This window comes from Shewanella psychromarinicola (genome assembly GCF_003855155.1).
GTDB lineage: Bacteria > Pseudomonadota > Gammaproteobacteria > Enterobacterales > Shewanellaceae > Shewanella > Shewanella psychromarinicola.
Genome location: NZ_CP034073.1, coordinates 3,402,617 through 3,633,302 on the forward strand (window position 1 = coordinate 3,402,617; position 230,686 = coordinate 3,633,302).

The window sequence follows — 230,686 nt, forward strand, 5'->3', positions numbered from 1 at the left end:
ATCGTCGCTTAACGGGTCGAACGTATCACCAATATATTAATCCTGGTCAAGCGATTGATGAGGAAGCTATTCAAGTTCACGGTATTAGCAATGATCGTGTTGCTAACGAACCGCGGTTTCACCAAATAGCGAAAGATTTCATCGATTTTATCGATGGCGCTGAAATTGTGGCTCATAACGCCAGCTTCGACGTGAGCTTTATGGATCATGAGTTTTCGAAACTCAATCCTATCGGGCCGAAAACCAAAGATATTTGCAGTATTTTAGACAGTTTGGCGATTGCGAAACGTTTACATCCAGGCCAAAAAAACAATCTAGATGCACTGTGTCGACGTTATGGTATCGATAACGGTCGCCGTACGTACCACGGCGCGTTACTCGATGCAGAAATTCTTGCTGATGTTTACTTAATCATGACGGGTGGACAAATTAAGTTTAATTTGTCTAATGAAAAAGCAGGCTATGAAGCTGGCGGAATAAAAAAAATCGATCCAGTTGCGTTTAATCTTAAAGTCGTCGGTGCGTCTGCCGATGAAATACTATTACATGAACAACGACTTGATCTCATTGCGAAGTCAGGTAAATGTCTCTGGAGAGGGTAAACCAACCTTATATGATTGCCACTCGCACCGGTTATCTTGCAATTGCTTGTTTATTTTCGCTTGGTCTCATCATGGCTTGGCAACCTTATGCCCAAGCTTCAATGGTCATAGCATCCCAAGCTGCAGAACTTAAAAATCGTTTTCGAATCGATCATATGGTTGATAATCTAACCTTGGTGATTCAACGCACCTATGGTTCTGCTCCTGTGGTGGTGATTTTACCTGATGGCAGTAAATGGTATTCAAATCGTCATCCCCAGACCGTAAAATGGGTGGATGGTCTTGCTGCCGATATGATTTATATCGAAAAGCCGATGCCAGGGCCTTGGCAGTTACTCGGTAATGTGGTCCAAGGCTCGACCATCAAAAAAATCTCTAAGTTGGACATTGAGGTACAACCCTTGCCACAACCCCTATATCAAGGGGAAAGGCTGAAAGTGACCGCTAGACTCTTGGGTGATAAGTTAACCATGAGAATGCCGGGTTTAGATTACATGGTTGAGTGGACGGCTCGTTTTACCAGTGAGCGCCTTGCTAGCGATAATAATTTTGCAACAGGAACCATTATTGTTGGCGCGTATCAAGACAATGGTGAAAAGTTAGATGAAGTGCCAGACGATGGTATATTTACCGGTAACCCTAATTTACAACAACCCACCGGCCATTATGTGCTCAATGTCACTGCACGAAATGATGTGTTTGAACGCGAATATGTGATGCCTTTTGAGCTTTCGCCACAACCGATAAACGTTAAAATGGAGCCCAATAGCGACCCATTAAAAGACATATGGCAAATACAATTATCGGTTGATGAATCTGTTGTTTTGTTAGCACAAACTCATTTTGAGTTTGAATTAGTGGGGCCTGCCGGGTTAAAACTGCCGATCACATTGCAAACCGTGACCAGTCCAGATCAAATTTTATATCTACCTAAAGTGACCAAGTTTGGTAGTTATCGGGTTAAAGGTTATGTGGTGTCGACAACAGTCGATGGCCGTGAAATCGTCCTTAATTTACCAGAAATGTTTTTCAATTTAATCGAACCGGCTGCGCCTGCGCCAACAGCCCAAGCGCTGGCTGAAAAAGCGGCCATTCAGACTGCCATTGAAGAACAAGTGGCCAAGGATAATGCCATGTTTTGGATTATTACCATTAACGGGGTACTCTTTTTAGTCGGCGTTGTTGGTTTGGTGGTGTGGCGTAAAAAGCAGACATTGGCAAAGGCGATGGCAGCGGCAGAACAAAGGTTAAACAAAAATCGAGTCGATGAAGATAAGCCCAAAGACAGTATTCTTCAAAGCGTCGACTTAGATGATATTGATTTGAGTATCCCAGACGATAAAACCTAAGCCGCCAACTCGAGTATTGTTTTACCAAATATTAGCGGCTGACAATGGACAATATGTTTTGTGTCTATCTAGCACTCCGTGAAAGGTTAGGACGCTTTATTAGAGATAGTCGGTCTATCACAAGTATCGAAGACAAATGTGTAGTCCCATAAGCTCCGTCAAAATAAGACTAAAATCTCTACATCACGATAGACGTTTTTGCTTTAACACCAACAGCAGCAGTAGCTCAGTTGGGCCCACAATGTGATTTATATTGTTTGGCCCTAATTCCATGAGTGAATTCCATTAGTGAATTCCATTCGTGGTTTTTTCGCTTCATTATTAATGGGCCGCGGTCTGTCACTAAGGGCTCTGCGGGGTCATTCATTTAAAAATCAGTGGCAGATTGGTAATGCTTCAAAAAAGTGTTACTAACGTATGAGGATGCCACGACTTAACCAAACGTAAACTTGATTTTTTTAGCACGCCTCTGGTGTCAATTAGAATGCGAAACTAACATTGAGCTCCAATGAGCGGCCTGCACCGGCTATTGGTTCAAAGCCGTTACTGCTGTCTGCTTTGTATTGTGCAACACTGACACCGCCCAGCGGCAATTGATAATAGTCATCGAGTAGGTTGTTCACTGCGATGGTCATTGTCACATCTTGCCATTGAATACTGCTGCTTAAGTTAAGCCGTGAGTAACAGTCTGTTGAGTTTTCTAAACGCTGACTATCAACGCGATCTTTGCTTGCAACCCATTGCCAGCTAACACTATTTTGCCAATCCCCCCGTTCTTGCTGTAAAGCCAACTCAGTTTGCAAAGGCTTTATTTGATATAAGGGCTCGTTACTGTCATTTCTTTCCCCGCGAGTCGCACTGACATTAGCGACCATTAGCCACTTACCACTGCTGTTTTCTGCTAGTTGATATTCAGCATCCATACGTGCGCCAAACAGGGTGGCGTCAACATTGGCAAATTGTAAAATATTACGCCGAGTATTGGCCATTGTGGTTTTGTTAAAATGACCTACCACATCGGCATCGATATAGTCTTTAATGGTGCTATACCAGGCGGTTGCACTAAAAGCTAAATCGTCTTGTACCAGCTTGTATGCTGCACTTAAGGTATGTGCCGTTTCGGCGCTAAGATCAGGATTACCAATATAGCCATTTGCATCACCGTACCAACCAATCATAGTCGTGGCCATGGTGCTTTGACCCCAGCTATAGCGTTCATATAAATTAGGCGCGCGGCTCTTTCTCGCTAAGCCTAATTCAATGACTTCGGTATCACTCAATTGATAACGCGCAAGCAGGGTAGCGTCGATAATATTGTCATTGCGCTTACGATAAAGGTCATTGAACTCGTTAGCTGCGGTAGCATTCACATTTGTCATGCCCATCATGCTCATGGTGTTGTAGGGTTGTACTTCACCTGTGCTTGTTGACACATATTCATAGCGTACACCAGCCGACAGCCACCAACGACGATTTAAGGTTTGCTGCCATTCACCATAAAGAGCTGCGCGTTGACGCTTGCCGTCATTAATATTGATATAATCATTGGGCCCCATCATGGTAGAACCATTAATAGCAGGCCAAGTATCATCAAGTTGATAAACATAATATTCTTGCCCAATCAGCAAGGTACTGTCTGAACTTATGGGTAATAGCCAATGCAGTTGGTAGCTGTAATCTTTACCTGTGGTTTCCATTGGCATCATGCCGATTTTTTCGTCAGTAAAAAATCCCATTTCATGTTCAACACTGTGCCAATTGACTTGGGACGTGAACAGACCTTCGTTATCGAGTTGCAATTGATAGCGGGCTAAAGCGCCATAACTGTCATTGTTAGTCATGTCCATATATTGGTTGGCAAAACCTTGATAAGGAATATGCTGATGTGTGAGTTTAATGGCAATTTGTTGGCTATCGTCTTGCCAAGCTGCGGTTAAGGCATGATTTTGTGATTGGTATAGCGTGTCTAATACTTTATCGCCATGACCATCGGTATAGCTGTTTGCATCTTCAAATGAGCCTTGATAACTAACACTGAGTTCTTTGCTTGCTAGGGTCGCATTGACACCAGCTAAAAAGGCGTCGCTAGCGCTGCGATAACCTGCAGCCACATTACCGCTGTGCCATGTGACCGTATCGCTATTCGCAAAAATGGGATTTAAGCTACTGATTTTTATCACACCGGCAATATTATCGCCGCCAGCACTGACAGGAGATACCCCCGCGACCACCTGCGCAGAACTGATTTGATTTGCAGACACATAGGAGAGCGGCGGATTCATGTGATTGGCACATGATGCGGTAATGTCGCTGCCATCAATAAGTATCTTAATGCGATCGCCCATCATGCCATTTAAAATAGGTAAGGCTGATACGCCACCGGCTTGTGAAAAATCGACGCCTTGTTTTTTGAGTAGATTTTCTGCTGAGCCTAACAGGTCTTTATGTGCAGTTTGTTGTCCGTGTACCGTGACGTGTTCAATGCGAGAGCTATCTTGTGCAGTGTACTGCTTAGCTATCACTTGTGGCGTAATGGCAACACTGATCGCCAATGCGATTGATGAGTAAAGCCAAGGAGTATTGCTTAATACATTAAGTGTTTGCTCAGTCGATTTTGTCAAAACGATCACCTTTTTCGGTCAAGGATATGTACCATTGATGAATGCTATTAATGGTACATATGAGATTTGAAAAAATTATAACCTGCTAATAAACTTAATAAATGCGGCATATTGTCGCACCTTTGTTTAAACTTGCGTCATAGGATGAGTTAATATTTTAATGACACATGAGTCAGGCTATCCACTACGCCGATAAGTGATGATATTGGTACTATTTACACATTAAGGTCTTGTTATTTTGATACAAGCTTGCTTATACTGGCGGACATCTTGTCGGAGTGCCATTATGGCTGAGACCGTTTATTCGGGATCCGTTGAACCTGATCAGGCTAGAACCTGCGAAGGAAACAAGCGTAATAATCATGATTATTGAGGAAGATAAATAAAGTATTAACAACAGAATAAGTGATGCTTAATCCCGGGTCTATTTATCGGTTTTGATATCCTGTTAGGTTATTATTTTACTATTTTTTACATATGATTATTAACGTGAACAATAGCGTTTGTATTGTTCACTGCTGCTATCAACACCTCTCCAGACAAGCAACTCTACTCTTAATAATGAGGTTGCTAATGTCAAATCCAAACCGTCGTCAAACTCGAGCTAACGCTCAACAATTTATAGATACCCTTAAACCGTTACAACACCCTAATTCTGAAAAAGTCTATTTACCCGGCAGCCGCGCGGACATTAATGTTGCTATGCGCCAAGTTAATCAATCTGATACCGTGATGGGTGGCAGCGATGCCGAGCCCATCAAGCAAGCTAATCCGCCTATTATGGTGTACGACTGTGCCGGTGCTTATTCTGATCCCCGAGCCAATATCAACGTCTGCCAAGGTTTGGCTAAAATTCGCCAAGCTTGGATTGATGAACGTGCTGACACCGAACAATTATCCGCAGCAAGTTCTGGTTTTACGCAGCAAAGACTCGCCGACGATGGTGTAGACCATTTACGTTTTGATGCTCTTGTTGCCCCGAAACGCGCTAAAACAGGCAAATGTGTGACCCAAATGCACTATGCTCGCCAAGGCATTATCACCCCAGAAATGGAGTATATTGCCATTCGTGAAAACATGGCTCGCAGTGAGGTTACAGACAGTGTACTGACTCAAAAAGCACCTGGGGAAGCTTTTGGCGCGCATATCGGCCAGTTAATTACCCCTGAATTTGTTCGCGATGAAGTGGCTCGAGGTCGAGCGATTATTCCGCTTAATATTAATCACCCAGAAACTGAACCTATGATTATTGGGCGTAACTTTTTGGTTAAAGTGAATGCCAATATTGGCAATTCAGCAGTGACATCTTCAATTGAAGAAGAAGTTGAAAAACTGGTGTGGTCCACTCGTTGGGGCGCAGATACGGTAATGGACTTATCGACAGGGCGCTATATTCATGAAACGCGTGAATGGCTTATTCGTAATTCTCCAGTGCCTATTGGCACAGTCCCCATTTATCAAGCATTAGAAAAGGTTAATGGGGTTGCTGAAGATCTTAATTGGTCAGTGTTTAGAGATACCTTAATTGAACAAGCTGAGCAGGGAGTGGATTATTTTACTATCCACGCCGGCGTGTTATTGCGTTATGTGCCGATGACGGCTAAACGCTTAACCGGTATTGTGTCGCGTGGCGGTTCTATTATGGCTAAGTGGTGTTTAAGCCACCATAAAGAAAGTTTCTTATATGAACATTTTCGCGATATTTGCCAAATTTGTGCTCAATATGATGTGTCGTTGTCATTAGGCGATGGCATGCGCCCCGGCTCTATTGCCGATGCCAATGATGAAGCCCAATTTGCAGAATTAGCAACCCTAGGTGAGTTAGTTAAAATTGCATGGCAATATGACGTGCAAACGATTATTGAAGGCCCTGGTCATGTGCCGATGCAGCTGATTAAAGTCAATATGGAAAAACAATTAGCCCATTGTGACGAAGCGCCATTTTATACCTTAGGCCCACAAACCACCGATATTGCTCCTGGTTATGATCATTTCACCTCGGGGATTGGTGCTGCCATGATGGCCTGGTACGGCGTGGCAATGTTGTGTTATGTCACCCCCAAAGAGCACCTGGGTTTACCTAATAAAGATGATGTAAAGCAAGGACTCATCGCGTATAAAATTGCTGCCCATGCGGCAGATGTGGCTAAGGGACATCCTGGGGCTCAAGTGCGAGATAACGCCTTATCAAAAGCACGTTTTGAATTTCGCTGGGAAGACCAATATAACTTAGGTCTTGATCCTGATACCGCACGGGCTTATCACGATGAATCATTACCGCAAGAGTCAGCTAAAGTGGCCCATTTTTGTTCGATGTGTGGACCCAAATTTTGCTCAATGAAAATCACCCATGAAGTGCGCGAATATGCCGCTAATCTTGAGCAAGCACAAGCGCTTAAGATTGAAGTTGCTTCAGCTAGCGCTTATCAAAGCCACCCTCTAGATCAACATTCAGATCAAACTCAAACCTTGAGCCAAACTGAGGCGATGGCGCAAAAGTCGGCGGAATTTAAAGCCGCTGGATCGGCGATTTATCATGAGGTTAAACCGGTTGTAAAAGCCGATATCGACTTAACGGCTGAGGTTGAATAATCACTATGAATTCAACGACGCTTGTCAGTGAATACATAACGCCAACACCACCTATTGTTTGGACTATAGCCGGTTCAGACAGTGGTGGTGGGGCTGGTATTCAAGCTGATTTATTAACCATGCAGGATTTATCGTGTCACGGGTGTAGCGTGATAACCACCTTAACCGCGCAAAACTCCGTTAGTGTAAGCCTGGTTGAGCCTGTTTCTGAACCTATGCTATTGGCACAATTTGCGAGTTTACTGGCTGACTTACCGCCAGTTGCGATTAAAATCGGACTGTTGGCATCCCAAGCTCAGGTAGACCTATTGGCGGAGTGTTTGACTCAAATGCGAATGACGCGAAAGATTAGGCCGTTTGTGATACTTGATCCTGTGATGGTCGCCAGCAGTGGTGCTAGCTTTAATCCTATGGATCTCGATTTTAGTCCTCTTATTGGCTTAATTGACTTATTAACCCCTAATCAACATGAATTACGCCGCTTATGTCGTCATTCCGTTTTGGCACAACATCGAACTGATGAGATAGATGTTGAACCGCCTGTTGAGTCATCTAATAGATCATCTATTGAAATAAACACCGTTAGCACTTTGCAACAGCAGATGATCAACAACGCTAAGTGGTTATCAGATAGCTTTAACTGCCATGTACTCGCCAAAGGAGGTGATGCCCTGTGGCAGCACCAATTTGCGATAGATATTTATGTGAGTAAAGCCGTAAAGGGCGCCAGTATTGCCCACGATAATGCATCATTTACATTAACCAGTCCGCGGATAACCTTGAGCAATAATCATGGCAGTGGTTGTACATTATCATCTGCTATTGCATGCTTTATCGCCCATGATTTGGTGGTGCATGACGCTATCGTATTGGCAAAAGCTTATGTCAGTAAAGGCTTAGCATTAGGCTTCTGTCCTGGGCAAGGTGCTGGTGTGTTAGCCCGAACGGGTTGGCCCGATGATCTAGAGGTTATGCCGTTAATCAACTTAATCACATCAGGCAATCTAGCTCAAGCTTTTACGGTTAAGCGCGCGGCGCATAATGGCTTTACAGGCTTGCTTCAACCGTTAGGTATTTATCCCGTTGTTGATGATCTTAATATCCTAAAACAACTGCTAGTAGTAGGTTGCAAGACAATCCAATATCGCACTAAGCTCGATCCAGATGCAGACTGTCAGCCGCGATTACCACTGGAAAACAATATCATCACTGCGATTAAACTGGGTCGCGAGTTTCATGCTCAGTTATTTATCAATGACCATTGGCAATTAGCGCTTAAACACGGTGCTTTTGGGGTTCACTTAGGTCAAGAAGACATGGCAAGTGCAGATTTAAGCGCGATTGCCGATGGTGGACTTGCATTAGGCTTATCCAGTCACAGTTATTTTGAAGCCTTGTTAGCCCACCAGTATTCACCATCCTATATTGCCCTCGGGCATATTTTTGCCACCACCACTAAAAAAATGCCATCAGCCCCCCAAGGGGTCAATAAGCTGACTCGTTATGTCAGCTTATTTTCGCGTCATTATCCAACCGTAGCGATTGGCGGAATCAATCTCAGTAACCTTGCGTTAATTGCTAAGACAGGGGTGGGTGATGCTGCGGTTGTCAGGGCTGTGACCACTGCTGTAGATCCCGCCAAGGCTTATCTAGCCTTGCATCACAAATGGCTACAGCTTACACGGTCGTTACCGCAAGTGAATTTATCTGCGGAGGGCGTATGAACACTTTATCTGATAGGCACTATATCCAGTACTCGCGCACCATGTTACTGAGCAATATAGGGGAAGCGGGTCAACTTGCCATTATGAATAGCGCGGTGGTGATTGTCGGCGTTGGTGGATTAGGCCATGTAGTGGCGCATTACCTCGCGGCAGCAGGTGTTCAGCACATGCTGTTAATTGACCACGATGTTGTTGAGTTATCAAACTTACCAAGGCAACTGTTGTTCACGGCCGCAGATATTGGCCAAGCAAAAGTCAAGGTTGCAAAAAAGGTGCTAAGTGCTGCTTACCCTGAGATCAACATCGATGTGCTAGCGGGAAAAGTCACGGCCCAGCATTTTAATAAGCTTGCCAAGCAACAGATGAGTAAAACCGTGGTGTTTGACTGCACTGATAATGTCAGTGCTAGGCAGCTTATTAACCAAATGTGTGTTGAGCATCAATTGACACTGGTTAGTGGGGCGATCAGTGGTTATCAAGGACAAGTGTTTTGTATTGATTTTTCATGTTCAGGCTCAGATTCAGACCCATATTCAGACCCAGGCTCAAATTCACCATGCGGTTGCTATCGTTGTTTATATCCACTTGATATGGACATGGCGCAAAATTGTACCCAAGCAGGCGTGCTTGGGCCTGCTGTGGGTATTATTGCCAGTATGCAAGCGCTGGTGGGCATACAACATATCAGTAATACCTTTACCCAATACGGTATTTTACATCATTTTAATGCTAAGGATTTACGCTGGCAGCATGCCAATATGACTCGAGACCCAGACTGTGAAATGTGTCATCAGCAGGCATTAACTCAGCATGCGGAGCAGCCTAATGACACATATTGATAGCCACTCTCAGATAACGTTGCAACTCAATGGGGTCGAACAAATCGTTCGGGCTAATTTGAATGTAGCCGAATTATTGATTTTATGTGATTTACCCACTCAGTCTGTTGCCATCGTCGTCAATGATAGTGTTGTACCACGAAGCCGTTGGATGCATATATTGTGTCAAGCGAACGACAATATTACGGTCTTTTCTGCCGTTGCTGGAGGTTAATAATGTTGACGATAGCCGATCATCAATTCTCGTCGCGTTTATTTACCGGAACGGGAAAGTTTGCAGATCACAACACTATGTTACAAGCGATAGCCAGTTCGGGGTCGCAGTTAGTGACTTTGGCCATGAAGCGTATCGATTTAACACGCGGCCATGATAATTTACTCGGGCCATTGCAAAGTCTGGGGGTAAAATTACTGCCCAATACTGCTGGGGCGCGTAATGCAAAAGAAGCTATTTTTGCCGCTGAGCTGGCTTATGAAATGCTCGGTACTAAATGGATTAAACTCGAAATTCATCCCGATCCTAAATATCTACTGCCCGATCCCATTGAAACACTGATAGCGGCCCAATACTTGTGTGAGCAAGGCTATATTGTTATGCCTTATGTGCATGCCGACCCTGTGTTATGTCGGCGACTAGAAGAAGTCGGTTGCGCCGCAGTCATGCCTCTTGGCAGTCCCATTGGCAGCAACCAAGGCTTAGCGACGGAAACCTTTTTACGCATCATCATCGAACAAGCCACTATACCAGTGATAATCGATGCTGGAATTGGCGCGCCATCACAAGCTTGCAGGGCCATGGAAATGGGCGCCGCTGCAGTATTGGTTAATACCGCGATTGCCAGTAGTGCTTATCCTCAGAAAATGGCCAAATGCTTTGCTGATGCGGTTGCTACCGGAAGACAAGCATATCTTGCCGGATTAGGCGCAGTAAACCATCACGCTGATGCGACAAGCCCATTAACGGCTTTTTTGACTGATTCATCAATAAAGGTACCAATCCCGACAGCTCATATTATGAGAGATTCAACATGACGTATTCTACGGTCTTTTCGCAATTGGCTCCCGATGCGTTATCGATGAAGCTGTATTCGACTACCGCCAAAGAGGTCGAGTTAGCGTTACGTAACCCTAGCGGCAATATAGACAGTCTTTTAGCGTTATTATCGCCGGCGGCAATGGCATATATTGAACCAATGGCGCAGCAAGCTGCCCAGCTTACACGGCAACGATTTGGTGCCAATATTGGTCTTTTTTTGCCTTTGTATTTGTCTAACCTGTGCGCTAATGAATGTGATTATTGTGGTTTTAGTATGAGCAATAAGGTCAAGCGTAAAACGCTTACTCAGGAAGAGTTAGCCGCAGAAATTGCGATTATTAAACAACGAGGCTTTGATTCGATATTATTGGTGTCTGGCGAGCATGAAACCAAAGTTGGAATGGGATATTTTGAGTCGATGTTACCGATAGTTAACTCGGCTTTTAATTACGTGGCGATGGAAGTTCAGCCGCTGGATACTCATCAGTATCAACGTCTAGGACAGTTAGGGGTCGATGCCGTTATGGTGTACCAAGAAACTTACCGGCCACACACTTACGCTAAACACCATACTCGCGGTAAAAAACAAGATTTCATTTACCGTTTAGATACCCCAGACCGAGTGGCAAAAGCGGGGATTGATAAAATTGGCTTAGGGGTGTTACTAGGACTCGATGATTGGCGATTAGATGCATTACTCATGGGCTTTCATCTAGATTACTTAGAGAAAACCTATTGGCGCAACCGATACAGTATCTCGTTACCTCGTTTACGCCCCTGTACTGGCGGTATTACGCCGAAAGTTGAATTAACCGATGCAGGCTTAGTACAAATGATTTGTGCATTTAGATTGTTTAATCCGCAGCTTGAAATCAGTTTGTCGACTCGCGAGCTACCGTCGTTGAGGGATAATTTACTCCCTTTAGGCATTACCCACATGAGTGCAGGAAGCTCAACTCAACCAGGTGGTTACATGACACCAGACAGTCAGCTTGACCAATTTGAGATCAGTGATAGTCGCTCTGTTGAACAAGTTGTTACTCAAATGAAACTACGGGGGATTAATCCCGTATGGAAAGATTGGGAGATGGGTTGGGTTAAAGGCTAAAATATAGGTTAGTTGTGTTTGAAAACTATACATATTAGTCGATTTAGCCCATACTAAATCGACTTTTTAGGATCAGGAGCGGTTATTATGCAAGTTCAATCAGCGTATGCATCAGGTGTACAAGGATTGCAAAGTGCTCAACAAGGTTTAGCCCAAGCGACAACATCTGTTGCAATGCCAGATCAACAAAAACCGGCGGTGCCTAGCTCATCGACACAAGAGACTGTGACATTAAGCTCTCGTGCTGTTGGACAAACAGATACCACAGCGGCCTTAGTGTCTGCGACTGAATCATCCAATCAAGCTCAAGCATCCTCGAAAGTGATTGAAGTGGCATCTGAGACAGTTGGTAGCTTGATTGATATCCAAGTGTAATCATGAGTGCGTTAATGGTTTCCGCTAACACAGGGTCAGTTATCAATGCTGCCCAAATAAACCATCGCAATTCATTATCCGCACCAGAGGCTCAAACGACTGGCTCTCAAGCAACTAGCTCTCAAGTAAGTAGCACTAAAATAAGTAGTTCTAAAATAAGTAGCACTCAAACAAATAACGCTCAAATCAATAACGCTCAAGTCAATACTACCCAAGCGATAACAACTAAATCCATAGACACCCAATCTGCAGCCGTTCAGTCTAATTGGGTTAACAATAGTTTGGTTAACAATAGTTCGCTTAAATCCAGCTCTAACTCAATTCAAGCAGCGGCTACATCGACATTTAACGCGTCAAAAGACCTCAAGGTTAATTTACCCAGTACGGATACTCAGCCGGGTTTTTCGTCTAGCATCTCAGACAAAAATGACATTCAGTCTAAAAAAAACGTCGGTGCTGATCCACTCCACAGTTACCATTTTAAAAGTGGCCCACTCAATCTGGCTGGTGTATTGAATCGTTCACAAACTCAAGTGCCGGCTCCGGGCGTTGTTGCACCAACATCAGTTGGTACAGGGATATCAACCAGCACGAGTAAAAGTGATACGGCTAATACACAACAACCAGCGGTTAATCATATTAATAAGCCATCGGTCAGTTCAGCTACACCCATAAATGACACTGCGGGAACTGCATTGTTAGATGATTCCAAAGCAACTGCAGAGCCTCAAGCATCAAACACCCAAGATGAGGCCGCAGCAAAACAAGTTGAGCAAAAGGTAGCAACAAAACAACAGCAAATAGAGCGAGCTGAAACAATACAGATCGACCAACTCACGCAGCGAGATACCGAGGTTAAAACGCACGAAAAAGCCCACGCAGCAATAGGTGGCAGTTTAGCCCAAAGTCCAAGTTATCAATATGAAAAAGGCCCAGATGGGCGTCGCTATGTTGTCGATGGTGAAGTCAATATTGATGTGTCGACCGTAGATGGCGATTCCCAAGCAACGTTAAGTAAAATGCAGAAAGTGTATGCAGCAGCAATGGCCCCTGTGCAACCGTCAATGGCGGACATTCATGTTGCGGCGCAAGCATTAAAAAACATCAATGATGCAAACCAAGAGTTAATTCAACAAAGCCAACAAAACACTGGGTCTACACAAAAAAGTCAAAATACCTCTGAGTCCGGTAACCTTTTTACGGCCTCAGATAATCAGTCAGGATCCACTTCAATAACTCATTCCCACAATCCTATCACGCCTAATAGCCGTACTTTAACGATAAATGACACCCTTGGTGCCGATGAGACTAATATGAATTTATTATCCTCCAGGCGGCCATTATCAGCAGAGCAGGGCCATCTTACTGTTGCAAATGAAACGGTTGTAAAGGGTACCCATAAGGCTGAAATAAACTCAGCTCGTCAAATCGAAATTTACGTGTAATACCCACCTTTATCTATGCCTCATCAGGTATTAAGTTAACATTCGCTAAGCCTAGAAAAGCTACCATGCTGAGTGGTTAGATTATGTTGCGTATTGTGAGTCTATTGCAAGTCAATGCAACATAAGTAGCTGAACAAGTGGCTGTTTGATAACCGTTTATTATCCCGACCGAGGTTAACTAGATTAAAGTGACATTTAGACTTACTTAATGGGAAGAAAACATCTTCTGCTGATAATTAATCATTAAATGGTAAATTATGTTGTTTTAAAATTAAGTTTTCTAATAATTTACAGGCCGGCCCTTGCTGATCGCGATTCGGTATTACTAAGTTAAGCATTATTTTTCGCTGATAACTGCCGCGCAAATGTAATCGGATGAGTTGTTTATTAGCAATTTCTTGTTCGACTAAAAAACTGGGTATCCAGCAAAAACCTATATTACGTGCCAAAATTATTTTTGCTTCATGAAAGTTAGATACGGTCCAACGCTGTTCTGCTTTTAACCAACCAATATCATTGGTGGCATTTATTCCTGTATCTTTAATCACAATTTGCAAGTGCTGGGCTAATTGCTTGTCATCTTCAATTAACGCGAGTTGTGACAGTGGATGCTCGGGATGACACACAAGTTCAAAACTTAATTCACATAACGGTTCAGCAATATGGCCTTTAGGGGGGGTGGCACAGATAGCAATATCGACCTGATTATTTTTTACTAATTCATGAGTGCCTGAAATCACCGAATCAATAATCGTTACACGAGTGCCGCGACTTTCAGGTAAAAATGCTGTTAATGATCCAACAAGATCGTCCATCGGATAAACAATCTCTCTGGCAATGGTTAGGTTAGGTTCCCAACCTTGGCCTAAATTGCTGGCTAATTGTTCAAGCTCTTCAACCGATTGAGTTAAATGACGGGAACGACGCAGTAATACTTCACCTTGTTCAGTTAAATAGGCTTTGCGGCCTTTTACTTCGAGTAGGTTAATGCCTAATTGGTGCTGTAACTTGGACACGGCATGGTTGAGTGACGATTGGCTTTTATTGAGTTTCTCTGCTGCCTGCGCATAGCCTCCAAAATCAACGACTGCTTGGACGATCCGCCATTGCTCTAGCGTTGATTTTGCTCGGCTCATTAAGTGTTCTCTTTACAGGTGACAGAAATTGAAGGAAAAAACCATAACATCTTTTTATGTAAACAAGACAAATGGGGCACATTTGTCTTCAATATATACAGGTCTTATTTAGTGTAATTTAGTATCACTCGCAGATGCTTTAGGCTTAACTAATTTAGGTAGATGTTTCTTAGTACTAGCAATATCATTTAAATATGGGCCTTTATGTAATGTGTCAGGCCAATCTAGTAACATCATTGCCAACACATTTCTGTGTTCGCCGCTGGATAAGTCCGCTTTACCATGAGGTGATAGGATCATCATAGTGTTTGGATCGTAGGCTGCAATGACATGTTTTTTCACTTTATCGACAACAGGATTTGAACCATTGCCAGTGATCAAGAAACTAATACCCACTTCAGTAATAATATCTTCTGTAGTGTCCGTTAAAATACGATCGATATTCTTTTCGAAGTAATCTAAAATCCACTGATGTTCTTTTGGATCAACTGGGTATTGATAATACCCGCTGGCTGAAAAAATAAAGTGAGTCATGCCATAAATTTTATTTTTGTATTGGCCTTTTTCAAGCTGATCATCTTTGCTGTTTGGGTATGTGTTAATAAAGGCCTTTTTGTAAGCCTCATAATAGTCGCCAACACCAATTTGTTTCGCCCAGTACACATAGTTTATTAATTGTGCAGCCCAAGCTTGGATCATCTGTTTATCGGTTAACGCGGGTGCTAAGTTGGCATTTTTTAGGGTTTTTATCATTAAATCATGACAAGGTCCGGTAAAGCCAAACTCATCGACACGGCTGGCATAACGTAATAAGACATTGCTATACAACATAAAGTTAGGGTAGGGGGCGATGGCTTTTTTACGTGCTTGGCCACGTGGGCCGTTACCTAATTTATCCACTGCAATTTTTGATTCACTTTTAATAAAACCTGGTTTATCCAGATTACAGGAATAATAGGCTTGGCGTTCAGCAATGGTGAGTAGGTCGATTAATGACCCGTTGGCATATTTGGTTTCACCCGTCATACGGAATTGACGAATGGCATAATGTCCTTGGACTCGTGGGGGTAACGAATAAAGATTGGTCTCTAAATTGGCTTTAATCCCATGATAAACTTGTTCAGACGTTAAATTATGAGCTACTTTTTCAACGGGCTTTGTTGCGAAAACCACACTACTAAACAACGTAGCTGACAATAGTAAGTACCAGAGTGCTTTACTCTTGTGTAGTACCAGCATGTTTAAATCTCCTGATGAGTGAATGTGGGTCAATCGGTGGGCCAATAAGCTGCTCAAGTTTATCGTTTAAGGTTAAATCTGTTTCGTTGACAACTAATAAATTAAATATATCCCTGGTCGATATTGTAGGGGGGGTCTGGGCAATGACTAATTGAGCCAATGCAGTTTGCCATAGAGGAAGATAATGATTAATGCCTTCATTAGCAATAGCTTGATAACTATATATTGCATCAGTAGCATTAGGCCATGGCTGGCCAAAACTTTGTTCAAATTTGTCTGATAGTTGCTGATTATAAGCTAACCAAATATCTTGATCAGTCCGCTTCAAATCACCTTCATACTGATAAAATGCCAGCGCGACTTTTGCTCTAAATACCCACAGTTGTTTCTGGTAATTTGCGGCGAGTTCGCTACGTTCAGACTGTAAGGGCAAGCTAAGTTGCTGCTTAATGTAGTGAACTAACCATTGCGTTGCAATAGCATGGGCATCGCTGTTTTGGCCTCGATGGTTGAGAAAATAAAACTGGCCACCTTGAGCTAAGGATACTATTGCTTGGCTCAAGGCGTTAATTAATTCGTGTTGTTGTGTTGTGCGAGTTAATTGTTGTGGAAAACTGAGCACATATTGACCAAATTGATGACCAACCACAGTTTGTTTTATCAGTTGACCATCTACGTTGACACCAGGTTGTAACTTACCTGGTGGGTAGGTAAAAATCTCACCCAATAATCTTTGTTGATGCCAAACTCGAATAATTTGCGTGTCACTCAAGGCCCTATGTTGACTATCATCAGTGGAGGGATCTTTGTCTATAGTCGATTTTTCTACAATGATTAGCTCAAACTTGAGATCTAAAGGCTTAAGGCTTTGCAATATTTGCTGTAAAAATGCATTCGCAGTTACCGTATCCATGTTCGATGATTTACTGGCACGGCCTAAAGCTTGGGCAATATTCCATGGCGCGATATTTAGATTGGTTGTTTGCTCGGCTAAAAATTGCGCTAATAATAGAGGGGTTAAACCATGAGATGACAGCTGTGCCTGTGCTGTATTGCCATATTCTTGAAGCATTGCATGCTGCTGTTGCAGTTGATGGATCAATGCCAGTGCAGGGGCTTGTTGGTCTTTAGTTCGAACTTGATAGGCGAGCCAGGCTTGTTTTCTGCAGAGTTCATTAGGTTGTTTAATTAAATACTTGGCAATACTAATATCGATATTGGTAGTACTTTCATGCTTAATTGCTTCATCAGTATTGGCTGCATTGGTTAATACACAATCTTGCTGATTAAATTGCAATGTAAATTGCCGCGATGACAATGCTTGATTAATGCTGGCCTGGGCGCTGTGCAGTTTTGACTTTTTGATTAAAGTCCATTGCGACCGTTTTATCGCAACTAAACGTTGTGCAAACTGATTATAAGGTGGTGCAAGGTGTTGTAACTGATCGATTAGGGATTGGGTTTTCGGGGCTGTAGCTAAAGCATAAAATTCATCGGCAAGGTGGAGTTGGCACCATAATAAGCCTTGTCTACTGAGGTTATCATTGGCAAAAGGGCGGTAGTATTGAATTCTGTCGTTGATATTATTTAACGCAATTGTGCGTTTTTCAAATTCAACAGCTTGTTGTTCAAACGACTGAAAAGTGACAAGGCTATCTTGTCCTAAGTCAGGTTGATATTGTAAGCACTGTTCAATGAACAGTGCTAATGGACCCGCCACCGCGTTTGAGGTGGCTAATAGATTAAAAAATAGGGTTGCTACAAAAATGCTTTTTAGCATAAGCCACACGTTCCTCAACTGACATTGCTGAGCTTTTCATCGCTTCAACATGCTTAAGTCGAGGTAACATGCCTCTACCATTGGCAATTTGAATGGTTAAACCTGGGCGAGCATTTAATTCAAGTAATAATGGGCCTTTGTTTTTATCTAACACCATGTCAGTACCTAAATACCCTAACTCACACATTTCATAGGCACTCGATGCCGTATGAAGTAAAGTTTCCCAATGAGGAACTGTGATGTCCGACAGAGGGAAGTGAGTATCAGGATGTTTATCAACGGGTAAGTCAAATTGCACTGCATGTAAACTGTTTCCGGTGGCGATATCTAAACCCACACCCACAGCGCCTTGGTGTAAGTTTGCCTTGCCATCAGATGCTGAAGTCGATAAACGTAACATTCCCATGACAGGAAAGCCTTTAAACACAATTAAGCGGATGTCAGGGACACCTTCATAGCTTAGGCCTTCAAACACCGGATCAAATTCAATTAACCCTTCTACAATCGCGACATCTGGCTTACCACCCAGTGAAAATAATCCACTTAAAATATTTGATACATGACGATAAATTTCGCTATGCGTCACTTCATGACCATTGGACTTGTAATAACAGCCATTGCTCACTCTGGTGATCACCATAATGCCTTTACCGCCAGAACCTTTTGCCGGTTTTATCACAAAACCGCTACGGTCTAGGACCATAGCTGGAATTTCTTGGATTTTATGTTGTTGGTGAACAACCCCAATTAAATCGGGAACCGCAATGCCATTAGCCAGCGCAAGTTGTTTAGTAATCAGTTTGTCATCAACGCGCTTATAAAACTTGCGCTGATTGTAACGACCAATATAGCTAATATTGCGCCTGTTCATGTTGAGTACACCGCTACGGCTCAATTCCCAGGGCCAGGCGTACTCCATTATTGCTCTCCAACTAATGGTTTAAAGCGTTTTAGCTCAGTTAAACGGTAACCAGTGTACTGGCCCATCACTAATACCAAGGCTAAGATCACTAAATGAATACCCAAGAAGTTAAATACCCAATATTGGACTATTTGATTGTCCATGGCTAGGTATGCCAATGTTGCTACAAACAAGCTGCCGCCACCTGAGACAAAGACTTTCTTAGGGCCTTCTTCTTCCCAGAGAATCGACATACGCTCAATGGTCCACGCTAGGATGATCATTGGGAAGAAGGTTACAGTGAGTCCTTCATTTAAGCCTAATTTGAATGAGATTAAGGTAAATAACCCAATAATGAAAATCACCACAATAATCACCGCCGATATTCGGGAGATCAGTAGTAAGTTGAGGGTCGACAGATAGGAACGGATCATTAATCCACAGGCTATAATCAGTAAGAAACCAATTAAGCCTGTTAATAAGGTGGTTTGAATAAAGGCCATGGCAATCAATACCGGCATAAAAGTACCCGATGTTTTGATGCCGACAATGACGCGCAAGAAAACCACCACTAATACCCCAATAGGAATTAATAGAATGCCTTTAAAGGTGCTTTGTTCTTCAAGCGGTAACTGATACAAGGAAAAGTCCCACGCATCGTCATTCATCATCATGTCAATAGAGGTTGCCAATGCGGAGCGAGTATCCTTTAACATTGAGAAATTCACTAATGAATTAGTCCCCCCCATAACATCAAGCACTGAGTGTCCGGAATATTCCCATAACACTAGCGTATTATCACGGCCTTTCTTGTTGTTTGGAACGTCAAAAAGTATCCATTCACCATCATTATAAATCTGAACGTATGATGTGAGCTGCTGACGACGTCGTTGATCTTCGAGTTGCAAACCATTAATGATCCGTGCCGGCACGCCTTTTGAGTGCAACATATGCACAAACAAATTTGTTGAGGTGTTGGCTGATAACAACAACGCCATATTTTGGCTTTGATCATTATCATTAATTAAATTCATTAACTGCTGTGCAAAAGACAAGTTTGTTGCACTGCGGATCCATACTTCTTCAATTATTTGGTCTGCTGCTGATTTTTCTGTTGCAGGCCATAAATAAGGTTCAGGCGTAAGGGGTTCTTCATCTGTTTCAATATTGAGTTTGCCTGTTGGGACTAGCGTGACTCGATAATACAGTGCTTGTGGGCCTGAAGCTTCGCGAATTGACCAAACGGCACGGCGATTATCGGTGTCAGCGGAAATATTTAAGCCATAACCTGATGACGAAGCATTCTCGACCAATATGTCAAAGGCAGGATCGTTAGGTAATGAAAAATTAACTTCGGCGGGTTGGTTTGTACCATTAAAACTGACCTTGGCATCTATGGCCCAACTTTGCACTTGTTCACCCGGTAAAAAAGGCACATTGTGCTCAATACCACGGTAAATACTGGCACTTATCCCTGCGATAAACAGCAGTACAACGAATATGTAAAACGGTTTACGAGAATGCATTACGGATCCTACTTAATTAACGTGGTAATTTGGTTTTTAGCTTTGCCATGAATGTACATTTGGCCCACATCAACAATGGCAATGTCTTTCATAAACTTGCGACCTAGTAATAAAGGATAATCTAGGTGGCTTCGATCTGTTAGGTTTAATTCTGTTTCAGCGGAATATTTACCTATTTTTAAATGGGCATGGATAACGGGACGACGATCATTACCGGTATCAACATCTTGTTTAATACGAATGAAGTGTTCAACTTCTGATTCAAACGTATTGCCAGGTTGATCAAACCCATTAGTCATTACGTCAAAACGAACCCATTGTTCGCCTTCTCGTTCAAATAATACAATATTGCGCGCATCTAAAGATGATGACTCTGCACCGGTATCGATACGGGTCGCAAACTTGACTTTCAATTCATCAATAAAGACACTTTCGACTTCACCGAGTAGAAATTTTTCACCCATAATGCTTTCTGGGCATTGTTTAACCTCGGCCATCTTTGGCATTGGTGGTTGAACCATAATCGTTTCCGATTTTTGTCTCATCGCAGTACTTACCTGAGTCTTCAGTTTTCTGATTTCGGTGGAAAGCGCGCTAATGTCGTTTGTCTGTTGGCTATTATTTGAATTAATTGCATCAATAATAACGGTTTGCGAAACTTGCAGACCGTTATTAAAATCAACATTGGTTAGCGGAGGTGTTATCGGTTTTTGAGTGACGCTGCAACCTGCGATGAGGGCCGCTACAACGGATAGAGCAATTACCTGCTTTAACATGTCAATTCCTGTTGAATAGTATTATTTATACCAAATCGTGGTTAGGTTGGTTTTTCGTCGCAATAATGATCGCCCTTTTAGGCGCAGGATAACCTTCTACGGTTAAACTCACATCATTTGGATCGAGATAATCAACTAGAGATTCATTTTTCATCCACTGGGTGCTGCGTTGTTCTGCTAATGAGGTGATATCAATGTCAACACAACGAATATCGGTAAACTCGCATTTTTCTAACCATAACATTAAGGCGGCAACTGAAGGCAAAAACCAAACGTTGTTCATTTTTCCATATCTATCTTGTGGAACCAGTACCGCATTTTCATCGCCATCGATCACCAGAGTTTCAAGTACAAGTTCACCACCGACTCGCAGTTGGTCACGTAATTGTAGTAAATGATCAATGGGTGAGCGACGGTGATAGAGCACGCCCATTGAAAATACAGTATCAAAGGCATCTAAAGCCGGTAACTCTTCAATGCCAAGAGGCAGTAAATGCACTGGGTGCTGATTACCTGCGATTCGTTTTAGGGCTTCAAATTGGCATAAAAATAATGGTGAAGGATCTATCCCTACTACGCGAGAGGCTCCCGCACCATACATCCGCCACATGTGGTAACCACTTCCACAGCCCACATCTAAAACGGTACGATTATTTAAAGGCGAAATAAACGCTTTAACTCGATCCCATTTCCAATCACTGCGCCATTCAGTATCAATTTGGATACCATGTACTGAAAAAGGCCCTTTGCGCCACGGCTGAAAAACGGCTAATAAATTAGTCAGTTTCTCTACTTGACCAGGGCTTAATTGTTCTCCACTGCCAATGGTTACGCTGCTAGTAAAATCAACTTGATCAGGTTGTGGGTAATGTAATTTATTGAGAACCTTTTCCCATTTAGGCAAATTGCCGTGTTTATGATCTCGTTGCCATTGCCCCAAAATTGCCGGTAATGTTTCCAGCCAATGTTGCAGGTTTGAATCGGCAATATCTTTGTAAAAAGAGCTAAAATTGATCATTTAATCGCTACCATAGATGCAAAGTTAAAACATTGAAACCAGACTGAAAAGTGCGAAAAACCATTTTCAGTAAAACGCTGTTCATGTACATTCAAGCTATCTGGGCGCATCACGTTTTCTAACGCACTGCGTTTTTGACTTATTTCGAGTTCACTATACCCATTTGCACGCTTAAAATCTAAATGCTGTTGATCCAGTAATTGATGTATATGATTATCTTCAAAAAACAACTTCTCTGAAATGACTAATATACCACCAGGCAACATTCCGTCATAAATGCGTTTTATCAAGGCATCACGATCGTGAGTAGGCAAAAATTGTAGGGTAAAGTTTAGCACTACCATCGATGCTTTATTAATGTCTACATCTCTTATATCAGCGCACAGCAGGTTAACTTGAATATCACTCACATAAGCCGCGAGATTTTCGGTACAACGTTCAATCATTGATTGGCTGTTGTCTACCGCATAAATCTGGCATCCTCGTCCTTCAATCTGGCGACGAATACTTAATGTTGCCGAGCCTAACGAACTGCCAAGATCGTATATATTGCTTTGAGGTGTGACAAATCGATTAGCAAAATCACCTATGGTATTGATGATTTGTGCATAGCCAGGAACAGAGCGGCGGATCATGTCATTAAAGACACCTGCAACACGTTGATCAAATTGAAAATCTGCTATTTGGTTTGTTGCATTAGCGTATATCGTATCTTGTTGAGAGTTCATGAGTTGCAATGTGAAAAAATTAAGTTTGTATTTTAGCTAATCATGGTGAACCACAGCAAGTATCTAACGGGCAATTTATGAGTTTTTTTTCAAATAGATCACGATGATGTCAATAAGATAGGCTTAAACTGCTTATTTTTGCTGGCATTATGTACAATATGTTCAAAAATTAATTTCTATTCATAAAATTAGCACGACACAAGCTGGAAAAATGATATTATTTAGCCTTGTTACAAAGTAATAACAATAGATGTCTGCTAAACCATTCTCAACCATCTTTGGCTAACATCATCAATATTGATCTTTTACCACATTCTGCTGTTCTATCAGTCAATTACTATGAACCCGTTTATTCGGTGAATACAGTATAAAAAGTGAAAGTATTAGGGAAAAAACTTGAAATTTATACCTTGGATATTAGCATTAGTATTTGCGTGTTTTTCAATACCTGCGCAAGCATTACACTCAGATAAAATCGATAAGCCCGTTGAAAATAAACCCTTGATCATTGTTATGGGGGAAGATACGTATCCGTTTGAATATTTAGATGAGAGGGGGACTCCTGCCGGTATTTTAGTTGATTTATGGCGCGAGTGGTCAATCATCACTGACACTAAAGTGCAATTTGTGTCTCGGCACTGGCAGCAGTCAATGAATCAACTCGAACAGAAAAAAGCAGATGTTCATATTGGTATGTCTCAAAACCAAGCACGGTTAAAAAAGTTTGATTTTGCTAAATCATTTACCTCATTAAATACCTATTTATACATTCATAAGTCGATAAATAGTAAAAAGAAAATTAGCGATTTAATTCCCTATCAAGTCGGTATTGTGACGGGCTCATCCCATGAAGCAACATTATCAGCGTTAGAACCTAAGCTTAGTTTTAAGCGTTATCAAAATCGTGAACAATTGTTACAAGCGGCGGTTAACGGAGAGTTGTTTGTTTTCGCCGGTATTGAAGGATACCAACGCAACTTAGCACTAGAGCAAGATATCGCGGCAAATTTTTACAGCTCATCACGTATCTTAATTAAAAAAATCAACCTTGCACCGGCAGTAGTGAAAGGGGATCAAGCGCTTGTTAACAAAATAAATAATGGTTTTGAATTAATACCCGCCGAGGTTATCCAGCAAATAGAGCGTCACTGGTTAGGTTATCATCGACAAACATCGGGTGTGATTATTGCGATGCAAAATGGTGTCGAACCCTACGTAGATATCGATGCTGATGGTTTTCCACATGGCATGCTGGTTGACTTATGGACATTATGGTCAGAAAAAACCGGTATCAAAATTGATTTTGTTGCAGGCGACATGAACAGCAGTATTGATGACGTCAAACGTGGCGTGGCAGACGTTCACATTGGGTACCCTGAAAGCCAATATATGCGAACGGGTCTCAAGCAAGCTTGGCATATTATTTCAGTCAAAAGTCGTTTTTTTAGTTCAAACCCGAAATTAACTCATATTGAAGATATTGCCATGCGCATCGGGGTGTTTCCTACAGCACCGTATATTAGTGATATAAAAAAAACGTTTCCTAAGGCACAGTTACGTTTTTATGACACCTTAGAAAGTATGGTGAAAGCGGGTCGCAATGACGAAATTAGCGGTTTTGTGTCGTCTGCCGCCATGACGTCACATTATTTGTTGGCTAATAAATTATGGGCAGAGTTTCGACAATATACTGATATCGAATTTTCGACAGATATGTATGCGTTAACACGTGTTGACGACAGTGGATTAGCGGATCGAATTCAAGCAGGATTTAGTTTAATTTCTGTCGAGGAACAAATTCAAATCGAACGTAAATGGTTAATTAATCCAGACGATCGTTATTTTGCAGGTTCTGCCAATAAAATAAAACTAACAACTCAACAAAAGCAATATATAAGTACCTTAGGTGCTATCAAAATGGGTTACCTAAAAAATTGGGCTCCTATGGAATTTCAAGGGAAAAATGGTGAATTTTTAGGGGTGAATGCAGACTTTAAAAATTTAATGGTTAAACAACTCAATTTAACCATTATCCCAGTGGCTTATGATGATTTTGGCAAAATGGTCAGTGACCTTGTTAAAGGAGAAATTCATTTAGTTGCCAGCATGGCTAAAACATCGGATCGGGCAAACACTCTTGCATTCTCATTAGCATATTGGCCGTCACCTTGGGCGATAATCACTTCATTAACTCAACCTCCCATTTTTAATGTCTCACAAATTGCGGGTAAACGACTGGCTGTTGTTGATGGCTACCATATTGTTGATCAGCTTCGTCAACAATACCCAGAAATAAAGTTAGTGGTTGTGTCAGATACCAAGCAGGGTACGGAAGCGGTGATTAATGGCAGCGCGGATATGTTTGTTGAACAAGTGGCGACATTGGCGACTACTTTAAAAGGTGGTCAATATCCGAGTTTAAAAATGTCGTTGTTAACCGAGTTTACTGAGCAGCATAGCCACATTGGTCTATTCCCCGGGCTCAAAAATTTAGTTCCTTTGATTGATAGAGCGATTGCGACTATAGATGAAACAGAACAACAAAACATGTATCAAAAATGGGTATCATTAGATCTCAATAGTGACACATTACGTTACCAGCGTTGGCTTAAATTATTGGTGATCGGTTTGTTAATTATCACTCTGATCGCCATCGTGATATTGATGTCAAATCGACGCTTAAATGTCGAAATCCAAAAGCGCTTTAAAGCTGAAGAAACGCTTAAGTATATGGCAGATCATGACAATGTTACCGCACTGCCTAATCGCAGTTTACTTGATGATAGATTAACGCAAGCAACACTGACTCATCATAGAGATAAATTAAAATTTGCATTGTTGTTTATTGATTTAGATGGCTTTAAAGCGATAAATGATCAGCACGGTCATCATATGGGTGATAAGTTACTACAACGCATAGCCGTGTTATTAACTCGACATGTAAGAGAATCAGACACTGTGGCTCGTTTTGGTGGTGATGAGTTTGTGGTGTTATTAAATCACATAGAAGCTAAAGAAAATGCCCGTCAAGTGGCTGATAACATCTTAATCGCATTAAAGAAGCCGTTATTAATCGATGATCTCAGTGTCACTATTTCGGCCAGTATCGGTGTGGCTATCTTCCCTGATGATGCCGATAGTGGGGCTTTATTATTGAAGAAATCAGATCAGCTAATGTATCAGGCTAAAAAAGTCGGCGGTCATCAATACAAAATGAATTAGTTTACCTTGATGGTTTTTCAGTCAATCGGTCGAGATTATTTGCTCTAGGTCTAGTTAATTCACCCAATCTGATTGATACTTCAATGCATAAGTTTGAGTCACGGTATATAATGCCGTTTTTGTGGTTTTCGATTTCCAAAATACCGCTTTGTGGATAAAGGATAGAGTTCAATGCGCAGTCATTATTGTGGAGACGTTAATAAGTCTCATCTAGGTCAAGAAGTAACTTTAGTCGGTTGGGTAAACCGTAGTCGAGATTTAGGCGGAGTCGTATTTTTAGACTTACGCGATAGAGAAGGGCTAGTGCAGGTTGTTTATGACCCAGATCTAAAAGATGTTTTTGATATAGCAAGCACGTTGCGCAGTGAATTTTGTGTTCAGGTCAAAGGGGTTGTTAGTGCCCGTCCAGAAAGCCAAGTCAATTCAAACATGAAGACTGGCGAAATTGAAATTTTGGGTAAGCAATTGACCATTATTAATGCTTCTGCTCCGTTGCCATTGAGCATGGATAATTACCAAAATAACAGCGAAGAACAACGTTTAAAATACCGTTATTTAGATTTACGTCGTCCAGAGATGGCCGAGCGTCTTATTTTTCGTGCAAAAGTGACCAGCTCAGTGCGTCGCTTTTTAGACAGCAATGGCTTTTTAGATATCGAAACGCCTATTTTGACTAAAGCCACCCCAGAAGGTGCGCGTGACTATTTAGTTCCTAGCCGGACTTATAAAGGTCAGTTTTTTGCTTTACCTCAATCACCACAGCTGTTCAAACAGCTGCTAATGATGTCTGGTTTTGATCGCTATTACCAAATTGTAAAATGTTTCCGTGATGAAGATTTACGGGCAGATCGCCAGCCTGAATTTACTCAAATCGATATTGAAACTTCGTTTATGTCTTCTGAACAAGTCATGGAAAAAACTGAGCAAATGATGCGCGGTTTATTCCAAGATTTATTGAATGTTGATTTAGGCGATTTTCCACGCATGTCATACGCAGAAGCAATGAAGCGTTACGGTTCTGATAAACCCGATTTGCGTAACCCGCTTGAGTTAGTTGATATTGCCGATTTAGTTAACAATGTCGAGTTTGCCGTTTTTAATGGCCCGGCAAACGATGTAGAAGGCCGCGTAGCAGCGTTACGTATTCCAACTGGCGCATCATTATCACGTAAGCAAATTGATGACTACACTAAGTATGCTGGTATTTATGGCGCTAAAGGCTTAGCGTGGATGAAGATAAATGACTTAGCAGCAGGTATCGAAGGTATTCAATCTCCAGTACTTAAGTTTTTAACCGAAGCTATCGTTAACGACATTATTAGCCGTACTGGCGCACAAACCGCTGATATCATTCTATTTGGTGCAGACAAAGCGACCGTCGTGGAAGAAGCCATGGGCGCGCTGCGCTTAAAAGCAGGTGAAGATTTCAAGCTACTTGAAGGTGAATGGCGCCCATTATGGGTGGTTGACTTCCCAATGTTTGAACAAATTAATGGTGGTTTCCACGCCGTTCACCATCCATTTACCGCCCCTCGTGGGATTAGTGCTGAACAATTGGCCGCCGATCCCGCGGTGGCAATTTCAGATGCCTACGACATGGTGTTAAATGGTTGTGAGTTAGGGGGTGGTTCAGTACGTATCCACAACGCAGAAATGCAAAGCACAGTATTTGGCATTTTAGGCATTGAAGCAGAAGAAGCGAATGAAAAATTCGGATTCTTACTTGAAGCATTACGTTATGGTACCCCACCTCATGCTGGTTTAGCCTTCGGATTAGATCGTATTATTATGTTAATGACAGGGGCAAGCTCAATTCGTGACGTGATGGCTTTCCCTAAAACCACCACAGCGGCGTGTCCGTTAACCAATGCGCCAGGATTTGCTAACCCAGTTCAACTCGCTGAGTTAGGCATTGCTGTGGTTGAAAAGGTTAAAACAGAAGAGTAAAACGCTAACGTTAGCCATTTGCTCGCTCTTAAATGGGCACTATATACCGAGGCTTTTGCCTCGGTATGTTTTTGACAAGTAGACTGTTTCACTTGAAAAATTCTATTAAATAGTAAGGAGATATAATGGCAGGACACAGTAAATGGGACAATATTAAACACCGTAAAGCGGCACAAGATGCTAAACGCGGTAAGTTATTCACCAAATTTATTCGCGAGCTCAATGTGGCGGCCCGCGAAGGCGGTTCTGATATTGATGCTAATCCCAGATTACGCGCTGCAGTCGATAAAGCCTTATCCAATAATATGACCCGAGATACCGTTGAACGCGCAATCAAACGTGGTGCCGGTGAAATGGATGGTCAGCAATTAGAAACCATTATTTATGAAGGCTATGGTCCCGGAGGGACTGCTGTGATGGTTGAAACAATGACGGATAATCGTAATCGTACTGTTTCTAGCGTGCGAAATGCGTTTAATAAGTCTGGTGGCAACTTAGGTACCGACGGTTCAGTGGCGTATCTGTTTACTAAATCTGGCATTATTTCTTATGACACTGATATTGATGAAGATAGCTTAATAGACAGTGCGTTAGAGGCGGGTGCTGAAGATGTTGTCACTCATGACGATGGTTCTATCGATGTGTTTACCACTCCAGATACCTTTGGCAAAGTCAAAGATGCACTTGATAGCGCGTCCTTTGACTCTGTTCATGCTGAAGTGACCATGGTTGCGTCATTAAAAGCTGAACTTGATGCTAACACTGCTGAAAAGTTTTTACGTTTAATCGATAACTTAGAAGATAATGATGATGTACAAGAGGTATATCATAATGCTGATATTTCAGATGACGTTATGCAAGTATTAGACAACGCATGAGGCATCAATGGCCATTATTTTAGGGGTTGATCCCGGCTCCCGTATTACAGGCTATGGTGTGATCCAATGCCAAGGCCGTCAACAGATTTACCTTGGCAGCGGCTGTATCCGAACATCTGCCGATGATTTACCCCAACGATTACAACAAATTTATGCGGGTCTATGCGAAATTATTACTCAATATCAGCCTGATGAGTTTGCCATTGAACGGGTTTTTATGGCAAAAAATGCCGACTCTGCCCTAAAACTGGGTCAAGCAAGAGGCGCGGCGATTGTCGCGGCAACATGTGCCGGACTGCCTGTTGCTGAATATAGCGCGACACAGATAAAAAGTGCAGTCGTAGGGACGGGTCGAGCCCAAAAAACACAAGTTCAACATATGATTAAGCAATTACTTAAACTACCTGCTTCACCACAAGCCGATGCGGCGGATGCGTTAGGGGTAGCAATATGCCATTTTCATACTTATCAAAGCCTTATCGCTATGGGTGGTAAAGCTAGCAGCAGAACATATGGAAGATACAAATGATAGGTCGTCTAAGTGGTATTTTAGTTGAAAAACACGCGCCTGAAGTGGTGCTCGATGTCAATGGTGTCGGTTATGAGTTGCAAGTGCCCATGACCAGCTTTTATGAGTTGCCAGCGTTAAATCATGCTGCGATGTTATTTACCCATTTTGTGGTGCGTGAAGATGCGCAGTTACTTTATGGCTTTATCACTAAACAAGAGCGGGCATTATTTCGTTTATTGATTAAAACCAACGGCGTTGGCCCTAAGTTAGCGTTAACCATTTTATCGGGTATGACAGCATCGGAGTTTGTTTCATGTGTCGAACGTGACGACATTGCCACCTTAGTCAAGTTACCTGGCGTGGGTAAGAAAACCGCTGAACGCTTAGTCATTGAAATGCGTGATAAGCTTAAAAGCTTGCTTGAAGCATCAGCGGGTTCTGAGCGCGAATTTATGTTGCAGAGTAATTATACACCGGCTCCGACAGCAGACAGTGCAGAGGAAGATGCCATTTCCGCGTTATTATCGTTAGGCTATAAACCTGCACAAGCCAGTAAATCAGTTTCTGCGGCTTTTAAACAAGGTATGAGTTCTGAAACGTTAATTAAAGCTGCATTAAAATCAATGTTATAAATATGATGATATGCATAAACAGGGTACGTAAAAATGATTGAAGCTGATCGTCTAATCCAGCCACAGGAACAAGGTCAAGATGAACTTATTGATCGTGCTATGCGCCCTAAAATGTTGGATGAGTATACAGGTCAAGATGATACTCGAGCCCAGCTTAAGATTTTTATTCAAGCAGCGATAAATCGTCGCGAAGCACTTGATCACATGCTAATTTTTGGTCCTCCAGGTTTAGGTAAAACAACCTTGGCGATGATTGTAGCCAATGAAATGGGAGTGAATATCAAATCCACTTCTGGCCCTGTACTTGAAAAAGCGGGGGATTTAGCGGCTTTACTGACTAACCTTGAAGAGGGGGATGTGCTGTTTATCGATGAAATTCATCGTCTAAGCCCTGTAGTCGAAGAGATCCTTTATCCGGCGATGGAAGACTACCAACTTGATATTATGATTGGTGAAGGTCCTGCTGCGCGTTCGATTAAATTAGATTTGCCGCCATTTACACTTATTGGCGCTACCACGCGTGCCGGTGCATTAACCTCACCATTGCGGGCTCGTTTTGGTATTCCATTACGGTTAGAATTTTACAATGTGAAAGATCTTACCACCATAGTGATCCGTTCAGCTAAGGTGATGGAACTTGAGATAGATGGTCAAGGCGCGATTGAAATAGCCAAGCGCTCACGCGGCACCCCGCGAATTGCCAACCGTTTATTACGCCGGGTTCGCGATTATGCTGAAGTCAAACATGATGGCAAAGTGACCCAAAAAGTGGCCGAATATGCCCTCGATTTACTCGATGTTGATGAGCAAGGTTTTGATTACTTAGATCGTAAACTCTTGCTTGCCATTATTGATAAATTTATGGGTGGCCCTGTAGGATTAGATAACCTCGCGGCGGCCATCGGTGAAGATAGAGAAACGATTGAAGACGTACTGGAGCCTTTTTTAATTCAGCAAGGCTTTATTCAGCGCACACCAAGAGGCCGTATTGCGAGTCAAAGAGCTTATGATCATTTTAGTCTTGTTAAGCCCGAATAAGCCCAATCTTATCCACTTGCTTTAGTGAACATACGCAATTAGACCAATATCGTTTTAGATAAAAAAACCAGCTTTCGCTGGTTTTAATCTTACTAGGTGAGCGATATATGATCAGGCCTAGCTATTTAACTTGTGGTGATAAGGATGGATCTAACCTAACGCTTCAGTCGCCGAACTCTTTTGAATTAACTCAATTTTGTATCCGTCAGGATCTTCAACAAAGGCAATTTCAGTTTTGCCGCCGGCAACCGGACCCGGTGCTCGAGTAATGTTACCGCCAGCGGCAGCAATCGTCTCGCAACGGGCATAAATATCGTCTTCGCCTATGGCTAAATGCCCAAAGCCATTACCCAAATTATATGTATCGACACCCCAATTATAAGTTAACTCTATAACGGCTTGGCCTGTTGTTTCCTCACCAAAACCAACAAAAGCGAGGGTGTATTTGTACTCTGGGTTTTCAGATTGGCGTAGTAGTTTCATTCCCATGACTTGGGTATAAAATTGAATGCTACGTTCAAGGTTGCCTACTCGGATCATCGTATGAAGTAATTGCGACATGATATGCTCTCTTATAAAATTTATCTGACTTTAACAAGCTCAGATGACAATGAAAAGTTTTGCAGTTCTGATTGATTAAAACTTAAAACGAACAAGGTGAGGTTGCATTGTTTTACTCGAGTGGATAGCCAGTTGTTTTCGAATAGACAATAATCATATTTTGCTTTGGCTCACATTTATGATGTTATCTTTTGGGCATTTGGCCTAAAAGCGTTATTATTTCGTTATACACATATGGAGGCAAGACAATGAATACAGAATTAAAAATGGCCTTAGGCACGACTGTCGTAATCGCAATTTGTTTTAGCGCGTTTTTTGTGTCGATGTTTTAAGCACCATCATAAAATAGATAGCCCCATTTGATCCACCGCTAAATAACTGTATTGCATGTTAATTGATGAGTTAACATTCAAAACATTGATATAAATACCCCAAAACACCCTAGGTGATTTGGGGTTATTCTTCTGGATAGACCTTGTCTTTAAAATCTGCGTTATATTCACTAAATACAGCTGCCACAACGTGGTTTTTGCGCTAAAAAAGTGTAACGCCCATGTAGAATAAACCAATGATGTACATCGACCTTAAACTCACTTGTCACCACTTTAAGCATATTCAGTTCAACTTGGTCGACATTTTTGCCAGGAGCAAACTTAGTGCGATTCGCTAACCTAAAAATATGCGTGTCGACCGCAATCGTGGGCCAACTTTAAGTGGTGTTAATTATTGCATATGTTTTATATGGAAAGAATACACTATTGGGTTGTTTTGTGCTTAACGGAAGTTAACAGCAGCAATATCAAAACTTCCGTTTATCGCTAAAACAGTTATTGATACTGTAATTTTAATTGCTGATTTTTGTTGTAAGCGCGAGTCTAACTCTCATCACTCTCATCACTCTCATCACTCTCATCACTCTCATTGCGACTTAAAAGCCTACCAAACTATTTCAAATTAACGATGTCACTACACTCTCGATTTCAGATGCTAATTGTCCGTTAAATTCACTAGCCGTTATCACAGCGAGCCACATCTATCAGCTGTACTTAATGAAATGAAAAATGCTCTATTGCTCTTGCTTACCTATATATATCAATAGATCAAACTACTTAAGTCCAAACTACCAACTCAATATTTTAACGTCCACTTTCGTCTCTATGTTAGCGTTGGGTGAGGTTATGTCGAATAACAAAAATCGACCGCTTTGAGGTCATCGTGACGCTTAGCATCATATATTGGAATGAAATGTTGTTAACTCTCAAAAAACTGACAAATATGCTCATTGCGAAAGTGACTAGTAGCAACACCAAAGCTTCTTCTATCCTATCTAAATAGCTCTTTCAAACGCAGATTTTTAGTATCTAAAACCATCCGTTTGTGGCGTAGAACAAACATTAAGTGAGAAAGCTTTCTATTGACGATAGTCGGTAGGCTTTTGTTTAGTTGGCGATGTTCTATGGTGGAGATTTGGGTATGTGCAGCTTGTTTGGCCTTATAGATGCTGACGGTTTGTTTGCTGTTGTGAATGAGTGATGTGTGAGTGTTGTTTTCTCGATAAAAAAAGTAGGGTAATGAAGCTCCCCCTACTTTTTTGGTAACAGTTAAGTCTTAATCTCGATATTTCATCTCTTGCAGCAATGAAGTACTCATGATGGTTCGAAACTCAGCACGGTTACCGCTTTCAGATTCCATCTTTTCCATACTTTTCTTTGCCCACGCCATATACGTGGTACGACGCTTTTCATTTTCAGCAACGGATGCCATGTTTTCGAATACACGAACCAGGTAAAGGTCAGGCTCATCCATTCTGGGGTGTACATTACTAATAACTTTAGCATCTATTAGCCAGCCTTGAGATTTGGCATAATCGCTGTTTTTACGCCATTCGCCCGCAAGCCACGTCGAATATTTAAGGCCAGCACCATCGGATATTTTTATACCTGTAACTTCCCAATACTCACCACCAATAAAAGGTGGTTCTTCTGCATATACATTTTGAATAGCGAATAAGCTTAATACACAAAACAATAATCCTTGGATTGAATTTGTTTTCATTTTTTGTATTTCCTAATTATTCGTGAACATGGGTGTTCACAGTGATATAAAAATAGTTCAATGTTTTTACTTTGTCTAATTTGGATTTGCTTAACATACAGGTGATCATATGACCGCAATAGCTTGGGGAAAACAGCAGAAAAATCGAGCTTAATCGGTGCAGGAACACGAGGTCATGTTGGTGCTACTTTTGGTTTAGAGGCGGGCAGATTAATTGGCATACCTATCGGTGCTTATATAAGTAGAAAATTATAGTGGCATAATAAAACTGGGCTGCAATATAAATTTAAACAGAACTCGATACGTCAGCTTTAGTATGTAAACAGTCTATTTTGAATCCGTTTTACATTCAGGCAAGAGTCTCCTCTTTGGCAGCTACTAACCTTAACTTTTTATTCGATAAATTCAAACTTTCAATATTTTTCTGGATATCTCGAAAGTTCATTTCAGTGTCAGGAAAATACTAAATAAGTAATAACAGAACCACTTACTCTTCGTGGCAAGAGTGAAGATAGATCAAGCTATGATAATGATTACCTACCATAGCTGACGATGAGATTATAAATGGGTTAAGTAAATCTTTAGTCTTCAGTCTTCTCTTTAAAGTCACACAAGTCTTCGATAATACAAGAACCGCAGCGAGGCTTTCGTGCTATGCACGTGTATCTACCATGCAAAATTAACCAGTGATGTAGATCATACATAAATTCAGTTTTGTTAGGGGTGTTCTTAATGATGGCTTGTTCGGTTTCTTCAACAGTCTTACCTTTAGCGTAGCCTGTGCGATTAGCTACTCGTTGAATATGTGTATCAACAGCAATAAAGTATCTACCTTCATTATCTTTTAGCCAGCCAAATGCCGTATTGAGAACGACGTTTGCTGTTTTTCGACCCACGCCAGGTAAAGCTTCTAGTGCGTCTCTGTTTTCTGGTACCGCACCATTATGCAAATCCAGCAGCATTTTACAGGCGTTAATCACATTAATAGCTTTGTTATTGTATAGGCCAATGGTTTTAATGTATTGCTTAAGCCCGTCAACCCCTAAGTCAAATATGGCTTGAGGCGTATTGGCAACAGGAAACAGCTTATTGGTCGCTTTATTGACACTGACATCGGTCGCTTGTGCTGATAATGTCACAGCAACTAATAACTCAAATGGACTTGAAAAGTTCAATTCAGTTTCAGGTTTAGGGTTATTGTCTCTTAATCGGTTGAGAATTTGGATACGTTTATCTTTATTCATATTAATCAGTCAATTCATCGTTAAGTTAACGGCCGTTTTAGAGTAACCGCGGAGTCTTGTTAGTTGACTTTAGTGATCCGAGCACGCGTCACGCCAACACTTTCAGCTTTAGGCTGCTGTGCTTTTACTCGGCTATCGATGACATTTTTAAGGGCAATTAATAATCCCATCGCTATAAATGCTCCCGGCGGCAACATCGCCAATAAAAATGGTGTGTCCACATGCCACACATGAATCGTTAACACACTCGCCCAATCACCTAATAATAAATCAGCACCACCAAATAGGGTCCCTTGACCGAGTAATTCTCGGCTGGCACCTAAAACAACCAGTACAGCAGTAAAACCTAACCCCATCATTAATCCATCAAAGGCCGAGTGGGCTACAGAGTTACGAGAGGCAAATGCTTCAGCGCGGCCGATGATGACGCAGTTGGTCACAATCAGTGGTAAAAAAATGCCTAACGACAAATATAGATTATAGGCATAAGCGTTGATCAGTAATTGTACGCAAGTGACAAGTGCGGCAATGATCATAACAAATACTGGGATACGAATTTCTTTAGGAACAATATCGCGTACCAAGGAAACTAAGACATTGGATCCAATTAGTACCAACAAAGTGGCAACCCCCAAACCTAATGCATTTGTGATTGTTGCTGTCACAGCAAGCAGCGGACATAAACCTAATAGTTGGACTAATCCGGGGTTATTCTTCCATAACCCTTGAGCCGCGATTGCACGATAATTACTCATGGTTGGCCTCACAGGCATAATGACTTTGGTAGAGCGCTTGGCGATGTTGTTCAACAAATGTCATCGCATTTGCAATGGCTTTAACATAAGCGCGCGGAGTAATGGTCGCACCGGTAAATTGATCAAATTGTCCGCCATCTTTTTTCACTTTCCAGTCGCTTGAATTTCCAGTAAAACGTTTGCCGCTGAAATGAGTGACCCAATCAGACTTTCGTAAATCAATTTTATCGCCTAAGCCAGGCGTTTCTTGATGGAAAAGGGTGCGAACACCCAATATTGTCCCGGTGTTATCAACGCCAATAATGAGTTTTATTGCTCCGTTATAACCATCTGGAGCAATGGCTTCAATCGCGATGGCAACAGGTTGTTCGCCTTTATAAGCAAGATAGGCCGGCAAATCGGCTTTAGTGCCTAATAGCTGCGGAGAATTAACCAAAATACATTGCTCACTGAGTACATTGTCGTGTAATTCGGTCGGAATAATTTGGTTAAGCGTTAGGGTTAATTGTTTTTGCTGTTGCAATAATATTGTGTCACTGGTTAAGGCATTCACCAACGCGACGAGGCCGGTGCAACATAAGGCAAATAGGCCGAGTAACAGGCCATTTTTAATCATCGGGTTAGTTGTTAAAATAGACATAATTAATTTCCTGCTCGATGACCATAGCTACGCGGGCGAACATAATAATCAATAAAAGGTGCGCACATGTTAGCTAACAATACGGCAAATGCGACGGCATCAGGGTAGCCACCAAAGGTGCGTATTAAGTAAATGAGTAAGCCTATCATGGCGCCAAATATCAGTCGACCGCGAGGACTCGCTGCTGCAGTGACTGGGTCGGTGGCAATAAAAAATGCCGCCAACATGGTACCACCGGAAAATAAATGCATCATTGGACTGACGAAGGTATCCGGACTGATTAAAAATCCGCCACTGGCGCAAATAAATAATGTCAGTAAAATAGAGACGCTGATGTGCCAGCGTATAACATGAAGCTTGAGCATGATTAGCCCACCTACAAGGTAAGCCAAATTCACCCAAAACCAGCCGGCACCGACACTGCCATTGAAGATGATTTTAGCCAAACTTTCTGTCGTGGTCATGCCCATTGAAAGATCGGTCTTAAGTGTGTCCAGTGGTGTTGCCATTGTGGTGCCGTCAATCGCAAGCCGAAAAAAATCTGCCGAATAGACGTTGTTTAATTGAAAAATACTGTTAATAGTATTGCTTAAATCTGCGCTATTGAGCGTGAGCGTTTGCGGAGCGACCCATGATGTCATTTGCACTGGGAATGAAATCAACAATAGAACGTAAGCGGCCATAGCCGGGTTAAAGACGTTATTACCCAGCCCGCCGTAAAGCTGCTTAACGATGACAATGGCAAATACTGTGCCTATTACAATGAGCCACCAAGGTGCTAAAGGCGGAATCGCAACCGCAAGTAAGCTTGCAGTAACCAATGCACTATTATCAGATAACGTGGCGGAAATATTTTTGTTTCGTAACTTCATTACGGCAGATTCAGCTAAATAAGCCACTGTAATGGCGAGTAATAACTGTACAAGAGTACCATAACCGAAATAATAGCTTTGTACTGCAATACCCGGTATTAGGCATAGCGCGACACGTTTCATCACTTTATTGGTGTGCAATGTTGTGCTGACATGTGGAGATGAGGCAATTTTAAATGCCATAGTTATTGTTCCTCTTGCTTAGCACTGTTAGCGAGCTTTTTCGCTTTTGCTTTGGCGACAGCGGCAGCAATTTTGGCTTTTTTGTTATCTACAGCTTGGGTGGTGGCTGAATGAGTTACTTCAGCTTCACTCGCAGTGTTGTGGTCATTATCGGTAATAGTCTGATTTTTGCTAACGACAGCATGTTCAGTCACCGCAGTGCTTTTTGTATCGGCAGTACTTGTTGTCGCTGAGCCATTGGCTAATGCCGCTTTTTTGGCTTTAGCACGTGCAACCGCCGCAGCAATTTTAACTTTTTTGTCATCTACAGCTTGGGTGGTGGCTGAATGAGTTACTTCAGCTTCACTCGCAGTGTTGTGGTCATTATCGGTAATAGTCTGATTTTTGCTAACGACAGCATGTTCAGTCACCGCAGTGCTTTTTGTATCGGCAGTACTTGTTGTCGCGGAGCCATTGGCTAATGCCGCTTTTTGGGCTTTAGCACGTGCAACCGCCGCGGCAATTTTAGCTTTTTTGTCATCTACAGCTTGGGTGGTGGCTGAATGAGTTACTTCAGCTTCACTCGCAGTGTTGTGGTTATTATCGGTAATAGTCTCCTTTTTGCTAACGACAGCATGTTCAGTCACCGCAGTGCTTTTTGTATCGGTAGTACTTGTTGTCGCGGAGCCATTGGCTAATGCAGCTTTTTTGGCTTTAGCACGTGCAACCGCCGCGGCAATTTTAGCTTTTTTGTCATCTAGTGGTTGGGCTGACTCATTGATAACTTCAGCTCCACTGGGTGTGTTGAGGGCGTTTGTTTGCGTTGACTCATTGGCTAATGCAGCTTTTTTAGCTTTAGCACGTTCAATGGCGGCGTTAATGACTGTTTTATTTACGTTGGTGGTATCGATTGCTACATTGCTCGAAGATGCAAGGCTTGTGGCAGCGGAACCTTGCGTTACTGAGTCTGTTGCTTGAGCTTTTTTCGCGGCGATACGTGCCATCGCGGCGGCAACAGCATCTTTATCACTCGATTTCATATTTGCTTGGCGCTTGGCGGCAGCTTGCTTTGATTTTTCTTCGCGCGCATTTTTTTCATCTTCAAGACGTTGTAAGCGAGCTTCAAAACGAAGTTTAGCTTTTTCAGCTTGAAGTTTTTCTTCAGCGGTATTTTTCAGCGCCGACTTAGCGATACGATAGTATCCAACTAAGGGGATATCACTTGGACAGACATAGCTACAACAACCACATTCAATGCAGTCTTTTAAATTAAAACTCGCTGCTTTATCGTATTCTTCAGCTTTTGCGTGCCAGAATAACTGTTGTGGTAACAATAATGCCGGGCAAACGACAGCGCACTCACCACATCGAATACAGGCTTTCTCATCTGAATCGGGTGCTATTTCTGTTTGGCTTGGTGTTAGCAAACAGTTGGTGCCTTTTAATATTGGCACATCAAGTTCGGCTATTGCATATCCCATCATTGGGCCGCCTACAATGATTTTTTGCGCGCGCTCTGGTTTGAAACTAACTTGACTGAGGGCATCGGCTACGGTTGTGCCTATTCTAAGCCAATAGTTTCCGGGTTTACCGATGTTTTCGCCCGTTAATGTTACCACGCGTTCAATAAGTGGTTTACCTAGTAATACCGCATCTTGTATTGCATAGGCGGTACCGACGTTATGCATAACAATACCGAGTTGGGCTGGAATCGCGCCACTTGGCACTTCTTTACCGGTAATAATTTGAATAAGTTGTTTTTCACCGCCAGAAGGGTACTTTGTTGGAATAACGGTGACGCGGATCATGTCGTTGGGCAATGAACTGCGATGAATAGCCGATTCCATAGCCTGCGCGGCTTCAGGTTTGTTGTCTTCAATGGCGATGATAATGCGCTGTGGATTAAGTAAATGATCGATAATACTTATACCAGTTAAGATTTCATCACTGTATTCACGCATTAATCGATCATCAGCACTGATATAGGGTTCACATTCCACACCATTAATGATGACTAAATCGATTTCGCTGGCGGGGTTGAGTTTGACATGGCTAGGAAACGCCGCGCCGCCCCTGCAATCCCTGCGTGTTTGATTTTGTCTAGAATAGCCGGTTTTGACAATTGTTCAATCTGACCTGGTACCAGTTCACACCAAGTATCTTGACCATCAGCTTCGATGATGCAACTCAACACAGGTAATAAAGAGGGATGGTTACTATGGTGTTCTTCTATTGCCACAACCGTCCCAGAGGTAGGCGCGTGAACCGGTAAATAGGTAAAACCAGCACCTTCAGTGATTGATTGTCCTCTTAATACCTTGTCACCAACACGAATGCTAAGTGCGGCCTGTTGACCGACAAGGGGAACCGGGACCACAAATCGCGATGATAGTGGTAAAGGTAAAATTGTGCGTTGATTGGATAATGATTTAAGTTCAGGTGGATGGATCCCGCCAGGAGAGCGCCACAAAGTACCTTTATCTAATTGCTCTAATAACGTTAGCACCGTTTTTCCTCTTGCTCAGGATCGATCACGTTTACTGGGATAGCGTGTAACTTCCAGTCCCAATTTTGTATTGTGGTTGCAACGGGGATCATATCTATACAATCAACAGGGCAAGGTTCAACACATAAGTCACAGCCAGTACAATCTTTGACAATAACGGTATGCATTAATTTACCGGCACCTAAAATAGCGTCAACTGGGCAGGCTTGGATACACTTAGTGCAACCAATGCATTCATCTTCGCGGATGTAAGCCACTTTTTTCACATTAGCTTGAGCCTCTTCGCCTAACGCTTCAGGTTCTACCCCCATGAGCTCAGCAATTTTTTCCATGGTAGCGGTACCGCCTGGAGGGCATTTATTGATTTTCTCACCATTGGCGATGGCTTCTGCATAGGGTCGACAACCAGGGAAACCACATTGACCACATTGAGTTTGCGGTAGCAAGGTTTCTACTTGATCAACAATAGGGTTGCCTTCGACTTTAAATTTTTTCGACGCAAAACCCAAAATGACACCAAACACCAATGCTAAGGCGGTTAGTATGGCGACGGCAATTAATATACTCGAAATCATTAAGTAACCAGCCCCGCAAACCCCATAAAGGCTAATGACATTAACCCGGCAGTGATCATGGCAATTGCACCACCTTTAAAAGGTAAAGGCACATCGGCGGCCGCTAATCGCTCACGCATGGCAGAAAATAAAATTAACACTAATGAGAAGCCAACCGCAGCACCAAAACCATATATAGCCGATTGAATAAAATTATGGTCTTCATTGACGTTAAGTAAAGCGACGCCTAATACGGCACAATTGGTGGTGATTAATGGTAAATAAATGCCCAGCGCGCGATGTAAGGAGGCACTGGTTTTTTGCACTACCATTTCAGTAAATTGCACCACGACGGCAATCACTAAAATAAAGCTCATGGTGCGTAAATAACTGAGATCAAATGGTTGTAACAGAAATTCATTAATTAAATAACTCAAAATAGACGCTAGGGTCAACACAAACGTGGTTGCCATCGACATCCCAATTGCTGACGCTAATTTGCTCGACACCCCCATAAAAGGGCATAGACCTAAGAATTTTACCAGAACAAAGTTGTTTACCAGCACTGTGCCGATTAACAGGAGAAGGTAATCTGTCATTGCTACAATTTTTTGACCAATAGTTGTTAGTATTATCTTAGGTTTGACGCCGATAAACAACGGATAAAAAATAAGGTTAAACATAAAATGTTTAACCTTAGAATAAAAGCGTGTTTTTTTACCCTTTATTAACCTTGTTGTTACTGTTTAAGCAACAACAATTCAGGTTTAGCAATATAATATCCTTGTAGTCCGTCCACTAAGAGTTTTTCTAGGGTGAGCTTTTCATCCTGCTTTTCAACACCCGTGGCTATGACGCGGATACTGATGCGTTTTGCGATATCAACGATCATCCTAATAAAAAACTTATTATTATTATCTTGTTCTATATTGTCACTGTAACTGCTGTCTAACTTGATAAAGTCAGGACGTACTTCACGGAAAAATTTAAATGAGGTAAAGCCTAAACCAAAGCGCTCGATAGCGATTTTTGCGCCTACTTTGTGTATCTCGGTAACAAATTGATGGCTAGACTCTAAATTGGTCTGCATTCCTGATTCATTAAGTTCAAACACTAATCGAGCAGCGGTGCCACGGTGTTTAGACAATATATCTTTTAACCAAACCGTAAAACTGCCTTGAAGCGCTGAGGACGCACTGATATTCACTCCCATATTACCTGAAATACTCGGGTTTTCACTCAAGATTTTAATGGTTTGTGTGACAATCATTTTATCTAATTCAATACTCATCCCATAACGTTCAGCCATCGCAATCACTGTGGTTGTTGGTAAATGTCTACCTTCGCCGTTATAAAAGCGAGCCAGTAACTCGCGGTAAACTTCAGTAGCATTGTTACAGGGTTGAATAGGTTGTTGATAAAATTTTACGCTTCGACGATTAATCAAGTCGCCGATAGTGATTTTCCAATGGTCTGTTCCGACTTGCTCATCACCCGATAGCTTCTCTAATTGATAGTAACGATTAGGCCCCAGAGTTTGTGCCACGCTGACGGCGGTATCAGCTAATGCCATCAATGCTAATGGCTCGTTTCCTTGCTGATAGGGCACCATACCCGCATGCGCTATAGAGTCACTTTTTGTGCTTTGGGCATATTCGTCAAGATAACGTTTAAGTTGCTCTAAAAATCGCTCACCCTCTTTTAGGGAAATACTGTCAATGAAAACAGCAAAATCACCACTAGAAACCCTAAAGCACTTATTCGCGCCAAGCTTTGATGCCGATTTACGAATGCAGCTTGCCAGTTTTGCTAAATAATCATCACCAGCAGCGCGGCCATGTAATTGGTTGACGCTTGCAAGTTCAGCCGCCTTAACCACAACCAGTACACCATATTGCTGTTTATCCGTTTTACTTATCGCTTCAATATGCTGGGTAAAGCGTTGGCGCGTTGAAAAGCCACTGACGGGATCTTGGTAAGCGGCTTTGGTTAACAATTCATTTTCTTTACTTACCCGATCTAGGCTGAGCTTTAATTGACCACGGCAAGTTTCTATTGCGTTACCTAATGGTTTCAGTACGCCCGGGAAGCGTGATTTTTCAATGGCGAGGAATGATAAGTCAGGGATATGAGCAATGTATTCAGCAGCATAGTTGATTCTACGACGATGTAACTGCACGAGTGCGGCAAATAACAGCATCAGAATGATATATGCCGCGATTAATAATGTCGCGGTTTGCCTTAAGTCATTAAAGCTGGGTGACAACACACTGGCAGTGTCTAATCTCACTTGTAAGCGACCATCGGCAAAGTTTTGAACGTGACCTAATTCAATATCAAAAACTTGGCTGGCAAAATCGTCTGAAGGGCGAAGTAAACTGCCATAGGTAAAATTATTATTACTGTCGGTATTATGGATATATTGAAAAAACTGAAAAGAAAAGTCTTTAGACATGCGTTGGTATAACGCTTCTCCGCTGCCATGCCAGTCATCAATGGTTTGTACATTTTGTTGATAACTTGCGCGCGCAACTTCACCTTGTTCCTGTACTTGGTTATTTTCGACCGTGTAAATTTGGAAGATTAATAATCCAAACACAAGGAAAAGAACCAGCTGAAAGGATTTCGATAAGCCCATAAAACATCCATTCCCATAAGTGTTTTTGGCTAAATTTGCTCAGTCCGGCACAAGCTTTGTGCTGAAGAGGTTCGAACAAGATGTTAACCAAAAATATAATGATCTAAATAGTTTATATTATAATCAATATTATCATAGCAGAAATGAGATTAGTTAATTATTAATCTAAGGTATTATTACATATAGAAAAATTAACTATATTTCACTAAAAAAGTAGTCTTAAATAAATGATGATAACTAAGATAAATGAAGCGATTGGAAGGTTATGATATTGAAAGTAAAGAGTAGATTAACAAACGCGAGGTTTTAACAGAAGAAATATTGCCGATAATAATGGCTCCCCAGACTGGACTCGAACCAGTGACATACGGATTAACAGTCCGCCGTTCTACCAACTGAACTACTGGGGAATTGATTATTACTAGTATCAACTTTTGTAATTACTAATATTTGAAATGGCTCCCCAAACTGGACTCGAACCAGTGACATACGGATTAACAGTCCGCCGTTCTACCAACTGAACTATTGGGGAAGCGTATTATTTCAAATTTGTTATCTCGATGGCTCCCCAAACTGGACTCGAACCAGTGACATACGGATTAACAGTCCGCCGTTCTACCAACTGAACTATTGGGGAATTATTTCGATAACAGTAAATATTGGCTCCCCAAACTGGACTCGAACCAGTGACATACGGATTAACAGTCCGCCGTTCTACCAACTGAACTATTGGGGAATTATATTTACATCTCAACTCATATGACTAAATGGCTCCCCAGACTGGACTCGAACCAGTGACATACGGATTAACAGTCCGCCGTTCTACCAACTGAACTACTGGGGAAGCGTTTTTAGCAATGTATTGCCGAGAACGGAGCGCATAGTAAAACGCTCTGGTAACTGAGTCAACTCGAGTTATAAAAAAAAACGCATTTATGTGCCTAATTGGTTACCAAACACACATCGTGAACGACTTTTGGGCATTTATGTCGATTTTTGAACAATGAAAAGAAAATTAATCACTTACTCTTAAAATTCATTCTTAAGGTGATAACGACGATATTCTGCTGGGGCGCTTATATTTGGTGTCTATGACTGGGTGTTTACGTTGACCTTTTTCAGATATGTTTTGCAAGACGAACGTGTTTATATCCGTTTTCGTTAATAAACTGATTTCGTTTTCGACACTTTTTTTGGAAAGTGCCAGTTAATCATATTGAGTCGACGAAGACCTTGGATGAATAGAGCCATAGAGCCTTGTCATGGCGTATGCTTTCTTATTGCAAGGAGTTTGATACCACAGGTCATATTATAAATATATCGTCGACAGACTTGATGAGGGCCTTTGTGATGTCATTGCGAAAGAGAGAGTCGGACGTGACTGCCAGGTGAGGCGGGGTTATTCGAGTATTGGTATTATCTCAAAAGCCATTGCATGGACGTTGCCAATGATGACAAGCGAGATGGGTCGGGTGATAGTTGTTGAATGAATATTTGAGCTGGCGAGATATGATCGCAATGTTGATCGACCTTCAATGCATTGTTAAGCTATCAGTTAACTAATGATTTAAAATAACAGCTGAACTATTGTCGCTATCTTTCGTATAAATGTGCAAATGTAATTAAATTTCATCACAACTTTCTTACGCTCTGATGAAATTCATTTGGGCGCTACCCCGCAGCAGTATTGAGCTTTCTTGACTTATCCACTAAATCTGTGGATAAACTTGTGGACTTCTACTGTAAATGAGCGGCAATCCCTTGTAGTACTTGAGTCGGACTTAAATTGGTACAATTAATTGGCGATAATTTAAGTTGTTTTTAATCAGTGACATAAAAAAAGCAACTTCTTTTTTTGCTCACTGTTCTGTCAGTTGCAAAATTGTAATCTCTTTGTCATATAGATTGTGTATTAAATTGAGCTTTAGCCTGATTTTTCGGCGTATTAGCGACCTTTCTACCTGATCTAATGATGTTGTTTATTACTTTCATTAAATGACGTTTATTCTGTCATATTGAGGGAGTATCTGACTGATAATGATCTTATATCGCAATAAGATCATCTCACAATATTTTAGCTGCGAGGCCAAGGTTTTTCAGTCAAGGGTTTATCAATGCCCATGCTTATCGATGTAAGTTACCGCTAATACCGTACGATTATGTATCGCCATTTCCCCGTGTTTAGGTATATGATCATCGGTTCAATAGAATAGGAAACCGTGTTGTGTCAGAGTCAGTATTTTCCCTAGAGTCCAAGTTCGAACCCGCGGGCGATCAACCTACAGCGATAAAAAAATTAGTGGATGGCCTAGCATCAGGTGTTGCGAGTCAAACGTTATTAGGCGTAACAGGATCAGGCAAAACTTACACCATAGCCAATGTCATCAAGCAAATGGGCAGGCCCACCATTATTATGGCGCCCAACAAAACCCTTGCGGCGCAACTTTATGGTGAAATGAAAGAGTTTTTCCCACATAACGCCGTTGAATACTTTGTGTCTTACTACGATTACTATCAACCAGAAGCTTATGTACCCGCTTCTAATACCTTTATTGAAAAAGATGCATCGGTTAATGCTCACATTGAGCAAATGCGTTTATCGGCCACTAAAGCGTTATTAGAGCGTAAAGACGTGGTACTTATTGCCTCTGTGTCCGCTATCTATGGTTTGGGTGATCCCGACTCCTACATGAAAATGCTATTGCATTTACGCCAGGGTGATTTTATCGGGCAACGTGACATTCTCATCCGACTCAGTGAATTACAATACAAACGCAATGACATTGAATTAAAACGCGGCACATATCGTGTTCGCGGTGAAGTAATAGACATTTTTCCAGCAGAATCTGAACGAGAAGCGATTCGAATTGAATTATTTGACGACGAAATAGAACGCTTAAGCGAATTTGATCCCTTGACCGGACAGATTAATAAGCGAATAGTTCGCACCACAATTTATCCAAAAACACATTACGTGACTCCGCGAGAAAAAATTATTGCGGCGACTGAAGAAATTAAACAAGAGTTACGGGAACGTCGTCAATATTTACTCGATAACAATAAACTGATTGAGGCTCAGCGGATCACTGAGCGCGTTCAATACGACATTGAAATGATGGTCGAGTTAGGTTATTGCTCAGGGATTGAAAACTACTCGCGTTATTTATCAGGCCGATCCACTGGCGAGGGCCCGCCAACCTTATTAGACTATTTGCCGGCAGACGGCTTACTTATCATCGATGAGTCACATGTGACGGTGCCGCAAATTGGGGCCATGTATAAAGGCGATAGAAGCCGAAAAATGAACTTAGTGGAGTATGGGTTTCGATTACCATCAGCATTAGATAATCGGCCGCTTATGTTTGAAGAATTTGAGCGGTTAATGCCGCAAACCATTTTTGTTTCGGCGACACCCAGCTTATATGAACTTGAAAAAAGTTCCGGCGAGATAGCTGAGCAGGTTGTAAGGCCAACAGGATTGCTCGATCCTGTGCTTGAAGTTCGCCCTGTGGGAATTCAAGTTGACGATCTCTTGTCTGAGATCCACAAACGCGTGGCGGTCAATGAACGTGTGTTGGTCACCACATTAACCAAACGGATGTCAGAAGATCTCAGCGAATATCTTGACGAACATGGAGTGAAGGTGCGTTATCTGCATTCTGATATTGATACCGTTGAGCGAGTTGAGATTATTCGTGATTTACGTCTAGGGCATTTTGACGTGCTGATCGGAATCAACTTATTACGTGAAGGTCTGGATCTGCCTGAAGTCTCATTAGTGTGCATTTTAGATGCAGATAAAGAAGGCTTTTTACGTTCAGAACGCTCACTTATACAGACCATAGGTCGCGCTGCCCGAAATGTTAACGGTAAAGTCATTTTATATGCGGATCGCATCACCAACTCCATGGCTAAAGCCATGGATGAAACTGATCGTCGCCGTGAAAAACAACACCAACACAACATTGACAATGGCATAGTACCGCGAGGGGTAGTGAAAAGTATCACAGATGTGATGGATGTGGGTGGTACTAACTTCAGCAAAGGTACCCGTAAAAATCACTCTAAATATGCCGAAGTGGCAGAAGAGCGAGCGAAATACACCAGCATTGCCGATTTGAGTCATCAAATTGATAAACTGGAAAAACAAATGCATGAACATGCTAAGAACTTAGAGTTTGAGCAAGCTGCGGCCGTGCGTGATGACGTCAAACATTTACGCGATCTCATCATTGTAAATAGTTAATACATTCAGCTGAAACCAAACGGCCACATTATCAATGTCAAGATGTCTAAATCTGGCCGAGGGAGTTAACCAGATGAGATTATGCTTCAGTTAATTGATTAACTTCGTTTCGGTTTGCATTAGTGGTGGCGCACGTAATACCGTGACTATTATTGAAAGCCAACATTTAGTGGGTACAAAAAGTCAGCAATTTGCTGATTTTTTTTGTTTTATTTATCTCATTTGGCGGAAAAAAATCGAGATCTGAGCGAAGCGTTAGTCGCGGGATAATTCAGAGAGCATTCATATTGTTAATATTTAGATCGCTATCTATGAGCCATATCTAACGGTTCATTTACTCACTGAACACCTGCCCAGATTGATTTTATTATTAATGAAATAGCATGAACAACAAAGCCTTATCAGAACAGCTGTGGGTATAAGCTTTACTCGTGGCATTTATGTTAAGTTCATTTATGTTAAGTTCATTTATGGCCATCACCTTGTGACGCCCGCATTAAGATAGGGATAGTCAATGTGGTGAGTAGAAAGGCGATAGCAAGAGGGTAAATATCAAAATAACAGGTCAAACAGTCAATAAAAAACGCGCCAATTGGCGCGTTTATGCAGTTTTATATTATCGAGATAATTAGAAACTGGCTGATCGAGGTGCGCGTGGGAATGGGATAACATCACGAATGTTATTAACGCCAGTCACATAGGAGACTAAACGCTCAAAACCTAAACCAAAACCTGAATGAGGTACGGTGCCGTAACGGCGAAGGTCACGGTACCACCAGTAATCTTCTTGGCTTAAGTCCATTTCAGCTAAACGTGCATCTAATACATCTAAACGCTCTTCACGTTGCGCGCCACCGATGATTTCACCGATACCTGGAGCAAGTACGTCCATCGCTGCAACGGTCTTACCGTCATCATTTAAGCGCATGTAGAAAGCTTTAATGTCTTTAGGGTAGTTTTTAACGACTACCGGTGCTTTAAAGTGCTCTTCTGCTAAATAACGTTCGTGTTCAGACTGTAAATCGATGCCCCATTCGACTGCGAAATCAAACTTTTTACCGCAGTTTTTCAAAATCTCTACCGCATCAGTGTAATCCACTTGCGCGAAATCGCTGCTGACGAATGCCTGCAAACGATCAATAACCGTTTTATCGACACGCTCGTTAAAGAAGGTTAAATCATCCATGCGTTCTTCAAGTACTGCTTTAAAAGCGAACTTAAGCATTTTTTCTGCTAATTCAGCAGCATCGTCTAAGGTTGCAAACGCCACTTCTGGCTCGACCATCCAAAACTCTGCAAGGTGGCGAGTGGTGTTTGAGTTTTCAGCACGGAACGTTGGGCCAAAAGTATACACTTTAGATAATGCACAGGCATACGTTTCGGCGTTCAACTGGCCCGATACGGTTAAGAATGCTTCTTTACCGAAGAAGTCTTTGTCGTAATCAACTTTACCGGCTTCAGTACGCGGCAAGTTTTCCATGTCTAATGTCGACACGCGGAACATCTCACCGGCACCTTCACAGTCAGAAGCCGTGATTAAAGGAGTTGATACCCAAATAAAGCCTTCTTGATGATAGAAACGATGGATAGCTTGGGATAAACAGTTACGTACACGGGCAACTGCACCAATAATGTTAGTGCGAGGACGTAAATGGGCAAGTTCACGTAAATGCTCAATAGAGTGGCGTTTAGCCGACATTGGGTAAGTATCTGGATCGTCAACAAAACCTGTGACCACGATTTCAGATACTTGTAGTTCAAATGCTTGACCGGCACCAGGAGAGGCAACCACTTCACCGGTCATGATAACCGAGCAGCCAGCAGTCAATTTCAATACATCGTCATTGTAATTGGCTAGGCTATTTGGCACGACACCTTGAATAGGGTCGAAACATGAACCGTCATACACGGCCAAGAAAGAGATCCCCGCTTTTGAATCACGACGAGTTCTGACCCAACCACGGACAGTGACTTGTGAACCAATGGCGTGTTCAGCTTTAAATACAGAAGCGACAGATGCAATGCTCATTGTTGCTTAATTCTCCAACATAACGAATATAAATATAAATTTGGCGTTTATCTTACCTTGCTGGTGACTTTTCTCAAGCTGAAAACGCTATTCTATGGTGAATATTGTGATACTTTTGACTAAGTCGGTTAAATATTTGGCGAATTAGCCTTTTATTATCTCGTCAACCAAGGAATAGGGCATGTCTCGTTTAGGTATTATACAAGTGGTGTTGACCATCTTTTCGTTATTAGGCTGGAGTTTAGCCATTTATGCATTGATTATTTTTGGCGAAGCCAGACCAGATCGCGCGGTAGGGTACTTTTTGAGTAAAGGGGTATCGGTGCGATTACATTGGGACCCCGAATTAACCATAAAATTGGAATATCTTATTTGGTGGTGTGCTGGGATCAGTTTTCTCAATCTACTGGTTAACTTTTATGCCAAAACCACGACGCGGATTGGTTTTTGGGTCAATATACCCTTGTTGTTGTTGGTATCACTGTCAGCGGGTTTGTATATTCGTTACTTAGTGTAAATCCACTTATGTATGCTGAGCTTATTAATAGCTCGAAGCTGAATTGATTTTGAAAATAAATCGGTTTTTGGTGCAAACCGTCCATGCACTGTTGTTAATTTACTTCTATATGACGGCACAATAAGTCAATTATTGCTGCTGTTACACCCCAAATAAACTTGTCTTCAAATGGCATAAAGTGCACTTGATAATATGCGCCATGGCGGTAATGAAACATTTTATGACGGTTACTCTGCTCAATAAAAAAACTCAAGGGTACTGAGAAACAATCATCAACTTCACCAGGGTCGATCACCAGTTCAAAGGGCTGTTTGACTAAGGCCACGACAGGGGTGATCTCAAAACCGGTAAAGGTTTTATGGGCAGGGAACAGACCTAAAATATCAACATTTTCTGGGGATAAACCAATTTCTTCGTGTGCTTCACGCAGTGCGGTATGAATAATATTAATATCACCAGGTTCAACTTTGCCGCCTGGGAAGCTAATTTGCCCAGGATGGTGACGTAAATGCATCGGACGTCGGGTTAACATAAGATGCAGTTGTTGCTCTATTTCAATCACAGGGATTAATACCGCTGCTTGGCGGCCAAGATACGATTGGGGCGCAGAAGTAATGGTAGAACGCAGGCGATGCAAGTTATAGCGCAGGGTGAATTCGTGTTTGTTCATTGATATTGGGTATTTCCAATTGTTGGCTCTACGTTAGCTGACATTCGGTATTCGCGTCACTCAATAACCAACAACGCACCGCATATGACCTCAAACAAGCCTATTGTAAGTCTCTATTGTTTCAGCAATTAGAGTAACCATGATCAATCTTAGCAGTGACAACGCCAAGCTAACAGACATTAATAAGATGATTTAACCCTGTTGAGTCCATTGTCGACTTATTGAAGCACATAATATTGGCATGGCTTGAGTTATTAGACGGCAACGTTATGGTGACTTTTCGATGTCAGCATCATAGCCATCAGTATCGAAATAATGACTCGATTAGCTGCGCTATTTTGAGGCATATCACCCATGAGACAGATTAATTAACTGCACTATTTTGTGTATATTGCACCATTAGTGCTCAATAAATAATGTTAAAACAACTGTATTAAATAAACGTTTTAATAGTGACTGTTTAGGATAAGCGATTGATTTAAAATAAAGAGCTCTATTATTTTATTGTCATTAATCTGTATTGTATTTGTTATAATTAACTGGCATGGTAACTGCTGGAATAAATGCAGTTAATTATCACGAGGAAGACAAATATGGGACTGGAGAAGTTGCTGTATTTGCAAGGTGTTGGGGCAGAATTTATCGATTTTTTCGGTAATCTTGTTCATATACCTACTAAGGACAGGCAGGGCATTTTAACCACAATGTTGTTGCCGTCATCTCTTCATCAACACGATCATCTTCACGGAGATAATGATTCTGGCCAGCAGCCATTTGACATGAAGGCTTTTACACAACAACAATTATCAGCGCAACCGATAGCCGCGAGAATCGAGCAACTTGATGTGCTACCTTGGTTGATGCCGCTGCATCAATTCCAATGGTGTGCTATCGATAAACCTCATATTGATATCTATCTGCCAGAGCATTATTCATTTGCCTTTGCAGTGACCGTCAGCGGTGAAAACGTTGACACTATTATTGTTAACGCTGACGTGAGTGATTGTGTTATCACTGGCGAGTATTATATTAACGGCCAGCGCTATTGCCAATATCGATTATTGCTTGATAAATCAAACCTGCATCTAGGCTACTACCAGGCTAGCTTAGCGTTTTTAAATGATCCTGCCCGTACAGAAACCTTACACGGACAATTGATGGTTGCGCCCGCAATGGCTTATCAAGGGCGTTTAGCGCAGAAATCAACAAGCAGTAAACAATCTTGGGGGTTGAACGCTCAACTGTATGCATTACGTAATGATGCTCAATGGGGTATCGGCGATTTTGGTAATTTAGCCGAACTTATTGATTACGCGGCTCAGGCCGGTGCTGATTTTATTCTGCTTAATCCATTACATGCTTTAGACATCAGCCAGCCAAATAACCCCAGTCCATACAGCCCAACAGATCGCCGTCGGTTAAATCCCTTGTACATTCAAATTGAAGCCGTTTATGAGTATAAAGCGTTGAATGGGGAGTTATCATCACAGAAATGGCAACAAAAAAAGCGCGCACTTAATCACGCTCATCTCATTAATTATGAGGAGGTTCAAAGTCTTAAATACGCTGCTTTTGAGAAGTTGTATCAAATATTTAACTATCAACACGTTAAGCTAGAAACCCCTAGGTTCAAAGCTTATCTGGCATTTTTGGCGCAGGATAGAGTGGCGTTGATGCAATTTGTTGATACAGAAATGAAGTTAGCATCAAAAAATTTCACACAAGATGCAGGCTTTTATTTGTATCTGCAGTTTATCGCCAATGAGCAATTACAAGCTTGTCAGTTAAATGCCAAACAGTGTGGCATGAGTATTGGATTGATCCGTGATTTGGCCGTAGGTGCGGTGAGTCAGGGCGCAGAAGTTAGCGCCAATGTGGATTTATTTTGTGATAACGCCAGCATTGGTGCGCCGCCAGATCCATTTGCCGAACAAGGTCAAAATTGGGGCTTAACGCCATTCGACCCGGTAAAATTAAAGCAGGATAATTTTTGTCATTTTATTCAATTGGTTCGCAGCAATATGCAAAATTGCGGGGCATTGAGAATTGATCATGTCATGGGGCTACTGCGTTTATGGTGGTGGCCGCTGGATGAAGAACTAGGTCAAGGGAGCTATGTCTATTACCCGCTTGAAACCTTATTAGCGATTGTTTGCCTGGAAAGTCAACGTGCTCGTTGCATCGTCATTGGTGAGGATTTAGGCATAGTGCCACCCGAAATTGTGTCACTTTTACACGATGCGGGCATTTTATCTAACGAATTATTCTATTTCTGTAAAGATCATCATGGCTTTAAGGCGCCAAAAGACCACAAGTATCAAAGCTTGATGATGCTGGCTAATCATGATGTGCCGACGCTTGCAGCGTGGTGGACGGGTGCCGATTTACGGCTACGGCGTGAGCTAGAGTTGATTGAAACTGATGATAAGTTACAACAAATAATTGTCCAGCGTCAGCTTGAGAAGCAGCAGTTAGTCGATTTACTTATCCGCGAACAGGCGTTTGAGTTACCTACTTTGACAGTGTCAGTGGATCAATTGGACTTTGATAGTATTATGTTGGCTTGGATCCATGTGGCTGCGAAGGGCAATGCTCAATTATTCAGCGTCCAGTTGAGCGACTTAGTCGCCGATAAGCATGGGGTGAATATTCCAGGGACATGGAAAGAGTTTCCTAATTGGCAACGGCGATTACCATTATCAATTAAGCAAATGTCTCAAAGCCCTAAAGTACAGCAACGTCTCGATGCCATAAAGTTTGCTCGGCAAACTCGCAGTAACTATAGCGCTGCAGACACCTCTTCATCCGATAAACACGCCCAATAATGGATCATTGACTATGACTGTAGCGACCCCGTATTTTCATTCAGGAAGCGAAATTGCCTTATTAAATGGTGAATACACAGATGTGTTTTCATTGCTTGGAATGCACAGTATTAATGACGGTAAAGCACTGGTTGTTCGTTGCTTACTGCCAGGTGCGCTGAGTGTTGATGTATTGAGTGCTAAAGACCACCGTAAAGTGGCCAGCCTTGAGCATGTCAATGAACAAGGGTTATTTGCCGGTAAAATTGCTCGTAGAGTTAAGCCGTTTCAGTATTTATTGCGAGTCAAATATCCATTGTGTGAGCAGTTAATCATTGACCCATATCAATTTGATAGTGTATTGGATCCAGATGATGTGTACCTTTTTGGTGAAGGAAGCCAGCTGCAAACCTATCACTTTCAAGGGGCTAATTGGCGCCAGCATCATGGTGTCACGGGTGTCCATTTTTGTGTTTGGGCACCTAATGCGAAGCAAGTGGCGCTGATCGGTGATTTTAATTTATGGGACAAGAAACGCCATGTATTACGCCACCATCCAGGCAGTGGCTTGTGGGATATTTTTATTGCTGATGTTGAACCTGAACAACATTATAAATACGCAATTTGCGACATGCACGGCAATGAGATCATTAAATCCGATCCTTATGCGGTTGCGATGCAACCCTCACCACATAATGCGTCAAAAATTCCAAAACCAGAACACTATGACTGGCAAGATAGTGACTGGTTAACCGACCGAGCAAGCAGTCAGTCTCATGCACAACCGATGTCAATTTATGAAGTGCAATTAGCTTCATGGCGGCGAACGGGCGATGACGGCCAAGATTATACTGACTATACACAGTTAATTGCAGAGCTGGTGCCGTATGTTAAAGAAATGGGTTTTACTCATTTACAATTGATGCCCATCAGTGAGTATCCGTTTGACGGTTCTTGGGGGTATCAACCAGTGGGATTATTTGCCCCTACATACCGCTTTGGTGACGCGAATGGTCTTAAAGCGTTTATTGATGAGTGCCATCAACAAGGTATTGCCGTGTTGCTGGATTGGGTGCCAGCGCATTTTCCTCGCGACCCTCATGGACTTGTTAGGTTTGACGGCAGTTGCTTATATGAACATGAAGATCCACGCAAAGGTGAGCATCCCGACTGGGACACGTTAATTTATAATTATGGCCGCGCGGAAGTGCGCAGCTTTTTATACAGTAATGCCTATTACTGGCTAGACGAATTTCATTTTGATGGTTTGCGCCTTGATGCCGTGTCATCAATGCTATACCTCGATTACAGTCGCACTGCCGACCAATGGGTCCCCAATGAATTTGGCGGCCGCGAAAACCTGCACGCCATCAGTTTTTTACAAGAGTTAAATGCGCGCATGTACCAATCCTTTCCCGGGATTAATATGATTGCTGAGGAGTCCACGGCGTGGCCAGGCGTGACTCAAGCGACCAGTAATAACGGCTTAGGTTTTGGTTTTAAGTGGAATATGGGCTGGATGAACGACACGCTGCGTTACATCAGCAGCGATCCCCTTTTTCGACGCTATCACCATGGAGAACTGACATTTAGCTTAGTGTACGCTTTTACCGAGCAATTTATTTTGTCCCTTAGTCATGATGAAGTGGTACACGGTAAGGGATCGTTATTGCATAAAATCCCCGGTGATGATTGGCAGAAATTTGCCACCTTACGCGCTTATTACGGCTTTATGTGGTCGCATCCTGGCAAAAAACTGTTGTTCATGGGTAATGAGTTTGCACAACGCAGCGAGTGGAATCATGACCAGAGCCTCGACTGGCATTTATTAACCTATGCACCGCATCAAGGTGTGCAAGATTGGGTGCGCGATCTCAATCAATGTTATCAGCAATACCCTGCGTTATATCAACGCGATCACAATAGTGACGGTTTCCAATGGCTCGACGGTAATAATGCTGACAATAACATTTTAGTGTTTTGTCGTTTTGGCATCAATAAACAGCAGCCAGTGGTGATTGTGGTTAATATGTCGCCACAGGTTTATCACGACTTCAGGATTGGAGTTCCGACCGATCGAGATTATGTGGAGATCATCAACAGTGACCATCGTCATTATGGCGGCAGTCATGTGGTTAATGATGAGGCTTGTGAAACACAAGCTACGCCGTGGCAAGGCATGCCACAAAGTATCGTGATAACAGTGCCACCGTTAGGGTGCTGTTTCTGGGCCCCTGCGCTAGATGAGCTGGATGAACCAACAGCATAAATTGGCTCTCACATAATGGTTTCTACTTCACAAGGGTATGTTATGGATATGACCAGCGGTTATCCTTATCCACTCGGGGCGACACTTGACGATGACGGGGTTAATTTCTCGTTGTTCTCAGCGCACGCCACCAAAGTGGTGTTGTGTATCTTTGACCCCACGGGGCAAATTGAGGTGGCGCAATACATCATGCGCGACCAAACACGGCAAATTTGGCACTGCCATCTATCCGATGCTCAAGCGGGATTACTGTATGGTTACCGCGTTTTTGGACCGTATCAGCCCGAACTCGGTCATCGTTTTAATCATCATAAATTACTCCTCGACCCGTACGCGAAAAAGTTGGTGGGTACGCTGATATATCACTCTGCGCTTTATGGCTATGACATTGATGCTACTAAGGAGGATTTGTCGTTTGATACACAAGATAGCGCGCCATATTTACCCAAAGCACAGGTCATAGATTGTGGATTTGTTAAGGACATTCCGATTACACCCCTTAACATTAGTCTGGCTCGGAGCATTATATTTGAGGCCCACGTTAAGGGATTTACTCAACAACATCCTGATGTCAGCTTACAGCAACAAGGCACCTTTGCTGGGTTAGCAAGCCCGCAGATAGTTGATTATTTGCAAAATTTAGGCATCACCTGCGTTGAGTTATTACCGGTGCATGGTTTCTTTGATGAGCCTTTTTTGATTGAAAAAGGCCTCAATAACTATTGGGGCTATAATAGTATTGCGTTTATGGCGCCACATTCGGCTTATTTATCAGGACAGGGTGATATTGCCGAGTTTAGGCAAATGGTCTCCACTCTTCACTCTGCGGGGATTGAAGTGATCCTCGATGTGGTGTTTAACCATACCGCTGAAGGCAACCATTTAGGGCCAACTTACAGTTTTCGCGGTATCGACAATGCCAGTTACTACCGGTTATTGCCCAATGAAAAACGCTTTAACATTAATGATACTGGCTGTGGTAACACCTTTAACCTCAATCATCCCCAAGTGTTGATGTTAGTCATGGACTCATTGCGATATTGGGTTGAAGTCATGGGGGTAGACGGCTTTCGATTTGATTTGGCCAGTTGTCTCGGCCGAGAGGCCTATGGCTTTGATCCAGGCAGCGGCTTTTTTGATGCTATTACGCAAGATCCCGTGTTGTGCAAGGTGAAGTTGATTGCTGAGCCATGGGACATTGGCCCGGGGGGTTATCAGTTAGGTAATTATCCGGTGGCATTCAGTGAATGGAATGATCGTTACCGTGATGCTATGCGCCGTTTCTGGCGTGGTGACAGTGGCTTATTACCTGAGTTTGCCAAGCGATTTCATGGCTCGAGTGATTTTTTTGAACATAATGGTCGTGGACCCTCAGCCAGCATCAATTTTATCACCAGTCACGATGGCTTTAGTTTGCATGATTTGGTCAGCTACCGCGATCGTCACAATTTGGCAAATAGTGAAGATAACCGCGATGGTCATCAAGAAAACTGCAGCAGTAATTATGGCATTGAAGGCGAATGTGACGATGTGGTTATTAACGCCATTCGAGACCGACAAAAACGTAACTTATTAACCTGTTTATTGTTATCTCAGGGCGTACCTATGCTGTTGGCAGGTGATGAGTCCAGTCAAACACAGCAGGGCAATAACAATGCCTATTGCCAAGATAATCCTATTGGCTGGTTTGACTGGCAACAAATAGATTGGTCGTTAGTTAATTTCACCGCCCAGTTGATTAGCTTGCGAAAACGCTTCCCGATGTTGTGTCATCAAGCGTTTATTCATAAACCGGAAGCCTTATTTGATAACGGCTTAGCGTGGTTTAACCGCCAAGGTGAAGCAATGACAAAATCATATTGGTGTGAACATCATACCCGCACCTTAAGCGTGATTTTAATCGGCAATTTAGCTGATGCAGACGTTGGTGCTGTTGCGGAGAGTACAGAGGCGTTATTGCTGATGATTAATGCCGATGAGTTGCCACATACCTTTGCCCTGCCGCAATTACCCCATCTTCGATATTGGCATTGTTTATTACATACCCAAGACAGTGAGCCTGTTGTTGATGCCAGTCAACACGTTAGCTTAATGAGTCGCAGTTTAATGTTATTTCATACTGAATTTTCCAGGAGCAATTGATGACTACAGCGAAAGACAGTGAGCCTGTGGTTGATGCCAGTCAACGCGTTAGCTTAATGAGTCGCAGTTTAATGTTATTTCATACTGAATTTTCCAGGAGCAATTGATGACTACAGCGAAAGACAGTGAGCCTGTGGTTGATGCCAGACAGCACGTTAGCTTAATGAGTCGCAGTTTAATGTTATTTCATACTAAATTTGAATTCCCCAGGAGCAATTGATGACTACAGCGAAAGACAGTGAGCCTGTGGTTGATGCCAGACAGCACGTTAGCTTAATGAGTCGCAGTTTAATGTTATTTCATACTGAATTTGAATTTTCCAGGAGCAATTGATGACTACAGCGAAAGATAGTGCCAGTGTTAATAAAGCGTCTGCCGGTGCGAGTAGAAGCAAAGCCAACAGCAAGGCCAGCAGTAAGGCCAAAGCTGACGCTGAGACCTTATCTACTAAATTATCTAACGCCGCTGACATAACGGCCAGCTCACACGCCGAGCCTTGTGAACCTTGCGACAGTTTATCGGCATCGTTAGCCAGACATATTCGCTATGGGTTATGCCGAGATGAGCATGAAAAACATGAACTCTTTAATGCCGTGGCGCACAGCGTTAAAGAGCAAATGCTCGATAGCTGGCGTCAAACGCGGATAAAAGACAATCAATATCAACAAAAACAAGTGGCTTACTTATCGCTTGAGTTTTTGATGGGTCGAGCCTTAGGTAATGCATTATTGAGTTTAGACATTACCGCTGATGCACAGCAAGTACTGTCCGATTATGCCACCAACTTAGAAGATCTTGAACAAGTTGAGCAAGATGCAGGATTAGGCAATGGCGGACTTGGACGACTAGCAGCTTGCTTTTTAGACAGCTGTGCCAGTTTAGACTTACCGGTGACCGGTTATGGTATTCGTTACCAATACGGTATGTTTGCGCAAAAAATTGTCGACGGCTATCAAGTTGAACGTCCAGATCGTTGGTTACGTCATGGTAATCCATGGGAAGTTCGGATCGCCAACCGTATCGTTAGCGTGCCGTTTTTTGGTCATACCGAAACCTATCTTGATAAGCGGGGACATCGACACCATGTTTGGGCCGAGACCCAAAATGTATTAGCCGTCCCTTATGACATGCCGATCCCAGGGTTTAAAAATGGTCGAATTAACACGTTGAGATTATGGAAAGCCGAAGCCAATGATGAGTTTGACTTAGATGAGTTTAACGAAGGCGATTACGCCGAAGCGGTAGCGACCAAAAATTTGGCTGAACAAATTACTATGGTGTTGTACCCCAATGATGCGAGTGTTAATGGCAAAGAATTACGGTTGAGGCAACAATACTTTTTATCGTCAGCCAGTTTGCAAGATTTACTGGCTCGTTACGTTAGTCAATTTGGTGAGGATTTCAGCCAGTTTAATGAGCATAACGTGTTACAGCTTAACGATACTCACCCGAGCATTGCGGTCCCTGAGTTAATGCGGCTTTTGCTTGATCAATATGGCTTGAGTTGGGACGCAGCATGGGCTATCACCAGCCAATCGATGGCGTATACTAATCATACTTTACTGCCCGAAGCATTAGAGCGTTGGTCAGTGCCAATGATGAAAAATATGTTGCCACGGATTGTTGAAATAATCTTCGAAATTAATGCGCGCTATTTAGAACAAGTCGCCCACCATTGGCCGGGAGATATTCAAAAGCTGGCCAATATGTCGATTATTGAAGAAGGCCCAGAGCAGCATATTCGTATGGCCTATTTAGCGATTGTCGCCTGTTTTTCGGTTAATGGGGTGGCGGGTTTGCATACACAATTACTCAAAGAGGGGCTGTTTAAGGATTTTTACCAATTGTGGCCTCATAAATTTAATAACAAAACCAATGGTGTTACTCCTAGGCGTTGGCTTGCGTATTGTAATCCTAAATTATCCTCATTAATTTGCCGTCGTTTAGGCGATGAATGGATCAACGATTTATCTCGTCTGACGGCACTTAATGCTTTTACCAGTGATAAGGCGTTTGTTAAAGAGTGGGCGCAAATAAAGTTCGAAAATAAACAAGCATTAACGGCATTCGTTAAACAACAATGCGGTGTCGAATTTGACCCACTGATGATGTTTGATGTGCAAGTTAAGCGTATCCATGAGTACAAACGCCAGCTACTGAATATTTTACATGTTATCCATTTATACCGCCGTATCCTCAATGGGGACACACAAGATATGGTGCCTCGTTGTGTGTTGATTGGTGGTAAGGCGGCGCCAGGTTATGCCATGGCAAAACAAATCATTAAGTTGGCCAATAATGTTGCCCATATGGTTAACTCCGATCCTCTGGTGTCGCCATTGTTACGGATGGCTTTCTTACCCAACTACAATGTTAGTGCCATGGAAAAAATATGTCCGGGTACCGATTTATCTGAGCAAATATCGACTGCGGGTAAAGAAGCCTCAGGCACTGGCAACATGAAGTTTATGATGAATGGCGCCTTAACTATTGGCACGTTAGATGGCGCCAATATTGAGATGCTCGAAGAAGTCGGCTATGAGAATTTCTTCCTATTCGGCTTAGATGCTAAGCAAGTGACACAAGCTCGAATTGATTATCAACCTCAACATATTATCGAACATTCAAAAGCCCTTAACCGAGTGATGAGCATGCTAAAAAGTGGTCATTTTAATTTGGTCGAACCCGGTATTTTCGATGACATTATTGCCTCGGTTCTTGACTCCAATGATCAATGGATGACCGCCGCTGATTTTGACAGCTATTGCTTGGCACAAGAGCAGGTGGCAAAGACCTATCTTGATCAAGATAGTTGGCAAAAAATCAGTATCCGAAATACCGCTGCTAGCGGACGTTTCTCAAGCGACAACACAATAGCGGGCTACCGCGATGAAATCTGGATGAAAAAGTAATACAAGGATGGCGGTGTAATGCCGAAAACAAGGTAGGTCGTTGATCAGTTAGTATTTGTTGATGGCTATGTTTGATAACCAAATGGAGTCTACTTATGAGTAATGTTCGTTATATTAGTAATTTAACTCGTGATACCTATGCGCTTATCTTGGCGGGGGGGCGAGGTTCACGGTTGCATGAATTAACCGACCGGCGCGCTAAACCGGCGTTATATTTTGGCGGTAATTATCGCATTATCGATTTCCCACTATCGAACTGTATCAACTCAGGAATACGTAGAGTAGGAGTGGTGACACAATATAAGTCACATTCATTAATTCGACATGTGACTCGTGGCTGGGGTCATTTTAAAAAGGAGCTCGGGGAGTCGGTTGAAATTTTACCGGCATCACAGCGAACATCAGGGAACTGGTATCAGGGTACTGCAGATGCTGTATTTCAAAATATCGACATTATTCGTCATGAAAAGCCTAAGTACGTGATGATCCTATCGGGCGATCACATATACCGCATGGATTATGCAGGCTTGTTAGCCGCCCATGTTGAATCAGGTGCCGATATGACGGTGTGTTGTTTAGAAACCCCGATAGCTGAAGCCGCTGGTGCTTTTGGGGTGATGGAGGTCGATAGCACGAATAGGGTAATTGGGTTTGAAGAAAAGCCGGCTCATCCGAAACCGACGCACAATGATCCGGAAAAGTGTTTAGCCTCGATGGGCAATTATGTGTTTAATACTCAGTTTTTGTTCGACCAATTGAAAAAAGATGCCAACAACGAAAAATCAGACCGTGATTTTGGTAAAGATATTATCCCTGCGATCATTGAAAAACACAATGTGTTTGCGTTCCCTTTTTCCAGTGCCGTCCCTGATGAGCCAGCTTATTGGCGCGATGTAGGAACCTTAGATTCATTTTTTCAAGCGAATATGGAATTATTGGCACCGACACCGCCATTGAATTTGTATGATGCTAAATGGCCTATTTGGACTTATCAGGAGCAACTTCCTCCGGCTAAATTTGTATTTGATGATAAAGATAGGCGCGGTATGGCGGTAGATTCTATCGTCGCTGGTGGCTGTATTATCTCGGGCGCGAAAGTGAAACGCTGTGTGTTATTTAACGAAGTGCGTGTATGTTCTTATTCGTTTGTGAAAGACTCTGTGCTATTGCCCGATGTGGTGGTATTAAAGCATTGTAAAATCCAAAATGCCATTCTTGATAGAGGTTGTATTATCCCTGAAGGCATGGTGATTGGATATAATCACGATCATGACCGAGCGAGGGGCTTTAGGGTATCAGAAAAAGGTATTACCTTAGTGACACGTAAAATGTTGGGTTTACCTGTTGGTTAAGAATAAGGATCGTTAATGAGTTCAGTGAGTATAAAACGAGTACTGCTCGTGGCAGCAGAAAATGATGCACTGCACGGCGCCAAGGTTGGTGGCATGGCGGATGTTATCCGCGATTTACCGCCAGCGTTAGCACAATGCAGCGTGATAGCCGATGTTGCTATGCCTAATTACGGCTTTTTAGCCCAACAATATCGTGCTGCATATTTGGCTGATATTGAGGTTGATTTTGCCGGTGAACGTCATTCCGTTACCGTGTATCGGTTGCCAAGACCGCAACACAAAGACGCCATAGTGACTGTGGACCAAGATAAGTTTGACGACTCAATAGCGCAAATTTATCTATTTGATCATCCGCTGTTTAATCATCAAGGCCAAGTATACTGTAACGGTTCGGTCGACAGACCTTTTGCCGAAGATGCGACCAAATTTGCCCTGTTTTCCCTCTGTGTCGCCACCAGTTTAGTGCGGGAAATATTGCCGCGCATGGATGTATTACATCTGCACGACTGGCACAGCGCTATGGTGGCAATGCTTCGAGGTTGCGTGGTTGATTTTGCTGGATTGAAATCTTTGGCTTGCGTGTTTACCATCCACAATTTGGCTTTACAAGGGATCCGCCCCTTTAGTGGTGATGAGTCGTCGTTTGGCCATTGGTTTCCACAATACATTGACAAATTAGACCCTATTGCCAAAGAAAGCTTATTCGATCCTCGCTACAGCAATTGTATTAATCCGATGCGAATGGGTATTGTGCTGAGCGATAAAGTGCATTTAGTGTCTCCCACTTATGCGCAAGAGGTGTTAAAGCCTTCAGATCATCACAAAGGTTTTTTCGGTGGCGAAGGATTGGAAAATGATCTAGCGACTAAAGATCAGCAAGGCAATTTAGTCGGGATTATTAATGGCTGCGTCTATGATGAGGCCATTTCTGCCTTTGATGCACATAAAGCCAGCTATAAAGATTTATTGCTCCAAGCTGAAAATACCGTTATTCAATGGCAAGCGAAAGCCATTAACCTCAGTGTTATCGACGCAATGGCATTAGCGCGTATTGGTCAGTATAAACATGCGCTGTTGAGCGACTCATTGGCGCTAAAACCGGCTCAGATTAAGGATGAGACAGAGCGGTTTTTACTGACCTCTGTCGGCCGGTTAACGGAACAAAAAGTGTTGATTTTATTGCAGCCATTTAGCGATCCTCAAGGTCTTTCCTCAGCAAAAACGGTGTTGGACGCGATATTGCTATCGCTTAAAAAGCTGCAACCGGATGGTGTCTTCCTGATGATAGGCAGCGGCGATTTGCATATCGCTAAAATGATGCAAGCAACTGCCGCGCGTTATGATAACTTTCTGTTTTTACATGGTTATGATGAAGCGTTAGCAGAACAGCTTTATCAATGTGGCAGTTTATTTTTAATGCCCAGTTCATTTGAACCTTGCGGGATCAGTCAAATGCTCGCAATGCGGGTAGGACAACCTTGTTTAGTTCATGGTGTGGGTGGGCTTTACGATACGGTTGAAGATAATGTCAGTGGTTGGGTGTTTAATGGCGAAACGTTGGCCTCACAGGGTCAGGCCTTGGTTGAACGATTTAACCAAGTGGTCCAATTATTGGGTAGCGATACTTGGCAACAGGTGAAGCACAATGCCGCCAAACAACGATTTACCTGGGATGAGGTCGCCAAGGAGTATATTGAAAAATTATATGTGACTAATTGAAATGATTAGTCACCATCTAGGCTAACGAACTGGGTAATGTTATACCTGCGAGCTAATAGCATTATCATCTTTAATGCTATCGGTTAGCATTATTATTGACCCTATTATTAGGAACTATTATTAGCGTTATGTTGAGCGTTATTGTTAGCACTATGATGGTCGCTGTTATTGGTACTCATGTTATTTCTATCGATAGTAAAAACAGCAACATTAAGCCATGAAAAAAGCCAATCAAACTCGATTGGCTTTTTTGTATTTCATCGGCAACTTCAGGTTATGAATGACTGAACGCTTTATGTCGATAATCTTTGCGCTAAGTCATCATGACTATTTTAATACCGTTGTTGCCTTTAGAGATACAGTCCGATGTTACTGACTATGAGTCTAGTAGGTGTAGCGTAGATCTAAGTAATAATAACCACCATTAAACCCAAATGGGGTATTGGTGAGCGGGTATACAAATATCCCGTTAAAGTTATTGTCTTCAGGACGTTTTTCTGGATAAGTATCAAACAGATTTTGGGCCCCTAAGGTGACAGCCAGATTATCCGTTGCTTGATAACGCGTGCTCAGATCGGTAGTCCATCTGGCATCATATTGCACTTCACTGGATGAATAACCCACAGTATAGTCACTGAAATAGCTGAAACGTAAATTGGTGCTGAAGTCATCATAATGATGAGTAAAGCCGATATTAGCGGTATTTTTTGGATTCGCTTCCGTCATGCGAATGACTTCAATACGATCAAATAACTGATCTTCTAAGCCATTGAGGATTGACGGTAACCTAATCGACTCAATTTCAGTTTCTTTATAAGAGTAAGCAAGGTTTGCTTTCAAATCGCCATATTCGCCAAGATTAATACCTTGAGTGACAACTAAGTCAACGCCTTGGGTTTGAGTGTCGACAGCATTCATAAAAAATCGCGCGGAGTCCGCATTGGTGCCCTCAAGGATAGAGGCAATTACCGCTGAACTTTCTTTGTCGATATCGCCAGATAAAATAATCCGGTCATCGACATTGATTTGATAAGCATCCAAGGTCACAACAAAACCATTCTCGCTGGTGTAAACAATACCGGCACTGTAGGAATGTGATATTTCTGCTTTAAGATCGGGAATGCCCAGCTCAGCTTTTACCGGCGATAACTGGTTAAAGGTGCCTGACTCTCTTGGGACAAACTCGCCAGTGATCGGATCTGGATCAAAGAAGGTTGATACATTGGTAAAATAAAGCTGTTGCACACTGGGTGCGCGGAAACCGGTGTCAGTGGTTAAACGTAACGCCAGATTATCGGTTAACTCATAACGACCGGATAATTTCCAACTGGTGTTGCTACCAAAATCGGCATAATCTTCATAGCGAACCGCTGCAGCCCAATAAAAATAATCACTGAGTTGGTTTTCAAGTTCAATATACAGACCGAGATTGGTGCGACTCTCGTCAACTTCCGACTCTTTGGTAAAGCCACCAAATCCCTGACTGCCGCCAGACTTATCTTGGTAATCACCTTGAATATAGGATTCTTCTTGGCCAGCTTCAATTTGGTAACCACTTTCGCGCCATGTGACGCCCATGGCCACTAATAAGTCAGAGTCATTGACAAAGTCGTAATAGTTGGAGGCATCTAGATTGAGGTTCAACTCACTGGTCGACAGGGTGCCAGCATCAAAGCTTGTTGGGCTATCAGGGCCAAGCGAAGCATTAATGGTGTTTTCAACATTGTATTCAAAGCTGTTACTGCCATAACCTGCAGAAGTATCGATTTCCCATTGACCCAGTTCAAACTCATAACCGGTCACTAAAGAATAATCGATAATCTCTGGACTAATTTGCGGTAAAAATCCGTCTGGATAGACTTCGGTTACGTTACGTGAATCAAGCGCGCGACGATAAAAAGCGCCTGAAGTCGAACTGCGCTTAGTGATCCCGCCAAAGGCATAAAGCTTACCTTGGGTATCCAATCCTTGTTGCGCATTAAAAAACAAGCCGTAGTTATCAACGTCACTGTCGCCGACGTGATGATTTTTTCGATCGAATGTCGCTTCACGTGGATCTGGACTGCCATCCGCTAGAGTAGGGTATTGCTGCCGTGGATCGAGACCAGCACGGTTAGTTGAATTTTTCTGATGCGCTTCTAAAGAGACGTTCACAAAGCCGTCATCACTGAAACTAAACCCTTGGTTAATCCCTAATCGAACTTGCTCACCATCACCTTCATAGGTTTGGCCAACGTGGGCGGCAATACTGCCACCCTCGGCGCTGTCTTTAAGGACCACATTAATCACGCCAGCAATGGCATCTGAACCATAAAGCGCAGAAGCACCATCACGTAAAATTTCAATTCGCTTAATCGAGGTCATCGGAATGGCATTTAAGTCAACGTTTGATGCACCTTTACCTAACGTACCGCCTAAGTGAACCAATGCAGAACCATGGCGACGTTTGCCGTTAACCAAGACTAAGGTGTGATCGGGTGACATGCCGCGTAAGCTTGCTGGGCGAACCGCATCACTGCCATCGGTAATGGACGAAAACGGAAAGCTATAACTTGGCGCCGCAAACTGTAATGCCTTAGCGGTTTCAGTAATACCAGTGGCTTCGAGTTGTTCTGAGGTAATGATATCGACGGGTGTTGCACTGTCAGTTGCTGTGCGTAATGCGATCCGAGAGCCAATCACCTGAATGCGCTCTAGGTTTTGACTTTCCTCTGCAGCGATGGCTGCTGGAGTTGAAATACTGGCAACAATGGCCAAAGAAACGAGACTTTTGTACATTAGCAATCCTGTCATAACGTTATAATAAATTTTTGTAACATTATAGAACATTTTCGCAGACGTTTAGATGGCTTTAACATAGGGGGAGTTAGTCCAATCAGTCATATCTCATGACACTCTGGTCTAGTAAAATTGTTTAATAGATTCATCATGTTTACAATTCACCACAAACAAAAACAAACGCCTGTCTATAGTAACAGGCGTATAACAAACGAGTTGTTAATTGAGCTTAATAGTCTAATGAGTCAGTTAACTTGGCAAACTAGCTTGATGGGTTTTTATAAAGGCACTCATGGCTTTTTCAGCACGATCTTTTGCTGACGCCCAAGTGTCTGTTGGTGTCATTGTTTCCACCACTTCGTAATAACATTTAATTTTTGGTTCAGTGCCAGATGGCCGAACAATCACTCGTGCTCCTCCTTCTAAGGCATAAATCAATACATCGCTGCTGGGTAAATCAATGGTTTGTTGGCTGCCGTCGGCACTAGTACGCTGAAGACTTTTTAAATCATCGGTCGATACCACTGAATATTCACCAATGTTTATCGGTGGGTGCTCACGCAAATACGCGCCAATATTGGGTGTATCCGCCTTAAGTGCAATACTGACTTGTGCATTAAGGTGAAATCCGTGTTGGCGATAAATCTGTTCTAGTTTGTCCCAGATGGTTTGGCCATTGATGGCTAGCTCAGCCGTTAGCTGTGCGAAGGCAACTAAAGCCGATAAGCCGTCTTTATCCCAGACTAAATTACCTATGGTGTAGCCGAGCGCCTCTTCATAAGCGAATAAAAACTGCTTGTCAGCTTGGTGCATGGCAATACCGACGTTCATCAGCCATTTAAAGCCTGTCAGCGTGGTATAGCTTTGGGTGCCAAATTCAACGGCGATTTTAGACAACAGACTTGATGACACAATAGTGGTGCCGGTGAGTTGTTGATTTTTAGGTGCATGGTTGAGTAAATAATGGCCAAAGAGCACACCGACTTGATCGCCCGTCAGCATTTGGTATTGGCCAGGCTCAGTGCGAACGGCGACAGCAAAGCGATCGGCATCTGGGTCATTAGCGCAAGCGAGCACCGCATTGTGTTTCTTCGCTTCGGCAATCACTAAATCCATGGCGCCTTTTTCTTCTGGATTAGGGAAATTGACCGTAGGGAAATCACCATCAGGTTCACGTTGAGCCGCTACCGAATACACTTGGGTAAACCCGGCATCGTTTAACACGGCTTCAGCCATGTCGGCACCGACACCGTGCATTGCGGTGTAAGCCAAACTGACTTTATCTTGGCCATTTCGATGTTGCAGCTCTTTGGCATCAAAAATCCCTTGGCGATAAGCCTGGTAGAAATTGTCTTGCAACCAAGTAAGTGTTTGTTGTTTGATGGCATCCGCTAGCGCTAAAAACGGGATCGCTTGGGTTGCTGCGCGGGTAATTTGGGCGGCAATCCCTGTATCATGGGGTGGAATAATCTGCGCGCCATTTTCCCAATAGACTTTATAGCCATTGTACTGTGGCGGGTTATGGCTGGCTGTTACGACAATGCCTGCTGCAGCATTAAAATGCTTTACCCCAAAGGCAACTAAAGGCGTGGCGGCAACCTTATGGGTTAAGCGCACTTTGATGCCCATGGCCGTTAATACACTGGCCGCATCATGGGCAAACGTTAACGAATCATGGCGACCGTCGTAACCTATCACCACACCGCGCTCGGCGGCATTACTTATCTGCTCGAGTAAATAAGCGCCAAGACCCGCCGTGGTTTGGCGAATAACCAAGCGATTCATGGCCATTGGGCCAACACCGACTTCACCGCGAAGCCCGGCAGTGCCAAAGGCTAAACGGCCGGCGAAGCGTGCCGTTAGCTCAGTTTCATTGCCCGCATCAATCAGCGTTTGCAGTTGTGAGCGAGTGTGAGGATCGGGATCGTTGTTAAGCCATTGGTTGATTTGATGTTGAAGATGGGTGTTCATGAGTAACCTCATTGATAATCATTTGCAATAACAGTAGGAAAATACTGCTGCAAGGACAAGTGATTTCGTCGCTAAATGGATAAAAATAACAAGTTGTATTCATGACTTATACGCTTAGTCTACATGCCTAGTGAGTATTATGCTTTTGTAAACAGAGCGTTGTAGCACAATACCATCGACCTGATCGCGGGCTGACAACATAGATTATAGATCAATGATGAGTGTTACTAACAAAACAAGGCGTGTGAACACAAGCGGTAATCCACAAGCCATGTTTTAATCTTAGGTTATGCAAGCCTATTTCGCATCAACAGCATAGTTCTGGGGGAAGAATGAGCGTTTGGCTTGTTCATCGAATTCAGTTTTGAACTCAATATCCTTGCCCATATTTCTGGCACGCGCTATCGCAGGGCGGCTGTTGATAAGGTTAAACCAGCGTTGAACATTAGGGTAACTAGCCAGTGCATCTTCACCTAATACAAAATCAATACGATCAACCCAGCCCCAGGCAGCAATATCGGCAATGCTTAATTCATCAGCAACGATAAAGTCACGGTTGTTAAGATGTGCATCGAGTACCTCGTAATGACGTTGCGTTTCACGTCTATAACGGTTTGCTGCGTAATCAATTTTTTCAGGAGCATGATGGGTAAAATGGACACATTGGCCAGAATAAGGCCCTAAACCTGTGGCAATAAACATTAACCAAGACAGCAGCTCACCACGGTTTTCAGGCGATCCAGCTAATAGACCTGTTTTATCGGCAAGGTATAACAGTATTGCATTCGAATCGAACACTCTTACGCCATTGTCTTCAATGGCTGGGGTTTTGCTGTTGGGGTTTATGGCGCGATATTGCTCAGAGTGTTGCTCACCTTTTAAGGTATCCACAGGCACGAGTTCAAACTCAAGTCCTGTTTCTTCGAGGAACAGAGCAATTTTTATTGGGTTAGGGCCAGGGTGAAAGTAAAATTTAATCATATGAACTCCTTATTCAGTAAGAAGCTTATTTAAACAGAAATTGAACGAATGCTCAATAATTTTTAAGGGTTCAATCAAATATTCACTCATGTACTATGCAATCAAATTAAGTCCGCCTCAAGATGGAAGTTATTCAATAGCTTAAGCTAGGTATAAGTTAGGCTCGGCTGTCAGTATTAGATAAATCCACAGGCGTACACTAATACCGGATTGGTCGAGAACATTATCCACTTTGGGGTAAACATCTGTTATTCACCCGTTGTTATAAGTGCTGGCGTACTGGGTATCGGTGTTGTTGATTATTAAACTTACAAGTGCAGATACCCGTCATCACAGTGTTTATGTTGGTCAACATAGGTTGATACTATGTTTATGTTGTGCGCTCGTTGGTAAGGCTGTAACTCGGTTTCATCCGCCCAAGTCATTGCTAGTGCGCACCACTGAGTAACGTTTATTTCGCTAATTGAATTATCGCTATTGCTAATATCGTTGCAGATTAGCAGTAAAATGAGTTTGCTCTATTTAATTAATACTTAACCTCAACTTGTACTTAACCTCAATAGGGAATTATACAAAGGTTATCAAACAACCTTTTGTCTTGCCTACGACCTTGTATTGACTTGCCATAGACTCGCTATTAACAGGTGAAAACATCTTTGTTAGCAAATAAATGGCAAATTTGTGTTAAATAATCTGATATTAACTTACTTACCCCATCGCTTAACTTGAGCTGAGATCACTTAAATTGGTTCAGACTGGTCAGTAAAGGCAATATTTTACTGACTTTATCAAAACTTTCTTGATACTCGGCATCGCCATTTGAATCGGCAACAATGCCACCACCGGCCCAACAATAAAGTCGGTTGTTTTCGGTAACTAATGTGCGGATGGTAATACTGGTATCCATATTACCGTTTTGACTGATATAGCCGATGCTACCGCAATATAGGTTTCGTCTTGATGGCTCTAGTTCTTCAATGATTTCCATAGCGCGTATTTTTGGGGCACCAGTAATTGAGCCACCAGGGAAGGCGGCTTGAAGCAAATCAAACGCAGTTTTATGCTTTGCAAGTGTGGCCGTCACCGTGCTCACCAAATGGTGCACCGCTGGAAAGCTTTCAATGGCAAATAATTTTGGCACCTTAACCGAGCCTGGCGCGGCCACTTTACCGATATCATTTCGCAATAGATCGACAATCATCACGTTTTCAGCGCGATCTTTTTCAGACGATAGTAACGCTTGAGCCGCTTGTTGGTCCAAAAGCGGATCATGATGGCGAGGAAAGGTGCCTTTTATCGGTTTAGTTTCAATATGCTGGCCGTTAAGTTTGATAAAACGCTCCGGCGAAATAGACAGTATGCAATGATGTTCAAGGCGCATAAATGCTGAAAAAGGCGCTTGATTAGCTCGGGATAGAGCGCAATAGGCTTGCCATTCATCACCGTGATATTGAGCCTCAAATCGTTGGGTTAAATTGATTTGATAGCAATCACCACTGAGTAAATACTGCTGAATTCGAGAAAACTTATGTTGATATTGTGTACTGGTAAGTTGGTTAACCCACGGCGTTGTCAAATGAAAATGATGTGGATTAATCGCCTCTTCGAGGTCAGCTTGTATTTTTGATTGAATTAAATTCAACTCATACTCAAGTGCGTCTAAGCCATCATAATGGTAGGCATACCAAGACTTATCGGCATAATCATAAATGAGGACGAAGTCATAAAAGCCAATATTCATATCATTAAGGTGAATATCTTTAGTCGCAATATAGGGCAATTTTTCAATACTACGGCCAAGATCATAACCAAAAGCGCCCATGGCACCCACACTAAAAGTATGCTGACTGGCTTGAGCGGATGGATATAGACGAGCATGCAGCTGTGCTAAGGTATCAAAAGGGCTAGTATCATGATCGATATCAATATTGAGCGCGTTGATTGCTGGATGTTTGGCGGTAAATTGACATATACCGTCATTGCTGGTTAAGGTCGCGATAGGATTAAACCCAATAATATCGACTTGTGCATCTTGGTGCGCAGCGTTGGCTGAGTCGAGTATTATCGCCCATGGCTGGTCGCGAAAGAGTGAAAATAGCTGCTTAGTGTCTATTTCCCAAGCCAGTTTTTTCATAAAGAGTGCGTTTCTTGCCCGCGCAGACATCGATAGCCCTTATCTAAAATGTGATCTAGCCCGTAAAGGATGAAAAGAGTATCATATTGGTCTTAAATAAAAATAATAAACATGTTAGGCCGCAATGGCTGCTGGAGCACACCATATGTCGACGAATACAACATCTCATTCTACAATGTCTAGTCAGACTATTGTTATTAAACAAGCTGACTTTATTGAAAGTATTGCAGATTCATTACAATATATTTCTTATTACCATCCCAAAGACTTCGTTGATGCGATGAACAAGGCGTATGAGCGTGAAGAAAGCACCGCAGCTAAGGATGCGATTGCTCAAATTCTGATTAACTCGCGTATGTCTGCCGAAGGTAAACGCCCTTTGTGTCAAGACACGGGAATTGTCACTAGCTTTGTTAAAATTGGTATGTCGGTTCAGTGGGATAAAACCGACATGACAGTACAAGAGATGGTCGATGAAGGTGTCCGTCGTGCTTACTCTAATCCAGATAATCCTTTACGTGCATCAATAGTGTCAGATCCTGCTGGCGCGCGTAAAAATACCAAAGATAATACCCCGTCTGTTGTGCATATCGATATGGTCGCCGGTAATCAAGTTGAAGTGATGATAGCCGCTAAGGGCGGGGGGTCTGAAAATAAATCAAAAATGGCCATGCTTAATCCGTCTGATGACATTGCCGCATGGGTAGAAAAAACCTTACCCACTATGGGTGCTGGTTGGTGTCCTCCTGGCATGTTGGGCATAGGTATTGGTGGCACCGCTGAAAAAGCGGCGGTTATGGCTAAAGAATCTTTAATGGATCCCGTTGATATTCATGAATTAATGGAACGAGGCGCGGTAACCACAGAAGAAAAACTGCGTTTAGATATTTTTGAACGAGCAAATAATTTAGGCATAGGCGCGCAAGGTTTAGGCGGGTTAACCACAGTACTTGATGTTAAAATCAAATCATCACCGACTCATGCAGCCTCTAAACCTGTGGTGATGATCCCCAATTGCGCTGCAACCCGCCATGTTCATTTCCATTTAGACGGCACCGGCCCGGTTGATTTAGTGCCTCCATCATTGTCTGATTGGCCTGAAATTACGCGTGAAGCGGGTCAGAACACTCACCGGGTCAACTTAGACACGGTTACCCAGGCAGAAATTGAAACATGGAACAGCGGTGATACCTTATTATTAAACGGTAAAATGCTTACTGGTCGTGATGCCGCCCATAAACGTATTCAACTGTTACTTGATTCTGGTGAAGGCTTACCAGAAGGTGTCGATTTTACCGGTAAGTTTATTTATTACGTCGGTCCGGTTGATCCTGTCGGCGATGAAGTTGTTGGCCCAGCAGGCCCAACTACGGCAACCCGTATGGATAAGTTCACCGACATGATGTTAGACCAAACAGGCCTAATGGGCATGATTGGCAAGTCTGAGCGTGGTCCTGAAACCGTTGCTTCAATTAAGAAACACAAAGCCGTGTACTTAATGGCCGTTGGCGGCGCAGCTTATCTTGTATCTAAAGCAATTAAGAAATCTCGAGTGGTCGCATTTGAAGATCTTGGTATGGAAGCCATTTACGAGTTTGACGTACAAGACATGCCGGTGACGGTGGCCGTTGATACCAATGGTGTCAATGCGCATGAAACCGGACCGGCGATTTGGAAAATTAATATTGCTAACGCAAAGCAACATAATAAGCCATAAGCAACACTGAGTGTATGTTGATGCTGATGTTATTAGTCAGTGTGTCAATGTGATCAAACGCTCGGGTTTACAGCTCTTTACAAAAGGTCTGTTGCCTGAGCGTTTTGCTTTGGTTAATCTGCTATACACATCTTATGATTACGCGAAATTTGGTTAGTAGCTGACTCAACGCGAACTCATGTTTTATTTAAACAACTGAGACAAGATAATAATGAAAAAGTCTTCTGTATTATTCGCACTGGTTGCGGCAGGCATGGCAACATCAGTTTATGCGGCTGAGCCCGCAGCCTTTAATGTTCAGCAACTGGTTAATTTAAATAAGCTGCACTCAGCGGCGGTATCAAATGATGGTAAGACCATGGTGTACGGCGTAAAAGTGGTCGACGATAAAGGCGAGGGCAATTCAGACCTATACCTACTCGATTTAAGCGATAAAAAGGCCACGCCAAAACAACTCACATCAGCAGCTGGAACTGAGCACGATGTGAGTTTTTCGCCTGATGGAAAATCAATTTATTTCCTCGCCAGTCGCACTGGAACCAGTCAATTGTATCAACTGGCCCTTAATGGCGGTGAAGCGATGCCTGTTACTGAGTTACCGTTAGACATTAACGGTTATAAATTGTCAAACGATGGCAAGCAAGTTGTTATGACCCTGCGGGTATTCCCAGAGTGTAAAGACTTAACATGCTCAAAAGACAAATTTACCGCCGAAGCTGAAAGCAAAACCTCTGGCCGTTTATACAAGCAGCTAATGGTGCGTCATTGGGACACGTGGGAAGACCATGCACGTAATCATTTATTTGTCGCCGCACTTGATGGCAATAAAATTACCACAGCCACTAATGTGACTGAAGGGCGCGATACTGAAACGCCACCTAAGCCCTTTTCAGGTATGGAAGAAGTCACTTTCACTGCAGACGGCAAATATGTTGTTTACAGTGCTAAAGCGCCGAGCAAAGACCAAGCTTGGACGACTAACTACGATTTATGGCAAGTACCTGTTGCCGGCGGTGAAACTGTTAATTTAACAGCAGACAATAAGGCATGGGATGCCCAGCCAACGTTTTCTGCTGATGGCCGTTATCTTGCCTATTTGGCCATGACCATACCAGGCTATGAAGCCGATCGTAACCGGATTATGTTACGTGACAATGTGACTGGCCAAGAAAAAGAAGTGGCACCATTGTGGGATCGTAGTGCGAGTTCACTCAATTTCAGCGCTGACGGTCGTACACTTTACGTAACAGCTCAAGATGTTGGTCAAGTGACTATTTTTGAGGTTAACACTCAGTTTGGTGATGTGCGTCCGATTTATAATCAAGGCAGCAATAGCTTGGTTGCGGCGGTAAATGACAAGTTATTCTTTCAAAAGTCATCTTTGGTTGAACCCGCTGATTTATACAGTGTGACACTGGAAGGCGAGCATCTTACTCAGCTGACCCATGTCAACAAAGACAAACTGGCGCAGATTAAATTTGGCGATTATCAACAGTTCAACTTTAAAGGTTGGAACGATGAAACCGTTCACGGTTACTGGATAAAACCGGTTAACTATGAAGAAGGTAAACAATACCCGATTGCTTACCTGGTACATGGTGGCCCACAAGGATCATTTGGTAACAGTTTCAGCAGCCGCTGGAATGCACAATTATGGGCTGGTGCGGGTTATGGTGTGGTTATGGTCGACTTCCATGGCTCTACTGGATACGGTCAAGCGTTCACTGACTCCATTGGTAAAGATTGGGGCGGCAAACCCCTTGAAGATCTTAAAAAGGGCATGGCAGCCGTATCGGCGCAGCAACCTTGGCTAGATGCTAACAATGCTTGTGCGTTAGGTGGCTCTTACGGTGGTTATATGATGAACTGGTTCCAGGGGAAATGGAATGATGGCTTCAAGTGTTTAGTTGATCATGCTGGTTTGTTTGATATGCGTTCTATGTACTATGTCACTGAAGAGTTATGGTTCCCTGAATATGAATTTGGTGGTCCGTACGATCAAAACAAAGCATTATATGAAAAATTTAACCCAGTGAATTATGTTGAAAACTGGAAAACGCCGATGTTAGTCATCCACGGCGAAAAAGACTACCGTGTACCTTATGGTCAAGGTCTTGCTGCGTTCACCTTTATGCAACGCAAAGGCATTCCATCTGAGTTATTGGTTTTCCCAGATGAAAACCATTGGATCTTAAATCAAGATAACTTACAGCTATGGTACAAGAATGTTCTCGGTTGGATGGATCGTTGGACAGCCAAATAGTTCACCCAAGCGTTCAGGATCGTTTTTCTATTGATGAGCTAAGGCTCGCCTTGTGATAAACGTCTCCACCTTGATCCAATAAAGAGTTCGGTTAAAAAAAGAGATGTTGCCATTGGCAACATCTCTTTTTTTGTCTCTCACCTAATCAATTGCATCTTGAGTCATAACCCACGCGATGATTTTTACTTAATTGATGATATTAATGAGCAGATTTAAGCCGGTTTTGATGATTGAGTCGGCAGTGATGTTGACAACGAGATAGATGCCAATATGGATGTTATTGTTGGTAACGATAATGGCAACAATATCGGCGATAATAATGATGATGAGGCCGGCAATGATTTTGGCTTAAATTATTGGGGTCTTTATTGAGATGTATTATCAGCTTGATGTTAGTATTTTTCATCAAAAGAGGCCTTTTAACATTTGGTTTTTATGTGTGTTAAGCACATTTAATGCTATTTATAATTGATTAAAGCGGATTAAGTAATCGCTTTGCGGTAAAATTGCGCGTTATTATGGAATAAAATGACGGTTTGGCCATTGAGGTCGTTAATTAGAAGGACCGGGGTAAAATGAAGGTGCTAATATTCACATTAGTTTTTGTATAGGAAAACACGTCTTTAATGATAAAAAATTTCATTTGGGAAACCTCTGGGTTTCAGCTACATTAGCGCCCTCATAACCGAGCTTTAAATCAGGTAATAACAAGAGGGTGTAGTTAGTGGATTTTATGCTTTATATTAAGTTCTTTTTAGGACTGTTAGCCATCATTAACCCTGTTGGGTTATTGCCTGTATTTGTTAGCTTAACCAGCCATCAAACTGAAGTTGAGCGCCGACATACTAATCGGGTTGCCAACTTTGCAGTGGTAGTGATTTTATTAATCACTATGATAGCGGGTCAGCATATTCTTAGTATGTTCAGTATTTCATTGTCTGCATTTCGTATTGCAGGTGGTAGCTTGATTTGTATTATTGCGATGTCGATGTTGCAAGGTAAGATCAGTGAAGTGAAACGCAACCAAGAAGAAGACCGTGAGTCTTCGGGCATGGAGTCTGTTGCTGTCGTGCCATTAGCCTTGCCACTAATGGCCGGACCCGGTGCCATTAGTGCGGTGATTGTGTTTGCGGCAGAGCACAACAATACGATGAACTTCGTTGGCATGTTTTGCACCATTATTACCTTAGGGATTTTAAGCTGGGGTTTATTTCGCATGGCGCCAGTACTGTTTAAATTACTGGGCAAAACCGGAATTAACGTCATTACCCGTCTAATGGGCCTGCTAATGCTCTCTTTAGGCATTGAAGTCATCGCGGCTGGCGTTAAAGGACTTTTCCCTACCTTAGTGGGGTAGATAAGACATAATTTGCTGAGCATTTGTGCAAACACTTGATAGTGGGGTTTTTTAGCTTGACCCGCTATCAGCATTTGCGTAAAGTACGCCTCGATTAGCAACACAGCGGGTATTGTTGTTCAATACGAATTGAACCCAAACGTGCAAACAAGTGTGTTTATGTTGTAGAGTGCAGGCTATACGCACTCAACACGAAAAAAATTAATAACTGGCTTTTACCTGATCTTTTATGGTGTGGTTAAAAGTCAGTCAAAAATTGGTGAGCTGGCTGAGTGGCTGAAGGCGCACGCCTGGAAAGTGTGTTTAGGTTTATCCCTAACGAGAGTTCGAATCTCTCGCTCACCGCCATATTATGAAAAAAGACGTCTTCGGACGTCTTTTTTCATTTGTGTTTTGAGCTAATATGCAGATATCCATAATGGCGCCTCATTTCATCGTTGTCTGCCATGCCTTTATCTAGCCTATCTTTATATCACTAGGTGTTAGCGCTTGTTAGGCGCAGCCTCTATAATGCTTTATTCTTGTTCTACTACTGAGACCCACTTTCATGCCTTTTTCGACACTTGGATTACGCGACGCGATTGTCAATGCCCTACATGAAGTGGGATACAGTCAACCAACACCTATTCAACAACAAACTATTCCGGTTATTTTAACCGGTAAAAACCTACTTGCCGCTGCGCAAACGGGTACCGGTAAAACCGCAAGTTTTGTGTTGCCAATATTAGAGCGCTTAGCCGACAGTGAAATGCAGCGTAAAAAACGTATTCGGGCGTTAATTTTAACCCCAACCCGTGAACTCGCTGTGCAAATACAAGCCAATATTGTGCAGTACGCTAAGAATTTACCATTAACATCATTTGCCATTTACGGTGGTGTTGATGAAAAGCCGCAAAAACAAGCATTAATAGATGGCGTGGATATTTTGGTGGCAACACCTGGGCGTTTGCTCGACTTATATACACAACGAGCAGTGCACTTTGATGAAGTAGAAGTGTTGGTACTGGATGAAGCCGACAGAATGCTCGACATGGGTTTCATTGAAGACATTAATAAAGTCATTGATAAACTACCTTCTGAACGCCAGAGTTTATTATTTTCCGCTACCTTATCAAACCAAGTCCGTGCACTAGCTAAAACGGCGATTAAGCGTCCGGTAGAAATTTCGGTGATTGCCGATCGTGATTCAGCGCCTAAAATTGAACAATGGCTGACCACCGTTGATAAAGACAAAAAGTCAGCTTTATTGAGCCATTTAATTAACACCGAAGCGTGGAACCAAGCGCTGATATTTATTGAAACTAAGCAAGGTGCGGCTAAATTGGTCAGCCAACTTGAAAAGCGTGATATTAGCGCTGAATGTATTCACGGTGGTCGAAGCCAACCCGTCCGGGAGCAAATTTTAGCCGATTTTAAAACCGGTAAAATTAAATACCTTGTGGCTACCGGCATTGCGGCGCGTGGTATTGATATTGATGATTTATCGCGTGTAGTTAATTATGACTTACCTTATCCAGCAGACGATTATATTCATCGTATTGGTCGTACCGGTCGTGCGGGGGCAGCGGGTGAAGCGATTTCCTTTGTGTCTAATGATGATTTTAAAAACCTGTGCATGATTGAAAGTCGGTTAGGTCATTTAATTGAACGTAAAGAAATAGCCGGCTTTGCACCCTCTAAACCCATTCCTATTTCGGTATTGAATTTTGTGCCAAAGAGTCGTCAACATAAATCGACATCAGATACCGACAGACCCACACTCAGTTTAGGCAAGTCGAAAACGGCTTCATCGGACTTAAGAAAGACTAAAACCGCTAAAGCACCGATAACGCCTAAAGGTAACAAATCCAATCCATGGAATGTGTAAGTTGATCTGGTGATAGGTTAACTCAGTTATTATTTGATTTTTGATTAAAGCGGAATGTATATTCCGCTTTTTTGGGTGCATGCTTGAGACCTTTTTAGTTTGTTGTGGACACTGCCATGTGACGAATTCCGCTTTTTAGTCTGCACTTTTTGGGTAAATGCGCTAGATTATATGTCACAAAAGATGTCAAGTTGATGCAAAAAAGTGATGGACATGATTAACTATTTCACATCGTAATAGGATAAAATTTACTTGCCCATACGCACTTAAAATAATAACAATTTAAGGATAAAAAATGAACAAAGCCTTACTTCCTTTGGTGGTTTCTTTCGCCTTAGCCGGACTGATTGGCTGTACTGATAGCCAAACTCAACAAAGTGCTACACCCAATGCGGTTACTGCTGAGGCGAGCACAACAACCGTTGCGGAAAAGTTAACCTTTAATCAATATTCACAACAGTTTATCGATGAGTTGTGGGTATTATCACCTACATGGGCGCTATACAGAGGTAAGCATGTTAACGACGGCTACTTAGAGATCCCTAATAAAGCTGGCCGCGATAAAACCTTGGCTTTCGTTAAACACCAGCAAACGGCATTGGCTCAATTTGACCCACAATCATTATCAGCTAATGAGTTAATCGATTATAGGTTACTGACCAATTTAATGGAGTCGATGCAGTGGGACATTATTCGATTTAAAGGTTGGCAGTGGGATCCGTCTAATTACAATGTTGCAGGTGGGTTTGCGCAAATCATCAATGAGGATTTTGCGCCGTTAGATGAGCGCCTAATCTCTGTGATTGCCCGTCTTGAAAATGTTCCAGCCTATTATGACGCTGCACGAAACAATATTAACGACCCAACACTTGAACATACCCAATTAGCGATTATGCAAAACCAAGGGGCATTTTCGGTATTGTCAGACGCGTTAGTTCTGCAGGTCGCTGATTCGGGTTTAAGCACAGATCAAAAAGCCTTATTTAGCCAACGTTTTGATGCGGCAATCGTAGCCATTAAACAACATATTGAGTGGTTAACAGCACTTGAAGCTAAATTAGCAGAAAATGGCGCCCGAGATTTCCGCATTGGTGAAACCTTATACGAAGAAAAATTTGCTTTCGACATTCAGTCTGGAATGACAGCGAAACAGTTGTACAACAAAGCCGTGGCTGATAAAAATCATGTTCAACAAGAAATGGCGATAATCACCGATACCATTTGGTCAAAGTACATCGATACCCCTAAACCTGCCGATGAGAGACAAGCCATTCGTCAGTTAATTGATGTGTTATCCAGCAAACATGTTAAGCGTGAAAACTTTGTTGCCGAAGTTCGTAAGCAAATTCCACAACTTATTCAATTTGTGAATGATAAACAACTGGTGACACTCGACCCAAACAAGCCGTTAATTGTCCGTGAAACGCCTGAATATATGCGCGGCTTTGCTGGTGCTTCCATCAGTGCGCCTGGACCTTATGATCAAGGCGGTAATACGTATTACAATGTGTCACCCCTTGATGATATGAGCGATGAGTCTGCAGAAAGCTATTTACGCGAATATAATCATTGGATCCTTCAAGTACTCAATATCCATGAAGCGATCCCAGGACATTACACCCAACTGGTGTTTTCAAATCAGTCTCCTAGTTTAGTGAAAAGCCTATTCGGTAATGGTGCCATGATTGAAGGATGGGCTGTGTATACCGAACGCATGATGCTGGAAGAGGGCTATGGAAACTTTGAACCTGAAATGTGGTTGATGTATTACAAGTGGAATCTACGGGTTATTTGTAACACTATTTTAGATTATAATATTCAAGTCAACGGTATGGGTGAGCAAGAGGTGCTTGACTTGCTTGAGAATGAAGCTTTCCAACAACGTGCCGAAGCTGAAGGGAAATGGCGCCGTGCCACCTTAAGCCAAGTGCAATTGACGAGCTATTACGCGGGTTATCGAGAGATTTATGATTTCCGTGAGCAACGTAAAGCGAAGCAAGGTGAAGATTTTGATTTAAAGCAGTTTCATGAACAGTTTTTAAGTTACGGTAGTGCACCCGTTAAATTCATTAAGCAGTTGATGACAGATAAATAGAGCAATGATGTTTCGCTCATTATGGTGATAAATGTCTTAAGGCCTGAAGATTCAGGCCTTTTTTGTTAATGAAAAGAATTAGAAGGCAGATTAAATCTGGTTTAGAATAAATCGATATGCTAATCTTAATAATAATCGTTATCATTAAGTGGTTAAGCATGCACAATATTCTATTCATAGAACATACCCTTTGCGGTAAAAGTGACCTAGGTCGACAACTGAGTGAACAGGGTTATAGTGTTTACTGGGTTAATAATGCCTTTGATGCATTGATCCAAATGGAGACGCTTCAGCTTGAAGCCATACTAGTCGATTTTTCGGTCCCCAAAATGAATTCCTTTTGGCTGTTAGTTGCAAGACAAACCCAACCCCCCATTATTGCATTAGCAGACAGTAGCAGCGAACTGGAGCGTATTAAAGCGTTTGAGTTAGGCGCTGATGATTACCTTGCTAAACCGATTAACATCCGCGAATTACAACTACGTCTCAATGTGCTCCATCGACGGTCCCACCCGCAGATTAATGAGCCTGTTAATGATTATATTGGCTTTGATGATACGTGCTATACCATTAATTTTGCTGAAAAGTCGTTAGTGTTAACGCAAACGGAATACCGACTGTTCAAATATTTGTTTGAGCGCCAAGGTGATGTCATCAGCAAAGCAGAATTACAGCGAAGGGTGTTGCATAAGGAACTAGGACGATTTGACCGTAATGTAGATATGCATATCAGTAATACACGGCGCAAATTAGGCAAACGGAATTTACCCCGTGAACTGATTAATACTGTTCGCGGTCAAGGGTACTGCCTTAACTTTTAAAGGTTCCCACCAATTGCCGCATTTGATAAGCTAGGGCCTATAAAATCAGGCATTATTAAGCCGATAAAATAAGTGCAAGCACATAAAGGATAACCTAATGCGGATCACAGCAAACTTTGACGGCGGCAACATTGACGTCATTAACCTCGACCAACATGACGATATACAAGTCGCCATTCGTCCCGATTTCGGTGGTGAGTTTTATCAATGGTTTAACTTTCGTTTAGAAGGCGAAGTCGGCCAGACTTATACCGTGAATATTGTTAATGCAGGTAACGCATCTTACCCAAAAGGTTGGGAAGATTATCAAGCAGTTGCTAGCTATGATCGTCAGACTTGGTTCCGATTGCCGACTCAATATGCCGATGGCAAGTTAACCATCCAAGCTGAGCTAGATTGTGAAGCGATTCAAATTGCCTACTTTGCACCTTACAGCTACGAACGTCATTTAGATTTAATCAGTGAAGTCCAATTACATCCTGCAGTCAGTCTTGAGCACCTCGGCTTAACCCTCGATGGCCGCGACATGACCTTGCTTAAAATTGGTGATGCAAACCCAGAAAAAAAGAATATTTGGATTACTGCGCGTCAACACCCAGGTGAAACCATGGCTGAGTGGTTAGTCGAAGGATTGTTAAATCAACTACTCGATAGCGATTGTCCAACCTCGAAAGCTTTATTAGACCAAGCCAATTTCTATATTGTGCCGAATATGAACCCAGATGGGAGTGCTCGCGGTCATTTACGCACCAATGCGGTTGGCACCAACCTAAATCGTGAATGGCAAACACCCAGCTTAGAGAAAAGTCCTGAGGTGTATTATGTGGTCAATAAGATGCACCAAACAGGTGTTGATTTATTTTACGATGTTCACGGTGATGAAGGTCTACCTTTTGTGTTCCTTGCCGGTTGCGAAGGCGTACCAAACTACAATGATAAAATGGCCGCATTACAGCAGCAATTTCTCAGTGCATTGACCATTGCCAGTGCTGATTTCCAAACAGAGTTTGGTTACGATAAAGATGAGCCAGGTAAAGCGAATTTAACTGTGGGTTCTAACTGGGTAGCCAATACGTTCAGTTGTTTATCCAATACGTTAGAGATGCCATTTAAAGACAATGCCAATTTAGCCGATCCTTTTGTGGGCTGGTCTCCTGAGCGCTGCGTATATTTAGGTGAAGCGTCTTTAGTGGCTATGTTAGCAGTGGTTGATCAATTATAATCTCCACAGCAGCGGTTAATATTAGCTGTAAATGATCGAACAGGTAAAGTGAATTATGGCGTTAATTGCATGCCCCAAATGTCAAAAACGTATTTCGAGTAAGGCTAAGCAATGCCAGCATTGCAAAACTGACTTGAGTGGTAATACTGAGTCTTTAACCGTTATCAGTCACATTGAGCGGTCAAACAGCTTAATGACCCACAGTTTTATTTTTTTGACATTATTTATTGCGGGGGTTGTCGTGTGGTTTTGGGGAGGAGAGCCCGCACAAGGGGTAACTTCTTATATCGCGATTGCAAGCTTTGTAGTTGGCTTTTCGGGGTATCTTGTTACCCGGGTCAGAATTGTATTACATAAACGGAAATCAGTATGAATGATATCAATAAAGTCATTGATGAAATGCCTGAAGAAGTCTACCTGCGCATGTTGTCTGCAACCGAGCTAGGTAAGTGGGATGATGGCACGGTATTAACTGAGCAACAGCGTGAGTCGACTTTACAAGTGGTGATGTTATACCAAGCGCGTAAGCTTCAGCAAACTGAACATTTTACTATCGCAGCTGGTGGTAATATTAATGAGTTATCCAAATCAGAGCTGAAAAGACAGTTTAAAGGTGATCCCATTGCCGAGTTTAAAGCCGCTGATTTATAATCCCATGCTGATTAATCGATATTAATCAAATTAAAGCATAAAAAATGCGAGCTAATTAGCCCGCATTTTTATCTTTTGTTTAGCGATTACATCGTTTCGCAATTCACAACGTTAGCTATAAAAACGTTAACTAGTCAATCGTCAGTTCACCAATTAAATTTTGCTGCATACGTTGTTTGATTTGCGCTGAGGTTAATCCAATGGACAACAAATAATGCAGTTTTGCCAATGCCGCTTCAACCGTCATATCGGCACCGCCGATCACCCCTGCTTGCGCTAACGCATTGCCAGTAGCATAGCCGGCCATATTGACTTTGCCTTGGAAACACTGGGTTAAATTCACCAATACAATCCCGCGTTCGTCAGCTTGTTTAAGGGTTTCAAGTAATTTTTTATCTTGTGGTGCATTACCGACACCAAAAGTTAATAAGATCAGTGCTTTTACTGGTTGCTGTAAAATATTATTAAAAATATCAGTTGAGATACCAGGGTAAAGCGTGACCACACCCACGGGTTGAGGGCTGATAGTGACAACCTCTAAAGGAGCGCCCGTTGGCTTAGTGATTTTACCTGCTTTAAGATTAATTTTAATTCCCGCTTCAAGTAGCATCGGGAAGTTAGGTGATGCAAATGCATCAAAGCCATCGGCATGAGCCTTAGTTGAGCGATTACCGCGAAACAACTTGTTATTAAAGAACAAACATACTTCAGCTACAGGGTAATTCGCTGCTATATACAACGAATTGAGCAGATTGGTTTGACCGTCAGATCGTAATTGTGCAAGGGGGATCTGTGAACCCGTTACGATCACCGGTTTTGATAGACCTTGCAACATAAATGATAGCGCAGAAGCGGTATAAGCCATGGTGTCTGTACCATGTAAAATCACAAAACCATCGTACTTGTCATAGTTGGCTTGAATGTCGTTCGCAATCAATTGCCAATCAGGTGGTGCCATGTTGGACGAGTCAATCAAAGGGCTGTATTCATGAATGACAAAGTGGGGCATTTCATCATGATAAAACTCGGGCATTGACTGAACGCAATCAGTCAAGAATCCTGCCACTGGCGCAAATCCATTGGCTGTTTTTTGCATCCCAATAGTACCGCCTGTATAGGCTACGTAAATCGAACGATTTGTCATAAATATAGGACTCTTATTAAACAACTATTGTAGATTATGTAAATTATACGAGTTTATTTACCGATCCCCAATAAAAAAGCCTGCTAAGCAGGCTTTTTTTGAATAATCTTCATATTGCGTTCATATAATTGATTACTAATTGATTGCTAATTGATTAGTAATTACAGTTTTCGCAATACATATAGACATGATTAGGGTCATCAAACATTGATAATGTTTCAAATGCGCCGGCCCAATGTTTAATAAATTGCTCGACGACACTGGTTTGACGGACACTATCAGGCACGTAAGCGGCACTCGCCCCCATAATTTGCTGCATAATTTGCTGTTCAGCGCTAAGCTCTTGCTCGATCACTTTAACGTCGAACTTGTCCATTTTAGCTAAATCAGCCGCTTTAGCTAACGCCAGCTCCATGTCTCCGAGCTCATCAACTAGTCCTAGCGTTAATGCACGTTTTCCCGTCCATACTCGGCCTTGAGCAATGTTGTCTACTTGCTCTAGCGTCATATGACGCTCTTTAGCCACCAGAGAAATAAACTCATGATAACCCCGTTCGATATGACGTTGTATTACGGTAGCCACTTTTGGGCTTAATTCACGAACCGGCGATAATCCAGCCCAATCAGATGTTGCAACACCATCAGAGGTGACACCAATATGATTAAGTGCTTGCTCAAATGTGGCAAACATACCAAAAATACCAATTGAACCTGTAAGGGTTGTCGGTGTTGCGACAATATAGTCGGCACTGGCTGATATCCAATACCCGCCTGATGCAGCAAGGCTACCCATGCTAACCACAACAGGTTTACCTGCCGCTTTTAGCGCTAACACTTCTTGACGGATTTGCTCTGATGCAAATGCACTACCACCAGGGCTATCAACCCTAAGTACCACAGCTTTTACTTTATCGTCAAAGCGTGCTCGCATAAGGAGTTTGGAGGTGCTTTCGCCACCAATTTGTCCAGCAGGTTGTTTACCGTTAAGGATAGTGCCTTTTGCAACAATAATGGCAATGGAATCATTTTTAACAAACTTAGGTGTCGGTGCGGTTAACGAACGGTAATTATTATAACTAATTTGTTTAAAGTTTTTACCTTCCTTATCACTGCCAACCCGTTCTATCATGGCAACACGGAACGCATCAGCAGAAACAAGCTCGTCAACCCATTTCATGTTTACCGCCATTTGGGCACTATCACCTTGCGCTTTATCCAGCTCAGCGAGGTACTCATCTGTGCCTAACACTAATTGATCTGGGCCTATTTGACGGTTGCTGGCAACAATAGTTGAGTAGCTTTGCCAAATATCGTTTAACAATACTTTACTGGCTACTTTATCTGCATCGGACATATCGTCACGAATAAAAGGTTCTACGGCAGATTTAAACGTACCCACTCGAAATACGTGAGTGGTGATTTTCAGTTTTTCCAGTGCAGATTTGTAATATAAGCGGTAACGACTCAAGCCATCTAGCGACACCATACCTTGGTTATTAAGGTAAATTTTATCTGCAAAACTGGCTAAAAAATATTGGTTTTGATCATAACCATTAGCCATGGCAATAACCGATTTATTGGCGGCTTTAAATTGCTTTAATGCGTTACCAATGGCGGTCATTTTACTGATCCCGGCATCTTGAAGATTTCCTAAATCTAATACGATACTGTTGATTCGGGCATCTTCAGTGGCGTTATTAATAGTATAAAGTAGATCCGCTAATAAAATTTCACCTTCTGGATCATTAGCTTGCCCTTGGCTAAATGCCATTTCAATGGGATCTACATAATGTTTTTGATCCACTATGCTCCCAGACAAATTCAACACTAAGGCTGATTGATCTTCGATGATAATGTCATCTTCACTGTTGAGTATCGCGACGGCTATTACGGCCAACAAACCAAAAAATATAACGTTGATGATTAACTTACGGATACCATTTACTGTATTCCATAACAGTAAAAACATCCTTTTTAAAAACGAGGGTTTAGCGGACATTTGCCACTCCTTTATCAGTCTAATGTCATCATCCTAACTGAAAATCAATATAAATGTGAAATTGAATTGTAAAGGTTTTTATCAAACAATCGTTTAAATGATTGAGCAAAATTTACTGTCGGGGTATGCTGGATTAAATCACTTGTTTAAAAAGGATGTTTGAATGTCGTTTCCACACTTATTAGAACCTTTAGATCTCGGCTTTACACAGCTGAAAAACCGCGTGTTGATGGGCTCAATGCACACGGGGTTAGAAGAAGAAAAAGGCGGATTTGAGAAACTGGCAGCGTTTTATAAAGAACGTGCTCAAGGTGGCGTAGGCTTAATTGTCACTGGTGGTATTGCGCCTAATTTACGTGGACGTTTAGCACCACACGCCTGTCAATTAAGCTTTTCTTGGCAAGTGGGTAAACATAAAATTGTTACCGATGCTGTGCATGAGGCTGGCGGGAAAATTTGTATGCAAATATTGCATGCTGGCCGTTATAGCTATCATCCTTTTAGCTTAGCACCGAGCAAAGTAAAATCGCCGATCACGCCGTTTACCCCTTCAGCTATGTCTGCTCGTCAAGTACGTTCTACTGTTAAAGATTATGCAACCAGCGCCGCTTTAGCTAAAAAAGCTGGCTATGATGGCGTTGAAGTGATGGGGTCAGAAGGGTATTTGATCAACCAATTTATCAGTTCTCGCACCAATAAACGCACCGATGAATGGGGCGGAAGTTATGAGAACCGGGTTAAATTCCCAATTGAAATAGTTAACGCTATTCGTCAGAAGGTCGGCAGTGATTTTATTATTGTGTTCCGCTTATCGATGCTCGACTTAGTCGACAATGGCTCAACGTGGGACGAAGTGGTTCAGCTAGCCAAATCGCTTGAACAAGCGGGTGTTAGTATTATTAATACCGGTATTGGTTGGCATGAAGCGCGTGTACCAACGATTTCGACTAATGTGCCCCGTGGTGCATTTTCTTGGGTGACTGAAAAACTCAAAGCTGAAGTAAAGGTACCATTAATTGCCACAAACCGGATTAATACTCCAGAAATAGGCGAGGCGATTATTGCATCTGGTCAAGCTGATATGGTGTCGATGGCGCGTCCATTTTTAGCTGATGCTGACTTTGTCAATAAAGCGGCAGCTAATACGCCAGAATTGATTAACACTTGCATTGGGTGTAACCAGGCGTGTTTGGACCATACTTTTTCGATGAAACGGGCAACCTGCTTAGTGAATCCTCGAGCCTGCTATGAAACCGAAATTAATTTTACCCCCACAGCCAATAAGAAACGAATCGCTGTGATGGGTGCGGGCCCTGCAGGGATGGCTTTCTCTGTCTATGCAGCATCTCGTGGTCATGAAGTGGTACTGTTTGAAGCCAAATCTGAAGTCGGCGGTCAGTTTAACTTAGCGCGTAAAATCCCGGGTAAAGAAGAGTTTAACGAAACCATTCGTTATTTTGTCAATCAAATTAAGCTGCATAATGTTGAGTTACGCTTAAACACCAAATTAGATGCAGCGGTATTAGCGACTGAAAAATTTGATGAAATTGTCATTGCCTCTGGTGTGGTGCCACGAGCTTTGACATTACCGGGTTTCGATAACCCTAAAGTGGTCGATTATCAACAAGTATTAACTGGCCAAGTTGAAATTGGTAAAAAAGTGGCGTTAATTGGTGCTGGCGGCATAGGTTTTGATATAGCGCATTTTTTATGTGAATTAGAATCGAGTACCTTGCAACCTGATAAATGGTTAAAACAATGGGGCATTGATAAAACCTATCAGCATGCTGGCGGATTAACTGAAAAAGCCGATCATGTCCCTGGCCGTGAAGTGTATTTATTGCAACGTAAAACAACTAAAATGGGTAAAGGATTAGGTAAAACAACCGGTTGGATCCATCGCAATGTGTTAAAACAGCATCAAGTTCATATGAAAACAGGCGTCAACTACGAAAAATTCGACGAGCAAGGGCTACACATTACCATCGGCGAACAATCTGAAATTCTGGCTGTCGATAATGTGGTGTTGTGTGCAGGACAAATGTCTAACCTCAGTCTGGTTGATGAAATGAAAGCCAGTGGGTTACCTGTTCATTTAATTGGTGGGGTAGATGTTGCTGCTGAATTAGATGCTAAACGCGCAATACGCCAAGGCGCAGAGCTTGCGATGAGTATTTAAACCAGATTGGATGTGCCGTTAGAATGGCGTAATCCATTTCAGAATACGATAGCATAAACTAAAAAGCCTTCTGTTATTCAGAAGGCTTTTTTAATGTTTACATTGGCAAAGTCTAATGGCGACTAGCCTACTGACAATGACAATGACAATACTAATCTGAGCAACTGATGAGTGATCTTGTTACATCATTTGACTATCGACATGATTGAAATATTGATCACTATTTTGATAAATCCGCAGTCGCTTAGTCGCATCAATGCTTAAGGTTTTAAGGCCAATACTGCATCAATGTCTGCTGCACTGTGGCGTTCAGGTAACATTTCCCATGGTTCGCCCCATGTTGTGTTAACCATTTTGCCACGTTGCACTGCTGGGCGCGCTAATATCTCACTGGCCCAGCGCATGACATTCTTGTAGCTGGCGACGTCTAAAAACTCGGCGGCGCTGTATAAATTACCCAAGACTAAATTGCCGTACCACGGCCAAATAGCGATATCTGCAATGCTATATTCTTCACCAGCAATAAAGGTGTTTTTTGCCAGTTGCTTATCCAACACATCTAATTGGCGCTTAACTTCCATGGCAAAACGGTTTATAGGGTATTCCTGTTTTTCATCGGCATAAGCGTAAAAGTGACCAAACCCGCCACCGAGGAAAGGGGCCGAGCCTTGCGCCCAGAATAACCAGTTAAATGTTTGGGTTCTTGCTTTGCCATCTTTAGGCAGGAACTGGTCAAATTTCTCTGCTAAATGAACCAGAATTGAAGCAGATTCAAATACGTTAAGGTCTTCATCAGCTGATTTATCTAATAAGGCAGGAATTTTTGAGTTTGGATTTACATCAACAAACCCAGACGAAAACTGATCACTTTCGCCGATATTAATGAGATAAGCATCGTATTCCGCTTCTTTAATACCTAAAGCAAGCAGTTCTTCTAAAAGAATAGTCACTTTTTGTCCGTTTGGTGTGCCAAGGGAATAAAGCTGTAAAGAATGCTTACCTATTGGTAGTACTTTATTCGATCTTGCACCCGATTCTGGGCTATTGATGTTTGCCCACTTGTTACCACCATTGGTATTATTTACCCAAACGTTAGGTGGGGTGTATTCATTACTCATAAAATTTCCTCGTGGCAACCTGTCTAAGGTTACTGATACAAAGTTAAAATGCGCTTAGCACAAGATTGTTAGTGTAGCGTGTCTAGATTGATTGTATTAGCATCAACTCTTATGAGTTATGCTTTTATTTTTTAATGCAGCATCTCAGTTATTTATTGCATCGAGCTGTTCACTTAATTCAATTAAATTGGTTACGGTTAAGTCAGGTTCGATGCCCCAGGGATCAAATACTTTTTTACTGTCGCGTTGGATCCAAGCCGTTTTTAGTCCTGCCGCTTTTGCACCGATAACATCCCATGGATTACTGGACACCATCCAACAATGATGTGGTTCGGATTGTGTGCGAGTCATTAAATAATGGTAAACGGCAGGGTCAGGTTTAAAGGTGTGTATGTCGTCAACGCTGATGACGTCATGTAATTGAGGTAATACACCTGAATTTTGCATTAACGTACGAACCGCGACTTCAGGGCCATTTGAAAATGCGGCCAGGGTATGGCCTTGATTACGCAGTAGTGCGAGTCCAGGAATAACGTCTTCAAAGGCGGTTAGTTGACTAAATTTTGCCAGTAATTCCTGTTGCGCACGGGCAGATAGTGTGACATTGAAAACCGACAAGCAATATTGCAATGCCTGATGGGTACAGACACCGAAATCTTCATATTGCTGCATTAAGCCGCGGCGAAATGCATATTCGACTTTTTTATCGTGCCAGAGTTGACCAAATTCTTGTGCCTTATCGCCAATCAATTCCTGCAGATGTTGACCCATATCCACCGGATCCACTAATGTGCCATAAACATCAAATCCAATCATTTTATGCATATTCAGTGCTCCATTTGTGTGTTGAGTTAAGCGATCAAGCTCAGTGAATTTGATATACTAGTCGATAATATACACATCTCAGGCGGGTTAGCCCGCTCACAATGTGCTGCATTCCCTAAACTATAAACTAACTATATCATTCGTTCAATGGCTATCTTGAACGAACGTTCCAAATAGTTGAATTGTTAATGACCTTTGCTTTACTTTGCTGTACAGGCGTGGAATGAGAAACTTTAATGTTGAGTTAATACATTGTATTATATTGATTAAAAATTATGAAAGGTGATGTAGAATGGAATGTCCTAGTTGTCAGGCTGTATTTGCTCGAAAAGCACTTAAACAAGTACGAAAAGGCAAGCATGGTGTTGAAACACAATGCCCTAAATGTGAACAATGGCTAATGTTTGAACCTAAAATGATGATGACCAAAAATGTTGGCTTAGCCATTTTGTTGATCTTCAGTGTGGCTAACTTCTTTCTCGACAACAGTGACTATCGCTTAGTATGCTCATTTTTAGGTCTTGCGGGTGCCTGTATTGCCTTTTATGGGGTGTTTAAAAGTAAGCTAGTACCAGCGAAAGAGTGATCAATATATTTCACTATGGCCGTTATTATTCGAATGTCATCATTTATCCCATCGCTATCCCGAGTTAAGATTAAATAATGACTGACCTTGGGATAACGTTGGCCTTGATATGGTGTTTCAAACGGGTAATAAAAAGCCTGAGCTTTAGTTAAGTCAGGCTTGGTATTGTTAACGAGCCACCAGCATTATCTGATGAGACTATCGTGAGTAAACGCTTAGGTTAATACTCGTCGCTTTGTGCTTCGTTCAAGCGCTCGCGCCTTTCTTGGGCTTCTTCAAATGCGGCGTTAATTTCTTCTAAAACAGAGTCAACATCGGCTGCGGTTGTATCATCTTCAAACTCACCGGTTAATGGCGTCTCAGGTGTTAATTCACCTTGTTCATACAAAGCCCACATTTCTTTAGCATATTTGGTTATGGCTAATTCTGGAGCAAATTGTGAATAGTAGTCGGTCATATTATTCACATCACGGAATAACATAGCTTTGGCATTATTGTTTGCCGATGCATCAACTGCTTGGGGCAGATCAATGATCACCGGCCCATTCTTGTCGACCAGCACATTGAATTCGGATAAATCCCCATGGACAATGCCTGCACATAACATCCGCACAACATAGCCCATCATGATGCGATGTTGGGTTTGTGCTTGCTCTGCACTCATCTGGGTAATGTCATTTAATCGAGGGGCAACATCACCGTGGACGTTGGTGATCAACTCCATCAATAACACCCCATCAAAGCAACCATAAGGCACTGGTACTCTAATTTTAGCGGCGGCGCATTTGTATAACGCGTCCACTTCGGCATTTTGCCATGCTTTTTCTTGCTCTTCACGGCCGTATTTAGAGCCTTTTTCCATGGCTCGTCCACGACGACTATTTTTAGTTTTTCGACCTTCTTGATATTGTGCTGCTTTTTTAAAACTGCGTTTAGTGGCTTCCTTATACACTTTGGCGCAGCGGATCTCATCGCCACATAGGATCATATAGACGGTAGCTTCTTTGCCACTCATGAGTTGGCTTATCACTTCATCGACGAGACCATCGTCAACCAGTGGTTGTAATCTTATAGGCGTTTTCATAACGACTTTATACCTTAGTTGCGCGCTGGATGATATATCTAAGGGCATAATTTTTACTTGCTGATAGGTCACAGATTAAATGAGGCTTATTTGCACTAAATTTGAGCCTATACACTCTTGTCTAATGGATTAAAATGTTGTAACAAGTCACCTAAATATAGATAATTTTGATTTTTTTACCAAGTGAGACGGATCTGTTGGATATTGATCTATCGTCAATATTGGGTGCTAAATGTGGTATATTCTTTCGCATTCTTTAGCATAGTGGTATCAACGGATAAAGAAGGTTGCTGTAGATTGCATGTCCAGGCTAACGCTAGGTGTGGCGGTCAGCGTTAAATTTAATATCTGATAACCTTGTTCTTCAGTAAGGGTTAAGTTTTTATTCAGTAAGTATTCAGTGGTGGATAGGATAATCTTTGATGAATTGATTGTTATTAAAAATGTGTTTTTTGAAATTATTTTCATCGGCAACAACCCTTTATACTCAACGCTGTGGGCTTAACTGACAGCACAATAATTCAAAAGTTTGCCATAGAAATCATCGTGCGAGCTTAATTCTTCAATATTTTAATAGAGTTTTTATGAAACGGACCTTACTTCTAGCACTATTTGTTTTTTCTAATACCGCCCTTGCAGTTGAACCTTTATTTGACACCCCCCAAGACATGGAACCAACATGGATTGATAACATTTTGTCAGTTTTTGGGGCAGATGGTGAGTTCGATGACACTAAAGTCATTGATATGAGCTATTTACCAACGGCTTATTACACCCCAGAGAAAAAGTTTGGCGTGGGGTTATTAATGGTGGGGTTATATAAAACCGATAATGCGACGAGTGCAGAACAACCCTCATCACTGGTATTGAATTCATTTGCTTCTATAAATCAATCCTATGGCGTTCAAGTTGAAAATATGACTTTTTTAAACCAAGGCAAGCAGCGGTTGTTGCTTGACTTAGAACTGCATAATGAAGCGGCAGTTTATTATGGAGTAGGGATTGAACAAGGCGATCAAGATCTCAATCATCATGAGTTTAATGAACAATTGTATAGCTTTAAGCCTCGCTGGATGACCGAAATTGCCAGCCACTATTTTATTGGCGTGGGTGCTGACTTTATTTACACAAGTGCAGACAGTTTAGAATTAGTCGCAACAGAGGCACCTGTGGATTCAAATACCATTCTGCCCGATAATTTTAGTTCTGGCATTGTCGTCACCAGTATTTATGATTCAAGAGATTACCGTTTAAACGCGACAGAAGGGTGGTTATTTCAGGTTGATGCGGGATTATATCAAAATGATCAATTCGATTCGTTTTCTACTTATAATATTGAATTAGCGAACTATATAGACTTAGGTTCAACACCGGGTTTAGTCGCTTGGCAAGTTCAAGGGCATCTTACCAGTGGTGACGTACCTTGGAACTTATTACCCGATTTGGGTGGCTCTAATGCGATGCGGGGTTACATTAGAGGTCGCTACCGAGATGAGCAAATGATGATGGGGCAAGTTGAATATCGCTTACCAGTGTTCCAACGTTATGGCATGGTATTTTGGGGCGCTGTTGGTAGTGTCGCACCTAAAGTCAGTGAGCTAACCGATATGTTATTAACGGCCTACGGCACTGGATTTCGATTTAGAATTAAAGATAATATTAATTTACGTTTTGATGTCGGGGTGGGTGAAAATGAAACTAACTTCTACTTAAATGTGAATGAAGTTTTTTAAGCTAACACTATTTTTAAGGTAAGAGCAAAAAGTGAAAAGCTTTCTCTGATGATGACATTAATGGCGCAAATAAAACTTATGCTGACAAGATTTCGCAATCTCAGCATGTCGACCAAAGCTTGTGTAATGGCCACTAGAATACTGATAATAGTCGGTCTTTCAAGTGGTTTACTGCACAGTAATAGCGTATTGGCGAGTGACGTTGAGCAAAAATGTCAGCGCAGCTTTGATTATTCTATTTATCTCAGTGGATTACATATGGGAGAAATGACTCGGACTGAGAACTGGCAGGGTAAATCTGCCGTTATCACCTCAAAAAGTAAAGCCAGCATTTTAGGTATTGGCACTCAATATCAACAGCGTACCGAGTTATCGTGGTCAACTGATCGCAACGAATGGTTAACCGATAATTTTCATCAACAGGTAACTGGTTTTCGCTCTCGAGACATGCGAGTGACTTTTGACAACCATGGCCTTAAATCTCGTGTTGATATTGATGGGGACATCGATAATTATGCATCAAAGACCATACCATTAAGAGATGTGGATACTTTGGCGATTCAAATACGTGAAAACGTGCTTCGAGGTCGACAGCAATTTGCGCTAATAAGGCAAGCCTCTGATGCGATTGAACCCTATCAGTTCTACGTTAAAGACAAATTAACCGCTACCATAGCGCCCTGGGGAGAAATACAGCTTATACCGGTTGAGCAAACAGGAGCGGAAGAGGTGACTTATTTTTTTGCGCCGAGCATGAATTATCAACTGGTAAAAGCCCATTATCACGGCATGATCCTGCAAGGTATTATTGAGCTGGATAGTTATGACGATTCTTGCGATACAATGACAAACAGTTAATCTTGAACTCGGGATATAAACGGTTATCAAATAGGTTAAATAGGTCAAATATTGTCATATTGGCTTATTTATCCCATCGTTTATCCCATCGTTTATCGCGAGTTGAGATTAGTTAACAAGCGTTAGATTGTCGTTGATGACGGGAGAGTCAATTTGATTAATTCGTTAGGATTGATCCGTTAGCGATTAATGCGTCAGGGATTAAGAGTGGTTCATGGTCGCTATGGATTGATAGCGTGAATTAGGTATTAGTCATTTAACCCATTCAATAATGGTCTTCTTTTCTGCACTATCCCTCTGACGCTAACCGTGTTCCTTTTCCCCTATGATGGATGGCATTTCTGTCACTAAGCATCCAGAAGCGCCTCGTCTATCTTAGACGATTTTAGCTGGTGAATATGGCCCCAATTTTTTATTGAGTCGATATAATCTGTTGCAAATATTTTCATTGGAGTGAATATGGCAAACGTGATTAACAAAGCCATTTTAAGCAGCCGTATGTTGTCGATAAATTGGGTGACCTATCATACTCATCATCAAGTGATGACCCATACCGATCCGGTGCAACAAGGTCGTTATTACAAACTGAACCTCGTAATAGTCCAACCTAAAGTGGGTGGGGTGTTTAGCTGTGCTAAATGCATAGTGAATTTATGGGGGCGGGTGTATTTATTTCGTCCTGATAAGTATGAGCATAACGTCACTAAGATTGAGTCTGGTAAACGGGTGTTGTTAAGCTTTGCCCTGAATATATAACGGGTGTTGAAGGGCTGATAGATTAACGGTCAAGAGCCCGTTTGGGATTAATCTGTAATTGTTGGGTTAATGCTGTTGTGAGTGTATGGCTGTCATTTACCGAAGCGTATTGTCGCTTAGCAACGACTTCGACTCCCTCAGTAGAGAGTTTGAGGTTTAAATCGCCATTAGGCACACAACAGCAGGGTAGGCACTCGTCGGATTTGAGTTCTGCAAGAGGCTCTGATAGGTAGTTTACTTCACCAGATATTACGGTGGTTTTACATGCGCCACAAAATCCGTTACGACATTCTGAAAACACGTTTACTTTTTTCGACTCAAGCGCTTCTAGTAAGCTTGAATGTTGGCCGTCAAATAAAATAATCGGCTGTCCTTTCAAGCTTACAATTGGCGATTTTTTGAAAAGTTTTTTATAGGTCAAAATCTAAAAACTCATCGCTATTTACAGAAGAATCGATTTGGCCAACAAGATAAGATGACACCTCTACTTCCTGTGGGGCCACTTGTACTGCATCACTTTCTAACCAATTTTTCATCCAGGGTAGTGGGTTAGACCGTTCTTCATAAGGCTGAGGCAAATGTACTGATTTCATTCTTTGGTTAGTAATAAATTCAACGTACTGACATAGGATCGGTTCATTTAGGCCGATCATTGATCCGTCTTTAAATAAGTATTTAGCCCACTCTTTTTCTTGTTCTGCTGCTTTGACGAACAAGTCATAAGCTTGTTGCTTACACTCAATAGCAATCTCTGCCATTTCAGGGTCGTCTTTGCCGCCTTGCATCAAGGCGATAATATGTTGTGTCCCATTGAGATGTAACGCTTCATCACGGGCAATTAAGCGGATGATTTTGGCATTACCTTCCATAACACGACGTTCAGCAAAGGCAAATGAACAGGCAAAGCTGACATAGAAGCGGATAGCTTCTAAGGCGTTAACCGACATCATGCATAAATACAGTGATTTTTTCAGGATACGTGAATTAACGGTGATTTCTTCGCCGTCGATAACATGAGTACCTTCACCTAACAGGTTATTAATCTGGGTCAGTTTAATCAGATCATCGTAATAAGCGGCAATGTCACCGGCACGTTTCAATATTTCGTCATTTTGCACGATATCGTCAAACACCACGGATGGGTCATTGACAATATTACGAATAATATGAGTGTAAGAGCGTGAGTGAATCGTTTCAGAAAACGACCATGTTTCAATCCACGTCTCTAATTCTGGTAGCGATACCAATGGCAAAAATGCCACATTTGGTGAGCGGCCTTGAATAGAGTCAAGCAAGGTTTGGTATTTCAGGTTTGACAGGAAAATGTGCTTTTCGTGTTCAGGTAAATCACCGAAATCAATTTTGTCACGGCTGACATCAACTTCTTCTGGACGCCAGAAAAAACTTAATTGCTTTTCAATCAGTTTTTCAAAGACTTCATATTTTTGTTGATCGTAGCGTGCCACATTAACTGATTGCCCAAAAAACATAGGTTCTTTGGTTGCATCGTTAGGTGTTTGACAAAATGTAGAGTAAGCCATTATTTAGGTGTCCTGAAAACGCATTTTTCAAAAAGCGGGGATTATCCCCCGCTAAATAGAGATAAAGTGATGATTAGATTTTACACGCACCGCCGGCGCAGTCATCGTCTTCTTCTTCGACAGCAATAATGTCGTCAAACTGATCCGAAGCACCATCGCGTGTATTATGATAATACAATGTTTTAATGCCCAGTTTGTACACACTTAACAAGTCTTTTAGCAAGGTCTGCATTGGCACACGACCGCCTTCAAAACGGCTTGGGTCATAATTAGTGTTGGCAGAAATAGCTTGGTCAATAAACTTCTGCATTAAACCAACAAGTTGGATGTAACCATCGTTGTTTGGCATATTCCACAGCAGTTCGTACTTGTCTTTAAGCAGCTCAAAGTCTGGAACGACTTGCTTTAACTGGCCATCTTTACTGGCTTTCACGCTGATTAAGCCACGTGGTGGTTCGATACCATTGGTCGCGTTTGAAATTTGCGATGAGGTTTCTGACGGCATTAATGCTGACAAGGTTGAGTTACGTAAACCGTACTGTTTTATGTCGCTACGTAAACCTTCCCAATCCATGTGTAATGGTTCGTCACAAATCTTGTTTAAATCACGTTTATAGGTATCGATGGGTAAAATACCCTTCGAGTAGGTGGTCTCGTGAAATAACGGACAGGCACCTTTTTCTTTAGCTAAGTTCATTGACGCTTTCAGTAAATAGAACTGGATAGCTTCAAAGGTCTTATGGGTCAGGTTGTTTGCTGAACCGTCGGAATACTTTTTACCGTTTTTAGCTAAGTAGTTAGCAAAGTTAATCACACCAATACCAAGCGTACGGCGATTCATCGAGCTCGTTTGAGCCGCTTTTATTGGGTAATCTTGGTAATCAAGTAAGTTATCTAACGCACGTACCGCTAAATCAGCTAACGGCTCAAGTTCAGATAAGTCGGTAATCGCGCCTAAGTTAAGCGCTGATAAGGTACATAAGGCGATTTCACCGTCCGGATCGTCAATGTTAGTTAACGGCTTAGTCGGTAAGGCAATTTCTAAACACAAATTAGATTGCTTAATCGGCGCCACTTTAGAGTCAAATGGGCTGTGGGTATTACAGTGATCGACGTTTTGAATATAGATACGACCTGTAGAGGCTCGTTCCTGCATCATCAATGAAAACAGCTCAACGGCTTTAATCTGTTTTTTACGGATACTGCTGTCTTGTTCGTACTGCAAGTATAAACGTTCAAATTCTACTTGGTCTTCAAAGAAGGCATCATAAAGACCCGGTACATCTGATGGGCTGAACAAGCTAATGTTTTCGCCTTTGATTAAGCGTTGGTACATTAATTTGTTTAACTGTACGCCGTAGTCAAGATGACGTACACGGTTGTCGTCAACACCCCGGTTGTTTTTCAGCACTAATAGCGATTCAACTTCGAGATGCCATAACGGATAGAACAGCGTTGCTGCACCACCGCGTACGCCGCCTTGAGAACAAGACTTCACCGCTGTTTGGAAATACTTATAAAATGGTAAACAACCCGTGTGGAATGCTTCACCGCCGCGTATAGGGCTGCCTAATGCACGAATACGACCGGCATTAATACCAATACCAGCACGTTGGCTGACATATTTAACGATTGACGATGCCGTAGCATTGATTGAATCCAAGCTGTCATCACACTCAATCAATACACATGAGCTGAACTGACGAGTAGGCGTTCGTACACCGGCCATGATTGGCGTTGGCAGAGAAATCTTAAACAAAGACGTCGCGTCATAGAAATCTTTAATGTACTTCAAGCGGATTTCTTTTGGGTAACGCGCAAACAAACATGCGGCCACTAAAATATATAAAAACTGCGCGCTCTCATACATCTCATGGGTCACACGGTTTTGAACCAGGTATTTACCTTCAAGTTGCTTTACCGCGGCATAAGAGAAGTTCATGTCACGCCAGTGATCAATATAGCTATCAAGAATGTCTAATTCTTCACGGCTATAGTCAGCCATGATATGCATATCATATTTACCCATTTCGACTAACTTGGTGACATGGTCATATAATTTAGGCGGCTCAAATTGACCAAAAGCCTTTTTACGTAAATGGAATACGGCTAAACGCGCGGCCAAAAATTGGTAATCTGGGGATTCCGGAGAGATCAAATCAGCTGCGGCTTTTATAATCGTTTCATGAATGGCTTCTGTTGGAATGCCGTCGAAAAACTGCAGGTGAGATCGAAGTTCTACTTCAGATACTGAGACGTTTTTTAATCCATTGGCTGCCCAAGTGATCACGCGATGAATTTTATCTAAATCGATCGATTCACGTTCGCCGCTGCGCTTGGTGACTGTCATATTGCTATTCATTGAAGAGAGGCCTTGGTTCTATATCTAATCGTGTGATCTGTTGTTGGATACCATGTAACTTGATTCGATCTGAATCAGTTACAAAACAATTCCATGTTAAACAATCAAGCTGAATGTACTCACAACATGGTAGTAAAATACCAGTACATTCACTTATCGACTACGTCCTTGTAATGCAGGTGCGTAGTGTTTTGATTGCCAGTCACACACAAGATATGGTGTTATTTAAAATCTTAGATACAAGATAGTGAGGTTTGGGGATTTTTGCAAGCCACAATTTAATTAACTTCTTGTGGATAACTTGAGGATAAACGGTAGGGTTAGTGACAACTAACCCTAGAGCCCAAATTTATAAAGTGTTTTTGATAAATGATATTTTTTAAACCATCAAATAAGAAAGATTTGATCGCTAAAATAAACAGCGATCAAAAAATATTGCTGGTTTATAGGTTGATCTTTGGTTGATTTTGATCGTGTGACCAGAGATGATCAGCATGCTAATCATTTATTCAAAAATATTGATTATTTACCCCAAAATGGTGCCAATTAACCGGTGACTCAAATACAACAAAATCGCCTTATTCAGTGAAAAATTGTTTCAGTGATGCACCGTGTTCAAATTGTCTGCCAGCAGGCCATGTGTCAGGTTTGTCAGTAGCGGACAAATATCCCCACAAGGCAACGCCGCCCAACATACTCGCATTGTGGGCCGCAACTAAATCTCGTTCGGCATCTCCGAGGTATAAAATACTTTGAGGGGCAATGGCGATTTGTTGTGCGGCTAAAAACATCGGTGCGGTATGAGGTTTTGAATAACGGGTACTATCACCACTGATCATGGTTTTAAGTTTATCGGTTAAGCCCAGCTTTGCAACTAATGGCCGGGCAAATCGAGCCGGCTTATTGGTGACCACACCGTAAGGAATGGCTTGTGAATCTAACAGCGATAAGAGTTCGGGTAAGTCGTCAAACAAGCGGCTGTGATCGCCATTTATCTGGGCATAATAGCGAAGTAGTGCTTGCTGAATAGCAATTTGTACTCGTTCCTCGGCGTGCGGAATAGCCGTTTTAACTAAATATAAACTGCCGTGTGACGCCGCATGGCGCATCGTTTCAAGCGTTTGGACATTAAAACCGGCTTCGTCCAAACTGAGATTTAATGCCTGGACTAAATCAGGGGCTGTGTCGGCTAAAGTACCGTCTAAATCAAATAGTACCCCTTTTATATCTTGCTTATGCAAAGGCTAGCTCCTAACAAGAGTCAATAATAATGGAATCATGTATGCACCTTTATAGCGTTATTGGCAGGAAGTAACGCTACTCTGGTTCACTTACATTAAAACGTTGAAAAGAGTCACCAGGATGATTAATCAATTTTTTGGGTGGCTATCATATAATTAACATCAACACTGTTAGTGTACTTAAACACTCCTGACAACGGGTTGTACGTAATCCCTAATGCATCCTTGCACAATAAGTCGGTATTATCGACTAATGCCATTAGTTCAGATGGACGAATAAACTTACTGTGGTCGTGGGTACCAACCGGGAGCATTTTCAATAAATATTCAGCACCGATAATGGTCTGCAGGTATGACATCATATTGCGGTTAATGGTGGAGATAAACACAAAGCCATTGGGTTTAACCATGTCACAACATGCTTGGATAACCGATTGCGGATCGGGTACATGTTCGAGCATTTCCATGCAAGTCACCACATCGTAATACTCGCGGTGGCTATCGCTGTGTGCTTCGGCAGTTGTTTTAAGATAATTAACTGACACGCCAGACTCTAATGCGTGCAGTTTTGCCACTTCAAGCGGCTCAGTACCCATATCAATACCATCAACGTGGGCACCCAGGTGCGCCATGCTTTCGGATAAAATGCCGCCACCACAACCGACATCTAAGACTTTCTTATCGAAAATGCCGTCAGCGGTTTGGTCAATGTAGTTTAAACGCAGTGGATTAAGTAAGTGTAATGGCTTGAACTCACCATTGAGATCCCACCATGTTTGCGCCATGGCTTCAAATTTTGCGATCTCTAGCGGATCTACATTGGGTGTCGATTGTTCAGCATGTGACATAACTTAACCTAAGTGTTTAATGAAAGTATGGTCGCTATTATAGCGATAACCTTGGTGAATAGTAGTCAACAATGGCTTTCTCCGGTCATGCTTGCTCATAAAACATCCATTTAAGTGCGATGGATTATCATTTTGTGCGCTTAAGTGCTTAAAGCATCAGCAAGTGGCGTTTTATTCTTGCTAAAATTTAGCCATATATTAGCCAACGAATAAACTAAATTATCTGAAAATGTTAGCTTTTTTGTAATTATTAATAGTGATAGAGCATTTGGCAGGTCTTAGTTCTGGCGACATTAAATATCTGTGTTAGAATGCCAAATCACGTTTTTAAGCTAGATAATAATATCTAAGTTTTATTGTCAGCTCACTTTAGGGGAACGCGCAGTTTATGACTGATCTGGCATCATCTATTTCGCCAATTAACATCGAAGACGAACTTAAGAATTCTTACCTTGATTACGCAATGAGCGTAATTGTAGGTCGTGCATTACCTGACGTCCGTGACGGTTTAAAACCCGTTCACCGTCGGGTATTGTTCGCCATGAGCGAATTAAAAAACGATTGGAACAAACCATATAAAAAATCCGCTCGTGTCGTTGGTGACGTAATTGGTAAGTATCACCCCCATGGTGATACCGCTGTATACGATACAATTGTACGTATGGCGCAACCGTTCTCGCTACGCTACACATTAGTAGACGGACAAGGAAACTTTGGTTCGGTCGATGGTGACTCTGCTGCGGCGATGCGTTATACCGAAATTCGTATGCAAAAGTTGGCGCATTCATTATTAGCGGACCTTGAAAAAGAAACCGTGGATTTTGTGCCTAACTATGACGGCACAGAGATGATCCCTGCGGTATTACCAACACGCGTACCAAACCTATTAATCAATGGTTCATCTGGTATTGCAGTCGGTATGGCCACTAACATTCCACCTCACAACTTAACAGAAGTAGTGAAAGGCTGTTTGGCGTTAATCGACGATCCAAGTTTATCGATTGAACAGTTAATGGAATACATCCCAGGTCCAGATTTTCCAACGGCAGCATCAATTAACGGTCGCAAAGGCATTATTGATGCTTACAACACCGGCCGTGGCCGCGCTATCATGCGCTCTAAAGCTGACATTGAAACGGAAGAGAATGGTCGTGAACGTATTATTGTTCATGAAATTCCATATCAAGTTAACAAAGCCCGTTTGATTGAAAAAATTGCCGAGCTTGTAAAAGATAAGAAATTAGAAGGTATCAGTGGCCTACGCGATGAGTCTGATAAAGACGGTATGCGTATTGTTATTGAAATCAAACGCGGTGAAGTGGGTGAGGTTGTACTAAACAACTTATATTCTCAAACACAAATGCAGTGTTCTTTTGGAATCAACATGGTGGCATTGACGAACGGTCAGCCTAAGTTGTTTAACCTTAAAGAAATGCTTGAGTGTTTTATTCTTCACCGTCGTGAAGTGGTTACGCGCCGTACCGTATTTGAACTGCGTAAAGCCCGCGACCGTGCTCATATTCTTGAAGCACTCGCCATTGCACTGGCTAACATCGATCCGATTATTGCGTTAATTAAAGCCTCTCCTACACCGGCTGAAGCCAAAGCTAAATTAGTGGCACAAGGTTGGGTGTTAGGTAATGTACAAGGCATGCTTGAAAAAGCGGGCGATGATGCTGCGCGTCCAGAATGGTTAGAACCACAGTATGGCATCCGTGATGGTCAGTACTATTTAACCGAGCAACAAGCACAAGCGATTCTTGAATTACGTCTGCACCGTTTAACCGGTCTAGAACATGACAAGATTCTAGCTGAATATGAAGAGCTTTTAGTTCTGATTGCGGGTTTGTTATTCATTCTTCGTACTCCATCGCGTTTGATGGAAGTGATTAAAGAAGAATTAGAAGAAATTCTTGAGCAATACGGTGATGAACGTCGCACCATTATCAACGCTAATGAAATTGATATGAGTCTTGAAGACTTAATCAATGAAGAAGACGTTGTCGTGACCTTATCTCACTTAGGTTATGCAAAATACCAAGTCTTGTCTGACTACCAAGCACAGCGTCGTGGTGGTAAAGGCAAAGCGGCAACTAAAGTAAAAGATGAAGACTTTGTTGAAAAGTTATTGGTGGCAAACACCCATGACACGATTCTCTGCTTCTCTGACTTTGGTAAAATGTATTGGTTAAAAGTGTATCAATTACCATTAGCGAGTCGTACTGCTCGTGGACGTCCTATTGTTAACTTATTACCACTCTCTGACGGTGAGCACATTACGGCAATTCTGCCGGTACGTGAATATGCTGATGATAAATTTATCATCATGGCAACAGCGCATGGCACGGTTAAGAAAACAGCATTAACAGCTTACAGCAACCCACGTTCAAACGGGATTATTGCTGTAAACCTAAAAGACGGTGATCAATTAATTGGCGTCGATATTACTGACGGCAGTAACGACATTATGTTGTTCTCTAATGTAGGTAAAGTGGTTCGCTTTAATGAGAAAGCGCGTGATTCTGAAACCGGTGAAGTGAAGATTGATGCTGAAACGGGCGAAGAAATCATTGCGCTACGCCCAATGGGCCGTACTGCAACCGGTGTTCGTGGTATTAAGCTTGATGCGGGCCAAAAAGTGGTATCGTTAATAGTGCCTAAAGTTGACGGTGCGATTTTAACCATAACTGAAAACGGTTACGGTAAACGTACCGAGTTGGATGAATACCCAGCGAAGAGTCGCGGCACTAAAGGTGTGGTATCGATTAAGGTCAGCGAACGTAATGGTGAAGTAGTCGGTGCCGTTCAAGTTGGCACTTTTGACGAAATCATGTTGATCAGTAATAAAGGCACCTTAGTGCGAACGCCTGCTGAAGGCGTATCAATTATTGGTCGTAACACTCAAGGTGTGACTATCATCCGTACAGCTGAAGACGAGAAAGTTGTTGGTTTACAGCGTATTGAAGAGATTCAAACTGAAGAGTTGTTAGACGAAGAAGGCAATGTTATTCCAGTAAGCGATGTTATCGATGCTGAAGTGACCGATGCTGAATCAACTGATGATGTTGAATCAACTGATCCAGACGATGCCAAAAGCGGAGCAGACGAACAAGAGTAATTTATTACCCTTGTTGTCAATTTCTCCTCGAACGGGCGCCTTAATGGCGCCCGTTTTATATTACGGAATAAATTTCATCAAAATAGGTAAATAAAGGCCTATTCATCACCCCGTAAAATCCTTATTATTACGGTTAACTTGTTATTGTCTATATTGATTATTTGTCAAAGGAGTTGTTTGTGAGCGCAATTTATAATTTCTGTGCTGGACCGGCCATGTTACCTCAAGCTGTGATGCAAAAAGCACAACAGGAATTAATTGATTGGAATGGCCTAGGTGTCTCCGTGATGGAAATCAGTCATCGCAGTAAAGAGTTTATTGCACTGACCGAGCAAGCAGAGGTCACACTTCGCAAGTTGATGAACATCCCTAAAAACTATCATGTGTTATTTATGCATGGTGGTGGCCGCGGCCAATTTTCTAACGTAGTGAATAACTTCTTGGGTGATAACGGTCGGGCGCTTTATTTAGTCAGTGGTCAATGGTCGTCGTCAGCGGTGACAGAAGCGCAAAAACTGGTGGGTGAGCAACATATTGACAGCATCAATATTGTTGAACAGATCAATGGTCTTAACCAGGTGACATTACCCGACTTAAGCACAATCAAGAAAGACTATCGTTATGTGCATTATTGCTCAAACGAAACCGTTGATGGCATCGAAATTTTTGAAGAGTTAACGAGCCCTTGGCCCATCGTTGCTGATTTATCATCAACCATCATGTCCCATGAAATTGATGTCAGCAAATACGGACTCATTTATGCTGGCGCGCAAAAGAACATTGGCCCATCAGGCTTGTCGATTGTGATCGTCCGTGACGATATGCTTAAACTTCCAAGCCTACCGCAGTCATCAATAATGGATTATCGCGTGGCGGTTGAATATGGCTCAATGTTTAATACCCCACCAACGTTTGCTTGGTATTTAGCCTCTGAAGTGTTTGCCTGGTTAGCGGCTAATGGTGGTGTGAGTGCGATGGCTCAATTGAACCAACAAAAAGCGGCGTTACTGTATCATTGTATCGACAATAATCCGTTTTATAAAAACGGCGTCGCACTTAATAACCGCTCACGTATGAACGTGACCTTCCAATTAGTGAATGATGCGCTAAACAGTGAGTTTTTAGTTCAAGCAGAGCAGGTAGGATTAATGGCATTAAAAGGTCATCGTAACGTAGGCGGTATGCGTGCCAGTATTTATAACGCCATGCCGCTAGCCGGTGTAAAAGCCCTGGTTGACTTTATGAATAACTTTGCAGTAAAGCACCATCAAGCCTAACTAACCTTAACCAAAGTTAATCAAGGTTCAGCAATAAAAAAGCGAATGCCGACCAGCATTCGCTTTTTTATGTGGAGAATAAATGACGTGTTGATTAGATGTATAGCAACTTCAGTTAAACACTATTGATAAGTAGGCTTGAGTTTGCAGCGCAGTAAAGTATGACCCAGGCCGATGTTGTCGATGTCTTGATCAACATACAGTCCAGCTTCAATGATCATGTTAAGCATATCTTTACTGTGGTACATCCGACTATTTCCATTGGCAATAGCAGTAAAATACAAAGACGTTGCGTTAACACAATAGGCACCAGCTTCATGGGGTTGCCTGTCCCAATATGTCTCTAAAATACAAAGTTCACTATCAGGTTTCATCGCTGCCACAGTGCGCTTAAGAATAATGCTTATTTGTTGTTTAGAAAAACAATCTAAAAATTGACTCATCCAATATAAATCACCCTCTTGGCAAAAAGGCTTTTCGCTATCGAGTAAATCTGTTTCAAAGGGATGAACGCGATCTGCAACCAACTGTGTTTGTGCATTTTTCATTGCCACAATAAGTTGCCCCGGTAAATCCATAATAGTGACGTGGACGTTTTTATTATAATGGGTGCAGGCAAATGCCCATTTACCGGTATTGCCACCCACATCAACAATATGCGCCGGCTGTGACTTAAATATTAATGGTAATAGGCTGTCAAAAGCATGATCTGAATAGTAATGATCAAACTCAAACCAGCTTTTTTTAGTTTGTTCTGGTAGTTGGCTTAAGCCCGGGTAAATAGTGTCCCAATCGCCAAAGTGTTTAAGCCCTATTGCTTTGCCTTGCTTAAGTGAATCTTCAAGCTCAAACAAGCCTTGATAACAAACATCATGGATGAAGTTTAGGTTTTTTGCGGCCATATCATCATGGAGTAAAAAATAGCCAGTTTTATCGAGGCGGTAATGATTATCTTTACACCAAAAAATGCCCATGCTTAATCCCATATCAAGCAAGACATGAATGGCATATTCAGACAACTCGGAATCTTGGGTAAGCTGAACTAGGCTAATACCTTTCTCACCAACCTCATCAACTTTGGTGAGTAAATCAAATTGACTTAAGCAACGTGCGACTTGAAAACTGACCGGTGCAAACGCTATTTTTTGTGCTTCAAACTTAGCATCAAAAGCAGATATTTTTTTGGGAGATTGATAAAAAGACATTAGTGGTGTTAACTCAACGAAGGCGGTGATATTAATTCAATTCTATCAAAGTAATGTGAATAAGGTTTTGAGCTACTTCTAGTTTTTGTTTTGTGACAAGTTCACAACCGTAATAATGATTTATCGAGCCCCCTCAAGGTTAAAGGTTAACATTGAGAGTTCCGCAAAACAGACTTCATCTATGCTAAACGTTTCCACTGGATAGGTTTTTTTTGCATTCACAACATCAAACGTTATAGACCTTTTCTACTGCTGACTCGGTACTTTTATGGGTAAAACCTTCCCTTATGAAAAAAACAGCGGTGGTTAATTCGCTCAAATAAAAGGGAAGGTATGATGGACTTAGCCCACTTAGCCCACTTAGCTCATTTATCTCACCATTCTCATTTAGCTCAGTAAGCCGAACACAATGGCGGTCATTGACAATAAACCCGTAATGACGACGAAGATGTTGCTCACTCGTCCTCGGTAGGCTTTCAGAGCCGGCACCTTATGTATTGCATACATTGGCATAATATACAAAATAGCAGCAATAACGGGGCCACCAAGCGCCTCGATCATGCCAAGTATACTTGGGTTGATAATCGCCACGGCCCAAGTAGTAATAAACATAAATCCTAAGATAAATTTATCCAATTTGTGACTGTTTTCTGGCTTGCCGCTATTGGGTAATTGCTTAGTAATAATGCCTTTTAAGCCTTCGGTAGCCCCCATATAGTGGCCGAAGAAAGATGAAATAATGGCGATGAAAGCAATCACAGGTGCAACATAGCTGATAAAACCACTTTCATGAACGTTGGCAAGATAAGACAGGATCGGTAGGTTATCGGCTTTTGCTTCTAACAATTGCACCGGTGTTAAGGACAATACACAGGAGAATACGAACAACATCACGAATCCCACTAGCATGATGGTAGTATTGCGTAGTATGACATCGGCCTTGTGGGAGGCATTGGCGCCGTGTTCTTTTTTGAGCGAAACCGAGAACTGGGAGATAGCAGGCGAGTGGTTAAAGGCAAACACAAGCACTGGAATAGTTAACCAGACGGTACCAAGAAAATTAGTGGCCGAAGGCACAACCATAAGAGCATCAAACTTCCAGTCTGGTATTAAATACAATGACATGAAAGCGAGGATCGCGACTAGGGGATAGACTAATATCCGCGTTACAGAGAGCATAAACTTTTCACCTGCGACCATCACAGACATCATGCATAAGATCAGCATGCCCGAAAGTAGCCAGCGCGGAATAGCACTTATTTTATCGATAATTTGCACCCCAGCATCTGTTAATGCTGGCGCACCGTTCTGCAACATTCTTGGGACTTCGGTAAACACGCCTAATTGATTAATAATGAAACTGTCGACGGTATTAGTGATCCCAACGCCGTAGATTAACACAATGGGATAAATGGCTAAAAAATACAGTAAGGTAATGGCTTTACCCGCCCCAATACCAAAATGTTCTTCTACTACCTGGGTGATGTCACTATCAGCAATGGTGGATGAACATAGAAAGCGGGATAGACCACGGTGAGCAAGATAGGTCATAGGGCCAATCATTAGCACCATTAAGACCAATGGCCAAAAGCCACCCATCCCCGCATTAATAGGTAAAAATAAAATTCCGGCACCGACGGCCGTGCCAAACAAGCTCAACATCCAGGTTGTATCCTGACGTGACCAGCCTGTATCTGAAACAACGACAGACTCGGGGATCTCTTGTGCACTTATGGCTTCATTTTGCATAGCTGATTCACCTTGACAACATGTTAAATTCTGCGTCAGGGTACATATTCCTATGGGATATTAGGTATTTACACAGGCATAATATAATAATGTTTAAATATTGGGAGCTATATCCCGATGAGGGAACATTAAATACGACAAGCAGCTTCAATTCATCTACAACCATCACCTACAGATTTAACCGTGCCGTCACCTAAGCACTGCATCGAAAAATATTCATAGTGATTATGATCGGCATTTGGAAGTCATTCATCTCAACTCGGGATAATAAACGTTTATCAAAAAGCCCTTTATTTGGCGATTGAAGTTATCTTGATTTACTATAGGCCAGCGATTGACGCCGCTATGAATACGAGAATACGCCTTGTGAGCAACATAATTGGCAAGCTTGATATTGATGATTTGAAAAGCTATTGATACCTATCAGTTAATCCTATCTCTTATGCCAAGTTGAGATTAACTAATGGATGATGAGTTAACTATAACGAAAGGTTTGTAAACGCTGCCTACGCTGCCTACATTCGATAACATAAATTGCCTATGTTTGGATTTATTTGTCATCAGCTGAACGGGTTAACATCTAGGTCAGTAAGCGATCCTTGGCAAGTCTATTTGAGTAAACTGAGCAACAAAAAGGTCGCAATAAGCGACCTTTTTATTGATTTTTTCTACTTATACTAACGCTTATCAAAATGGGTTTTTGTTATAATACTGCCGCAATAGATTTAGCTAAATAATCAACATTGGTTTGGCTAATACCGGCAATACTGATCCGGCTTGAGCCGACCATGTACACACTGTATTGCTGTTTAAGTATGGCCACTTGTTCAGGGTTAACCCCTAAGAATGAAAACATGCCTTTTTGACGGGCGATAAAACTAAAGTCGCGGTCAACACCATTGGCGGCTAATTGTTCAACCAACATAGTTCGGTTGCCGTTAATACGGTCGCGCATCACTTTGAGCTCAGCTAACCATTGCTGTTTAAGCGCTGGCGAGCCTAAGATGGTTTCAACAATCGCCGCGCCATGGGCAGGGGGCATTGAGTAAATACAGCGAATAACATATAACATTACCGACAGTGCTACGTTAGCCGTTGTACTGTCTTTAGCGACAATGGAACAGGCGCCAATACGCTCACGGTACAAACCAAAGTTTTTTGAGCAAGAGCTGCATAAAATCATGCTTTCTACTGCCGCAGCCATTTGGCGCACGCCGTAGGCATCTTCATCTACGCCGTCACCAAAGCCCTGGTAAGCCATGTCAATTAATGGCGTAAAACCTTGCTTAACCGTAACCTTAACCACTTCATCCCATTGATCGGTGCTTAAATCCATGCCGCTTGGGTTATGACAACATGCATGAAATAACACCACGTCATCTTTATCTATGGTGTTTAACTTCGCTAGCATTTGATCAAATTTAAGTGTTTTGTTGTCGTAGTCATAGTATGGATAGGTTTTAACTGTAATGCCTGCGGCTTCAAATAAACCCGTGTGGTTGGCCCATGTTGGGTCGCTTACCCATAACACTGCGTTAGGATTACAACGCTTAATAAAGTCAGCTGCCACGCGCAGGGCACCAGTTCCGCCTGGCGTTGATACCGTGCGAACGCGATCGGCCAGTAATACACTGTGGCTGGCACCAAAGGCTAATTCGCCCATGAGTTGATTAAATGGTGCTGAGCCTGTTGGTCCTATGTACACTTTTGTTGTTTCGGTGTCTAAACGGATTTTTTCGGCAACTTTTACGCAATCTAAAATAGGTGTGTGGCCAACAGGGTCTTTATAAACACCCACACCTAAATCGACTTTATTGGGATGCTTGTCTGCGCGATATTGTGTCAATAGGCCTAAAATCGGATCGGCTGGCATCGCGGTTAATGAATTAAACATGGATTGACCTTCTTATTTTAAAGTTACACGCATTAGAGCGAAACAAGATACAGGAACTTGGCTTTAGCATAACGTGAATTATACCAATAAAGAACTGCTAAATCAGCCTTATTAGGTCTTACATTGCTAAGCCCTAATTAATCTGGGCAACTAAATCAGACCGTCATTAATGGTCTGAACTGTGCAGATTTGTCGAGAAAAACCTAACTAAAGTTAAAAAATTTCAACTTGAGCATAAAAGTCACCTAAAACATAAAATAACGGTTGAATCCTTGGCGACAATCAGTAACGTAAGCACTATGAAACATTATGAAGTCGATTACTGAGGTTGTTGAGCTGTCGAAGCACCTTTACTCCAATAGATGTTGCAGCGTTTGAGGCCATTTTCTATAAGGCGGAGTTTATGACGTGTTGTTCTAGAGGTGTAACGCTAACGCAGTAAAAAGAAGCCACTGACACAGCCCAAGTTCGGCTAAACGGGCTTGCTTATTTGTAAGCGAGAAGTTTGTAAGCGAGAAGTTTGTTGCAAGGTATTAGCGTAGAATGACTAAGCATCACACCTTACGCCGCATTCTTATATACGCGCTAACCCGTTTATCCCGAACGAATTGGTCTGCCAAAGATTAAATTGATCCTACCAAACTGTATCGAAACATTGCCTTTTACATCAGCCTAAGTTCACGAGGTGATGTAAGGCTTATTTTATCCGGTGAAGCCTTTTACTCATCTGTCGGTCTGTAGACGTTCAATGAGTGCAACACAAAGAAGAGTATTAATGAAACAACTGCGTCTTGACCATATTACCCGCATGAATGGCGAAATTAACATTCCTGGCTCAAAAAGTATTTCAAATCGTGCCTTGCTATTAGCCACGTTGGCCAAAGGCACGACTACGCTAACGAACTTACTCGATTCTGATGATATCCGTTATATGTTGGCGTCGTTAAAACAACTTGGGGTAAATTATCGTCTATCGAATAACAATACCGTTTGTGAGCTCGAGGGAATGGGATCGCCACTGAATAGTGAACAAGCTCAAAGCCTGTTTCTTGGTAATGCAGGCACTGCCATGCGTCCGTTGTGTGCGGCATTAACCTTAGGTCATGGCGAATTTACCTTAACCGGTGAGCCTCGAATGGAAGAACGTCCTATTGGTGATTTAGTTGATGCGTTACGTCAACTTGGCGCCGATGTGACTTATCTTAAAAACGATGGTTTTCCGCCATTAACCATCAAGGCTAAAGGATTAAACGGCGGTGATGTTGAGATTGCGGGTAACTTATCAAGTCAATTCTTAACTGCGCTACTGATGGTGGCACCACTGACCAAAGACAGTGTGAACATTACTATTAAAGGTGAGCTTGTTTCTAAGCCTTATATTGATATTACTATTTCGTTGATGGCCAAGTTTGGTGTCAAGGTGATTAATCATGATTACGCCCGTTTTGAAATTCCATCAGGACAACAATACGTGTCGCCTGGCAAAGTCTTAGTTGAAGGCGATGCCTCATCGGCGTCTTACTTTTTAGCTGCTGGCGCGATCCAAGGTGGTGAAGTTAAAGTAACTGGCGTTGGCCGTTTAAGTATTCAGGGTGATGTTAAGTTTGCCGATGTATTAGCTGAAATGGGCGCAGACATAGAGTGGGGCGATGATTACATTATTGTCCGTCAATCGACCTTAACGGGTATCGACATGGACATGAACCACATTCCTGATGCGGCGATGACCATTGCAACCGCAGCCTTGTTTGCTAAAGGCGTTACCTCTATTCGCAACATTTATAACTGGCGCATTAAAGAAACTGATCGTTTAGCCGCCATGGCAACTGAGTTACGTAAAGTGGGTGCAACGGTTGATGAAGGTCATGATTATATTACCATTACGCCGCCAGCTGTATTAAATACCGCTGCGATTGATACCTATAACGATCATCGTATGGCGATGTGTTTTTCAATATTGGCCTTTGCCGATTGTGGTATCACCATTAACGATCCAGACTGCACATCAAAAACATTCCCGGATTATTTTGCACAATTTGCACAACTGGCAAAATAACACCACATCGACAGATTAAAACACGGCCTTTAACACCATTAAAGGTCGATCTTGGTTTTAATAACCGAAAATTCATCAGTAATTAACATTTATTTGTTATACAATTCGCGCGCTTATTTTGATGAACCCTCGTATGTTTTCAGGGAAGATAGATTATTTTCGGAGCAAATTATGTCAGAACGATCTCCAGTGATCACAGTTGATGGCCCTAGCGGTGCAGGGAAAGGGACAATATGTCAATTATTGGCACAGCATTTAGGATGGCATTTATTAGACAGTGGTGCGATTTATCGTGTTTTAGCCTTAGCCGCTATTCATCATGATGTTGAGCTAGAAAACGAAGAAGCACTGACCTTATTGGCTGCACACCTTGATGTCCAATTTTTAACGGGCAGCCAGACTGATGCCATTAAAGTGGTCCTCGAAGGCGAAGACGTTACCACGACCATTCGCTCACCAGAATGCTCAAATGCTGCCTCTAAAGTGGCGGCATTACCGCGTGTACGTGAGGCATTATTACGTCGCCAACGGGCATTTTGTGCCGCTCCAGGCTTAGTTGCCGACGGACGCGACATGGGTACCGTGGTCTTTTCTAAAGCACCAGTAAAAATATTTTTAACTGCGTCTGCTGAAGAACGGGCGCAAAGACGCTATAATCAGTTGCAGGACAAAGGCTTCGATGTTAAAATCGACCGCCTTTTAGCTGAAATTATCGAGCGAGACGACCGTGATACCAATCGCGCCGCTGCGCCTTTAGTCCCAGCTAATGATGCACTTGTTATTGATACAAGCGGCATAGGCATAGAAGATGTATTGAAGCAAGTGCTTGAATACGTTAGACAAAAAATTACTGTCACGTAACCGAATCCTCGTTTATTGTGCAGTAGGTGTTTGTGTTAAGGATGACACGAATAATATTACTAGACTCCACATCTAGGATGGATGGTGGTTTTATATAATGAAGTAACCTAAAACATGACTGAATCTTTTGCTGATCTATTTGAACAATCCCTTGAAACTTTAGAGTTCCGTCCAGGTTCTATCGTTCGTGGTACAGTTGTTGCCATTGAAAACGGTATGGTACTTGTTGACGCCGGCCTTAAGTCTGAAAGTCCAATCAATGCTGACGAATTCAAAAACGCACAAGGCGTTTTAGAAATTCAAGTTGGTGATGAAGTTGACGTAGCCCTTGACTCTGTTGAAGATGGCTTTGGTGAGACTCAATTGTCTCGCGAAAAAGCTAAGCGTCATGAAGCTTGGATCGTTCTAGAAAAAGCGTACGAAGATGCTGAAACTGTAATCGGTATCATCAATGGTAAAGTTAAAGGTGGTTTCACTGTTGAATTAAACGGTATCCGTGCCTTCTTACCAGGTTCTCTAGTTGACGTGCGCCCAGTTCGCGACACCGCTCACTTAGAGTACAAAGAATTAGAATTCAAAGTTATCAAGCTTGATCAGAAGCGCAACAACGTTGTTGTTTCTCGTCGTGCAGTTATCGAATCTGAAAGCAGTGCTGAACGTGATACTCTTCTTGAGAATCTACAAGAAGGTCAAGCTGTTAAAGGTATCGTTAAAAACCTTACTGACTACGGTGCATTCGTAGACTTGGGTGGTGTTGACGGTCTTTTACATATCACAGATATGGCTTGGAAACGTGTTAAGCACCCATCTGAAATCGTTAATGTTGGTGACGAAATCAACGTTAAAGTACTTAAATATGACCGTGAGCGTACTCGCGTATCATTAGGTCTTAAGCAACTTGGCGAAGATCCATGGTTAGAAATCAGCAAGCGCTACCCAGAAAGCACACGTCTTACTGGTCGCGTAACTAACTTAACTGACTACGGTTGCTTCGTAGAAATCGAAGAAGGCGTTGAAGGTTTAGTTCACGTTTCTGAAATGGATTGGACTAACAAGAACATTCACCCATCTAAAGTTGTTAACTTAGGTGATGAAGTTGAAGTGTTAGTACTAGACATTGACGAAGAGCGTCGTCGTATTTCTCTAGGCCTGAAACAGTGTAAAGTTAACCCATGGGATGACTTCGCAACTCGTTACAACAAAGGCGACAAAGTATCTGGTAAGATCAAGTCAATCACTGACTTCGGTATCTTTATCGGTCTTGACGGTGGAATCGATGGTCTTGTTCACTTATCTGATATTTCTTGGAACGGTACTGGCGAAGATGCAGTATCTGAATACAAGAAAGGCGACGAAATCCATGCAGTGGTTCTTTCAGTAGACCCAGAGCGTGAGCGCATCAGCTTAGGTGTTAAGCAAACTGAAGATGATCCATTCAACGCATACTTAGCTGACAAGAAGAAAGGCACCGTAGTTCACGGTACTGTTTCTGCTGTTGACGCAAAAGGTGTTACAGTTGAATTGGCTGAAACAGTTGAAGGTTATATCCGTGTAGCTGACATCTCTTCAGAACGCATCGAAGATGCATCTACTGTATACTCAGTAGGTAATGCAATCGAAGCTAAGTTCATGGGTGTAGATCGTAAGAACCGTTCTATCAGCTTATCTATCAAAGCGAAAGATGAAGCTGAACAGAAAGAAGCGATTGCTACTTTGAACAAGCAAGATGAAGTTGTAATGAGCAGCGCAATGGCTGAAGCTTTCAAAGCGGCTCGTAAGTAATCGAAAATCGTCTGTTGTATGGGGAATTCCTCCCCATTAGGCGACTGTGTTTGGCTTGATAATATGGGATAGCTAAGATGACAAAATCTGAACTTATCGAAAAACTCGCCACTAGGCAGTCGCAACTGTCGGCGAAGGAAGTGGAAAGTGCAATCAAAGAAATGTTGGAGCAAATGGCAACAACATTAGAAACCGGTGATCGTATAGAAATCCGCGGATTTGGTAGTTTTTCACTTCACTATCGTGCACCACGTATGGGTCGTAATCCAAAAACAGGCACCTCTGTTGATTTGGAAGGCAAGTATGTACCGCACTTTAAGCCGGGTAAAGAACTGCGCGAACGTGTCGATGTTGTTAATCCTTGATTAATGACTGAATAAAAAGCCTCCTTTTGGAGGCTTTTTTATATCTAATGACAGTCAATGCTGGTCAGCCCAGTAAATTTCTTGGATAATCATTATATTGATACACCTTCATGGAGAATAGCGTGAGATCATTTATTGTTGTTGTACTCGTTGGATTGTTGTTTGTTTTAGCTTTATTATTTGGTGCTAAAAATGAACAAGTCGTCACTTTAAGTTACTTTATTGCTGAAGGGCAATATCGTTTGCCTATAGTACTTGCCGTGGTCTTTTTCTGCGGGTTTATTCTCAGCTGGATATTTGCAAGCTACCACATCATTAAGCTAAAACTTGCGTTGCGTAAAAGTAACAAAGCCCTTAAAAAGTTTACCGCTGTAGAGGCAACCAGTGTTGCTTTAACGCCTAAGGATCAAGTCGTCTAGTATGCTAGAAATCTTGTTCTTGTTATTGCCTATCGCTGCCGGTTACGGATGGTACATGGGACGACGCAGTATTCGTCATAGCGATAGCCAGCAGAGTAAAAAATTAAGCCGAGATTATTTTACTGGGTTTAACTTTTTACTGTCTAACGAGTCTGATAAAGCGGTTGATTTATTTATCAGCATGCTTGATGTTGACGATGAAACCATCGACACCCATTTATCGTTAGGTTCGTTATTTCGTAAACGGGGTGAAGTAGACCGTTCAATACGTATCCATCAGAACTTGATTGCCAGGCCCAGCTTGACCAACGAGCAACGTGACATCGCGATGATGGAGTTAGGTAAAGATTATATGGCCGCTGGGTTTTATGACCGCGCCGAAGAAATCTTTAGCAACTTAGTCAGTCAAGATGACCACAGTGAAGAATCAGAAACACAACTTCTGTTAATCTACCAAGTGACTAAAGAGTGGCAAAAGGCCATCGATATCACTAAGCGTCTACCTCGAAAACGCCAACAAGTGCTTAAACACACCACGGCACATTTTTATTGTCAATTAGCTGATGAAGCCAATAACGACGCTGACAAAATCAAAAAATTGCACCAAGCGATTAAACAAGACGCTCAATGCGGTCGGGCTTGGTTAACCTTAGCTAAAATTTATCTTGATGCTGGTCAGTTTGAGTTATGCAAGCAGGCGATCCAACAGCTGAAATTGGCCGATATTGATTTATTTGCTGATGCCGTTTCAATTGCAAAGCAAGTGTATCGAGACACCCAAGATCCAGAAGGTTTTAACGAACTGCTTGCAGAGGCCATTGCCGACGGCGCAGGTGCCAGTGTGGTTATCGCACTTGCCGAGCACAAAATAAGCCTTAATCAACATCAAAGTGCTGAAACCATGATGCTCGATAACTTATATCATCATCCGACCATGAAAGGGTTTCAGCATTTAATGCAATTGCACATTAAACAAGCTGAAGATGGCCAAGCGAAACAAAGTTTATCTATGCTCGAACAGCTTGTTGAACAACAAATTAAATTCCGTCCTAGTTACCGCTGTATTGCCTGCGGTTTCCCCTCTCACGGTTTATATTGGCATTGTCCATCATGTAAACAGTGGGGCAGCATCAAACGGATCAAAGGGCTCGACGGTGAATAATTTTATCATTACCATTTAGATACCCTATAATAAAGGCATTAAAATAAGCTATGGCCGCTGGAGTTCCAATGACGAAGAAATCAATTGTAGTCGCCCTCGATTATCATAATAAAAATGACGCATTGACCTTTATTGATAAACTTGACCCAGATATGTGTCGTCTAAAAATCGGCAAAGAGATGTTTACGTTATTCGGGCCAGATCTGGTTAACGATATCCATAATCGTAACTTCGATTTATTCCTAGATTTGAAATTCCATGATATTCCCAATACGGTGGCAAAAGCCGTTACCGCCGCCGCTGATCTAGGCGTGTGGATGACTAACGTGCACGCCAGCGGAGGGCTTGCCATGATGCAGGCCGCTAAACAAGCTTTGGTGCCATTTGGTCAAGATGCACCATTGTTGATAGCCGTTACCGTATTAACATCAATGTCAGATGAAGACTTAGTCTTACTTGGCATCAATGTCCCTGTATTTGAACATGTATTGCGCTTAGCAAAACTGACTCATCAAGCTGAGTTAGATGGGGTTGTGTGCTCCGCTCAAGAAGCTAAATTGCTTAAATCATCATTTGGACAAGACTTTACCTTAGTGACACCGGGTATTCGTCCCGCAGGCAGTGATACTGGTGATCAACAGCGTGTCATGACGCCACAACAAGCTATTACAGCGGGGTCAGATTATTTGGTGATTGGTCGACCAATTACTCAAGCTGTGGATCCATTAGCAGCGCTTAAGGCTATTTATCAATCACTGCATGTTTGATCCGTTCTTGTTGTAAAAGCATCATTGAAAAAGTTATATTTTCTGTCTATGTCGTCAGCAAAATAGACTTATCTACATCAACAAAAACACACAGAAATAAGGGATGACTATGTCTGATAACACAAGGTTTGATAACACAAGGTTTGATTACACAGGTAAAAATGTGGTGGTGGTGGGTGGCACCTCTGGCATTAATCTGCAAGTTGCCATTCAATTTGCAAAAGCCGGCGCGAATGTTGCCGTTGCGAGTCGCAGTCTTGATAAAGTAAACGCTGCGGTTGCGTTACTCAATCAAGCTAATCCCAGAGCGAATCATTTAGGCGTGAGTTTTGATGTACGTGACAACGATGCGTTAACCATTGGCTTTGATAAAATCGCCGCTACATATGGGCACATTGATGTACTGGTAAGTGGCGCGGCGGGTAATTTCCCAGCCAGTGCAGCAAAGTTATCTAATAATGGTTTTAAATCAGTTATTGATATTGATTTAATTGGCAGTTTTCAAGTATTAAAACAAGCCTATCCACTGTTATCACGTCCCAACGGCAGCATTATTCAAATTTCAGCCCCGCAAGCGTATATCGCGATGCCGTTGCAAGTGCATGTTTGCGCCGCCAAAGCCGGAGTCGATATGCTAACCCGCACATTAGCGCTAGAGTGGGGAGTTGAAGGGATCAGGATTAATTCTATTGTACCTGGCCCCATTGAAGATACCGAAGGCTTTAACCGTTTAGCGCCCAGTGATGAATTACAACAACGGGTCGCTAATAGTGTGCCGTTAAAACGCAATGGCAAAGGCCAAGATATTGCCAATGCGGCCTTATTCCTGGCATCTGACATGGCATCATACATCACAGGTGTCGTGTTGCCTGTTGATGGTGGTTGGTCATTAGGTGGCGCCAGCACTGCTATGACTGAGTTAGGTGACATGGCCGCAAAGCAAGGTTTATAAAACTCAACAAAATTAAAGGTAAATAACATGGCCAATGCATTACAAGATCAATTGCTTAAAGCAGGTCTTGCCAGTAAACAAAAAGTTCGTGACGTAAAAACTCAAAAAAAGCGTAATAAAAAATCAAAGATAGATGATGGTAGCGATGCATTAAAGCAACAAATCGCCGAGCAAAAAAATGCTCAAAACCTCAAAGACAAAGCCTTAAATGAGCAGCGTTTTGCTGAGGCATCTGAAAAAGGTCAAGTACGAGGATTGATCACTGAGTTTTCTAAATTCGCTATTACTGTGGGCAAAGATGCCGAGATTAAGTTTAACTTCACCTTAGAAAACAAGATCTATTCCGTTTATATTACCGATAAAATTCAAGCTGATTTACTTAACGGCACCTTGGGCATTGTCCGTCATGAAGAAAAAAGCTACATAGTGCCGCATAAACTGGCAGAACGAGTCAAGTTACTGGTACCACAATGGTGTGGCTATTTATGGGATAAAGCCGCTAAAGATTCAGTAGAGCAGGTGAGTGATGCCGACGATCCTTATGCTAACTACGCCATCCCTGATGATTTAATGTGGTAAGCATTATCCCCAAGACTCCTTAACATGCTTGTTTCAGAGCTCCCATAGGGTAACTTAACAAGGCAGTGATTAAAGAGAATGGTTACTGCCTTTTTATTATCACTATTGCTAAATCCCAAGTCCAAGAACTTAGGTTATACAGCTTAGGCTATAGAACTTAGGCTATAGAACTTGGGTGATAGAAGTGAAGCATCCTCGAAAGACGAAATCCGCCTAAAACCTAGCAGATCGCAGGTTGCTCTAGCTACCGAAAGTGGCCTATTCCTAGAATCTTGAACACTGTCACTTCTCGATATGCTGGTTCCTGTATATCGAGGTTGTTAGGTATAGACTGACAGGGTGTTTATTGCTGCCGACTTTCACTTTAATAATATTAAAATAGTTGTAGCAAAGGCTAGGCAAGTAAACGATGTCTCATTTATAGATTACCCTTTTTTTATCTTCCCTATTGGCATTTCTGCCTATATTAATTTTTACTGCCATTGGCTTTGCACCAATACTCATTCAGCTACACTCATAAGGATAATGACAGTCCATACTGAATGGCACTTCGGAGTTGAATTCGGGAGGGTTAACCACTTGATACCAAGAATGACTTCAATCTGTTCTTAATGACCATTGATGATGGTTTCTTGCTTAGCTTCAGCCCTAGGGACCACTCATATCTTATAGGTTTTGGTTCATTGTTTGACGTATTTTGGCGCCATTCGCCTAGGTCCATTGCTTATTATCCGTTTTACTATCACAGCAAACATCGGATAATACAGCGTTTTTTTGCAAAGAATACGCATTCCACAACGAATATCGTCATAGCAGGATCCTGTTTGTTACACCGAGCCAGCGCCATGATGGCCTTGACGTTGAAATACTAAGCAAACCAAAAGCGTTGTATCAGGAAAAAGAAATGAGCATGGTGAACTATGGTCAAAAGAGAACGACGGACAAAAGATGAGTGGAACGGCCAGACAATTGGTGAACTTGAGTTAAATCCAGAGCGGCACAAAGAAGTTACTTAACAATATAGCCAACAACTGCCATAAAAAACACCACTAGTTCGGATCTTTTTTGTATTTTTATAAAGTGGCTATTATTTCATCTTTTAGCCCTTCTTTGAGTTCTACCATTTTCGTTAACCGAAGATCTCTTTAATATTCAATGTGGTCAATGGGTTATGTATCAAATGAATATTATGTCTTATCATCTTTTATAATCATCATTCGTTTGTAGAAATCTAGGTGAATTATTAACTCAAATATTACATTTGTATTTTTTCGATTACATCACAAACTACGATCGCCTCCTGTGTCAGAATAGGGTACTTATTTTTCAAAAAATCATAGAATTATAGAATAATATGAGATGAAAAATATGACGATTTAATAATGGATAGAGAATTTTAAAATTACATAATATTATTTAGGAGGGGGAACAAAATGACAATACTATATTACGATTGCTTTTCAGGAATAAGCGGCGACATGAATCTAGGAGCAATGGTAGATGTAGGAGTCGATTTTGAATATCTAACTGAAATGCTAAATAAATTATCAGTCAAAAATGAATTTTATTTACATAGATCCAGAAAACAAAAAATGGGAATAGAAGGAACAAAGATTGATGTGATTTTAAATAAAGAAAATCATGAACATACCAATCATTCACATGAAGCTAAACATACCCATCATCATTCACATGAAGCTAAACATACCCATCATCATTCACATGAAGCTGAACATACTCATCATCATTCACATGAAGCTGAACATACTCATAATAATAATAACGCCGATGATCACCATCATAAACACCAACATAGAAATCTAGAAAGTATCAAGAAAATAATTAATGATGCTCCATATAATAAAAATATAAAGACGTTAAGTATCAATATGTTTATGGAGGTGGCTAAAGCAGAGGCCAAAGTTCATGGTAAAACAATTGAGGAGATTCATTTTCACGAAGTTGGAGCCGTCGACTCAATAGTTGATATTATAGGTGCCGCAATATGTTTTGATTATTTGAATGTTGATAAAATTATTTCATCCTCTGTAGAACTAGGAGGAGGTTTTGTAAAGTGTGCTCATGGGGTTATACCTGTACCGGCACCTGCAACTGTAGAGATTTTAAAAAATACTCCTGTAACATTGGGGAAAGTTAATTTTGAAACAACGACGCCTACAGGAGCTGCAATATTAAAAGCTAATGTAAATGAATTCACAAGCAAATTGAATTTTAATATTATAAAAACAGGATACGGATTAGGGACAAAAGATTTTGATATTCCAAATATGCTCAGAGTCTATATTGCAACGGAAATTGAAGAAGAAATTGGTAAATCAAGTACTGTCAAAGAAGAAAATAACGATTTTGATATAGAAGAACAAATCATTATCGAAGTTAATATAGATGATATGAATCCTGAGCTGTATGAAGCTATTGAAGAAAAGTTATTTGATAACGGTGCCCTAGATGTATATAAAACAAATATATTAATGAAAAAAAACAGACCTGCTATAAAACTTACCGTGTTAACTACAGTCGAACTTCTAAACAAAATTGAAAATATTTTATTTATGGAAACAACTACTCTAGGAATTAGAGAGTATCCTGTAAAAAAGAAGATGTTAAAAAGAACTTTCGAAAAAATCCAAACTAAATTTGGAGAGGTGGATATTAAAAAAGGTCTTTTGAATGGCAAGGTTGTTAAAATAAAGCCTGAATATGAAACTTGTAAAAAATTAGCAAAAATAAATAACGTTTCTATTTTGGATATATATTCAGAGGTGTCAACGTTAATTAAGTAAGAGACGATTATGAATAAAGGTAGAATATATCAAGACGTGTCAGATTCAATTTTTATGGAGAAGGTTATGAGTGAAAAATATATAGAATTAGTTAGTTATTTAAAAGGGTTGAAAAGAGTATTAGTAGCATTTTCAGGTGGTGTAGACAGTACTTTTTTGCTAAAAGCAGCTAAAGATGCGTTAGGCGATAATGCAGCCGCCGTCACAGTAAATTCACCATATATCCCAAGCTGGGAAATAGAAGAAGCAAAAGAATTTACAGAAAAAATGGGAATAAAACATGACTTTATTAAAGTTGGGATTATAGATGAAATAAAAAATAATCCTAGCGATAGATGTTATCTATGTAAAAAAGCTTTATTTTCTATGATTAAAGAAAAAGCTATAAATGAAGGTTTTGATTATGTAATCGATGGAACTAATCTTGATGATATAAAAGATTACCGCCCTGGAATTAAAGCCTTAAATGAATTGAAAATTGTAAGTCCTCTACTGGAATGTAAAATCACAAAATCTGATGTTAGGGAAATGTCAAAGGATCTCAACCTTTTGACTTGGAATAAGCCGGCCGGTGCATGTTTATTGACAAGAATTCCTTTCGATACGAGGCTAGAAATTGATGATATTAATAGGATAGAGAAAGCTGAAAAGTATTTAAGAGATAAAGGTATTGCTGCTGTAAGAGTCCGTTCTCATGGAGATCTGGCAAGAATTGAAATAGACCCAACAATAAGAGATCAATTATTTAATACAGATTTTCTAGATGAGATATCAAGAAAGTTAAAAGAATATGGGTTTAAGTACGTAACTATAGATGCAGCAGGTTATAAAATGGGAAGTTTAAATAGCTAAGGGGTATTTTAAAATGACTGAAGTTGAAATTAAAAAAATATTAAACGCAATTAAAGATAGTGATTTAAGTGTTGATGATGCTTTTGATAATCTAAAAGAACTTCCATTCAAAGATCTAGGTTTTGCTATGATAGATAATCATAGAGAGATCAGAGTAGGTTGTCCTGAGGTGATCTACGGTGGTGGTAAGACTACTGAGCAAATAAGAGAAATTATTAAATTTATGCTTACCAAAAAAAATAATATCTTAGCAACGAGAGTAGGCGATGAAGTATATGAAGCTGTAAAAGATTTCGATCCTAGATTAATGTATAACAAATTAGGACGAACTATTACCCTCGAATTAAATGCCATTAAAAAGACAGAAGATTATATTGCTATTATATCAGCAGGAACATCCGACATTCCTGTGGTTGAAGAAGCAAAAGAAACAGCTCTTATTCTTGGAAATAAAGTAAAAATTATAAATGATGTTGGTGTAGCCGGAATACATAGGCTTTTTTCAAAATTAGATGTGATTAGGAAGGCAAAAGTTATTATAGTTGTTGCAGGCATGGAAGGAGCTCTTGCTAGTGTTATAGGTGGACTGGTAGAGAAACCAATCATTGCTGTTCCGACAAGTGTAGGATATGGAGCCTCACTAAATGGAATCGCTGCACTACTATCAATGCTCAACAGTTGTGCTAGTGGCGTCAGTGTTGTGAATATAGATAATGGATTTGGTGCTGCATATAATGCAAGTATCATCAATAAATTGTAATGTAATGTTAAAATATGTGACGGTGTACTTAACAATACTTACTGCTATAGTTTACAATTCGTTAGTTTAAAAATATTACTTTTTATTTATTAGGAGGATTTACTTATGTTTCAGAAAATAAAAATGCCTTATGCTAAGAAAACTGTAGAGATTTCAATAGAAAAAAAATATCTTCAAGCAGTATTAATACCACAAACTGACGAATTTGATCCAAAAATGACTCAAGAAGAAATTGTTCTAAAATCTTTAGAGAATCCGATTGGCACAAAAAAATTATCAGAATTAGCCGTCGGAAAGAATAAAATTGTATTTGTTACCAGCGATCACACAAGACCACTTCCTAGTAGAGTAACTGTTCCATTGATATTAAAAGAGATAAGGAAAGGTAATCCAGATGCTGAGATAACTATTCTTATTGCTACAGGATTTCATCGACCTACTACTAGAGAAGAATTGATTTATAAAATGGGAGAAGAAGTAGTTGATAATGAAATAATTTGTAATCACATATCAACTAACGATGAAGATCAAGTATTTATGGGTACTCTGCCTTCTGGAGGTGACCTTTATTTAAATAAATTAGCTATGGAAGCTGATTTATTAATAGCTGAAGGATTTATCGAAGCCCATTTCTTCGCAGGATTTTCAGGTGGAAGAAAAAGTATATTACCAGGCATAGCTTCAGCTAAAACAATAATGTATAACCACAACTCAGAATTTATAAGCAATCCTAAATCTAGAACTGGGAACCTTGAAGATAATCCTATCCATAAAGATATGATATACGCAGCTAAACAATCTAAATGTGCATTTATCCTAAACACTGTAATCAATGGTGAAAAAGATATAATTGGATGTTTTACCGGAGATATAAGTGAAGCACATCTCGTAGGGTGTAAATTTGTTGATGATTTAGCTGCTGTAAAGAAAAATATTGCAGACATTGGCGTAACAACAAATGGCGGCTATCCTCTAGATCAAAATATATATCAAACTGTCAAAGGGCTAACTGCTGCTGAAGCCACTACAAGAGAAGGTGGAGTATTAATCGCACTCTCATCTTGTGTTGATGGACATGGAGGAGAAGGATTCTATAATAGTGTCGCATCAGCAAAAAATGCTAATGAAATTTTGGAAAAAGTAGCTAACATCAAAAAAGAAGATACTCTTCCTGACCAATGGGAATTTCAAATTTTAGCAAGATTATTATCTAAATATACAGTTATAATTGTAACTGATGAATGTGACCCTAAAATAATAACAGATATGCATATGGAGCATGCCTTTACTTTTGATGAAGCATTAGAAAAAGCGAGATCAATTGTTGGTAAAGAAGCAACAATTACAGTGGTTCCAGATGGCGTGGCTACAATTGTAAAATAAATAGCACTGCTTTATATTTTATATAAACCTCAACATTAATGTTGAGGTTTTTTTATGAGAAAAACAATAAAAAATATATCTACTATCGCAACAGGTTTAATTTTTTCCAAACCCAAAGCATTAAGAGGTAGGTAGATGATATCACCAACTAACCGCTTATTTTTATTCCAGGATATCAATTTTCTTTTTGAATATAATGATTTAAAAGATTAAAAGATGCGGATGTCGTGCCTTGTATGACTGAGTACATAGGGTAACAGGCATTCCTAGCGGAACAGGTCGTCAAGGATTTAACCAGAAAATCTGCAGACGCAGCACGGGAACCATCATGATTAACTGCAAGATAGCATTCCACTTACCCAGAAGCTGCGTCCGACGTCACGTCAACTACACCTTGTCTTGTCATCAGCGACCAGAATTCAACTAACGACGGCAGGCCTAGGTTGGATTATTTATTGTGGTCCCACATTACATTGGATTCCCCCTTGACTGCAGCCCTGAGCAATTCGAGTAAAGGCATGGCCCGATGCGACAGACTGACGGTCGGTGCGCCGTTATCGTCTTCCTCGTCTTTCATAGATGCTTTTGGCTCTGGCAACTGCTCGAGCGCAGCCTCCAGACTCACCAGCGCTGGCTGAACATCTTCTGCATAAAGAGCACTGGGAACCGTACCGCTGTGCCCCATCATTTTAAGCAGCCGAATCGCCACGTCACCAAACATCGTTATGTCCCCGTAGGCAGGACTGGAAAAAGTTACTAGCATAATTGCTTCCTCTCTATTGAGTCGTTCACTTATTGGGATAGCTTCAGCCCTCCAATACTACAATTGGATTACAGCATCTTTGCGCACCTATTATCCTCTCAAGTTTGACAGTCTTTAATGGACTTGCGACTTAGACAGGTATTAATAGGTTGCTCTTACCGTTTATGCTGCATCATTGTTGTAAATAGGTAAAGCTATTCATTTTTTTGGTGTCACGAGTTAACTTGGTAAATTCAATTTTTAAATTGAGGTGTTGTACCCAAAGCTGATACAAGGTTGTGATTAAGCATGGAGGAATTAAACAAATTAAGATAGAGGAATAATAAGGAAATATAATGAAAAACAGATCGGTACCGCTGTGATCGCCAGCGCTATTTGCATGCCAAGCATGGCCACGCTAGAGGTCGATGTATACATGGGTATCGATTAACACACCACGACACTAGCCAATACTAATTCAATCACAACAAGTGCGGATGGGCCGAATATCGAGCCACGATATAGAGGTTTACACAACATTGTTCATTACTACTATCAAGACGGTAGCCGCGCGGGCACCTGCGTGAGCCGTTTTCTTGCCACCATGCGGCACTTATGTCGTTGCCACTGAACATCAAGATCGAGTACTTGTGTTCGCGCACCGCGCCGTTGTTTCAAGTCTTTTAGTTTTATGCCTACGCTAAAGATCCTGTCTATGAAGCAAGGCGCAGTTCACCGGATGCTTACGCATGTTTTAGTGGTGAACGTTCATCAACATGACCGTTAGGTGTTATTCGGTAGGATCATAATTAATCTTGTTCTAATTCGGGATGTACCTGCTTTGCCGTTAACGCAATCACTTGTTGGCAATATGCTAAGTGATGACGAATCGTATCGAGGTATTGTGATGCTTGATAGTCAATTAGATACCAATTACTGGCTTGAGTTTCTGGGTATTGGTTATAAAACAACGACTCGGCCATGATTAAGTCGCTTTGGTTGGCGTAGGTTAACCATTGCACGCTGGGTAAATTACTCAGTGCGGCTAACAATGCATATTGCACATCAAGATTGTCTGGTTGCTCAGTGGTCACTTGCAGGGCTAAACGCTGGGCGACGACAAACTTCGGATCGGTGTTATCGGGCGTTAATACTTGATTTTGACGGCGGCGGACTGCATCACTTAATAACACTTCAAATGGGTTAATTTCAACGGGCTCTGTCGTATTATCGTAAGTAAATGCAGTCGTTGCATCATCTACAAACAATTCTGGCCACTGAATATTATTGCTGGTGAGTTGCAAACCTAAAGCAATACGACGCTCACCTAACCAATTATGCACCATACAAGGTAAATACTCAGAAGAAGGCATTTCTGCGGGTCTTGCTAATGAAGGTAACAAAGACATACGTTGTACATTGACCTGTTTTGCTATCAGCGCCATTAATAAAATAGTCACCAATCCAGAAGAAGGCCAACACTTAAGTTGCGGGTCGAGTGTTTCACTCACTTCGGTTAACAATGACACTAATTGATTGTTATCTGGGCTGTTACTGACAACGAAGGCTTGACGTGAGCCTAGATAAGGGCCGTTACAAATATTAATCACCTTATCGGCCTCATGTTGAGTCCCGTTAAAAATGAAAGTATGTCCAATTTGGGCTGGCTGCCAATCACCCATTGAATTGCCTATGACAGTGACCTGCTGATAGTGCTCAGATAAAGCTGATGATGGGCCGTGTTCTTCATTAGGTGTATGCATAAAAGTGCGGTTCACTATTGTTAAATATCAGGGCTGTTTATCTCTCGTGTTCGATGCGGTGAGTAAGGTCAACAGATCTTAATCAAATAAGGTGCTAATTCTGTGAGCTAAGTAGTAATTGTAACTCATTGGAACCTTATTGGGTTGAGAAACATAAACTATCGGCATTAAGGTTTGGCACGAGTCGACATGGGTCAAATTATGGTTAGATAATTGCTAAAAAGCTTTTCCTTTTGTGACACTTTAGTATAAATTAAAACAACTGTTTTAATTATTCGTTTAAGAGACTCTTATGAACCCATACCAAGCCCCGTTAAAGGACATGCAATTTTTATTGGAACAGGTATTTGATGCACAAGCTACGTGGGAACAGCTTCCTGCTATGGCAGATGCTGTCGACATGGATACCGCACTCGCCATTCTAGATGAAGCCAATAAGATCAGCCGTGATCTGCTTCACCCTTTAAATCGCAGCGGTGATGAGCAAGGAGTGGTTCATAAAGGCAACGACATTATTACCCCTGATGGTTTTAAGGAAGTGTATCAGCAGTTTTCTGAAGGCGGTTGGGTCGGTCTATGTGGTGAGCCTGACTTTGGCGGCATGGGTATGCCCAAAATGCTCGGTGTATTAGTTGATGAAATGGGCTATAGCGCCTGTAACTCATTTACTTTGTACAGTTCACTTACTGCAGGTGCTGCATTGTGTATTAATGCTCATGCAAATGATGAGTTAAAACAAACTTATTTACCCAATTTATATACTGGCCAATGGGCTGGTGCAATGGACATGACCGAGTCTCACGCAGGTTCAGATTTACGCGGTATCCGCACCAAAGCAGAACCTATTGATGATGGCAGTTATTCGATTACCGGCAATAAGATTTTTATTACCGGAGGCGATCAAGATTTAACAGAAAACGTGATCCATTTAGTCTTAGCCAAACTGCCTAATTCAAAAGGTATTTCATTATTTTTAGTGCCTAAAATCAGCGTTAATAGCGACGGTAGTTTAGGTGAAGCCAATGGGGTGACGGTAGGGTCTATCGAACATAAGATGGGTCTTAAAGCGTCTGCTACTTGTGTGATGAACTACGAGAATGCCAAAGGCTTCTTAGTGGGTGAGCCCAATCGCGGTTTAGTGTGTATGTTTACTATGATGAACTACGAGCGTTTAGCGATTGGTTTGCAAGGTTTAGGTAACTCGCAAGCGGCTTATCAAATGGCCAGCGATTATGCCAAAGATAGGTTACAAGGCCTTGCTGCTGAAGGTTCCGCAACCGGTGCAACGTCAGATGCGATTATCGTCCATGGCGACGTGCGTCGTATGTTACTCACTATTCGTGCGCTGACAGAAGCGGGCCGTGCGTTATCGGTTTATACCGGTAAGCAGTTAGATTTAGCCAAATATGCTAGCGGCGATGTGCAAGCTAAAGCAGCAAAATATGTTGGTTTACTCACTCCGGTATCAAAAGCATTTTTAACAGATCGCGGACTAGATGCCACCATAATGGGCCAGCAAGTATTTGGTGGTCATGGCTATATTCGCGAAACGGGTATCGAGCAGTTTGTACGTGATACCCGCATTGCGCAGATTTATGAAGGCACTAACGGTATTCAAGCGATTGATTTCTTAGGGCGTAAAGTTACCGGTGATAACGTGGCAACCTTGACGCAATTTGCGGCTGAGGTGAATGCCAGTCTTGCAGGCTTAACTCACCCAAGTGTTGAGCATAAAGCCATGGTAAACCAAGTGTTTGATGAGTTACTGACCACAGCTAACTACATTAACGCTAACAAAAAATCACAACCAGCATTAGTTAATGCTTGTGCCGTCGACTTCTTAGATGCCTTTGGTTACGCGGTATACGGTTATTTTTGGTTATTGATGGCTGATAGAGCTTCAAACCATGAAGACCCGTCTTTTGCTGCTCAGAAGCAGTTTGTGGCTGATTTCTATATGGATAAGTTGTTATCAAAAGCTCAATATCATTTATCACAAGTTAATCAAGGTGATAAATCGATTATGGCCATGCCAGCAGAAATGTTCTAACGGTTTTATTTGGATTGTTCAGCTACAAAAAAAGCCTTCATTTGAAGGCTTTTTTTATCAGTGGCGTTATCTCATGGTTCATCATTGTTACAAGCTATGTTGACGCAATCCATCCTGACGCCAACTATGTCAACGTCGGATTGTGTAAATGATGTCGATAAAAATGATGGCTGTGCCGCAATAACTGCTTAGTCATAACGACCTAGCATGACCATCCCGTCATGATTATTAATCTAACCCGAGACTGATTATTCTCTCAAGTTGTGGTTACTTAGTCCGTTTCCAATAAACAAATGCCACGATAGCCACTAACATAATTGCTGGGCTGAGCTGAGCGAAATGATGAAACAAGCCCATGCCACCATGTCCCTCATGTGCCATCGCAATAGTTGGCATAGTGGCAAGGATAAAGGCAATTGATAAATATTTCATGGTGTAGTCCTTCTTTTTTTAAAGTTACTCGGGTTATTAGGTTAGGGTATTTTAATATTACTATTAGTTAAAAACTTACGTGTCCATAACGAGTTGCATTAACATCATGTCCTCACCGTCAATCACTTTGGTGTGATTTGACTGGCAAACGGGGCAAATAATAGTTCGTTCATCGACTTGCGATTGCTGTTGGCATTGATTGCACTGCAAAACTAATGCTTGAATATTGATGATTAATTTTGCCTGGTGACAAATACTGTCTAATTTAAACGTTTCAAACGCTTGAGACAGTAGGGCTGGCTCAACGCCACTTAACACACCAATTTTCAGTTCAACTTGCTCAATCCGTGTGGCTTTATGTTCCAAAGCCAGTGCTTCGCATTGTTCCATTAGTGACATCACAATCGAGTATTCGTGCATTAACAGATCCTTGGCAGTAATTCACCTTGCGGTAAATCTAAATAGCGACTGCTACCCCAAGGCGTCTGCAACACCACTTTGCCAGGATGACTCTCAGTCACTTGGCCAATAATAGCGGCGTGTTCGCAGTGGCCATATCGCTGCATAACTTCAATTGCGCCTTGGGCTATATCCATTGGCAGCGCCATAATAAAGGTGCCCTCATTGGCTAAGTCAAAGGGTTCAAAGCCAAATAACTCACATAAGCCTTTCACTTCGTCACAAATAGGAATGCTGGCTTCCTCGACGTTAATGCCAATCTGCGACGCTTTAGCCCACTCATTTAACACTGCAGATAATCCACCTCGTGTGGCATCACGCATTGCATGCATTTTGATATTGGCAATCAACAGTTGCTCAACAATGGGCCATAAGGTATCGCAGTCACTGCATAAGTCAGACTCAAGCGTTAAGCCATCACGGGCCATTAAAATTGCCGCGCCGTGGCGGCCAATATCTCGAGAAACAATAATGGCGTCGCCCACTTGCAAATTACGTGCTGAAATATCGGGATTTAAAATACGGCCTACGCCAGAGGTGTTAATAAATAGTCCGTCGGCACAGCCTTTAGGCACCACTTTAGTGTCGCCACAGACAATTCGTGCGCCAGACTTATGTAATTCAGCGGCCATGCTATTGACTATGGTGTTGAGGTCATCCAGCGGAAAGCCTTCTTCAATGATAAAACTACAACTTAAGTATTCTGGTTGCGCCGCCATCATGGCTAAATCGTTTACGGTGCCAGCAATCGCTAATTTGCCGATATCGCCACCGGCAAAAAATAACGGTGACACGGTAAACGAGTCGGTAGTAAAAGCAATGTGACCACACATGTTCAATTTGGCCGCGTCTTCTTGCGAGGTCAAAATAGGATTATCAAAGGCTTTAAAAAACAGATCGTGAATGAGTTGATCCATTTCTTTACCGCCACCACCGTGGCTTAGTTGAATTGTTTTTTTAGTTGGCATGACTCACTTCTCCATAGCGGTAATAGGCATTACACGCGCCTTCCGAGCTCACCATACAGCTGCCAAGCGGTGTTTGCGGTGAACAGCCTCTACCAAACACTTTGCAGTCTTTAGGGTTAGCCAATCCACGTAAAATATCGCCACACATACAGGCTTTATGATCATCAATTTCGGTTGTGGGTAAAACTTTGACATAAATGCGCTCGGCATCGCGATGATGATATTCAGGGCGCAGTGTCAGTGCCGAATTAGCAATAGGACCTAGTCCGCGCCAACGAAAGCTATCACGAACCATAAAATATTTGTCGACGAGTTGTTGAGCGGCTAGGTTGCCCTCATAACTCACGGAGCGACTATATTGATTATCAAGTTCAGCTTTGCCGGCGACTTTTTGGGTCACAATTCGTAAAATAGACTCCATAACATCCACGGGCTCAAACCCTGATACCACCACAGGTGTTTGATATTGATCAACCGTAGATTGATAGATTTTGGCACCGCTAATCACGCTCACATGCGCCGGACCAATAAACGCGTTCACTTTACTGCGACTATCAGACATCACTGCATCAATGGCAGGTGGCACTAGCACATGGTTAATATGAAATAACAGATTATCAATTTTCAACGCTTCAGCTTGTGCCAATAAGGCGGCGGTCATTGGTGCAGAGGTTTCAAAACCAATGGCAAAGAAAATGACCGTTTTGTCAGGGTTATCTCGGGCAATCGTTAAGGTATCCAATGGATCGTATATTGGCCTAATATCGCAGCCTTTAGCGCGAAACTGCGCCAAGCTGCCCATTGAACCCGGTACTCTGATCATGTCGCCTAAGGTCACTAAAATGGTATCGGCTTGAGAGGCAAGGGTGGCCGCATGGTCAATTCGCTCTTTGGGCATAACGCAAACAGGACAACCAGGACCATGGATAAATTTGATGTTGTCTGGTAATAGCTGTAATAAACCGTACTTCATAATGGTATGGGTATGACCACCACAGACTTCCATAATGTTAATTTGATCGTCGGTTTTGGCCGCTTCTTGAGCAATCAATTGCGCTAAATGACGAATAGTCTGTGGATCACGAAACCCTTGGTAAAAGTCATTAAGCGTAATCATTATTCTGACTCCAATTGCATTTCAGTAATAATTTGTCGATACAACTCGAGGCTTTCCTGGGCATCATTGTGGTCAATTTTATTCATCACAAAGCCAATGTGGATTAATACAAAGTCGCCTAGTTCTAGTGGGTCGCTTATTAAATGGCAACTCACTCGACGTTTAACGCCAAGAGTATCAACTGTCACTGTTGCATCGTCATGAATTTCAACTACTTTTGATGGTACGGATAAACACATAACTAATATTCCTTATGTTCATCAAACCATGTGGCCAAGGTGTTCATTGAGTCAGAATCTTTCACTGACACAACTAATAACTCAACATTAGGGTTTAATTTACTTAACTGTGCTTTGGCCTCATCAATACTAAAATCAAAGTAAGGTAGCAGGTCAGACTTAGTGATAACGACTAAATCTGCTCGGCGGAACATTACCGGATACTTCTCAATTTTGTCATCACCTTCCGGCACTGATAACAACACAATATTTTTATGAGTGCCGACATCGTAACTGGCTGGGCACACAAGATTACCCACATTTTCAACGAAACAAATATCAACATCATCTAAATTGATGTGATGCAGTGCGCCGTGAACCATAAAAGCATCAAGATGACAGGCTGATCCGGTTTGAATTTGATAGGCGTTAATGCCTTTGGCAATTAAGCGGTCGGCGTCGCGTGAGGTTTCAAGATCGCCTTCAATTACGGCATAGCGTGCATCAAGATATTCATGTAAACATTCTAAAAGACTGGTTTTACCGCTGCCTGGGCTACTCATTAAATTAAAGGCGCTGACCTGATGAGCCGCAAAGTGATCACGATTGTGCTGCGCTTCTATATCATTTTTATCCAATATTTTATGAATAACAGCTAAGGTCTTTTTATCATTAAGCTGAGGATTACTATGAATAGTATGCTCATGATCATGAGTAATTGAACAGCCGCAGTCTTTACACATAATATATTCCTTAACCTTATTTGTTATGATTATTAACTAGTGTCGGTGAAGTGGTTAAAGGATTCTTTGATACACATCAGCTTTTGCAACAAAGACAGAGAACAACACGGTTGTTGAGTAAATAATGTGAGCGGCGCCGCAATTTATTGTTAGTGAACACTCGTAATGTATTCTTCAAGGTGCTTAAGCAGCCGATATGCCTAAGCCATATGATGAATGGCATACCACAATTGACCTAAAGCAATCCCGCCGTCATTAATAGGTATATGACCACTGGGTAAAAATTGCCGTTCACCGCGTCGACAATCATCAATGCACTGGGAGAGTAATGTTTTGTTTTGAAATACACCGCCACAAAACACCTGCGGTAACTGCGGATATTGTTGACCGATGTGATCAAGTTGCTGGCTGATAGCATCAATAAAATGCCAGCATACTTGCTGTTTAATGTAGGGTGTCTGTGAGTGGTTTATCGCCAGGTTCACCAATTGAGTAATAAAGTCACTGCTGTGCCATTGAATGGGCTCAGGATCATTGTGGCTGACGGTGTTGAGCATTATTGATAAAGGCTGCCGTTTTGGATGATTGCTATAGTCATTGGCTGCCGTTTCAATCATCATGCCTGCTTGGCCTTCATACTGCGAACTGCCAATAAAGTCTAATGCGACAGCAAGGGCATCAAATAAGCGCCCAACTGAGCGGCATTCAATGCAATGGCTGTTGTTATGCCATAACTGGTATAAATTAGTGACAGTTTTCTTGCCCTCATTTTGTATTGCGGCAATGGGAAGCGCTAGCACCTGTTGCAGTGTCATCTGTTCAAATAATAATGCCAGCAGGATCCTAACAGGGTGCTTAATGGCTTGTTCACCGCCAATGAGCTTAAATGAACTAAAGTGCGCCACAGTGGTAAAACCGTTAACATCAGCCAGCATCACTTCGCTGCCCCATAAAACGCCGTCATCTCCCAAGCCTGTGCCATCAAAACTGAATCCTAATACTTGATCCGTACGCTGGTGCATTGCCATAACCGACAACACGTGGGCGAAATGATGTTGTATGCCAATACAGTGCGATTGCGGCAACTTATGCTCAGATTGGTAGTTTACAGCCCATTGGGTTGGCGCATATTGTGGATGATTATCATGCACAATATGGCTAGGGTTGAAGTCATACAAACGCTTAAAAGTGGCTAAGCTTTGAGTGAAATAGTGCTGAGCTTCAAGACTGAATAAATCACCAATGTGTGGCGACACAATCAAATTATCGGCAAAACCAAAGGCAACGGTGTTTTTTTGTTGTGCACCGACTGCCAATACACTGTTTTGGCTGTCTGATAGCATGGGGGAGTGAAGATTAATGGTTAGCGGCGCATAGCCGCGGGCCAATCGAATAACTTGAACTTGCTCGTCAATCACTTGCACCACGCTGTCATCACAGGCATTAATAATGGGTCGGTTATGGTCGAGGATCCCATTGATCACGTGGCCTAAATGCTGCTCTATCTCAGCGATATTACCGATAATGGGTTCACCACTGCGATTGGCACTGGTTGCCACAATGGGTTTGTTCAAGCGTTGCATTAATAAATGGTGTAATGGTGTGTAGGGCAAAAACACCCCAAGTCGATCAATACCAGGCGCGAGCAATGGACTCAATTCGATATCACTATGCTGACGTTTTTGCATCAAGGTAATCGGTTTCTCTGGGCTGGTTAATACCAACCATTCTGCTTCAGTGCCACTGACACATAATTGTGCTTGGGCTAAGTTTCTCACCATAATGGCCAATGGTTTGGCCGGACGTTGCTTACGTTGGCGTAGCGCCATAACGGCATCATTATTCGTGGCATCGCACACCAAATGGAAGCCGCCTAAGCCTTTAATGGCCACAATTCCGCCACGGTTTATCATTTCAACGGCCTGTTCTAAAGGCATTAACATAGATGAATCATAAAGAAATTCGGCGCTAGCATTGATGACGCTAAATGATAATTGTGGGCCACAATGTGGACAACTAACCGGTTGGGCATGATAGCGTCGATTGAGCGGGTCGGTATAAGCATCGCGGCAATTATCGCACATGACAAAGTCAGCCATGGCGGTGTTGCATCTGTCATAAGGCAGGGCATTAATAATAGTATAGCGCGGACCGCAATTGGTACAATTAGTAAACGGGTACTGATAGTGGCGATTATGAGGGTCGTTAATGTCATCGAGACAATCTTGGCAAATACTCTTGTCTGCCGAGATGGCCACTTTTGCATGCTCACCTGCAGAAATATGACTATCGATAATACTAAATCGGTGAAATATGCTTAATTGAGGTTGATGAGTCAGTTCAATAGCATCAATCCGTGCTAATGGCGGTGGCGAATGAGTTAAGGTTTCAATAAACTGCTCAATGATCTCACTGCGTCCCTGCAGCACAATCGTCACCCCAAGATGATTATTCAGTACGCTGCCGACTAAATTTAATTGGTGTGCGAGACGGAACACAAAGGGCCTGAATCCGACCCCTTGTACAATACCTTTAACAATAATGGTAACTTGTTGTGCTGGTTTCATAACAACCCTATCTCATACAAGGATAAGCAACAGCTGATATACTTAAGATAGCTCTTATCCACGACGTTGTTTGAGATATAACCCACCTATTGCGATATTGACACCATCAAAATCCAATAATGGATTGACCATCAGCGGGAAGTTTTTACCAATTCGTAATTGCACTCGATCAGTTAACACTGGGTTGGCAAATTCACTGCCAGCAATAATCAACTGTTTTATGCCAATATTTTGATCTAAATGTTCTATCCAATGGCTTAAGTAGTCAGCGAACGAGTCATGAAATGCAAAGGCTAACTTGGCTAAGTTAGTTTCCCCTGCTAACTTGAAGCTCATTAATGTGCCAAGGGTTTTACACCAATTAAGGCTGCGATGTGCAGCACCTTTGGTGAGTGGGAAATCAATTCGTGGTGCATTGTTGCCATGATGCGACATCGCCAACGCGATAAATTTATCTGCAAGTTCTGTTACCGTGACTCGCTGAGCTGTTTCTACCGGATAGGCGCCAATGATTAGGGTGGCGACCGCCATTAATTGTGACAGTGCCCCATCGTCTGCCTGAATGTGCAAATCCAATAATTGGTTATACTCGGCTGGAAATAACTGTTTAAATTTATCCAACAGACTTTTTTGCGGTGACTCAGACAAAGACTGACAGATCTCATAGCCCGATAACGGTAGCTCAGGCATTTCAAAAAATAAATCGGCCTCACTTTGGCTGTCTAGAGTGACAATTTGGCAAGCGTTGCGTTGGCTGAAATACAATACCGCAGCATGTTTTACAAATTGTGGTTTATTATTTTTTTTAGTGGAATGACATCGTAATAGCGCCGCATTTAACGCACACAAGCTAGTGGATATAGGTGCACTCTCCTCACTTGAATTCTTTGCAGTTGCACTGACTAACCTTGATGATGCCGGCTCGATGGGACTAACTTGCCATGCTATTGATGTTTTGGTGGTGTTAGCCGTAAACGTATGTTGGTCATCTTGGTAATGATTTTTATCGTGTAAGCAGGTCACGTTAGTGGGTAAAGGTATCGCGCCATTGCCTAGGGTGGTAATGGGTAACCAATGTTGATTAATACTCGCCAAACGCAATGGTTTATCGACAAGGGCATCTCGGCTGGTATGTGGATCAATATCGGTAGTGACATGCACCCAATTGATGCCTTTTTGGCGTAGCACTTCCGTGAGTATGACTAACAAACGATTTTCGGCAAATTGAATTTCATACAACGGCGCCAATAAACTGGGATGATCGCTACTTGGTCGTACTCTAAGTAATGGTTTTTCGATACTAGATAAGGCCAACACTTGGCTGTCATTAACGATAAAATGGCTATTGAGCGAATTAGGATTACAGATCAATATTCGTGGCCGTTGGTATTGAGCGGCTTGGTTTTCTGGCAATACAGCCTGTGATGATGTTGTGCCTTGAACGTCTGCATTTGGTTGAATTACAGGCGTTAATATTTTTGTTGGTGGCGTTAACCACAAGGTTAGCCCAAGAATAGGCAAGGGGAGCGATTTATCCGCGATTAAGCGGTTTGTCATTGTGGTAATGTCAGTCTGAGTTAATGATTTTTCATCACGGCTCAGCTTTTCATGACCCATACAGTGAGAACACTGCAGATTAATATCACCAAAAGAAGACTGTTGATTATCGCCAAATTTAGGTTGGCAATGCTGGCAAAAATACAGCGGCAACCCAGAATAGTTCGATTTAATATCAAACGGCTTATGCAGCCCACTGTGCTGTTCAATGCGTTCAATATGGGTGTCGAGTAGCCAAACGGATAATAAAAAATCATTGGCGATATCATCGGCAAACGCTTCTAATTCGGCTTGTGTGGCAAAGGCTTCAATAAAGTAACGTATATGATCCGTTTTAGGATCAAATACTTTACCAATGCTTATATTAAGCTCATTGCGATCGAGATATTGATTACACAAGTGCTCATACAAGGGCACAGGGCGTTGACATACAAAATCAAATCGAATGTTATGCATCGACATAGCAACCTCGCTTATAGGCATCAGGAATAACTTGATCAATGGTAATATCATTCACAATCTGCAGGCTAAACCCTAAGCTGGTCAAATGAGCTAACAGAGCGCGTTCCATCACCGGAATGGCGGCATGTAAATCTGGAGTGAGTCCCAAAATCATTGGTTCTATGACGGTTGGGGTCACGCCTAATACAAACGTTTGCGGCCTATCACCGACAATGTCCATCATGTTGAGTGTTTGCAGCATTTCCACTTCATGAGCACTACCTTGCCAATCGATTTCTGCAGGGGCGTGATCAAAATCGAAAAAGTACACTTCACCCGGAGCAACACCGACACTATTGACCGTATCGACCACAATTAGCTGGTCGTACTGGCTTATCATCGGAATAAGACCTTGGGCTAAGGTGCCACCATCAACAATATCTACATTGTCTGTTGGGTGGCTTAATTGGTATTTATCTTTGATATAATTGACAAAATGTACGCCGACTCCTTCATCGGCGTACAATACATTGCCTATACCTAACAGCAATATTTTTTTCACAATGATTAACTCACCTTATTTATGATCTTTGTGATAATCATAGCCAGAAACAATTGAATCGACTGAATTATGTTTAAAGCGAATACCTGCCCACACCGCCATATACACATGGATCACTACAAAAATAATGAAGGCCCACGTTAAATAATGATGATAAATCCGCAGTGGTGCTAAACCACCACAAAGAGCCGTTATCCATGCCGATACATCGCCAAGCATTCCGCCTACACCTAAGTGGTACACATTGGCGTAAAGCACTAAGCCTGTGATGCAAATAATCAACGCAACAAACGAAATGGCCACATAGGTCATAAACTGTAATGGCCCGTAAACCCCAGCTTTGTCTAATTTACCCATCCAAAGATAAGATTTTAATTGCGCAATCCAGCTTTTTATACTCAACACATCTTTAAACGAACGTCTTTCGATGTTATTTCGACTAAAGAAAAACAAGTAAAAACGCACAAAGGTAATGCTGGTCAGCAAAAATCCGAAAATGATATGAGCAAACCGGATCCAACCTTGCACCAATACATCTGAGCTAGCAGGCGCCACTAAAAATGGCCACGAGATATAAAACCCAGTGATCACTAATACCAAAATCGACAGCGCACGCAGCCAGTGAAATATTCGAATCGCTGGAGTAAATATCAACTGCCTATTATGGGTTGCAATATGTTCCATACTTTTATCCCTCCTACTCTATTACCTCTGATTAAAACCCATTTGGATCAATTTTAAATTGACCTAAAGTGTGTTTCTTGTAATCCATCACGTGTACTGAACACGCCATACAAGGATCAAAGGAATGAATAATGCGAATGACTTCTAATGGCTTGGTTGGATCTTCAAGTTTCAAACCAATCAACGAGGCTTCATAGGGACCCATTTTACCGTTAGCATCCACAGGGCCTGCATTCCAGGTAGTGGGAACCACAGCTTGGTAGTTTTCAACTTTGCCATCTTTAATGCGGATCCAATGACTTAACGTACCGCGAGGTGCTTCAATCATCGAATAACCTTCATAAACGCGATCTGAATCAATCTCAGGTTTAACGTAAGTTGATTCATCCGACTGCATATTAATCAGTAAGGCATCAAAGGTTTGTAAACTGGCTTGACCGACTAACACGGTTTGTAACATGCGTGCAGCAGTACGACCTAAGGTGGTAAATAGCGCTTCAAGCGGCAAACCAGTGCGAGCTAATAAACCATCTACCGCATTGACCACAGGTTGATTACCGCGCGCATAGTTAACTAATAAGCACGCTAATGGACCCACTTCAATCGGTTCGTCTTGATAACGCGGTGATTTAACCCAGGTGTATTTACCATCACCATCAATAGTCGGCAACTTGCCATACACAGTGTCGCGTTCAATAAAGCCAGTGTAATCAGGAATGGTGGTTCCTTCATACGGATGTTGAGGGCCATCAGCTTTATACCAAGCGTGGGTAACATCTTCTTTAATTAAGCTTGGGTCAATGTCCAATACATTGGCTAAATCGCCGTTTAAAATGACGCCCTGGTTAAATAAATATTCACCATCGGAGGTAATAAAATCTTCACCACTCATGAAGCTGTTAACATTCACGCCACCAAGCACGCTCGGTTCAGTGCCAAACGCTTCCGCCGCCATCACAATATCAGCTTGATAAGCTCGCTCAATAAAGTCTTGAACAATAGCGTGTTTTTGTTTCCACTCTTGTAAACGCGCTGGGCTTAACATGTCACGTACTGAGGTCACGCCGCCCACAACAATAGACTGTGGATGTGGTGATTTACCGCCAAAAATAGCCAACATTTCAGCAGCCACACGTTGTACTTCAAGTGCTTTTAAGTAATGGGATAGTGCAATCAAGTTTTGTTCAGGGCTAAAACGATAAGTACCATTGCCCCAATATGCATTGGCAAAGGGCCCCAGTTTTCCGGTTTCAACTAAGCCTTTAACCCGTGCTTGTACGGCTTTGAGTTCACCTTCACCGGCAGCAATCGGCGCATCAGAATATTTCATCGCCACTTGAGCGGCTAGTGCTGGGTCAGCACTCAATGCCGATACCACATCCACCCAATCTAAGCCGTGTAAATGGTAAAAATGCACGATATGGTCATGCATGTATAGCGATGACTGCATAATGCTGCGCAGGTATTTAGCATTAAGAGGGATCTTAACTCCGAGGGCATTTTCTACCGCTTCAGTACCGCAACGATAGTGCGAATAGGTACATACGCCACAAATACGCTGCACAATTAAGCCCACATCCATTGGAGTACGGCCTTTTAAAATAACCTCAATACCGCGCCATAAGGTCGACGAAGACCAAGCTTTAGTAATGACATTATTATCATCAACTTCAACTTCGACACGTAAATGGCCTTCGATGCGGGTGATAGGGTCAATAACGACACGTTTACTCATGATTACTCCTCCAAAGGCTTAACAAAGACGCTAGCAACTGCATGAGCGCCAATACCGACAACGGTCGCGCCTAAAATGACCGCACCAATGGTGTCAGCTGTGGCATCAACGCCATGTAAAAGTTGGCGTCCGAGTGGTTTTTCAAAATCAGCCATATCATCCCAGAAATTCGGTTCAGAACACCCCATACAGCCATGGCCAGCTAACACAGGCCAACTCGTGTGATGGTTAAATCGTTCAGTAGGGCAGTTGTTATAGGTATAAGGGCCTTTACAGCCTACTTTGTATAAACAGTAGCCGTCTTTTGCGCCTTGGTCGCCAAATTCTTCCACAAACTCGCCCGCATCAAAGCGGCCACGACGTTCACAGTTATCATGTACCCGAGCGCCATAAGCCCATTTAGGACGATTAAACATGTCCAGAGCAGGTAACTTACCGAACATAATGTAATACATTAATGTACCGACAATGTTCTTTTCACTCGGAGGACAACCGCCTAAGTTAATCACCGGCTTATCGACAACTTCGTAAACACCTTTTGCACCAGTGGGATTAGGCGCAGCGGCTTGTATACCACCAAAGGCTGCGCAAGTACCTACTGAGATAATGGCCGCGGCGTTTTCTGCCGCTTCTTTAACAATGTGCAAGCCAGTGTGGCCTTTACAACCAACGGTTAAAAAAGTGCCGTTATTGGCAGTGGGGACTGCACCTTCAACCGCCAATAAATAGCGACCTTTGTAGGTTTCCAGTGCGTGTTCTAGATTTTCTTCAGCTTGCCAACCGGCGGCAGCCATCAGAGTTTCGTGATATTCGAGCGAGATATGATCGAAAATCAAGGTGTCTAGGTTGGGCGAGTCGCTACGAATTAACGACTCGGAGCAGCCTGTACATTCTGCCAAATGTAACCAAATTAGCGGCACTCTGTCGGCTAATTCAGCTGCTTCGGCAACCAAGGTACTAAAGGGTAGGGGCAAGGCAAACATTGCGGTGACCGAGGCGGTCCATTTAATGAAGTCTCTACGAGTTATCCCGCTATTGGTCATTTTTTCTTCTAATGACACGGGCTGACGTTGGGCAAATTGGCGCAAATAATCAAGGCGTTCTTGGCCTTGTTTATAAAGGGCTGCATGTGTGTCCATGTTGATACCTTATGCTTAAGTTAGCTCAATAGCTAAAAAATAGTTGCAATCTATCGGCATCAATATTAAAACGCGGTTAAAAAACGGCTTTGATGTAAATCAACTTGGGGATATTTACTCACTATAAGTAGGGTCTTAAAGTCAGATTTTTGATGTTGATCATGTTATTTAAGAGAATTCGTGACAAATAGTCTCGGATTTTCATTATATAGAGCCTGTCATCGGGTACTTCTGCGGGTGATAGTGTCGAAACTTGATTGTGTAGAGACCATCAAGGTTGGCCAAAAAACGATCTTGCTGCTATGGGGGAACACAACAAATGGGGAAACACAACAAATGGGGGGAATTAGAAACAATGAGAGTAAAGATAGAGAGTACAAATAGACATTCAACGAATCAGATAACACTTAAGCATTTATCCAAAGGAGGCATTTGGATGAACCGTCTAAGGATGAGTGAACAGCTAAGTCATTGTGAGCAATAGTGTTAATTAGTGTTAATTGTGGGAGACACTAACTCTTAGAATATTTGATGTAAATAAACAGTGACAACAGAATAACCCCGCCACCAATGAGCTTTTGCATTTCAACGACCTCATCAAGAAAACTGATAGACAGTATTAATGTCCAAATGGGCTCTAAAATCATGATCAGCGAAGCGGTTTCAATTTTAACGTTAAACTGGCCGACAGTTTGGAGCAAATAACGCACACTGGTTGCGATAACCGTTGATACCGCAAACCAAAATAGTACATGACCATTAATCTCAAAACGTTCAGGTGAAACCGCAGCCATAAACACACTGCCTACAATGCCCACCATGAATAATTGTACGCAGATGGATGTTAACGGTTTTATATTGGTCAAGACCCGCTTATTCAACACAAAATGCAATGACAGCAGTGCCGATGATAATAAGAAAAACCACTGGCTATTATCAACTTGCCAGCCAGTTGTGATGGTCAATAACATAATGCCTATACAAGTAATAGGCAGCGATATCCAAAACATGCGGTTAGGTTTTACTTTGAATAATAGCCAAGAAATAAACGGGGCAATAATCATCGCCAAGCTCATGATAAAAGCACCTTCAGACAAAGTACTAGAGATGGTAATCGCGTGCACCCATACTTCAATCGAAGCAGCTAATGCCATGCCAACGCCACCAAGCGCGGCAATTTGCTTAGGCCTGAGTGCAAAAATCTGCTGATAACAAAATGGCAATAAAATCAGACTCGCCATTAAGAAGCGAGCAGCAATAAACACCTCTCCAGGCATCTCTAAAATAACAAGTTTGGAGGATATCCATCCCACAGCGGCAAGCATAGTGGCCAGTAATAAGAATAGTTTGCCGCGCAATGCTTCTGTTTTCATTAAACAGTTAGTTCCAGCTGAGGGATGGGAAAAGGGGCAAGGCTCTTGGTCAGTCGCAATGATACGAGAAAACCAAAAGAGATGTCGTGATAAATAAATGATATATACGTATGAAGCGATACCAACCTAAGGTCAGAATCGCTCACATATTAACTCAACTAAACAGTATGATTACTATTAGCTTGGGCTGTATTCTGGGTAATCAGTATACCCGCGTTCAGCACCACCAAATAATGTCTCTGGGTTGTGAGACGCTAATGGATAGTTATGCTTAATACGGTTTACCAGATCTGGATTGGAGACAAATGGTCGGCCAAAACCAATCATATCTGCTACACCAGCATCAATGGCCTGAGATCCATTTTCGCCGTTGTAACGTCCCGCATAAATAAGCACACCTTTATAAACGTCGCGAACCGTATCTTTAAATACTGTTGGCGTCTCTGGGGCATCATCCCAATCTACTTCAGCCACATGGATATAGACCACATTGAGGCTATTAAGTAATACAGCCGCGGCAATGTAGGTGTCTATCGGTGTTGCATCAACAGTACCATTTAGCGATGTGAATGGCGCAAGACGAACGCCAACACGATCAGCGCCAATGGCCTGCGTCATTGCGGCAACCACTTCGCCAAGAAAACGCAAGCGGTTTTCAATACTGCCGCCATATTCATCGGTACGATTATTCGCTTCAGAATCGATAAACTGGTTAATCAAGTAACCGTTAGCGGCGTGCAGTTCTATGCCATCAAAACCGGCTTCAATCGCATTTAACGCTGCTTGACGATACTCGCCAATCACGTGTTGAATGTCAGCTTTAGTCATTTCGCGGGCTACTACCACGTCAACAAAACCGGGTTCGTTACCGTTATCAACAAACACTTTTACATTTTCTGCCTTTAGTGCGGAAGACGAAATAGGTTGTTGACCACCGATATTATCAGGGTGAGACACTCGACCAACATGCCAAAGCTGGGCGAAGATAGTGCCATTTTGTGCATGAACCGCTTTAGTGACCTTCTGCCATCCGGCAATTTGTTCTGCAGAATAAATACCAGGCGTCCATGCGTAGCCTTGGCCCATTACTGATATTTGGGTGCCTTCTGTAACAATAAGACCTGCTGATGCTCGTTGAGCATAATATTCAGCCATCATCTCATTGGGGACATTACCCGGTTGGGTTGAGCGCGAGCGCGTCATTGGCGGCATAACAATACGATTGTTTAAAGAGAGTTTACCGAGCTGTATTGGTTGAAATAGTGCATTGTTCATTCTGTATTCCTCTTTACTTGCTAATTTGGATAAGTTCAATTTGGTATCCATCAGGATCGACGATAAAGGCGATGTGGGTTGAGCCACCTTTTACCGGTCCTGGTTCACGGGTTACTTTGCCACCGCGTGCTTTAATGTCATTACAGGCACTATAAATATCCTCTACACCCAGCGCAATATGACCAAAAGCATTACCATGGTCATACTCATTGGTATCCCAGTTATAGGTTAATTCAATTGTGGTGCTGTCTGCTTGAGTGCCATAACCCACAAAAACTAAGGTGTAGCGGTAGTCTTTGTTTTCGGTTCTTTCTAGCACTTTCATACCCAGCACATTGATATAAAACTCAATTGATTTTTCTAGGTCAATGACCCTTAACATAGTGTGTAAAAATTTCATAAATTTCTCTTTAGACCGTCTATTTTGACCGTCACGTTAAAACGCATCACTGAGCTCGAAAGGAACAGTATACGTTGTGCGTATTGATGATGAGTTGTTGCCGATGGGAACAATATACGCTGAAACAATGAGAACTTTAAATTATGATAGTTTATCATTTTAATAATATTTTGTTATTAATTGGCTGCGAACAATGAAATATCAAATGCTTTGCTACAAAAATTTCAAAAATAGTTTTGCCTCAAAAATGATATAAAAACAGAAAACCAACAATGTGATCACCCTCATAGTACAAGTGCAAACTGCCTTTAACATCACTAATAACCTCGAAAAAACCGCTCATTTTTGCGCATTTCCCCACGATAATACACAGTCCCATTAATTAGTTTTTATTAATTAAAACAGTATAGTAGCTTGTTTTTTATTTCTGCAAAAGAGTATTGCGCCAGTTGCGTTGAAGCATCAATGAAGCCGTGATGAAATATTTTGGTCAAATAAACATTGGGAAGCATTATGAAAACCAGATTAACCATTGCTGCGATATTACTTGCAGCTATTTCGATGCCCGTCTTATCGGAGACGGTAAAACAAGAAGTACCGCAAGCCATTCTACCTATGCACGAAACATCCAAGCCGATTACGTTTGATCACTTGCGTCACGCACAAGTGGAATGTACTCAATGCCATCACCAAAACGAACAACGCGCAATGAGCTTTACCTCCTACAAATGTGCAAGCTGTCACTCTACCGCGAAGAAAGACAAGTCTGAAGATAACGCTTACTTCAACATCATTCATGGTCGTAAAGCACTGCCGGGTGATCTTGGAACTCGCTGTATGTCTTGTCATATCAAAGAGCAAAAGACCAGAAGTAAAGACAAGCCTAGCTTAACTGGATGCACAAATTCCGGCTGCCATAAATAATAATTTGAATTGAGGTAATTATGAGTATCGACCGTCGTACATTAATAAAATTTATGGGCATTGCTGCTGCAAGCGCATCAACCACAGTCGCATTTGGTAGTAATGCAAGCAGTGCAGCTCCCGTGTCTACACGCAAACTATTTGAAGAAGTTAAACTAGGCACATTAACCCTAAAAAACAGACTTATCCGTTCTGCTACGTCTCAGTATCGCGCCACTGTCGATGGTGATCCTACTGAAGATTTGATGCGCGTCCATCGCGAACTCGCTCAAGGTGGAGTTAGTCTTATCATCACCGGTCTGACTTACATAATGAAGGACGATCAATATGGCCAAGCGGGTACGGGCTTATATGATGACTCTCAGATCGATTTATATCAAAAAGTGGTCAAGAATGCCCACGATCATGGCGCTAAAATAGCTGTACAGTTAGCAATGGTTGGCCCACAGAGTGACTATCGTATTGACCACCGCGTAGTCTATGGCGCATCTAAAGTGCCACACCCTATTTATGGCACAGTGCCAAATAAAGTCATGACTAAAGATGACATTAAATTTGCCATTCAATCATTTATCGATGCCGCTCTCAGAGCTAAAAAAGCGGGTTTCGATGCCATTGAATTGCATTTCGCTCACAATTATCTAGTGAGTCAATTCTTATTCCCTTACTACAACGATCGAACCGATGAATACGGCGGCCCAATAGAAAACCGTGCTCGGTTTGCGTTTGAAATTTTAGAAGCCGTTCGTGGCGCTGTCGGTGCTGACTACCCAATTATTGCCAAGGTTCATGGCCGTGATTACTTGGGCAGTCAAGCGGGTGGTAATACTCAAGATGAAAACCTATTTTTCATTAAAGGCTTAGTTAAGCGTGGTATTACGGCATTGGATATCAGTGGCGGTAATAAAGTGCGCGGAATGGGGGAGTTTCATCCTGAGCTTCAGGACGAGAAAGACCAATCCTATTTTGCCGATGATGCTAAATATATCAGCGAACATGTTGATGTTCCAATGATGGTGACTGGGGGCAATCGCTCACCACATCTAATGGAAAAAATCCTTGCTGAAGTTAGCAATATTGAAGCATTTGGTTTTGGTCGAACCATGTTATCTGAGCCTAATCTAGCCAACAACTGGAAACAAGATCCAAACCACAAGCCACGCTGTTTGTCGTGTAACTGGTGTATCGCCAACTATGGCACTCAAAAATCGCAATGTGTTCTCAATGTATCGCGCGCCTATATCCCTGCCGGGCATTAACTATTTAACCAATTTATTGAGTTGGTTTACCTAATTGACCGCATAAAAACTAATAACTCAGTGCGGTCATCAACATTATTGATGGAAATATTAACGATGAACAAAACAAAAATATTTACCCTACTTGCTACCGCAACAATGTTAAGCAGCCCGGCTATCGCTGAAGATAATTATGATATTGGCGGCATGGTGCGCGCAAATTACGTCTATGTGGACTATGACGATGCATCTCAAGATAAACTCGGTGATATGAAATTTGAGGTTGCTGCAATTTCGTTTAACGGCGAAAAAGACGATTTTGGTGTCTCTATGGAATATCGCTTGAGAGCTGATTTTGATGCGATTAAACATGGTTTTGCTTACTACAGCCCTAATGAAAGCACCACGATTAGAGCGGGTATCGCCAAGGTTCCATTTGGTAATATAGGCTATATTTCTAATAGTTATTGGCTAAGTTTACAGTATTACGTAGGCTTTGAGGATGACTACGACGCAGGTTTTTCTGTTCAGTACGATGGCGATGGTTACCGCACCGATGTGGCTTTCTTCAAAGGTGCTGAAAACTCTGCATCATTAACCAATCGGTTTGCAGCCGATCTTTACACTGGTAATATTAATGGCACTGAGTACACCGCAGAGGAGTCAAATCAAGTTAACTTACGTCAATCCTTCTTTGTTGACACTTTTGGTATAAAATCTACTATTGGTGCATCGGTTGAGTATGGGCAAATGTACGACAATGCTACCGGTAATAATGACAATCGTTATGCATATGCCGTCCATTATGACGGTACAATGGATGCGTGGAATGTGCAGGCTCAGTACCTGAAATACCAATTTGATACCGCCACATCGGATCAAAATGCCGTGGCAATGAGCGTATGCGGTGGAGCTTATGAGATTGCATCAGAAGCCTCTGCAGTCACCGTCAATGTATCCAGAAAGCTTACCTCTGCTTGGGGTGATTTAAAAATCTACAACGACTTTAACGTATTGATGCCTGAGCAAGACGACTTCGATAATAGCTATCAGAACGTTACCGGTATCAGTGTTGCAAACGGGCCACTCTTTGCCTGGTTCGATTTTATTGTGGGCAAGAACATGCTTTGGTCTTCACGTAGTAATCATGTTGGCTTGCAAGATGCCTTTGGCGATTGGGACAAAAAAGTAAACATCAATCTTGGCTACTACTTCTAAGATAACAGACATAGGCCAGTCCATGCGATTGGCCTAATTACTTGATAGGGTAGACATACTCGATAGGTTACACCGATGACAAAAGAAAAGATGTTGAATGAGTACGTAACCTTAGACGAGCTGCGGATTTTATTAGCTGTCTATAATTCAGGTTCTATAAGTTGTGCCTCTGTTGATATTGGTGTCATGCCGTCAACAATCAGCCGCAGCCTGTCGAGATTAGAAACTAAGCTCGGTACATCATTAATAATGCGTAACACCAGAAAGATTGAATTTACTGCGGATGGACTGAAGTTACTCGCCCACGCCAAAGAGATCACCGCATCAGTGAACAACATTGAGGATGAATTTAGATCTAATGGTGCGACGCCATCGGGTACCTTACGGATTAATGGTGCATCACCGGTATTAGTTCACCTCATCAGCCCCATTCTAAAGAAGTATTTAACCCAATATCCACAGGTCAATATTGAGTTACAAAACAACGAAGAGATAATTGATATTATTGAGAAGAAAGTAGATATTGCGCTGCGCGTCGCGCCACTGACTGAAAATAGCTATCAAGTTACTCACATAGGCTCGAGTAAACGACGTTTATTGGCCAGCTCAGAGTATCTTCGTCAGTATGGCTTTCCTAACTCAATAGAAGATTTAAACAATCACATATTACTCGGTCTTGAAGGCCCCTCGATCCTTAACACATGGCCGATTGAAGATGGTAAAAGCCACAACCTTCGGGTTTCTCCCCGTGTTGTAGCTTCTAGTGGTGAAGTGTTAAGAAAAATGACCCTGTCTGGCACAGGTATAGCGTGTATCACTGACTTTATGACCAAAGCAGATCGTAATAGCGGCAAGTTAATTGAGGTATTAAAAGATCAAACAATTGATGAAAAAAGAGAAATCAGTGCGGTGTGCTATCGCGGAACAAGCTCCTCTATCAAGGTGTTATCCTTTATTGAATTTTTGAAAAAGGAGTTACCCAGCCTACTATAAGCCTTAATATTGATTTGCTATCAAAGCATTACCAATGCAACGCGTTACCAGTCAACATTAAGGGTTTGTTGAATTAAGCCGCTATGCGGCAGGGAAAGATAAACAACATCTTGATTGTGTTAATGTCAATATAATGAACTGTCGATTTAATTAATGTTACCAATCTATGCTGGTTAACATACAGACATCATAACAATATCAAGGATAAACAAGTTAAAACAATATCTTATCTATTTAAACCTTTAATGCAAGTCGCGGGCAAACATCAATGCGCATTATCTAATGTTTAGGTGTATATCGGTCAATTTGTTAGCTATTTGCGTAACATAAACATCATCACACCATATTTGCACACTAACAGACGCCCAAATCTCGAACCAAGGTATAAACGCATTGCCCACAAAACAGTTAGTGATTTGCTGTACGGATTGACGGGCTGATTAGAACGGCAGTTGCTCACCGCTAACATCATAAAACTGACCGGTATTGTGAATAGATAAATTGTTAATCACTTTGATAATCCCAAGCGCGGAATCATTAACCTTTACCTGTGCAGCGCTGCCGCCCATATCAGTTTGCACCCAGCCAGGATGAACAGAGACCACCGCGACATTATCATCAACAAGTTCTGTCGATAAATTGATGGCTAGCATATTGGCTGCGGCTTTAGACATTCGGTAACCATACCAATCGACACCTTGTGGTTGTGATAGCGATCCCTTAGAAGACGAGATAATCGCTATTTTGCACAAACGTGTTTTATTCAATAGAGTTAGTAAACAATGGGTTAAAAATAATGGCCCGAGCGCATTCACTTTAAAACACATTTCAGCGTCAGCATAATCGATAGCATGGATACTGTAATTATCTCGATCTAAAAAGCCCGCATTATTAACAATTAAATCGAGACTTATATTTTGCTGACGGAGCTTATTCGCTAAGCGATTGATTGTTTCAGGGCTCGTGATATCCATTGATTCAATGGATAATTTGTCAGTAAACTGAGCCTTTAACGACATAAGATCAGTCTTTGTCGCGTCATCTCTACAGGTTGCTATGACGCTGCAACCGTTGACAAGATATTGCTCTGTTAACGCTAGACCAATGCCTCTATTCGCACCGGTGATTAATACCACTTCACTATTCATTAAAAACCTCTAAATCGATTGTTTTATCTAATTTTCTGATAACTTCTTCTGATAACTTCTTCTGATAAATATTGATGTAAAATATTGATGTAAAATATTGATAAATATTATCTTGTCGTTGTGCCATTGTGGATGTAAATCGAAATGTTTATTCTGTGCTGCGATAGATAGAGTAATACCAACAATGCGGCAGTATTACGATCAACCACAATGGCTTAGTGATCATTGTCATGCTCTGCTTGTTCCTCGTATACTTGCTCTGAATTCATAAGCTGGTGGCTGTAAATGGGCGTTCAACATACTTGCGTGAACTACCTTGCTCAAACGACTTGTTCAAACGACTTGTTCAAACGACTTAGCTCAAATGACCAGCTGCGAAGTAACTACTTGGACGTTGCAGCAATGCTTAATGTATTGAGAGCAGCCGATATTTTGTTGATAACCTTATCGCAGCCGGCAATATTATGACGCAGTTTAATGTACTTCGGGTTGTTATACGACAGCCAAACCTTGTTATCAACATCCTCGCTAATCAATACCTTTTGTGGCAAGTCAATTGCGACAAGTTGGTTACACTGCATCAATTGGGTACCGATGTTAGGATTTCCGAAAATTATCACTTCAGTTGGCCTCAGTGCTAAGTTCACTGCGGCGGCATTTTTTTGATGATCAATTCGGGAAAAAACCGTAAACCCTTTATCTTTTATGATTGTCTCAAACCTATCTGCCGTTTCTTTGGCCGAGTAATGGCTTTCAACAGTGATAAGGCTCTCTAACGCGTAAGCATGAGTCGAAGCGAATAAGACGGCAACGGCTAAGCAAATATTTCTAATCATAAAGTCACCTATTAGGTATGTTTGATGAATAGTGGCACTTCGGCATAAAACGCGGGCACAAGCAGCGTTATAAAAATAGTGATAAATTCTTAGCTCAGCATTTATTCTACGCGAGCACGATTAATATGAGTTAAGTTATGAGCTAAGTTATGAGTTAAGTTATGAGTTAAGTTTCAGGCCACTTTATCAGCGCGTCCCTAATTTAACAGCAGTACCCAAAGTCATTATTTTGGACGAACCATCCATAACGTCCCGGCCAGGAATAGTTTCTGCCGTGGTATAAATCATAAATCCGCCATAAAAAATTAAATTTAAACCATCGTACTGCGAACAGGCTTAAATAGGAATTCAATTAGTGATACTTAAGTGCCCCCCCAATACTATTGTTTACTCTTTAGGCTATCGCAATAAAGAGTCGCAATAAAGAGTCGTAATGTAGAGTCGTAATGTAGAGACGTAATGAAGAGACGTAATGTATACGATCCATCTAGTGCTGGTGGACGTAATATGCACCAATAAATTAACCTACTGATTATATATTGGTTTTTATTTAAACAGTTTCACGCAACAATGCGTAAATATGCATTTAAATGAATGGAAGTTAAAAATCTGTGCCGGGTAAGACTTTTATTTTTGCATAAACAAGAATATTTATTCGATTATTATGTGAGGCTAAGCCTTTTGGTTAAGGTGAGTATAGTGCCGTCATTTGGACTGCTCTTTAGACCGCTTTTCGGCATGTTTACGCTATAGACATGGTATGCACATGTTGTAAACTCAGCATGCTTTTTTTGTTTTACTTCGAGGTATGTTTGGCTTCACATCATTCTTTGCTTAATCATCAACGTCATTTTGAACGTATAGGGCCTGACTATCGTAATGGCGATTCGGTCAGTTTTCTCGACATCAAGCATACCTTTGGTTTGCAGCATATCCGTGTCGGTAAATGGGTTAATCGAGAAGAGTCTGCGCTTGCGGCAAATCTAATTTTTGATTCGTTAGCCGACTTAGCCAATATTCTAGGCGTGCCACCTGAGCTCATTGGCTTACGTGGCAGTTTACGCTTTGCCTTTGGTCATGGTGGCCAAAAGGGGGTTCAGGCACATTATTCACCAGCATATCGTGAGCTAGCCTTAGCTAAAAATGCCGGAGCAGGGGCGTTAGCCCACGAATTTTGGCATGCGTTCGATCATTACATTGCCGACAAAATGTTTATTGATGACAGTCTGTTGAGCCCAGATGCCTACATGAGCGCTGCTAATCGATATGCTTGTGCCACCGATCATTGGCTTGCCGACAAATCGTTAATTGCTCATCCACTTAACCAGCAATTATCCAAATTATTCGAAATCACCTTTTTGAATGCCAGCAGCCAAGAGCCACACGGTTCTTTACTCGATGCTTCTTTACCAGATGTATCCTCATCACATGCTTCCTTACCACATGAGTACGTGCGGCGCTCAATCGCATTAGATAAACTGCAACGCAGCCAATATTTTGCTAAACCTACCGAAATGATGGCTCGCGCCTTTGAAGCTAGTATTGAAATGTATTCACAAGCCAATGCCGATATAGCTAACCCTTACTTAGTCAACAGCACTATCAACTCCCCCTTAGCCAAACACGGCGCTTATCCAGACGCACAACATTGTGCTGAGATTTACCAAGCCCTATTGGCATATTTTGAACCTTTGGGAATAGCGTTTGATAAGCAGAACGGGTAAATCAGCCCAGAGTTGAATGCACAGTCTCGAATGAGAGAAAAGACCTTGAACGAGATAAATAGCCCAGAGTTGAATGTATAGTCTTGAATCCAATAGCCTTGAGCTAGATAAGCACTGAACTAAATGATCACTGTCATGAGATCGTGCAACTACACATCAAGTTTAGATAATAAAAAAGGCCCAGCTTAATAGCTAGGCCTTGGCGTTTTAGATTGGTAAAGGTATTGAAGCTTATTGCTAACGACCCATAATAAATAGCTTATATCTACCTTGAAGAATAACGTTAATGGCTTGCTTATAACCCATTACTCAAAACCCATTACTCAAAACTAATTATTCAAAATTAATTGCTCAAAATAATTGTTTATAAAGAATGGCCTGTTAGCTAATGGTTTACTGTTTTTTATAAACCACGCCGTCTTTCATCACAAAGGTGACGTTTTCCATTAAGCTGATGTTATCCAGCGGATTGCCGTCTACGGCGATAATGTCGGCCAAGAAACCCGCTTTGATCTGGCCTACATTATCTTGTTTTAGCAGTGCGGCACTATTTACCGTCGCGGCCTGCAGGGCTTGAATAGGCGTCATACCAAAGGTCACCATGCGTGAAAACTGTTTACCATTGTCTCCATGGGGATAAATAGCCGCATCTGAACCAAACACCATCTTGGCGCCGGCCTTAACGGCTTTTCTAAAGCTGTCACGCTGGGCTTGTGACACTTGTTTTTCTTTATTGATATTGGCTTCTGGTACGCCATTGGCCGCGCCAAAGGCGAGGGTGTATTCAGTGTTGTAAATATCGCAAGACAAATAAGTGCCCGCTTTCAATGCCATGTTAATGGCTTCATCATCCATAAAACTACAATGTTCAATGCTGTCGATACCCGCGCGTATCGCATCTTTAATGCCGCTAGTACCATGGGCATGTGCGGCGATAACAAGGCCGCGCAGATGGGCTTCATCCACTGCAGATTTGAGCTCTTCATAGGTCATTTGCTGGGCGCCAACTTGGGTGCCTTTAGAAAATACCCCGCCAGTAGCACAGACTTTAATCGCATTGGCACCATATTTAATGTTTTCACGTACTTTAGTGCGTACTTCCCAAGGGCCGTCGGCAACACCTTGAGCTTTAGCGTGGGCTTCTGGTGCGGGGAAGTTATCATCGCAATGTCCGCCGGTAATGCCAATTGCATGTCCTACAGCCCAAATGCGTGGCCCAGGAATTTCGCCAGCATCTATTCCATCGCGAGTAGCAATGACGGAATAACCCGATGCGCCTAAGTCTCGCACTGTGGTAAAGCCTGCAAGTAAGGTTTTCTGGGCATTTTTAACCGCTTTAACGGTTTGTCTTGGCACTGAATAATTCATCGACTCTAAAAAGTTATCTTCAGCATCGCCAGATAAATGCACGTGCATATCCATTACCCCAGGCACCAGCGTTTTACCCTTGAGATCGACCAAGTTGTAATCGGCTTTATTGGTGATGTTTGCAGCGGTGGTAACCTTAATTATTTGATTGTCTGATACGATAATCGCAGCATCATTAACACTTTTACCTTTAGCAACGTCGATATAAGCATCGGCTAAGATCAGCGTGTCTTGGGCAATCGCTGGAGTCATAAAAGTGGTACCTAAAACTAGGCTAAGGGCGAGTGGAATTGCATTAATCTTGTTAATTTTTAGAGGCATGGCTATTTTTAAAATCCTTTGTTGTTATTGTTAGGAGCCGACATTGTTTATTTTGCATCGTACTAGGAATAGCCAGCCCTTTCTCTGCTTAAACGTCTGTTTGCACATAGCTTAAAAAGCATACGAGCGATAAATACTCGATTTTACAAAGCATATTAACAACTTGTTAACGTTACACGTAATAATTTGTGTATCAATTTGTATTAGCAGATAGTAATGAAGGGCTGTTTTAGCGCAATTGCACGAGCAATAATGAGGGTGAATAATGAAGCCATGCTCGAGTTGCTTCATTATAGGTGTCCATCATTTAACCAAAGTCAGACTCATCCAGTACCTGCTTTAAGCGCGCAAAAGTGTTCATGGTTTCATTGGCCGTCATTGGTGGATAATCAAGGTTATTGGCGTTTAGTTGATATTGGCCATCAGCCAACTTTGTCACTTTTCGCAGTAAATATTGATTGTCTCCTGCAGTATCTTGGATTTCGATTGCCATAATTTGTCCGGTAATCGAACCTGCATTGATAGGTGTAACCCGTTCTAATAACAGTAAATCACCATCACTAATTTGATTCTTACCGCCATTCATAGAGTTGCCACTGGCTGGCGCGATAAAGTAGATGGATGGATCTAATCTACTAAAGCTATCGTTTAATTGTCGGGTCTCAAAGTAGTCATCTGTTGCGGTTTTAAAGTGACCACAAGCGATTTTTAAATCCGGATAAAAGTTGAGTGATGGTTGCGCGTCTTTTGTAACATCTTTGGTAATAGCAACTACAGAATCCTGATTGTTATTAGTCGATTCTACGGTATTCATTTTGGTTTTGGTTTTGGTTAAGCGCTGGCTATAACGTGCGAGTAGTAATTGGCTCAACTCACTCATACTACGAGTGACGGTTTCAATATCCTCAACAGCAATATCCACATTAGCGTGTAAACAATCATTTTGAACCACAAACCAAGATTGAATATCAGACTTATCCTGTTTACATAAAAACGTAATTGGATTGTCTAACCAATACTTACGCCACTGAGGAGACTGAGCATTAATTTGCTGTAAATCAGCTTTAACATCTTGGGTCCACAATTTAGGATAACGTTTAAATACTTGCCAACTTTTGACACACAGCGAGTCAATACTAGGCGGTGTGCTTAAGCCGTCTAGTTCGATGAAAGCCTCAAGTAAAATGGCTTTAAAGCACTTGCTCATTGTGGCTTTTTCAACCCCTCTACTCAGAAATATCAAATATGGCGTTAACGAAAGTAATGTTTTGTCTTCACGTTCTTGGCTCAATACCAATTCAAACCAACTATCATTTTGCTTGGTCATTTTACTCCAAACATAACCACTGTGATAAAACTCGGTGGCAGTAGGGCGGTGACCTAAATCATCTTTGAGTAATTGGTATTGTTGATCTGCTTTGGTGTAATCAAGTTTTAACTGTTGCCAAAAGTCGACCAATTCGGGATCGATATTGATTAAGCACTTAGAATCGATTTCAGGATTGTTAAGACGCTTAATCGCTTCATTGGCATTTGCTGTTTGTAATAACGCCATTGGACGATTTAAAAAGCTGATGTGATTACCAATAAAATCGATAACAGACACAAAGGTTTTATTGGTTTCGGGTGATGTGCGTAATCCACGACCTAATTGTTGTAAAAACAGTATTTTAGACTCGGTAGGGCGTAAAATTAATATAGTATCGATTGAGGGTAAATCAGTACCTTCATTAAATAAATCGACTGAAAATATCACCTCTATTTCTCCCGAGTTTAATTGGCCAAGCGCTTCGCCGCGTCTAACTTCTGAGCCGCTATGCACCGACACGGCTTTAATACCACGGGTAGAAAACCACTTCGCCATAAAGTCGGCATGAGCTTTAGAGACGCAAAATGCCAAGGTGCGTTGCTGCTTGTGTGTTTGCCAATGACCAAACACGTGTTTAGCGCGCTTTTGTGTAGCAAACTGATTCATTAATTGTTGCGGATCAAACTTACCATTGCGCCATGGCAACTCTCGGTAATCGACCGTTTCGTCTTTAATACCTTGGTAATGAAACGGTACCAAAATACCCGATTCAATTCCGTCGATTATGTTTTTTTCAAACACCAAATTATTATCACATAACGATAGAATATCAGCTTGATCGGTACGCTCTGGCGTGGCGGTTAAACCGAGTAAAAACTGCGGCGTAAAGTGGTTGAGTAATAACCGATAACTGACGGCGCCAGCATGATGAAACTCATCAACAATGACGTAGTCGAAGTGAGCTTGATCTAGTTTATTAAGATATTCCGGTTTGCCTAATGTTTGAATCGATGCAAATACAATGTCCGCATCAATGACTTTGGTTGTCGCATTAAAATGACCGCTCACCATATTAGGCAACAAGGTTTTAAAAGTGCGCTCTGCTTGGAGTAATATTTCTTCGCGGTGGGCGACAAACAACACCTTTTTTGCGTTAAATTGCTGAACATCAAATGCAGCTAACCATGTTTTACCCATGCCCGTGGCTAATACAACCAGTCCCTTGGATTGCTTAGCTAAACGGGTATCCGCTAATGCGATTAAAGCTTGTTCTTGGGCCGAATTAGGTACTGGTTCTTCTGGCTCTGTTTCATGAACAATCGATAAGGGTGGTTTAAATAATTTACGCTTTTGGGCATAGTCGTTGATGAATGCATTACTAAGATCGATTGCCTGCGAATGATTAAAAATTTGTAAAAACTGCTCACGGATATAGCTAAATTCTTTAGGATCTTGATCCGGTAATAAATCGTGGCGCAAGCACCATTCAAATGCGTGGGTAAATGCCGCTTTACTGATGTTATTTGATCCAATGAAGGCACACCCTACATCTGTCTGTCCTGTTTGTTGCTGGACAAAAATATAGGTTTTCATGTGAAAGCTTTGATGATTTTTGCAGGCAAATATTTTGGTTTTAGCGCCGCGAGATTGCAAAATCATTAAATGGCGTAGGGCAACCGGATCGGTAATCAAAAGATAGTCAGAAGTGACAATTGAAATGCTGGCATTGCGCTCTAGCGCATCGGATAAGGCATCAAAAATTAAATCTAGACCCGATTGCTGAATGAACGAAACCGACATTTCAATACTGGTTGCGCGGTTGATTGCTTGTTGTAACTTGGGTAAAAAAGGGTCATCCAAGCCACCGCTGGTTAATACAGGTCCTTCTGCTAACTTCATTGTTGTATCTCTACATTATTGCTTTGATTAAGATGGCATTGAGCCATTTTTCATTTTCACGATCAGGGCGCACATCTGCGGTCACCCAAGTCTGGTTAATGACTAAATTTGTTTGTTGTAACCATTGCTGCAATCGTGACTCATCAGCATCGGTAAAAAAACGGCCATTATGACTTCGCTCTTGATCGCCATATTTAAACGAGCAATAAAACACGCCACCATCTACCAGTGTATTGGCCAAAATAGCAAAGGTGTTGGGTAGGTCTGTGGCGGCAACATGCAGTAATGAAGCGCAAGCCCAAATGCCAGCAAAGCGTGGTTGCTGCTCAAGCTGCTCAAACTGACAAACACTGACAGACTGGCCAATGTATTTTGAGGCGGCTTTGGCTAATTGGGCACTGGCGTCAATAGCGGTCACATTATAGCCCAAACCAATAAATGCTTTACTGTCACGGCCAGAACCACATCCCGCATCTAATATGCAGCTGCCAGAGGAGAGATGATGTATAAAAGGTTGGTACAATTCACTCATATCTGCATTGACGGTTGATTCAAAAAAGTCTTGTGAATGTTGGTCGTAAAATTCGATGGTGGACATGAATAAGCCTATGATTAATATTGTTTAAGTTTATCTGCAATCTTGTGTTTATGATTGTCTCAAGAGTTTACTTTTTGAATTTGGAAGCTTTGTTAGCACCCCAAATAAGCACTTAATAATCGACTTGCTGAATCACCTTTATAGCCACTTCTCCACGTCCTTTTTTAGACGGTACTCGATGTCCGGTGTCGGCGTTGGTTTTCATGGTTTGAATAAACTGATTCATTTTCGGCCCAATGCTGATGTGCAAAGATCGGTCTTTGCCATAGTAATATAGGCGATCAAACTTAATATTTTCACAAATCCACAGTGCGACTTGCTGCATATCGACTTGTTTGCCGTCATTGTTCTCGTTATGGCTGTCGAGCAGGGTGAAGTCGCATGCTGCGCCTAAACGGTCGCAGATAATTTTTTTATTTTGATTGAGTTCATGGGAGCAATGTTGATCAAGCTTTGGCGCAATATGAGGATTGCGATTTTTAGCAATTTTTCTCACCAGCTCTGGCGAACAAAAACCATAAGTGAGCGCTATTGGCCCGAATTGATCGACGATTGGGTCAAGTATTTGGGTGGCTAGTAAACTGAGGGCGCGCCAAGTGTCTGGTTGCAATGGCAGATTTTCAATTTGATGTTCGATAGCCGTTGAACCGCAGTTTATTAACGCTGCGTAGGTAAAATAGCGGCTCGCTTTGCCATTGATATTATAGGTAAACAATCATCATCCATTATCTGTGTTCAATTGGGGGTAACAATACCGTGTATTGATTACGCTGACTAGATTGAACTGCTAATCACGATGATAAACCTATGAAATTGTGATTGAGAATGAACATAATCAGCAGTGTCCGGCTGCCATCGCTAAATGCTATAAGTCTGAAAAACGCAGAATAGAGGCTCGTAACGGATTTATCGATGTGATCAGTAAAAGAATGAGGTGTTCAAACTCATTTTTGAACATAAAAGGCTTAGCACTAAAGCGTTAGAGGACAATCTATGGGGTTGATGATAGTTGTTGCTAGTTGTTAATAGTGGGTGTTGATAATCGGTCCGGTCGCGATTGGGTTTTTAGTTCAATTCTTATGGAGATTTCAGATTATTTAACCTTAACGCAAGATGATAAACCGTTATCAAACAGCTCTTTGAACGGTAAATGAAGTTGTATCAACTCACATGTGCTGCCTGCTGCCGCTACGATTGCGATTGTCGTTTCTGTTATCAAAAATGAACTTTTGCAAAATAACGTTAACAAGTGAAAGGTTAAATATTGATCACAATTTTAACATCACTATCATGCAACGTGATCAAACCCGATAAATCAAAATACCTAAGATGTTATAGTAACTCATTGATTTATAAACAGAACGTTACTCGGTAAAGTGGGGCGTTAACTTACAATTTCTTGTTGCTAGGCGAATATATGTTAAAGGATTTACGATTAGGATTAAAAATAGGCTTAAGTTTTTTTGTGGTTTTAGCCCTTCTTTCGGTAGTACTCGGTGTGGGTATTATCGCACTTGAAAAAGCGGATGAAGGGATCACTCGATACGAAGGTCTCGCGAGAGAAACCAATTTTTCAGGGCGCTTGCAGGCGAATATGTTAATGGTTCGGATGAATGTGTTGGGCTATCTCGACACTCAAAATGACAATAATTTAACCCAATATAAAGCCTACCTTGATAAAATGGATACCTTCTTGGTTAAGAGTAGAAAGGAAATCCAACAACCAGAACGTGCGCAAATTATAAAGAGCCTTGAGACATCGATAACCAAGTATAAAAATGCTTTTTCTAGCGTCGTATCATTAACGGAACAACAAAACAGCATACTTAATGACCAACTCGTGCCTCAGGGAGAGGTGATGGGAGAGGCTATCGCTGCAATAATTAAGTCGGCCTATGATGATAATGATGCCAAAACCGTTTATAACGCCTCCCATGTTCAAGAGAAATTGTTATTTGGACGCTTGTACGTTGTCAAGTTTCTGAAGTCTAATACTCAGCAAGATTATGGTGTAGCTATCAACTCGATGGACACTAAACTGGTAGAAGAAGCAACCGAGCTAAAACAATACTTATCAAATCCTACTCATAAATCACTATTATCTCAATTTTTAACGGCGCATCAGAAATATTTACGAGGCCTTAATGATATTCATCAGCTTATAAAAGACAAAAACGAACTCATTAATAATACACTGAAAAAAATTGGCCCGCAGGTGGCGAAAAGTGTAGACGACGTAAAACTGTCTGTTATGGCAGAGCAAGATATATTGGGCTCTGAGATAAAAACAAATACTAATGACAGTATTAACCTCACTCTGATTCTGTCTTTTGTTGCCATTCTTATGGGCTCCATTGCGGCGTATTTGTTGACTATCGCCATTACTCGTCCAATAAGTCAGGCAGTTAAGGCCGCTAATCTACTGGCAAAGGGCGACTTAACCATCGAAGTAACAAGTTCAAGCCGCGATGAAACTGGGCAGTTACTCGCATCCATTCAAGGGACAGCCACTAACCTGAGAAATATTATTGCGACCATATCAGGCGCCAGTATTGAGCTTGCATCCGCCTCACAAGAGTTGGCGGTGGTGACAGAGCAGTCAAGCCAAGGGGTGGTAAACCAGCAGACTGAAACAGATTTGGTTGCAACCGCAATGAACGAAATGGCTGCGACGGTTAATGATGTTGCTAGTAATGCTAGTAATGCTAGTAATGCGGCTGGTGCGGCTAATCAAGCAGACAATGACGCGAGTAGTGGTAGCCAGGTGGTTGAAAAAACGATTTTAGCAATCAATACCCTTGCTGACAGGGTTAATGAGTCTTCTGAGAAGCTAGGTGAAGTCGAAGACGCAACCCTTAATATTGTTAAAATCTTAGATGTTATTCGAGGGATTGCCGACCAGACTAATTTACTGGCACTCAATGCTGCAATTGAAGCTGCCCGTGCTGGTGAGCATGGACGCGGCTTTGCCGTCGTGGCCGACGAAGTTCGCTCACTTGCTCAGAGAACCCAAGGGTCTACCCAAGAAATCCAAAATATGATTGAGCAGCTTCAGGCAGGAACCCAAAGCACGGTAGCGGTAATGACCCAAGGGAGAACTCAAGCGGCAGAGAGTGTGGATCAAGCCAATGAAACGGGGCGTGCATTACAGGCCATTACTCAGGCTATCAGTGTGATTAATGACATGAATATTCAGATTGCAAGTGCATCCGAGCAGCAAAGCTCTGTTGCAGAAAGCATTAATGAAAATGTGATTAATGTAAAGCATATTGCCGAAGAAAATGCGGTAGCTGCAAACCAGACAAGAGCCTCTGCTGGTGAGATTGCACTTTTATCTGAACAGCTAAAAGAATTGGTCGATCAATTTAAGATTTAACTATGATTTATTGATAAATAAGCGCGTCTCTGTGATGCGCTTATTTATCTTTCTTAACCATTCTTAGTCTGATTGCCTGCAAGTCAATTAGTAAGAGGAAATTGATATTTTTGACATTATCACACCGATATCATATTGGATATTGACCACCTTATGGTTGGTTATTATCGGCATTTGTCTGCTAAAACGTAGACAATTAACAACCCTTGATGGGTCTGTTGGCGGAGCGGTTGCCGTTCTCCTCATTATCCTTGGCATTGATGCCGTCAGGACCATCATTGAAAGTGTCTATTTAGGGTTGTATTTTACCTCACTGTACGGGCTGATCCCAAAAGCTATCAACGAGCTGTTGTCGCAACCCTCTTGGCTCATTATTCCCCAATTAATCAATGTTGCTGCTGGCTTGCTGGTCATCTGGCTTCTCCTCAAGCGTTGGTTACCAAGCAAACTGGCTGAACGTGAACAAACATTGCGCGCTCTTGATAAAGCGAAAACAGCATCCGTTAATAACGAAAGGTTGTTCAGCTCAATTTCTAATTGTGTTACCGACGGCTTTATTTTCGCAGACCCAGAGCGCCGAATTATATCGATAAATCAGGGAATGGAACTTTTGTTAGGGTATTGCTCTGATGAGCTTGTGGGAAAAAACGTATCGATTATTTACGCAAGCAATGAAGAATATGAGCGACAAGGTCTAATGTATTTTAATCTCGCTGCTGGTGAGAAACTCAAACCTTATGAAGCTAATTACCGCCACAAGGACGGCGGGATCGTTGTTGGCGAAACCAGTCGAATTATGATTAAAGATGTTGATGGCCAAATTCAGGGCTATATGGGCTTCATTCGCGATGTCACCGACCGCAACAAGACCGCGATGAAATTACAGGCGAATCAGGCGGCACTGTCGCACCATATTCAGAATACGCCGCTCGGGTACATTTCACGGGATATAAACTCAAATTGTATTGAGATAAACAAATCAGCCGAAGCCATATTCGGCTACTCCGCCGACGAAGTCAGGGGGCATTGTCTATTAGACCTCTTGGTGCCTGATGAAGGTAGAAATGATATCGAAAATGTTATTAAGTCATTGTTAAAAAGCAATAAAGACTCCATCAGTATTAATAAGAACAAGACCAAAGATGGCCGGACCATCATCTGTGAATGGCACAATACTCCGCTTGTCAGTGAGCACGGTGAGGTCATCGGGGTGACATCATTAATCCAAGATGTTACCGAAAATAGGCGTACCCAAATAGCTTTGGAAGAGACCGAGAAGAAATTTCGGGAGCAAAGCCAACGTTATGCTGAAGTGATTTGGGGCGCCAATATTGGCACCTGGGAATGGAATGTACAGACAGGGAAAGCCTCGTACAATCAACGCTGGGCCGAGATGTTGGGTTACAGTCTTAAAGAGCTTGAACCCATTGACAACAACACTTGGGAGAAACGAGTTCATCCCGATGATATACATAATACCAATGAATTGCTAAAGCGTTGTTTCACGAATGAGACAGATACTTACGAATGTGAGTTTCGGATGCAGCACAAGGACGGCAGCTGGGTCTGGATCCTCGATCGTGGGCGGGTAGTTGAGTGGACGAAAGATGGCAAGGCGGTGCGAATGTCAGGCCTACATCAAGACATCACCAAGAGTAAGCAATCTGAAGACGCGCGCAAACTTGCCGCCAGCGTATTTACCTACGCCAGAGAAGGTATCATCATCACTGATACCAAAGGTGTCATCATAGACGTTAATGATGCTTTTAGTGATATTACCGGCTACGAACTCAGTGATGTGATAGGACAAAATCCGCGAATGCTAAAATCGGGACTTCATTTACCAGAGTTCTATAAAGAAATGTGGGCCACGTTGCAACAAAAAGGTTATTGGACGGGGGAGGTCTGGAACATGCGTAAAAATGGTGAGGTTTATCCGCAGATACTTACCATAAGCTCGGTACTCGATGATATTGGCGTGGTGCAAAACTACGTTGCCCTATTTAACGATATTACTGCGATTAAAGAGCATCAGGGACAATTAGAACGTATTGCTCATTATGATATGTTAACAAACTTACCTAATCGTACATTATTGGCAGACCGTCTAACCCAGTCAATGAAGCACAGCCAACGTCAACAGTCATTATTAGTGGTCGCCTTTGTTGATTTGGATAGATTCAAAAAAATTAATGATACCTACGGTCATATCGTTGGTGATGAATTATTAATTGTGGTCTCATCTCGCATGAAGGAAGCCCTACGTAATGAAGATACGCTGGCTCGTATAGGCGGGGATGAGTTTGTCGCTGTGATTGAAAATATACATACAATGGCGGATTGTGAGCCTATCTTAGAGCGGCTATTGCTGGCTGCATCGGATCCTGTGGTAGTGGGGGGCGTTAGACTGGAAGTATCTGCCAGTATTGGTGTCTCAATTTATCCACAAGATGACGTCGATGCAGATCAACTCATACGCCATGCCGATCAAGCCATGTATGTTGCAAAGCAACAGGGTAAGAACCGCTATCGCTTGTTTGATTCTGCACATAATACCGCAATGGTTAATCAACATGGAGAATTGGAGCGCATACGTAAGGCATTGGATGGGAATGAGTTTTTACTTTATTACCAACCTAAGGTCAATATGAAAACAGGGGAAATGATTGGCGTTGAAGCATTAATTCGTTGGCAATGCCCCGAGCGTGGTTTAATCGGCCCTAACGAGTTTTTGCCTGTCATTGAGGATCATGTTCTCAGTATCGCGCTAGGCGAATGGGTCATTGGTACCGCACTGAGTCAAATTAAGGCGTGGCAAACGCTGGGGTTGAATATTGCCGTCAGTGTCAACATTAGCGCAATTCAATTACAGAGTGATGATTTTGCCACTCGTTTGGCTGAGTTATTGGCCGCATTCCCCGAGATTGATCCTAGCGCTTTAGAATTAGAAGTCCTTGAAACGAGTGCAATAGGTGATTTGTTGCAGGTTTCTGAGACCATGCACGCCTGTATTAAGCTGGGGGTTAATTTTGCATTAGATGATTTTGGTACGGGTTACTCTTCATTGAGTCACCTCAGGCGTTTGCCCGCGAGTTTGATTAAGATAGACCAGACCTTTGTGTGTGATATGTTGATTGACTCCGATGACTTGTCGATTGTCGAGAGCGTGGTGGTATTGGGCAAGACATTTAAGCGTGACGTTATTGCCGAGGGAGTAGAAACCATCGCCCATGGTGTTGCATTATTGCAATTAGGCTGTGAATTGGCACAGGGGTATGGGATTGCGAGGCCGATGATGGCTAAAGATGTTCCTCAGTGGGCGGCAAACTGGCAGCCAGATGTTGCGTGGCGACAGTTTTGCCATCCTAAATTAGTCTCCGCAAATTAGTCTCCGCAAATTAGTGTGGGTCAGTGCGAATTATGAGATAACAATCAGGACATTTCGGACTTGATACCGTGCAGAAACAGCACTGTATCAAGTAAAACCACGAGTAAATAACCTATACTTGGCCTCTCGGCGTAGATTGACATATTGTTGCCTGGGGCACTGACCACAACTTCCGATGACCAAAAAAGACGATTAAACAGACAGTAGACAAGATAAAAAACTAAAGGGGGTTTACTCATTTAGGGGCGTGCGACAAGAACTAGCACCAACATAAACGTGTTTGAGTTAACGCTCGTAAAGTGACGGTTTGTATTAGGGAACGCATGCCAATGTGATATGTACTAACACTTTCAGTAATAGCTGAAGAAATATCGTTATTGTGCCAATTTTGGAAAACGAGATACTTTTAGAATGTCAAATTAAGGGCGGAGAAGAAAGTTAAAAAAAAAGGTTACACTTACCCCACTTGTTACTGACCCCACTTGTTAAGTCGTTGGATGGGTTTCAAGTAGTCCTACTGTTTATTCAGCTTAGCCAACTAGCATCGGGCTTCCAGTCACTTATCCACGCAGGAATATCACTGGCAGGCATTGGTTTGGCAATACCATAACCTTGTGCTAATTCACAGCCTAGTTGTAATAGTGCGGTGCCGTGTTCAATCGTTTCAACGCCTTCAGCAATCACGTCACGTTTGAATGATTTAGCTAAGGCTATCACGCCTTCAACAATGGCTAAATCATCAGCGTTACTCAACATGTCTCTCACAAAACTCTGGTCTATCTTAATCAAGCTGGCAGGTAATCGTCTAAGGTAAGTCAGGGACGAATAGCCTGTGCCAAAATCATCTAAAGCAAAATTTACGCCGAGGTTCATGCAGTCATTCATGATGGTTGAGATATGATGCACATCCTCTAAGGCACTTGTTTCTAACACCTCTAGCTCTAAATAGCGCGGCTCAACATTGGGGTGGGCTGCTAGCAGAGTCGTTAGCCTCTGTGTAAAGTCAGGCTGCTGTAAATGTACAGCCGCAATGTTCACGCTAGTGCTTACCATGAGATTAACCCCCATTGCTTGCCATTGGCTGATTTGTGTCAATGCGGTATCAATAACCCATTCACCTATTTCAATCATCATGGTGTGATTTTCAATGACAGGCAAAAACTCGATTGGATTTAATATTCCTCGCTCTGGATGTTGCCAACGAATAAGCGCCTCGACCCCCACCACAGTTCCTCTCATCATATTAACTTTAGGCTGATAATAGAGTACGAATTGATGATTATCTAATGCGCAGCGAATAGCTTCTAGACTTTCCCGTTGCACTTTAATCGCATCATCTTGAGCTGTATCAAATAAATGATAACAATTCTTACCGGATTCTTTAGCCATATACATAGCTTGATCGGCATGCCTCATAAGTAGGTCTGCATCCACATCATCTCGCGGATAGAGGGTGACGCCAATACTGGCTGATATATTAAATATTACACCACCCACGGTGACAGGATCTGACGCTGCCAATAATAATCGCTCTAATACAGGCTCACAATCTTCGACTTTAATTAAATTGGCTAATACCGCCACAAATTCATCACCGCCAATACGGCCTAAGCTATCACTTTCACGTAGCGCCTCTTTCATACGGACTGAGAGTGCAATAAGTAGTTCATCCCCCATATCATGCCCATAGGTATCATTTACTGTTTTAAAACCATCTAAATCTAGGAATACGACAGCGAGAGACTGCGCGTGACGACGGCATTGCAACATGGCTTGAGATAATCGGTCTGATAGTAAAACACGATTTGGCAGATTGGTCAGCACGTCGTAATGGGCAATATGCTCTAATTCGTCTTGATGCGCTTTCATCGGGGTGATGTCGGTAGCTAAGGATACATAATGGGTCGTAATACCGTGTACATCACGTACTGCACTAATTGTTTGTAATACAGCATACACTTCGTTATTTTTACGGCGATTCCAAACTTCGCCATACCAGTAACCTTCTGTGAGTAAGGTTTGCCACATATTAGCGTAAAACTCAGGTGATTGACGTCCAGATTGGAGAATGCGAGGGGTTTGTCCAATAGCCTCTTCGCGGCAATAACCTGTGATGGATGTGAATGTGTCGTTGACTTCGATAATGCTAGCTTTAGCATCAGTAATCATAATGCCTTCTCGGGCGTGAGTGAATACCTTGGCGGCAAGCACTAACTCATTGGCGCGCTTTTCTTTGTCTGCGTTGGCAAGAATTAACTCGTCTGCTCGGTTATCCTTTTCTTTGTTTTGAAAGGCAAGTTCTATGTTGGCAATAGCTAACTCATTGGCGCGTTTTTCTTTGTCTGCGTTGGCAAGAGCTAACTCGTCTGCTCGCTTATCCTTTTCTTTGTTTTGAAAGGCAAGTTCTATGTTGGCAATAGTTAACTCATTGGCGCGTTTTTCTTTGTCTGCGTTGGCAAGAGCTAACTCGTCTGCTCGCTTATCCTTTTCTTTGTTTTGAAAGGCAAGTTCTATGTTGGCAATAGCTAACTCATTAGCGCGTTTTTCTTTGTCTGCGTTGGCAAGAGCTAACTCATTGGCTCGCTTATCTTTCTCTTTGTTGGCTAGATGTTGACTGTTTTCAGCTTGTTTTCTCTCAGTAATGTCGATCATCGCGGTAAGACAGTCCGTACCTGTGATGCCGATATTGGCCTCGATATCTAGCCAAAGCGTATTATTGTCAACTTGCCCTAAGACTTCACAGGATTGTATACCGTTACCACCAAAGGCTTTTCCCAAACAACGTTTAAAAGTCTCTCTATATTGTGGTGTTACGTAGTGTGAAAACGGTTTCCCTACCAAGTTAGCACGCTCAATACCCAATAGACTCGCGCCTCGTAAATTGACCTGATTGATTATGCCATTTAGGTCAAAAACAAAGTAAGCAATCGGTGCAAATTCAAATAACTCGGTATAACGATAATATAATCTCTCTGTTATCCGTGCTTGCTTTAACTCCTCATTTTGCATTTCCAATTCAATCTGATGAACCTGCAATTCGTGTAGCATCTTTTTGGCAGCATAGTCGCTAGGGTTAGTTTGCTTGATCCCCGTTTGTTTTTTCAGTTGTGCTTCCGCACACTGGCGTATCGCTTTGGCGGACCGCTTGGCTGACTTTTGAGGCGGCTTCATGTGGTAGGCCTTATCTTACGTAATTCTGACTCAAGCAGCTTGGCTTCACTAATATCTGTAAAGGTAATCACCACGCCATCAATCACATTTTCTTGTGTACGATAAGGCATGATGCGGACTTTGAACCAGCGTTTATTTTTAGCCGTTATTTCTTTTTCTATGAAGACAAGCGTCTTCAATACTTCCTTTGAATCTTCTTGTAGTCTGACATAATCTAATTCAGTGACGATGTCGGACAATGCTCGGCCCACATCACTTTGGATCAGCTTGAATAGATGAGTAGCATAGTTGGTGAAGCGTCGAACATGCAGTTCGTTATCCAGAAAAATGGTGGCAATTTGCGTACTATCAAGCAGGTTCTCCATGTCGTTATTGACCCATGACAAATCATCGACTTTGGATCGTAGTTCAGTATTGACGGTTTGCAATTCTTCATTCATTGACTGCATCTCTTCTTTAGACGTGGTCAATTCTTCATTGGTGGATTGCAATTCCTCATTAGTGGATTGCAGCTCTTCATTGGCCGATTTTAGCTCTTCCTGAGAGGATTGCATTTGCTCGCGAAGCGATTGTATTTCGTCATGTGCTTGTTGTAATTCGGCCTGACTTTCTTTCTCTGCTGAACCCCGTTTTCTGCGTGGCAACTTGGTCGGCGTCAACATCTCAGTAAACACCACCATCATCAGGCCAAGCAAAGCTTTTGGCTTAGTAATAGCTTGTACCGTCAAATTAATAGTATGTGTGTCTACCGTCAGGTTTTTAATGTTTACAGGCTCTATTTGCAACTGTGCTTTCATCATAGCAAGGTGAATTTGATGTTGTAGCTCTTCACGCGCCATGACGTGAATGTTCCAGTTGGCTTTCCCCGCGGCAGGCTCTAAATATTTTCCCGTGCGACCATTGATGTAGATAATATCGCCTGCCGCATTGACTAAAACCGCTGCTGGCGAGTAGCTTTGTAGGAGAATTTGATCTGCCTGCATTTGTAGGTTGGTAATATTTGTCGTCATCTTACTGGTTCTCTCAGGTTCATTTTCTACCAAGGATATGATGGGAAATATTCGTGTCGGGAAGTCGACTTCCATCTGCGGTGCAGTGCTATCAATGCGGGTGTAGATCCGTGTGTTTTCCTTGATTTCTGTGAACAATGAGGTGGAATTACCAATAGTTTCAGCATTACCCAAAATCAAAATACCATGAGATGTCAATGTGTAGTGGAACAGTGGGATTAACTTTTTTTGTAATTCCGGCCCAAGATAAATCAGAAGATTACGACAGGTAACAATATCTAGCTTGGTGAACGGTGGATCCATGATGATATTTTGTGGAGCAAAAATAACCATGTCTCGTATTTGCTTGTTGATACGATAACCACTTCCATCTTTATTGAAGTATCGATTCAATTGCTGTGACGACAAATCTGCCTCAATGCTTGCCGGGTAATAACCTTTTCGCGCAATATTGATGGCATCTTCACCAACATCGGTAGCAAAGACTTGTAGTTTGAAACGCCCTTTATGTTTAACGTCATCCAATACATCCATTACCGTCATCGCGAGCGAGTAGGCCTCCTCACCAGTGGAACAGGCTGTCACCCATGCTCGAAGTTCTTTACCTTCAGGATAATTGGCCAATAGTGCTGGAAGTGTGACTGACTTGAGCTGCGCCCAAACTTTATGATCTCGAAAGAAATTTGTTACCCCAATTAACATTTCTTTGAAAAGTAGGTCTTGCTCTTGTGGATTATCACGCAGATAGTGCGTATAGAGTGATATGTTTTTAAGCTGATGCAGATCCATACGCCGTTCAATACGACGATATATGGTGTTTTTCTTGTACAGTGAGAAGTCGTTGCCGCTTCGTTCACGCAGTATAATAACGATCTGCTCTAGTGCGCTAGTTGACTTGAGTTTCAATCTTGTTGGGACATCTCGTCGGCTATGTTTGAGAAAGGCTGCAATCCGTTCTGGTAGTGCTTCAGCAGGGGCGACAATGTCAGCTAGTCCCATATTAACAGCGCTATGAGGCATTGAATCAAATTTTGCGAACTCAGGAGACTGCACCACAGACAGGCCTGCATTTTCTTTGATGGCACGTAAACCTAGTGTGCCATCGGATCCCATTCCAGATAGAATAACACCCACAGCCCGTTCATTCTGATCATTTGCCAGAGATCGAAAGAAGAAATCAATGGGTAACCGCAATCCGCGACTCTCCACCGGGTCAAGCAGAAGCAATGATCCGTGAATGATGGATAAATCTTTGTTAGGTGGTATCACATATACACAGTTCGGCTTTACTTCCATGCCGTTGCGGGCTTGCGTTACTTTCATAAGCGTAGTGCGTTGCAACAGCTCTGGCATGATGCTTATGCGAGTAGGGTCAAGGTGCTGAATGACAACAAATGCGATGTTACAGGGCGTTAATACATGGGAAAAGAAATCTTCCAATGCTTCCAAGCCGCCAGCAGAAGCACCAATGCCGACAATGATTGGTGTGTTCACCACAGCCAATTTACAAGGATCCTTAGGATGCTTAGTCAATGTTTTGCTTTGGTTTTTCATAAGATAAATTTTTTATTATGCATATATTTATTGTAGACGAATTTGCGGAATAAGTAAGCCTACTAATTACTGGGATATTGTCATTTAACCACCAATAATGAGTTTACTTTAAAAGAAGATCTATTTTATTTGTGCTTCATAGACAGGATCTTTAGTGTAGGCATAAATAAAAGAGAGAAAAAGGCGCTTGGTGAGATCAGATTAAGTCGCCATTTAAATGCTTATGGTCCAGTTTATAATTTGTGCTTACCTTTGGTTTTTGGTTAGATGCCTCCTAGTTAGTTCTTTGAACTGAAAGGTGGGTTAACTTTAATAAGGTTTTAGGTTGTTCAAACTGAAATCATATGTGCACTACGTAATAAAAATATTTTTAATAATCCTTGGTGATAAAAATACCTTAGATGGTGCTTGCTTTTATTTTTTTTAACATGGTTCTACCTCAACGCAGGCAGAGATTATTCCATTTTTTGCACTTCCAGTTGAACGTCTGGTAATAGCTAAGTAATAGTGGACACCGTTTCCATTGATTTTTGCCAATATGTGATGTGTGAAATCACTTACTCCTTACATGAGATAATATATGGAAGGTAGATATGAAAGATAATATGAGTGGTATATGCACTAACAAGGAAGGGGCGAAAATGATTTAGAGTTCACGCTAAACATTTACGATTCACATTACAACTATTATGGTTAAGATTTATAACAATAAAAAAATGTAGAATAGGATCTATAGTTAAATGGCTAAGTGCTGTGTGTCATGATATTTGTGATGCATGACTGAACGTCCAATTTACACAGGTAGATAACATAAGCTTACAGCAGTCATATACCTATAATGAAGAACTTACTATACTATATTTAATAGCTGCTTGTTAATAGTTAATTACTTGTTTAATAATAGAAATATGTTTAAAGCGTTATAGGGGGAATTGGTGGGTTATATGTTGCGAGATATAAATACTCCTATTTTTAAAGTGTCTTTCAGCCGATAACATCTTCTTCTAGTCATGGTTTAGGATTTGAAGCTTTAGTCAGAATTAAAGATCTAACCACAGGCAAAAGTATAAATTATTTTTGCTTCTTTCAGTCTCTGACCTCTGATATTGAGACAACAAATTTTGGCTCCGTTTGCTTTGGTATTCACGTCCGTCATTGTGCAAAATCCCTATATCGAAATTTACTACTCTTTATTAATATCTCGCCGGTTATGTTTTCTGCGATTTTAAACCTCCCAGTATCTGTTTGTGATGCAATCAGTCGATTAGTTAAAGAGGGGGCTAGCTCTTGAAAATATTATTTTTGAAATAACAGCGTTTGAGGGCAAACATGTCTCTGGTTTAACCGCTGGTATTGAGATGTTCAGATCTCGTGGTATTCGCATCGCAATTGATGATGTCGGAGTTAACTTTTCTATTGACGAGAGGGTTCATGTATTAAAACCTGACTTTATTAAGCTAGATAAATCTCTTTTGGATAATGATATAGCAACTGGTGATGTCGCACTTATTAATGGTATATACTCAAGTGAATTCAAACTGCAGGTTTTAATTTCTGAAAGTTATCATTAATTGTATCACCGAGCGTGTCAGCAATATCGGGGAGGGTGATGCTAAAAAAGTCAGTGATTTTTCGTCGGAATTCTTTTGTCGTTGCGAAGTATTGCCCATTCCTCGCATGTTTATTCATCACCTTCCACAATCGTTCTATTGGGTTTAAATTTGGACTATAAGGCGGCAGGTAATGCAATGTTATATTCAGATGTTCAGCCTCTTTAACCACTAAGGCATTTCGATGGTATCCAGCGCCATCAAGCACCAAATGGATAACACCACTTGTTGAGTAACGCGCTCTAATTTGGTTTAAAAAATCGATGATGGATGCACCGTTAACCGTTTTGCTATATTGCTCAATGACCGCTTCTGTTAAGTGACCAAGTCGGATTGCACCAACCACGTTAATACGGGTTCGGCTTCCCGTCGTTTCTATCGGTTTATCAACGCCTTTTTTTATCCAGCCAGCGGTGATTTTTGTGGCTTGGGTCGGATGAACCGCATCCATAAATAATAACGGTTCATCAGGGGTTAACGAGGATTTTAGTTGCTCATAATATTCAATGAAAGCCGTTTGTTTGTCTTCATCAAATTTGTGAGGAACCCCTTTAGGGTTTTTATAGCTGAACTGATGTTTATGCAGCCATTTATTGAGACCTGACACTGTGTACTTAATCTGAAATTGTTCTGAGATATAAGCGACTATTTGATGGCTATGCAAGTAGGTCACCTCACACAGGTGTGCAATCAATAGTTCAGTTTGCTCTTGACTCAGATAGCTTAAGGAGCCGCCACTATTACACGTGAGTTTTTGGTCGTGAGCATAGGCATCAATGTATCGAACTACGGTCGTTTCGTGAATACGTAACGCTTGGGCAATCATTGGCGTTGGCCAATTTTCATCGCGTAGTAAAATGGCTTTAATGCGATCACACTCACGCCTATCACTCGAGCTTTTATGTCGAGTTTCCAATGCTACTTTTTGTTCTGGCGAGAGTGTAATTTGTTTCATAGGGCTATGATGATCCCATTTGGGACAAAATCAAGCATTTTCAATGATCACGGGTATAACCCTTACTAAAGATGAAGCCGCAAGCGTTATTGTTGAAGGTGTCGAAACCAGAGAGTAATTAGACATGTTAACGACTTTAGAGGTTAAACTTATACAAGGTTATTATTTGGGTAAACCCGCAGTTTTATCATGCATTGAGATCTAACCTTTTTTACCAGTGAGTATTAGCTATCTGTATCTTCAGAAAGTCAAAGAGTATCTTCAACCTCGATACTCAGATTCCGCATAGTGTTATCAACTTTAGAGTGCCCAAAAATGATCTAAGCGACCCTGTGGATGTATTGCTTTAACAGTAAACTCTGTAGGCTCGCCCAAATTAATCCCTTCACCCTATATGGCTACATTAAAAAGATTTCATTAGGTTGTTGTGGCTTTTATTCTTTGAATAACAGCCCAATTTACCAGCGGATACAGTACCGCGTCACCAAGTCTCCTTACTAAACTTATCGCGCTAAGTTAGTTAACCATGCATCATTCAAGATCCAGGCCTTACCTAATATAGCGCTCAATCAACATTAAACCTTAGTTAGTTACTCAATCGTAAACTTGTTCACAACCTCGATGAGCTTATCATTCGCAGCGGTGAGCTTATGGGCTTCTAATTCGGTTGATTTACCATTGTCATCCAGTACCGCAACCATATCTCGAATCGCGTTCATATTACGGCTAACATCTTCAGATACAGCATTTTGCTCTTCGGCAGCAGTAGCAATTTGAGTGTTTAAATCATTGACTTGGGTAATAGACAAGACTACTTTTTCAAGGTTTTCACTCACATCAATAGTCGCTTCGTTCGCTTGTTCACAGGTTTTTTTAGTTTGTTGCATCGCGTCAACCGCGATCTTAATTCCTTGCTGTAACTTGCTCAGTGTTTGTTCAATCTCAGTCGTGCTGACTTGGGTTCGCGCCGCGAGTGCGCGGACTTCATCAGCTACGACCGCAAAACCTCTTCCTTGATCACCGGCTCTTGCTGCCTCTATCGCAGCATTGAGTGCAAGCAGATTAGTCTGATCTGCAATTGCGCCAATAACCTCTAAGACTTTAGTAATACTAATAGCATCTAGTTCTACATTGCTGATGTTTACTTCTGTATCTTCGACATCTTGAATTAATCGAACTACGGTTGCTTTAGTGTCCGATACAATATTATTTGTATCGTTTACCTGCTGACTGGCAAGTAATGAAGCATTTGACGCTTGCGATGTATTCTTCACCACTTCTAACGCTGTCGCGCTCATTTCTTCAACTGCGGTGACAACCAACTCGGTTTCCATTACATGCTGCTGTAACACATCAATATTGGCATTGGTTTGTTGATATAATTTACCAATACTGCCGCTAATTTCTTGTGTTCCGAAAGAGATCTCTTTAAGTAAACTTTGTAAATTGGCTACAAATTGGTTGATACCGCCAGCAATATCACCTAGATCATCATGAGAAGTTACAGGTAAACGACGTGTTAAATCGGCTTGGCCCTGAGACAAAGCAACCACCATCTGCTTGAGGTGCAAAATGGGACGATAAAGCCAATTTAGTATAGCTAACACTAAGCCTATACTCACTAAAAGCATCACTGCCGATATCCACATTGAATCATGCAACGCCTCATTTAACCCTGCATAAGCAATTTGTTCATCAACACTGATAAATAGATACCACTTTTGGGTGCCAATTAATGGTATTGCTTCGCTGAACACGAGCTGCTGATTGCCGCTCGTTTGATATTCGCCACTAAAGGAGTCATTTGACACAATATCACGCTGTAATTCATTTAGGCCTGCATCTGCCAACGTCTTCCCAACTTCAAACCTTGCATCTGAAGAGGCGAGCACTTTGCCTTTTGAGTCAATAATTGACGCTACTGCACCTGGGAAATCGATCTGTTTGACCGTCTTGTCTAAGATCTCTAGACCAATATCGCCCGAGAGCACACCATCGCCTATATTAGTTACAATGGAGATCACTGGTTGATTGGTGACCATATCAGTATATATATCTGTTAGTTGCTCAGTATCGTTGGTTTTAGCGAGTTGATACCATCCTCGGGGACGAGGATCATAGAGACTGGGATCGGCAACGCCATCATGCCATATTGCATCATCACTAACGCTGGCATAGGAGGTGCCATCTTCAAAGCCCCAAAATACTGAATATAGCTCATTGGCTTGTTTAGCTAAACGGGCGATATTAACAAACTGCTTATCTAATTTCCCTTGCTGATATTGGCTCGCTATCGCGGAAACAGCCGTTGCTTTATGATTAAACCAACGTGAAATAGCTCCCGCTTCATAATGAGTTATCGACTGCGAACTGACGTTTACAAAGTGAATAGTATCTTGCTTAAGTGCTCTATAGGAAATCCAACTCGCTACCAATAAACAACTGGTAACCAATAAAATAATGGCGAGCGTAATCGTCTGTTTGAAACCGATATTTTTCATTTCGACGTCTTTCCTTTTCTATTTAGGTTACGCAGACTTTTAATGGACATCATTGAAAGCACATAACAAATAAGATTATGCGAAAGATTTTTATTCCAAACCGTGAATAAAACCACAGCCTAATACGACTGATTTAATCAGTTCAGCGATACTATTCGTTTAGGCATCATAATTCGTCACATTATTTTAGGCTAAACTGACATAATCACTCGTTTAGGAGAAAAGCTTGTTAGTACTATATGTTCGGCACACTTCGCCATTTGGTTGTGTAATGAGGCGTTAATTGGTTTCGACCCATAGCGTTCACAGTTTGAAAAACTGACCATCACGCCACGCCTGGTTCCACCCTTACTTTCACTTAACAGTAAGGGTGGGACTTCTGAATATTCGTTTCTTTTGCTCGTTGAATCGAAGCCCCGATATCGCTGTTATAGTTACTTAGAACTCAAATAGGGTACTACACCCATACTGACGAGATACTTGCTCAGCGTTACGATAAAAGCTATTGACGTCGTCAAGGGCAAGCATCTAATGCTGACACCATAATGGACTTTGGCGGTGACAACGAATCGAACAGGTATAACGGGTCACTACACCTTAAATTTTTCAATTTCTGCCTGCATGGTTTCAGCTAACTTAGCTAATTCATGACTTGCTGCACTGCTTTGTTCAGCCCCAGAAGCGGTTTGATTGGAAATATCACTAATACTGCTAATATTGCGGTTTATCTCCTCTGTAACCGAGCTTTGCTCTTCCGCTGCGGTGGCTATTTGGGCATTCATGGCATTAATTTGGTCAACACTTTCAGTTATTTCTGTTAACGCCTCACCCACTTTTTGTGCTTCTATTGCTGCTTGTTGCGCATTTTCAGCCCCTTGCTCTAACCGATGAGTTGCATCTCGGCTACCTTGTTGCAAGTTTTGAATCGTTTTTTGTATCTCTTGTGTGGATTGTTGGGTGCGGCTGGCTAAGGTTCTAACTTCGTCAGCTACCACCGCGAACCCGCGACCTTGTTCCCCCGCACGAGCGGCTTCAATTGCCGCATTTAATGCTAATAAATTAGTCTGTTCAGAGATACTCTGGATCACATCAACAACACTTCCAATATCTTCTGCATGTAGCGCCAATGATTTCATCGCTGAAACAGATTCCTGCATTTCAATCGATAAGCTTTCAATCATGGCGATACTCTCTTTCACCACCTGTTGTCCTTTAGATGCCGCATTATTTGTATGTTCAGAGGCTTGAGAAGCCGAACTTGCACTCTGTGCAACCTCACGCACGGTTGCGGTAAATTGATGAATAGCGGTAGCAATACACTGAGTTTGTTGTTGCTGTTCGAGAATATTCTGCTTGGTTTGCATCGCAACGGCCGAGTTTTCTTCTGCTGAGCAAGCTAACAATGACGTTGATTGATGAGTTGATTTGACGATATTTTGAAAACTGCCAACTATCTGATTCACGTAATCAGCAATATGTGTGAATTCATCACTTCCAGTTAAGTTAATGCGTTGGGTAAGATCACCTGTGGATATTTTATTCGCGGTACTTTCTAAATTCAGCGACGCTAGATTAATGCGTCTAATAATCTTTACTGATAGAAAGGAGAGAAGAAGCATATTCAATATAACTATTATGATTACTTTAAACCGGAACGAACTAATATTTTCTTTTGCCTGATCAAAATTAGCTTTACCCTCTGCAATTTGTATATCTAGAAAACCTTGCGCCTCTTGAGTTACTAATTTGAAAGCAGGGTTAATATTCTTTAATAGAATTATATTGGCTTGCCTGTAATTGCCGACTTCTAATTCCGCTAATGCCAGATCAAAGCCCTTATCGGTGACGATATCAAGTTGACGAACCAATCTATTTATTTGTGTTTTTTCATCAGCAAGTAAATCGGATGATAGAATTTCATTATCAACAATATTATGCAGTAATTTTAATGATTTTTTGATTGCAGTAATGTGTTTGTCTATTGGGTGATCATGTAGTTTAGCAAACTCTGATGTAGGACTATGCTGCAAGGATAATAACAAAGCACTTCTTGCATTGCCCAACTCGTCTAACACTTTTCCGGCACGGATAGTATGTTGCATTCCCTGTGAATATAAATCTTCAATAGATAGAGTGGCTTGTTGCCAGGGTAACCGCATGAGTGCTTGTTTTTTGAACGCTACGTTTAACCTGCAAACAAAAAACAAAAAATCATCCAAGCTATGAAGACTTTATGAACCATAATAATTCATTAAATAAACTAATTCTGTTCAAAAAACGTTCGCGATCTCGCCCTGGGCTTGTTGCATACCGGAAATACCTTGGTATGCTAAAAATAATAGCGCGCTTAATGTGATTACAAGACTTAATTTTAAGCGAGCACTAACTGATTGTAATTTTTCTAAAAACCGGGACGATTTAACTTGGCTTGATGGGTTGTTAATTGATGATGACATTTTATATCCTTTATCTTGTCAGTGCGCGGTGTGCTTATGATAGAAAAAAGAAAGAATATTAATCATTATTACCGTTAAAGTCTGAGAGGCATTTAACATTTTACAGACATTAAATAACATAATAATCTTCCTTGTTTTGATTTGAGTTAATTATTCAACTTTATATCTGTCATTTATCATAGTGTAATGGCAAAGTTAATTTGGTTAATAAACTATTAATCAAGCAGTTAACAATCAATCTATTTCCGTTAGATATCATTATGTGGCTGACAATAATCTCGGTAATAATGGCTAAGCCAAAACCATATAGATCCATTAAAAATAGTATTATTCGCCCACTGCTACAGGTGATTTTCGTTTAGACAGCACCTAGAACTTTTCTGGCGGCGGATGGGTAAAATTATTTATGTCTCGGTTCCGTTTACTGTAATTATTTAATGATTATGGCTCAGAAGTACAATCGGTTGAGGCTCCCTTTAACAGAGAATAGCCTAATGGTTTTGTCTGTTCAGTATGCTGTTCTGGATATTTTTGCTCATTAACATTAACACATCGCTATTAATGTCATCGCTACCACCACCAGTCATCAGTCACGACTAATACCATATTTGAATATTCAAATTTATCGCTAACGACTTAATTTAAGTCTTAATTTAATTAATCAGCTTGAATCGTTTATCTCAGTATTATCGCTTAAACGTCAAACTAGCGTTTTCTACGGAATAATTATAATGATTAAACTTGATCTAGATCAAGTGTGCGATCGGAAATAACTGGTAGAAATGAACCTGAGTTTACAAAAAATCACTGTTGGAGATGTACTATGATTGGAATTCAAATCACACAAGCAGAACAAGCTAACCTAGTTAATTCTTTATGGCTATTAGATGAGGATAAGCAAGAAGCACGCTGTGTTGCTGCGCTCGATAAAGAGCGGCAGGACAAGACTTTTAGCATTGCCTCTCTTGGTAGCATCGAGTACCGCGAAGTGCCCGTGCAGAGAGAACCTGAACGTCAGGGCGGCCAGCATTTGAACGTGAACGTAATGAACCGTGAAATGTTGCTAGACGCAATCGAAAACCCTGAGAAGTACCCACAGTTAACTGTGCGTGTATCTGGCTATGCCGTGCGATTTAACGCACTGACTTCTGAGCAGCAACAAGATATTATTACACGAACTTTTACTGCGACCATGTAGTTTCAGTGACGGTAATCTTGACCATTAAAAAAATCGCTGCTGCGATTTTTTTCGTTTGGTGCTTAGCTTTACATTCTGATTAGCATCTTGTCACAACTATGGTCATTGTAGGCACAGCAGACGAGTTCCCACACTCATCTCGCCAAAGTCTACAAAAGGGGAGAATGTTAACGGCTATTACTTTACGCATGACCATCAATGATGCTATTTTTTTGCCATTAATGTTGCAGGATTTCCTGCTACACGGGCATAAGAGGGAACATCTTTTGTGACAACAGAACCCGCGCCCACTATCGCTCCTTCATTAATCGTCACCCCGGGTAATATAATTACACCGCCACCAATCCATACCTTATCTTTTATCGTTACAGGTTTAGCTATTTCATCTCCGGCAATACGTTTATCAGCATCAAGTGAGTGCGCGGCTGTGTAGACTTGTACTCGTGGACCAATCATTACATTATCACCTATACTGACTTGAGCATTATCTAAGATAATCGCACCACTATTAATGTAACTTTGTTGCCCTAAAGATAAATGGCATCCATAACTCATTTCAAGGGGAGGGGCTATGTGACTTGTTGTCGATACTGATGCGCCCAATTTTTTTAGTAATTCAGCTCTTTTTTGTGCATCGATTTCATTGTTAAATTCATGAAGTGTAAGGAATGCTAACGCTCTTAAATCTGTTAACTTTTGGTCAAGACAATTATATGTTTGACCCTCTCTCATATTTTGTAATTCTGACATTGAGTAAATTGGCCTCTAATTTATAAGCAAAACGCCCATCGTCTTTAATGTTCACTGTCCCCATAAATTGACATAGCCCCATACCAAAGCGCAATCATCTCGCTAAATGATGCACCTAAACGTTGACATTAAATGTCCCTGTAGTGTGACTTGTAACGTAAGTTACACAGCGAACAAACCTTGGGGTATAACATGTTACTCCAATACGTTTGCTAAACGTTAACAGCGCTTTCCCTTGCATCACGATAAATGTTATCACCAGGGATCTTAAGCATTTTGGTTTCACCAAAATAAAAAGGGTCACAATAATGTGACCCTTTTTAGTGTGTCCAGATTATGTTAATCCGTTTCAAAGTGGCTGCCGAGTTGTACTTTATCTATTTCAGATATTCAGCCTGAACCCGTGTTAAAATGGGACATGTGCCAAGTTCTAGGGGCGGCGGATTTATTCACAGTCGCGATTTTTGAAGGCCATTATTAAATGCCATTAGTTAACGCATCAAAGGTCATCCTTGCTTTGCCATTCATATTAATTGAGCTATGGCCATGCATATGTTTTTCTAAGGTATCAATTGAACTAAATATTGGGTTTGATATTTCAAATTGTTCAACGTCATATTCAATGCAGTTCAGAGCAACATGTTTTGTCAGCCGCCCTTTTAACGCTGAGATATCGAGCTGCTCTGCTGATAACACGATAAATTCATCACCATGAACCCTAAATAGCGGCGATGCTGGCAACATGTGTGTCAAGTCTGTAGCTAATTCAACTAACAAATGGTTACCATTTGCCCAACCGGCTTCCTGGTTGAACATAGAGAAATGTCGAAGATAAATGATGGTTGCATGTTGAATTTGTTCTGGTTTGATTTTCACATTTTGCTCACTGCTAGGGGACAGCAATATATTGAGAAATTCGCGATTAAACAGTCCAGTTAGTTGATCATTATAAAAGTAAGCCAGTCTTTGTTGCTCGGTAATATTCTGCTGGGCTTGTTGGGTTGTATATTCCAGTTGAACAGTGCGTAAAGCGCTAACCGCCACTTTGGCGTAGTGCGGATTAAATTGACGGCCTGCAAGTAGTGATATTTCATTAAGGCTTTCTTCAACAGTCTTGCGACCTTTATAGATGCGGTCAGTGGTCATTGCATCAAAGGCGTCGGCAATACATATAATTTGTGCAAGCTTTGGTATCTCTTCACCACTCAAGCCATCAGGGTAGCCTGAGCCGTCATATTTCTCATGGTGAGAGCGAACGATATTGGCAATATCAGTAAAGGTATTGATTTTATACAGTAGTTGGTACCCAGACGTGGCGTGTTGCTGAATAATCTCAAATTCAATTTTATTGAGTTTCCCCGGTTTGAGTAAAATGGAATCTGGCGTGGCAATTTTACCTATATCGTGCACCATTGCTGCTCTATGAAGCTGATCAATTTCCGAATCAGTTAGTATTAATGCTTTGGCGATACAAACGGCATAATCGGCCACTCTGCGAGTGTGCCCCGCGGTGTAACTGTCTCGTCCTTCAATCATTTCTACCAATGAATATAAATATTGTTCAAAATCATTTTGTTTATCAAACCAATATTTTTTAGCTAGATTCTTATAATGGATCATCGCCGCGCAGCCGATGCCCCATAGTATTAATAAAAATAGACTTGTATAGGTCAACTGGTGAAGCATTTGATCGTAAAAAGGCTGGACGGGAATTGAAATTGAAATACCACCACGAACATCGCCAACGCTATACCCTTGGTGAGCATGACACTTTAAGCATGCTTGGGTCACGAGCATGGGTTCTAAAACGCGCATATAAGTGATGTTATCAATTTTGGCCAGTTCGCCGAAGTCATTCAATGATTTTTGCATTCCCGTTAAGGCTTTTGTTTCCCAGGGATCTGCTGCATTATTTGGATTGAGTGGATTGATACTGGTGATATGGCCTCTAATACCGTACTCATTAGCATAATCTTCAGCCACTTGGGTAAGAATATAAGCAGGGTTCATTAAGGTGAGTTGTTGACCATCATCAGTGATGACATCTCGATTGGCAATATGAGATAAGTAAATATTAGGGGTTGTGCGCTCGCTGACAGGGACATAAACGCCGCCATGTGAAGCTACCCACTTTCTAATTGCAACATCTTTTCTAATGCTTGCCTTAGCTTCGTTAAAAGCTAATTGCTCTGCAGATACTCTGGTTTGCCAATATAACGTTGTGATAAAACCAAGGATCAATAAGGTCCAGCCTACCAATGCTAAGTTCATCGTACGCTCGACGAATTTTGAATTCTTATTCAAAAATTTGTCTCCAGTCGTTTTTTGAATAAGAATTTATATTCGATGTTAAAACGTTAAGTAATAACGAGGGGCAAATTGTTCTCACTGAAATCACCTATTTTAGTCAAGCTAATTTTTTATCAAATACTAAAATATTATGTCATATATTAATTTTTTTTCGGTAATAAATTATCAAGATTGTTAACGCCATCTCACTAATTTTACTAATTTAGTCGTCAACGGTATTGTTATGTTTAAAACACTCACTCAAAGCTGTGTTGTTATTGTTATCGAATTAACATTGCATAAACAGGCATAAAAAATATAGATATATAGAGAGATAGAGATCCCCCTTTTGGAGAAATAAAGTTTGCTATCTCAACACGCTAAAGATAATATGCATAAAAAATGCATCTTATCTTTAGCATAAGCTAAAAATTAATCTGAGCCGTTTAAATGATCCCAACTTCAGCCATTAATTATCGGCATTTGCCACCACCACCGCAGCACCAGCAGGTGGCGACATGGTCCAAAGTTCTTATTGCCCAGCACGTTCAATTGAAAAGCGAAATTAACCATATTACTGCTCTGTTGTCTCAACCCACATTTTGCATCTTTCAATTCGATGCTAAGTTACGTCGACTCATTAAAGGGGTCAAAACCCATTTGCAATTAGAACATGAGTTTTTTACCCCCGTGTTATCGCAATTACATATCACCTCGAATCAAAAACATCGCCTGACAGAGGGCTATGAGGCACTGTTTGATACCTGTGAATCAACTGCGAAACTGGTCTACTCGTTGAAGTTCACCCTCAAAAACACCGCTATTAGTACAAGTCATATCAAAGAAATAGAATGTATGTTCAGTGATATACGTGCTCGTCTTGCCGATGAAGATATAGCCTATTCTATGATTGATACTTTGGAAGAACTGCATGCTTGAGTTTGTATACCACGATGAACCCGCCCAGCTTGAATGGTTCGTGCAGGACTTAGTCACTGCCGCGCAACATACTTTGTATGGTCAAGAGTTACTTTGTCGGGCCACGCTTGTCGATTCCCAAATCCCCATCGCGATGGAGCCGTTGATGGACTATCTCAATCACCATCAAGATTTGCTTTTGGAGATGACCAACCAGCAGCTCGACGATTTGTTTATTAGTGGGCGGTTGACGCATCTGATTGACAATAGCATCTGGATCAATATCGCCGGAAAATTGATAGCTTGCGCCAGTTTGTTTGACCGTCTGTGGCGACAAACGCTAAGCAAATTAACCGCTAAGCAAAAACAATGTTTGGTATTAGAGATCTGTGAAGACACTATCAGCAGTGATGATCCGAGCGTTGCAAGGATTTCATTTTTACAAAACCAAGGTTTTAGGGTGGCGATGGATGATTTTGGTTCCGGTCACTCAAATCTTATCCAGTTGAGTCGGTCAAATTTCGACATTATTAAGCTGGATTTGAAGCTTATTCAGGATGTTCCGACAGACTTATGGGCCGCCAGTTTGTATCGCGAAGTGATAAGCCTTTGTTCGTCAAAAGGCAGTCTTATCGTGGCTGAAGGGATTGAAACTCAGGCGCAGTCTGACTTCGTTCGCTGGGCTGGCGTCGATATTATCCAAGGTTTTTTATATTCAAAACCCCGACCTATCAAAGTAAAGCTCGCGAAAAACGGGTAATTTCAACAAGTATAAAGAGGAAAATAAATGCGCTCATTATTTTTAAGAATGCGATTGATCCATTGGGTGGGGGCGATGGCATTGTTTATCAACGCTCTATTTTTTACAGATGGGATTGGTTCTCAAGTGGTTCAATATTTGGTGATGATATTTCTGATTATCCATGACATCGATGAGAAGTATTGGGGCGTTGACGCCCTGAAAAACGTAACTACTTATATGAAAACCTTTGAGAAAAAAGATCTCTCAGTGCCTTGTGAGGTTGATAGTCGCTACAACAGTGAAATAGGCAATGTGCTCGATGTGGTGAATACCTTCCGAGTCAACGTGAATGATGCGCTGGTTGATATTCAGCAGCAAGCCAATACCTCAGATGATATTGCCGAACTACTAAAGCAAAAAGCCCAAAATATTTCGTCAAGAATTCAAGATCAAGATAACCGAGTGGATTACCTAACAGACAGAGTCGATATTTTAGATAGCACATCGGTTTCATTGCGGGATAAAGCTGAAGCAACTCGCCAACAAGTCGAGCGCACCCAATCAGGGTTGATTTCCTCTAATGAACATATGGGAACAATGGCCCAAGGTTTGAATTCATATATTGAAAATAATGACAAATTACACAACAAATTTAACTCACTTTCAGAGCAAACAAAGTCTATCGAAAATGTAGTGATGGTGATCAAAAATCTTGCAGATCAAACTAACTTACTTGCACTGAATGCTGCCATTGAAGCGGCGAGAGCCGGTGAGCATGGACGGGGTTTTGCTGTGGTTGCCGATGAGGTTCGCAATCTTGCGTTTTCTACCCAGAAGAGCCTTGATGAAATTAACCACATTATCGCGGGGATCTCTGATGCGGTCATTGATGCTGGTGATCAGATGAAATCACAGTCGAGTGCGATTACCCGCTTAGCGCAATACACCACTTCCAGTCAAGTCGAATTACAGCAAGCCTGTTCTAATATCGATGAGATCTTAGGGCTTATTGGTCAGGGTAAAACTGAAAATAACATTGATATTCAATATATTAATCGGTTGGTCGCTGACGTAGCTGGCGAGATTGACGTGCTTAAAAAACTGTCTAGTTCTAACGCCCATGATTGTAATGATCTTGAGCAGCAAGGACACCGTTTAAGTGACGTGACGGCTCAAATTGTTGAACAACTCGGTGCGTTTAAAACGCGCGCAGCAGGGGCGTAGAATTTGCTCTAATGGATGTCTTGTTGATTTGAGGACGTGAAAATGAGAATGACTAGTTTTACCGACTATAGCTTACGTACGCTGATGTATTTGGCGAGCCTTCCAGAGGGGCAATTAAGTAGCGTTAAGGAGGTTTCTCAGTTATATGGTATTTCCCAAAATAACATGACCAAAGTGGTCCACAAACTTGCTCAACATGGTTATATCCAAACGCTTAGGGGCAAAGGGGGTGGCATTCGGCTAGCAATGTCGCCCGATACCATCAGGATCGGCACCATAGTAACGCTATTTGAAAAAACGATGGATGGTGTAGATTGCTTAAGTTCAGGATGCGTCCTGCAGCCTGCGTGCAAACTAAAGCTGGCGATTATCAAAGCGATGGATAATTTTATCTGCACGTTAAATGAATTTACCTTGGCAGATATGGTCGTCAATAAGCAGGAAATATCTTATCTGTTGCAGCTAGAAACAGCCGAAACAGAATAAACGTGGAAGCGAGTAAACTAACCTTAGTGTTAACTCGTTGGAACATTCCTAGGTGGAAAGTGTGCCGTTAAACGAAAGTACCTATAAAACGATTGTAAAACAATCAACGGATGCAGTGATTATTGCTGACGCAAATGGCAATATCCTTTCTTGGAATGACTGCGCGGAGCAGATCTTTGGTTACACAGAGCAAGAGGTCCTTGGTAAACATGTCCACGAGATTTTACCGACCAAAAAACTGAAGATACGCGCCGATGCATCCTTTGATAAATTCAAAAAAAATAATGATTTTGGGCCTCTTATTGGCAAAGGTATCCATGTTCAAGGGTTAACCAAAGCGGGCAAAGAGGTGCACGTTCATTTTAGTCCTAATGTCACCAAGATTGATGGCGAAACGATTATTTTTGCTTTTATTAGAGATATCTCTGACATCATCACACTGCAAGAGAAGCTGAGACTGCAGTCGACCACGGATGAACTCACCAGCATTCTTAATCGGCGTGCCTTTCTCGAGCAGTTCAAAACTGCCTTTGGTCTGGCGCAGCGTCATCACGAACACTTTTCATTGTTGCTGTTCGATATTGACTACTTTAAAAAAATTAATGATCAATATGGTCACCACGTTGGTGATCGGGTGATACAAGGATTTGCGCATCACATTCAACAAACTATTCGTGATGAGGATATTTTTGGTCGGGTAGGAGGTGAGGAGTTTTACCTTGCACTACCCAGGATCGCGCAATCAGACGCTGAGGTGGTGGCTGAGCGTATTCGAGAGAGTATTGAAGCTATGGTTATCATCACGGAACAATATAGCTTATCAGTGACTACCAGTATCGGTATTGCTAGCTTGCTGGCTGACGATAGCTGTGACTTGATCCAACAGCGCAGTGACGTGGCGCTTTATCGCGCCAAAAATAGTGGTCGTAATTGCGTGAGTGTCTTTGATCGAGAAAAGTCGTAACCAGAGTTTAGGGGTAAACCCTATCTAAAGGCCCGTTAAGCGTTCCCATTTCTGGTTCGTTATCTTGAAGGTTCACTTCACTCACCGTTTGCAGAAGTATCTGCACCATTTGGTTGTATGCTGATTTGGTTGACCACATCAGCCACATGCGAGGTGGGGCTGGAGGCTGGAGGTCTCCGGCACCTAGACCTAAGCATGGATTTTCAACGGGCTCGCTGTTACTTCTTGCCGCGTTTACCCAACTCAGTCTCTAGCAAATGAACCATTTGTTCGGTCGCACTTGTAACCGCTTCCCCAATCGTTTCCGCATGCTGGCTGGTTGCAATTGGACGTTCTCCGGCAAGCCTAACCTCCAGTAAACAGCGCTTGTCCTTACTTCCGGACTTGGCCGAGCTGTTCTCGTCGCTTAAATGTACTTCAATGCGCGTGATCTGATCACTAAAACGGTTTAGATCTGATCTTAAAATGTCTTCGACACTTTGAGCAAGTGCATGTTGTCCGGATATGTTGTTATCTGTATTGATCTGGATTTGCATGACAATGTTTTCCTGTAATGTGAATTTACGCTAGGCCTAACATCTGTATAGCGCGCATGTGCGATTTTCAATCCGATGATGTCAATTCGCACAATGCTAAACACTTGACATTATAGAACGTTTTTATGACACGCAAGTATAAACCCAGGTAATTTAACCCTTATGTACCAAAAATAAGCATAAAATGAGAAAAACGACCTAGATTACAAATAGACAAGATTTACCAATGCACACTTTACCGCTGTTAAATACAATAGAAGGGGGATGTCGGTCCGTTTCATCGAACGGAGGCAGAAGCCTTTAGCCATTGGTTTCGTTATAAAAAATTCAAAACGATGCGTTAGGGCTAACCCAAAATACCCATTTGCAAGGGGCATTAAATGAGTTAGCTCGTAGGCGTGAATTCAAGCCATATTGATATCAAGAGATAGGCTAGCGGGGGATACGATATCGCCTGCAGCACTCAGCCAGCTTTAAGCTGGGGCTGTGTGGCTGTGATGTTGTTAACAAGCTAAACCCATCTATTAATCCGAGCCGAGGTGAGTAATGGCTCTCTTACACTAACACTTGGCGCGTGTTGGCAATGTAGTGATGGATCTGAGCCTCTGTTTTTGTGTCAATCATCACTTCTGGTCGACGGTGTTCTGGGCAAGGCATACGTGGTGTGGTGCCAAATACTCGGCATATCAATGGTCGCTCCTCATACACCTCGCATCCATTAGGGCCCAAGTACACACAGTTCCACTCTTTTAATGCGGCTTCATGCTGGGCATTGGTTTTAAAGGGTAGGCGAGCCATTTCTTCTGAAGAGGTTGTGACTGGGCCGCAACAATCGTGACAACCAGGCTTGCATTCAAATGACGGAATGCGCTCGCGCAGTAGATCGACTATCTCTATGTTATTTTTCATTAATACCTAACTTTTGTGTATACATAGCATGGGGTTGAAATCATGAGCTGACACTCCTTTGCAGTAAGGTCAGCGCTCATCATTTGCTGTTATCAAAGATTAACGGACTGAGTATGTTAAGCCTCAGCTCGATTAACATCTGCCAAGCGGGTTACAAACCTTGCTGATACTGGGCGTTAGTCGAGATGGTCACCAGTTGATTAAGCTCAACTTTAGCATCTACGACGCCTTTAAGGACGTTTTCAAAGTGACTGACCAGTTGTACTTTATCGATTTCAGCTTTTGAACCTGATCCAATGTTGGTGAGGTCGATAAAGAACTCATCAAATAAGTGGGATAAGTCTTCAACGGCTTCGATGTTTAAAAACTGTTCGTGGTTATAGATGCTCGGATAGCCGCCTTTTTGTTTGTCTACCGCAAATGAAATGCCTTTGACGTTAGTGATGGTGGTGGCTTTTTCACATTTAAGCATGCAGCCATCTTCAATGCTGGGCTTATTACAGCCTACGGTTTGTTGGAAAAAGCATTGTCTGCTGGTCATCATCAAAATGGGGTGATAGATGCTGTAAAGCAGTTTAAAGTTTTCTGGTCTGGCGATGTTTTTAATTTGGTTGCGGTTAATCTCGTTCGATATAAACGCGCCAGCACAATTAAGCTGTTCTTGTAGCGTTAACAAGGCATAAGAGTTAGTGGTGTTTAAAAACGGCCCCGCAATCCATTCGATGTCCATTTCATAGGCTTTAAACGCGACGCCGGTGTTGTTTGTGACAATACGCTTAGGCTTTACTACTTCTAATACTCTAACTGCTTCAAGGTAATCTTTGCCAATAAGTACTGCTGGAAACCACGGAATAAGCCTTGGGTTACGCAAGAATATGTCGATGTACTTGTTGTCGTTTTTCTTAAAGCTTTCTGGCAACTTGAAATAAATATCGGCGTCAGTGACATCGCACAAGTTAACGTCTTTTTCGTCGCTGATCAGCAAAGACAGTGTCGGGACCTCGGTCACTTTTGGGTGTTTAGTCAACTTAGGTAAGGTTACTGCACCAATGTATTCTCTTTGAGTTAGCTGCAATAACAGTTGGTTTTTAAGCTGAGTTAATTGGCTAAACGGCAGGTTTAAATCGGCGTCTAAGTCGTCAAAATTGAACGTTTGTAACAAATAGCCGCTGCTTTTAAGGCTTTTAAAGCGTTTTTCGATAGCCGCTTCATCAATGCGAGACTCTGTTGCTTTAGTTAACGTGATCGCTGAGTTAATTACAAAATGTTGTTCTGGGGTGCTAACCGTTATCGACAACGGTTGATCCACTTGGCCGGAAAACGCCAGTGCTAGCGTTGGTTTGGCAATGCTTAAGTGATTAATTTTTTCAGCGACCAGTTCAACAATGGCGTTTTTATCTGACGACAGTGTGTGTTGTGCGGCTTCAATTTGCACTACAGATATCGCGTTACTCTTATCGTTAGCATGCTTAAAGCTGTTATCGCGCGGGTTGTCGATAAACATGTCTTTGGTGAGATTACCCTTTAAAAATGAGTTGGTAAAATCACGGTTAAACACTTTATGTAAGTTCGAGTCATCGGCTAATAATTTACCTGTATCGATAAATTTATCAATCTGCTTGCGCCAGCTATCGACCACGGTATGCACATATTGAGCACCTTTAATGCGGCCTTCAATTTTAAGTGAGTCAACGCCAGCATCGACTAATTCTGGTAAATCAAAGTAGGCTGAGTTGTCTTTTAAGTTCAGCGGGAACTTGTTGCCAGTGGCGGTAATTTCATATTCATCACGACACGCTTGGCTACAACGACCACGGTTACCTGAATTGCCGACACTGACTGAACTTGAATAACATTGGCCAGAAAAGGCAATGCATAATGCGCCGTGAACAAAGACTTCAGTGAGAACATCGTGATCATGGGCCAAGGTGGTGAGACTTTTAATTTCGCCAAGGTTTAGCTCACGCGATAAGTTTACTCGAGTGGCGCCTATTTTAGCTAAAAAGCCAATTTGGCCTTCGTTATGGGTTGTTAGCTGAGTCGATGCATGAATTGCTAAGCTCGGAAAATGTTTGCTGAACAAATTAAACAAACCTAAGTCTTGTACAATAATGCCATCTATACCGGTATTAACCAGTTGATTGAGTAATTTAACCAATGTAGGAATTTCGTTTTCAAGAATAACGATATTCATGGTGAGAAACACTTCACACTGGTATTGGTGAGCAAGTGCGATAACACCAATTAAGTCATCGAAGGAGAGGTTGGCTGCACGGTTGCGGGCGTTAAAGGTATCTAAGCCACAATAAACGGCGTTTGCACCGGCAATAATCGCAGCTTTGATCGCATCGACATCTCCACCGGGTGCCAATAATTCGATTTTTCTATTCATGATATTTTCGCTATTTTAGGACGTTAATTATTAATTTAGATAGTAATTTTACGTGTATTTTTTGCTGATTGCTATTTATTAGCTTATCCGATTATATCAGTCATCACCAAGGTGAATTAAACGTAAAAGGCCTTCATTTATGCTTAACTACGCCACAAATGAAGGCCTTATATTACTAATCTAGTACCCATTACCTAATGCGCAAACGTTGTTGATATTAACTTCTTGCTTCTGCTTCAGCTTGACTTGTAAGGTACTCGTTAAAAGTGCCATGGAAGTTTATCAATTTTTTGTCTTTTACATCAATAATACGTGTTGCCAGTGATGACACGAATTCACGGTCATGGCTGACAAATATCAATGTGCCTTCAAATAATTTCAACGCTTGGTTTAGCGCTTCAATTGCTTCCATATCCATGTGGTTGGTTGGCTCATCCATTACCAGAACGTTAATATCCATCATCATTAACTTACCGAATAATAAACGATTCTTTTCACCACCAGAACAGTTGCGTACTTTTTTGTTGGCATCATCATCAGTAAATAATAACCGACCTAACATGCCTCGAACCATTAAATCATTGTGCTTTGGTGTGCGCCACAATGACATCCAATCAAATAAAGTCATGTCATTATCGAAGTCGGCAGTGCTGTCTTGTGGGCAATAACCAATCGCAGCATTTTCAGACCATTTAATCCGGCCATGATTATGATCTAATTCATTAACCAAACAGCGTAGCAGGGTGGTTTTACCAACGCCGTTTTCACCAATAATCGCCAGTTTTGAACCGGCATCTAAAATAAGGTCGCCGTGTTCAAATAATACTTCATCAAAACCGTGGGACAGTTCCTCAAGCACTAATGCTTGGCGATGCAGTTTTTTGCATTCGGGAAAACGGATTGATGGGGTAATACGACTAGATGATTTAACATCATCTAATTTAATTTTATCCATCTTTTTAGCACGAGAGCTGGCTTGTTTAGCTTTAGATGCGTTGGCACCAAAGCGGTTAACGAAGTCTTGCAGTTCGGCCACTTCAGCCGTTTTCTTGGCGTTACCGGCTAAAAGTTGCTCACGGATTAAACCTGATTGAGCAAGGAAATATTCGTAGTTACCTGGATAAACCCGTAATTCGCCATAATCAATATCAGCCATATGGGTACAAACAGAGTTTAAGAAATGTCTGTCGTGCGAAATGATGATCATGGTGCATTTACGTTTGTTTAGCTCGGTTGCTAACCAACTGATGGTATGAATATCCAAGTTGTTGGTGGGTTCGTCGAGTAACAAGATGTCTGGGTTAGCGAATAAAGCCTGCGCTAATAGCACGCGTAATTTCCAACCAGGGGCAACCTGTTGCATTAAACCAAAATGAAATGATTCATCGATGCCGGCTTCTAATAAGATTTCACCCGCACGACTTTCGGCGCTGTAACCATCCATTTCGGCGAACTGGCTTTCTAAATCACCGACGCGCATACCATCTTCATCGGTCATTTCAGCTTTAGCATAAATATTGTCACGTTCTTGCTTAACTTTCCAAAGCCCTACATCGCCCATGATCACCGCATCAACTACGCTATATTGCTCAAATGCGAATTGATCTTGACTAAGGGTACCGACTTTAAAGCCTGGCGTAATAGACACATTTCCTGACGTTGGGGTAAGCTCGCCACTCAAGATTTTCATGAACGTGGACTTGCCACAGCCATTTGCGCCGATTAAACCGTAACGGTTACCGTGACCAAATTGAGCCGAGATGTTTTCAAATAATGGCTCAGGGCCAAACTGCATGGTGATATTAGCGGTAGAAATCAAAGCAATGTTCCAACTGTGTACTAACTGAATATTTATCAACAAAAGGCAAGTAAACAGCCGTGTGAGAATAAGACAGACGTGAGTATATTAAGTAAATAGGCCGCGGATTATACAGGTTAGGGTTAATTTGTCGATTTATAATCTGCTAATATTATCCACTATAGTGTTAGTTACTCCGATTACCTTAACCTAGCGTTAAATAGTGATGAAGAACATGACTCTTTTGACGATTGAGGGATAACACTTGACCGCGGTCTGGCGCGCGTTTATAGCATGGTGCTGTATATAAAAAGCGATGTTAATTATAGATTAACATCGCTTTTTCATTTATCTACAAAGTAACCGTGGCTAATTAATTTGCTATTGATAAGTCTGATTCTGCCGCAGCCAACAGGGCAAATTCTTCATTAGCACTTTTAGCAACTAAATGCTTGGCGCTATAGCCAAAGTAATAGGCTGCACCAATTGCAAATAACACCATAGTGAATAGAAACGCCCGTGGATCGAATGCGTATACGCCAGTGAGTGCAATTAACGACAACACTAAAGCAATGCCCGAAGTAAAAATACCGCCTGGTGTTTTGTATGGACGAGGCATATCGGGCTGTTTGAACCGCACTAAAATGTGGCTAAGCGCCATTAATGCATACGATACAGTGGCACCGACAACGGCCATGGCAAGCATTAAATCACCTTCGCCACTCAGTGAGGCAATAAAACCAAATATTGCGGGGACGATTAATGCGCGCGCAGGTACCTTGCGTGAAGTCGTAATGGATAATGAACGAGGTAAATATCCGGCACGTGATAACGCAAATACTAAGCGGCTATAACCATAAATAATTGAGAAAAATGAAGCAACTAGACCTGCCAAACCTAAAATATTTACTATGGTAGCCAAGCTGTGATTACCGGTAGCATTCAGTGCATCAACTAATGGTACCGCACTGGCACCCATGGCTGCAGCACCGCCAGCACCAGGGACTAGTACCACAACCAAGAGTGCAGTAAAGAGTAAAAATATCATTGCCCCAATAATGCCTTTTGGCACATCTTTGGCTGGATCTTTCGCTTCTTCTGCTGCTAATGGTACACCTTCAACTGCTAAAAATAACCACATTGCAAACGGCAATGCAGCCCAAACGCCGTACCATCCTAGAGGTAAAAACTCACTTGCCCCTGCCGCTTCTGTCACTGCAACATCATATAAGCGTGATGCATCAAAGTTACCGATCAGCACGACTGCAGTCGCAATGATAACCAATACAGCTAACCCGCTGATCACCATCATTACTTTAAGTGCTTCACCGACACCGGCTAGATGAATACCCACAAAAACGATATAAAATAATGCATAGACCCAAGGACCATTAAACCCCAATAACTCTTGCACTGCAGAGCCAATAAAAATCACAATGGCAGCAGGCGCCAGCGCATATTCAATTAACACCGCAAGTCCGGTTAAATAACCGCCGGCGGGGCCCATGGCTTGACGAGCAAAACTATAACCGCCGCCTGCAGCAGGTATTGCCGCTGACATTTCAGCTAAAGACAGTACTAAGGCTAAATACATGATGGCCATTAAGACAGCTGCAATGGCAAATCCGCCCCAGCCAGCTTCGGCTATACCAAAGTTCCACCCGGCGAAGTCTCCAGATATAACGTACGACACTCCTAAACCGGCGAGTAAAACCCACCCTGCAGTGCCGCTTTTTAATTGCCTTTTGGCAAGATACTCTTTGTTGTTCTCAGACATGATTGTTTTCTCCGTTGGTAGTTAACCTCAGCACGGGTAGTAAACGGTTATCGAACAGGTAAAATATTCTGATTAGGTTTACTTATCCCATCTCTTAAACCGAGTTGAGGTTATTTAGTTTTAATATGTGTTATTCCGCGATTAAAAAGTTTTTGGTTTGTTGATGGTGTTCAATCACATCGTCTTGAGTGCGATCCTTTAAATTGACTCCCGTTAGCTTGATTTTTTGGGCTTGTGTTAATAGATAAACCGCACGTTTGGCTGCTTCGCTATAAAGCAAACCAGCAGGGCGGATGTTTGAAATACAATTTCGACTCGCATCGTTGAGTCCTGTTTTAGGTGCCCAAGTAAGATATAACCCAAGGCTGTCAGGTGAACTTAGCCCTGGCCGCTCGCCTATTAGCACCATCACAATTTGGGCATTTAGCAGCTGACCAATATCATCGCCTATGGCGACACGTCCTTGTTCAACCAAGGTTATTGGGGCTATTTTCCATGGTGTGTCTTGCTGATTAAGCAGCGTTAATAACTCGGTTATAAATGGTTGGGCATTATTCTGTACCGCCAGTGATGACAAACCATCGACCACCACAATGGCGAGATCGTATTGGCTGTGGGTCGCTTGACCTTGGTTATCCATGTGGGTTAACAACGTTTTGCGACCACTGTCGGCGAGTTTTCTGCCAAGATCTGGGCGTTGTAAATAGGTAATGCGGTCTTTTGCCTGACTGCTGACCTTTATGGGCGTGGCAAGGTTAATCAGTGATGGGATACTGGCTAGTTGCTCAACCAGTGCATCAATGTCGAGCGGAAAGTTTACCGCGTCGCGTGCTTGCGCATGAGACAATTGAAACGCTAACAACTCAGATGTGGGTAGACTAATGCCCGCTCTGCCAAGGCCTATGCGGGCATCGGTAAAACGGCGAAGATCGCGCCATGGATTGGACACCACAGTGCCATTAGCGAGATGTGATAGGGCTGCACCGACGGCATTATTGGTCTGTTTTACACAAGGTGTGCTCATTAGCGGCCTCCTTGCAGTGCATACAATGGCTTAGAAAATGCGCTCGGTAGCGTGCTCGATAACACACAATCAGTGCTATTTTTCATGATGTTCATTTTTGTTAGCCACTGCTCAAACTCGGGGGCCGGACGGGAACCCAATACTCGGCGGACATATAAAGCATCATGAAATGATGTGGTTTGATAATTAAGCATGATGTCATCTGAGCCGGGGATCCCCATTACAAACGAACATCCTGCAACGCCTAACAAGGTGAGTAGATTGTCCATGTCGTTTTGGTCGGCTTCGGCATGGTTGGTGTAGCAAACATCACAGCCCATTGGCACACCGAGTAACTTGGCGCAGAAATGATCTTCAAGTCCTGCCCGGGTAATTTCTTTACCATCAAATAAATATTCAGGACCAATAAAGCCAACAACTGTGTTGACCAGTAATGGATTAAACTTGCGTGCGACGGCATAGGCTCTGGCTTCACAGGTTTGTTGATCTAATCCATGATGTGCATTGGCCGACAACGAGCTGCCTTGGCCCGTTTCAAAATACATCACGTTATTGCCAACGGAGCCTCTATTTAGGCTTAATGCCGCATCTTGGGCCTCTGCTAAGGTATTTAAATTAAAACCGAAACTGCTATTGGTGGCTTCTGTTCCACCAATAGATTGAAACACCAAATCGACCGGTGCACCTGCTTCAATACATTCAATGGTGTTGGTCACATGAGTTAGCACACAGCTTTGGGTTGGTATTTGATATTTTTGGATCACGTCATCCATTAATTTCATCAGTTTAATGGCTTGTGCAACGTTGTCTGTAGCAGGGTTGATGCCAATAACGGCGTCGCCATTGCCATACAACAAACCGTCAAGTATCGAAGCTGCGATACCGTTAACATCGTCGGTAGGGTGGTTAGGTTGTAATCGGGTCGATAAGTGGCCGGGTAAGCCAATGGTATTTCTGAACGCGGTGGTAACATGGCATTTTTTAGCCACAAGAATAAGATCTTGATTGCGCATTATTTTACTGACAGCGGCAGCCATTTCTGGGGTTATGCCCATTTTTACTGCGGCTAATACCTGTGGTGTTGCGTAGTCACTTAACAGCCAATTACGAAAATCCCCTACGGTTAAATGGCTAATATAAGCAAATGCCTGAGTATCATGTTCGTCGAAAATTAACCGAGTCACTTCATCTGTTTCATAGGGAATAAGCGCTTCATTGAGGAAGGTTTTCAATGGCACATCTGCAAGTGTCATTTGAGCTACGGCCCGCTCGCGCGCTGATTGTGCAATGACTCCCGCTAAGCGATCGCCCGAACGTTGTGGCGTCGCTTTCGCCATTAACTCGGCCAGACTTTTAAATTGGTATGTTTGGCTACCTAAAATGTAGCGATACGATTGACTCATGAATTGACCTCATACATCACCGAAGTAAAAACCTTGGTACAGGTTTTGCTGTTTGCTAAGTGATAAATTAATTTCATATATCGTTAACAAAGCTTAATTTGTACCAAGTGACTATCAAGTTTTGGCAAAGTCATTTTTTACTAACTATATCAGCAAGGTAAAATATTTTTTATTGCAGATCTTGTGTGGGGATAGCGAATTCATTGCGAAAAGGGGCGACAGATGAAGCACCATATTAATCAGCGCGCACCACAAAAGAGCGTAGTGCACACTAATGACATCGATGAGCAAGCGCATAATTTAACCCAATGGCAGCAAGTATATGATCAGATCAGTAATGGCAGTTTTTACGGTTGTATTGAGGGCCTTGATTATCCAGACGCGCATTTATTCAAAGAATTTACTCAGCGGGCATTAAGGCAGCAGTGTCATATAGCCCCCAATTCTATTTGGTTGGGCATTCCGCGTAGTTCAGCACAAAGTAAAATAAATGGCTTACAAGTGGAGACTCATCAGTTGATGTGTCGAAATAGTGATTGTGATTTTGAGCTCATCACCCCAGAGCAGTTTACGATTTATGGCGTGGTGATTAATCAACACACTTTATACACCATGGCGGATATACAAGGGCTGTCGTTGAAAAACATGTCGACGCGTGGGGCAGAACGAATTGCTTGTAACCCAATATTACTTAATCAAACTCGTTTGATGATTGAAAAAATTATGAATTACAGCGAACTAGGTTTACCCATTGAGTTACAGCAAGACATGTTAAGCACATTAACTCTTAACTTATTAAGCCAACAATCGTCAACACAAACCGTGGCGCCGAGTTATCAACATCGTCTGGCCGTGGTTGAAAAAGTCAAAGCCTTTATTGATGACCATCCGCAACAAGCGGTGACCATAACCTAGCTCTGTGAGCTCACTTTTGTCAGCCGCCGCACCTTACAGTACAGTTTTGAGAGTATTTTAGGCATTAATCCATTGCGTTTTTTACGCTTAACCCGTTTAAATAATGTGCGCCGAGAGCTGAAACAACCAGGGCAAGAGACTCCCATTGCGGTGATTGCGGCTAATTGGGGCTTTTGGCACCCAGGGCAATTCACCAAAGATTACACCCAACTATTTGGTGAAAATCCGTCGCATACCCTTAAACGTTGCATATGAACCTAATCGGTTAGTGAGGCGTATAGCGCTTACTAAGGTGATGAATGGATCATCATCGACTAAGATACATTATTGACAAAACATTAACCGAAGAGGGAACTCACATGCAGCAAAAATTAAACAATGCCATTCCACAACAAGCCTTTGATTGGTATGACTCATATGCTCATGGCGAAATGGATCGTCGCACGTTTATCACTAAGTTGGGGTCACTTGTCGCACTGGGTTATTCGATGACGGTGCTAACATCTGCTTTACTGCCCAATTACGCTCAAGCTGAACAAATTTCATTTAACGATGCCGACATTAAAGCCACTTACGCCCAATTTGATTCACCATTAGGGCATGGCAAAGGCCAAGGGTATTTAGTCGAACCAACACATAAAAGCGGTTTATTGCCGGTTGTGTTAGTGATCCATGAAAACCGCGGCTTAAACCCATACATTAAAGATGTTGCCAGACGTTTAGCAAAAGCGGGCTTTATCGCTTTTGCGCCCGATGCTTTGTTTTCACTGGGTGGATACCCTGGTAACGATGATGAAGGGCGTCAGATGCAAAGCTCGTTAGACAGAAGTAAGATCGAGCAAGACTTTGTTGCCGCAGGACAATTTTTAAAGGCGCATAAACAAAGTAATGGCAAGCTCGGTGCGGTTGGTTTTTGCTTTGGCGGTTATATCGTAAATTTTTTAGCAGCGGTTGACGCTAACTTGATCCAAGCTGGGGTTCCTTTTTACGGCACGCCAGCGGCGAAAGCATTAAGACACAATATTAAGGCACCCTTGTTAATTCAACTTGCTGAGTTAGATGAAAGAGTCAACAATACTTGGCCTGAATATGAACAAGATTTAATAGCCTTTAATGTGCCGTATCAAATGCACATGTATAAAAATGCTAATCATGGATTTCATAATGATTCTACTGGCCGATATGATGAAGTTAACGCTGAGCTTGCGTGGCAACGGACGTTAGCTTTTTTTAATCAACACATCAGTTAATGCCTCATTGCAGATAAGGTCATAAAGGTCAAAAGACTATTATTGTTTTATTGACCTTGATGATAGGATTTCTTATCTGTATATAATAAATAACGTTTAATTATCAAGGCTTTAGTGGTAAATATAAACATTTATTATTGTCTATTATGTAATGGTAATTTTGGTGTTTGATGCTGCAATAATCATTTTGTTTCTAAGCCATTTATTCGCGGGTTCTTTGTCGACATTAACATGCCAATATAAATGGACCCCAATATCGGGTAATGCCACCGGCATTGGGTGAATGGCAATATCGAGCATCTGACTGTACATTGCGGCGGCAGTTTTCGGCAACGTCAGTAACATATCGTTATTTAAGATCACTCTACACGCAGATAGGGCATGCTGACAGCGTAATGATATTTTACGGTGTAAGCCTATGCGAGAGAGCTCAAAGTCTTCCAATCCCGGGCCGATCGATCTAGACGACACTAATATATGTTCGAGGTGCAAGTATGTTTTTAAATCGAGTTTTTCAGCAATAGCGGGGTGGTTCTTACGTGAAATAACAACCAGTTGGTCTACTTCTAATTGCGTATGTAAAATATTATTGCTGACAGGGATCAAGGTATCAATGGCCAAATCAATGTCACCACTGGCTAATTTATTTTCCAGTTCCGTTCGTCTTACCCTTTTATTACTGCGTAAATTTATTGCCGGTGATTCTAGCGATAAGCTTTGTTGCAGTATCGGTAAATAGTAGGGTTCTAAAGAACCATGTAATGACAGTGAAAAGCTTTTTCGTGAGGTTAATGGTTCAAATTGTCTTGATTGTACTAAGCAAACTTGCAATTGATGTAATGCTTCTCGAACATCATCAATGACGTTTTTAGCCACAGGGGTTGGCCTCATTTCATTGCCTTGTCTGATGAACAATGCATCGTCAAAATGGGTACGCAATTTTCCTAATGAATGGCTCACCGCAGGTTGCGATAAATTTAATACCGAAGCCGCTTTAGTGATATTTCCTTCGCAATATATTGCATCGAAAACCACAAACAAATTCAAATCAATTTTCATGCTCACTCCTGTGATCTCATGATGAATGTTGAGACCACCTCAATCCATTCGCACTATTAAAATTATAAATAGTAGGGTATTAGAACTATTCATTTGTTCAATTTAGATGTTGGCATTAGCATAGTCAAGTAGATTCGACATAGGGCAAAATTATGTTGAGAAGAGAGTTATATGCATTCAATACATGTGCGGATGTGGCTACTTAGCTTGTAAGTGTTAAATTTAAAACTCATTTAAACAGTGAGTTATCTTTATTTAGAATTGAATCATCATTTTTATTACGTTAGAGGCGCCATATGGCAGCAATTTATTTGATTCGACACGGGCAAGCCTCTTTTGGTAGTACTGATTACGATCAATTATCAGACAAAGGTAGCCAACAAGCGACCTTACTAGGTGAATATTGGCGTTCAAGAGTGGCCCCCAGCAAGTTTTATTGTGGTGATTTATTGCGTCACGGCCAAACATTAACCAACTTTGTCAATAGCTATCAAGGGCCAACAACACCGATGGTTATCCACTCGGGTTTCAACGAATTTGATCATGTCGACATTTTGCAGAAATACAATGTTCAGTGGCAAAACTTCGCCCAAATGAGTCAAGAAATTAATCAACAAAACCAGCCAAACAAAGCGCTGCAAAAAGAGTTTTATCAAGCACTCCATCGCTGGATATCGGGCGACAAAGATGATGAATATAAAGAAAGTTGGCCACAGTTTCAGGCGCGCTGTATCCGAGCACTGCAAAATATCATTGAACAAGAACTCGCCAGAAAACGTGAGTTTAGTGCCGTAGTAAGTGGCACTAAAAAATCAAAAGACATTTTAGTGTTTACTTCAGGCGGTACGATTTCAGTCATCATTCAACACATATTGAAATTAACCGATCAACAAACATTAGCGATTAATCAACAGACCAGAAATACCAGTGTGACTAAACTGTTGTTTTCAGAAAACATGCTGAGTGTGGATTATTTCAATAACTATAGTCATTTAGAGCAGGCGGGCGATGATTGGATAACCTTTAAGTAATGTTGAATACAGATTAGGGTCATATCCAGTTGCGGTCTGAAAATATGCGACTTAACTAATTAACTTAGTACAACAATTAACCCAATAATAATAAGGAAATAACATGAATAATGGCAATCTATTTGATTTAACAGGGAAAGTCGCTTTAGTCACTGGGGCAAGTCGTGGTATTGGGGAAAGTGTTGCCAAAGTATTAGCTCAGTATGGTGCGCATGTGATTGTATCAAGTCGAAAAGTTGAAGCCTGCCAAGCTGTCGTTGATGAAATTGTAAAAGCAGGCGGCAGTGCACAGGCCATAGCGTGTCATATTGGCGAATTAGAACAAATTGATGCCATTTTTGATGCCATAACTGAACAACATGGCAAGCTGGATATTTTAGTTAATAACGCCGCCGCCAATCCGTATTTTGGTCATATCATCGATACCGATTTAATCGCCTTTCAAAAAACCGTCGACGTTAATATTCGTGGTTATTTCTTCATGTCGACCAGAGGCGCAAAATTAATGAAAGATAGTGGCGGCGGCTCAATCATTAATGTGGCTTCTGTTAATGGTGTTATCCCTGGCGATTTTCAAGGTATTTATTCCATCACTAAAGCTGCTGTGATTTCGATGACTCAAGCTTTTGCTAAAGAATGTGCCCAATTTAACATCCGTGTAAATGCATTATTGCCCGGTGGAACAGACACCAAGTTTGCATCAGCCTTAGTTGATAACCCGGCAATTCTTAAACAAATGATGTACCACGTGCCAATGAAACGTGTTGCACAACCTGATGAAATGGCCGGCACAGTATTATATTTAGCGTCAAATGCATCCAGCTATACCACGGGTACCGCCATTAATGTTGATGGTGGTTATTTGATTGGTTAATCGGTCAACGGATAAAGCTAGCTAAAGCTAATTAAAGCTAACTAAATCAATAGTTAATAAGCAGAATAAAATAATAGCTAATCTAATAATAACAACAACAAAAGAATGAATCAAAAGCTAGGGAAGCATCATGAATAGCGATAAAAACACCAGTGTTAATAAATTATTTGAACCCTTTATCACTAAATCGTTGTCATTAAAAAATAAAACCGTAATGGCACCGATGACGCGGGCATTTTCGCCAAATTATATCCCCAATGATGAGGTTGCGGCCTATTACCGTCGACGCGCTGAAGGTGATGTTGGATTAATTATCACTGAAGGGACCTTTATTTCCCATAAAGGTGCTAATGGTTACGAGAATGTGCCTGCTATTTATGGTGACCAAGCCTTAGCGGGTTGGAAACATGTTGTTGATGAAGTGCATGCAGCCGGTGGCAAAATTGCACCACAACTTTGGCATGTGGGTTCAGTGAGGAAAGTCGGCATCGGCCCAGACAAAGAAGCGCCAGCGTATAGCCCTTCAGGTTTGTACAAGCCTGGTGCTAAAAATGGTGTCGCGATGACGCAATACGATATTAATGAGGTTGTCGCTTCATTTGCCCAAGCTGCACTTGATGCCAAAAATATTGGTTTTGACGCCATTGAAGTTCACGGCGCCCATGGTTATTTGGTCGATCAGTTTTTTTGGGAAGGGACAAATCAACGAGAAGATCACTATGGTGGCTCGTTAGAGAATCGTACCCGCTTTGGGGTTGAAATTGTCAAAGCAATCCGCGCAGCCGTGGGTGACGACTTAACCATTATCTTCCGTTTTTCACAGTGGAAACAACAAGATTACAGCGCCAAGCTTTGTCAAACACCTGCAGAGTTATGTACTTTCTTAGGCTTATTAAGTGATGCTGGCGTTGACGTTTTTCACGCCAGCACGCGTCGTTTTTGGATAGCCGAATTTGAAGGTTCTGACCTTGGTCTTGCCGGTTGGACTAAAAAACTCACCAACAAGCCGGTGATCACTGTCGGTAATGTGGGCTTAGATGCTGATTTTATTGGAGAGGGTAATGCTGATTTATCAGGCACGTCGAATCCTACCGGTATTGACGAGTTATTAGTCCGTTTAAACAATGACGAATTTGATTTAGTGGGTATTGGCCGTGCGTTATTAGTTGATCCGCAGTGGGTTAATAAAATTAAGAACCATGCCATTAATGAGATCAAACCTTTTAATAAAAAGTCATTAATGTCTCTTAGTTAGAGTCAGTTGACTTAATGTCTTAAACACAAAGTGTCAGTCAAACTCCAGCACGAGTTAACGCCGTAATGACATCTTATAAGGATAGAAAATGAATTTTGAATACAGTGAAAAAGTTCAAGCGTTAATCAAACGAGTCAACGACTTTATGGATTTGCATGTATTTCCTGTAGAGGAAGAAATGCATAAACAAGTACAACTCGAGCCATGGTCAACGCCACCGTTAATGGAACAACTTAAAGCCAAAGCGAAAGCAGAAGGTTTATGGAATTTATTTTTACCGGTCGCGTACGGCAAATACAGTGCTGGTTTAACTAATTTAGAATATGCCCCCCTTGCTGAAATTATGGGTAAAGTGATGTGGGCGCCAGAAGTGTTTAACTGCGCGGCACCTGATACGGGCAATATGGAAGTATTAGCTAAATACGGTAACGAGGCGCAGAAAAAGCAATGGTTAGAGCCGTTGCTTGACGGCAAAATACGTTCAGCGTTTGCAATGACCGAACCTGACGTCGCCTCAAGTGATGCCACTAATATCGAATTACGCATTGAACGTGATGGTGATGAATATGTCATTAATGGTCGCAAATTTTACATTAGTGGTGCGTGTCGCAAACAATGCGAAATTATGATTGTGATGGGCAAAACGGATCCTGGAAACAGCAACCGTTATATACAGCAATCACAAGTGCTTGTGCCGATGAACGCCCCTGGTGTGACCTTGGTTAGACCGATGAAAGTGTTCGGTTATGACGATTCTCCAGAAGGGCACGGCGATGTTATTTTTGACAATGTGCGGGTACCTGTTGAAAACATTATTGCGGGTGAAGGTAAAGGCTTTGAAATTGCTCAAGGTCGTCTTGGGCCTGGGCGTATACATCACTGCATGCGTTCAGTCGGAGTCGCGCAACGTGCGCTAGATTTAATGTGTCAACGGGTTAGCCAGCGCATTGTGTTTGGTCAGCCGATGATCAAACAACAATCGGTACGTGAAGATATTGCTAAGTCGGCTTGCCAAATTGAACAAGCGCGTTTAATGACATTAAAAGCGGCGCAAAAAATGGACACCGAAGGTAATAAAGCCGCCAAAGAGTTAATTGCGATGATTAAAATTGTCGCCCCAAGTATGTCACTTGATGTGATAGACCGCGCCATTCAATGCCATGGCGCAGTGGGCGTGAGTCAAGATACCTTCTTAGCGCATGCATGGGCTGGGCAGCGTACTTTGCGTTTAGCCGATGGTCCTGATCAAGTGCATATGATGCAACTTGGGCGTGATTTAGTTAAAAAAATAGCTAACTAGTATTAAGGCCTGTTGATCTTTCAGGATCAGTTTTGCAGCAGGTTGGAACTTATTTCAACCTGCTGTTTATAATGTTGATAGCTCATACTGGCCACTTAAATTACACAAAAAAGAGTATTGCTAAATGGCACAAGAATCTCCCGTTAATAATGAACAGCTTACTGCTTATCTAGAAGCCCATGTTGATGGCTTTAGAGGGCCAATCACCCTTGAGAAATTTGCCGGTGGTCAATCAAACCCAACGTTTAAAGTCACCTCAGCATCGGGTGTGTATGTGCTTCGCCGCCAACCGTCGGGGAAATTATTAAAGTCAGCTCATGCTGTAGATCGTGAATATCGTGTATTAAATGCCTTAAAAGACAGCAACGTGCCGGTTGCAAAAGTATTTCACCTGTGTGAAGACAGCAGCATTATCGGTTCAATGTTTTATCTGATGCAATTTTGTGATGGCACAGTTTATTGGAGCGCATCATTAGCTGAGATTGACACCAATGAGCAACGCTCAGCCATGTATGACGCAATGAATAAAGTACTGGTTGCTTTGCACAGTGTTGATGTAGATGCGGTTGGATTATCCGATTACGGCAAAGCAGGTAACTACTTTGAGCGTCAACTCACGCGCTGGACATCACAATACCGTGTGACAGAACTGAAAAAAATTGCCGCGATGGATGAACTGAGCCAATGGCTTGAACAACATGTACCGGAAGATGATGGCCGTGTTTGTTTAGTCCATGGCGATTTTCGCTTAGACAATATGATGTTTGCTAAAGATAGCCCCGATATTATCGCATTACTGGATTGGGAACTATCGACACTAGGTCATCCATTTGCTGATTTAGCGTATCAATGTATGCAGTTACGTATGCCAGCAGGTATGGGCAGTATTGACGGTTTACAAGATATTGACCGCGCCAGCTTAGGCATCCCAACAGAAGCGGAATATGTCGCTCTGTATTGCCAACGAATGGGAATAGTGCACATTGAAAACTGGGTGTTTTATTTGGCTTTTAGTTTCTTCCGTTTAGCGGCTATCGCCCAAGGAGTGGCTAAACGTGCCACCGAAGGCAACGCGTCTAATGAACATGCCAATAAAGTGGGCTCGTTTGTCGAACCACTGGCAAAAATGGCCTTAGAGGTCATTGCTAAAGAGATAAAGAGAGTTACTCAATAAACAAAACAAAACAAAAATCAACATAGAAAAGACCATCAATTACAGGAGTTACTCGCATGGATCCATTATTAGACTTTACCGGTAAGGTTGCCGTTATTACTGGCGCGGCTCAAGGTTTTGGTAAGTTACTGGCTGAAGAGTTAGCCAAACGTGGCGCTAAATTAGTGATTAGCGACATTAACGAAGCGGGTGTAAACAAGGTAGCGGACGATATTGCCTCTAGTGGTGCCGACGTGATCGCGATGAAATGTGATGTGTCTAAAGATGCGTCATGCAAAGCCATGGTTGAGACTGCGATTAAACATTTTGGTCGAGTTGATATTGGGGTTAACAATGCCGGTATTGCCCATGAGTTTAAGCCGTTTCATGAGATTGATGAATCTATTATGGACAGCCAGTTTGCTGTCAATGTGAAAGGTGTCCAATTTGGCATGCGTCATCAAATACAGCAAATGCTCAAACAAGGCCAGGGAGCCATTCTCAATGTTAGTTCGATGGCGGGTCTAGGTGGCGCAGCTCGAGGCAGCGCTTATTCTATGGCTAAACACGCTGTGATTGGCTTAACCAAAACAGGCGCTGTGGAGTACGGTCGCGACAATATTCGTATTAATGCAATTTGCCCATTTTTTACTCTTACCCCTATGGTCACCAATTTTGCTGACGAAGAAAAACAAAAGAAAATGGCCCGTGGAGCTCCAATGAACCGCCTGGGTGAACCTAAAGAAATCGTTGCTGTGATGCTGATGATGTTGTCACCTGCAAATACCTATATGACGGGCCAATGTATTGCGGTAGATGGTGGCGTGTCAGCGTTTTAACCTTGCCTGCGGGCATCATACTGCCATCAAAGTAACCTGCTCAGTGATTTGCTCAGTTACTTAGTTATAAAACAAGATAAGAAGAGAAAATTATGCCTGCAACGTTAATGAATCAACGTGATCTTGAATTTATGCTTTACGAACTGTTTGATAGTGAAGCATTAACCAGCAGAGAGCGTTATCAAGATCATGACCGCCAAACCTTTAATGAAGTGGTTAATACCGCCAAAACGATTGCAGAAAAATATTTTCTTCCGATCCGTCGCAAATTGGATATTGAACAACCCACTTTTGATGGTAAAAAAGTGCATATCATCCCTGAGCTTAAAACAGCCATCGACGCGGTAAACGAGTCTGGGATTGGTGCTGCAACTGCAGATTATGATTTAGGAGGCATGCAACTGCCACCTATTATTGCCAGTGCCGCGGGTTCGTATCTTAGCGTCGCCGGTGGCGTAGGCATGGGCTATAACATGTTGACCACGGCTAATGCCAATTTACTCCAAGCCCACGGCAGTGCTGAGCTGATTGAAACCTGGGTGAAACCGATGCGAGAAGGTCGGTTTATGGGCACCATGGCCATGACTGAACCTGGCAGTGGTTCCGCTTTAGGCGATTTAACCACAAAAGCGGTAAAAGCTGAGAATGGCACCTATCGCATTAGCGGCAGTAAAATCTATATTTCAGGCGGCGATCATGATTTAAGCGAGAACATTGTCCATTTAGTCCTTGCCAGAATTCAGGGTGCTCCCAAAGGTGTTAAAGGGATTTCGTTATTTGTTGTGCCTAAGTTTTTGCTTAATGATGATGGGTCGCTGGGCGATGACAATGAAGTGGCGCTGGCAGGCTTGTTTCATAAAATGGGTGGCCGAGCACAAACGTCTACAGCACTGAGTTTTGGTGAGAAAAATGGAGCAATTGGCTATTTAGTCGGTGAAGAACACTGTGGTTTAAAATACATGTTCCACATGATGAACGAAGCCCGCATTATGGTCGGCACCAGTGGCGCAGTGCTCGCGGTTGCCGGATATCAATATTCAGTGGACTACGCTAAAAACCGTCCTCAAGGTCGATTACCATCGTGTAAAGATCCACAATCTCCTATGGTAAACATCATTGAACATGCGGATGTAAAACGTATGCTATTAGCCCAAAAATCCTATGCAGAAGGGGCAATGGCTCTAGTGCTGTACGGTACTCAATTAAGTGATGATTCACATACCTCAGCCACAGCCGAGCAACGCCAATATGCACATACATTGTTGGACTTTTTAACGCCCATCATTAAAACATGGCCATCAGAATATGGCCCCAAAGCGAACTCCCTTGCGATTCAAGTCATGGGCGGCCATGGTTATATAAACGAGCATCCGGTTGAAATGTTCTATCGTGATAATCGCTTAAACCCTATTCATGAAGGCACTACCGGGATCCAATCATTAGATTTGATCACTCGTAAAGTGCCGATGAATAACATGCAAGGCTATAAGGCTACGTTAGCTGAAATGGTTAAAACGATTGAATACGCAAAACAATACCCAAGCTTAAACGAGTTTTCTTCACAATTAAGCCAAGCGCTTGATACGTTAAGTGTGACAACGCAAGCGGTGTTAAGCGCGATGTCGACTAAAAATATTGATTTAGCCTTAGCAAATTCAGTCAAATACTTAGAGTTATTTGGTCACGTGATTATTGCTTGGTTATGGCTTAAGCAAAGTATTGTTGCGACTAAAGCGATAGCCGAACAACCGCACCAAGCCGATATGCATTTTTATCAAGGCAAATTGCAGGCTTGTCAGTATTTTTATCGATTTGAATTGCCTGAAATTAGCGTATGGTCAAATTTACTGATCAATACTGACAGCACCAGCTTTGATATGCAGCCTGACTGGTTTTAATTTAGGTTTTAATTTGATGTCTAATTAATGCGATACGACTGCAGATTTATGCCATTAATGCGCAGTGGCGTTTTATAAAATCGAGTTTACAAAAAACATTACCGCGCCATGGGTAATGTTTTTTTGTTTGTGACTTCCTCATTTTATTTTGTCACGTTTGCATCCTCTACATCACCAAGCTATTCATCCTGTGAATAGCTTGGTATTAAAACTATTCATTTGTTTAATTTACCTACCCCAACTAGCATGAGATATCGCTTAAATTTTATTCATGGATTGTACCGCGAAAGTACAAAAGGAAAGGGAATAATGCCGACAGTAATTAATCGAAATGACATTGCCAACTATATTGGCTATCAAGCTGAGCCAACAGGTTGGCACCAAATTACCCAAGAGCAAATTAATCAATTTGCTGACTGCACTCTGGATCATCAATTTATTCACGTAGATGTTGAGAAAGCCAAAGCAACCCCTTTTGGTTCAACCATCGCCCACGGTTTTTTATCGTTATCTATGCTGTCGCATTTTGCTGAAAATTTTAGCGTCATTATCGATGGCTTCTATATGGGGCTAAATGCCGGTTTCGATAAAGTACGATTTTTGCAACCTGTTACCGTCAATAGCCGCATTAGAGCGCATGCTAAAACCCTTTCAATAGCAGAAAAAAAACCAGGGCAATTTAGACTATCGACCGAAGTGACCATTGAAATAGAAGGCTGCGATACACCGGCATTGGTTGCCGAGTGGATATCGGTGCAAATGGTTAAATAGTGATGCTTTAGAAGTGATGCTTTAAAAATGATGCTTCTAAAATGATGGTTAAGTAAAAGTCTGACGCATAAAATAAACAATAATAATAAACAGTTAAGGTAAAAACATGACAATTAGTTTTGCAGGAAAAGTGGCTATTGTAACGGGTGCCGGTAACGGTTTAGGCCGCTCACATGCATTGGAATTGGCCAGACGCGGTGCCAAAGTAGTGGTTAACGACTTAGGCGGTGCTCGTGATGGCAGCGGCGCATCTTCAGCGGCGTCACAAGAAGTGGTGCAGTTAATTGAAGAGATGGGCGGCGAAGCGATTAGCCATGGCGCTAACGTAGCCAATTTTGACGAAGTACAAGACATGGTGCAACAAACCATGGATAAATGGGGTCGAGTCGACATTCTGATTAACAACGCAGGTATTTTGCGGGATAAGTCATTTTCAAAAATGACTTTAGATGACTTTAAATTGGTCATGGACGTGCATGTTATGGGTTCTGTTAACTGCACCAAAGCGGTGTGGGAAATCATGAAACAACAAAACTACGGCCGTATCGTCATGACAACGTCATCGAGTGGCATGTACGGTAACTTTGGTCAGGCAAATTACGGAGCCGCTAAAATGGCCGTCATTGGGCTAATGAATACCTTAGTGCTTGAAGGTGCAAAAAATAATATCAACATCAATGCGCTTGCGCCAACGGCTGGTACACGGATGACTGAAGATTTAATGCCAGAAGAAATAGTTAAGGCGTTTTCCCCCGAAGCGGTAACGGCAGGCATGCTGACCTTGTGCGATGAAGACGCGCCAAATCGGTTTATTTTATGTGCCGGAGCCGGTGGCTATTCGAGTGCCTGTATCTTTGAAACAGAAGGCTGTTTTATTCCTAAAACATCGCAAAACCCAGAAACCGTGCGTCAAAACTGGGCGTTACTCACGGCTCAAGAGAATCAACAATCGTTACTGTCGGGTGCCAAGCAAGGTGAGAAGTTTGTGATGAAGGCAATGGCGTTTATGAAGTCTCAACAGCAGTCTCAACAGTAATAGCCTAGTGCGGCAATCATTACGCGAGTCATGACTTGAATAATCATGGCTAATAACAGCACCAAGTCCGATCGAACGATAAACAACAACTATAAAAAGACAGGAATTATCATGAGAGAAGCCGTCATTGTATCAGCCGCCCGAACACCTATAGGTAAAGCCTATCGCGGTGCATTTAACGATTTATCCGCCCCGACGTTAGCGGCCGTTGCGGTAAACGCCGCAATAGAGAGAGCGGGTATTGACCCTCATGACATTGAAGATTGTATTTTTGGTGCTGCGTTAACTCAAGGCAACCAAGGAATGAACTTTGGTCGTCAAGTGGCCATGGCGGCACAATTACCGGTATCTGTGCCGGGCATGACTGTCGATCGTCAATGTTCTTCAGGATTAATGTCTATTGCTATCGCTGCCAACCATATCGTTGTTGATGGTGCCCAAATTGTTGTCGCCGGGGGTTGTGACTCAATCAGCTTAGTACAAAACGATAAAATGAATATGCATCGTGCGGTTGATCCCAGCATAAAAGCTTACCAACCAGCCATTTATATGCCGATGCTTGATACTGCCGAAGTGGTTGCTGAACGATATGGTATTTCTCGTGAAGCACAAGATGCCTACGCTTTAACATCTCAACTACGCACCGCAGCGGCGCAAACTGAAGGCCGATTTGATGATGAAATTGTGCCTGTTACTTGCACTAAGCTGGTAATGGACAAAGCCAGCGGTGAAATGAGTAAGCAACAAGTCACCTTAACCAAGGATGAAGGTAATCGCCCGTCTACCGATCTACAAGGTTTGGCAAGCTTAAAAGCGGTCAAAGAATCCGGCTCGATTACCGGCGGTAATGCGTCGCAACTCTCTGATGGTGCTGCGGCTGTGGTAGTCATGGAGCGTGAATTAGCAGAGCAACGTGGGTTGAGTCCTTTAGGGGCGTATCGGGGCATGGTAGTTGTGGGCTGTGAACCTGATGAAATGGGCATAGGCCCAATTTATGCGATTCCAAAATTACTTGAGCGCCATGGTCTCACAATTGACGATATTGGTTTATGGGAAATCAATGAAGCGTTTGCTGTTCAAGTGATTTATTGTGCTGAAAAGCTCGGTATTCCAGCCGATCGTTTAAATGTTGATGGCGGCGCAATCTCCATTGGCCATCCTTATGGCATGAGCGGCACTCGCATGGTAATGCATGCGCTAATTGAAGGTAAACGTCGTGGGGTTAAATACGTGGTGATCAGTATGTGTATTGGCGGTGGTCAGGGAGCCGCGGGCTTATTTGAAGTGTTATAAGTCTGGCTCAATGTTAGGTTGATAAAAAGTTAATGAAACGTTAATGTCTGGTTAAGTTAATTTTTGCATCATACAAAATAATAATAAACATAGCTGCTAGAGTATTTGCTAGCCGCTAATAACGTAACATTTGGGGAAAAATATTATGGAAAAGATTTGGCTTGAGAAGAGTTATCCGCCAGGGGTTGAGTTTGAAATAGATCCTGATAAATATAATTCTTTGGCAGATTTATTCTTAATTTATACCAAGTTGTATGCCAATAATACTGCGTTCATTAATATGGATGTCAGCATTACTTATCAGCAACTTGAACAACAAGCGACGGATTTTGCTGCTTACTTACAGCAAGATTTAGGCTTAGTTAAGGGTGATAAATTTGCCATTATGATCCCCAATACACTGCAATATCCCATTGCACTATTTGGCGCACTGATTGCGGGTCTGACGGTGGTTAACGTTAATCCACTGTATACCGCCCGCGAGTTAGAACATCAATTAAAAGACTCTGGCACTAAAGGGATCCTTATTCTTGAAAACTTTGCTCATGTATTACAGTCTGTTATTAATAAAACCGATGTAAAGCATGTGATCCTCACAGGCGTAGGTGACAGGTTAGGTATGATTAAAGGCGCACTCGTCAACGGCGCAATTAAGCATGTAAAAAAACTAGTCCCAGCGTTTGATTTGCCCAATGCCATTAAATTTAATGACGTAATGGCCAAAGGCAGTAAACTTAATTTGACGCCAGTTGAGGTTGTGGGTGCTGATTTGGCCTTTTTACAATATACCGGTGGTACCACAGGCCCATCAAAAGGCGCCATGCTGACTCATCGCAACATGGTGGCCAACATAGAACAGTCCAATGCGGTTACAAAAAATGTCTTCGAAATAAACAAAGAAATTATGATAACCGCTTTGCCGCTTTATCATATCTATGCGTTAACTTCTAATTGTTTGGCCTTTTTACCATTTGGCGGCACTAATCTATTAATCACCAATCCAAGAGATATGGCAGGTTTTGTTAAAGAGCTGGCTAAATATCGCTTTACCGTTATTACTGGGGTAAATACCTTATTTAATGGGCTACTAAATACCCCTGGATTCGACAAACTTGATTTTAGTGCCTTAAAAATGGGGCTTGGTGGTGGAATGGCTGTGCAACGTCCGGTTGCAGAGCTTTGGGAAAAAGTCACTAACAGTCGACTTTTAGAAGGATATGGATTAACCGAATGTGCGCCCTTAGTGACATTAAGTCCTTATAACCAAAAAAGTTTCAATGGCTCTATTGGTTTGCCTGCATCATCAACGGATATTCGTTTAGTCGGGGCTGATGGTGAAGACGTGGCATTAGGCGAGCCGGGCGAAATGTGGGTTAAAGGTCCACAAGTGATGAAAGGCTATTACAATCGCCAAAAAGCCACCGATGAAGTCTTAATCGATGGTTGGTTAGCGACAGGTGATATCGCCACCATGGATGAAAATGGTTTTTTCAAAATTGTTGATCGAAAGAAAGATATGATCAATGTTTCAGGTTTTAATGTATTTCCAAACGAAATCGAAGAAGTACTGGTGATGCATGAAGGGGTACTTGAAGCTGCCGCTGTGGGGGTGTCGTGCGATATCACTGGTGAGCGAGTCAAAGTGTACATTGTTCGAAAAGACCCAACGCTTACCGAGCAAGATATACTCGATCATTGTAATAAAATGCTCACCAATTATAAGCGACCTAAAGTAGTTGAATTTATGAATGAATTGCCCAAAAGTAATGTGGGTAAAGTGTTACGCAAAGATCTTCGTAATAAGGCGTAAGCTTCATCGATGCTACTTTTTAGAGACTAATGTTTTAATAACAACTGTCTAATCATTAACCTAGATGCTTTAGTGTCGAAGTTTAGTATTGAAGTTTTAGTCTCGAAACTTTAGTCTCGAAGCTTTAAGTCCCGAAGCTTTAGTCTCGAAACTTAACTGTCGGCATTTATTGCCGACAGTTTAACAATAAGAGCCATATGTTAGAAATATATGCTGGTGAAACGGCCTTAAAAAAGATCCAGCAAGATGGATTTTCCCCTGAGTTATTTAGCGCTTTCCTTGGTGCAAGCGGTGGGCCCAAATGGTTTACCTTACTGGGATTAGATAAATATATCTTTGGGGAGTTTTTCAAAGGCAGACAACAGCCGTTAAATCTCATTGGCTCAAGTGCCGGTGCGTTTCGCGCCGCGTGCTTTGCGCAAAAAGACCCCGTAGCGGCAATAGAGCGTTTAGCTAAACACTACAGTGAAACCGTGTACTCGGATAATACTAAACCCAAAGCGGCAGAAATTACCGCTAAAGCCATTGAATTGCTTGATGCGCTCTTTGGTGACAACGGCGCAGCTGAAATTATTAATAATAACGTCTTTAAAGCCCATTTTATTGTGGCTAAATGCAATGGTTTCGTAGCATCAGAAAACAAGTTCACACTAGGGGCTGGGTTGGTTAACAGCGTAATTAGAAATACCTTGAGTCGCTCGTTACTAAATAGTCAATATGAACGATATATATTTCAGCATAATCAAAGCGATTTAGTTCTCCACGATCCTGATAACATCCCAACTACCGCGGTGGCTTTTAGTCAACACAATATCAAAGCTGCGCTACTGGCGTCAGGTTCTATTCCTATGGTGATGCAAGGCATAAAAGATATTGTTGATTGTCCACCCGGCATGTATCGAGATGGCGGCATTATCGATTATCATTTTGATTTCAATATTCAAAATCAAGGCTTAATCCTTTACCCTCATTTTAGCTCGACATTAAAAGCGGGCTGGTTCGATAAAAAGCTGTCCCGCAACGTCAGGCTAGAACACTACGATAAAACCGTATTGCTTTGTCCTTCTGCTGAATTTGTTGAATCTTTGCCCTATAAAAAAATTCCTGACCGTAGTGATTTTATCGACATGAAACCCGCTCAGCGCATCCAGTATTGGCAACAGGTTTTCGTTGAAAGTGAAAAGCTTGCCCAGCACTTTAAACACTTTTATCAAACCCAAAATATCAGCAGCATAAAAAGTATTAAGCAACTCATTAGGTAATAACAGCAAAATGACACAAGTATCTCACCAGGATGACGATATCCATTAACCACGGTCTCAATAAACCACGGCCTCAATAAACCAAAGTATCGCGCAGTCACATGCAGCATTAATATACCAACAAAGAGAGCAAAAATATGAGCACATATAAAGCCATTAACTTAATCGCCCGTCCTCAAGGTGGCCCCATCGGCCCTGAATTATTTGAAGTGGTTGAAAAACCAATGCCTAAAGTGGCTGACGGACAATTTTTGGTCAAACAAAACTGCATGTCACTTGATCCTGCGATGTTTGGTTGGATGAGCGCTGATACCGAAAGTTACATTCCGCCAGTTGCGTTAGGTGAGGTGATGCGCAGTTCTGGCATTGGTGAAATTGTAGAGAGTAACCATCCTGGCTTTAAGGTCGGCGACCGAGTGATGGGCATGATGGGTTGGCAACAATATTTTTTAACTAACGGCGCGGGGTTAAATAAAGTGACCGCGCCATTACCAGATGAAGCTATTTTATCGGTTTTTGCTTTGCCGGGGTTAACGGCGACGCAAGGACTCTTTAACGTAGGTAAACCACAAAAAGGCGAAACCATCGTAGTTTCTGGCGCAGCAGGATCGGTTGGTTCTATTGTGGGACAGTTGGCTAAAGCGGATGGCCTCAGGGTTATCGGTGTTGTCGGTAGTGATGAAAAAGCCGATTGGATTGTTAACGAATTAGGTTTTGATGGTGCGATTAATTACAAGACCGATGATTTAGCCGCAAAATTGGCCGAATTAACCCCCGATGGCGTTGATGTGTATTTTGAAAATACCGGCGGCCCGATCCAGCACCATGTGTTTGCCAAAATGAATGCCCATGGCCGCATTGTGGTGTGTGGCATGATTGCCGATTACCCGAAAGCCGTGCCAGATCTAGCACCAAGCTGGATCCAAGTGATTAAAAAACGCCTCATTATACAAGGCTTCACTATGCCTGATCATTTTGGTGACGTGCCAGCGCTATTAGAAAAACTGACACCTTACGTCATGAAAGGACAAATTAAACATCGCGCCCATGTGTTAAATGGTCTTGAGTCGGCAATCACCGGCTTAAACTTGTTTTTTACCGGTGATAATAAAGGCAAGTTAATCGTTAAATTATAATTTTTATAACAATATTGTTTATCAATAATTTATAACGGCCACAACCCAATTAATCAATGTTGTTAATTGGGTTGTGTTTATGACAGGTTTACTATTCCAAGTCAGGCGATAAATATGAGCGAAATTAACACCCATTATCGAAATTGCAATATTTGTGAAGCCATGTGTGGCTTGGAAATTACCTATCAAGATAACCAAATCTTATCAATTAAAGGCGATCAACTAGACCCCTTTAGTCAAGGTTATAACTGCCCAAAATCCTTAGCCTTAGAAGATTTTTATACTGACAAAGATCGCTTAAAAACGCCTATTAGGCGAACCGCAACAGGTTGGGAAGATATTAGCTGGGATGAGGCCTTTAGCGAAATAACTGAAAAGTTTAAAGGCATTCAACAGCAGCATGGCAACAATGCGTTGGCGGTTTATTTGGGTAATCCCAATGCCCATAGTCTTGGTAATGCGCTGTTCCTTAAACCATTTATGAAGTCACTTGGCACCATAAACCGTTTCAGCTCTGCCTCTGCCGATCAATTACCTCATCATGTTGCTGCAAACTTTATGTTTGGCGCGGGCATGTTAATTCCGGTGCCCGACATTGATAGAACTGATTTTATGCTGATCATTGGTGGTAATCCTGTGGTATCAAACGGTAGCATGATGACGGCACCTAACGTTATAGGTCGGATGAAAGCCATCCAAAAACGTGGTGGAAAAATTGTCGTTGTTGACCCCCGCAGAACCCGCACAGCCAAAATTGCTGATCAACATCTGTTTATTCGCCCAGAAAAAGATGCGTTATTACTGCTGGCGTTGATCCACTGCGTTTTTGATTCAAATATGGTTAATTTACGTCATTTAGAAACCCAAGTTGATGGGCTAGATGATGTTGAAAGCCTAGCAAAACACTATTCGCCCGAGCTTGTGGCTGAATTTGTCGGCATTAATGCGACGAGTATTCGCACCTTAGCCGCAGACATGCTCGCAGCAGATTCTGCTGTTTGTTATAGCCGCATGGGGGCGTCGACGCAAACATTTGGTGGCTTATGTCTATGGCTAACCAATGTACTCAATATTATTACCGGCAACTTTGACCGTGCCGGTGGCGCTATGTTTCCACAGCCTGCTTTTGATTTACTGAGCAATCATCAACCCGGTCATAAAAGTTCATTTGGCCAACATCAAACGCGAGTACGTAAGCTGCCATTTTTCAATGGTGAATTTCCGGTTGCGACCTTAGCGGAAGAAATACAGACGCCTGGAGAAGGGCAAATAAGAAGCGTGATCACGGTTGCTGGCAATCCGGTACTTTCAGCCCCTAGTGGGCATAAATTAGCCCAAGCTTTTGCAGGCTTAGATTACATGGTCTCGGTTGACATTTATTTAAATGAAACCACCCAATACGCCAACATTATTTTACCGGGTACTACGGGCGTTGAAAATTCTCATTTCGATATTTTCTTTAATTCATTTTCGGTTAGAAACACAGTTAAATACTCACCGCCATTATTTGATCAACAACCGGATCAACGCAGCGACTGGCAAATACTTAAACAGATTTCTGCCCGGATGCTCAATATTGCGACTGACGACCCGATGCAAAAAATCACTCCAGAAATGCTGTTAGATATGGAACTGAAAAAAGGGCCCTATGGCGAAGAGGGTATGAGCTTACAAAAGCTGATTGATAATCCCCATGGTATTGATATTGGCCCGTTAATGCCGTGTCTTGCTGAGCGGATAAAAACCGCAGACGGCAAGGTCAATTTATTTCCGCAAATCTATAGAGATGATTTACCTCGTTTGGATGCCGTTATGGCACAACCCGCGCGTGATCAAGCTTATCCGTTTGAGTTAATTGGTCGACGATTAGTTAAAAGTCACAATACCTGGACACAAAATTCACAACGACTCATTAAAGGAAAAAATTTATGTACTTTAGAAGTGCATTCACAAGATGCACAAGCGCTTGGGATCAAACAAGGGCAGCTAGTTAATGTCAGTTCAGCGGTAGGTGAAATCGTCATTGAAGTGGCAATTACTGATGATATCCAACAAGGTGTGGTCAGTATGCCTCAAGGCTGGGGACACAATCAAAAAGGTACTAACATGTCGGTTGCAGCAACTCAGCCAGGGGTGAGCATTAATGATTTAACAGATGCCAATCGAGTTGATATGCTGACAGGTAATGCGGCATTTAATGGTACGCCTGTTGCCATCAAAGCAGCCTAAAAGGAAGTTGCCTAAATAAAGTTGTTTAATAATAGTGCTTATGTTGATTAAATGGGCTAGTCCATTTTTAGTTTGAATCTATTCATTTTCAATTACCGACGATTAACACAAACAAATAGCTTTGAGGCTGGTGCTAATTAATAGCGACAAAGCGACATGAATAAAAAGGTAAGACCATGTTTAAAAGTACACAAAATTATATTGCATCAAACGAACTTAGCTTGGCGGTAAATGCGGCGATCTCATTAGAAAAACCGTTATTAATTAAGGGCGAGCCCGGTACCGGTAAAACCCAGTTAGCCGAAGAACTAGCCAGTTCACTCAATTGTAAATTGTATCAATGGCATATTAAATCGACCACTAAAGCGCAACAAGGCCTCTATGAATATGATGCAGTATCTCGGTTACGCGACAGTCAGTTAGGTGATGCACGGGTTCATGATATTGGCAACTATATCGTTAAAGGCAAGTTATGGCAGGCGTTTGAAGAAGAGCAAAGACCCATATTGTTGATTGATGAAATCGATAAAGCAGACATCGAATTTCCGAATGATTTGTTGCAAGAGCTTGATAAAATGGAGTTTTATGTTTATGAAACCCAACAAGTGATTAAAGCAAAACAGCGACCAATTATCATCATCACCTCAAATAATGAAAAAGAATTACCCGATGCTTTCTTAAGGCGCTGTTTTTTCCATTACATCAAGTTTCCGACTAAAGCTGAAATGGAAAAAATTATCGATGTGCATCATCCTGATGTTAAACAAGCATTGTTAAAACAAGCATTAGAGGTGTTTTTTGATTTACGCGAAGTCAGTGGCATCAAGAAAAAACCGTCAACATCAGAGTTAATTGATTGGTTAAAACTATTGATATCCGATGACATATCGCAAGATACATTACTCGATAAAAAGTCAGATATCATTCCTTTGTTTGGCGCACTGTTAAAAAATGAACAAGACGTTTCATTGATTGAAAAATTGGCCTTTATGAGCCGCAGAAACAGGTGATTCACAGTGTTTATTGATTTTTTTCTCACCCTAAAAAAGCATAAAGTCCCTTGTAGCTTACGAGAGCTATTAGATCTTATCGCGGTATTAAAAAAAGGGGTGATTTTTGCCAATGTAGAAGACTTTTATAACCTTGCCAAAATTGTCATGGTTAAAGATGAAATTCACTATGACAAATACGACAACGCATTTGCTGAGTACTTTAAAGGGATAGAAAATATTGATGTGTTCGATCACATTGTGCCGGAAGATTGGCTTAGAAAAGAATTCGAAAAACACCTCTCTCAAGAAGAAAAAGACCAACTAACGTCATTAGGCGGACTTGATCAATTGATGAAAGCGTTAAAAGAGCGTTTAGAAGAACAGAAGAAACGACATGCCGGCGGCAATAAATGGGTCGGTACTGGCGGCACATCACCGTTTGGTGCCTATGGCTATAATCCTGAAGGGATCCGAGTCGGCCAAGACAAAAACCGTAATAACAGTGCGGTGAAAGTGTGGGATAAGCGAGAATTTAAAAATTTCGACCAAGACCGTGAGTTAGGCACTCGCAATATCAAATTAGCCCTTAAAAAACTCAGAAAATTTGCCCGTACCGGTGCCAGTGAACAGCTTGATATTAATACCACTATTAACTCAACCGCCAAGAATGGTGGCATGTTAGATGTGCATATGGAGCCAGAACGTCATAACGCCGTTAAAGTACTGATGCTTTTCGATATTGGCGGCTCAATGGATGATTATATTCATACCTGTGAAGAGTTATTCTCCGCTGCACATAGTGAGTTTAAGCATTTAAAGTTTTTCTATTTTCATAATTGTGTATACGACCAGGTTTGGCAGGATAATAGCAGACGGTTTGATAAAACCATTGCTCTTGAAGAGATCATCAGGACCTTTTCTGCCGATTATAAAGTCATTTTTGTTGGCGATGCGACCATGGGGCCGTACGAAATTATCGCCAAAGGCGGCTGTGTTGAGCATTGGAATGAAAAACCCGGTGTCGAGTATATGAATCAGTTGTTAAGTCATTTTAGTAAGGTTGCTTGGTTAAATCCGCAACCTGAAAACCACTGGCCAATTCATCATTCAATCTCCATTATTCAACAGCTAGTTGACCATAAAATGTACCCATTAACGGTTGATGGTATCGGGCGTGCGATTAAAGATATTAGTTAGCCTCAGCTCGGGATAATAACGAGGTCAAATATTCTAATTTTGGCTTATTGATCTCACCGCTCAACCCGAGTTGGTTAATTAAGTCGATGAGTGGTTATTTATAGACGAACTGGAAGGGAATCAATATGGAATGTTTACGCACCGATGATGGTTGTTTTGCCAATCTACCGGACTACAACTTTGCCGCTCATTACTTAATGGTTGACGATAGTGAAGGCGGCCAATTACGGGTTCATTATCTGGATGAAGGCCCCAGAGATGCAGAACCGATATTATTACTACACGGTGAGCCAACATGGAGCTTTTTGTACCGTAAGATGATCCCCATTCTTGTGCAAGCCGGTCATCGCGTTATTGCGCCCGATCTGGTTGGCTTCGGACGTTCAGATAAACCCAGCAAACGAAGCGACTATACTTATCAACGCCATGTTGATTGGATGACGTCATTGGTGTTACAACTCAAACTAACCAACATAATGCTGGTGTGCCAAGACTGGGGTGGGTTAATTGGTTTACGTTTAGCCGCAGAAGATACCCAGCGTTATAGAGGCATTGTTGCAGCCAATACCATGTTACCAACAGGTGACCATGAGCCAGGTGAAGCTTTTAAACAATGGCAAACGTTCTCACAAGATGTTGAACTTTTTCCAACTGGCAACTTGATTAATAGTGCTTGTGTGTCGACCTTGTCAGCTGATGTCATTGCCGCTTACGATGCAGCATTTCCACAAGAAAAATATAAAGAGGGCGCGCGTCAGTTTCCGTTGTTAGTGCCAACCACACCGGATGATCCTGCCGCCGAAAAAAATCGTTCAGCATGGAAGGTCTTGTCGCAATGGCAAAAGCCCTTTTTGACTGCGTTCAGTGATTCAGATCCGATCACTGCAGGCGGAGACAAACTAATGCAAAAACTGATACCAGGCACAAAAGGGCAAAAACACACCACTATTGTCAGTGCCGGTCACTTTTTACAAGAAGACAAAGGCGAAGCGCTAGCTGAAGTCGTGGTTCAATTTATTGCAGATAATCGTTAAGTTTCCGCGGTTTCAGTTGCTCCATACTAAAACTAAAAATATCATTATTAATGGGTATTGGTTTGCTTTATGGCTTTGGTATTAACTTTTTTAGGTTAACTAGGCTATTAGTCGCGGACCCAGAGTCACAGGGAGTTCACATGCTACATCAGGGAATATCTATCATGCTGGCCCCCGTTTTACTGCTGCAAGGGCTAAACGTTCGTCGCACCACCCCAAAACTTGCTGAGCCTGAGGGCGAACGCTTAGGGCAAACAGGCACCAATCCTGAGTTGAGTGTGCTTATATTAGGAGATTCAGCCGCAGCAGGTGTGGGGGTCGCTAATCAGGATCAGGCGTTGCTGGGGCAGGTGGTCCATTATTTACGTCCACATGGTCATCTAAAATACGGTCTTTTTGCCAAAACGGGCGCGACCACTTCGACTACGCTTGAGTCGTTAAATGATCACATCAATTGTTCACATCCCATACTAGGTCAAGGGCATTTTGATATCATCATTACCTCACTTGGGGTCAACGATATCACTTCATCCCTGAGCTGCGATAAGTGGCTGCAGCAACAAGCCCAGTTATTGACACTTATCACTGAGCGATATACCCCGAAACTCATCTTGGTGACTGCCATACCGCCACTCGGGTCATTTCCGGCTTTGCCAAATCCACTGCGCTGGAGCCTAGGCCAACGAGCCAAGCACTTTAATCATAAATTGCAGCAACTGTTGCTTATGCTTGATCAACAAGCACTTGATCAGCAACAAATTGATCAGCAACAAATCGATAAGCAATCCAAAGCACAAACTCGTTTTACATTGATTAATTTACCATTAGAAAACCCACAGCAAGACAGCAGTATGGTCGATTTTATGCGTCAAGTGATGGCCACAGATGGTTTCCACCCAGGCCCACAGATTTATACTGCATGGGCCAAGCTTATTGCTGAGCAAATTCAGTTAAGAAAGTAGTACCGTTAAGCGGGGAAGTTATAAAGCATACAGCAGGATTGATGTGAGGCCCTGTCGTTCTCTATAAATCGTTTCAAGCCTCATCGCCATTTACTCATTGACACGCAGTAAACTCGTCCATGAGGGCTCGAGCATCACTCTAATATATATAAGAATTCACTCATTCAGTGGCGGTAAAGACAGTGATGTATCATACATGATAATGACATTTCCCAAAGCCCTATGGGTCAGACACCAGCAAGCGGCCATGGACGGTATTCTCTCAAATATTCATGACTTGACTATTAATTCATCTGCTAAGTTAGATTTAATTAAAGCCTAACCCATATCAGACTGGCTTACTTTATGGATTAAACTTTAAATTAAAATTTTACGGTTTTGTGTAACTGATACGATATATAGCGTTAGCAAAATCGTCAGAGACCAGTAGTGAGCCATCGGCTAATGTCATGACATCTACTGGACGTCCCCAGCTTTGTTCGCCATCAAGCCACCCTGTTGCAAAAGGCTTATAGCCGATAACCGTGTTATCTTGAAGTTCAACTTGCATGATACGGTAACCCACTTTACTGCTTCGATTCCAAGACCCATGCTGGGCAATTAAGATGGAATGGTGAAACGCTGCTGGAAATTGATTCCCTTGATAGAACTCCATCCCTAGTGCGGCAACATGAGCGCCAAGGGTTAATACTGGAGGGGTATTGAGTTTAGCTATTTGTGGATCAGTAAAATCAGGGTCTGCAATCTTGCTATTGTGTATATAAGGAAAACCAAAGTGTTGGCCCGTTTGGCTCACACGATTAAGCTCATCATCAGGTAAGTCATCACCCATCATGTCGCGGCCATTATCGGTAAACCACAATTCACCGGTTTGCGGATGAAAATCAAATCCAACGCTATTACGTACGCCTTTAGCAACTATGGTGGTTTGTTTAGTGTCTAGGTCTAATTTGAGAATGCTGGCAAAAGGCAGTTCACTTTCACAGACATTGCAAGGGGCTCCTACTGGGATATACAGTTTTCCATCAGGCCCAAAGGTGATGAATTTCCAACCATGATGGGCTTTATTGGGAAGCTTGTTGTACACCAATTCTGGTTTAGGGATAGTAGGCAAAGACTTTTCAATATTAGGGTAACGCCAGATTTTATCAACATCAGCGACATATAAACTGCCTTGATGGTATGCCAGTCCTGATGGCATAAATAGATCGGTCGCAACAATGATTTTTTTGTCCGCTTTAAAATCATTATTGCTGTCAATAAGGGCATAAACATTACCCGCTTTACGACTGCCGACAAATACAGTTCCATTGTCACCAAGGGCCATCTGGCGGGCATTCTCAATGTTTTCGGCATATACATCAATAGTAAAACCTTGCGGTAATTCAATTTTATCTAAAGGTAATGCCATTGACGGATAAGAGACACCGAACCCCAAGGTTAGGAGAGATAACAAAGCAATTGGCTTAATCATGAATAGGGCCTCTTTTGATTAGCATTGTTTACGTAGTAGCGTATATATTAGTACTTTTTATCATAGTCTCAACAACCATCGCCATGTATACCCAAACGCTCTTGACATGCAGGATCTAACATGTCGAGAAGTGACAAAGTGCAAGGCCCTAAGAATCGGGCGCTTATGGCTGCTAGGGACAGCTTCAGAAACGATAACAAGCGAACGCTGCGCTCACGGATAGAGCTGTCTAGGGTCGCTTCGCTGCTAGGGCGGACTCTGTCTTGCTAGGGTCTAGTAATAGAGCGCCTGCGGCTACTGGGACGACCTGCGGTCTTCGAGGACGCTACGCTTCTAGATCCTAGGACTAAAACCTAGATCCTAAAACCTAGATCCTAAAACCTTGCACCTAGAAGGATCGAAGCTTCGCCCTCTGGCGAACTTGCGAGTTCCTAGCATCTAGTCGCGCAGCGTCCTAAATGTAAGCTTACCAATCTTTAATTAGCTCCTTCACCATAGCAGCGGTATTTTCTGGCTGTTCTAGTGGGAACATGTGGCCGCCTTTTGGCATCATCATTATGTCGATGTCGTTTAATTTGGCAAAGCGGATAAAATGTTTAATGGGGAAAATGTTAGTATTTTGACCATAAATCAGTTTAGCGGGCACCTTAAGCTTGTTTTTATATTGAGCTAAATTGGTAGGTAAGTGCCTAAAAATATCGGCTTCAACCGTAGGAGAGAAGGTTAACTCGACACGTTGGTTGCGATGAATAAACCCAGAGTGAGCATAATCTTGCAAGCAGCGCGGATCGAAATTTTTGAACAAAGTCTTCTGTGAAAAATAATCAACCAAGTTGGTTTTTTCTGGCCATTGTTGCTGGCGAGTTTTGGCTTTACCCGCGGGTGATAGTTTATCTATGTAGGGTGTGCGTTTAATAAAACTGAGTAAATGTGAGAACGCACCTGTGACCACTGGCGGGTCTAGCATCACTAAGCCCCGAAAGAGTTCTGGATGTTGGCAAGCAGCAATAAATGAAATGACCCCCCCAAAAGAATGGCCAACACATATTACTTTATCATCTTGTTTCTTAATGAATTCTACTAACTCAGTAACTAAGTGCTGCCAGTTACTGTGTATCGGGTACATGTCATTATGACCGAACTGATCAAGTGCGATAGTGTTGTAGTTTGGATCAAATTCAGCTAAAAATGTCCGATAGCTTCCGGCGGGGAAGCCGTTGGCATGGACGAGGTTAATCAAAGGTTTTGTCATAATGTCTCTAAATGGTTTTAGGGCTACTTGTTAACAGAAGTTGATTCAAATAAATTCAATCAAATAAGCATTAATAACAAATAACCCTATAAATCCAGAATGATTAGAATATTTTTGTAGTATCTATTTGGGTTAATTCTTCAAATTCAGGTGCACGATTTTGCGCTTTAGCTTTGAATATTTCCATCATATCGTTTTGTGGCTGGAACATGCCGCTTTGCCAGACTGACATATAATTTAAGCTATCAGATACGCTATGATCGCGTGCATAGTTGATCATCTCTTTACAGCCAGTAACGGCTAATGGTGAGCGCGCAGCAATTTCTGCCGCAATGGCTAATACTGCGGTGATCATAGATTGTTGATCGTCATACACATGATTAACTAAACCCGCTTGTTTAGCTTCTGCAGCGGGCATTCTTCGGCCTGTGTAGGCTAACTCTTTGACTAACCCCATAGAAATTAATTTTGGTAAACGCTGTAACGTACCCACGTCTGCAGTCATGCCGAGTTTGGTTTCTTCAATACTAAAAAAAGCATCGCTAGTGCAATATCGACAATCGGCAGCGCTGACCATATCCACCGCGCCACCAATACAGCCACCTTGAATCGCCATTAAAACTGGCATTCGAGCGGTTTCTAGTACGGTAAAACAGTCTTGTAACTTCAATACTAAGCGACGTAGTTGGTCTTGTTTACGGCCTAACTCAATATTCGTATCAGACTTATTTTCACTGAACACGGCTAAGTCCATCCCCGAGCAAAAATGTTTACCCTTTGATGAGATAACAATGGCACGCGCAGCCGATTGATTATTAATATCGTGAATTACACTTGGAAACTCATGCCAAAAATCGACATTCATTGAATTCAATGCATCGGGTCGGTTAAAAATAATATGGGCTACTTTATTGGTAATCTCGACGGTAAATGTTTTATAGCTTTTTTGCGATGTCATGGTTATATCCTTATAAATTCAGCGTAATTTGTGTATCACGTTTTATGGCGGCATCGAGTAATGCGAGTATTGAATCGCGCTCTTTTAGCTTGGTGCCATGATGAGCTTTCATATTGAGAGTTTGCATGTGTTCAGCCACGGCTTGTGCTGTACTCATCAGTTGTTCTGGTTCAACGACCTGATCAAGAAAACCGCCAAGGACTGCTGATTCAGGGCTGAATAGTTCGGCATTAATTACTGCCCGTGTTAAGTAATGTTGCGGGATACGATTACGGGCAATCTCAATCCCAGCTTGGTGCATTGTCATGCCAATAGCGACTTCATTTAAGCCGATTTTAAAGTCACCTGCACAACCAATACGATAATCACAACTCAGTAATAAAAACGCGCCTTTTGCAATGGCATGGCCTGTACATGCGCCAATAATGGGCGTTGGGAATGCCAGCATTCTGCGGGCTAATGTTGAGCCTGCGGTAACAAGTGCAATAGCCGCTTCAGAGCTTTGCTTCATGGTTTTTAGATCAAAACCACCAGAGAATATTCCAGCTTGACCGGTTAATATCACCACAGCGCCTTGTTGCTCAGCGAGGTCTAGGGCGGTATTGATTTGCACAATGACCTCAGGTGATATCGCGTTTACCTTGCCATTATTTAAGCTAATAACATGGATGTTATTTTCAATTTCTACCTTGATTAATTGCATTTTCCACCTAAGAATTCGTTATTGTTTCGTTGTTATTATTCGCTTTTGAGCGTCTCGTTTTTACATATTTTGAGTTCAACATAGCAACTAAAATACCTGCGGTAAACAACATGGTTAAGGTGTAAATAGCCGGCGTAAAAGACATCTTATAATTAGCGAGTAGCGTTAATGCCATAAACATCGATAAGGTACTATTTTGCAGCCCTACCTCAATGGTAATCGATGTTCTTTGAGCGAAGTTTAATCCAAACCATTTACTTGAGTAATAGCCAAGTAACATGGTCGAAATATTTAATATTACTGAAACTGGCCCAGCGGCAATAAGGGCGGGAATAACAATATCTTGTTGAATATAAGTCAAAAATATTATTAATAAGGTTAGAAATAATATCCCAAATCGTGACACATGAACTTGGGTGCTTTTCGCTATTTTAGGCGCAAATCGTCTAATTAACATACCAATAGCGATAGGCACTATGGTTAACTTCATTAGGCTTATCATGGTTGGAATTATCGGTAACTGAAATTCACTGCCTTGTCCCATAAAGTGAACCAAGGAGTAATTAAGCACAATCGGTATGCTAAATACTGTGATTAAACTGGCCACAGCGGTCATGGTGACCGAAAGCGCAACATCCGCTTTTGCCAAATGAGAAAACATGTTGGACGTCGTGCCGCCAGGGCACAGTACCAACAACATCACCCCGACAGCATATTCAGGTTCTAATGGCATTATATTGGCCAATACAAACCCAATAATGGGCAATAGCAATAATTGATTGGTTAAGCCAATCGCAACGGCTTTTGGGTATTTTACAATGCGCTTAAAATCATCAACGACTAGCGATAACCCCATGCCCATCATAATTAAAAAGATGCACACCGGGATGACTTGTGTATTTACAAATGTCACTAATTCAATATTATCCATAATAACCTCATGTAGAGAAAACCGTTTATTGGGTCAATAAAGTCCATTTTTAGTCCATTGCGGATCAAGGGGCTGTTTATCTTTTGGAGGAAAATTCATCTCCAAGGGTCAGTAGAGCCTACTTGTTCAACGAGATGATTTGGCCCACTGACGCGTCAGCAGTCCCCGCCAATACATCTTGGTAAATCTCGTTAAGGTGGTCAATATCATGGGTATGGGCAATAGTGATGCTTGAACGACAAAACTCGATATAGTGGAGTAATGACACGCTCATTTGCTTCATTGTTTCGCCTGCGCCCCAATCTAGACTGCGTTTTTTCAATTGTGTCGGGGCAAAAAAGAACGTCGGGGTTGCACCGGGTAAGTGGTTGATACTCATGGTGTCATTAACATCAATATCGCCATGTTGCGTCGCGCCAATTCGGCAGGAGTAACACAGTTGCTTGGCAAAATGATGATGAATACTTGATAAGGTTGTTTTACCTCCAGCCATATCAACCAAAATCGAACTAACATTGGGGTCTAGGGTGGTTATTTCCTCGTAACTAATCACCTTGGTATAACAGCCTAAGGACTCGACGAAGTGTCGGTTAGCGGTTGACGTTATACCAATGGCAGGACGCTCACCTCGTTGCTTAATCGTAAAGGCGAGGGCGATACTGGTTTTACTTGAGGCGCTGGTGATCAGGTATTGCTGAGCCCCAAAGTATTGATTATCAAACATGAAGTCGTCAACCAGCCAAGAGGTAGTAAATAACCCTCGCAACAAGATGTCATAGTCTTCATTTTTTTGTTGGTAAAAGGGATTTTCACTAACGCGATCAAATCTGCAATAAACAGGTGATAAACCTTCACGGCAAGGACTGACATCTGAAAATCCCGCTTTAGAGATGTTACCGGCCGTTATTTTTAGGTGGGTAGCCATAGGCATAAAGCCCCACACTCTTTCTCCTACTTTTATATGCTCGTTATTTGACGATACTACATCTGCATATCCCATAACCGGGAGTCGTCCCCATTGATGTGGATCATTGTCAGAAGGGAAGAATAGCCAATAGCCAAGTGACTCTCCGGTAATGCCATAGCTGATATTATTTGCCGTTAGGGCAAACTTATCGACGCGAAGTAATACTTCATTTTCTGCCAGTGGCTGCTCTATGTTGAGTGCCACAAACCGAGTTTTGTGTAAATTATTTTTAGCGACTTCAAATACAAGTGCTTGGTTGAGCGGAGCCTGAGATGTCGTCATAAAGAACCTTTTTAGTTATTGTTTTTGATTGATTACTGATTAATGTTTCTTTATTGGATACTGAACATTGGTTATTGGTTATTGGTTATTGGTTACTGAGCAGTGGTTGATTAATAAATGCGTCGATGGCGCTATTCACTTCATCGGGTCGTTCATGTTGTAGCCAGTGGCTAGTGTTTGGGAAACGGATCAGGCTGCAATTGGGCACGTAATGGGTAATGTTATCGAAGTTCTCATTGACGAACGCTAGGTCTTGTTCTCCCCATAACACCAGTGTGGGGTGATTAATTCGAATGTTGGGTATTTTTATGTCGGAGGTATTCTTTACCTGATTCGATTTGACTAAGTATTTATCATCGAACGCTTGTGGGCTGCCATTGTCTGAATGACTAGACGCTAATTGCGGCATGGCACGATAGTATTGCAACATGCCATTTATGGCACCTTGTTGACGCCACACTTGACGATATTGTGCTCGTCGTTCATCGGTAAATACATCGGCTTTTGAACTGACCATGATCTTCTCAATCAGGTAGCGATAGTCATTGTTTGATAACAGTGATTCTCCAGAAACACTAATTAACTGATGAATATAAGCACTTTTTTGACGTTGAATAGGGTTATTAATCATCTCCCGAGTAAAGGTACTTGGATGCGCCGCATTGAGAATAATCAGTTTGCTGATTAACTGCGGATGAAAAGCCGCTAATGGCCAAGCGATAGCGCCGCCCCAATCATGGGCAACGAGGATGACGGATTGGCAAGGGCTAATAGCAGCAATAAATTTAGCCATAAACGCAATCAA

170 protein-coding genes, 6 tRNA genes, 5 pseudogenes and 1 riboswitch (2 of these 182 cut by a window edge) are annotated in these 230,686 nt (G+C 42.0%); of the genes and pseudogenes, 90 read left to right on the forward strand and 91 right to left on the reverse strand.

What is annotated here, in order from left to right; all coding sequences use genetic code 11:
• Both dnaQ and EGC80_RS14960 read left to right on the forward strand, forming a co-directional pair.
• A protein-coding gene (dnaQ, locus tag EGC80_RS14955) for a DNA polymerase III subunit epsilon (protein WP_101031066.1) crosses the window boundary here: on the forward strand, nt 1-602 show its 3' portion. It extends 127 nt beyond the left edge of the window; 602 of the gene's 729 nt are visible here — the last part of the coding sequence; the start codon falls outside the window, past its left edge; it ends in the stop codon at nt 600-602.
• 71 nt (nt 603-673) lie between these two features.
• Complete coding sequence (locus EGC80_RS14960; protein WP_233768663.1) at nt 674-1,951, forward strand: TIGR03503 family protein; 1,278 nt, start codon at nt 674-676, stop codon at nt 1,949-1,951.
• 479 nt (nt 1,952-2,430) lie between these two features.
• Here the strand turns inward: EGC80_RS14960 and EGC80_RS14965 are convergent, their stop codons facing one another.
• Nucleotides 2,431-4,572: a TonB-dependent receptor gene (locus EGC80_RS14965; protein WP_124013037.1), complete on the reverse strand. Its 2,142-nt coding sequence runs from the start codon at nt 4,570-4,572 to the stop codon at nt 2,431-2,433.
• Between the two features lie 264 nt (nt 4,573-4,836).
• Nucleotides 4,837-4,936: riboswitch (TPP riboswitch) on the forward strand.
• A 209-nt stretch (nt 4,937-5,145) separates the two neighbouring features.
• Between EGC80_RS14965 and thiC the strand changes: the two genes are divergently transcribed.
• The 8 genes from thiC (at nt 5,146) to EGC80_RS15005 (ending at nt 13,691) form a co-directional block, all read left to right on the forward strand.
• The gene (gene thiC, locus EGC80_RS14970; RefSeq protein ID WP_124013038.1) at nt 5,146-7,164 is read left to right on the forward strand and encodes a phosphomethylpyrimidine synthase ThiC; all 2,019 of its coding nucleotides are present in this window, start codon (nt 5,146-5,148) and stop codon (nt 7,162-7,164) included.
• 5 nt (nt 7,165-7,169) lie between these two features.
• Complete coding sequence (locus tag EGC80_RS14975) at nt 7,170-8,888, forward strand: bifunctional hydroxymethylpyrimidine kinase/phosphomethylpyrimidine kinase (protein WP_124013039.1); 1,719 nt, start codon at nt 7,170-7,172, stop codon at nt 8,886-8,888.
• On the forward strand, nt 8,885-9,727 hold the full coding sequence (locus tag EGC80_RS14980) for a HesA/MoeB/ThiF family protein (protein ID WP_164839475.1): 843 nt from the start codon (nt 8,885-8,887) through the stop codon (nt 9,725-9,727). The genes EGC80_RS14975 and EGC80_RS14980 overlap by 4 nt, the downstream gene beginning before the upstream one ends.
• A complete protein-coding gene (gene thiS / locus EGC80_RS14985; RefSeq protein ID WP_124013041.1) occupies nt 9,714-9,941 on the forward strand; it encodes a sulfur carrier protein ThiS in 228 nt (75 codons plus the stop codon). The genes EGC80_RS14980 and thiS overlap by 14 nt, the downstream gene beginning before the upstream one ends.
• 2 nt (nt 9,942-9,943) lie before the next feature.
• Nucleotides 9,944-10,759 carry a thiazole synthase gene (locus tag EGC80_RS14990; RefSeq protein ID WP_124013042.1) on the forward strand — a complete coding sequence of 272 codons (816 nt, stop codon included), beginning with the start codon at nt 9,944-9,946 and terminating at the stop codon, nt 10,757-10,759.
• Entirely contained in the window at nt 10,756-11,871 is a 1,116-nt protein-coding gene (gene thiH, locus EGC80_RS14995; RefSeq protein WP_124013043.1) for a 2-iminoacetate synthase ThiH, read from the forward strand. Before EGC80_RS14990 ends, thiH begins: the two co-directional genes overlap by 4 nt.
• A gap of 87 nt (nt 11,872-11,958) precedes the next feature.
• Nucleotides 11,959-12,246 (forward strand): chemotaxis protein, encoded by a 288-nt coding sequence (locus EGC80_RS15000; RefSeq protein WP_101031084.1) that lies wholly within the window; start codon nt 11,959-11,961, stop codon nt 12,244-12,246.
• Nucleotides 12,247-12,248: 2 nt separating this feature from the next.
• Nucleotides 12,249-13,691, forward strand: a complete 1,443-nt coding sequence (locus tag EGC80_RS15005) for a putative metalloprotease CJM1_0395 family protein (protein WP_124013044.1) — start codon at nt 12,249-12,251, stop codon at nt 13,689-13,691.
• Between the two features lie 236 nt (nt 13,692-13,927).
• On the opposite strand, the gene EGC80_RS15010 is transcribed toward EGC80_RS15005, so the two are convergent.
• The 8 genes from EGC80_RS15010 to cmoA all read right to left on the reverse strand — a co-directional run bounded on the left by EGC80_RS15010 (nt 13,928) and on the right by cmoA (nt 22,795).
• Nucleotides 13,928-14,827 carry a LysR family transcriptional regulator gene (locus tag EGC80_RS15010; RefSeq protein ID WP_124013045.1) on the reverse strand — a complete coding sequence of 300 codons (900 nt, stop codon included), beginning with the start codon at nt 14,825-14,827 and terminating at the stop codon, nt 13,928-13,930.
• A gap of 108 nt (nt 14,828-14,935) precedes the next feature.
• Nucleotides 14,936-16,066: a DUF3541 domain-containing protein gene (locus EGC80_RS15015; protein WP_124013046.1), complete on the reverse strand. Its 1,131-nt coding sequence runs from the start codon at nt 16,064-16,066 to the stop codon at nt 14,936-14,938.
• A complete protein-coding gene (locus EGC80_RS15020; RefSeq protein ID WP_124013047.1) occupies nt 16,044-17,846 on the reverse strand; it encodes a hypothetical protein in 1,803 nt (600 codons plus the stop codon). The genes EGC80_RS15015 and EGC80_RS15020 overlap by 23 nt, the downstream gene beginning before the upstream one ends.
• Nucleotides 17,809-18,765, reverse strand: a complete 957-nt coding sequence (locus EGC80_RS15025; protein ID WP_124013048.1) for an alpha-L-glutamate ligase-like protein — start codon at nt 18,763-18,765, stop codon at nt 17,809-17,811. The genes EGC80_RS15020 and EGC80_RS15025 overlap by 38 nt, the downstream gene beginning before the upstream one ends.
• On the reverse strand, nt 18,765-20,273 hold the full coding sequence (locus EGC80_RS15030; RefSeq protein ID WP_124013049.1) for a UUP1 family membrane protein: 1,509 nt from the start codon (nt 20,271-20,273) through the stop codon (nt 18,765-18,767). The genes EGC80_RS15025 and EGC80_RS15030 overlap by 1 nt, the downstream gene beginning before the upstream one ends.
• A gap of 8 nt (nt 20,274-20,281) precedes the next feature.
• On the reverse strand, nt 20,282-21,049 hold the full coding sequence (locus EGC80_RS15035; protein WP_124013050.1) for an ATP-dependent zinc protease family protein: 768 nt from the start codon (nt 21,047-21,049) through the stop codon (nt 20,282-20,284).
• 25 nt (nt 21,050-21,074) lie between these two features.
• Entirely contained in the window at nt 21,075-22,067 is a 993-nt protein-coding gene (gene cmoB, locus EGC80_RS15040) for a tRNA 5-methoxyuridine(34)/uridine 5-oxyacetic acid(34) synthase CmoB (protein ID WP_124013051.1), read from the reverse strand.
• On the reverse strand, nt 22,064-22,795 hold the full coding sequence (cmoA, locus tag EGC80_RS15045; protein WP_124013052.1) for a carboxy-S-adenosyl-L-methionine synthase CmoA: 732 nt from the start codon (nt 22,793-22,795) through the stop codon (nt 22,064-22,066). Before cmoA ends, cmoB begins: the two co-directional genes overlap by 4 nt.
• A 396-nt stretch (nt 22,796-23,191) precedes the next feature.
• On the opposite strand from cmoA, the gene EGC80_RS15050 reads away from it, so the two are divergent.
• From EGC80_RS15050 to ruvB, 6 genes are all read left to right on the forward strand, one after another.
• The gene (locus EGC80_RS15050; RefSeq protein WP_124013053.1) at nt 23,192-26,017 is read left to right on the forward strand and encodes a diguanylate cyclase domain-containing protein; all 2,826 of its coding nucleotides are present in this window, start codon (nt 23,192-23,194) and stop codon (nt 26,015-26,017) included.
• A gap of 171 nt (nt 26,018-26,188) precedes the next feature.
• Entirely contained in the window at nt 26,189-27,964 is a 1,776-nt protein-coding gene (gene aspS, locus EGC80_RS15055; protein ID WP_124013054.1) for an aspartate--tRNA ligase, read from the forward strand.
• A 125-nt stretch (nt 27,965-28,089) separates the two neighbouring features.
• Nucleotides 28,090-28,842, forward strand: a complete 753-nt coding sequence (locus tag EGC80_RS15060; protein WP_124013055.1) for a YebC/PmpR family DNA-binding transcriptional regulator — start codon at nt 28,090-28,092, stop codon at nt 28,840-28,842.
• Between the two features lie 7 nt (nt 28,843-28,849).
• Nucleotides 28,850-29,371: a crossover junction endodeoxyribonuclease RuvC gene (ruvC, locus tag EGC80_RS15065; protein ID WP_059743772.1), complete on the forward strand. Its 522-nt coding sequence runs from the start codon at nt 28,850-28,852 to the stop codon at nt 29,369-29,371.
• Nucleotides 29,368-29,985 carry a Holliday junction branch migration protein RuvA gene (gene ruvA, locus EGC80_RS15070; protein WP_124013056.1) on the forward strand — a complete coding sequence of 206 codons (618 nt, stop codon included), beginning with the start codon at nt 29,368-29,370 and terminating at the stop codon, nt 29,983-29,985. The genes ruvC and ruvA overlap by 4 nt, the downstream gene beginning before the upstream one ends.
• A gap of 33 nt (nt 29,986-30,018) precedes the next feature.
• Nucleotides 30,019-31,023, forward strand: coding sequence for a Holliday junction branch migration DNA helicase RuvB (ruvB, locus tag EGC80_RS15075; RefSeq protein ID WP_101031112.1), 1,005 nt, complete (start codon nt 30,019-30,021; stop codon nt 31,021-31,023).
• Nucleotides 31,024-31,173: 150 nt separating this feature from the next.
• Here the strand turns inward: ruvB and gloA (EGC80_RS15080) are convergent, their stop codons facing one another.
• The 16 genes and pseudogenes from gloA (EGC80_RS15080) to EGC80_RS15155 form a co-directional block, all read right to left on the reverse strand.
• The gene (gene gloA, locus EGC80_RS15080) at nt 31,174-31,584 is read right to left on the reverse strand and encodes a lactoylglutathione lyase (RefSeq protein WP_124013057.1); all 411 of its coding nucleotides are present in this window, start codon (nt 31,582-31,584) and stop codon (nt 31,174-31,176) included.
• 456 nt (nt 31,585-32,040) lie between these two features.
• Nucleotides 32,041-32,290, reverse strand: a pseudogene (locus EGC80_RS22725) (endonuclease III); the annotation flags it as partial.
• A gap of 902 nt (nt 32,291-33,192) precedes the next feature.
• A complete protein-coding gene (locus tag EGC80_RS15090) occupies nt 33,193-33,639 on the reverse strand; it encodes a hypothetical protein (protein ID WP_124013058.1) in 447 nt (148 codons plus the stop codon).
• A gap of 581 nt (nt 33,640-34,220) precedes the next feature.
• Entirely contained in the window at nt 34,221-34,883 is a 663-nt protein-coding gene (gene nth, locus EGC80_RS15095) for an endonuclease III (protein ID WP_124013059.1), read from the reverse strand.
• A gap of 59 nt (nt 34,884-34,942) precedes the next feature.
• Nucleotides 34,943-35,638 carry an electron transport complex subunit E gene (locus tag EGC80_RS15100; RefSeq protein ID WP_101031120.1) on the reverse strand — a complete coding sequence of 232 codons (696 nt, stop codon included), beginning with the start codon at nt 35,636-35,638 and terminating at the stop codon, nt 34,943-34,945.
• Nucleotides 35,631-36,278 (reverse strand): electron transport complex subunit RsxG, encoded by a 648-nt coding sequence (rsxG, locus tag EGC80_RS15105; RefSeq protein WP_101031122.1) that lies wholly within the window; start codon nt 36,276-36,278, stop codon nt 35,631-35,633. The genes EGC80_RS15100 and rsxG overlap by 8 nt, the downstream gene beginning before the upstream one ends.
• Before the next feature lie 2 nt (nt 36,279-36,280).
• A complete protein-coding gene (rsxD, locus tag EGC80_RS15110) occupies nt 36,281-37,333 on the reverse strand; it encodes an electron transport complex subunit RsxD (protein WP_124013060.1) in 1,053 nt (350 codons plus the stop codon).
• Nucleotides 37,334-37,335: 2 nt separating this feature from the next.
• Nucleotides 37,336-39,818: pseudogene (gene rsxC, locus EGC80_RS15115) on the reverse strand (electron transport complex subunit RsxC).
• Nucleotides 39,812-40,390: an electron transport complex subunit RsxB gene (gene rsxB, locus EGC80_RS15120; protein WP_124013157.1), complete on the reverse strand. Its 579-nt coding sequence runs from the start codon at nt 40,388-40,390 to the stop codon at nt 39,812-39,814. The pseudogene rsxC and the gene rsxB overlap by 7 nt, the downstream one beginning before the upstream one ends.
• A 2-nt stretch (nt 40,391-40,392) precedes the next feature.
• Nucleotides 40,393-40,971, reverse strand: a complete 579-nt coding sequence (gene rsxA / locus EGC80_RS15125) for an electron transport complex subunit RsxA (RefSeq protein WP_101034661.1) — start codon at nt 40,969-40,971, stop codon at nt 40,393-40,395.
• 140 nt (nt 40,972-41,111) lie between these two features.
• Complete coding sequence (locus EGC80_RS15130) at nt 41,112-43,010, reverse strand: EAL domain-containing protein (protein WP_124013061.1); 1,899 nt, start codon at nt 43,008-43,010, stop codon at nt 41,112-41,114.
• Nucleotides 43,011-43,344: 334 nt separating this feature from the next.
• Nucleotides 43,345-43,420: transfer RNA gene (locus EGC80_RS15135), tRNA-Asn, on the reverse strand.
• Between the two features lie 46 nt (nt 43,421-43,466).
• A tRNA-Asn gene (locus tag EGC80_RS15140) sits at nt 43,467-43,542 on the reverse strand.
• A gap of 29 nt (nt 43,543-43,571) precedes the next feature.
• A tRNA-Asn gene (locus EGC80_RS15145) sits at nt 43,572-43,647 on the reverse strand.
• Nucleotides 43,648-43,670: 23 nt separating this feature from the next.
• A tRNA-Asn gene (locus EGC80_RS15150) sits at nt 43,671-43,746 on the reverse strand.
• Nucleotides 43,747-43,778: 32 nt separating this feature from the next.
• Nucleotides 43,779-43,854, reverse strand: a tRNA-Asn gene (locus EGC80_RS15155).
• A gap of 1,380 nt (nt 43,855-45,234) precedes the next feature.
• Between EGC80_RS15155 and uvrB the strand changes: the two genes are divergently transcribed.
• The gene (uvrB, locus tag EGC80_RS15160) at nt 45,235-47,256 is read left to right on the forward strand and encodes an excinuclease ABC subunit UvrB (RefSeq protein ID WP_124013062.1); all 2,022 of its coding nucleotides are present in this window, start codon (nt 45,235-45,237) and stop codon (nt 47,254-47,256) included.
• Between the two features lie 628 nt (nt 47,257-47,884).
• Here uvrB and asnS read toward each other — a convergent pair.
• The gene (asnS, locus tag EGC80_RS15165; RefSeq protein ID WP_101031133.1) at nt 47,885-49,285 is read right to left on the reverse strand and encodes an asparagine--tRNA ligase; all 1,401 of its coding nucleotides are present in this window, start codon (nt 49,283-49,285) and stop codon (nt 47,885-47,887) included.
• Between the two features lie 181 nt (nt 49,286-49,466).
• Here asnS and EGC80_RS15170 point away from each other — a divergent pair, with 181 nt between their 5' ends.
• The gene (locus tag EGC80_RS15170; protein ID WP_124013063.1) at nt 49,467-49,802 is read left to right on the forward strand and encodes a hypothetical protein; all 336 of its coding nucleotides are present in this window, start codon (nt 49,467-49,469) and stop codon (nt 49,800-49,802) included.
• A 94-nt stretch (nt 49,803-49,896) separates the two neighbouring features.
• Here the strand turns inward: EGC80_RS15170 and EGC80_RS15175 are convergent, their stop codons facing one another.
• Nucleotides 49,897-50,472, reverse strand: coding sequence for a CoA pyrophosphatase (locus tag EGC80_RS15175; RefSeq protein ID WP_124013064.1), 576 nt, complete (start codon nt 50,470-50,472; stop codon nt 49,897-49,899).
• 593 nt (nt 50,473-51,065) lie between these two features.
• Here EGC80_RS15175 and malQ point away from each other — a divergent pair.
• From malQ to EGC80_RS15205, 6 genes are all read left to right on the forward strand, one after another.
• On the forward strand, nt 51,066-53,297 hold the full coding sequence (malQ, locus tag EGC80_RS15180; RefSeq protein WP_124013065.1) for a 4-alpha-glucanotransferase: 2,232 nt from the start codon (nt 51,066-51,068) through the stop codon (nt 53,295-53,297).
• 13 nt (nt 53,298-53,310) lie between these two features.
• Nucleotides 53,311-55,545: a 1,4-alpha-glucan branching protein GlgB gene (gene glgB, locus EGC80_RS15185; RefSeq protein ID WP_124013066.1), complete on the forward strand. Its 2,235-nt coding sequence runs from the start codon at nt 53,311-53,313 to the stop codon at nt 55,543-55,545.
• Nucleotides 55,546-55,587: 42 nt separating this feature from the next.
• Complete coding sequence (gene glgX, locus EGC80_RS15190) at nt 55,588-57,687, forward strand: glycogen debranching protein GlgX (protein ID WP_233768510.1); 2,100 nt, start codon at nt 55,588-55,590, stop codon at nt 57,685-57,687.
• A gap of 332 nt (nt 57,688-58,019) precedes the next feature.
• Nucleotides 58,020-60,599 carry a glycogen/starch/alpha-glucan phosphorylase gene (locus EGC80_RS15195; protein WP_124013068.1) on the forward strand — a complete coding sequence of 860 codons (2,580 nt, stop codon included), beginning with the start codon at nt 58,020-58,022 and terminating at the stop codon, nt 60,597-60,599.
• A gap of 95 nt (nt 60,600-60,694) precedes the next feature.
• The gene (gene glgC, locus EGC80_RS15200) at nt 60,695-61,951 is read left to right on the forward strand and encodes a glucose-1-phosphate adenylyltransferase (RefSeq protein WP_124013069.1); all 1,257 of its coding nucleotides are present in this window, start codon (nt 60,695-60,697) and stop codon (nt 61,949-61,951) included.
• A 15-nt stretch (nt 61,952-61,966) separates the two neighbouring features.
• On the forward strand, nt 61,967-63,670 hold the full coding sequence (locus EGC80_RS15205) for a glycogen synthase (RefSeq protein ID WP_124013070.1): 1,704 nt from the start codon (nt 61,967-61,969) through the stop codon (nt 63,668-63,670).
• A 384-nt stretch (nt 63,671-64,054) separates the two neighbouring features.
• Here EGC80_RS15205 and EGC80_RS15210 read toward each other — a convergent pair whose 3' ends face one another.
• The 4 genes from EGC80_RS15210 to pabB all read right to left on the reverse strand — a co-directional run bounded on the left by EGC80_RS15210 (nt 64,055) and on the right by pabB (nt 71,564).
• Complete coding sequence (locus tag EGC80_RS15210; RefSeq protein ID WP_124013071.1) at nt 64,055-66,448, reverse strand: TonB-dependent receptor plug domain-containing protein; 2,394 nt, start codon at nt 66,446-66,448, stop codon at nt 64,055-64,057.
• Between the two features lie 249 nt (nt 66,449-66,697).
• Nucleotides 66,698-68,419 (reverse strand): phospho-sugar mutase, encoded by a 1,722-nt coding sequence (locus EGC80_RS15215; RefSeq protein ID WP_124013072.1) that lies wholly within the window; start codon nt 68,417-68,419, stop codon nt 66,698-66,700.
• Nucleotides 68,420-68,716: 297 nt separating this feature from the next.
• Nucleotides 68,717-69,400 carry a glutathione S-transferase family protein gene (locus tag EGC80_RS15220; protein ID WP_101031157.1) on the reverse strand — a complete coding sequence of 228 codons (684 nt, stop codon included), beginning with the start codon at nt 69,398-69,400 and terminating at the stop codon, nt 68,717-68,719.
• A gap of 736 nt (nt 69,401-70,136) precedes the next feature.
• Nucleotides 70,137-71,564, reverse strand: coding sequence for an aminodeoxychorismate synthase component I (gene pabB / locus EGC80_RS15225; protein WP_124013073.1), 1,428 nt, complete (start codon nt 71,562-71,564; stop codon nt 70,137-70,139).
• Nucleotides 71,565-71,679: 115 nt separating this feature from the next.
• On the opposite strand from pabB, the gene EGC80_RS15230 reads away from it, so the two are divergent.
• The 10 genes from EGC80_RS15230 (at nt 71,680) to EGC80_RS15275 (ending at nt 83,527) form a co-directional block, all read left to right on the forward strand.
• Nucleotides 71,680-73,251, forward strand: a complete 1,572-nt coding sequence (locus EGC80_RS15230; RefSeq protein WP_372491424.1) for a fumarate hydratase — start codon at nt 71,680-71,682, stop codon at nt 73,249-73,251.
• Nucleotides 73,252-73,462: 211 nt separating this feature from the next.
• Nucleotides 73,463-75,514, forward strand: coding sequence for a dipeptidyl-peptidase 5 (locus EGC80_RS15235; RefSeq protein WP_124013074.1), 2,052 nt, complete (start codon nt 73,463-73,465; stop codon nt 75,512-75,514).
• A 733-nt stretch (nt 75,515-76,247) separates the two neighbouring features.
• Nucleotides 76,248-76,871 carry a YchE family NAAT transporter gene (locus EGC80_RS15240; protein ID WP_283107320.1) on the forward strand — a complete coding sequence of 208 codons (624 nt, stop codon included), beginning with the start codon at nt 76,248-76,250 and terminating at the stop codon, nt 76,869-76,871.
• A 258-nt stretch (nt 76,872-77,129) separates the two neighbouring features.
• A tRNA-Ser gene (locus tag EGC80_RS15245) sits at nt 77,130-77,219 on the forward strand.
• 199 nt (nt 77,220-77,418) lie between these two features.
• A complete protein-coding gene (locus EGC80_RS15250; RefSeq protein WP_124013075.1) occupies nt 77,419-78,738 on the forward strand; it encodes a DEAD/DEAH box helicase in 1,320 nt (439 codons plus the stop codon).
• Nucleotides 78,739-79,033: 295 nt separating this feature from the next.
• Nucleotides 79,034-80,833, forward strand: coding sequence for a DUF885 domain-containing protein (locus tag EGC80_RS15255; RefSeq protein WP_124013076.1), 1,800 nt, complete (start codon nt 79,034-79,036; stop codon nt 80,831-80,833).
• 158 nt (nt 80,834-80,991) lie between these two features.
• The gene (locus EGC80_RS15260; RefSeq protein ID WP_124013077.1) at nt 80,992-81,654 is read left to right on the forward strand and encodes a response regulator transcription factor; all 663 of its coding nucleotides are present in this window, start codon (nt 80,992-80,994) and stop codon (nt 81,652-81,654) included.
• A gap of 97 nt (nt 81,655-81,751) precedes the next feature.
• A complete protein-coding gene (locus tag EGC80_RS15265) occupies nt 81,752-82,876 on the forward strand; it encodes a M14 family metallopeptidase (protein WP_101031172.1) in 1,125 nt (374 codons plus the stop codon).
• Nucleotides 82,877-82,931: 55 nt separating this feature from the next.
• A complete protein-coding gene (locus EGC80_RS22730; protein ID WP_124013078.1) occupies nt 82,932-83,249 on the forward strand; it encodes a zinc ribbon domain-containing protein in 318 nt (105 codons plus the stop codon).
• A complete protein-coding gene (locus EGC80_RS15275; protein ID WP_101031176.1) occupies nt 83,246-83,527 on the forward strand; it encodes a YeaC family protein in 282 nt (93 codons plus the stop codon). Before EGC80_RS22730 ends, EGC80_RS15275 begins: the two co-directional genes overlap by 4 nt.
• A 130-nt stretch (nt 83,528-83,657) precedes the next feature.
• On the opposite strand, the gene ansA is transcribed toward EGC80_RS15275, so the two are convergent.
• Complete coding sequence (ansA, locus tag EGC80_RS15280) at nt 83,658-84,671, reverse strand: asparaginase (protein WP_101031178.1); 1,014 nt, start codon at nt 84,669-84,671, stop codon at nt 83,658-83,660.
• Between the two features lie 154 nt (nt 84,672-84,825).
• On the reverse strand, nt 84,826-86,670 hold the full coding sequence (gene sppA / locus EGC80_RS15285) for a signal peptide peptidase SppA (RefSeq protein WP_124013079.1): 1,845 nt from the start codon (nt 86,668-86,670) through the stop codon (nt 84,826-84,828).
• A gap of 163 nt (nt 86,671-86,833) precedes the next feature.
• Between sppA and EGC80_RS15290 the strand changes: the two genes are divergently transcribed.
• Nucleotides 86,834-88,849 (forward strand): oxidoreductase, encoded by a 2,016-nt coding sequence (locus EGC80_RS15290; protein WP_101031181.1) that lies wholly within the window; start codon nt 86,834-86,836, stop codon nt 88,847-88,849.
• Between the two features lie 260 nt (nt 88,850-89,109).
• On the opposite strand, the gene yghU is transcribed toward EGC80_RS15290, so the two are convergent.
• On the reverse strand, nt 89,110-89,967 hold the full coding sequence (yghU, locus tag EGC80_RS15295; RefSeq protein WP_124013080.1) for a glutathione-dependent disulfide-bond oxidoreductase: 858 nt from the start codon (nt 89,965-89,967) through the stop codon (nt 89,110-89,112).
• Between the two features lie 144 nt (nt 89,968-90,111).
• Nucleotides 90,112-90,792 carry a haloacid dehalogenase type II gene (locus EGC80_RS15300; protein WP_233768511.1) on the reverse strand — a complete coding sequence of 227 codons (681 nt, stop codon included), beginning with the start codon at nt 90,790-90,792 and terminating at the stop codon, nt 90,112-90,114.
• A 292-nt stretch (nt 90,793-91,084) separates the two neighbouring features.
• Between EGC80_RS15300 and EGC80_RS15305 the strand changes: the two genes are divergently transcribed.
• Nucleotides 91,085-91,378 carry a hypothetical protein gene (locus tag EGC80_RS15305; protein WP_101031187.1) on the forward strand — a complete coding sequence of 98 codons (294 nt, stop codon included), beginning with the start codon at nt 91,085-91,087 and terminating at the stop codon, nt 91,376-91,378.
• Between the two features lie 220 nt (nt 91,379-91,598).
• On the opposite strand, the gene EGC80_RS15310 is transcribed toward EGC80_RS15305, so the two are convergent.
• Nucleotides 91,599-92,462: a PA4780 family RIO1-like protein kinase gene (locus EGC80_RS15310; RefSeq protein ID WP_124013082.1), complete on the reverse strand. Its 864-nt coding sequence runs from the start codon at nt 92,460-92,462 to the stop codon at nt 91,599-91,601.
• A gap of 584 nt (nt 92,463-93,046) precedes the next feature.
• Between EGC80_RS15310 and EGC80_RS15315 the strand changes: the two genes are divergently transcribed.
• From EGC80_RS15315 to EGC80_RS15325, 3 genes are all read left to right on the forward strand, one after another.
• Nucleotides 93,047-94,195 (forward strand): BamA/TamA family outer membrane protein, encoded by a 1,149-nt coding sequence (locus EGC80_RS15315; RefSeq protein ID WP_124013083.1) that lies wholly within the window; start codon nt 93,047-93,049, stop codon nt 94,193-94,195.
• A 126-nt stretch (nt 94,196-94,321) separates the two neighbouring features.
• Nucleotides 94,322-95,053: a hypothetical protein gene (locus EGC80_RS15320; protein ID WP_233768512.1), complete on the forward strand. Its 732-nt coding sequence runs from the start codon at nt 94,322-94,324 to the stop codon at nt 95,051-95,053.
• 459 nt (nt 95,054-95,512) lie between these two features.
• A complete protein-coding gene (locus EGC80_RS15325; protein ID WP_101031192.1) occupies nt 95,513-95,809 on the forward strand; it encodes a hypothetical protein in 297 nt (98 codons plus the stop codon).
• Between the two features lie 22 nt (nt 95,810-95,831).
• Here EGC80_RS15325 and yfaE read toward each other — a convergent pair whose 3' ends face one another.
• The 5 genes from yfaE to ubiG form a co-directional block, all read right to left on the reverse strand.
• Entirely contained in the window at nt 95,832-96,230 is a 399-nt protein-coding gene (gene yfaE / locus EGC80_RS15330) for a class I ribonucleotide reductase maintenance protein YfaE (RefSeq protein ID WP_101031194.1), read from the reverse strand.
• The gene (gene nrdB, locus EGC80_RS15335; protein ID WP_101031196.1) at nt 96,220-97,350 is read right to left on the reverse strand and encodes a class Ia ribonucleoside-diphosphate reductase subunit beta; all 1,131 of its coding nucleotides are present in this window, start codon (nt 97,348-97,350) and stop codon (nt 96,220-96,222) included. Before nrdB ends, yfaE begins: the two co-directional genes overlap by 11 nt.
• A gap of 73 nt (nt 97,351-97,423) precedes the next feature.
• On the reverse strand, nt 97,424-99,712 hold the full coding sequence (gene nrdA, locus EGC80_RS15340) for a class 1a ribonucleoside-diphosphate reductase subunit alpha (protein WP_124013084.1): 2,289 nt from the start codon (nt 99,710-99,712) through the stop codon (nt 97,424-97,426).
• Nucleotides 99,713-100,290: 578 nt separating this feature from the next.
• Nucleotides 100,291-100,953, reverse strand: coding sequence for an HAD family hydrolase (locus tag EGC80_RS15345; RefSeq protein ID WP_101031200.1), 663 nt, complete (start codon nt 100,951-100,953; stop codon nt 100,291-100,293).
• Nucleotides 100,954-101,078: 125 nt separating this feature from the next.
• Nucleotides 101,079-101,801, reverse strand: coding sequence for a bifunctional 2-polyprenyl-6-hydroxyphenol methylase/3-demethylubiquinol 3-O-methyltransferase UbiG (gene ubiG, locus EGC80_RS15350; RefSeq protein ID WP_124013085.1), 723 nt, complete (start codon nt 101,799-101,801; stop codon nt 101,079-101,081).
• A 388-nt stretch (nt 101,802-102,189) separates the two neighbouring features.
• Here ubiG and gyrA point away from each other — a divergent pair, with 388 nt between their 5' ends.
• A complete protein-coding gene (gene gyrA, locus EGC80_RS15355; RefSeq protein ID WP_124013086.1) occupies nt 102,190-104,919 on the forward strand; it encodes a DNA gyrase subunit A in 2,730 nt (909 codons plus the stop codon).
• A gap of 179 nt (nt 104,920-105,098) precedes the next feature.
• Entirely contained in the window at nt 105,099-106,196 is a 1,098-nt protein-coding gene (serC, locus tag EGC80_RS15360) for a 3-phosphoserine/phosphohydroxythreonine transaminase (protein WP_124013087.1), read from the forward strand.
• A 122-nt stretch (nt 106,197-106,318) separates the two neighbouring features.
• Here the strand turns inward: serC and EGC80_RS15365 are convergent, their stop codons facing one another.
• From EGC80_RS15365 to EGC80_RS15375, 3 genes are all read right to left on the reverse strand, one after another.
• Nucleotides 106,319-107,401, reverse strand: coding sequence for a methyltransferase (locus EGC80_RS15365; protein WP_124013088.1), 1,083 nt, complete (start codon nt 107,399-107,401; stop codon nt 106,319-106,321).
• Between the two features lie 387 nt (nt 107,402-107,788).
• Nucleotides 107,789-109,150 (reverse strand): aromatic amino acid transport family protein, encoded by a 1,362-nt coding sequence (locus EGC80_RS15370; RefSeq protein WP_124013089.1) that lies wholly within the window; start codon nt 109,148-109,150, stop codon nt 107,789-107,791.
• Between the two features lie 703 nt (nt 109,151-109,853).
• A complete protein-coding gene (locus EGC80_RS15375) occupies nt 109,854-111,044 on the reverse strand; it encodes an amino acid aminotransferase (RefSeq protein ID WP_124013090.1) in 1,191 nt (396 codons plus the stop codon).
• A gap of 775 nt (nt 111,045-111,819) precedes the next feature.
• Between EGC80_RS15375 and aroA the strand changes: the two genes are divergently transcribed.
• From aroA to larA, 14 genes and pseudogenes are all read left to right on the forward strand, one after another.
• Complete coding sequence (aroA, locus tag EGC80_RS15380; RefSeq protein WP_101031214.1) at nt 111,820-113,100, forward strand: 3-phosphoshikimate 1-carboxyvinyltransferase; 1,281 nt, start codon at nt 111,820-111,822, stop codon at nt 113,098-113,100.
• 171 nt (nt 113,101-113,271) lie between these two features.
• Nucleotides 113,272-113,961, forward strand: coding sequence for a (d)CMP kinase (cmk, locus tag EGC80_RS15385; RefSeq protein ID WP_101031216.1), 690 nt, complete (start codon nt 113,272-113,274; stop codon nt 113,959-113,961).
• Between the two features lie 114 nt (nt 113,962-114,075).
• The gene (rpsA, locus tag EGC80_RS15390) at nt 114,076-115,743 is read left to right on the forward strand and encodes a 30S ribosomal protein S1 (RefSeq protein ID WP_101031218.1); all 1,668 of its coding nucleotides are present in this window, start codon (nt 114,076-114,078) and stop codon (nt 115,741-115,743) included.
• A gap of 77 nt (nt 115,744-115,820) precedes the next feature.
• Nucleotides 115,821-116,108 (forward strand): integration host factor subunit beta, encoded by a 288-nt coding sequence (gene ihfB, locus EGC80_RS15395; RefSeq protein WP_124013091.1) that lies wholly within the window; start codon nt 115,821-115,823, stop codon nt 116,106-116,108.
• 122 nt (nt 116,109-116,230) lie between these two features.
• Entirely contained in the window at nt 116,231-116,527 is a 297-nt protein-coding gene (locus EGC80_RS15400) for a lipopolysaccharide assembly protein LapA domain-containing protein (protein ID WP_124013092.1), read from the forward strand.
• A gap of 1 nt (nt 116,528) precedes the next feature.
• Entirely contained in the window at nt 116,529-117,689 is a 1,161-nt protein-coding gene (lapB, locus tag EGC80_RS15405) for a lipopolysaccharide assembly protein LapB (protein ID WP_124013093.1), read from the forward strand.
• 68 nt (nt 117,690-117,757) lie between these two features.
• The gene (gene pyrF / locus EGC80_RS15410; RefSeq protein ID WP_124013094.1) at nt 117,758-118,456 is read left to right on the forward strand and encodes an orotidine-5'-phosphate decarboxylase; all 699 of its coding nucleotides are present in this window, start codon (nt 117,758-117,760) and stop codon (nt 118,454-118,456) included.
• 109 nt (nt 118,457-118,565) lie between these two features.
• On the forward strand, nt 118,566-119,408 hold the full coding sequence (locus tag EGC80_RS15415; RefSeq protein ID WP_124013095.1) for an SDR family oxidoreductase: 843 nt from the start codon (nt 118,566-118,568) through the stop codon (nt 119,406-119,408).
• Nucleotides 119,409-119,435: 27 nt separating this feature from the next.
• Entirely contained in the window at nt 119,436-119,987 is a 552-nt protein-coding gene (locus EGC80_RS15420) for a DUF2058 domain-containing protein (RefSeq protein WP_101031230.1), read from the forward strand.
• Nucleotides 119,988-120,771: 784 nt separating this feature from the next.
• Nucleotides 120,772-121,003 (forward strand): annotated as a pseudogene (locus EGC80_RS15425) (IS3 family transposase); the annotation flags it as partial.
• Nucleotides 121,004-121,420: 417 nt separating this feature from the next.
• Complete coding sequence (larC, locus tag EGC80_RS15430) at nt 121,421-122,791, forward strand: nickel pincer cofactor biosynthesis protein LarC (protein ID WP_124013096.1); 1,371 nt, start codon at nt 121,421-121,423, stop codon at nt 122,789-122,791.
• A gap of 9 nt (nt 122,792-122,800) precedes the next feature.
• The gene (gene larE, locus EGC80_RS15435) at nt 122,801-123,643 is read left to right on the forward strand and encodes an ATP-dependent sacrificial sulfur transferase LarE (protein WP_206191850.1); all 843 of its coding nucleotides are present in this window, start codon (nt 122,801-122,803) and stop codon (nt 123,641-123,643) included.
• Between the two features lie 13 nt (nt 123,644-123,656).
• Nucleotides 123,657-124,403: a nickel pincer cofactor biosynthesis protein LarB gene (gene larB, locus EGC80_RS15440; RefSeq protein WP_124013097.1), complete on the forward strand. Its 747-nt coding sequence runs from the start codon at nt 123,657-123,659 to the stop codon at nt 124,401-124,403.
• A gap of 105 nt (nt 124,404-124,508) precedes the next feature.
• Nucleotides 124,509-125,786, forward strand: coding sequence for a nickel-dependent lactate racemase (larA, locus tag EGC80_RS15445; RefSeq protein WP_101031232.1), 1,278 nt, complete (start codon nt 124,509-124,511; stop codon nt 125,784-125,786).
• Nucleotides 125,787-126,234: 448 nt separating this feature from the next.
• Here the strand turns inward: larA and EGC80_RS15450 are convergent, their stop codons facing one another.
• Together EGC80_RS15450 and EGC80_RS15455 are read right to left on the reverse strand one after the other, a co-directional pair.
• On the reverse strand, nt 126,235-126,549 hold the full coding sequence (locus EGC80_RS15450; RefSeq protein WP_124013098.1) for a DUF1840 domain-containing protein: 315 nt from the start codon (nt 126,547-126,549) through the stop codon (nt 126,235-126,237).
• A 788-nt stretch (nt 126,550-127,337) separates the two neighbouring features.
• Nucleotides 127,338-128,291, reverse strand: coding sequence for a hypothetical protein (locus EGC80_RS15455; protein ID WP_124013099.1), 954 nt, complete (start codon nt 128,289-128,291; stop codon nt 127,338-127,340).
• 292 nt (nt 128,292-128,583) lie between these two features.
• Here EGC80_RS15455 and EGC80_RS15460 point away from each other — a divergent pair, with 292 nt between their 5' ends.
• Nucleotides 128,584-130,341: an acyl-CoA dehydrogenase C-terminal domain-containing protein gene (locus EGC80_RS15460; protein WP_124013100.1), complete on the forward strand. Its 1,758-nt coding sequence runs from the start codon at nt 128,584-128,586 to the stop codon at nt 130,339-130,341.
• A 267-nt stretch (nt 130,342-130,608) separates the two neighbouring features.
• On the opposite strand, the gene EGC80_RS22460 is transcribed toward EGC80_RS15460, so the two are convergent.
• The 15 genes from EGC80_RS22460 to gloA (EGC80_RS15530) all read right to left on the reverse strand — a co-directional run bounded on the left by EGC80_RS22460 (nt 130,609) and on the right by gloA (EGC80_RS15530) (nt 146,011).
• Nucleotides 130,609-130,773 carry a hypothetical protein gene (locus tag EGC80_RS22460; protein WP_164839476.1) on the reverse strand — a complete coding sequence of 55 codons (165 nt, stop codon included), beginning with the start codon at nt 130,771-130,773 and terminating at the stop codon, nt 130,609-130,611.
• A gap of 75 nt (nt 130,774-130,848) precedes the next feature.
• Complete coding sequence (locus EGC80_RS15465) at nt 130,849-131,193, reverse strand: hydrogenase maturation nickel metallochaperone HypA/HybF (protein WP_101031240.1); 345 nt, start codon at nt 131,191-131,193, stop codon at nt 130,849-130,851.
• Nucleotides 131,193-132,200: a hydrogenase expression/formation protein HypE gene (gene hypE / locus EGC80_RS15470; protein WP_124013101.1), complete on the reverse strand. Its 1,008-nt coding sequence runs from the start codon at nt 132,198-132,200 to the stop codon at nt 131,193-131,195. The genes EGC80_RS15465 and hypE overlap by 1 nt, the downstream gene beginning before the upstream one ends.
• Entirely contained in the window at nt 132,190-133,317 is a 1,128-nt protein-coding gene (gene hypD, locus EGC80_RS15475) for a hydrogenase formation protein HypD (protein ID WP_124013102.1), read from the reverse strand. Before hypD ends, hypE begins: the two co-directional genes overlap by 11 nt.
• A complete protein-coding gene (locus EGC80_RS15480; RefSeq protein ID WP_101031246.1) occupies nt 133,317-133,556 on the reverse strand; it encodes a HypC/HybG/HupF family hydrogenase formation chaperone in 240 nt (79 codons plus the stop codon). The genes hypD and EGC80_RS15480 overlap by 1 nt, the downstream gene beginning before the upstream one ends.
• Before the next feature lie 2 nt (nt 133,557-133,558).
• Nucleotides 133,559-134,278, reverse strand: a complete 720-nt coding sequence (hypB, locus tag EGC80_RS15485; RefSeq protein ID WP_101031248.1) for a hydrogenase nickel incorporation protein HypB — start codon at nt 134,276-134,278, stop codon at nt 133,559-133,561.
• Between the two features lie 200 nt (nt 134,279-134,478).
• On the reverse strand, nt 134,479-136,845 hold the full coding sequence (hypF, locus tag EGC80_RS15490; RefSeq protein WP_124013103.1) for a carbamoyltransferase HypF: 2,367 nt from the start codon (nt 136,843-136,845) through the stop codon (nt 134,479-134,481).
• Nucleotides 136,846-136,899: 54 nt separating this feature from the next.
• Nucleotides 136,900-138,864: a NiFe hydrogenase gene (locus tag EGC80_RS15495; protein ID WP_124013104.1), complete on the reverse strand. Its 1,965-nt coding sequence runs from the start codon at nt 138,862-138,864 to the stop codon at nt 136,900-136,902.
• A complete protein-coding gene (locus tag EGC80_RS15500) occupies nt 138,851-139,405 on the reverse strand; it encodes a HyaD/HybD family hydrogenase maturation endopeptidase (protein ID WP_124013105.1) in 555 nt (184 codons plus the stop codon). The genes EGC80_RS15495 and EGC80_RS15500 overlap by 14 nt, the downstream gene beginning before the upstream one ends.
• 15 nt (nt 139,406-139,420) lie before the next feature.
• Nucleotides 139,421-140,089, reverse strand: coding sequence for a Ni/Fe-hydrogenase, b-type cytochrome subunit (cybH, locus tag EGC80_RS15505; protein WP_101031256.1), 669 nt, complete (start codon nt 140,087-140,089; stop codon nt 139,421-139,423).
• A 31-nt stretch (nt 140,090-140,120) separates the two neighbouring features.
• Complete coding sequence (hyaB, locus tag EGC80_RS15510; RefSeq protein WP_101031258.1) at nt 140,121-141,824, reverse strand: nickel-dependent hydrogenase large subunit; 1,704 nt, start codon at nt 141,822-141,824, stop codon at nt 140,121-140,123.
• A gap of 2 nt (nt 141,825-141,826) precedes the next feature.
• The gene (gene hyaA / locus EGC80_RS15515; RefSeq protein ID WP_124013106.1) at nt 141,827-142,963 is read right to left on the reverse strand and encodes a nickel-dependent hydrogenase small subunit; all 1,137 of its coding nucleotides are present in this window, start codon (nt 142,961-142,963) and stop codon (nt 141,827-141,829) included.
• A gap of 512 nt (nt 142,964-143,475) precedes the next feature.
• Nucleotides 143,476-144,336 carry a DMT family transporter gene (locus EGC80_RS15520; RefSeq protein WP_124013107.1) on the reverse strand — a complete coding sequence of 287 codons (861 nt, stop codon included), beginning with the start codon at nt 144,334-144,336 and terminating at the stop codon, nt 143,476-143,478.
• Between the two features lie 177 nt (nt 144,337-144,513).
• Nucleotides 144,514-145,611 (reverse strand): alkene reductase, encoded by a 1,098-nt coding sequence (locus tag EGC80_RS15525; protein ID WP_124013108.1) that lies wholly within the window; start codon nt 145,609-145,611, stop codon nt 144,514-144,516.
• Between the two features lie 13 nt (nt 145,612-145,624).
• A complete protein-coding gene (gene gloA / locus EGC80_RS15530; RefSeq protein ID WP_101031265.1) occupies nt 145,625-146,011 on the reverse strand; it encodes a lactoylglutathione lyase in 387 nt (128 codons plus the stop codon).
• 513 nt (nt 146,012-146,524) lie between these two features.
• On the opposite strand from gloA (EGC80_RS15530), the gene EGC80_RS15535 reads away from it, so the two are divergent.
• From EGC80_RS15535 to EGC80_RS15550, 4 genes are all read left to right on the forward strand, one after another.
• Nucleotides 146,525-146,935, forward strand: coding sequence for a cytochrome c3 family protein (locus EGC80_RS15535; RefSeq protein ID WP_101031267.1), 411 nt, complete (start codon nt 146,525-146,527; stop codon nt 146,933-146,935).
• A gap of 20 nt (nt 146,936-146,955) precedes the next feature.
• Nucleotides 146,956-148,194 carry an NADH:flavin oxidoreductase gene (locus EGC80_RS15540; protein ID WP_124013109.1) on the forward strand — a complete coding sequence of 413 codons (1,239 nt, stop codon included), beginning with the start codon at nt 146,956-146,958 and terminating at the stop codon, nt 148,192-148,194.
• 96 nt (nt 148,195-148,290) lie between these two features.
• Nucleotides 148,291-149,391 (forward strand): hypothetical protein, encoded by a 1,101-nt coding sequence (locus tag EGC80_RS15545; protein ID WP_124013110.1) that lies wholly within the window; start codon nt 148,291-148,293, stop codon nt 149,389-149,391.
• Nucleotides 149,392-149,466: 75 nt separating this feature from the next.
• Complete coding sequence (locus EGC80_RS15550; RefSeq protein WP_124013111.1) at nt 149,467-150,384, forward strand: LysR family transcriptional regulator; 918 nt, start codon at nt 149,467-149,469, stop codon at nt 150,382-150,384.
• 440 nt (nt 150,385-150,824) lie between these two features.
• On the opposite strand, the gene EGC80_RS15555 is transcribed toward EGC80_RS15550, so the two are convergent.
• Both EGC80_RS15555 and EGC80_RS15560 read right to left on the reverse strand, forming a co-directional pair.
• A complete protein-coding gene (locus EGC80_RS15555) occupies nt 150,825-151,532 on the reverse strand; it encodes an SDR family oxidoreductase (protein WP_124013112.1) in 708 nt (235 codons plus the stop codon).
• Nucleotides 151,533-151,915: 383 nt separating this feature from the next.
• Nucleotides 151,916-152,368, reverse strand: coding sequence for a DUF302 domain-containing protein (locus EGC80_RS15560; protein ID WP_124013113.1), 453 nt, complete (start codon nt 152,366-152,368; stop codon nt 151,916-151,918).
• Nucleotides 152,369-153,180: 812 nt separating this feature from the next.
• On the opposite strand from EGC80_RS15560, the gene EGC80_RS15565 reads away from it, so the two are divergent.
• Complete coding sequence (locus tag EGC80_RS15565) at nt 153,181-154,092, forward strand: LPD1 domain-containing protein (RefSeq protein WP_124013114.1); 912 nt, start codon at nt 153,181-153,183, stop codon at nt 154,090-154,092.
• Between the two features lie 393 nt (nt 154,093-154,485).
• Here the strand turns inward: EGC80_RS15565 and EGC80_RS15570 are convergent, their stop codons facing one another.
• The 4 genes from EGC80_RS15570 to EGC80_RS15585 all read right to left on the reverse strand — a co-directional run bounded on the left by EGC80_RS15570 (nt 154,486) and on the right by EGC80_RS15585 (nt 160,302).
• A complete protein-coding gene (locus EGC80_RS15570; protein WP_233768513.1) occupies nt 154,486-155,712 on the reverse strand; it encodes a Xaa-Pro dipeptidase in 1,227 nt (408 codons plus the stop codon).
• A 376-nt stretch (nt 155,713-156,088) separates the two neighbouring features.
• The gene (locus EGC80_RS15575; protein WP_124013116.1) at nt 156,089-158,989 is read right to left on the reverse strand and encodes a DEAD/DEAH box helicase family protein; all 2,901 of its coding nucleotides are present in this window, start codon (nt 158,987-158,989) and stop codon (nt 156,089-156,091) included.
• A 10-nt stretch (nt 158,990-158,999) separates the two neighbouring features.
• Nucleotides 159,000-159,587, reverse strand: coding sequence for a class I SAM-dependent DNA methyltransferase (locus EGC80_RS15580; protein ID WP_124013117.1), 588 nt, complete (start codon nt 159,585-159,587; stop codon nt 159,000-159,002).
• Nucleotides 159,588-159,699: 112 nt separating this feature from the next.
• A complete protein-coding gene (locus EGC80_RS15585; RefSeq protein ID WP_124013118.1) occupies nt 159,700-160,302 on the reverse strand; it encodes a hypothetical protein in 603 nt (200 codons plus the stop codon).
• Nucleotides 160,303-161,004: 702 nt separating this feature from the next.
• Here EGC80_RS15585 and EGC80_RS15590 point away from each other — a divergent pair.
• Together EGC80_RS15590 and EGC80_RS22740 are read left to right on the forward strand one after the other, a co-directional pair.
• A complete protein-coding gene (locus EGC80_RS15590; RefSeq protein ID WP_124693492.1) occupies nt 161,005-162,963 on the forward strand; it encodes a methyl-accepting chemotaxis protein in 1,959 nt (652 codons plus the stop codon).
• A 142-nt stretch (nt 162,964-163,105) separates the two neighbouring features.
• The gene (locus tag EGC80_RS22740) at nt 163,106-166,351 is read left to right on the forward strand and encodes a bifunctional diguanylate cyclase/phosphodiesterase (RefSeq protein WP_124013120.1); all 3,246 of its coding nucleotides are present in this window, start codon (nt 163,106-163,108) and stop codon (nt 166,349-166,351) included.
• A gap of 525 nt (nt 166,352-166,876) precedes the next feature.
• Here the strand turns inward: EGC80_RS22740 and EGC80_RS15600 are convergent.
• Together EGC80_RS15600 and EGC80_RS15605 are read right to left on the reverse strand one after the other, a co-directional pair.
• Complete coding sequence (locus EGC80_RS15600; protein ID WP_124013121.1) at nt 166,877-169,522, reverse strand: sensor domain-containing protein; 2,646 nt, start codon at nt 169,520-169,522, stop codon at nt 166,877-166,879.
• Nucleotides 169,519-172,086, reverse strand: a complete 2,568-nt coding sequence (locus EGC80_RS15605; RefSeq protein WP_233768514.1) for a chemotaxis protein CheB — start codon at nt 172,084-172,086, stop codon at nt 169,519-169,521. Before EGC80_RS15605 ends, EGC80_RS15600 begins: the two co-directional genes overlap by 4 nt.
• Before the next feature lie 1,292 nt (nt 172,087-173,378).
• Here EGC80_RS15605 and EGC80_RS23035 point away from each other — a divergent pair.
• Nucleotides 173,379-173,657 (forward strand): annotated as a pseudogene (locus tag EGC80_RS23035) (EAL domain-containing protein); the annotation flags it as partial.
• Here EGC80_RS23035 and EGC80_RS15615 read toward each other — a convergent pair.
• From EGC80_RS15615 to EGC80_RS15630, 5 genes are all read right to left on the reverse strand, one after another.
• A complete protein-coding gene (locus EGC80_RS15615; RefSeq protein WP_124011554.1) occupies nt 173,620-174,651 on the reverse strand; it encodes an IS630 family transposase in 1,032 nt (343 codons plus the stop codon). The pseudogene EGC80_RS23035 and the gene EGC80_RS15615 sit on opposite strands and share 38 nt — an antisense overlap.
• A 590-nt stretch (nt 174,652-175,241) precedes the next feature.
• On the reverse strand, nt 175,242-177,152 hold the full coding sequence (locus EGC80_RS15620) for a methyl-accepting chemotaxis protein (RefSeq protein WP_124013122.1): 1,911 nt from the start codon (nt 177,150-177,152) through the stop codon (nt 175,242-175,244).
• Nucleotides 177,153-177,387: 235 nt separating this feature from the next.
• The gene (locus EGC80_RS23040) at nt 177,388-177,450 is read right to left on the reverse strand and encodes a DUF4113 domain-containing protein (RefSeq protein WP_351088169.1); all 63 of its coding nucleotides are present in this window, start codon (nt 177,448-177,450) and stop codon (nt 177,388-177,390) included.
• A 292-nt stretch (nt 177,451-177,742) separates the two neighbouring features.
• The gene (locus EGC80_RS15625; protein WP_124013123.1) at nt 177,743-179,311 is read right to left on the reverse strand and encodes a methyl-accepting chemotaxis protein; all 1,569 of its coding nucleotides are present in this window, start codon (nt 179,309-179,311) and stop codon (nt 177,743-177,745) included.
• A 111-nt stretch (nt 179,312-179,422) separates the two neighbouring features.
• On the reverse strand, nt 179,423-179,608 hold the full coding sequence (locus tag EGC80_RS15630; RefSeq protein ID WP_124013124.1) for a hypothetical protein: 186 nt from the start codon (nt 179,606-179,608) through the stop codon (nt 179,423-179,425).
• An 823-nt stretch (nt 179,609-180,431) separates the two neighbouring features.
• On the opposite strand from EGC80_RS15630, the gene grcA reads away from it, so the two are divergent.
• On the forward strand, nt 180,432-180,806 hold the full coding sequence (gene grcA, locus EGC80_RS15635; RefSeq protein ID WP_101031291.1) for an autonomous glycyl radical cofactor GrcA: 375 nt from the start codon (nt 180,432-180,434) through the stop codon (nt 180,804-180,806).
• A gap of 204 nt (nt 180,807-181,010) precedes the next feature.
• Here the strand turns inward: grcA and EGC80_RS15640 are convergent, their stop codons facing one another.
• Together EGC80_RS15640 and EGC80_RS15645 are read right to left on the reverse strand one after the other, a co-directional pair.
• Entirely contained in the window at nt 181,011-181,556 is a 546-nt protein-coding gene (locus EGC80_RS15640; RefSeq protein ID WP_101031293.1) for a sugar O-acetyltransferase, read from the reverse strand.
• Between the two features lie 477 nt (nt 181,557-182,033).
• Nucleotides 182,034-183,860 (reverse strand): HD domain-containing phosphohydrolase, encoded by a 1,827-nt coding sequence (locus tag EGC80_RS15645; protein WP_124693493.1) that lies wholly within the window; start codon nt 183,858-183,860, stop codon nt 182,034-182,036.
• Between the two features lie 435 nt (nt 183,861-184,295).
• On the opposite strand from EGC80_RS15645, the gene EGC80_RS15650 reads away from it, so the two are divergent.
• The 5 genes from EGC80_RS15650 to EGC80_RS15670 all read left to right on the forward strand — a co-directional run bounded on the left by EGC80_RS15650 (nt 184,296) and on the right by EGC80_RS15670 (nt 188,179).
• Complete coding sequence (locus tag EGC80_RS15650; RefSeq protein WP_124013126.1) at nt 184,296-184,784, forward strand: hypothetical protein; 489 nt, start codon at nt 184,296-184,298, stop codon at nt 184,782-184,784.
• A complete protein-coding gene (locus EGC80_RS15655; RefSeq protein WP_124013127.1) occupies nt 184,777-185,523 on the forward strand; it encodes an EAL domain-containing protein in 747 nt (248 codons plus the stop codon). The genes EGC80_RS15650 and EGC80_RS15655 overlap by 8 nt, the downstream gene beginning before the upstream one ends.
• A 27-nt stretch (nt 185,524-185,550) precedes the next feature.
• The gene (locus tag EGC80_RS15660; RefSeq protein WP_124013128.1) at nt 185,551-186,729 is read left to right on the forward strand and encodes a methyl-accepting chemotaxis protein; all 1,179 of its coding nucleotides are present in this window, start codon (nt 185,551-185,553) and stop codon (nt 186,727-186,729) included.
• A 48-nt stretch (nt 186,730-186,777) separates the two neighbouring features.
• Nucleotides 186,778-187,215 carry an Rrf2 family transcriptional regulator gene (locus tag EGC80_RS15665; protein ID WP_233768515.1) on the forward strand — a complete coding sequence of 146 codons (438 nt, stop codon included), beginning with the start codon at nt 186,778-186,780 and terminating at the stop codon, nt 187,213-187,215.
• A gap of 61 nt (nt 187,216-187,276) precedes the next feature.
• Nucleotides 187,277-188,179, forward strand: a complete 903-nt coding sequence (locus EGC80_RS15670; RefSeq protein ID WP_164839478.1) for a sensor domain-containing diguanylate cyclase — start codon at nt 187,277-187,279, stop codon at nt 188,177-188,179.
• Nucleotides 188,180-188,397: 218 nt separating this feature from the next.
• Here EGC80_RS15670 and EGC80_RS15675 read toward each other — a convergent pair whose 3' ends face one another.
• The 7 genes from EGC80_RS15675 to EGC80_RS15705 all read right to left on the reverse strand — a co-directional run bounded on the left by EGC80_RS15675 (nt 188,398) and on the right by EGC80_RS15705 (nt 198,018).
• The gene (locus EGC80_RS15675; protein ID WP_101031308.1) at nt 188,398-188,715 is read right to left on the reverse strand and encodes an HPF/RaiA family ribosome-associated protein; all 318 of its coding nucleotides are present in this window, start codon (nt 188,713-188,715) and stop codon (nt 188,398-188,400) included.
• 555 nt (nt 188,716-189,270) lie between these two features.
• Complete coding sequence (locus tag EGC80_RS15680; protein WP_101031310.1) at nt 189,271-189,624, reverse strand: YkgJ family cysteine cluster protein; 354 nt, start codon at nt 189,622-189,624, stop codon at nt 189,271-189,273.
• Nucleotides 189,625-189,775: 151 nt separating this feature from the next.
• Nucleotides 189,776-192,016 carry a peptidase U32 family protein gene (locus EGC80_RS15685; RefSeq protein WP_124013130.1) on the reverse strand — a complete coding sequence of 747 codons (2,241 nt, stop codon included), beginning with the start codon at nt 192,014-192,016 and terminating at the stop codon, nt 189,776-189,778.
• A 217-nt stretch (nt 192,017-192,233) separates the two neighbouring features.
• The gene (locus tag EGC80_RS15690; protein ID WP_124013131.1) at nt 192,234-193,835 is read right to left on the reverse strand and encodes an ABC-F family ATPase; all 1,602 of its coding nucleotides are present in this window, start codon (nt 193,833-193,835) and stop codon (nt 192,234-192,236) included.
• A gap of 352 nt (nt 193,836-194,187) precedes the next feature.
• The gene (gene eat / locus EGC80_RS15695) at nt 194,188-195,591 is read right to left on the reverse strand and encodes an ethanolamine permease (RefSeq protein WP_124013132.1); all 1,404 of its coding nucleotides are present in this window, start codon (nt 195,589-195,591) and stop codon (nt 194,188-194,190) included.
• A gap of 130 nt (nt 195,592-195,721) precedes the next feature.
• Nucleotides 195,722-196,615 carry an ethanolamine ammonia-lyase subunit EutC gene (gene eutC / locus EGC80_RS15700; RefSeq protein WP_101031318.1) on the reverse strand — a complete coding sequence of 298 codons (894 nt, stop codon included), beginning with the start codon at nt 196,613-196,615 and terminating at the stop codon, nt 195,722-195,724.
• A complete protein-coding gene (locus tag EGC80_RS15705) occupies nt 196,615-198,018 on the reverse strand; it encodes an ethanolamine ammonia-lyase subunit EutB (RefSeq protein WP_124013133.1) in 1,404 nt (467 codons plus the stop codon). The genes eutC and EGC80_RS15705 overlap by 1 nt, the downstream gene beginning before the upstream one ends.
• Before the next feature lie 222 nt (nt 198,019-198,240).
• Here EGC80_RS15705 and EGC80_RS15710 point away from each other — a divergent pair.
• A pseudogene (locus tag EGC80_RS15710) lies at nt 198,241-199,188 on the forward strand (helix-turn-helix domain-containing protein).
• Nucleotides 199,189-199,292: 104 nt separating this feature from the next.
• Nucleotides 199,293-200,183, forward strand: a complete 891-nt coding sequence (locus EGC80_RS15715; protein ID WP_124013134.1) for a dienelactone hydrolase family protein — start codon at nt 199,293-199,295, stop codon at nt 200,181-200,183.
• A gap of 144 nt (nt 200,184-200,327) precedes the next feature.
• On the opposite strand, the gene EGC80_RS15720 is transcribed toward EGC80_RS15715, so the two are convergent.
• On the reverse strand, nt 200,328-201,242 hold the full coding sequence (locus EGC80_RS15720) for a LysR family transcriptional regulator (RefSeq protein WP_101031324.1): 915 nt from the start codon (nt 201,240-201,242) through the stop codon (nt 200,328-200,330).
• A 296-nt stretch (nt 201,243-201,538) separates the two neighbouring features.
• Here EGC80_RS15720 and EGC80_RS15725 point away from each other — a divergent pair, with 296 nt between their 5' ends.
• The 18 genes from EGC80_RS15725 to EGC80_RS15810 all read left to right on the forward strand — a co-directional run bounded on the left by EGC80_RS15725 (nt 201,539) and on the right by EGC80_RS15810 (nt 223,314).
• Nucleotides 201,539-202,273 carry a histidine phosphatase family protein gene (locus EGC80_RS15725; RefSeq protein ID WP_124013135.1) on the forward strand — a complete coding sequence of 245 codons (735 nt, stop codon included), beginning with the start codon at nt 201,539-201,541 and terminating at the stop codon, nt 202,271-202,273.
• Between the two features lie 103 nt (nt 202,274-202,376).
• On the forward strand, nt 202,377-203,147 hold the full coding sequence (locus tag EGC80_RS15730) for an SDR family oxidoreductase (protein WP_101031328.1): 771 nt from the start codon (nt 202,377-202,379) through the stop codon (nt 203,145-203,147).
• Between the two features lie 130 nt (nt 203,148-203,277).
• Nucleotides 203,278-204,402 carry an NADH:flavin oxidoreductase gene (locus tag EGC80_RS15735; RefSeq protein ID WP_124013136.1) on the forward strand — a complete coding sequence of 375 codons (1,125 nt, stop codon included), beginning with the start codon at nt 203,278-203,280 and terminating at the stop codon, nt 204,400-204,402.
• 88 nt (nt 204,403-204,490) lie between these two features.
• The gene (locus EGC80_RS15740) at nt 204,491-205,702 is read left to right on the forward strand and encodes an acyl-CoA dehydrogenase family protein (RefSeq protein WP_101031332.1); all 1,212 of its coding nucleotides are present in this window, start codon (nt 204,491-204,493) and stop codon (nt 205,700-205,702) included.
• Nucleotides 205,703-205,826: 124 nt separating this feature from the next.
• Nucleotides 205,827-206,876: a phosphotransferase family protein gene (locus EGC80_RS15745; RefSeq protein ID WP_124013137.1), complete on the forward strand. Its 1,050-nt coding sequence runs from the start codon at nt 205,827-205,829 to the stop codon at nt 206,874-206,876.
• A gap of 56 nt (nt 206,877-206,932) precedes the next feature.
• Nucleotides 206,933-207,694, forward strand: coding sequence for an SDR family NAD(P)-dependent oxidoreductase (locus EGC80_RS15750; RefSeq protein WP_101031336.1), 762 nt, complete (start codon nt 206,933-206,935; stop codon nt 207,692-207,694).
• A gap of 92 nt (nt 207,695-207,786) precedes the next feature.
• Nucleotides 207,787-209,592, forward strand: coding sequence for an acyl-CoA dehydrogenase (locus EGC80_RS15755; RefSeq protein ID WP_101031338.1), 1,806 nt, complete (start codon nt 207,787-207,789; stop codon nt 209,590-209,592).
• A 309-nt stretch (nt 209,593-209,901) separates the two neighbouring features.
• Nucleotides 209,902-210,363, forward strand: a complete 462-nt coding sequence (locus EGC80_RS15760; RefSeq protein WP_101031340.1) for a MaoC family dehydratase — start codon at nt 209,902-209,904, stop codon at nt 210,361-210,363.
• A 106-nt stretch (nt 210,364-210,469) separates the two neighbouring features.
• Entirely contained in the window at nt 210,470-211,399 is a 930-nt protein-coding gene (locus tag EGC80_RS15765; protein ID WP_124013138.1) for an SDR family NAD(P)-dependent oxidoreductase, read from the forward strand.
• A gap of 111 nt (nt 211,400-211,510) precedes the next feature.
• Nucleotides 211,511-212,692 (forward strand): acetyl-CoA C-acyltransferase, encoded by a 1,182-nt coding sequence (locus tag EGC80_RS15770; protein WP_124013139.1) that lies wholly within the window; start codon nt 211,511-211,513, stop codon nt 212,690-212,692.
• 145 nt (nt 212,693-212,837) lie between these two features.
• Nucleotides 212,838-214,502 carry an AMP-binding protein gene (locus EGC80_RS15775; protein ID WP_124013140.1) on the forward strand — a complete coding sequence of 555 codons (1,665 nt, stop codon included), beginning with the start codon at nt 212,838-212,840 and terminating at the stop codon, nt 214,500-214,502.
• A gap of 197 nt (nt 214,503-214,699) precedes the next feature.
• On the forward strand, nt 214,700-215,764 hold the full coding sequence (locus tag EGC80_RS15780) for a patatin-like phospholipase family protein (protein ID WP_124013141.1): 1,065 nt from the start codon (nt 214,700-214,702) through the stop codon (nt 215,762-215,764).
• A 137-nt stretch (nt 215,765-215,901) separates the two neighbouring features.
• On the forward strand, nt 215,902-216,900 hold the full coding sequence (locus tag EGC80_RS15785; protein WP_124013142.1) for an NADP-dependent oxidoreductase: 999 nt from the start codon (nt 215,902-215,904) through the stop codon (nt 216,898-216,900).
• Between the two features lie 114 nt (nt 216,901-217,014).
• Nucleotides 217,015-219,129 (forward strand): molybdopterin-dependent oxidoreductase, encoded by a 2,115-nt coding sequence (locus EGC80_RS15790; protein WP_124013143.1) that lies wholly within the window; start codon nt 217,015-217,017, stop codon nt 219,127-219,129.
• Between the two features lie 176 nt (nt 219,130-219,305).
• Nucleotides 219,306-220,139 (forward strand): AAA family ATPase, encoded by an 834-nt coding sequence (locus EGC80_RS15795; RefSeq protein ID WP_101031353.1) that lies wholly within the window; start codon nt 219,306-219,308, stop codon nt 220,137-220,139.
• Between the two features lie 6 nt (nt 220,140-220,145).
• Nucleotides 220,146-221,318 (forward strand): vWA domain-containing protein, encoded by a 1,173-nt coding sequence (locus EGC80_RS15800; protein WP_124013144.1) that lies wholly within the window; start codon nt 220,146-220,148, stop codon nt 221,316-221,318.
• Nucleotides 221,319-221,443: 125 nt separating this feature from the next.
• Nucleotides 221,444-222,352 carry a haloalkane dehalogenase gene (locus tag EGC80_RS15805; RefSeq protein WP_124013145.1) on the forward strand — a complete coding sequence of 303 codons (909 nt, stop codon included), beginning with the start codon at nt 221,444-221,446 and terminating at the stop codon, nt 222,350-222,352.
• A 164-nt stretch (nt 222,353-222,516) separates the two neighbouring features.
• Nucleotides 222,517-223,314: an SGNH/GDSL hydrolase family protein gene (locus EGC80_RS15810; RefSeq protein ID WP_232772033.1), complete on the forward strand. Its 798-nt coding sequence runs from the start codon at nt 222,517-222,519 to the stop codon at nt 223,312-223,314.
• A 370-nt stretch (nt 223,315-223,684) separates the two neighbouring features.
• Here EGC80_RS15810 and EGC80_RS15815 read toward each other — a convergent pair whose 3' ends face one another.
• From EGC80_RS15815 to EGC80_RS15845, 7 genes are all read right to left on the reverse strand, one after another.
• The gene (locus EGC80_RS15815; RefSeq protein ID WP_124013146.1) at nt 223,685-224,788 is read right to left on the reverse strand and encodes a PQQ-dependent sugar dehydrogenase; all 1,104 of its coding nucleotides are present in this window, start codon (nt 224,786-224,788) and stop codon (nt 223,685-223,687) included.
• A gap of 466 nt (nt 224,789-225,254) precedes the next feature.
• Complete coding sequence (locus tag EGC80_RS15820; RefSeq protein ID WP_124013147.1) at nt 225,255-226,040, reverse strand: alpha/beta fold hydrolase; 786 nt, start codon at nt 226,038-226,040, stop codon at nt 225,255-225,257.
• 103 nt (nt 226,041-226,143) lie between these two features.
• Nucleotides 226,144-226,998 carry a crotonase/enoyl-CoA hydratase family protein gene (locus EGC80_RS15825; RefSeq protein WP_124013148.1) on the reverse strand — a complete coding sequence of 285 codons (855 nt, stop codon included), beginning with the start codon at nt 226,996-226,998 and terminating at the stop codon, nt 226,144-226,146.
• Nucleotides 226,999-227,008: 10 nt separating this feature from the next.
• A complete protein-coding gene (locus tag EGC80_RS15830; protein WP_124013149.1) occupies nt 227,009-227,701 on the reverse strand; it encodes a crotonase/enoyl-CoA hydratase family protein in 693 nt (230 codons plus the stop codon).
• 7 nt (nt 227,702-227,708) lie between these two features.
• The gene (locus EGC80_RS15835) at nt 227,709-228,632 is read right to left on the reverse strand and encodes a bile acid:sodium symporter family protein (protein ID WP_101031372.1); all 924 of its coding nucleotides are present in this window, start codon (nt 228,630-228,632) and stop codon (nt 227,709-227,711) included.
• 118 nt (nt 228,633-228,750) lie between these two features.
• Nucleotides 228,751-229,881, reverse strand: coding sequence for a DUF2855 family protein (locus EGC80_RS15840; protein ID WP_124013150.1), 1,131 nt, complete (start codon nt 229,879-229,881; stop codon nt 228,751-228,753).
• A gap of 85 nt (nt 229,882-229,966) precedes the next feature.
• Nucleotides 229,967-230,686 carry the 3' portion of an alpha/beta fold hydrolase gene (locus EGC80_RS15845; protein WP_124013151.1) on the reverse strand. The gene runs 246 nt beyond the window's last position, so 720 of the gene's 966 nt are visible here — the last part of the coding sequence; its start codon lies beyond the right edge, outside the window; its stop codon occupies nt 229,967-229,969.

Coding starts and splice junctions, on each gene's coding strand:
- ruvC (WP_059743772.1), top strand. CDS start 28,850: ATGGCCATTATTTTAGGGGTTGATCCCGGCTCCCGTATTACAGGCTAT.
- yghU (WP_124013080.1), bottom strand. CDS start 89,967: ATGAGTAATGAATACACCCCACCTAACGTTTGGGTAAATAATACCAAT.
- EGC80_RS15375 (WP_124013090.1), bottom strand. CDS start 111,044: ATGTTTAATTCATTAACCGCGATGCCAGCCGATCCGATTTTAGGCCTA.
- EGC80_RS15025 (WP_124013048.1), bottom strand. CDS start 18,765: ATGGAGTACGCCTGGCCCTGGGAATTGAGCCGTAGCGGTGTACTCAAC.
- thiC (WP_124013038.1), top strand. CDS start 5,146: ATGTCAAATCCAAACCGTCGTCAAACTCGAGCTAACGCTCAACAATTT.
- EGC80_RS15315 (WP_124013083.1), top strand. CDS start 93,047: ATGAAACGGACCTTACTTCTAGCACTATTTGTTTTTTCTAATACCGCC.
- aspS (WP_124013054.1), top strand. CDS start 26,189: ATGCGCAGTCATTATTGTGGAGACGTTAATAAGTCTCATCTAGGTCAA.
- EGC80_RS15365 (WP_124013088.1), bottom strand. CDS start 107,401: ATGTCTTTTTATCAATCTCCCAAAAAAATATCTGCTTTTGATGCTAAG.
- EGC80_RS15780 (WP_124013141.1), top strand. CDS start 214,700: ATGTTAGAAATATATGCTGGTGAAACGGCCTTAAAAAAGATCCAGCAA.
- EGC80_RS15795 (WP_101031353.1), top strand. CDS start 219,306: ATGTTTAAAAGTACACAAAATTATATTGCATCAAACGAACTTAGCTTG.
- EGC80_RS22460 (WP_164839476.1), bottom strand. CDS start 130,773: ATGAAATATTTATCAATTGCCTTTATCCTTGCCACTATGCCAACTATT.
- EGC80_RS15740 (WP_101031332.1), top strand. CDS start 204,491: ATGAATTTTGAATACAGTGAAAAAGTTCAAGCGTTAATCAAACGAGTC.
- EGC80_RS15820 (WP_124013147.1), bottom strand. CDS start 226,040: ATGACAAAACCTTTGATTAACCTCGTCCATGCCAACGGCTTCCCCGCC.
- larB (WP_124013097.1), top strand. CDS start 123,657: ATGACTGAAGTTGAAATTAAAAAAATATTAAACGCAATTAAAGATAGT.
- pabB (WP_124013073.1), bottom strand. CDS start 71,564: ATGTCTGCGCGGGCAAGAAACGCACTCTTTATGAAAAAACTGGCTTGG.
- EGC80_RS15130 (WP_124013061.1), bottom strand. CDS start 43,010: ATGGGCTTATCGAAATCCTTTCAGCTGGTTCTTTTCCTTGTGTTTGGA.
- sppA (WP_124013079.1), bottom strand. CDS start 86,670: ATGTCCGCTAAACCCTCGTTTTTAAAAAGGATGTTTTTACTGTTATGG.
- cmk (WP_101031216.1), top strand. CDS start 113,272: ATGTCAGAACGATCTCCAGTGATCACAGTTGATGGCCCTAGCGGTGCA.
- EGC80_RS15550 (WP_124013111.1), top strand. CDS start 149,467: ATGACAAAAGAAAAGATGTTGAATGAGTACGTAACCTTAGACGAGCTG.
- glgC (WP_124013069.1), top strand. CDS start 60,695: ATGAGTAATGTTCGTTATATTAGTAATTTAACTCGTGATACCTATGCG.
- EGC80_RS22730 (WP_124013078.1), top strand. CDS start 82,932: ATGGCGTTAATTGCATGCCCCAAATGTCAAAAACGTATTTCGAGTAAG.
- EGC80_RS15535 (WP_101031267.1), top strand. CDS start 146,525: ATGAAAACCAGATTAACCATTGCTGCGATATTACTTGCAGCTATTTCG.
- EGC80_RS15030 (WP_124013049.1), bottom strand. CDS start 20,273: ATGCATTCTCGTAAACCGTTTTACATATTCGTTGTACTGCTGTTTATC.
- EGC80_RS15525 (WP_124013108.1), bottom strand. CDS start 145,611: ATGAACAATGCACTATTTCAACCAATACAGCTCGGTAAACTCTCTTTA.
- hypE (WP_124013101.1), bottom strand. CDS start 132,200: ATGCCAACTAAAAAAACAATTCAACTAAGCCACGGTGGTGGCGGTAAA.
- EGC80_RS15625 (WP_124013123.1), bottom strand. CDS start 179,311: ATGCGGTTACCCTGGCAACAAGCCACTCTATCTATTGAAGATTTATAT.
- larC (WP_124013096.1), top strand. CDS start 121,421: ATGACAATACTATATTACGATTGCTTTTCAGGAATAAGCGGCGACATG.
- EGC80_RS15810 (WP_232772033.1), top strand. CDS start 222,517: ATGCTGGCCCCCGTTTTACTGCTGCAAGGGCTAAACGTTCGTCGCACC.
- EGC80_RS15015 (WP_124013046.1), bottom strand. CDS start 16,066: ATGCTGGTACTACACAAGAGTAAAGCACTCTGGTACTTACTATTGTCA.
- rsxA (WP_101034661.1), bottom strand. CDS start 40,971: ATGACAGATTACCTTCTCCTGTTAATCGGCACAGTGCTGGTAAACAAC.
- EGC80_RS15765 (WP_124013138.1), top strand. CDS start 210,470: ATGACAATTAGTTTTGCAGGAAAAGTGGCTATTGTAACGGGTGCCGGT.
- EGC80_RS15615 (WP_124011554.1), bottom strand. CDS start 174,651: ATGAAACAAATTACACTCTCGCCAGAACAAAAAGTAGCATTGGAAACT.
- EGC80_RS15235 (WP_124013074.1), top strand. CDS start 73,463: ATGAAAAAGTCTTCTGTATTATTCGCACTGGTTGCGGCAGGCATGGCA.
- EGC80_RS15570 (WP_233768513.1), bottom strand. CDS start 155,712: ATGACTCCAGCGATTGCCCAAGACACGCTGATCTTAGCCGATGCTTAT.
- nrdA (WP_124013084.1), bottom strand. CDS start 99,712: ATGAATAGCAATATGACAGTCACCAAGCGCAGCGGCGAACGTGAATCG.
- thiS (WP_124013041.1), top strand. CDS start 9,714: ATGACACATATTGATAGCCACTCTCAGATAACGTTGCAACTCAATGGG.
- nth (WP_124013059.1), bottom strand. CDS start 34,883: ATGAATAAAGATAAACGTATCCAAATTCTCAACCGATTAAGAGACAAT.
- EGC80_RS15035 (WP_124013050.1), bottom strand. CDS start 21,049: ATGTTAAAGCAGGTAATTGCTCTATCCGTTGTAGCGGCCCTCATCGCA.
- EGC80_RS15260 (WP_124013077.1), top strand. CDS start 80,992: ATGCACAATATTCTATTCATAGAACATACCCTTTGCGGTAAAAGTGAC.
- EGC80_RS15555 (WP_124013112.1), bottom strand. CDS start 151,532: ATGAATAGTGAAGTGGTATTAATCACCGGTGCGAATAGAGGCATTGGT.
- ruvB (WP_101031112.1), top strand. CDS start 30,019: ATGATTGAAGCTGATCGTCTAATCCAGCCACAGGAACAAGGTCAAGAT.
- EGC80_RS15310 (WP_124013082.1), bottom strand. CDS start 92,462: ATGAAAACGCCTATAAGATTACAACCACTGGTTGACGATGGTCTCGTC.
- EGC80_RS15370 (WP_124013089.1), bottom strand. CDS start 109,150: ATGCAAAATGAAGCCATAAGTGCACAAGAGATCCCCGAGTCTGTCGTT.
- rpsA (WP_101031218.1), top strand. CDS start 114,076: ATGACTGAATCTTTTGCTGATCTATTTGAACAATCCCTTGAAACTTTA.
- grcA (WP_101031291.1), top strand. CDS start 180,432: ATGATTGGAATTCAAATCACACAAGCAGAACAAGCTAACCTAGTTAAT.
- EGC80_RS15805 (WP_124013145.1), top strand. CDS start 221,444: ATGGAATGTTTACGCACCGATGATGGTTGTTTTGCCAATCTACCGGAC.
- EGC80_RS15655 (WP_124013127.1), top strand. CDS start 184,777: ATGCTTGAGTTTGTATACCACGATGAACCCGCCCAGCTTGAATGGTTC.
- EGC80_RS15540 (WP_124013109.1), top strand. CDS start 146,956: ATGAGTATCGACCGTCGTACATTAATAAAATTTATGGGCATTGCTGCT.
- EGC80_RS15420 (WP_101031230.1), top strand. CDS start 119,436: ATGGCCAATGCATTACAAGATCAATTGCTTAAAGCAGGTCTTGCCAGT.
- EGC80_RS15685 (WP_124013130.1), bottom strand. CDS start 192,016: ATGAATAGAAAAATCGAATTATTGGCACCCGGTGGAGATGTCGATGCG.
- EGC80_RS15840 (WP_124013150.1), bottom strand. CDS start 229,881: ATGACGACATCTCAGGCTCCGCTCAACCAAGCACTTGTATTTGAAGTC.
- EGC80_RS15815 (WP_124013146.1), bottom strand. CDS start 224,788: ATGATTAAGCCAATTGCTTTGTTATCTCTCCTAACCTTGGGGTTCGGT.
- gloA (WP_101031265.1), bottom strand. CDS start 146,011: ATGAAATTTTTACACACTATGTTAAGGGTCATTGACCTAGAAAAATCA.
- EGC80_RS15790 (WP_124013143.1), top strand. CDS start 217,015: ATGAGCGAAATTAACACCCATTATCGAAATTGCAATATTTGTGAAGCC.
- EGC80_RS14975 (WP_124013039.1), top strand. CDS start 7,170: ATGAATTCAACGACGCTTGTCAGTGAATACATAACGCCAACACCACCT.
- EGC80_RS14990 (WP_124013042.1), top strand. CDS start 9,944: ATGTTGACGATAGCCGATCATCAATTCTCGTCGCGTTTATTTACCGGA.
- EGC80_RS15705 (WP_124013133.1), bottom strand. CDS start 198,018: ATGAGTCAATCGTATCGCTACATTTTAGGTAGCCAAACATACCAATTT.
- EGC80_RS15825 (WP_124013148.1), bottom strand. CDS start 226,998: ATGACATCGCAAAAAAGCTATAAAACATTTACCGTCGAGATTACCAAT.
- EGC80_RS15465 (WP_101031240.1), bottom strand. CDS start 131,193: ATGCACGAATACTCGATTGTGATGTCACTAATGGAACAATGCGAAGCA.
- EGC80_RS15290 (WP_101031181.1), top strand. CDS start 86,834: ATGTCGTTTCCACACTTATTAGAACCTTTAGATCTCGGCTTTACACAG.
- EGC80_RS15250 (WP_124013075.1), top strand. CDS start 77,419: ATGCCTTTTTCGACACTTGGATTACGCGACGCGATTGTCAATGCCCTA.
- EGC80_RS15650 (WP_124013126.1), top strand. CDS start 184,296: ATGATCCCAACTTCAGCCATTAATTATCGGCATTTGCCACCACCACCG.
- asnS (WP_101031133.1), bottom strand. CDS start 49,285: ATGAGCATTGCATCTGTCGCTTCTGTATTTAAAGCTGAACACGCCATT.
- EGC80_RS15220 (WP_101031157.1), bottom strand. CDS start 69,400: ATGATTAAATTTTACTTTCACCCTGGCCCTAACCCAATAAAAATTGCT.
- hypD (WP_124013102.1), bottom strand. CDS start 133,317: ATGATTACGCTTAATGACTTTTACCAAGGGTTTCGTGATCCACAGACT.
- gloA (WP_124013057.1), bottom strand. CDS start 31,584: ATGTCGCAATTACTTCATACGATGATCCGAGTAGGCAACCTTGAACGT.
- EGC80_RS15300 (WP_233768511.1), bottom strand. CDS start 90,792: ATGCATAAAATGATTGGATTTGATGTTTATGGCACATTAGTGGATCCG.
- EGC80_RS15630 (WP_124013124.1), bottom strand. CDS start 179,608: ATGTCATCATCAATTAACAACCCATCAAGCCAAGTTAAATCGTCCCGG.
- EGC80_RS15010 (WP_124013045.1), bottom strand. CDS start 14,827: ATGAGCCGAGCAAAATCAACGCTAGAGCAATGGCGGATCGTCCAAGCA.
- gyrA (WP_124013086.1), top strand. CDS start 102,190: ATGACTGATCTGGCATCATCTATTTCGCCAATTAACATCGAAGACGAA.
- EGC80_RS15240 (WP_283107320.1), top strand. CDS start 76,248: ATGCTTTATATTAAGTTCTTTTTAGGACTGTTAGCCATCATTAACCCT.
- ubiG (WP_124013085.1), bottom strand. CDS start 101,801: ATGTCACATGCTGAACAATCGACACCCAATGTAGATCCGCTAGAGATC.
- EGC80_RS15205 (WP_124013070.1), top strand. CDS start 61,967: ATGAGTTCAGTGAGTATAAAACGAGTACTGCTCGTGGCAGCAGAAAAT.
- pyrF (WP_124013094.1), top strand. CDS start 117,758: ATGACGAAGAAATCAATTGTAGTCGCCCTCGATTATCATAATAAAAAT.
- EGC80_RS15170 (WP_124013063.1), top strand. CDS start 49,467: ATGTCTCGTTTAGGTATTATACAAGTGGTGTTGACCATCTTTTCGTTA.
- EGC80_RS15725 (WP_124013135.1), top strand. CDS start 201,539: ATGGCAGCAATTTATTTGATTCGACACGGGCAAGCCTCTTTTGGTAGT.
- cmoB (WP_124013051.1), bottom strand. CDS start 22,067: ATGATCAATTTTAGCTCTTTTTACAAAGATATTGCCGATTCAAACCTG.
- EGC80_RS15100 (WP_101031120.1), bottom strand. CDS start 35,638: ATGAGTAATTATCGTGCAATCGCGGCTCAAGGGTTATGGAAGAATAAC.
- EGC80_RS15090 (WP_124013058.1), bottom strand. CDS start 33,639: ATGAAAACAAATTCAATCCAAGGATTATTGTTTTGTGTATTAAGCTTA.
- EGC80_RS15640 (WP_101031293.1), bottom strand. CDS start 181,556: ATGTCAGAATTACAAAATATGAGAGAGGGTCAAACATATAATTGTCTT.
- EGC80_RS15575 (WP_124013116.1), bottom strand. CDS start 158,989: ATGAAGTTAGCAGAAGGACCTGTATTAACCAGCGGTGGCTTGGATGAC.
- EGC80_RS15175 (WP_124013064.1), bottom strand. CDS start 50,472: ATGAACAAACACGAATTCACCCTGCGCTATAACTTGCATCGCCTGCGT.
- ansA (WP_101031178.1), bottom strand. CDS start 84,671: ATGACAAATCGTTCGATTTACGTAGCCTATACAGGCGGTACTATTGGG.
- EGC80_RS15760 (WP_101031340.1), top strand. CDS start 209,902: ATGCCGACAGTAATTAATCGAAATGACATTGCCAACTATATTGGCTAT.
- nrdB (WP_101031196.1), bottom strand. CDS start 97,350: ATGGCTTACTCTACATTTTGTCAAACACCTAACGATGCAACCAAAGAA.
- hyaA (WP_124013106.1), bottom strand. CDS start 142,963: ATGGACACACATGCAGCCCTTTATAAACAAGGCCAAGAACGCCTTGAT.
- EGC80_RS15060 (WP_124013055.1), top strand. CDS start 28,090: ATGGCAGGACACAGTAAATGGGACAATATTAAACACCGTAAAGCGGCA.
- EGC80_RS15415 (WP_124013095.1), top strand. CDS start 118,566: ATGTCTGATAACACAAGGTTTGATAACACAAGGTTTGATTACACAGGT.
- EGC80_RS15255 (WP_124013076.1), top strand. CDS start 79,034: ATGAACAAAGCCTTACTTCCTTTGGTGGTTTCTTTCGCCTTAGCCGGA.
- glgB (WP_124013066.1), top strand. CDS start 53,311: ATGACTGTAGCGACCCCGTATTTTCATTCAGGAAGCGAAATTGCCTTA.
- EGC80_RS15580 (WP_124013117.1), bottom strand. CDS start 159,587: ATGTCCACCATCGAATTTTACGACCAACATTCACAAGACTTTTTTGAA.
- EGC80_RS15000 (WP_101031084.1), top strand. CDS start 11,959: ATGCAAGTTCAATCAGCGTATGCATCAGGTGTACAAGGATTGCAAAGT.
- hyaB (WP_101031258.1), bottom strand. CDS start 141,824: ATGAGTAAACGTGTCGTTATTGACCCTATCACCCGCATCGAAGGCCAT.
- EGC80_RS15660 (WP_124013128.1), top strand. CDS start 185,551: ATGCGCTCATTATTTTTAAGAATGCGATTGATCCATTGGGTGGGGGCG.
- EGC80_RS15680 (WP_101031310.1), bottom strand. CDS start 189,624: ATGAAAAATAACATAGAGATAGTCGATCTACTGCGCGAGCGCATTCCG.
- EGC80_RS15215 (WP_124013072.1), bottom strand. CDS start 68,419: ATGAACACCCATCTTCAACATCAAATCAACCAATGGCTTAACAACGAT.
- EGC80_RS15605 (WP_233768514.1), bottom strand. CDS start 172,086: ATGAAAAACCAAAGCAAAACATTGACTAAGCATCCTAAGGATCCTTGT.
- EGC80_RS15775 (WP_124013140.1), top strand. CDS start 212,838: ATGGAAAAGATTTGGCTTGAGAAGAGTTATCCGCCAGGGGTTGAGTTT.
- EGC80_RS15275 (WP_101031176.1), top strand. CDS start 83,246: ATGAATGATATCAATAAAGTCATTGATGAAATGCCTGAAGAAGTCTAC.
- cmoA (WP_124013052.1), bottom strand. CDS start 22,795: ATGAACTCTCAACAAGATACGATATACGCTAATGCAACAAACCAAATA.
- EGC80_RS15005 (WP_124013044.1), top strand. CDS start 12,249: ATGAGTGCGTTAATGGTTTCCGCTAACACAGGGTCAGTTATCAATGCT.
- EGC80_RS15460 (WP_124013100.1), top strand. CDS start 128,584: ATGAACCCATACCAAGCCCCGTTAAAGGACATGCAATTTTTATTGGAA.
- EGC80_RS15545 (WP_124013110.1), top strand. CDS start 148,291: ATGAACAAAACAAAAATATTTACCCTACTTGCTACCGCAACAATGTTA.
- EGC80_RS15830 (WP_124013149.1), bottom strand. CDS start 227,701: ATGCAATTAATCAAGGTAGAAATTGAAAATAACATCCATGTTATTAGC.
- EGC80_RS15835 (WP_101031372.1), bottom strand. CDS start 228,632: ATGGATAATATTGAATTAGTGACATTTGTAAATACACAAGTCATCCCG.
- rsxG (WP_101031122.1), bottom strand. CDS start 36,278: ATGTCTATTTTAACAACTAACCCGATGATTAAAAATGGCCTGTTACTC.
- glgX (WP_233768510.1), top strand. CDS start 55,588: ATGGATATGACCAGCGGTTATCCTTATCCACTCGGGGCGACACTTGAC.
- EGC80_RS14960 (WP_233768663.1), top strand. CDS start 674: ATGGCTTGGCAACCTTATGCCCAAGCTTCAATGGTCATAGCATCCCAA.
- EGC80_RS15305 (WP_101031187.1), top strand. CDS start 91,085: ATGGAATGTCCTAGTTGTCAGGCTGTATTTGCTCGAAAAGCACTTAAA.
- ruvA (WP_124013056.1), top strand. CDS start 29,368: ATGATAGGTCGTCTAAGTGGTATTTTAGTTGAAAAACACGCGCCTGAA.
- cybH (WP_101031256.1), bottom strand. CDS start 140,089: ATGGAACATATTGCAACCCATAATAGGCAGTTGATATTTACTCCAGCG.
- EGC80_RS15320 (WP_233768512.1), top strand. CDS start 94,322: ATGGCCACTAGAATACTGATAATAGTCGGTCTTTCAAGTGGTTTACTG.
- EGC80_RS14980 (WP_164839475.1), top strand. CDS start 8,885: ATGAACACTTTATCTGATAGGCACTATATCCAGTACTCGCGCACCATG.
- EGC80_RS15195 (WP_124013068.1), top strand. CDS start 58,020: ATGACTACAGCGAAAGATAGTGCCAGTGTTAATAAAGCGTCTGCCGGT.
- EGC80_RS15750 (WP_101031336.1), top strand. CDS start 206,933: ATGGATCCATTATTAGACTTTACCGGTAAGGTTGCCGTTATTACTGGC.
- EGC80_RS15755 (WP_101031338.1), top strand. CDS start 207,787: ATGCCTGCAACGTTAATGAATCAACGTGATCTTGAATTTATGCTTTAC.
- EGC80_RS15590 (WP_124693492.1), top strand. CDS start 161,005: ATGTTAAAGGATTTACGATTAGGATTAAAAATAGGCTTAAGTTTTTTT.
- malQ (WP_124013065.1), top strand. CDS start 51,066: ATGGGACTGGAGAAGTTGCTGTATTTGCAAGGTGTTGGGGCAGAATTT.
- EGC80_RS15720 (WP_101031324.1), bottom strand. CDS start 201,242: ATGAAAATTGATTTGAATTTGTTTGTGGTTTTCGATGCAATATATTGC.
- rsxD (WP_124013060.1), bottom strand. CDS start 37,333: ATGGCATTTAAAATTGCCTCATCTCCACATGTCAGCACAACATTGCAC.
- EGC80_RS15770 (WP_124013139.1), top strand. CDS start 211,511: ATGAGAGAAGCCGTCATTGTATCAGCCGCCCGAACACCTATAGGTAAA.
- eat (WP_124013132.1), bottom strand. CDS start 195,591: ATGTCTGAGAACAACAAAGAGTATCTTGCCAAAAGGCAATTAAAAAGC.
- EGC80_RS15230 (WP_372491424.1), top strand. CDS start 71,680: ATGTCGACGAATACAACATCTCATTCTACAATGTCTAGTCAGACTATT.
- EGC80_RS15560 (WP_124013113.1), bottom strand. CDS start 152,368: ATGATTAGAAATATTTGCTTAGCCGTTGCCGTCTTATTCGCTTCGACT.
- EGC80_RS15455 (WP_124013099.1), bottom strand. CDS start 128,291: ATGCATACACCTAATGAAGAACACGGCCCATCATCAGCTTTATCTGAG.
- EGC80_RS15620 (WP_124013122.1), bottom strand. CDS start 177,152: ATGAAAAATATCGGTTTCAAACAGACGATTACGCTCGCCATTATTTTA.
- eutC (WP_101031318.1), bottom strand. CDS start 196,615: ATGAGCACACCTTGTGTAAAACAGACCAATAATGCCGTCGGTGCAGCC.
- larA (WP_101031232.1), top strand. CDS start 124,509: ATGTTTCAGAAAATAAAAATGCCTTATGCTAAGAAAACTGTAGAGATT.
- EGC80_RS15675 (WP_101031308.1), bottom strand. CDS start 188,715: ATGCAAATCCAGATCAATACAGATAACAACATATCCGGACAACATGCA.
- EGC80_RS15265 (WP_101031172.1), top strand. CDS start 81,752: ATGCGGATCACAGCAAACTTTGACGGCGGCAACATTGACGTCATTAAC.
- aroA (WP_101031214.1), top strand. CDS start 111,820: ATGAAACAACTGCGTCTTGACCATATTACCCGCATGAATGGCGAAATT.
- hypB (WP_101031248.1), bottom strand. CDS start 134,278: ATGTGTAAAGACTGCGGCTGTTCAATTACTCATGATCATGAGCATACT.
- EGC80_RS15600 (WP_124013121.1), bottom strand. CDS start 169,522: ATGAAGCCGCCTCAAAAGTCAGCCAAGCGGTCCGCCAAAGCGATACGC.
- hypF (WP_124013103.1), bottom strand. CDS start 136,845: ATGAAACCAGCACAACAAGTTACCATTATTGTTAAAGGTATTGTACAA.
- EGC80_RS15210 (WP_124013071.1), bottom strand. CDS start 66,448: ATGTACAAAAGTCTCGTTTCTTTGGCCATTGTTGCCAGTATTTCAACT.
- EGC80_RS15450 (WP_124013098.1), bottom strand. CDS start 126,549: ATGCTAGTAACTTTTTCCAGTCCTGCCTACGGGGACATAACGATGTTT.
- EGC80_RS15735 (WP_124013136.1), top strand. CDS start 203,278: ATGAATAGCGATAAAAACACCAGTGTTAATAAATTATTTGAACCCTTT.
- EGC80_RS15785 (WP_124013142.1), top strand. CDS start 215,902: ATGAGCACATATAAAGCCATTAACTTAATCGCCCGTCCTCAAGGTGGC.
- lapB (WP_124013093.1), top strand. CDS start 116,529: ATGCTAGAAATCTTGTTCTTGTTATTGCCTATCGCTGCCGGTTACGGA.
- EGC80_RS15520 (WP_124013107.1), bottom strand. CDS start 144,336: ATGAAAACAGAAGCATTGCGCGGCAAACTATTCTTATTACTGGCCACT.
- EGC80_RS15745 (WP_124013137.1), top strand. CDS start 205,827: ATGGCACAAGAATCTCCCGTTAATAATGAACAGCTTACTGCTTATCTA.
- EGC80_RS15325 (WP_101031192.1), top strand. CDS start 95,513: ATGGCAAACGTGATTAACAAAGCCATTTTAAGCAGCCGTATGTTGTCG.
- EGC80_RS15020 (WP_124013047.1), bottom strand. CDS start 17,846: ATGCTAAAAAGCATTTTTGTAGCAACCCTATTTTTTAATCTATTAGCC.
- larE (WP_206191850.1), top strand. CDS start 122,801: ATGAATAAAGGTAGAATATATCAAGACGTGTCAGATTCAATTTTTATG.
- EGC80_RS15480 (WP_101031246.1), bottom strand. CDS start 133,556: ATGTGTTTATCCGTACCATCAAAAGTAGTTGAAATTCATGACGATGCA.
- EGC80_RS15730 (WP_101031328.1), top strand. CDS start 202,377: ATGAATAATGGCAATCTATTTGATTTAACAGGGAAAGTCGCTTTAGTC.
- ihfB (WP_124013091.1), top strand. CDS start 115,821: ATGACAAAATCTGAACTTATCGAAAAACTCGCCACTAGGCAGTCGCAA.
- thiH (WP_124013043.1), top strand. CDS start 10,756: ATGACGTATTCTACGGTCTTTTCGCAATTGGCTCCCGATGCGTTATCG.
- EGC80_RS15715 (WP_124013134.1), top strand. CDS start 199,293: ATGCAGCAAAAATTAAACAATGCCATTCCACAACAAGCCTTTGATTGG.
- EGC80_RS15665 (WP_233768515.1), top strand. CDS start 186,778: ATGACTAGTTTTACCGACTATAGCTTACGTACGCTGATGTATTTGGCG.
- EGC80_RS15495 (WP_124013104.1), bottom strand. CDS start 138,864: ATGTCGATGCATAACATTCGATTTGATTTTGTATGTCAACGCCCTGTG.